Origin of the sequence: Mycoplasma yeatsii GM274B (assembly GCF_000875755.1) — a bacterium.
Lineage (GTDB): Bacteria > Bacillota_I > Bacilli_A > Mycoplasmatales > Mycoplasmataceae > Mycoplasma > Mycoplasma yeatsii.
In genome coordinates this window covers 634,386-865,071 of the sequence record NZ_CP007520.1, presented here as the reverse complement: position 1 = coordinate 865,071, position 230,686 = coordinate 634,386, and the positions used below count along the sequence as shown (strand labels likewise).

The 230,686-nt window shown below is 26.4% G+C and carries 197 protein-coding genes, 26 tRNA genes, 3 rRNA genes and 2 pseudogenes (2 of these 228 only partly in view); 197 read left to right on the top strand and 31 right to left on the bottom strand.

What is annotated here, in order from left to right; translation table 4 throughout:
• From MYE_RS03820 to MYE_RS03780, 9 genes are all read left to right on the top strand, one after another.
• On the top strand, nt 1-894 hold the 3' portion of the coding sequence (locus MYE_RS03820; RefSeq protein ID WP_042733574.1) for an APC family permease. 654 nt of this gene lie to the left of the window's left edge; the window shows 894 of its 1,548 coding nt (coding positions 655-1,548); its start codon lies beyond the left edge, outside the window; the stop codon is at nt 892-894.
• A complete protein-coding gene (locus tag MYE_RS03815) occupies nt 863-1,537 on the top strand; it encodes an ECF transporter S component (protein WP_042733573.1) in 675 nt (224 codons plus the stop codon). Before MYE_RS03820 ends, MYE_RS03815 begins: the two co-directional genes overlap by 32 nt.
• Before the next feature lie 167 nt (nt 1,538-1,704).
• The gene (pgsA, locus tag MYE_RS03810) at nt 1,705-2,298 is read left to right on the top strand and encodes a CDP-diacylglycerol--glycerol-3-phosphate 3-phosphatidyltransferase (protein WP_042733572.1); all 594 of its coding nucleotides are present in this window, start codon (nt 1,705-1,707) and stop codon (nt 2,296-2,298) included.
• Nucleotides 2,298-2,996 (top strand): 16S rRNA (guanine(527)-N(7))-methyltransferase RsmG, encoded by a 699-nt coding sequence (rsmG, locus tag MYE_RS03805; RefSeq protein ID WP_004428701.1) that lies wholly within the window; start codon nt 2,298-2,300, stop codon nt 2,994-2,996. The genes pgsA and rsmG overlap by 1 nt, the downstream gene beginning before the upstream one ends.
• Before the next feature lies 1 nt (nt 2,997).
• Nucleotides 2,998-3,192 (top strand): DUF951 domain-containing protein, encoded by a 195-nt coding sequence (locus MYE_RS03800; RefSeq protein WP_042733571.1) that lies wholly within the window; start codon nt 2,998-3,000, stop codon nt 3,190-3,192.
• 2 nt (nt 3,193-3,194) lie between these two features.
• Complete coding sequence (ychF, locus tag MYE_RS03795) at nt 3,195-4,289, top strand: redox-regulated ATPase YchF (protein ID WP_042733570.1); 1,095 nt, start codon at nt 3,195-3,197, stop codon at nt 4,287-4,289.
• The gene (locus MYE_RS03790) at nt 4,289-4,975 is read left to right on the top strand and encodes a YgjP family zinc-dependent metalloprotease (RefSeq protein WP_042733569.1); all 687 of its coding nucleotides are present in this window, start codon (nt 4,289-4,291) and stop codon (nt 4,973-4,975) included. Before ychF ends, MYE_RS03790 begins: the two co-directional genes overlap by 1 nt.
• Before the next feature lie 103 nt (nt 4,976-5,078).
• Nucleotides 5,079-6,326: a BspA family leucine-rich repeat surface protein gene (locus MYE_RS04070; protein WP_052491428.1), complete on the top strand. Its 1,248-nt coding sequence runs from the start codon at nt 5,079-5,081 to the stop codon at nt 6,324-6,326.
• 167 nt (nt 6,327-6,493) lie between these two features.
• On the top strand, nt 6,494-8,266 hold the full coding sequence (locus MYE_RS03780) for a YfcC family protein (protein ID WP_042733665.1): 1,773 nt from the start codon (nt 6,494-6,496) through the stop codon (nt 8,264-8,266).
• A 50-nt stretch (nt 8,267-8,316) separates the two neighbouring features.
• Here the strand turns inward: MYE_RS03780 and MYE_RS03775 are convergent, their stop codons facing one another.
• Complete coding sequence (locus MYE_RS03775) at nt 8,317-10,239, bottom strand: type IA DNA topoisomerase (RefSeq protein ID WP_042733568.1); 1,923 nt, start codon at nt 10,237-10,239, stop codon at nt 8,317-8,319.
• A 149-nt stretch (nt 10,240-10,388) separates the two neighbouring features.
• On the opposite strand from MYE_RS03775, the gene MYE_RS03770 reads away from it, so the two are divergent.
• The 21 genes from MYE_RS03770 to MYE_RS03670 all read left to right on the top strand — a co-directional run bounded on the left by MYE_RS03770 (nt 10,389) and on the right by MYE_RS03670 (nt 33,326).
• On the top strand, nt 10,389-11,669 hold the full coding sequence (locus MYE_RS03770) for a BspA family leucine-rich repeat surface protein (RefSeq protein ID WP_052491427.1): 1,281 nt from the start codon (nt 10,389-10,391) through the stop codon (nt 11,667-11,669).
• Nucleotides 11,650-12,534 (top strand): hypothetical protein, encoded by an 885-nt coding sequence (locus tag MYE_RS03765; protein ID WP_042733567.1) that lies wholly within the window; start codon nt 11,650-11,652, stop codon nt 12,532-12,534. The genes MYE_RS03770 and MYE_RS03765 overlap by 20 nt, the downstream gene beginning before the upstream one ends.
• Nucleotides 12,535-12,786: 252 nt before the next feature.
• Nucleotides 12,787-14,238, top strand: a complete 1,452-nt coding sequence (gene gltX / locus MYE_RS03760; RefSeq protein ID WP_042733566.1) for a glutamate--tRNA ligase — start codon at nt 12,787-12,789, stop codon at nt 14,236-14,238.
• A 9-nt stretch (nt 14,239-14,247) separates the two neighbouring features.
• A complete protein-coding gene (locus MYE_RS03755; protein WP_004428877.1) occupies nt 14,248-15,468 on the top strand; it encodes an HD domain-containing protein in 1,221 nt (406 codons plus the stop codon).
• Between the two features lie 18 nt (nt 15,469-15,486).
• The gene (gene rpoE, locus MYE_RS03750) at nt 15,487-15,915 is read left to right on the top strand and encodes a DNA-directed RNA polymerase subunit delta (protein WP_042733565.1); all 429 of its coding nucleotides are present in this window, start codon (nt 15,487-15,489) and stop codon (nt 15,913-15,915) included.
• A gap of 83 nt (nt 15,916-15,998) precedes the next feature.
• Entirely contained in the window at nt 15,999-17,600 is a 1,602-nt protein-coding gene (locus MYE_RS03745; protein WP_042733564.1) for a CTP synthase, read from the top strand.
• A 71-nt stretch (nt 17,601-17,671) separates the two neighbouring features.
• Nucleotides 17,672-18,511, top strand: coding sequence for a hypothetical protein (locus tag MYE_RS03740; RefSeq protein ID WP_042733563.1), 840 nt, complete (start codon nt 17,672-17,674; stop codon nt 18,509-18,511).
• A 114-nt stretch (nt 18,512-18,625) separates the two neighbouring features.
• Nucleotides 18,626-19,516 carry a class II fructose-1,6-bisphosphate aldolase gene (gene fba, locus MYE_RS03735; RefSeq protein ID WP_042733562.1) on the top strand — a complete coding sequence of 297 codons (891 nt, stop codon included), beginning with the start codon at nt 18,626-18,628 and terminating at the stop codon, nt 19,514-19,516.
• Between the two features lie 135 nt (nt 19,517-19,651).
• Nucleotides 19,652-19,933 carry a 50S ribosomal protein L31 gene (rpmE, locus tag MYE_RS03730; RefSeq protein ID WP_004428921.1) on the top strand — a complete coding sequence of 94 codons (282 nt, stop codon included), beginning with the start codon at nt 19,652-19,654 and terminating at the stop codon, nt 19,931-19,933.
• A gap of 98 nt (nt 19,934-20,031) precedes the next feature.
• Nucleotides 20,032-21,909, top strand: a complete 1,878-nt coding sequence (locus MYE_RS03725) for a regulator of G-protein signaling domain-containing protein (RefSeq protein ID WP_042733561.1) — start codon at nt 20,032-20,034, stop codon at nt 21,907-21,909.
• Between the two features lies 1 nt (nt 21,910).
• Complete coding sequence (locus tag MYE_RS03720) at nt 21,911-22,855, top strand: DHH family phosphoesterase (RefSeq protein ID WP_042733560.1); 945 nt, start codon at nt 21,911-21,913, stop codon at nt 22,853-22,855.
• Nucleotides 22,856-22,859: 4 nt separating this feature from the next.
• Nucleotides 22,860-23,486 carry a thymidine kinase gene (locus tag MYE_RS03715; RefSeq protein ID WP_042733559.1) on the top strand — a complete coding sequence of 209 codons (627 nt, stop codon included), beginning with the start codon at nt 22,860-22,862 and terminating at the stop codon, nt 23,484-23,486.
• 3 nt (nt 23,487-23,489) lie between these two features.
• On the top strand, nt 23,490-24,581 hold the full coding sequence (prfA, locus tag MYE_RS03710; RefSeq protein WP_004428928.1) for a peptide chain release factor 1: 1,092 nt from the start codon (nt 23,490-23,492) through the stop codon (nt 24,579-24,581).
• On the top strand, nt 24,574-25,422 hold the full coding sequence (prmC, locus tag MYE_RS03705; protein WP_042733558.1) for a peptide chain release factor N(5)-glutamine methyltransferase: 849 nt from the start codon (nt 24,574-24,576) through the stop codon (nt 25,420-25,422). Before prfA ends, prmC begins: the two co-directional genes overlap by 8 nt.
• Nucleotides 25,423-25,434: 12 nt before the next feature.
• Complete coding sequence (locus MYE_RS03700; protein WP_042733557.1) at nt 25,435-26,964, top strand: hypothetical protein; 1,530 nt, start codon at nt 25,435-25,437, stop codon at nt 26,962-26,964.
• Nucleotides 26,939-27,439, top strand: coding sequence for an L-threonylcarbamoyladenylate synthase (locus tag MYE_RS03695; protein ID WP_042733556.1), 501 nt, complete (start codon nt 26,939-26,941; stop codon nt 27,437-27,439). The genes MYE_RS03700 and MYE_RS03695 overlap by 26 nt, the downstream gene beginning before the upstream one ends.
• 140 nt (nt 27,440-27,579) lie before the next feature.
• Nucleotides 27,580-29,199 (top strand): BspA family leucine-rich repeat surface protein, encoded by a 1,620-nt coding sequence (locus MYE_RS04425; protein WP_236681618.1) that lies wholly within the window; start codon nt 27,580-27,582, stop codon nt 29,197-29,199.
• 341 nt (nt 29,200-29,540) lie between these two features.
• Nucleotides 29,541-30,455, top strand: coding sequence for a hypothetical protein (locus tag MYE_RS03685; protein WP_042733555.1), 915 nt, complete (start codon nt 29,541-29,543; stop codon nt 30,453-30,455).
• A gap of 48 nt (nt 30,456-30,503) precedes the next feature.
• Nucleotides 30,504-31,235, top strand: a complete 732-nt coding sequence (locus MYE_RS03680) for a hypothetical protein (protein ID WP_042733554.1) — start codon at nt 30,504-30,506, stop codon at nt 31,233-31,235.
• Entirely contained in the window at nt 31,220-32,752 is a 1,533-nt protein-coding gene (gene cls / locus MYE_RS03675) for a cardiolipin synthase (RefSeq protein WP_042733553.1), read from the top strand. Before MYE_RS03680 ends, cls begins: the two co-directional genes overlap by 16 nt.
• A gap of 7 nt (nt 32,753-32,759) precedes the next feature.
• Nucleotides 32,760-33,326 carry a hypothetical protein gene (locus MYE_RS03670; protein ID WP_042733552.1) on the top strand — a complete coding sequence of 189 codons (567 nt, stop codon included), beginning with the start codon at nt 32,760-32,762 and terminating at the stop codon, nt 33,324-33,326.
• Between the two features lie 73 nt (nt 33,327-33,399).
• Here the strand turns inward: MYE_RS03670 and MYE_RS03665 are convergent, their stop codons facing one another.
• Complete coding sequence (locus tag MYE_RS03665; protein WP_042733551.1) at nt 33,400-34,680, bottom strand: IS3 family transposase; 1,281 nt, start codon at nt 34,678-34,680, stop codon at nt 33,400-33,402.
• Nucleotides 34,681-34,942: 262 nt separating this feature from the next.
• Between MYE_RS03665 and MYE_RS04335 the strand changes: the two genes are divergently transcribed.
• From MYE_RS04335 to MYE_RS03620, 8 genes are all read left to right on the top strand, one after another.
• The gene (locus MYE_RS04335) at nt 34,943-38,581 is read left to right on the top strand and encodes a BspA family leucine-rich repeat surface protein (protein WP_236681617.1); all 3,639 of its coding nucleotides are present in this window, start codon (nt 34,943-34,945) and stop codon (nt 38,579-38,581) included.
• 151 nt (nt 38,582-38,732) lie between these two features.
• Nucleotides 38,733-40,124, top strand: coding sequence for an MFS transporter (locus MYE_RS03650; protein ID WP_042733549.1), 1,392 nt, complete (start codon nt 38,733-38,735; stop codon nt 40,122-40,124).
• Nucleotides 40,125-40,454: 330 nt separating this feature from the next.
• Nucleotides 40,455-42,422 (top strand): PTS transporter subunit EIIC, encoded by a 1,968-nt coding sequence (locus MYE_RS03645; protein WP_082028319.1) that lies wholly within the window; start codon nt 40,455-40,457, stop codon nt 42,420-42,422.
• 107 nt (nt 42,423-42,529) lie between these two features.
• Nucleotides 42,530-43,654, top strand: a complete 1,125-nt coding sequence (locus tag MYE_RS03640) for a serine hydrolase domain-containing protein (RefSeq protein WP_042733547.1) — start codon at nt 42,530-42,532, stop codon at nt 43,652-43,654.
• Nucleotides 43,655-43,679: 25 nt separating this feature from the next.
• Entirely contained in the window at nt 43,680-44,672 is a 993-nt protein-coding gene (locus MYE_RS03635) for a hypothetical protein (RefSeq protein WP_042733546.1), read from the top strand.
• A gap of 60 nt (nt 44,673-44,732) precedes the next feature.
• Nucleotides 44,733-45,386: a phosphorylase family protein gene (locus tag MYE_RS03630; RefSeq protein ID WP_042733545.1), complete on the top strand. Its 654-nt coding sequence runs from the start codon at nt 44,733-44,735 to the stop codon at nt 45,384-45,386.
• Between the two features lie 104 nt (nt 45,387-45,490).
• Complete coding sequence (gene fic / locus MYE_RS03625; RefSeq protein ID WP_042733544.1) at nt 45,491-46,060, top strand: protein adenylyltransferase Fic; 570 nt, start codon at nt 45,491-45,493, stop codon at nt 46,058-46,060.
• Between the two features lie 110 nt (nt 46,061-46,170).
• Nucleotides 46,171-46,443 (top strand): type II toxin-antitoxin system RelB/DinJ family antitoxin, encoded by a 273-nt coding sequence (locus tag MYE_RS03620; protein WP_042733543.1) that lies wholly within the window; start codon nt 46,171-46,173, stop codon nt 46,441-46,443.
• Nucleotides 46,444-46,522: 79 nt separating this feature from the next.
• Here the strand turns inward: MYE_RS03620 and MYE_RS03615 are convergent, their stop codons facing one another.
• Nucleotides 46,523-47,836: a thymidine phosphorylase gene (locus MYE_RS03615; protein WP_042733542.1), complete on the bottom strand. Its 1,314-nt coding sequence runs from the start codon at nt 47,834-47,836 to the stop codon at nt 46,523-46,525.
• A 257-nt stretch (nt 47,837-48,093) separates the two neighbouring features.
• Between MYE_RS03615 and MYE_RS03610 the strand changes: the two genes are divergently transcribed.
• On the top strand, nt 48,094-49,776 hold the full coding sequence (locus tag MYE_RS03610) for a phospho-sugar mutase (protein ID WP_042733541.1): 1,683 nt from the start codon (nt 48,094-48,096) through the stop codon (nt 49,774-49,776).
• An 8-nt stretch (nt 49,777-49,784) separates the two neighbouring features.
• Nucleotides 49,785-50,453 (top strand): deoxyribose-phosphate aldolase, encoded by a 669-nt coding sequence (gene deoC / locus MYE_RS03605; protein ID WP_042733540.1) that lies wholly within the window; start codon nt 49,785-49,787, stop codon nt 50,451-50,453.
• Nucleotides 50,454-50,499: 46 nt separating this feature from the next.
• On the opposite strand, the gene MYE_RS03600 is transcribed toward deoC, so the two are convergent.
• On the bottom strand, nt 50,500-51,417 hold the full coding sequence (locus MYE_RS03600; protein WP_052491426.1) for a hypothetical protein: 918 nt from the start codon (nt 51,415-51,417) through the stop codon (nt 50,500-50,502).
• Between the two features lie 203 nt (nt 51,418-51,620).
• Between MYE_RS03600 and MYE_RS03595 the strand changes: the two genes are divergently transcribed.
• From MYE_RS03595 to MYE_RS03550, 10 genes are all read left to right on the top strand, one after another.
• Nucleotides 51,621-51,965 (top strand): calcium-binding protein, encoded by a 345-nt coding sequence (locus tag MYE_RS03595; RefSeq protein ID WP_042733539.1) that lies wholly within the window; start codon nt 51,621-51,623, stop codon nt 51,963-51,965.
• 67 nt (nt 51,966-52,032) lie between these two features.
• Nucleotides 52,033-53,070, top strand: coding sequence for a lipoate--protein ligase (locus MYE_RS03590; RefSeq protein WP_042733538.1), 1,038 nt, complete (start codon nt 52,033-52,035; stop codon nt 53,068-53,070).
• A gap of 73 nt (nt 53,071-53,143) precedes the next feature.
• The gene (locus tag MYE_RS03585) at nt 53,144-53,929 is read left to right on the top strand and encodes an alpha/beta fold hydrolase (protein ID WP_042733537.1); all 786 of its coding nucleotides are present in this window, start codon (nt 53,144-53,146) and stop codon (nt 53,927-53,929) included.
• Nucleotides 53,930-54,035: 106 nt separating this feature from the next.
• Nucleotides 54,036-54,111, top strand: a tRNA-Lys gene (locus tag MYE_RS03580).
• Nucleotides 54,112-54,117: 6 nt separating this feature from the next.
• Nucleotides 54,118-54,201 (top strand) — tRNA-Leu (locus MYE_RS03575).
• A gap of 322 nt (nt 54,202-54,523) precedes the next feature.
• Nucleotides 54,524-56,047, top strand: a 16S ribosomal RNA gene (locus tag MYE_RS03570).
• A 224-nt stretch (nt 56,048-56,271) separates the two neighbouring features.
• Nucleotides 56,272-59,177, top strand: a 23S ribosomal RNA gene (locus MYE_RS03565).
• 67 nt (nt 59,178-59,244) lie between these two features.
• Nucleotides 59,245-59,353, top strand: a 5S ribosomal RNA gene (gene rrf, locus MYE_RS03560).
• Together the 16S, 23S and 5S rRNA genes with 2 tRNA genes alongside form the textbook arrangement of a ribosomal RNA operon.
• Nucleotides 59,354-59,464: 111 nt before the next feature.
• Nucleotides 59,465-60,304 carry a Cof-type HAD-IIB family hydrolase gene (locus MYE_RS03555; RefSeq protein WP_042733536.1) on the top strand — a complete coding sequence of 280 codons (840 nt, stop codon included), beginning with the start codon at nt 59,465-59,467 and terminating at the stop codon, nt 60,302-60,304.
• A gap of 12 nt (nt 60,305-60,316) precedes the next feature.
• Nucleotides 60,317-60,625 carry a thioredoxin family protein gene (locus tag MYE_RS03550; protein ID WP_042733535.1) on the top strand — a complete coding sequence of 103 codons (309 nt, stop codon included), beginning with the start codon at nt 60,317-60,319 and terminating at the stop codon, nt 60,623-60,625.
• Nucleotides 60,626-60,655: 30 nt separating this feature from the next.
• Here MYE_RS03550 and MYE_RS03545 read toward each other — a convergent pair whose 3' ends face one another.
• From MYE_RS03545 to MYE_RS03535, 3 genes are all read right to left on the bottom strand, one after another.
• Nucleotides 60,656-60,859: a cold-shock protein gene (locus MYE_RS03545; protein ID WP_042733534.1), complete on the bottom strand. Its 204-nt coding sequence runs from the start codon at nt 60,857-60,859 to the stop codon at nt 60,656-60,658.
• Nucleotides 60,860-61,008: 149 nt separating this feature from the next.
• Nucleotides 61,009-61,407 carry a RidA family protein gene (locus MYE_RS03540; RefSeq protein ID WP_042733533.1) on the bottom strand — a complete coding sequence of 133 codons (399 nt, stop codon included), beginning with the start codon at nt 61,405-61,407 and terminating at the stop codon, nt 61,009-61,011.
• Nucleotides 61,408-61,419: 12 nt separating this feature from the next.
• The gene (locus tag MYE_RS03535; RefSeq protein WP_082028312.1) at nt 61,420-62,646 is read right to left on the bottom strand and encodes a MalY/PatB family protein; all 1,227 of its coding nucleotides are present in this window, start codon (nt 62,644-62,646) and stop codon (nt 61,420-61,422) included.
• 157 nt (nt 62,647-62,803) lie between these two features.
• On the opposite strand from MYE_RS03535, the gene MYE_RS03530 reads away from it, so the two are divergent.
• From MYE_RS03530 to MYE_RS03305, 47 genes are all read left to right on the top strand, one after another.
• On the top strand, nt 62,804-63,652 hold the full coding sequence (locus tag MYE_RS03530; protein ID WP_042733532.1) for a Cof-type HAD-IIB family hydrolase: 849 nt from the start codon (nt 62,804-62,806) through the stop codon (nt 63,650-63,652).
• Between the two features lie 297 nt (nt 63,653-63,949).
• Nucleotides 63,950-65,002, top strand: a complete 1,053-nt coding sequence (potA, locus tag MYE_RS03525; protein ID WP_004429008.1) for a spermidine/putrescine ABC transporter ATP-binding protein — start codon at nt 63,950-63,952, stop codon at nt 65,000-65,002.
• 3 nt (nt 65,003-65,005) lie between these two features.
• The gene (gene potB / locus MYE_RS03520; RefSeq protein ID WP_042733531.1) at nt 65,006-66,001 is read left to right on the top strand and encodes a spermidine/putrescine ABC transporter permease; all 996 of its coding nucleotides are present in this window, start codon (nt 65,006-65,008) and stop codon (nt 65,999-66,001) included.
• Nucleotides 65,979-69,158, top strand: a complete 3,180-nt coding sequence (gene potCD, locus MYE_RS03515) for a spermidine/putrescine ABC transporter permease/substrate-binding protein (RefSeq protein ID WP_042733530.1) — start codon at nt 65,979-65,981, stop codon at nt 69,156-69,158. The genes potB and potCD overlap by 23 nt, the downstream gene beginning before the upstream one ends.
• A gap of 189 nt (nt 69,159-69,347) precedes the next feature.
• On the top strand, nt 69,348-69,656 hold the full coding sequence (gene rpsJ, locus MYE_RS03510) for a 30S ribosomal protein S10 (RefSeq protein ID WP_042733529.1): 309 nt from the start codon (nt 69,348-69,350) through the stop codon (nt 69,654-69,656).
• Nucleotides 69,657-69,735: 79 nt separating this feature from the next.
• Nucleotides 69,736-70,422, top strand: a complete 687-nt coding sequence (gene rplC / locus MYE_RS03505; RefSeq protein ID WP_004429015.1) for a 50S ribosomal protein L3 — start codon at nt 69,736-69,738, stop codon at nt 70,420-70,422.
• A 15-nt stretch (nt 70,423-70,437) separates the two neighbouring features.
• Nucleotides 70,438-71,064: a 50S ribosomal protein L4 gene (gene rplD / locus MYE_RS03500; RefSeq protein ID WP_042733528.1), complete on the top strand. Its 627-nt coding sequence runs from the start codon at nt 70,438-70,440 to the stop codon at nt 71,062-71,064.
• A complete protein-coding gene (gene rplW, locus MYE_RS03495; RefSeq protein ID WP_004429019.1) occupies nt 71,064-71,354 on the top strand; it encodes a 50S ribosomal protein L23 in 291 nt (96 codons plus the stop codon). The genes rplD and rplW overlap by 1 nt, the downstream gene beginning before the upstream one ends.
• Before the next feature lie 64 nt (nt 71,355-71,418).
• Nucleotides 71,419-72,261, top strand: coding sequence for a 50S ribosomal protein L2 (rplB, locus tag MYE_RS03490; protein ID WP_004429021.1), 843 nt, complete (start codon nt 71,419-71,421; stop codon nt 72,259-72,261).
• 21 nt (nt 72,262-72,282) lie between these two features.
• Nucleotides 72,283-72,555 carry a 30S ribosomal protein S19 gene (gene rpsS, locus MYE_RS03485; protein WP_004429024.1) on the top strand — a complete coding sequence of 91 codons (273 nt, stop codon included), beginning with the start codon at nt 72,283-72,285 and terminating at the stop codon, nt 72,553-72,555.
• Nucleotides 72,556-72,576: 21 nt separating this feature from the next.
• Nucleotides 72,577-72,912: a 50S ribosomal protein L22 gene (gene rplV, locus MYE_RS03480; RefSeq protein WP_004429026.1), complete on the top strand. Its 336-nt coding sequence runs from the start codon at nt 72,577-72,579 to the stop codon at nt 72,910-72,912.
• A 16-nt stretch (nt 72,913-72,928) separates the two neighbouring features.
• Nucleotides 72,929-73,636, top strand: a complete 708-nt coding sequence (rpsC, locus tag MYE_RS03475; RefSeq protein WP_004429027.1) for a 30S ribosomal protein S3 — start codon at nt 72,929-72,931, stop codon at nt 73,634-73,636.
• Between the two features lie 2 nt (nt 73,637-73,638).
• Nucleotides 73,639-74,052 (top strand): 50S ribosomal protein L16, encoded by a 414-nt coding sequence (gene rplP, locus MYE_RS03470; protein ID WP_004429029.1) that lies wholly within the window; start codon nt 73,639-73,641, stop codon nt 74,050-74,052.
• Nucleotides 74,052-74,540, top strand: a complete 489-nt coding sequence (gene rpmC, locus MYE_RS03465; RefSeq protein ID WP_004429031.1) for a 50S ribosomal protein L29 — start codon at nt 74,052-74,054, stop codon at nt 74,538-74,540. Before rplP ends, rpmC begins: the two co-directional genes overlap by 1 nt.
• A complete protein-coding gene (gene rpsQ, locus MYE_RS03460; protein WP_004429033.1) occupies nt 74,527-74,784 on the top strand; it encodes a 30S ribosomal protein S17 in 258 nt (85 codons plus the stop codon). Before rpmC ends, rpsQ begins: the two co-directional genes overlap by 14 nt.
• 16 nt (nt 74,785-74,800) lie before the next feature.
• On the top strand, nt 74,801-75,169 hold the full coding sequence (rplN, locus tag MYE_RS03455) for a 50S ribosomal protein L14 (protein WP_004429034.1): 369 nt from the start codon (nt 74,801-74,803) through the stop codon (nt 75,167-75,169).
• 13 nt (nt 75,170-75,182) lie between these two features.
• Nucleotides 75,183-75,509 (top strand): 50S ribosomal protein L24, encoded by a 327-nt coding sequence (gene rplX / locus MYE_RS03450; RefSeq protein ID WP_004429035.1) that lies wholly within the window; start codon nt 75,183-75,185, stop codon nt 75,507-75,509.
• Between the two features lie 21 nt (nt 75,510-75,530).
• Complete coding sequence (gene rplE / locus MYE_RS03445; RefSeq protein ID WP_042733527.1) at nt 75,531-76,073, top strand: 50S ribosomal protein L5; 543 nt, start codon at nt 75,531-75,533, stop codon at nt 76,071-76,073.
• 19 nt (nt 76,074-76,092) lie between these two features.
• Nucleotides 76,093-76,278 (top strand): type Z 30S ribosomal protein S14, encoded by a 186-nt coding sequence (locus MYE_RS03440; RefSeq protein ID WP_004429037.1) that lies wholly within the window; start codon nt 76,093-76,095, stop codon nt 76,276-76,278.
• Between the two features lie 25 nt (nt 76,279-76,303).
• Complete coding sequence (gene rpsH, locus MYE_RS03435; protein WP_042733526.1) at nt 76,304-76,693, top strand: 30S ribosomal protein S8; 390 nt, start codon at nt 76,304-76,306, stop codon at nt 76,691-76,693.
• 16 nt (nt 76,694-76,709) lie between these two features.
• A complete protein-coding gene (rplF, locus tag MYE_RS03430; protein WP_042733525.1) occupies nt 76,710-77,252 on the top strand; it encodes a 50S ribosomal protein L6 in 543 nt (180 codons plus the stop codon).
• 24 nt (nt 77,253-77,276) lie between these two features.
• Nucleotides 77,277-77,627 (top strand): 50S ribosomal protein L18, encoded by a 351-nt coding sequence (gene rplR, locus MYE_RS03425; protein ID WP_004429040.1) that lies wholly within the window; start codon nt 77,277-77,279, stop codon nt 77,625-77,627.
• Between the two features lie 18 nt (nt 77,628-77,645).
• The gene (gene rpsE / locus MYE_RS04420) at nt 77,646-78,338 is read left to right on the top strand and encodes a 30S ribosomal protein S5 (protein ID WP_004429043.1); all 693 of its coding nucleotides are present in this window, start codon (nt 77,646-77,648) and stop codon (nt 78,336-78,338) included.
• Between the two features lie 19 nt (nt 78,339-78,357).
• Nucleotides 78,358-78,795, top strand: coding sequence for a 50S ribosomal protein L15 (gene rplO, locus MYE_RS03415; protein ID WP_004429053.1), 438 nt, complete (start codon nt 78,358-78,360; stop codon nt 78,793-78,795).
• Nucleotides 78,796-78,797: 2 nt separating this feature from the next.
• Nucleotides 78,798-80,255 carry a preprotein translocase subunit SecY gene (secY, locus tag MYE_RS03410; RefSeq protein ID WP_042733524.1) on the top strand — a complete coding sequence of 486 codons (1,458 nt, stop codon included), beginning with the start codon at nt 78,798-78,800 and terminating at the stop codon, nt 80,253-80,255.
• 77 nt (nt 80,256-80,332) lie between these two features.
• The gene (gene cdd, locus MYE_RS03405) at nt 80,333-80,737 is read left to right on the top strand and encodes a cytidine deaminase (RefSeq protein ID WP_004429057.1); all 405 of its coding nucleotides are present in this window, start codon (nt 80,333-80,335) and stop codon (nt 80,735-80,737) included.
• 102 nt (nt 80,738-80,839) lie between these two features.
• Entirely contained in the window at nt 80,840-81,478 is a 639-nt protein-coding gene (locus MYE_RS03400) for an adenylate kinase (protein ID WP_042733523.1), read from the top strand.
• Between the two features lies 1 nt (nt 81,479).
• The gene (gene map, locus MYE_RS03395) at nt 81,480-82,229 is read left to right on the top strand and encodes a type I methionyl aminopeptidase (RefSeq protein ID WP_042733522.1); all 750 of its coding nucleotides are present in this window, start codon (nt 81,480-81,482) and stop codon (nt 82,227-82,229) included.
• Between the two features lie 13 nt (nt 82,230-82,242).
• Nucleotides 82,243-82,467: a translation initiation factor IF-1 gene (gene infA / locus MYE_RS03390; protein ID WP_004429060.1), complete on the top strand. Its 225-nt coding sequence runs from the start codon at nt 82,243-82,245 to the stop codon at nt 82,465-82,467.
• 86 nt (nt 82,468-82,553) lie between these two features.
• Nucleotides 82,554-82,667, top strand: a complete 114-nt coding sequence (gene rpmJ, locus MYE_RS04145; RefSeq protein ID WP_004429078.1) for a 50S ribosomal protein L36 — start codon at nt 82,554-82,556, stop codon at nt 82,665-82,667.
• A gap of 34 nt (nt 82,668-82,701) precedes the next feature.
• Nucleotides 82,702-83,067 carry a 30S ribosomal protein S13 gene (gene rpsM / locus MYE_RS03385; RefSeq protein ID WP_004429080.1) on the top strand — a complete coding sequence of 122 codons (366 nt, stop codon included), beginning with the start codon at nt 82,702-82,704 and terminating at the stop codon, nt 83,065-83,067.
• A 24-nt stretch (nt 83,068-83,091) separates the two neighbouring features.
• On the top strand, nt 83,092-83,481 hold the full coding sequence (rpsK, locus tag MYE_RS03380; protein ID WP_004429083.1) for a 30S ribosomal protein S11: 390 nt from the start codon (nt 83,092-83,094) through the stop codon (nt 83,479-83,481).
• Between the two features lie 4 nt (nt 83,482-83,485).
• Nucleotides 83,486-84,436 carry a DNA-directed RNA polymerase subunit alpha gene (locus MYE_RS03375; protein ID WP_042733521.1) on the top strand — a complete coding sequence of 317 codons (951 nt, stop codon included), beginning with the start codon at nt 83,486-83,488 and terminating at the stop codon, nt 84,434-84,436.
• A 23-nt stretch (nt 84,437-84,459) separates the two neighbouring features.
• Nucleotides 84,460-84,819 (top strand): 50S ribosomal protein L17, encoded by a 360-nt coding sequence (gene rplQ / locus MYE_RS03370; RefSeq protein WP_004429085.1) that lies wholly within the window; start codon nt 84,460-84,462, stop codon nt 84,817-84,819.
• Between the two features lie 91 nt (nt 84,820-84,910).
• A complete protein-coding gene (locus tag MYE_RS03365) occupies nt 84,911-85,129 on the top strand; it encodes a DUF2188 domain-containing protein (RefSeq protein WP_042733520.1) in 219 nt (72 codons plus the stop codon).
• A 166-nt stretch (nt 85,130-85,295) separates the two neighbouring features.
• On the top strand, nt 85,296-86,513 hold the full coding sequence (locus tag MYE_RS03360) for an energy-coupling factor transporter ATPase (protein ID WP_042733519.1): 1,218 nt from the start codon (nt 85,296-85,298) through the stop codon (nt 86,511-86,513).
• Nucleotides 86,501-87,421 carry an energy-coupling factor transporter ATPase gene (locus MYE_RS03355; RefSeq protein ID WP_042733518.1) on the top strand — a complete coding sequence of 307 codons (921 nt, stop codon included), beginning with the start codon at nt 86,501-86,503 and terminating at the stop codon, nt 87,419-87,421. Before MYE_RS03360 ends, MYE_RS03355 begins: the two co-directional genes overlap by 13 nt.
• Nucleotides 87,422-87,426: 5 nt before the next feature.
• Nucleotides 87,427-88,425: an energy-coupling factor transporter transmembrane component T family protein gene (locus MYE_RS03350; RefSeq protein WP_042733517.1), complete on the top strand. Its 999-nt coding sequence runs from the start codon at nt 87,427-87,429 to the stop codon at nt 88,423-88,425.
• A 1-nt stretch (nt 88,426) separates the two neighbouring features.
• Complete coding sequence (locus MYE_RS03345) at nt 88,427-89,176, top strand: tRNA pseudouridine synthase A (protein WP_042733516.1); 750 nt, start codon at nt 88,427-88,429, stop codon at nt 89,174-89,176.
• Nucleotides 89,177-89,395: 219 nt separating this feature from the next.
• A complete protein-coding gene (locus tag MYE_RS03340) occupies nt 89,396-90,112 on the top strand; it encodes a hypothetical protein (RefSeq protein WP_042733515.1) in 717 nt (238 codons plus the stop codon).
• Between the two features lie 24 nt (nt 90,113-90,136).
• On the top strand, nt 90,137-94,345 hold the full coding sequence (locus tag MYE_RS03335) for an ABC transporter permease (RefSeq protein ID WP_082028311.1): 4,209 nt from the start codon (nt 90,137-90,139) through the stop codon (nt 94,343-94,345).
• Between the two features lie 89 nt (nt 94,346-94,434).
• Nucleotides 94,435-94,890 carry a 50S ribosomal protein L13 gene (rplM, locus tag MYE_RS03330; protein WP_004429103.1) on the top strand — a complete coding sequence of 152 codons (456 nt, stop codon included), beginning with the start codon at nt 94,435-94,437 and terminating at the stop codon, nt 94,888-94,890.
• Nucleotides 94,887-95,285 carry a 30S ribosomal protein S9 gene (gene rpsI, locus MYE_RS03325; RefSeq protein ID WP_442412968.1) on the top strand — a complete coding sequence of 133 codons (399 nt, stop codon included), beginning with the start codon at nt 94,887-94,889 and terminating at the stop codon, nt 95,283-95,285. The genes rplM and rpsI overlap by 4 nt, the downstream gene beginning before the upstream one ends.
• A gap of 127 nt (nt 95,286-95,412) precedes the next feature.
• Nucleotides 95,413-95,489 (top strand) — tRNA-Ile (locus MYE_RS03320).
• Nucleotides 95,490-95,646: 157 nt separating this feature from the next.
• The gene (leuS, locus tag MYE_RS03315) at nt 95,647-98,061 is read left to right on the top strand and encodes a leucine--tRNA ligase (protein ID WP_042733514.1); all 2,415 of its coding nucleotides are present in this window, start codon (nt 95,647-95,649) and stop codon (nt 98,059-98,061) included.
• Between the two features lie 66 nt (nt 98,062-98,127).
• Nucleotides 98,128-99,747, top strand: a complete 1,620-nt coding sequence (locus tag MYE_RS03310; RefSeq protein WP_042733513.1) for a hypothetical protein — start codon at nt 98,128-98,130, stop codon at nt 99,745-99,747.
• A gap of 93 nt (nt 99,748-99,840) precedes the next feature.
• Nucleotides 99,841-101,154: a thymidine phosphorylase gene (locus MYE_RS03305; protein ID WP_042733512.1), complete on the top strand. Its 1,314-nt coding sequence runs from the start codon at nt 99,841-99,843 to the stop codon at nt 101,152-101,154.
• Between the two features lie 34 nt (nt 101,155-101,188).
• Here MYE_RS03305 and MYE_RS03300 read toward each other — a convergent pair whose 3' ends face one another.
• Nucleotides 101,189-101,950, bottom strand: coding sequence for an ABC transporter permease (locus MYE_RS03300; RefSeq protein ID WP_042733511.1), 762 nt, complete (start codon nt 101,948-101,950; stop codon nt 101,189-101,191).
• A complete protein-coding gene (locus MYE_RS03295) occupies nt 101,943-102,836 on the bottom strand; it encodes an ABC transporter ATP-binding protein (RefSeq protein WP_042733510.1) in 894 nt (297 codons plus the stop codon). Before MYE_RS03295 ends, MYE_RS03300 begins: the two co-directional genes overlap by 8 nt.
• Before the next feature lie 121 nt (nt 102,837-102,957).
• Here MYE_RS03295 and MYE_RS03290 point away from each other — a divergent pair.
• From MYE_RS03290 to MYE_RS03250, 9 genes are all read left to right on the top strand, one after another.
• Nucleotides 102,958-103,033, top strand: a tRNA-His gene (locus MYE_RS03290).
• Between the two features lie 71 nt (nt 103,034-103,104).
• On the top strand, nt 103,105-104,193 hold the full coding sequence (locus MYE_RS03285) for a hypothetical protein (RefSeq protein WP_042733509.1): 1,089 nt from the start codon (nt 103,105-103,107) through the stop codon (nt 104,191-104,193).
• Nucleotides 104,180-104,536: a hypothetical protein gene (locus tag MYE_RS03280; RefSeq protein WP_042733508.1), complete on the top strand. Its 357-nt coding sequence runs from the start codon at nt 104,180-104,182 to the stop codon at nt 104,534-104,536. The genes MYE_RS03285 and MYE_RS03280 overlap by 14 nt, the downstream gene beginning before the upstream one ends.
• A gap of 27 nt (nt 104,537-104,563) precedes the next feature.
• Nucleotides 104,564-104,788: an acyl carrier protein gene (locus MYE_RS03275; protein ID WP_004429118.1), complete on the top strand. Its 225-nt coding sequence runs from the start codon at nt 104,564-104,566 to the stop codon at nt 104,786-104,788.
• Nucleotides 104,788-105,252 carry a Fur family transcriptional regulator gene (locus MYE_RS03270; protein WP_042733507.1) on the top strand — a complete coding sequence of 155 codons (465 nt, stop codon included), beginning with the start codon at nt 104,788-104,790 and terminating at the stop codon, nt 105,250-105,252. Before MYE_RS03275 ends, MYE_RS03270 begins: the two co-directional genes overlap by 1 nt.
• Before the next feature lie 26 nt (nt 105,253-105,278).
• Nucleotides 105,279-105,635: a hypothetical protein gene (locus MYE_RS03265; RefSeq protein WP_042733506.1), complete on the top strand. Its 357-nt coding sequence runs from the start codon at nt 105,279-105,281 to the stop codon at nt 105,633-105,635.
• Between the two features lie 40 nt (nt 105,636-105,675).
• Nucleotides 105,676-106,158, top strand: coding sequence for a hypothetical protein (locus MYE_RS03260; protein ID WP_042733505.1), 483 nt, complete (start codon nt 105,676-105,678; stop codon nt 106,156-106,158).
• Nucleotides 106,159-106,219: 61 nt separating this feature from the next.
• A tRNA-Trp gene (locus MYE_RS03255) sits at nt 106,220-106,295 on the top strand.
• 39 nt (nt 106,296-106,334) lie between these two features.
• Nucleotides 106,335-106,409 (top strand) — tRNA-Trp (locus MYE_RS03250).
• 45 nt (nt 106,410-106,454) lie between these two features.
• Here the strand turns inward: MYE_RS03250 and MYE_RS03245 are convergent.
• From MYE_RS03245 to MYE_RS03240, 3 genes are all read right to left on the bottom strand, one after another.
• Complete coding sequence (locus tag MYE_RS03245) at nt 106,455-107,306, bottom strand: DegV family protein (protein ID WP_042733504.1); 852 nt, start codon at nt 107,304-107,306, stop codon at nt 106,455-106,457.
• Nucleotides 107,307-107,318: 12 nt separating this feature from the next.
• Nucleotides 107,319-107,459, bottom strand: coding sequence for a hypothetical protein (locus MYE_RS04415; protein ID WP_236681615.1), 141 nt, complete (start codon nt 107,457-107,459; stop codon nt 107,319-107,321).
• A gap of 66 nt (nt 107,460-107,525) precedes the next feature.
• Entirely contained in the window at nt 107,526-108,137 is a 612-nt protein-coding gene (locus MYE_RS03240; RefSeq protein WP_269078457.1) for a DegV family protein, read from the bottom strand.
• 96 nt (nt 108,138-108,233) lie between these two features.
• Between MYE_RS03240 and ytpR the strand changes: the two genes are divergently transcribed.
• The 3 genes from ytpR to tyrS are packed head-to-tail and all read left to right on the top strand — an operon-like array spanning nt 108,234 to nt 111,140.
• Nucleotides 108,234-108,842, top strand: coding sequence for a YtpR family tRNA-binding protein (gene ytpR, locus MYE_RS03235; protein ID WP_042733503.1), 609 nt, complete (start codon nt 108,234-108,236; stop codon nt 108,840-108,842).
• Nucleotides 108,820-109,884 (top strand): nicotinate phosphoribosyltransferase, encoded by a 1,065-nt coding sequence (locus MYE_RS03230; RefSeq protein ID WP_042733502.1) that lies wholly within the window; start codon nt 108,820-108,822, stop codon nt 109,882-109,884. The genes ytpR and MYE_RS03230 overlap by 23 nt, the downstream gene beginning before the upstream one ends.
• 8 nt (nt 109,885-109,892) lie before the next feature.
• The gene (gene tyrS, locus MYE_RS03225; protein ID WP_042733501.1) at nt 109,893-111,140 is read left to right on the top strand and encodes a tyrosine--tRNA ligase; all 1,248 of its coding nucleotides are present in this window, start codon (nt 109,893-109,895) and stop codon (nt 111,138-111,140) included.
• Nucleotides 111,141-111,189: 49 nt separating this feature from the next.
• On the opposite strand, the gene MYE_RS03220 is transcribed toward tyrS, so the two are convergent.
• Nucleotides 111,190-112,776, bottom strand: coding sequence for an MFS transporter (locus MYE_RS03220; protein ID WP_042733500.1), 1,587 nt, complete (start codon nt 112,774-112,776; stop codon nt 111,190-111,192).
• A 260-nt stretch (nt 112,777-113,036) separates the two neighbouring features.
• Nucleotides 113,037-113,663, bottom strand: a complete 627-nt coding sequence (rpsD, locus tag MYE_RS03215) for a 30S ribosomal protein S4 (protein WP_042733499.1) — start codon at nt 113,661-113,663, stop codon at nt 113,037-113,039.
• A 312-nt stretch (nt 113,664-113,975) separates the two neighbouring features.
• Here rpsD and MYE_RS03210 point away from each other — a divergent pair, with 312 nt between their 5' ends.
• The 12 genes and pseudogenes from MYE_RS03210 (at nt 113,976) to MYE_RS04445 (ending at nt 130,505) form a co-directional block, all read left to right on the top strand.
• On the top strand, nt 113,976-114,737 hold the full coding sequence (locus MYE_RS03210; protein ID WP_042733498.1) for a BspA family leucine-rich repeat surface protein: 762 nt from the start codon (nt 113,976-113,978) through the stop codon (nt 114,735-114,737).
• 282 nt (nt 114,738-115,019) lie between these two features.
• Nucleotides 115,020-117,203, top strand: a complete 2,184-nt coding sequence (locus tag MYE_RS03205) for a putative immunoglobulin-blocking virulence protein (RefSeq protein ID WP_042733659.1) — start codon at nt 115,020-115,022, stop codon at nt 117,201-117,203.
• Nucleotides 117,204-117,231: 28 nt separating this feature from the next.
• Nucleotides 117,232-119,796 carry an Ig-specific serine endopeptidase MIP gene (gene mip / locus MYE_RS03200; RefSeq protein ID WP_042733497.1) on the top strand — a complete coding sequence of 855 codons (2,565 nt, stop codon included), beginning with the start codon at nt 117,232-117,234 and terminating at the stop codon, nt 119,794-119,796.
• A 58-nt stretch (nt 119,797-119,854) separates the two neighbouring features.
• Complete coding sequence (locus tag MYE_RS03195) at nt 119,855-121,291, top strand: MSC_0624 family F1-like ATPase-associated membrane protein (protein WP_042733496.1); 1,437 nt, start codon at nt 119,855-119,857, stop codon at nt 121,289-121,291.
• A gap of 14 nt (nt 121,292-121,305) precedes the next feature.
• Nucleotides 121,306-121,809, top strand: coding sequence for a DUF2714 domain-containing protein (locus MYE_RS03190; RefSeq protein ID WP_042733495.1), 504 nt, complete (start codon nt 121,306-121,308; stop codon nt 121,807-121,809).
• Nucleotides 121,809-122,696, top strand: a complete 888-nt coding sequence (locus MYE_RS03185; RefSeq protein ID WP_042733494.1) for an MSC_0622 family F1-like ATPase gamma subunit — start codon at nt 121,809-121,811, stop codon at nt 122,694-122,696. The genes MYE_RS03190 and MYE_RS03185 overlap by 1 nt, the downstream gene beginning before the upstream one ends.
• Before the next feature lies 1 nt (nt 122,697).
• Nucleotides 122,698-123,153 carry an MSC_0621 family F1-like ATPase epsilon subunit gene (locus MYE_RS03180; protein ID WP_042733493.1) on the top strand — a complete coding sequence of 152 codons (456 nt, stop codon included), beginning with the start codon at nt 122,698-122,700 and terminating at the stop codon, nt 123,151-123,153.
• Nucleotides 123,140-125,377, top strand: a complete 2,238-nt coding sequence (locus MYE_RS03175) for an MSC_0620 family F1-like ATPase-associated subunit (protein WP_042733492.1) — start codon at nt 123,140-123,142, stop codon at nt 125,375-125,377. Before MYE_RS03180 ends, MYE_RS03175 begins: the two co-directional genes overlap by 14 nt.
• Before the next feature lie 4 nt (nt 125,378-125,381).
• Nucleotides 125,382-126,935 carry an MSC_0619 family F1-like ATPase alpha subunit gene (locus MYE_RS03170; protein ID WP_042733491.1) on the top strand — a complete coding sequence of 518 codons (1,554 nt, stop codon included), beginning with the start codon at nt 125,382-125,384 and terminating at the stop codon, nt 126,933-126,935.
• Entirely contained in the window at nt 126,935-128,314 is a 1,380-nt protein-coding gene (locus MYE_RS03165; protein ID WP_042733490.1) for an MSC_0618 family F1-like ATPase beta subunit, read from the top strand. The genes MYE_RS03170 and MYE_RS03165 overlap by 1 nt, the downstream gene beginning before the upstream one ends.
• A gap of 295 nt (nt 128,315-128,609) precedes the next feature.
• Nucleotides 128,610-129,752 (top strand): annotated as a pseudogene (locus MYE_RS04450) (M13 family peptidase); the annotation flags it as partial.
• Nucleotides 129,753-129,902: 150 nt separating this feature from the next.
• Entirely contained in the window at nt 129,903-130,505 is a 603-nt protein-coding gene (locus MYE_RS04445) for a M13-type metalloendopeptidase (RefSeq protein ID WP_330216773.1), read from the top strand.
• Nucleotides 130,506-131,132: 627 nt separating this feature from the next.
• Here the strand turns inward: MYE_RS04445 and MYE_RS04300 are convergent.
• Nucleotides 131,133-131,279, bottom strand: coding sequence for a hypothetical protein (locus MYE_RS04300; protein ID WP_168222650.1), 147 nt, complete (start codon nt 131,277-131,279; stop codon nt 131,133-131,135).
• Nucleotides 131,280-131,578: 299 nt separating this feature from the next.
• On the opposite strand from MYE_RS04300, the gene MYE_RS03150 reads away from it, so the two are divergent.
• The 7 genes from MYE_RS03150 (at nt 131,579) to MYE_RS03120 (ending at nt 143,476) form a co-directional block, all read left to right on the top strand.
• Nucleotides 131,579-133,339 (top strand): hypothetical protein, encoded by a 1,761-nt coding sequence (locus MYE_RS03150; protein ID WP_052491425.1) that lies wholly within the window; start codon nt 131,579-131,581, stop codon nt 133,337-133,339.
• Between the two features lie 15 nt (nt 133,340-133,354).
• Complete coding sequence (gene thiI, locus MYE_RS03145; protein ID WP_042733487.1) at nt 133,355-134,548, top strand: tRNA uracil 4-sulfurtransferase ThiI; 1,194 nt, start codon at nt 133,355-133,357, stop codon at nt 134,546-134,548.
• Between the two features lie 24 nt (nt 134,549-134,572).
• Complete coding sequence (gene dnaE, locus MYE_RS03140; RefSeq protein ID WP_042733486.1) at nt 134,573-137,554, top strand: DNA polymerase III subunit alpha; 2,982 nt, start codon at nt 134,573-134,575, stop codon at nt 137,552-137,554.
• Nucleotides 137,555-137,564: 10 nt separating this feature from the next.
• The gene (gene polA, locus MYE_RS03135; protein WP_042733485.1) at nt 137,565-140,294 is read left to right on the top strand and encodes a DNA polymerase I; all 2,730 of its coding nucleotides are present in this window, start codon (nt 137,565-137,567) and stop codon (nt 140,292-140,294) included.
• An 8-nt stretch (nt 140,295-140,302) separates the two neighbouring features.
• Complete coding sequence (gene mutM / locus MYE_RS03130; RefSeq protein ID WP_042733484.1) at nt 140,303-141,130, top strand: DNA-formamidopyrimidine glycosylase; 828 nt, start codon at nt 140,303-140,305, stop codon at nt 141,128-141,130.
• A gap of 165 nt (nt 141,131-141,295) precedes the next feature.
• On the top strand, nt 141,296-142,531 hold the full coding sequence (locus tag MYE_RS03125; protein WP_042733483.1) for a DnaD domain protein: 1,236 nt from the start codon (nt 141,296-141,298) through the stop codon (nt 142,529-142,531).
• A 9-nt stretch (nt 142,532-142,540) separates the two neighbouring features.
• Nucleotides 142,541-143,476: an ATP-binding protein gene (locus MYE_RS03120; protein ID WP_042733482.1), complete on the top strand. Its 936-nt coding sequence runs from the start codon at nt 142,541-142,543 to the stop codon at nt 143,474-143,476.
• 55 nt (nt 143,477-143,531) lie between these two features.
• Here the strand turns inward: MYE_RS03120 and MYE_RS03115 are convergent, their stop codons facing one another.
• Both MYE_RS03115 and def read right to left on the bottom strand, forming a co-directional pair.
• On the bottom strand, nt 143,532-144,812 hold the full coding sequence (locus MYE_RS03115; RefSeq protein ID WP_042733154.1) for an IS3 family transposase: 1,281 nt from the start codon (nt 144,810-144,812) through the stop codon (nt 143,532-143,534).
• Nucleotides 144,813-144,902: 90 nt separating this feature from the next.
• Nucleotides 144,903-145,505: a peptide deformylase gene (gene def, locus MYE_RS03110; RefSeq protein ID WP_042733481.1), complete on the bottom strand. Its 603-nt coding sequence runs from the start codon at nt 145,503-145,505 to the stop codon at nt 144,903-144,905.
• Nucleotides 145,506-145,582: 77 nt separating this feature from the next.
• On the opposite strand from def, the gene rsmD reads away from it, so the two are divergent.
• Genes rsmD through MYE_RS03090 form a run of 4 tightly spaced genes read left to right on the top strand, consistent with a single transcriptional unit; the run spans nt 145,583 to nt 149,778 of the window.
• A complete protein-coding gene (rsmD, locus tag MYE_RS03105; protein ID WP_042733480.1) occupies nt 145,583-146,152 on the top strand; it encodes a 16S rRNA (guanine(966)-N(2))-methyltransferase RsmD in 570 nt (189 codons plus the stop codon).
• A gap of 4 nt (nt 146,153-146,156) precedes the next feature.
• Complete coding sequence (gene gmk, locus MYE_RS03100) at nt 146,157-147,053, top strand: guanylate kinase (RefSeq protein WP_042733479.1); 897 nt, start codon at nt 146,157-146,159, stop codon at nt 147,051-147,053.
• Nucleotides 147,043-148,314 carry a 16S rRNA (cytosine(967)-C(5))-methyltransferase RsmB gene (gene rsmB, locus MYE_RS03095; protein ID WP_042733478.1) on the top strand — a complete coding sequence of 424 codons (1,272 nt, stop codon included), beginning with the start codon at nt 147,043-147,045 and terminating at the stop codon, nt 148,312-148,314. Before gmk ends, rsmB begins: the two co-directional genes overlap by 11 nt.
• A 48-nt stretch (nt 148,315-148,362) precedes the next feature.
• On the top strand, nt 148,363-149,778 hold the full coding sequence (locus MYE_RS03090; RefSeq protein ID WP_042733477.1) for a hypothetical protein: 1,416 nt from the start codon (nt 148,363-148,365) through the stop codon (nt 149,776-149,778).
• Between the two features lie 464 nt (nt 149,779-150,242).
• On the opposite strand, the gene typA is transcribed toward MYE_RS03090, so the two are convergent.
• The 5 genes from typA to pfkA all read right to left on the bottom strand — a co-directional run bounded on the left by typA (nt 150,243) and on the right by pfkA (nt 156,644).
• Nucleotides 150,243-152,072: a translational GTPase TypA gene (typA, locus tag MYE_RS03085; RefSeq protein WP_042733476.1), complete on the bottom strand. Its 1,830-nt coding sequence runs from the start codon at nt 152,070-152,072 to the stop codon at nt 150,243-150,245.
• A 13-nt stretch (nt 152,073-152,085) separates the two neighbouring features.
• Complete coding sequence (locus MYE_RS03080) at nt 152,086-152,964, bottom strand: type II restriction endonuclease (RefSeq protein ID WP_042733475.1); 879 nt, start codon at nt 152,962-152,964, stop codon at nt 152,086-152,088.
• A 14-nt stretch (nt 152,965-152,978) separates the two neighbouring features.
• Nucleotides 152,979-154,031 carry a Dam family site-specific DNA-(adenine-N6)-methyltransferase gene (locus tag MYE_RS03075; RefSeq protein ID WP_042733474.1) on the bottom strand — a complete coding sequence of 351 codons (1,053 nt, stop codon included), beginning with the start codon at nt 154,029-154,031 and terminating at the stop codon, nt 152,979-152,981.
• A 133-nt stretch (nt 154,032-154,164) separates the two neighbouring features.
• Nucleotides 154,165-155,601: a pyruvate kinase gene (pyk, locus tag MYE_RS03070; protein WP_042733473.1), complete on the bottom strand. Its 1,437-nt coding sequence runs from the start codon at nt 155,599-155,601 to the stop codon at nt 154,165-154,167.
• A gap of 62 nt (nt 155,602-155,663) precedes the next feature.
• Nucleotides 155,664-156,644 (bottom strand): 6-phosphofructokinase, encoded by a 981-nt coding sequence (gene pfkA, locus MYE_RS03065; protein ID WP_042733472.1) that lies wholly within the window; start codon nt 156,642-156,644, stop codon nt 155,664-155,666.
• Between the two features lie 214 nt (nt 156,645-156,858).
• Between pfkA and MYE_RS03060 the strand changes: the two genes are divergently transcribed.
• From MYE_RS03060 to MYE_RS03050, 3 genes are all read left to right on the top strand, one after another.
• Nucleotides 156,859-158,343: a DUF2130 domain-containing protein gene (locus MYE_RS03060; protein WP_042733471.1), complete on the top strand. Its 1,485-nt coding sequence runs from the start codon at nt 156,859-156,861 to the stop codon at nt 158,341-158,343.
• Between the two features lie 308 nt (nt 158,344-158,651).
• On the top strand, nt 158,652-159,557 hold the full coding sequence (locus tag MYE_RS03055; protein ID WP_042733470.1) for a Hachiman antiphage defense system protein HamA: 906 nt from the start codon (nt 158,652-158,654) through the stop codon (nt 159,555-159,557).
• Between the two features lie 91 nt (nt 159,558-159,648).
• Nucleotides 159,649-161,571, top strand: a complete 1,923-nt coding sequence (locus tag MYE_RS03050) for a DEAD/DEAH box helicase (RefSeq protein WP_158438494.1) — start codon at nt 159,649-159,651, stop codon at nt 161,569-161,571.
• Between the two features lie 40 nt (nt 161,572-161,611).
• Here the strand turns inward: MYE_RS03050 and MYE_RS03045 are convergent, their stop codons facing one another.
• Nucleotides 161,612-162,892: an IS3 family transposase gene (locus MYE_RS03045; RefSeq protein WP_042733154.1), complete on the bottom strand. Its 1,281-nt coding sequence runs from the start codon at nt 162,890-162,892 to the stop codon at nt 161,612-161,614.
• 90 nt (nt 162,893-162,982) lie between these two features.
• Between MYE_RS03045 and MYE_RS03040 the strand changes: the two are divergent.
• The 36 genes and pseudogenes from MYE_RS03040 to MYE_RS02865 all read left to right on the top strand — a co-directional run.
• A pseudogene (locus MYE_RS03040) lies at nt 162,983-163,649 on the top strand (IS1634 family transposase); the annotation flags it as partial.
• A gap of 186 nt (nt 163,650-163,835) precedes the next feature.
• Nucleotides 163,836-166,067 carry an ATP-dependent DNA helicase gene (locus tag MYE_RS03035; RefSeq protein WP_042733468.1) on the top strand — a complete coding sequence of 744 codons (2,232 nt, stop codon included), beginning with the start codon at nt 163,836-163,838 and terminating at the stop codon, nt 166,065-166,067.
• Nucleotides 166,068-166,233: 166 nt separating this feature from the next.
• Nucleotides 166,234-166,309: transfer RNA gene (locus tag MYE_RS03030), tRNA-Thr, on the top strand.
• 7 nt (nt 166,310-166,316) lie between these two features.
• Nucleotides 166,317-166,400, top strand: a tRNA-Tyr gene (locus tag MYE_RS03025).
• A 5-nt stretch (nt 166,401-166,405) separates the two neighbouring features.
• A tRNA-Gln gene (locus tag MYE_RS03020) sits at nt 166,406-166,480 on the top strand.
• 4 nt (nt 166,481-166,484) lie between these two features.
• A tRNA-Lys gene (locus tag MYE_RS03015) sits at nt 166,485-166,560 on the top strand.
• 13 nt (nt 166,561-166,573) lie between these two features.
• Nucleotides 166,574-166,662 (top strand) — tRNA-Leu (locus MYE_RS03010).
• Nucleotides 166,663-167,155: 493 nt separating this feature from the next.
• A tRNA-Asn gene (locus tag MYE_RS03005) sits at nt 167,156-167,231 on the top strand.
• A 6-nt stretch (nt 167,232-167,237) separates the two neighbouring features.
• Nucleotides 167,238-167,313, top strand: a tRNA-Glu gene (locus MYE_RS03000).
• Nucleotides 167,314-167,320: 7 nt separating this feature from the next.
• Nucleotides 167,321-167,396 (top strand) — tRNA-Val (locus MYE_RS02995).
• Between the two features lie 13 nt (nt 167,397-167,409).
• Nucleotides 167,410-167,485, top strand: a tRNA-Thr gene (locus MYE_RS02990).
• A 196-nt stretch (nt 167,486-167,681) separates the two neighbouring features.
• Nucleotides 167,682-169,367, top strand: a complete 1,686-nt coding sequence (locus tag MYE_RS02985; RefSeq protein WP_042733467.1) for a type 1 periplasmic-binding domain-containing protein — start codon at nt 167,682-167,684, stop codon at nt 169,365-169,367.
• A gap of 14 nt (nt 169,368-169,381) precedes the next feature.
• Nucleotides 169,382-170,974 carry an ABC transporter ATP-binding protein gene (locus MYE_RS02980; protein ID WP_042733466.1) on the top strand — a complete coding sequence of 531 codons (1,593 nt, stop codon included), beginning with the start codon at nt 169,382-169,384 and terminating at the stop codon, nt 170,972-170,974.
• On the top strand, nt 170,974-173,577 hold the full coding sequence (locus MYE_RS02975; protein ID WP_042733465.1) for an ABC transporter permease subunit: 2,604 nt from the start codon (nt 170,974-170,976) through the stop codon (nt 173,575-173,577). Before MYE_RS02980 ends, MYE_RS02975 begins: the two co-directional genes overlap by 1 nt.
• A complete protein-coding gene (locus MYE_RS02970; RefSeq protein ID WP_004429329.1) occupies nt 173,570-174,505 on the top strand; it encodes an ABC transporter permease in 936 nt (311 codons plus the stop codon). The genes MYE_RS02975 and MYE_RS02970 overlap by 8 nt, the downstream gene beginning before the upstream one ends.
• Before the next feature lie 100 nt (nt 174,506-174,605).
• Nucleotides 174,606-174,680, top strand: a tRNA-Cys gene (locus MYE_RS02965).
• Between the two features lie 172 nt (nt 174,681-174,852).
• Nucleotides 174,853-174,929 (top strand) — tRNA-Arg (locus MYE_RS02960).
• A gap of 48 nt (nt 174,930-174,977) precedes the next feature.
• Nucleotides 174,978-175,054 (top strand) — tRNA-Pro (locus tag MYE_RS02955).
• A gap of 8 nt (nt 175,055-175,062) precedes the next feature.
• Nucleotides 175,063-175,138: transfer RNA gene (locus MYE_RS02950), tRNA-Ala, on the top strand.
• A 5-nt stretch (nt 175,139-175,143) separates the two neighbouring features.
• Nucleotides 175,144-175,220 (top strand) — tRNA-Met (locus MYE_RS02945).
• Between the two features lie 10 nt (nt 175,221-175,230).
• Nucleotides 175,231-175,307: transfer RNA gene (locus MYE_RS02940), tRNA-Ile, on the top strand.
• Nucleotides 175,308-175,353: 46 nt separating this feature from the next.
• Nucleotides 175,354-175,446: transfer RNA gene (locus tag MYE_RS02935), tRNA-Ser, on the top strand.
• A 22-nt stretch (nt 175,447-175,468) separates the two neighbouring features.
• Nucleotides 175,469-175,544 (top strand) — tRNA-Met (locus tag MYE_RS02930).
• Between the two features lie 2 nt (nt 175,545-175,546).
• Nucleotides 175,547-175,623: transfer RNA gene (locus MYE_RS02925), tRNA-Asp, on the top strand.
• A gap of 4 nt (nt 175,624-175,627) precedes the next feature.
• Nucleotides 175,628-175,703: transfer RNA gene (locus MYE_RS02920), tRNA-Phe, on the top strand.
• Nucleotides 175,704-175,949: 246 nt separating this feature from the next.
• A complete protein-coding gene (gene tpiA / locus MYE_RS02915; RefSeq protein ID WP_042733463.1) occupies nt 175,950-176,696 on the top strand; it encodes a triose-phosphate isomerase in 747 nt (248 codons plus the stop codon).
• Nucleotides 176,697-176,709: 13 nt separating this feature from the next.
• Entirely contained in the window at nt 176,710-177,540 is an 831-nt protein-coding gene (locus MYE_RS02910) for an HAD-IIB family hydrolase (RefSeq protein WP_042733462.1), read from the top strand.
• Nucleotides 177,541-177,545: 5 nt separating this feature from the next.
• A complete protein-coding gene (gene gpmI / locus MYE_RS02905; RefSeq protein WP_042733461.1) occupies nt 177,546-179,138 on the top strand; it encodes a 2,3-bisphosphoglycerate-independent phosphoglycerate mutase in 1,593 nt (530 codons plus the stop codon).
• 143 nt (nt 179,139-179,281) lie between these two features.
• Nucleotides 179,282-180,271 carry an ABC-three component system protein gene (locus tag MYE_RS02900; RefSeq protein WP_042733460.1) on the top strand — a complete coding sequence of 330 codons (990 nt, stop codon included), beginning with the start codon at nt 179,282-179,284 and terminating at the stop codon, nt 180,269-180,271.
• Nucleotides 180,255-180,479 carry an ABC-three component system middle component 6 gene (locus tag MYE_RS02895; RefSeq protein WP_042733459.1) on the top strand — a complete coding sequence of 75 codons (225 nt, stop codon included), beginning with the start codon at nt 180,255-180,257 and terminating at the stop codon, nt 180,477-180,479. Before MYE_RS02900 ends, MYE_RS02895 begins: the two co-directional genes overlap by 17 nt.
• On the top strand, nt 180,470-182,185 hold the full coding sequence (locus MYE_RS02890) for a DUF2326 domain-containing protein (RefSeq protein WP_042733458.1): 1,716 nt from the start codon (nt 180,470-180,472) through the stop codon (nt 182,183-182,185). The genes MYE_RS02895 and MYE_RS02890 overlap by 10 nt, the downstream gene beginning before the upstream one ends.
• Before the next feature lie 252 nt (nt 182,186-182,437).
• Nucleotides 182,438-185,356 (top strand): BspA family leucine-rich repeat surface protein, encoded by a 2,919-nt coding sequence (locus MYE_RS04065; protein ID WP_052491424.1) that lies wholly within the window; start codon nt 182,438-182,440, stop codon nt 185,354-185,356.
• A gap of 288 nt (nt 185,357-185,644) precedes the next feature.
• Nucleotides 185,645-188,473, top strand: coding sequence for a magnesium-translocating P-type ATPase (mgtA, locus tag MYE_RS02880; RefSeq protein WP_042733457.1), 2,829 nt, complete (start codon nt 185,645-185,647; stop codon nt 188,471-188,473).
• A gap of 123 nt (nt 188,474-188,596) precedes the next feature.
• Nucleotides 188,597-189,016, top strand: a complete 420-nt coding sequence (gene tsaE / locus MYE_RS02875) for a tRNA (adenosine(37)-N6)-threonylcarbamoyltransferase complex ATPase subunit type 1 TsaE (RefSeq protein WP_004429419.1) — start codon at nt 188,597-188,599, stop codon at nt 189,014-189,016.
• A gap of 2 nt (nt 189,017-189,018) precedes the next feature.
• On the top strand, nt 189,019-189,582 hold the full coding sequence (gene tsaB / locus MYE_RS02870; protein ID WP_042733456.1) for a tRNA (adenosine(37)-N6)-threonylcarbamoyltransferase complex dimerization subunit type 1 TsaB: 564 nt from the start codon (nt 189,019-189,021) through the stop codon (nt 189,580-189,582).
• Between the two features lie 18 nt (nt 189,583-189,600).
• Nucleotides 189,601-190,119 (top strand): Bsp6I family type II restriction endonuclease, encoded by a 519-nt coding sequence (locus MYE_RS02865; RefSeq protein ID WP_042733455.1) that lies wholly within the window; start codon nt 189,601-189,603, stop codon nt 190,117-190,119.
• A 17-nt stretch (nt 190,120-190,136) separates the two neighbouring features.
• On the opposite strand, the gene dcm is transcribed toward MYE_RS02865, so the two are convergent.
• Nucleotides 190,137-191,084, bottom strand: a complete 948-nt coding sequence (gene dcm, locus MYE_RS02860; protein ID WP_042733454.1) for a DNA cytosine methyltransferase — start codon at nt 191,082-191,084, stop codon at nt 190,137-190,139.
• 200 nt (nt 191,085-191,284) lie between these two features.
• Between dcm and MYE_RS02855 the strand changes: the two genes are divergently transcribed.
• The 14 genes from MYE_RS02855 (at nt 191,285) to MYE_RS02790 (ending at nt 206,052) form a co-directional block, all read left to right on the top strand.
• Nucleotides 191,285-192,493, top strand: coding sequence for an arginine deiminase (locus MYE_RS02855; protein WP_004429424.1), 1,209 nt, complete (start codon nt 191,285-191,287; stop codon nt 192,491-192,493).
• 16 nt (nt 192,494-192,509) lie between these two features.
• Nucleotides 192,510-193,505 (top strand): ornithine carbamoyltransferase, encoded by a 996-nt coding sequence (gene argF, locus MYE_RS02850; RefSeq protein WP_004429425.1) that lies wholly within the window; start codon nt 192,510-192,512, stop codon nt 193,503-193,505.
• A 61-nt stretch (nt 193,506-193,566) separates the two neighbouring features.
• Nucleotides 193,567-195,027, top strand: coding sequence for a YfcC family protein (locus MYE_RS02845; RefSeq protein WP_144402429.1), 1,461 nt, complete (start codon nt 193,567-193,569; stop codon nt 195,025-195,027).
• Between the two features lie 12 nt (nt 195,028-195,039).
• Nucleotides 195,040-195,972: a carbamate kinase gene (gene arcC / locus MYE_RS02840; RefSeq protein WP_042733452.1), complete on the top strand. Its 933-nt coding sequence runs from the start codon at nt 195,040-195,042 to the stop codon at nt 195,970-195,972.
• Between the two features lie 160 nt (nt 195,973-196,132).
• Nucleotides 196,133-196,223 (top strand) — tRNA-Ser (locus MYE_RS02835).
• 95 nt (nt 196,224-196,318) lie between these two features.
• Entirely contained in the window at nt 196,319-197,002 is a 684-nt protein-coding gene (locus MYE_RS02830) for a hypothetical protein (protein ID WP_042733451.1), read from the top strand.
• Nucleotides 196,983-198,407, top strand: coding sequence for a proline--tRNA ligase (gene proS / locus MYE_RS02825; protein ID WP_042733450.1), 1,425 nt, complete (start codon nt 196,983-196,985; stop codon nt 198,405-198,407). Before MYE_RS02830 ends, proS begins: the two co-directional genes overlap by 20 nt.
• A 12-nt stretch (nt 198,408-198,419) precedes the next feature.
• Nucleotides 198,420-199,082, top strand: coding sequence for a ribonuclease H1 domain-containing protein (locus MYE_RS02820; protein WP_042733449.1), 663 nt, complete (start codon nt 198,420-198,422; stop codon nt 199,080-199,082).
• A gap of 1 nt (nt 199,083) precedes the next feature.
• A complete protein-coding gene (locus MYE_RS02815; RefSeq protein WP_042733448.1) occupies nt 199,084-200,037 on the top strand; it encodes an alpha/beta hydrolase in 954 nt (317 codons plus the stop codon).
• A gap of 14 nt (nt 200,038-200,051) precedes the next feature.
• The gene (gene lepA / locus MYE_RS02810; protein ID WP_042733447.1) at nt 200,052-201,854 is read left to right on the top strand and encodes a translation elongation factor 4; all 1,803 of its coding nucleotides are present in this window, start codon (nt 200,052-200,054) and stop codon (nt 201,852-201,854) included.
• 50 nt (nt 201,855-201,904) lie between these two features.
• On the top strand, nt 201,905-202,681 hold the full coding sequence (locus MYE_RS02805) for a hypothetical protein (RefSeq protein ID WP_042733446.1): 777 nt from the start codon (nt 201,905-201,907) through the stop codon (nt 202,679-202,681).
• A gap of 182 nt (nt 202,682-202,863) precedes the next feature.
• Nucleotides 202,864-203,880 carry a type I glyceraldehyde-3-phosphate dehydrogenase gene (gene gap, locus MYE_RS02800; protein WP_042733445.1) on the top strand — a complete coding sequence of 339 codons (1,017 nt, stop codon included), beginning with the start codon at nt 202,864-202,866 and terminating at the stop codon, nt 203,878-203,880.
• Between the two features lie 106 nt (nt 203,881-203,986).
• Nucleotides 203,987-205,201 carry a phosphoglycerate kinase gene (locus MYE_RS02795; protein ID WP_042733444.1) on the top strand — a complete coding sequence of 405 codons (1,215 nt, stop codon included), beginning with the start codon at nt 203,987-203,989 and terminating at the stop codon, nt 205,199-205,201.
• A 59-nt stretch (nt 205,202-205,260) separates the two neighbouring features.
• Nucleotides 205,261-206,052 (top strand): hypothetical protein, encoded by a 792-nt coding sequence (locus MYE_RS02790; RefSeq protein WP_042733443.1) that lies wholly within the window; start codon nt 205,261-205,263, stop codon nt 206,050-206,052.
• A gap of 25 nt (nt 206,053-206,077) precedes the next feature.
• Here the strand turns inward: MYE_RS02790 and MYE_RS02785 are convergent, their stop codons facing one another.
• Entirely contained in the window at nt 206,078-207,049 is a 972-nt protein-coding gene (locus MYE_RS02785; protein ID WP_042733442.1) for a hypothetical protein, read from the bottom strand.
• Between the two features lie 148 nt (nt 207,050-207,197).
• Nucleotides 207,198-209,027 (bottom strand): ribonuclease J, encoded by a 1,830-nt coding sequence (locus MYE_RS02780; RefSeq protein ID WP_042733441.1) that lies wholly within the window; start codon nt 209,025-209,027, stop codon nt 207,198-207,200.
• A gap of 297 nt (nt 209,028-209,324) precedes the next feature.
• Here MYE_RS02780 and MYE_RS02775 point away from each other — a divergent pair, with 297 nt between their 5' ends.
• The 8 genes from MYE_RS02775 to MYE_RS02740 all read left to right on the top strand — a co-directional run bounded on the left by MYE_RS02775 (nt 209,325) and on the right by MYE_RS02740 (nt 219,070).
• Nucleotides 209,325-210,266, top strand: coding sequence for a hypothetical protein (locus tag MYE_RS02775; protein ID WP_042733440.1), 942 nt, complete (start codon nt 209,325-209,327; stop codon nt 210,264-210,266).
• Nucleotides 210,267-210,285: 19 nt separating this feature from the next.
• On the top strand, nt 210,286-211,125 hold the full coding sequence (locus MYE_RS02770) for a hypothetical protein (RefSeq protein WP_042733439.1): 840 nt from the start codon (nt 210,286-210,288) through the stop codon (nt 211,123-211,125).
• A 127-nt stretch (nt 211,126-211,252) separates the two neighbouring features.
• Nucleotides 211,253-214,840, top strand: coding sequence for a BspA family leucine-rich repeat surface protein (locus tag MYE_RS04060; protein ID WP_052491423.1), 3,588 nt, complete (start codon nt 211,253-211,255; stop codon nt 214,838-214,840).
• Between the two features lie 114 nt (nt 214,841-214,954).
• The gene (locus MYE_RS02760; RefSeq protein WP_042733438.1) at nt 214,955-215,713 is read left to right on the top strand and encodes a PP2C family protein-serine/threonine phosphatase; all 759 of its coding nucleotides are present in this window, start codon (nt 214,955-214,957) and stop codon (nt 215,711-215,713) included.
• A gap of 1 nt (nt 215,714) precedes the next feature.
• Nucleotides 215,715-216,851, top strand: coding sequence for a serine/threonine-protein kinase (locus MYE_RS02755; protein WP_042733437.1), 1,137 nt, complete (start codon nt 215,715-215,717; stop codon nt 216,849-216,851).
• A 15-nt stretch (nt 216,852-216,866) separates the two neighbouring features.
• Nucleotides 216,867-217,775, top strand: a complete 909-nt coding sequence (rsgA, locus tag MYE_RS02750; RefSeq protein WP_042733436.1) for a ribosome small subunit-dependent GTPase A — start codon at nt 216,867-216,869, stop codon at nt 217,773-217,775.
• 1 nt (nt 217,776) lies between these two features.
• On the top strand, nt 217,777-218,454 hold the full coding sequence (rpe, locus tag MYE_RS02745) for a ribulose-phosphate 3-epimerase (RefSeq protein ID WP_042733435.1): 678 nt from the start codon (nt 217,777-217,779) through the stop codon (nt 218,452-218,454).
• The gene (locus tag MYE_RS02740) at nt 218,444-219,070 is read left to right on the top strand and encodes a thiamine diphosphokinase (protein ID WP_042733434.1); all 627 of its coding nucleotides are present in this window, start codon (nt 218,444-218,446) and stop codon (nt 219,068-219,070) included. The genes rpe and MYE_RS02740 overlap by 11 nt, the downstream gene beginning before the upstream one ends.
• A gap of 8 nt (nt 219,071-219,078) precedes the next feature.
• Here the strand turns inward: MYE_RS02740 and MYE_RS02735 are convergent, their stop codons facing one another.
• From MYE_RS02735 to MYE_RS02715, 5 genes are all read right to left on the bottom strand, one after another.
• On the bottom strand, nt 219,079-222,054 hold the full coding sequence (locus MYE_RS02735) for a chromosome segregation protein SMC (RefSeq protein ID WP_042733433.1): 2,976 nt from the start codon (nt 222,052-222,054) through the stop codon (nt 219,079-219,081).
• Nucleotides 222,055-222,171: 117 nt separating this feature from the next.
• Nucleotides 222,172-222,864: a ribonuclease III gene (gene rnc / locus MYE_RS02730; RefSeq protein WP_004429553.1), complete on the bottom strand. Its 693-nt coding sequence runs from the start codon at nt 222,862-222,864 to the stop codon at nt 222,172-222,174.
• Nucleotides 222,851-223,858 (bottom strand): phosphate acyltransferase PlsX, encoded by a 1,008-nt coding sequence (gene plsX, locus MYE_RS02725; RefSeq protein WP_042733432.1) that lies wholly within the window; start codon nt 223,856-223,858, stop codon nt 222,851-222,853. The genes rnc and plsX overlap by 14 nt, the downstream gene beginning before the upstream one ends.
• Before the next feature lie 69 nt (nt 223,859-223,927).
• Complete coding sequence (locus MYE_RS02720) at nt 223,928-225,580, bottom strand: DAK2 domain-containing protein (protein ID WP_042733431.1); 1,653 nt, start codon at nt 225,578-225,580, stop codon at nt 223,928-223,930.
• Between the two features lie 21 nt (nt 225,581-225,601).
• On the bottom strand, nt 225,602-225,916 hold the full coding sequence (locus MYE_RS02715; RefSeq protein WP_042733430.1) for an Asp23/Gls24 family envelope stress response protein: 315 nt from the start codon (nt 225,914-225,916) through the stop codon (nt 225,602-225,604).
• 176 nt (nt 225,917-226,092) lie between these two features.
• Between MYE_RS02715 and MYE_RS02710 the strand changes: the two genes are divergently transcribed.
• The 4 genes from MYE_RS02710 to MYE_RS02695 form a co-directional block, all read left to right on the top strand.
• Nucleotides 226,093-226,956 carry a hypothetical protein gene (locus MYE_RS02710; protein WP_042733429.1) on the top strand — a complete coding sequence of 288 codons (864 nt, stop codon included), beginning with the start codon at nt 226,093-226,095 and terminating at the stop codon, nt 226,954-226,956.
• Nucleotides 226,957-227,201: 245 nt separating this feature from the next.
• The gene (locus MYE_RS04055) at nt 227,202-228,494 is read left to right on the top strand and encodes a BspA family leucine-rich repeat surface protein (RefSeq protein WP_052491422.1); all 1,293 of its coding nucleotides are present in this window, start codon (nt 227,202-227,204) and stop codon (nt 228,492-228,494) included.
• Nucleotides 228,495-228,578: 84 nt separating this feature from the next.
• Nucleotides 228,579-229,865, top strand: a complete 1,287-nt coding sequence (locus MYE_RS04370; RefSeq protein WP_042733428.1) for a BspA family leucine-rich repeat surface protein — start codon at nt 228,579-228,581, stop codon at nt 229,863-229,865.
• A gap of 97 nt (nt 229,866-229,962) precedes the next feature.
• Nucleotides 229,963-230,686 carry the 5' portion of a hypothetical protein gene (locus tag MYE_RS02695; protein WP_042733427.1) on the top strand. It continues 248 nt past the right edge of the window, so only the first 724 of its 972 coding nucleotides appear in the window; the start codon lies at nt 229,963-229,965; its stop codon lies off the right edge, out of view.

Genomic DNA, 230,686 nt, shown 5'->3' with positions numbered 1-230,686 from the left:
GCATTTGATGGATTTGTTTATATTTGTAATTCTCAAAAAAGAGCTAAACATAAAGATGTAGTTCCAAAAGCCTTATTATTTGGAATGATATTTGTTTCTATATTTTATGTTCTTATGGCAATTTCATTATTCTTAGGTTCAACTGATGGTTCAATTGCTGAATTATTAAAAAGATTATTTAATGGTGGACAAGTTAAAGACTCAACTGCAGCTAATGTTTTAGTCGCTATAATTACTACTTTAATTTGTTGATTAGGAATTGCTGGATATTCATATATTTCGGTTGTTGGATTAGAATCAGATCTTGCTGATAAAGTTCAAGTTTCAGAAATTGATAATATTCAAAATGAAAAAGTAAAAATTAGAAAAATAGCAATCAAAATAAATATCATAACAATTATTATTCACGTAATATTTACGTGTGCTAGTGCATTTTCTAACATTTCGTTAAAAGAAACTTATGAGTCTATTGTTCCTACTAAATCATTTGATGTAGGAGAACAAATAGCTAACTTAATTCAAGTTTTCTCATCAGCTTGTTCATGTTTCTCATTTGCTATTATGACTTCTGTTATTATTGCTGGATTAGTAAATAGAAAAACAAATAAAGTTGAAGTTGAAAAGCGTAAAGGATTTGTTGTTATAGGAATTATTTCAACAATCGCTATTATATTATTTACTTCTATGGGTATTTTTACATTCATTGTTCCTGATGAAGTACTTTATGGAAATGAAACTTGATTTAACTCTGGAAAAGGTCAAGGATGATTATTTATTTTACTTTCAATTCTAAGTATTGTTTTTGTGTCTATTATTTGATATATTCAAGAAAAACAAAGGATAAGAATGCAGGTGATTTTAAATGACAGCACAACAACAAGAATTAATAAATAAGCCCGATTTAGCATTTATTACAAAACAAAATTGATCTAAAATTTGAAAAGAATATTTCATGCCATCAAGCACAAGAATAGCAACACTTTCTATTCTATTAGCAATCGAAATAGTGTGTGTATTATTTTCAAAATATGTTATGGGAATAGTTAGAATTCAAAGCTTTTTAGTTCTTGAATTAAACCTTTGAGTTTTTGCAGTAGCAGCAATTGCAACTAACTTCTTTTGAACAGCGATATTTACTTTGTCATCTATCTGATTAAGATTCGCATTTGGTTTAAGTGAACCTATAGGACTTCTTTCTTTAACATTTGTTGACTTTGGTTCAATAGTTGCTTTTTCAACTATAATATTTGCAGTTAAAAGATTTTACTTTATTTCTAATAAGTATGAAAAATATTCGAATCATGAAGCTAAATGGATAATATTAGCAAGTTTATTAGCAATAGCAGTTGGTTCGGCTTTAGCGGGTATTACTAACTATACGTTTATTCTTAAGTTATACGGTACTCCAAAACAAAGCATACCAGCAACTACAGTTATTACTTTTGGATTCACTATATTAAAATTAACAGTTAACTACATTATATTCTTAGTAGTATATAGTAGAGTAAACACTATTCTTAAAAATTCTCACATTTAGTTTTATAAAATATCTAAGCTTAGCAAATTTATGTTAAATTAGATATTTTTTTATTTTAATTATTGATTTAATTTATTATTATTAATAAATAGCATTTTGATAAAAATGTTTCTATTTTTTCTAAAATTTAAGTATGATAAAATGAATTTAAATTGTGAGGAATTTATATGAAAAAAAACAATATTAACATACCAAATATTCTAACTATGATTAGAATAGCTTTAGTACCAATAATCTTAGTTTTATTATTAGTTGATCACTATATTTCATCAGCAAATAAAGATCTTTCTAGAATTTTATTTTCAGTTTCTGGAGCGATATTTATTATTGCTTCAATTACTGATTTTGTTGATGGATGATATGCTAGAAAATACAATTTAGTAACTAAATTCGGTAAGTTTTTTGACCCAATTGCCGATAAGTTATTAGTTAACTGTGCATTAATTTTATTTGCTTCATTTAACATATTACCTGTTTGAATAACTATTGTATTAGTTTTAAGAGATACAATTGTTGATTTTGTAAGAATGATTTTAAGTTCTAATAACATTACTTTAGCAGCAGGAATGTCAGGTAAATTAAAAACTGTTTTCCAAATGATTGGATTAAGTATTTTATTTTTCATAAACACTAAATTTAATAATTGAACAGAGTTTGATTGACAAAATCAATTAGTTTTAATACCTATGTATATTGCTACATTTTTCAGTGTTTATAGTGGAGTTGTTTATTTTGTTAAGGCTAAACCTAATTTATTTTAATGTTTAATAATTGATCTATTTTTGACAATTACAAAAACTTTACTATAACTGATGAGATTAAAACTAAATTAAACTTATATTACGAATTATTAGAAAGAGAAAATAAAAAATACAATCTAACTAGAATAACTCAATTAGATGAAGTATTTGAAAAACATTTTTTAGACTCTTTATTATTTGTTGAACAACATAAAATAACTAATCAAAAAATAGCAGATATCGGAACTGGACCAGGACTTCCTGGAATTGTTTTAAAAATATTTTTCCCTGATATTAAATTAACATTGATTGAATCTAATAATAAAAAAGTTAACTTCTTAAAATTAGTAGTTGACCAATTAGGTTTAAAAGATGTTGAGATTTTAAACAAGCGTGCTGAAGAATTAACTGATTTATATAAAGAAAAATTCGATATCATCGTTAGTCGTGCAGTTGCTTATTTAGATATTATTTTAGAAATTGGTGTTCAATTATTAAAAGTTGATGGAACATATATTTTATTAAAAGGTCCTCGAGCTTATCAAGAAATTGAAGATCTAAAAAATAAAGATAAAAAGATGGGATTAGAATTGGTTAATACTCAAGAAATATCAGATACAGGATTTGGGATTAGAGTTAATTTATTTTATAAAAAAGTGGCTCGAACTAGTTCTATTTATCCTAGAAAATACTCACAAATCAAAAAAGAAAGTAAATAATATGAACTATTTAGATTTAGAAATTGGCGATTTTATTGAATTAAAAAAAACCCATCCAAGTAAAACTCTTAGATGAGAATTAATTAGAATTGGAGCTAAATATAAATTTAGAAGTTGTGATAAGTTTGATTTATTCATTGAATTATCGCGTGAAACTTTACAAAAACAATTAAAAAATATCATTAAGAAAGGATAAATATGGGATTAAAAGTAGGAATCGTAGGATTACCAAATGTAGGTAAATCAACATTATTTAATGCAATTACAAATTCAAAAGTAGAAGCTGCAAACTATCCATTTGCAACTATTGAACCAAATGTAGGAGTTGTTGAAGTTCCTGATTTTAGATTAGATAAATTACAAGAAATTTTTAGTTCTAAAAAGAAAATATCAACAACAATTGAATTTGTTGATATTGCAGGATTAATTGCTGGAGCAAGTAAAGGTGAAGGATTAGGAAATGCTTTTTTAGCAAACATTAGAGAAACTGATGCAATTTGTGAAGTTGTTAGATGTTTTGAAAACAAAGATATCACTCACGTTGAAGGAAGTGTTGATCCAGTTAGAGATATTGAAATTATTAATTTAGAGTTAATGTTAGCTGATGAAGCATCAATTAAAAAACGTATAGATAAATTAGCTCCTAAATTGAGAAGTGGAGATAAAACTGTTAAAGCTGAAGCAGATCTACTAGCAAGATTATTAGAGTGTTTAGATCAAAATAAAATGTTAAATACTTTAGAATTAAATGAAGATGATGAAAAACTTTTAAAAGGTTATCAATTATTAACTGCTAAACCAATTATTTATGTATGTAACGTTAATGATGATGAGTTATTAGAAGATAATGATTATGTTAAACAAGTAAAAGAATTTGCTAAATCCTCTGATTCTAAAGTTGTTAAAATTTGTGCAAAAATTGAAGAAGATTTATCTGAAGTTTCAGCTGAAGAAAAAGAAGAATTCTTAAAAGATTTAGGTGTAACTCAATCTGGATTAGATCAATTAATTCAAGCGGCTTACAACACTTTAGGATTACAAACTTATTTTACAGCCGGTCCTCAAGAAGCAAGAAGTTGACAATTTAAAAAAGGTTGAAACGCTCCTAAATGTGCAGGAGTAATTCATACTGATTTTGAAAGAGGATTCATTAAAGCTGATATTTATTCAATAAATGATTTATTTGAATTAGGTAGTGAAAAAGCCGTTAAAGAAGCTGGAAAAATGAGACTAGAAGGAAAAACATATATCATGCAAGATGGTGATGTGTGCTTTTTCAAATTTAATGTGTAATGATAAAAGAAAAACACCAATTAAGTTATCAAAAAAACAACATAACTTATTATGTTGTTTATAAAAATCAAAAGAATATGATTTTAAAATTAACTAATAATCAAATTACAGTGAGTGCTCCTTTTAATACTCCAATTTATTTAATTGAACAATTTATCTACAAACATATTTCAAAACTAATTAAAGTGCAAAATAACTATGAGTATTTAAGAGTTTATGATTTTTATAGTTCTAAACCTTGAATTAAAATATTTGAAAATCAAGTTGAAGTTGAACTTTTAAATGAAAATATTCATTCTAAAATTATTGATAATAAAATTGTTATGAAAAATTATTTTGATAATCAAATACAGTTAGATAAAATCTATAATTTACTAGCTAAAGAATATAAAAATTGATTTATAAATAGAACAATTATGTGAGCTGAAAAAATGAATATTGCATTTAATAATGTTTCAGTTAAAACTTTAAAATCTAAATGAGGTTATTGTAATACTAAATTAAAAAATATAGTTTATAACACTAAATTATTACACTTCACACCTAATATTATTGATTATGTAATTGTTCATGAATTAACTCATATTGTTCATCCAAATCACTCTAAAGATTTTTGAAGATTTCTAAGTTTATATATTCCTGATTATAAAGAATTGCAACAAAAACTAAATTCTAAAGGAGTTTAACTTAAATGTGTCTGAAAGACACATTTTTATTTATTCGAGTTTATATATTTTGTATTGCACGACTTTAAAAAGAGAAAAAGTTTTATAATAATTGTAAACAGAGGTGAAGTGTATATGAAAAAAAGAACTAAATGAATTACAATTGCTAGCTTATTATCTCTTGCGGGGGGGTACTGCTATAACCGCTATAGCAGTTGTTAACCAAAATAAAAAGATCGATCACAAAAAAGTAATTAATGATGTCTGAAATGAAAAATTCTTTAATAAACTAATGCAACCTATGTACTATGGAAATTTAATTAAACAATTAAATAAAGAATTAAAACAAAAAGGGTTAGATGAAGTTTCATATGACTTTCCAGCTTTATTAGACACAACCATTGGAAATGATGAAGATTGGAATGTTACATATAAAAATGAAAAAATCAATCTTCAATTTGGTGAATTTATGCCACTATCAAAAGAACCTACATATAATGAAGATGAAACTAACTGTTTAGATATGGGATGAAAAACTACCATTTTACAAGATGGATTTAAAAAAGATTATATTATTAGCCCACATCCTATGAAAGAAACTGTAAAAGAAGTTCTAAAAGAATTTCCATGATTCATTAATGGTTTAAACGAAGTTTTTAAAGGAAATAAAAATAAAGAAATTAAAGGTATTGAAAATTGAGATACTTCAAATTTCGACTATTTCCGCCTTGTTTTTCAAGATGCAACAAATTTTGATCAGGAATTAAATAATTGAGATACATCAAATGCAAAAACTTTATTTGGTATGTTTCATAATGCAGAATCTTTTAATAAACCTTTAAATCACTGAAATGTTTCTAAAGTAGACGACATGACAGCCTTGTTTTTCGGTGCAAAAAGTTTTAATCAGGATTTAAATAATTGAGATACGTCAAATGTTTCAAATATGATTGCAGCATTTCATAGTGCAGAATCCTTTAATGGAAATATAATAAATTGAAATCTAAATAAAGTTATAGCACTTGATGGAATGTTTGAAAATGCTATAAAATTTAACCAAGATATTTCAACAAAAGAAATAACAAAACCAGATGGTACTAAATATAATGCTTGAGATACTTCAAATGTAAGTCAAATGAATGCTGTATTTTCAAATGCAAAATCTTTCAATCATAACGTATCTAATTGAAATGTTGATAAAGTTAATGAAGCATATGACGAACCTGAAGAAGGAGTTGTGAACCTTCATACATTCCTTAAATTTGCAACAGGAAGTCAACTAACTGTTGATAAAATACCTACTTTTAAAAAACCGGAACTTGCATTTGTGGTTATAGATTCCAATGAAGAAACTGAAGAAGATAATAATTAAATTTAAGATATGAATTTATTCATATCTTTTTTATTTGCTATATTTGCGGTTTATTTATAGTAGATTTTCTTTAAGTGAGTTTATATAAATTAAAAAAATTAGTATAATTAAAAGATATAAAATGTATCAGTTCTAGAAAGGAGAAAAAGATGGATAATCAAACTGAGATGCATTGTTCTGTGCAAAATGGGGACTTTAATCAAAAGAAAAGTAAAAAAAGACGTCACTTAAAAATGATCTCATCTTTTAGTATTTTACTTTTAATAATGGGTATTTTAATGTTATTGTCTTGAATATTACATTGAGCTGGTGTTCAGACAGAAGTTAACAATAATATCGCTTTTAATGATTGAAAAAATAACAATGTTTTAAAACCTATATATGAATTATGAGATAAAAAACATCCTGGAGTTGTTCCAGGTAACACTCAAACTTGATTTGAATTTCTTGAAACAAATTTAGGTCAAGGATGAACAAAAGAAATAAGTGGTTGAGTTAATAAAGCTAACGGCTCTGAATACTTAATAGGATTTAATGGAGTAGCAAATTTTACAGGAAAAGCTCTAATTTCTCCAATTGGTATAGCTGATTGATTCTATGCACCAATTAAAGGATTTATAGATAAAACTGATGTTATTATTTTTGTTTTATGTATTGGAGCATTTATATTTATATTAGTTCAATCAAGAGCATTAGAAGGCTTTTCACAAGCTATTGTTGCTAAATTAAAAGGAAAAGAAGTTTGAGCAATAGTTCCTTTAATGACATTCTTTTCAATATTTGGTTCAGTTGAAGGAATGGCTGAAGAATCATTAGGATTTTACATGATATGTATTCCTTTAATGCTTATGGCTGGTTTTGATGTGTTTACTGGTGTTTTAATCATTATGCTTGGAGCAGGAGTTGGAGTATTAGCTTCTACAGTTAATCCGTTTTTAGTACCAGTTGTAATTGATGCTATTAACAGTCAATTACCTGAAGCTGCAGATAAAATGACTGTAGGTAATGGTTTAGTATGACGTATTTTATGTTGATTTATTTTTACTTCATTTGTAATAGTATTTACTATGATGTATGCAATAAGAGTTAAAAAGAATCCATCTAGATCGGTTACTTTTTCAACTTTACACGGTGATAAAGAATTTTTCTTAGGAAGCACAGTTGAAACAATAAAGTTAGATTGAAGAAAGAAAACTTCATTAATTTTATTTGCAATCACTTTTATCATTATGATCGTTTATTTAATAGGTTGAGATAAAATATTTAACTCAACAGCAATGGAAGATCAAGCGAATTGATTAAGAAGACATTTACCTTATTTAGCTTCAACAATTCCAGGATGAGGAAATGCAACTGATCTGTCAGTTACTGCGATGATTTTCTTATTAGCTTCTATTGTTTTAGGATTTGTTAATTGAATGGGTGAAGCTAAATTTATTGATACATGATTTAAAGGAGCTTGCGATATTTTATCAGTATCATTAATTATCGGAACAGCTGCTGGAATTGGAGTTATTTTGTCTGAAACAAATCTTCAATCACTATTTGTTTCAGGAATTAGTAGTTCTATTGGTGGAATAGAAAATAGCATTTTAAAATCATTAGTGTTATTTATAATATTTATTCCTTTATCATTTTTAATTCCTTCAACAACAGGATTTGCTACTGCAATATTTCCGTTACTAACAAAATCATTGTTAGATAAACAAGGAATTCAATTAGACCCACGAGCTAGTGTTGGAGCAATTACTGCATTTCAATTTGCATCAGGATTAGTTAACTTAATTACTCCTACAAGCGGAGTTGTTATGGGTGCTGTTGCAATTTCAAGAATGAGTTATACAAGATATTTAAAAGGTATTATGCCTATAATTGGATGTCTATTTGTAATGAGTATTATATTAATATGCATTGGTGGAGTTGTTCCGTTTGCTGTATAGAAAAAATGTTGTAAGAGAAATCTTACAACATTTTATTTTCTTAAAAAAGATTAGTTTTCATCAGTATTTTTATCATCTTTTGATGCTGGAACATATTCTTTTCAAGTTCCATCTGGTTGTTCATATTCTCTATATCCACAACCTGTTGTAGTGAAATTAGAACATCCTCTACCTCTATTAAATTTAGATTTAATATATACTAAATTAGCTTCTTTACATCTTGGACATAAAATATCAGTTTGAGCTTGAGAAACATCTTCTTTTACTTTTTTATCTAGTGAATGATAAATATCTTGCAATCAACTAACATAGTTAAATGATCCTTCACTAATTTTATCTAATTTATCTTCCATATCAGCAGTATAGTTTAGATTGAAAAAGTCTTGATATTGACTATATAAGAATTGATTTGCTTCATAACCTTTATTTGTAACGATAATAGGTTTTGATTTTGGATATTCTACATATTGACGATCTTTTAATTTAGTTAAGATTGGGTTATATGTTGAAGGTCTACCTATTCCTAAGTTTTTTAATTCTTTAATTAAACTTGCTTGGTTAAACATTTTAGGTGGATTAGTTTTAGCATCTTCAACTTTAATGTGATCTTTTGAAATAGTTAATTCAAATCCTTGTTTAAATTCAAAACTTGGTTTTTGTTTTGAAATTTCTTCAATTTCATCATCTTCAGTTACTTCAACGTTTTCATCACTCGATGAGTGTTTAATTGCTTGATAACCTAAATCTAAAACTTCTTGTCAAGATTGTTTAAATTCATATCCTTCATTTTTAAATGTTCATCTATGATTAAATCCGCTAGGACCTTTCATTAATGACTTAATAGAGTTTCATCAAATTAAACTGTAAACTCTTTGTTGAGTTTTATCTTCAATTTCTAAAATCGCTTTTTCAGGAGTCATTGAAATATCAGTTGGTCTAATTGATTCGTGGGCTTCTTGACTGTTTAGATCTTTTTTGCCTACAACAGGTTCTTTAAATAGATTCTCTGAATAGTTTTTAGAAATATACTCTTTAGCATCTTTAATAAATTGATCTGAATATTTTACTGAATCTGTACGAATATAAGTAATATAACCTTCTTCATACAATTTTTGAGCAGCTACTGTAATTTGACCAGCACTTAATTTCAATTTACTAAATCCATCTTGTAATAATCCTGCAGTTGAGTAAGGTTTAAAACTTCTAGTTTCAAAAGCTACTGATTTATAATCACTACATTTATAAACTTCAGATAATTGATCGATAATTTCTTTTGATTGATTTTCACTTATATAGTAAGTTTTTTCAGTATTTACTGTTTTATTATTTTTATCTTTAGTTAAATTTAAATTAATATTGTTTTTATTATCAATTACAAAAATCTTTTTATATAGAACTTCTTTAAATTGTTTTATGATCTCATCACGTGTAGTTAAAATGTTTAATGCTGGAGTTTGAACACGTCCCGCGCTCATTAAACCAGTTGATTTTTGTAATGATTTTGAAACAAGATAACCGATAATTTTATCTAGCATTTGTCTTGCGAATTGAGCTTGAACTAAGTTCATATCAATATCTCTTAAATTATTAAACGCTTCAATAACTGCGTCTTTTGTAATTTCATTAAATGTTGCACGTTTAATTTCTTTTTTCTTACCATCAAATAAACTAGCTAAGTGTCACGCAATAGCTTCTCCTTCTCGATCTGGATCGGAAGCTAAAACTATTAGATCAGCATTTTTACCTTCTTTTTTAATTTGACTAACAATTTTTGCTCTTGTTTTTTCAACTGTAAATTGAGGTTGCATTGTTTCTAGATCAATTCCTAATCCTCAAGTTCCTTTATCAGCAATTTTTGAAATATGTCCACCACTAGCTAAAACTGTGTATTCATTTTCTTTAAAACCTTCTTCAAGATAATGTTTAATCTTATCTATTTTAGATGGTGACTCTAGTAAAACTAATACCTTCATTTTCATACTCCTTATCATTAAAGTATTTTATAACAAATATTTTATATTTTTTCTATTAATTATGCATCAAGTGAAATTTAGCACTTTATTTTTTTTTTTTTTTTGCAATAGAATAGGAATAGTCATTCTAAAAAAGAAAAGAGGATAGTATGAAAATAACTAGAAAAATTGTATTTTTAATGGGTTCATTATTTTTCTTTATTGCATCAGGAGCAACAATACTTGGGGTACATTTTATTAAAAAAGATCATAATAATAAAATAGAAAAAATAAAAAGTATTTGAGAAGAAGAATATAAAGGAAGATTTAAATTAAAATATCATCTAGACCACAGTGTAAGAGATAATATACCTACTAAAGAAACATTATTAAATTCATTTAATAACTTAATTAAAAAGAATAACGTTAATGCACAAATTAAATATATTGAAGATAATAACTTACAAGATATTATAAAAGAAGAAGAAAATTTAAAATTTATTTATAAAAATACCATTTTAAATTTAAACGTAGGTAAATTTGATAGTGAAAAAATTAAACATGTGTATAAAGAAAAAAATATAGATTCTAGAAGAAATAATCCTAAACAAGTAGTTAAAATTGGATATTTTTTAAAAAAAGATGGGACATTTGAAACAAGTGTATTTGATCAAAATACAGATACTGTTCCCAATAAACTACCTATTGCAATCAATAGTTTAAAAAATGCTTTTCACAGTAATATAAACAAAACAATTAATGGTATTGAAGCTTGAGATATTTCAAATGTAACTGATATGAGTAGTATGTTTTGACGAGCAGAAAACTTTAACCAAGACATATCTAATTGAGACACTTCAAATGTAACTAATATGAGCTACATGTTTTTCAATAACTGAAATTTCAATCAAAATATAGGCAAATGAAACACTTCAAATGTAACTAACATGCATAGTATGTTTCATATCGCAACCAAATTTAATCAGGACTTATCAAACTGAGACACATCAAATGTAACTCAAATGTATCAAATGTTTTATCTTGCAAGAAGTTTTAATGGATCAATAGGTAACTGAAACACTTCAAAAGTTCAATTGATGGGTTTTATGTTTAATGGTGCTGAATCTTTCAACCAAGACATATCCAATTGAGACACTTCGAATGTATGAAATATGGAATATATGTTTTCATCAACTAATAACTTCAACCAAGACATATCAAACTGAGACACTTCAAATGTTACAACAATGGAAGGTATGTTCAGAGATGCAAAAAAATTTGACCAAAACTTATCAAATTGAAACGTTAATAAAGTTGATGAATTTAATAACTTTATTAGAGACGCAAAAAAAATGAACGAGAATAAAATTCCGAAAAAGTTTTGCAATAGAATAAAAATAGTTATTTTATTAAGAAAGGAAAAATGTATAAATGAATACAAATCAAGATAACAAAAATCTGATTTTAGGTGGATCTATATTTTCATTAATTACTGGATTTGGATCACTCATTTTTTGAACTATTACTTTATTAGGATCTAGTACACTTTTTTGATGATTTTCAGATTATGGACTTAAAACTTTATTATTTTTAATTTGAGCATCAAACGTTTCATCATTAGTGCTTTCAATTTTATGTTTAGTGCCTGCAACAAGTTCTAAAAAAGGATTAGTTATGACAACTGGTATTTTTAATATAGTATTTGGAACAATTGTTGGTGGAGTTTTATTATTAATTGGTGCAAGCAACATGAATGTTAATAACAATACAAATCAATTGAATTTAAATAATCAAGAAAATATTCAACCAATTAATGTACAAGTTGAAAACAAACCTGTAAAAAAAGTTGAAAAAACAAAAGAAGTTGAACAAGTAAAAGAAATTTATTCTGAAAATAAAAACTTAAATAACTTTAATGTTACTTGCAAAACTAAATTTAACTATAAAATAGCTTTAGTTCTAGGATTAGTATTAACAATGATTGGTTCTGCTGTTTGAATAGGATATACAGGATATGAATTAGACCAAGCACTAATGCCACCATCTTCACATGGTTGAGATTGAAATTCTAGATTAACTTATATTGTTAATACAGCATTAAGATTAATTACCTATTCAACTCTTTTCATTTTATCTATAGTTGGGTTGATAACTATCAAAAAAGAATACTTAACTATCAATATTTTATGTGCCGCAACAGGAATAGCATTAGTTCCTATGAATTATATAGCAGCTATTGGTGGAACTATTATATTACTAGCTTTAGTGTTTAATTGAGTTGTTAATTCAAAATTAAACTGTAAAAATAACAATTAATAGTCGAAAGAGACTATTTTTATTTTGTAATTATTTAAAAAATAGAAGTATTAGTTGAATCAAAAACAAAAAAGAATATTAATAGATATCTAAAATTTTATTTATTTTATGAAAATAGGTAAAATTTTTTTATTTTTTTCTAATACCTATATGAAGAGTAAAAATACTGTTTTTATTCTACTAAAAAACAAACTTTATTGTTAAATTTAAATTTGGTATTATAATCTATACGATTATAAAGGAGATTTTTATATGTCATATAGATTACGTTATGCGCCATCACCAACTGGTTTTTTACATATTGGAAACACTAGAACTGCTTTAATGGACTATTTATTTGCTAAACATTACAATGGTAGTTTTATTGTAAGAATTGAAGATACTGATTTAGCTAGAAATGTTGAAAATGCAATTGAATCACAATTTGAAAATCTAAATTGATTAGGTATTATTGCGGATGAATCTATCTTTAATCCAGGAGATGCAAAATATGGTAAATATATGCAATCTGAAAAATTTGATAGATATAGAGAATTAGCTAACCAATTAATTGATAAAAAATTGGCTTATAAATGTTTTTGTACTAGTGAAGAACTAGAAAAAGATTACGAACAACAAACAGCTCAAGGAATTGTTGCTACTAAATATTCTCAAAAATGTTTAAACTTATCTGATGAAGAAATCAAAAAGAATTTAGAAGATAAAAAAGAATTCTCAATTCGTTTCAAAGTTCCTGAGAATAAAACTTGAGCAATTAATGATATGGTAAGAGGTCAAGTTAGTTTTGAATCAAAAGATTTAGGTGATTTTGTAATTGTTAAAAGTAATGGAATAGCAACTTATAATTTTGCTGTTGTTGTTGATGATTATGATATGGAAATTACTCACGTTTTAAGAGGAGAAGAACACATTTCAAACACACCTCGACAAATGATGATTTATGATGCATTTAATTGAGATTATCCAACATTTGGTCACTTAACATTAATTGTTGATTCAACTGGTAAAAAACTATCAAAAAGAAGTGGTAATGCATTATTCTTTATTGAACAATACAAAAACCAAGGTTATCTACCTGAAGCGATGTTTAACTATATAGCTTTATTAGGTTGATCTCCAGAAGGTGAAAAAGAAATATTATCAAAAGAAGAATTAATAGAAATATTTGATGAGAAACGTTTTAGTAAATCTCCTTCTACTTTTGATATGGTTAAGATGAAATGGATTAATTCAGTTTATATGAAACAACTAACTGATGAACAATATTTAGATTTTGTAATTAAATTTATTGATACAACTAGATTTGATATTTCACAAAAAGATTCAAGTTGATTAAATACAGTTTTACTATTATTTAAAAAAGAATTAGAATATGCTAGTCAGATTAATAAACATTTAGATTTATTCTTTAATGATATCGATGTAGATCAAGCTACATTAGATGAATTAAATAATTTAAATAATTATGAAAATTTAATTAATATATTTGAAGAAAAAATAATTAATTTAAATGAGTGAAGTGTTGAAAATATTAAATTAATTATTAAAGAATCGGGACAAATTGTTAATGTTAAAGGAAAAGATTTATTTATGCCGATAAGAATCTTTGCTTCAAAATCACAACACGGTCCTAGTTTAGCAGATGTGATATTCTTATTAGGAAAAGATAAAGTTTTAAACAACATAAATTCTTTTAAAAAATAGGTGATAAATATGTACGAAAAAGTTATAAGAGATAATGTTCATGGTGATATTTATTTCGATCATCCAATATATATAGAAATTATTAATTCTAGTGAAATGCAAAGATTAAGAAGAATACTTCAACTAGCAGGAAGTCAATTTGCTTATCCTAGCGCAACTCACACACGTTTTAGTCATTGTATTGGTGTATATCATGTTTTACAACAATTTTTAAAAAATAGAGATTTTAAATTAATTGATCAAAAAGAACAAATGTTAGTTAAACTAGCAGGATTATTACACGATGTTGGTCATGCTGCTTTTTCTCACACATTTGAAAGAATCACAAACAAATCTCACGAAAGTTACACAACAGAAATTATTAAAAATGTTGATGGAAATATTAATAAAATTCTAAAAAAATATGATATTAATCCAGACGATATCGTTGCTATTATTGATGGAACATATAAAAATAACATCATTAATTTATTAGTAAGTTCTCAAATTGATGCTGATAGATTTGACTATTTAATTCGTGATTCATATAATTGTGGAGTTGATTATGCAACTTTAGATGTTAAATGATTAATTAGAAATGCAAAAATTAGAGATAACAAAATTGTTTTTCCACACAAAACCATTTATGCAATTGAATCATATTTACTAGGAAGATATCATATGTATCAACAAGTATATAATCATAAAACTTCAATTAGTTTTGATGTTATGTTTTCAACATGATTTAAAAGAATTAAATACTTAGCTGATAATAATTACAAGTTCAAAGATAATAGAATTTATGAATTATTTGGTGCATTATTTGAAAATAAGCCAATTAAATTAAAAGAATATCTTCAAATTGATGATTATTTAATGTTTAATATATTTGCTAATTGCCAAAACGAACAAGATCAAATATTAAGTGATCTTTCAAAAAGAATTAATAATAGAGAATTATTTGTTTGCAAAAGTGAACAAATAGTTGAAAAAGATAAAATATTAGATAAATTGAAAGAAAAAGGATACGATCCTGAATATTATTTTCTAAAAACAGTTTCAAAACCTGCAGTTATGTATAAAATAGAACATGGGGCAAAAAAAGACGAACATATTTACTTATTTAACGAAAAAACAAATAAGATCGACGCTTTAGAAAATATTAGCCTTTTATCGTGTGCTATAAAAGAAAACAATAATCAAAAAAATGAAATTAAATACTTATTTCCTAAAGACTTAGAAATAAAGTAGTAGAAAGAGACTATAAAAATGAACAAAAAAACAAATTTAAATTTAGTTTATGACTATTTACTGGCAAATAAAAAACCAACAACTTTATTAAATATTTGAAATGAAATTTCTAAAGATGTTGTAAGTCAGAAAAAAGATGAAATGTCAGTTATTGCTGATTTATATGGAGATATGGTTTTAGATAATCGTTTTGCTTTAACATCTGAAGGTTTATGAGCATTAAGTGCAGATCCTGAAGTTGAAGATATTAAAAAACAATACGCTGCTAAACTAGAAGAAGTTGAGAAAAAACCAAAATCTGAAAACGATGAAGATCTAGATGATTCAGAAACTATTATTGATGATGAAGATCTTGAAGAAGAGTATTATGATGAAGAATACGAAGACGATGAAGAAGATGATGAAGGATTCGTTACAGTTGGTGAAGACGATTACGGAGATGAATAATTTTGAAAAGTTGTAAAACTTATGTTTTTATGACTTTTTTATTTTAGGTAAAATATAATTAACTGATACAAGGAGATAGACAAATGGCAAAATTTATATTCGTTACAGGTGGAGTAGTTTCAGGTTTAGGAAAAGGAATAACAGCTAGTTCATTAGGTGCTTTATTAAAAGCAAGTGGATTAAAAGTATTTATGCAAAAATTTGATCCTTATTTAAATGTTGATCCAGGGACAATGTCTCCATACCAACATGGTGAAGTTTTTGTTACTAGTGATGGTGGAGAAACTGATTTAGATTTAGGTCATTATGAACGTTTTACAGATGAAGAATTATCAAAAATTTCTTCAACAAGTGCAGGAAAAATTTATCTAGAAGTTATTGAAGGTGAAAGAAGAGGAGGTTCTCAAGGAAAAACTATTCAAGTAGTTCCTCATATAACTGATGCAATTAAACATAAAGTTTATTTAGCAGCTCAAAGAAGTAAAGCTGATGTTATTATTTCTGAAATTGGAGGAACAGTTGGAGATATCGAATCTCAACCATTTATTGAAGCTATTCGTCAAATTAGAATGGAACAAGGTAAAGAAAATGTAATGTTTATTCATGTTGTTTTATTATTATGATTAGCAGCGTCAAAAGAATATAAAACAAAACCAATACAACATTCAGTTAGAGAATTATTAAGCTTAGGAATTCAACCAGATGTTATTGTTTCAAGAAGTGATAAAAGTTCGCCTCAAGAAATTAAAGAAAAAGTTTCACTATTTTGTAATGTTCCAACAGAAAACATTATTGATGCAGTAGATCAAGATTCTATTTATAGAGTTCCTTTAGCAATGGCTGAACAAAATTTACACAAATTAGTAATTGATCAATTAAAATTAAACGCTAAACCAATTGATCTATCATCATGAAAAGAATTTAACAAAAAAATTGATACTTCAAAAGAAACAATTGAAGTAACATTTGTAGGTAAATATATCGAATTACAAGATGCTTATCTTTCTGTTATTGAATCATTAAAAATAGCTGGATGAGAATTTAATAAAAAAGTTAAAATTAAATGAATTCAAGCTGATAAACTAAACGAACACAACTATAAAGAAGTTCTAAAAGACTCACAAGCTATTTTAGTTCCAGGTGGTTTTGGAAACCGTGGTATTGAAGGAATGATGTTAGCAAGTAGATTTGCAAGAGAAAATGATATACCTTATTTAGGAATTTGTTTAGGAATGCAAATCGCTACAATCTCAATGGCTAGAGATTTATTAGGTTGAAAAGATGCTAACTCAACTGAATTTGATGAAACAACATCTCATGCGATTTTTGATTATATAAGAGGAATCGATCGTCATAACATTGGTGGAACATTAAGACTAGGAACAATGGCTACTAGATTAGAAAAAGACTCAATTGCTCAAAAATTATATAATTCAGATAATGCTTATGAAAGACATAGACATAGATATGAATTTAATAATGAATACAAAAAAGATTTAGAAAGTGTTGGACTAAGATTTTCAGGAATATATGAAGAACAAAATTTAGTTGAAATTGTTGAAATTCCTAAATTAAAATTCTTTGTTGCAAGTCAATTCCACCCTGAATTTACATCTCGTCCTAACAAACCAAGTCCATTATTTAAAGGATTTATCGAAGCCGTTGTTAATAACATTAAAAAATAATAAATTATCACTTTAAAATCTAATAAGAAATTATTAGATAAAGTGATTTTTATTAAAAAAGAGGTGAATATATGATTATTAAAATTGATGATTATTCCAATTTACAATGAGTAGGAATTTTTATTGGAGTTATTTGTTTAATATTTGGTATAGTTCTTTTTCAATTAAGATGATCATATTTAATTTTTAATAAACAATTAAAAGTAAGAAAAAAAGTATTTGATAAATTATTAAAAATTGATGATTATCCGTTATTAAATAAAAAGATTTTAACTTCTTATCTAACTATTTGTGCAGGTTGTATGTTACTTTGTTTATTTTTTGTAATTATAATATTTAACCTTTTAGAAAAAACTTTAATACAAAAAATTTCAGCTAGTTTATTAGATATATTTTTTATTAAACCTAATGGGTTATGATGATCTACAACACTTATTTTTATATTATTGATTTCAGAACTTTTATCTTTTAGTATTTTAGTTTTTTACATAATTAAAGTATTTAAAGATAAAAATATTATTGCTGAAAAAAATCAACAAAAACTTGAACAACATTTTAAACAATTAAAAGAAGAATTTATTTCTGATTCAGAATATAAAGACTTTAAAATTTTATATAATAATCAAAATAAATTTATTAGTTGAAGAACAAAAACATCAGTTGAATATTTAAATAAAAAAATTCAAAAACTAAAAGAAACTTATATTAATTCAGCTGAATACGATTTTAAATTAGCAATATTATTTGTTGAATATATTCACACTTGAACTTTTCTATTTATGATTACTGATAAAAAGTTATTTAAAAAACGTGAGAATTATTCAGTTGTAGTTAACAACAAAGATGTTATTAATTTAGATGATTTACCAGAGATTTTAATTAAAAACTTTTTTACAGTTGCTTATAAATAATTAATTTATTTAGTTAAAAATTTAGATATATTTTCACCATATGAGATGCTAACAATATAGTTGTATAAATGATATTATTATATAGACGCAACAAGGTAAGGAGATTATTACAAAATGCCAAAACTATATCACAACCGTTTAGTTAATGCTAAACAAATGGTAAAAGACGCTCATGCTAAAAAATATGCAATCGGGCACTTTAATATTAATAACTTAGAATGAACAAAAGCTATCTTAGAAGCAGCTCAAGCTTCAAACACTCCAGTTATTTTAGGAACTAGTGAAGGTGCTATTAAATACATGGGTGGAGTTGAAACTGTTGTTGGAATGGTTAACGGATTATTAGACTTTTTAGATATTACTGTTCCAGTTGCTTTACATTTAGATCATGGACAAAGTGTTGAAATGGCTAAAAAATGTATTTTAGCCGGTTATTCATCAGTTATGTTTGATGGATCACACTATCCATATGAACAAAACTTAGAAATGACAAAAGAATTAATTAAATTTGCTGATGAATACGAAGTTTCAGTTGAAGCTGAAATCGGTTCAATTGGTGGAGAAGAAGATGGTGTTGTTGGACAAGGTGAATTAGCAGATCCAAAACAAGCTGAAGAAATTTCAAAAACTGGAATTGCTATGTTAGCTGCTGGAATCGGAAACATTCATGGTAAATATCCAAGTTGATGAGAATCACTATCATTCGACACATTAGAAAAATTACAACAAGCAAGCAATATGCCAATGGTATTACATGGTGGATCAGGAATCCCTCAAGATCAAGTTAAAAAAGCAATCTCAATGGGAATTTCAAAAATTAACGTTAATACTGAATTGCAATTAGCATTTAGAGATGCTACAAGAAAATATGTTGAAGCAGGTAAAGACTTAGATGATAATACAAAAGGATTTGATCCACGTAAATTATTAAAACCTGGTTATGAAGCATTAAAATCAACATTCTTAGAATTAACAGAATGATTTGGATGCAAAGGTAAAGCTTAATAATTTTGATAATTCATATATAATTTAAAATTTTAAAGTAATCTTAACTTTAAAATTTTTATTTTTTTAAATTTTGTTATATACTATATAACGTATCAAATATCGAAATGATAACATAGCGAAAGGAGAAAGACTATGCCAAGAAATGATATTCAACCAAAATACTTTAACGAAGCTAAATTCGTTTGTACAACTTGTTCTAATGAATGAGTATGTGGTACAACTAAAGCAGAAGAAATAAGACTTGATATTTGTTCAAATTGTCACCCATTCTTTACTGGAGCTCAAACATTCGTTAACAATGCTGGTCGTGTTGAACAATTCAAATCTAAATTTGCTAAAAGAGATTCTATTAAAGCTGCTGCTGAAAAACACTCAGCTGATCAAAAAGCAAAAAACAAAGAAAACAAAAAATAGTTTTTTAACAACATTTACTCGCAACTACGTTGTGAGTTTTTCTTTTTTAAAGTTAAATAATTTAAAATATATTTATATAATGGATTGGAGGAAAATTAATGTCATATAAATTCAGTGAGTTAACTTTTCTAACCAAAGATCCTAAAATAGAAAGAATTAACTTTACTGCTGGTGATGGCGAAATAATTAATGTAGTTATTCGTCAACCTAACAAATTCAATTTCTTTAAAAGAGTTTTATTAGGTAAAGAAAAAAATAAAACAGGAAGATATCAAATTGATGAAATTGATATTGTAAATAAAAGATTTGTTAAAAATAATGTTGAATACATTAAAAACAATAACTTTTTCCAACGTTTAATTCCTGCTAAATGAGTTTTAGTATTATCACTACTTTTCAATACTAGATTTTTAAGAAAAGCTTCTGTTTCTTATATTGAAGAAAAATATAATTATTTATCATTTGTTGCTTCTAAAAATGAAAGTAATGATTTAAAAGTTAGAAAAAACATTGATAAAGTAATATCTCAATTTATAACTAACTCAACAACAACAGAACAAAAAGTTTTAAACGATTATCTAAAAAAATTATTAAAATACAATCAGAAAAAACCTTTAGATATTTTTAAAGATTTTCCTGTTCAAATAAGAGTTTTATCTAAATTAATTGAAAACTTAAAAGTAACTGTAAGAATTAATCAATTAATGCTAATGTTTCAACAAATTATGTGAGATAACATTTATGCATTTGATGAACTAAGAGATTCTTGTTCTTGTGAATACAATATTAAAAGATCATCAAATAGAGAATTGAAAAAGAATTGAAGAAAATTTACTTATTCACAGACCAAATATGCAGTAGGTAAACAACTTAAAATAATAGGTTCAAAAATTACTGAATTAAGAATTGCAATTTATAGAGATAATAAAAAACTAAAACAATTTCAAAAACAATTAGATTTTGAATTTAAAAAATATTTTAAACAGTCTGAAATCTCTAAAGAATCATATAACAAAGTTGAATGAGCATATAAAAATTGACAAAAAACAGTCGAAGATCAACTTTCTGATATTGAACATAAACAAAAAGAAGATATGTTAGGTTTACTTCGTCAAGAATGTAAAATGATAGGAAAACAAATCGCATATCTAATTCATAAATATCACGAACAAATTCTTTCTGGTAATGCTAAATATAATAATAAAAATGAATTTTTAGTTTTAAAAAAATATTACAAGGATCAAATTAAAAATATTTTCCAACAAGCTTCAGAATGAATGAGTGAAAACGTTGAAAAATACAACATGAAATTTCAATGATTTATTAAAAGTAGTTTTCAAATATCATCATTAAACATCATCTATATTAAAATGCTAAAAGCTATTAATTTAGGTAAGAGAAATATTGTTTTTTCAAATCTTACTCAACTTTTAAATCCTAAAGATTTTGATAAATTAACAGAAACTATTAAACGTATTAGAGAACTTAATCCTATGTTAACATTTGTATTTTTAAATGATTCATTAAGATATGTTCCTGATCTTTCAAAAACAATTTACAGTGTTTATAACAATGAAATGCAACTTTTATCAGCTGAAGATATATTTGATATTAGTTTAGAGCAAAACATTCTACCTCACTACAACAATTTAAAATATAAAAAGCTAGAAAATAATCAAGTTGAAGTAGAAAATAAAAACTGAAATTTAGAAAATAACGAAATTAGTGATAATGGAACAATCTATTTAAATCCTTTTAGAGTAAATTTAAGTTTCGGTGGAAGAGATAATTTACCAATCATTTTAAGATTAGTAAAATCTAATAGGTTTATTGATAAAAACATTTATTGTGGAGTTACCGAGTATAAAACAAAAATATTTTTCTATAATAAAACAATTCAACTAAAAAATAATGACAAAATAGTTGTTCACGTAGATAGAAAAAGTATAAGCAAAATAATTTCTGAAGAGGTGTAGAATGCTAGATAATAAAAAATGTGAAAAATTAGTTGAAAAAATTAAACAATACGACAACATAATCATCGCAAAACATAAACTACCTGATTGAGATGCTCAAGGTAGTGCTATGGGTCTTGCTTATATAATTGAAAAGAATTTTGAAAACAAAAAGATCTTTGTTGTTGGTGAAAGATTAAATGATGATGTAGATTTTTTAAATAATGAAATTAGTGATGAGTTTGTTGAAAATTCACTATTAATTACAGTTGATACAGCAGTTAAATCACGTATTGATTTTGATAAAGTTGAACTAGTTAAAGAAATATTTAAAGTTGATCATCATATTAATGTTGAAGATTATGCTGATAATGATTTAATTTTAGATTCATCAATTGCAAATACTGAAGTAATCACTTTATGAGCAATGAAAATGAATTTAATAATTCCTAAAAAAGCTGCACATAATTTATATTTGGGTTTATTAACTGATTCTGGAAGATTTCTATATGAAAAAACAGATTCACAAACTTTTATAGTAGCTTCTAAATTATTAGAATTTGGTGCTGATTTTAAAAAAGCAAATGATTATTTATATGTTTCATCATTAAAGATGAGAAAATGAATGAATTTCGCTTTTTCTAAAGTTAATATTACAAAAACAGGTATTGCATATATTGTTTTAACAAAAGAAGATCAAAAAGGTTGAGATTTAAATTACGAAGAAATTAAATCTTGTTTATCAACGATGGCAGGAATTGAAGAAATTAAAATTTGATTCACTGTTATTGAATATGAAGATCAATTAAAAGTGTCATTCAGAAGCCGTGATTATGAAGTTAATAAAGTTGCTGAAAAACACAACGGTGGAGGACACAAACTTGCATCAGGAGCAAGAATTGAAACCTTAGATGAAATACCAACTTTAGTACATGAATTAGAAGAGTTAATGCAAAATGGAGGGTAGAATTATGAACGATATAAACGAAGTAGAAATGAGTTGTTCAAACAACAAATTAGGTTGAATAGAATTAATTACAGGATGCATGTTTGCAGGTAAAACTGAAGAGTTTATAAGAAGATTAAAAATCATGTCTTATGCTAAGAAAAATGTTGTAGTTTTTAAACCAGGACTAGATCAACGTTACTCAAAACAATGTGTAGCTTCACACGGTGGAACAATGTTAGAATCTAATATTATTCAAAAAAGTGATGATATTAGAAAAATAGTTGAACAAGAAAATTTAATAAAAAAGGTTGAAGTTGTTGGTATAGATGAAGTACAATTTTTAGATGAAGGTGTAGTTGACTTAATCGACGAATTAGCAGATCAAGGAATCATTGTTATAGTTAATGGACTTGATAAAGATTTTAGATGTGAACCATTTAAAAATGTAGATAAACTTCTAGCAATAGCCGAGTTTGTTACAAAACTAAGAGCAAGATGTCATGTATGTGGTAATTTTGCTAATAGATCTCAAAGAATTGTTAATGGAGAACCAGCTAAATGAGATTCACCGCTAATTTTAGTTGATGGAAAAGAAAGTTATGAAGCAAGATGTAGAACTTGTTATGTACTACCTAAAAAAGGAGCTTAATTAATGAATCCAAAAACATATGAAGCATTAGAAACTATGCAAAAAAGACTAGATCAAATTAATGAAGATCTACAAAAAGAAGAAATTCTAAAAGATATTAAAAAATTCACTGAACTAAATAAAGAAAGATCTAATTTAGAAGAAGTTGTTGAAAAATTTATTGAATATAAACAAACTCAACAACAAATAATTGATGCTAAAAATATTTTAGAAAATGAAAAAGATCAAGAATTAATCGAATTAGCTAAATTAGAATTAGAAGAAAACAGTGAAAAAATTGAACCTTTAGTAAAAATAATTGAAGAAATGTTATTACCAAAAGATCCAAACGATGACAAAAACGTTATTGTTGAAATTCGTGGGGCTGCTGGTGGTGATGAAGCTAATATTTTTGCTGGTGATTTATTAAGAATGTATAGACTATATTCTGAAAAACAAGGTTGAAAAATTAATATCATGGAAGCTTCACCTGGAGAAGCTGGAGGTTATTCTCAAGTAGTATTCATGGTTAAAGGAGATCGAGTTTATTCTAAATTAAAATTCGAATCTGGTGCTCACAGAGTTCAACGTGTTCCAAAAACTGAAGCAAAAGGTAGAATTCAAACTTCAACTGCAACAGTAGCTGTTTTACCTGAAATGAGTGAAGTTGAAATCGAAATTAAAGCATCTGATTTAAGAATCGATACTTATCGTTCTTCAGGAGCTGGTGGACAACACGTTAACACTACTGATTCAGCTGTTAGAATTACTCACATTCCAACTGGAGTTGTAGCTGCTAGTCAAGATGGTAGAAGTCAACACGATAATAAAGATATAGCAATGACTATGTTAAGAGCTAAAATTTATGAAGCTGAATTAGAAAAACAACAAGCTGAAGCAGATGCTACTAGAAAAAACGCTGTTGGAACTGGTGCTAGATCTGAAAAAATTAGAACATACAACTATCCACAAAACCGTGTAACTGATCATAGAGTTGGATTAACTTTAAATAAATTAGATCAAGTTATGGAAGGAAATATCGAAGAATTTATAATTGCATTAATAAACGAAGAACAACGCCAAAAAGTTGCTGAGCAACTAGAAAATAATGCTTAATATTTATAAGGTTTTTAATAATATTTTAAATAATAAAAACATCAGCATTTCAAAAGCTGATGTTTATGCTATTTTAGAGTATGTATTAAAAAAAGATTATCAAGCAATTATAACTGATTTAGATTATCAATTAACAAATCAAGAACTAGAACATGTTGATCAAATAATAAAACTATTAGAACAAAAATACCCTTTAGCTTATATTATAAAAAGTAAATATTTTTACAATAATAAATTTTATGTTGATAATAACGTTTTAATACCAAGAGTTGAATCTGAAGAAATCATAAACTTAGTTTATGATTATGTAAAAAAAAATAATAATTTAAAAATAATTGATCTTTGTTCTGGTAGTGGTTGTTTAGGTATTAGTTTAGCTTTATTAAATAAGTTAAATAACGTTTTACTAGTCGATATTGATACTAATGCTTTAAATGTTTGTAAAACAAATATTAATAATTTCAATTTAAAAAATACTGAAATATTACAATCAGATTTTTTAGAAAATATTATTAAAAATAATATCAAAGCCAATGTAATTGTATGTAACCCTCCGTATATTGATATTAATGATGATTCTATTGCTGAAGGTGTTAAATTATATGAACCTAATATTGCATTATTTGCTAAAGATAACGGTTTATATTTTTATAAACAACTAATTAATAATATTGATAAAGTTGTAGATATTAATAATAAATTTATTATTGTTTTAGAATTTGGTTGAAATCAAAAAACAGCAATTGAGAAAATAATTAATGATAATTGTTTAAAATATAATTGAGAATTTAAAAAAGATAATTACAATAATTGAAGAAATCTAATAATTAAAAACTTTTAAAGGAATAAACATATGATTAAAAATAAATATATTTCGAATCTAAAACTCAAATTGATTAATAATAAATTTTCAATGAGAATAAAAGATTCTAATCCAGAAATTCAAAAAAGAAATGCATCGATCTATTTTAGATCTATTTTAGCAATAGTAGTATTTTTATTAACTATTATGCCTTTTTATGTTTATGTTTATATTATTTTTAATGACCAAGGATTACTTTATTATTTTGACCATTTTAAAACTATTTCTAAACATTTAATAGAATTACCAAGTAAAGCTTATATATGAGGTTATGGAATAGTTGGTATTATTTTTACTTTTATTGTTCTTGTTTTATTTGTTCTTTTTAAAGGTATTGTTAGTGTTTCAGATAATAAAAGATATAAACAAGTAGTAATTGTTTCGATTGTTTTTTTAAGTGTTATTACAATTCTTTTTCAAACTTTATCACAATATTATTATGGATTTTATGAAGACTTTTTACATTATGAAACTATTACAGGAAACTCAGATAAAAAAATAGGTGAAATGCAAGACATAGCTAAATGATATTATGATCATTATTCACCTTTAAGTAATAATGCAGAAAAACTAAAAGCATTTTACTGAATAAGTGATGAAAAAATTTGATGAGTAAGTTTTGTTCAATTCTTTTTCATGTTTACTATTAGTATTTCATTACAAAACGTTGTTTTTGCTGATAATTCATCAAATCAAGAAGATAAATATGTAACACACTTTGCTCAAAAAAACTCATTATTTTCAGGATCTAAATTTAAAATTTATGCAAATAAAATATTTTCATATAAAGCAAAAACATTATCTAATTGAGTTTTAGTAACTGTATTTGTAATTTCATCAAGTGTTATATTTTACATAGTAATTATTTCAACTCGTGGACCTATTCAATCATTATTTAAATGAACTTATGAATATCCTAACTTATTAAAAGATATGAACGGTTTTGAAGATAAGGTATTTAATCAATTCAAAAATACATTGAGTTTAGAACAAACTAGTCCGTTAACTATTTTGTCATTTCCTATATTAGTTTTAGGAATAACTTTATCAACTTCATTATTTTTAGTTTCAGTATCAATACGTGGTCAAAACTTTTCTTCATTATCATTTAGATCACAATATATTGTTTTACTTATAGAATCAATTTTATTAATTATAAGTGTTTTTGTATCTCAATTAGAATTACAAAGAATTTCAGTTGCTTGAAATACTGATAATATGGGTATGAATTATTTAAAAGAAACAAAACAGATAATAACAGCAAATATTTATAATCAACTTGTAAATGAATATCCTTTAAATGGTATAGATGAAAAAATTAAAACTATATTTACTAATAACTATGTAATATTTTCTGAGTTTACTATTTTAATTACTTCAACATTAGTTTCATTTGCTATTATTGGTAAAGGAATTTATACTAAGAAAAATATTATTAAAGAAGTTGAACAAGAAATAGAGAATAAAAAATTTAAATTTTTAAGAGGATATACACATGCTAAAAAGTCATGAAGAAAATAAAGCAATAGAACTTTTAAAACAAAATAAAATTATAATTCTACCAACTGATACAATTTATGGATTATCTGCAGTTTATAGTTTAGAAAACGAAAGAGAAATTAATAGAATTAAAAAAGCTGATCTTAATAAAAGATTAATTATCTTAATATCAAATTTAGATCAACTTAAAGATTTAGATATAGTTGATCAAACTGATAAAGAACTATTATTATCTAATGATCCTACAACAGTAATTTTTAAAACAAAAGATTCAAGTATTGCAGTTAGACTAGTTAAAAGACAAGATATAAAAAATATTATTAATAAAGTTGGTCCAATTATTTCAACAAGTGTTAATTTTCACAAATCTGAACCATTAAAAACTAAAATTGATTTAGAAAATTTTAATAAAGATATTGTTGTGTTTTTTGATGAACAATTAAATGGTTTGCCATCTAGAATATATGATTCGATAAATAAAAAATATATAAGATAAAAAGATCTTTACATTTGTAGAGATCTTTTTTTGATTTTATGAGGGGTACTATGCACTGCGAAACCCGAGACTTGTTTTTTTTTTTTTTTTGGAATTACAATAGAATTGAGATTTTTTCCACATTAAAAAGAGGTGAAATGATGAGGTTTAGCAAGAAATTAATTGCAATAATAAGTGGTACGACAATTGTTGGTACAGGTTCTGCTGCTACAGCTACTGTAGTTTCATATAACCAAACTCAAAGAATAGACTTATCATCACTAATTGTTAATAAAGAATTAGGACTAATTGATGAGTCTCCAAAAAATAAAGAAAAGATAATTGAATTAATAATGCAAAATAATCCTAATATTGAGATTGATTTTGATAAATTGGATATATTTTCTAAATTAGGATCAGACAATGAAATTATAGTAAAACCTAAAGATGGTGATAAAACTTATAAAAATCAAATCGAATTATCATTTAAGGTATCTCAAGACTTATCATTTATAATCCTTAATAAAGTATTAGAACAAGTCAATGACTCTCAAAAAAATAGAGAAGAATTAATAGAACTAATTAAAGAAAAGAACCCAAATATTGATATTGATTTTGATAAATTAGATTTAGATATTTATGATGATAAAGTTATAGTAAAACCTAAAGACGGAGACAAAACTTATAAAAATGAAGTTGAAATTAAATTTAATGTACTTTATGAAGTAGATAGAAAAAATATTGAAAAAATTAAATCGATTTGAAATAAGGAATTTAAAAATAGATTTTCAAAAAATATAAATTCAGATAAGAATGAAACAAAACAAAAACTATTAAAATTACTTTTAAACAGGTTAGAAAAGCATAATATAGATGTTTTTGTAACGTTAGCAAATAGTGAAAAAAATAATAAAATATTTCAAGTAATGTATAACAAATGAGAAATAGAATTACAAATAGGAGAAATACCCTCTGAAGGTTTTCACAAATACAATCCCAACAAAACTGAATTAATTGAAATAGGTTATTACATCTCAGAGAATTTGACATTTAAAGCTGAGCAAGTAGATCCAAATGTTATAGTTGTCCCAAAAGTTCTCCCTGAAATAATCAATGATACTAGTTATATGTTTACTAAAAATAAAAATTCTTTAATATATGGTATAGATAATTGAGATACCTCAAATGTTACTAATATGAGTTACATGTTTGCAAAAAGTAGCTTCAACCAACCACTAAACAACTGAAACACCTCAAATGTAACAATTATGGAATATATGTTTTTAAATGCTTTCGACTTCAACCAAGACATATCAAACTGAAACACCTCAAACGTAACAAGCATGGGTGGTATGTTTGAAGGAGCAACACAATTTAATAAACCTTTAAACAACTGAAACACATCAAACGTAACAGATATGTTTGCTATGTTCAGTTTTGCCAAATCTTTCAACCAACCTTTAAATAACTGAACCACTTCTAATGTAATTGATATGAGTTATATGTTTTGTAGAGCCATATCCTTCAACCAAAACATATCAAACTGAGATGTATCTAAAGTAAGATATATGCAAGCTATGTTTTGAGAAGCCACAAACTTCAACCAACCCATCGGAAACTGAAATACCTCAAAGGTAACTAATATGTCAGGAATGTTCACACGCGCAACTAACTTCAACCAAGACATTTCTAAATGAAATGTTGGTCAGGTAATAAGTTTTAATAACTTTTCATTTTATAGCGGAATACAAGAAGATTGAATACCACCTAAATTTAGATAAGTAATTTTTAAATCACTATAGTAGATCTAATTATTTTAGTTACATTATTGGTATTTATATTATCTGCATTGTTAATCTATTTGGATAATAAAGAAATAAAAAAATAAAGTTAGATAAACAATCTAAACTGATTAAATATAACCATAATTAATTTATTCACTTTAAGTTAAAAAACTAAAGTGAATTTTTAATTTCTTAAAACTATAAAAGTTAAAATAATTAAGTAAATAAAAGAGATTTTTAAGTATAAATAGTTAATTATCACCATAAAAACATATCTAAAAATATCTAGTGTGGTAGTATAATCAATAATATAAGAATACATTTAGGAGGGGTTTTCAATGAATCAATATAGTTTAATTTTCAATTATAGAGATAACAAACATTACAACTTAGAACTTAATAGTATTATTAAAAAAAGGGGTTATCAAACATACGAAGACTGAATTCTAAAAAATCAAATAGACCTAGGTTTTACACCAATTTGTGCAGTTAATGATCGTAACGGTGTTTTAGGGGTATGTGGGTTCTTAAAAAATGGAATTACCATTAATAAAACAAGCGTTAATTCATTATTAATAACTAATCAATTTGTAAAATCTAAAGCCGGAAATGATGACATGGTTGATCAAATGATTAAAGGGGTAATTAATAAATATGAAAGAATAGTAGATTTATTCTATACATTCTCAAATAATGAAAATGATCAAACATTAATAAGAAATGGATTTAAAAAAGCTAAAGAATATACTTATTTCATGCAATGAGATCAAAATGTAGAATCTGAATTAGCAGTAGTTAAAAAATTATCACCAGAAAATAATGCTAAAGATTTAGAATTTATTAAAGATTATTTATTCCATTCAGCTAAAGAAAATTCACTATTTTCTGTAAAAGAAGATAAGGATTTACAAATTTATAATCTATTAAAATACTACAAAAACAACATTTATTATTTAGCTAATTTAGATGCTATTGTAATGTTTTCAATTACAGGTCACACTTTCCAATTAATGGGTCTTTATTCAAAAAATGAAATTAATATTAAAACATTATTACAAAACATTGTTCCAAAAGGAATTTCACTAATTGAGTTCTATTTTGTACCAAATATAAAAAATAAATTTGTTGTTAAAGAATTAAGAAAAATAATGGTTGGTGAAGAACACCACAGATCATTTGTTTATATAAGAGAAAACACAACTAATTTAGAAGCATCAAAATTTATTTTTCCATTACTAAATAGATTAAAATAGGCTTATGCCTATTTTTCTATAGTATAAATAAAAGTGAGGTAAGAATTAATGAGTACAAAGTTAACAAAAAAGAATGTAGCTTCTTTTTTAAAAAGACAAAAATACTTTAGAAATTTTATCAATGAAAACGATCTGCTTTATACTGATTTTAAAAAGTTTTTTGCAAAAAGAAGTAGTAATTCACTAGTTAAAAACTATCTTTATATTTTAGGAATCTCAAATATGAAAATTGATACAAAACAACATTGAGATGTTTTTAATTTTATTAATCTTTGTGCTTATTATCTATATTACAATTTCACTAAAAATAAATCTAAAAACAAATTAGAAGATATGCATAAAACAATTATTTTAAATACAGAAAAATTAGAATTTAATGACTTAAATATTAATTATGAACAACAAGCTTTAGAGATATTATCTAAAGAATTTAAAATTAAATTTACTGAGAAACAAATTAAAAAATATTTTAGTTATCACGAGATATATTGTTATATTGCTAATGCATTTTCTAAGTTTTTTTATGACGATAAAAAACAGAATTTATATGATTATATTTATTGATTGACTTTTTATATTTTAGTTAGCAAATACTTTTTTAAAAAAAATCACATTCAATCAAAACTATTTATGCTTCAACTTATTAGTAATCAAAAATTTACTGAAGCAATTGCAAAATTTTCACCTGAATTATTTAACTTATTAATTATTAAAAATAATAGATTTTCAAAAACAAGAAAAAAACATAACAAAGGAACAGAACAATGAAAAAACCGTTAGTAGCAACTTTATCGTTAATATTTATGTTTGGTTTAGCAATTGCTATTTTAGCAATAACAAGTGTTTATGCTCAATGATATAACTGAATTTCATTTTTCATTTTTCACTCTATTTGTTGTAGTTGAGCTTTAGTTGTTTTAGCTAATAAAAAAAGAAGATTTGAAACTAGAATTAGATGATCTTCATTTATAGCGTTTGTACCTATTTTTGGAATTATTTCTTATATCTTTTTTGGAAGACCTTATAAATATAAAACTACTAAAAACTATTCAATTATTGATTTTAAACAAAAACAAACTAAACAAGAACAAAAAGAAATTGAAAGTATTTTAACAAATCAAATACCACAATTTAAACGTTCTTTTAAAACAGGACAAAACAACTTAAATTTAAACTTATATAAAAATAGTGATGTTGAATTTTTAGATAATGGTAATAAATTATTTTTAAGTTTATTTAAAGATATTAGTAATGCTAAAAATTATATTTTATTAAACTTTTACATTATTAAAGAAGGTAGATTATTAGAACAATTAACTAATTTATTAATTAAAAAACTTAAACAAGGTGTAAGAGTTTATATTATTTATGATTTTGTAGGATCATATGATGTATTTTTAAAATCTAAAAAGAAATTAATAGGTCATGGTGCAAATATTGTGAGTTATGCTAAAGTACATTTTCCTTTTATAAAATGAACAGCTAATTATAGAAATCACAGAAAAGATATATCAATTGATGGAAAAATTGGATATGTTGGTGGAATTAATATTGGTGATGAATATATTAATTTAAGTAAGAAGTTTGGTTATTGAAATGACGCTCATATAAGAATAACTGGAAGTGCTGTACAAGGAATTGAAAAGATATTTGTAAGTGATTATGAGTTTTATAAAAATAGTAAATTACCAAGTATTTTAGAAGTTGAAAAAAATATAGGTAAAATACATGCTTTAAAAGAGAATAAAAATTCACTAGTTAGAATTATTTCTTCAGGTCCAAATCATAACGAACCTATTCATTTATCTGTTTTTACTAATTTAATAAATTCGGCTCAAAAACGTATTTGAATTTCTACTCCTTATTTTATTCCTCCTCAAGAAATAACTAGTGCATTAATTTCAGCAGCTAATACTGGAATTGATGTAAGAATTTTAATTCCGGGAATGAGTGATAAACCTTTCTTATTAGATGAAACAAAACAATGAACAAGAGATTTATATAAAGCTGGAGTTAAGATTTATTCAATGAATAATGTGTTTAATCATTCTAAAGTCTATTTAATAGATGATGAAATCAGTTTTACAGGATCAACTAATTTAGATTACAGAGCTTTATTTGCTGATCAACAAACTATGGTATTAGCTTATTCAAAAGAGTTAAATAAACAAATTAGTGATAAATTCAAATGAGATTTTGATCATAGTTTTGAATTTAATTTCACTCCTAATGACGAGATTAATTGATTTAGAAAAATTATAGTTAAAATATTAAATATTATTCAACCTTTACTATAGGAGAAGTATGTTAAAAGAAATATATTTACAAATAAATAATTTATATAACGATTTTAAAATGTGTTCTAGTTTTAGTTATCTACCTATTTATAGTCATTTTATTAAACACAATCATTTAATTAAAAATATCACTCAAGCTAAAGAATTTAAAAAAGTTGTTAATTTAATATATCAAGAAGGAAAAGAAAACAATTTCTTAAATTTAGCAATTTATGATGTTATTAAAATCATATCTTTTAAACTTGATTATTTTTTAAATTATTTATATGTTTATTATTCTGAAATTGAAAATAAATCTAATTACATTAAAATTTCTACTTTAATTAAACTATCTATAATTATTAAATTTGAATATAAAAAATATTTAGTTGAACAAAATAAAATAATAGATCTTTTAAATGAATTTGAACACTTAGATATTAATCAAAACTATGAAACTTTAAATATTAAAATTGAAGAAATTATTAAGTTAATATCTAATGCTTTAATTAAAGATATAAACGTTAAAAATGATAATAAATTAAATAGTTTATATGATTATTTAGATATTTTAAGATTTATAAAAACAGTTTAATTAATATACAAGATATTTCGGACAAAGGGGGTACTATGCAGAGATGTGTATAGTCGAAACCGGGACAAAATTATTAGACTAAATAGTTATGTTTATTATACACACCTCATAGTTCTTGAGGTGTTTTTCATTTGAATTTTTTTAATATTCTTTCATTGTTATATCACTCAATGAAATTTTTAATACATTCTTTTAGTTCACTAAAAGTCATTTCTTTTACTTTCTTTTCAAAGTTATAAAACATTTCTGATTTTAAAATTGAAAAGAAATATTCAGCTTCTCTATTGTCTAGAGAGTTACCTATTCTTGACATTGACACCACTCCACCTCGTTGCTTTATATACTCAAGATATTCATTCGATGAATATGTTACACCATGGTCTGTGTGAATAATAAAGTTTTTAGGAAATTTTGTTTTTCTAATGTGAGTCATAATTAAATTAGTGTCATTATATATGGATAAATTATAACTAACAATTTTCTTTGTTTTGTGATGAATTACGATAGATAAATAAACATGTCTTCCTTCTACATCTATTGGAGCAGGAATGTAACTAACATCACTTGCATAAATATCGTTTTGTAGTCCATTATAATCTCTATTAGCAATATTTGGATAATACACGTTAGTATTTTTTGATTCACGCTTTTTCTTGCACGTTGTTCTTACGTGACAGAAAAGACCTAATTTATTCATTGCTCTTCCTAGTGTTCTAGGGTTAATAATAATGCCATATGTCTTGAAAATATATGCTGATAGCCTTTCTCTACCATATCTTCCGTTTTGTTTTGCAAAAGCTTCTCTAATTATTTCTGCGTGTTCTATAACAGCTTCTTTCTTATCTTTTGATTGTTTCTTGATTTTGTAGTAAAAAGTTGATTTAGGTATTCCAAGAATTTTCATTATTTCCTTGTTAGAAATATTTTCTCCAAATTTTTTCTTAATTTTTTCTATCAGTTCATCTAGATTGTCAACCTTATTTTTCTTTAAAATATCTTCTTTAAAAAGGTCTGTTATTAACCATTCTAAAACTTCGCGATCAATCTCTTTAATCACTTCGTTTCTTTGTTTATCATATTCTTCTTTGTTCTTTCTAGGTCTACCTGATCCTTTACCTTTTTTAGGTGCTTTTCCTGTTTGTGATTCTTTTAGTTCCATACCTAAATTATAATCTTTATATTTTCTAGATAAATATCAGAAGGCTTCTTCTGAAAGTAAATAATTTTCAGAATTTCTAATTTTGCTATAAATATAACAAAATTCTTTTTTAGTAATATTTTGAGATAAATATTCTTTGTAGTGCTTAAATACTTCTAACCACTCACTTACACTTAGTTGCTTTCCTTTTTTCATAAATACTCCTTTTTTGAAAAAAATAGACCCCCTAGGGGGTCTATCCCTTAGGGAGTCTAATAACTTTGTCCTACTCTCGTCCCTTGTTTTTTTTTTTTTTTTGATACGATGAAAAATGAAATTAAAACGCATAATAAAGCAATCACTTTACAACTTTAAATCTAAGTTTTTTAATAGTATAAATATCATTATTTTGGTTAATTAATTCAGATTTTCAGTTTTTATAGTGAGATAATTATATAGGATTGAAAGGGATGAAAGTATGAAGAATTTATTAACCATATTAAAAGCTGTTTTAGCTTTTTCTAGTGCTAAAAATCATAGTCATACAGAACATAATTTAACAACACTTACAAATAAAAGTGAAATAAGTGAAAACGAATCAATTAACTATAATATTCCACAAGAACAAGATCACGAATTTGATCCAGTTAATAAAAATAAAGTTACTAAAATAGGATGAATTCAAGGAAACAAAATTAGACCTTTTCCAGAAAATGTGAATGAAGTTCCAGAAATACTACCAAGTCATATAAGAAACTTAGATAGTGCATTTAAATCTAATGTAAATGTAAAAATCAAAGGAATTGAAAAGTGAGATACTTCAAAAGTAACAATTTTTAAAGACGTGTTTTTCCGAGCAGTAAATTTTAATCAACCAATTACTTGAGATACTTCAAGTGGAGTTAATTTCCATAGTATGTTTCAAGGTACTGAATCATTTAATAGTAGTTTAGGAGACAAATTCGATACATCAAAAGGGACGCAATTTTTTGGTATGTTTCAAGGAGCAAAAATTTTCAACCAACCACTTGGAGATAAATTTGATACAAGAAATGCTAAAAGTTTACATGCAATGTTTTCAATAGCACACGCATTTAATCAACCACTTCCAGAAAAATTTGTATTAAAAGATGGTGTTGAAGTTAAGAATATGTTTTATCATGCACATAAATTTAATCAAGACTTATCATATTTAGTTGTTTCAGATGAGGTTATAGGTTCAATGACAGATAACTCTCGTTCATGAGAACAAAAAAATAGACCTATTCTAAAAAGTGATACAAAATCTGTTCAAGTCCAAACTAGAGTTAAAGAAATTTGAAATAAAGAACTTAAAGATAAAGTTGTTGTTGCAGAAGGAGAAATGGTTAAAAAAACCGAAATCCTAGAAAAAATTAAAGAAGTTTTAAAAACACAAGCAAGTGATTTAGACATACAAGACGTTAAATTATTCGAAGATGAGAAAGATAGACTAATCAATAGAGACCCTGAAGATAAATTAAAACAAACAATTAAAATCAAAATCAATGATAGAATTGGTGTTTTATTAGATGTTGGAAAAACAGCAGAAGCATTCACTATTTATATTGACAATGAAGGTAATGAACAAAAAACAGCAGAAAAAGATTTATATAATATAAAAGCTAAAGAAATTAAACAAATTGGATACTATCATGACGGTAAAAATATAAGAGCTGTTAGAATGCCAAAAACGGTTGAAAAGGTTCCAAGCCAATTACCAGATAAAATAACTTCAATTTCTAACATGTTTGAAGGTTGGGGAAGTGATAATCTTACAAATATCGAAGATATCAAAAATTGAAATACAACTAATATTGTAGAAATGAATGAAGTCTTTAAAGGATCATGAATATACCAACAAGACTTGAAATGAGATACTCAAAACGTAACTTCAATGAAATCGATGTTTGAAAACTCATGATTTGATGGTGATATATCAAGTTGAGATGTTAGAAAAGTTACTGATATGAGTAAAATGTTTCATAGAGCAGATTGGTTTAATAATAACTCAATTTCATCATGACAAATTGATAGTTTAAAAAATATCTCTAATATGTTCAATGGTGCTATAAGATTTAACCAAGATATAAGTCATTGAGATATTAAAAATCAAAGACTTACAAATGTTGATAATATTGATATTAATACACCAGCTTGAGAAGATAAAAATAAACCTTTCCCTAGAACTATTCAGTTAAAAGATATTTCAGAAATTATAAAACAAGATCAAAGAAATATTGGAAGTATTAATATTTCTAATAGTGAAGAAAGAAAAACAAAAATATTAGAAATATTAAAACAAAAATATCCTAAATTAGATTTTGATAGTTTAGTATTAGAAGTCAATTCAAATACCCAAGCCACATTAAAATCTGTTGATGGTGATAAAAGAAGATATAAAAATGAAGTTATCATCAACTACTCAACTAAAGATAATATTTCAAATTTAGGATTAACAACCAACTCTATAATAGTTAACTCAAATGATAAAAATGAAATTATTGATGAATTTATTAAACGTAATGAAGGCAAACTTGATGGTTTAACTAAATCTGACTTTGAAGCAGTAGGTGAACCTAAGGATAATTCAATTACTTTAAAAGTAAGAGAAGGCAATAATAAATATCATGGTTCAATTGTAGTTAACTTTACAATTAGAACTCAAATTAATTCAGTTGCAAGAAATACCGATGCGGGAGCATTTGATGCTTACAATTTTGATCAAATCATCAATGCATTTATTTCAAAAAACCCTCAACTACAAGGTTTAACTAAAAATAACTTTGAAGTTGTTGGACAACCAACTAATAACTCAGTAACTGTTAAAGTAAAAAATAGTGATAAATTCCAAGGTCAAATTACAATTAACTTTACAATTAGAACTCAAATTAATTCAGTTGCAAGAAACACTAATGTCGGAGCTTTTGATGCATATGATAAAGATCAAATCATCAATGCATTTATTTCAAAAAACCCTCAACTACAAGGATTAACTAAAAACAATTTTGAAATTGTTGGCGATCCTCAAAACAACTCAGTAACTGTTAAAGTTAAAAACAGTGATAAATTCCAAGGTCAAATCACAATCAACTTTACAATTAGAACTCAAATTAATTCAGTTGCAAGAAATACCGATGCGGGAGCATTTGATGCATATGATAAAGATCAAATCATCAATGCATTTATTGCAAAAAACCCACAACTACAAGGATTAACTAAAGATAATTTTGAAATTGTTGGTGATCCTTCAAACAACTCAGTAACTGTTAAAGTTAAAAATAGTGATAAATTCCAAGGTCAAATCACAATCAACTTTACAATTAGAACTCAAATTAATTCAGTTGCAAGAAACACTAATGTCGGAGCATTTGATGCATATGATAAAGATCAAATCATCAATGCATTTATTGCAAACAACACTGCATTATCAGGTTTAACTAAAAATAACTTTGAAGTTGTTGGACAACCAACTAATAATTCAGTAACAGTTAAAGTAAAAAATAGCGATAAATTCCAAGGTCAAATCACAATCAACTTTACAATTAGAACTCAAATTAATTCAGTTGCAAGAAATACCGATGCGGGAGCATTTGATGCTTACAATTTTGATCAAATCATCAATGCATTTATTGCAAACAACACTGCATTATCAGGTTTAACTAAAAATAACTTTGAAGTTGTTGGACAACCAACTAATAATTCAGTAACAGTTAAAGTAAAAAATAGCGATAAATTCCAAGGTCAAATCACAATCAACTTTACAATTAGAACTCAAATTAATTCAGTTGCAAGAAATACCGATGCGGGAGCATTTGATGCTTACAATTTTGATCAAATCATCAATGCATTTATTTCAAAAAACCCTCAACTACAAGGATTAACTAAAGATAACTTTGAAATTGTTGGTGATCCTTCAAACAACTCAGTAACTGTTAAAGTTAAAAACAGTGATAAATTCCAAGGTCAAATCACAATTAACTTTACAATTCAAAAACAAAACAACAAAAACATTATAATTGGTTCATCAGCTGCCGTTGGTGGTGTTGGTCTGCTTGGAACAATTATGGCATTTATCAGAAGACGTAAGAGAAAATAATTAAAAACTAATGGATGTGTAAAAACATCCATTTTTTATTACAATAAATCGACTTATTTAGATAAAGAGTTTGTGCAAATTGCTCGGTACCTCTTTTATTTCTTTTTTATTTTTGGTAGTATGAAAAAAGTGAAAGGAGAAAAATAAAAATATGAAGAATAGAAGTTGATTCAACTTTTTAAATCCTAAAATTGTTGACGAAAAAGATAAATTAAGTGAAAAAAATCTTTATGACTTTATCTTAAAAAAAGAATATAAAAAGAGACAAGAATACAATTTCTTAATGGTATTTTTTGGATATATGGTTTACTACTTTACCAGAAAACAATGAACTACATTTGGTTCAGAAATGGCAAACCAACATATAATCACCGATACTCAGTATGCATTAGTTGGTTTATGTTCTTCTGTTGCATATGGAATTAGTAAGTTTGTAACTTCACCACTATCTGATATTAAATCAAATCGTTGACTATTTGGTTTAGGACTATCTATAACAGGTGTGGTTAATATTCTACTTGGTGTAGTTTGATTAGATAATTTTACTTCAAGTATCACTACAACAATTATTTTAAGTTGTATATTTTTAATTATTAAAGGATTTATAGATAGTTTTGGTGCTAACCCGGCATTAAGGCTTATTTACAATTTCTTTAATCACAAATCAAGAAGATACAGAGTAATTGTTTGAGATATTGCTCACAACATTGGTGGAGCATTAGCTGCATTTATCATTACAGGATCTTTTACCATATTTGGAACTCAATTTGGTAGACTAGCATACTTTATTATTCCTAGTGTTATCTCTATAGTTTTTGGAATTGTTATTATTTTAGTAGCTAGAGATAGACCTGAAGAGTTAGGACTACCTTCAGTTCAAGAATATTACAATCTAGAATTAATTGGTTCAAAAAAAGGTGAAGTTGATGATAAACCTTACTCATATTATGTAAAAGAATACATTATTAAAAATCATTATATTTGATTATTAGTTATTGCTAATTTATGTAATTATATTTTAAGAATGGGTATAGGGGATTGATCGTTTAGATTCTTTAAAGAAGTGCATAATTTCGACATTAAAAAAGAAGCTAAATACTTGTATTCATTATTTGAAATAGGAGCAGTTGTTCTTACTTTATCAATTGGATTACCAGTAAACAAATACTTTAAGAAATTTGTCCCAATTATTGTTTTATGTTTATTATTAGGAACTGGATCTATTATTGGATTATGATTAGCTCCTAAAGGGGCTATTGCTCAAATTGGACTTTTCATATTCTTAGCTGGAGTTGTTTATGTTCCACAATGTTTCTTTAAACTATTAGCAGTAGAACTATCTCATCATAGAGTTGTTGGAACGGTTTCTGGAATTTTAGGAATAGCTGGTTATGCTGGAGATGCTTTATTTTCAAAAGTAGTTATCGGTATTGGAATTAAACCTCATTTAGGATTTAATGGTATATTCCCATTCTTTATTGCTGCTGGTATATTAGCTATTTTAGTAATATTACCTATGTGAAATAAAAAAGCTTCACAATAGTTATATCTAAGAATCGTTATAGAGTATATCAAAGGAGACGTTGTCTCCTTTTTTAAATTAAGAAATTTATTTAATAAAAAATAATTTGAATCTAAATTGTGCATTTGGTTCTATTGTGGGGTTAAATTGTAAAAGGTATAGTTATCTTATATAATAAAGTGGAATTATTTTTGGGGACTAACTATATAAAGTTTTATAATTAAAATCTATTAAACTAAATACAAAAACCTTAAAAAATAAATGTAGAAAGGAAATATTAAAATGCAAAAACAATCGCAAAAACCAATGCAAAGTTTTTTCGATAATTTAAAAAAATTCGGTACAAATATTATGCCTACTTTATCAAAATTAAGTAAAGCATTCTTGTTACCAATTGCATTGTTACCAATTGCTGGTGTGTTTTTAGGTGTTGGAGCTACTATTGCTGATAATACAAAAATTCTTGATTCTGCTGGTCAATTAGCATCAGTTCAATCTGCTTTTTACTATATTGGATCAGCGATGAAAGCTATGGGTGCTGTTTGTTTTGATAACTTACCAGTATTTTTCTGTATATCAGTTGCTTTAGCTTATACTAAAGATTCTGGTATTGCTGCACTTACTGCTCTTGTTGGATTTTTAGTTTTAAATGGAATTCAATCAGCTTTAATTCATGATGTTAAAGTTACAGTAGGTAATAAAGAAATCACACAAATTCACTTACTATGATATTATGGAGATTGATCACTTCCTGAAAAGTTATTAACAAGCAACCTAGGAATTAGATCATTAAATACTGGAGTTCTTGCTGGAATTTTTGTTGGAGCTATATCTGCAAAAGTGTACAACAAATTCCATGCTATTCAACTACCATCAGCAATTAGTTTCTTTAGTGGTACTAAATTTGTACCTATTATAACTTTTGCTGCCGTTCTACCTTTATCATTAATATTTGCTATGGCATGACCAGTTGTTGGTATTGGATTTTCATGAGTAGGACAAAATTCAGGAAAGTTACCTTATGGTACAGATTCATTAATGTTTGAAATTATAGAACGTTCATTAATTCCATTTGGATTACACCACGTTTTCTATGCACCGTTATGATGAACCGGCGCTGGAGGTTCTATTGCCGGAGCTTTAGATAATGTTAAAGACGCTGGAGTTCAAGCTCAACAAACTTTTGCTGATGCATATAACAAAATCCATGGAACAGGATTAAATTTCACTGAAATCTTGCAACTTATTCAAAGAAACCCTAAATTATTTGGTGCTGAAGGTGACCAATTTATGGCTCAACAAATTTTAAGTCACGCAGACATATTCAACTTTACTGATGCTCAAAACTTAGGATTAAACGTTGGTAGATTCCAATCAGGTAAATTTGGATTCATGTTATTAGGATTACCTGCTGCAGCACTAGCTATGTGATTAGCTGCACCAAAACAAAATAGACAACAAGTATTTGGTATTTATTTCTCAGCAGCATTTACTTGTTTCTTAACAGGTATTACTGAACCAATCGAATATACATTCTTATTTGTTGCTCCATGATTATTCTATGGTGTTCATATGCCATTAGCATCAATCGCATTCTGAATAACAGGAGCATTACAAACTCACGTTACTCAAACAGTTAGCGGTGGATTTATTGACTATATAGTGTTTGCTATAGTTCCGTACTTTGGTCAAAAAGCAATGACTGCTAAATCAGCATTTGCTGTATTAGGAGTAGCTGTAGGACTAGCACCAGCTTACTTCCTATCATTCTATTTCTTAATCAAATTCTTTAATGTTAAAACACCTGGACGTGATTTAATGGTTGGAGAAACTAGACTATTTACAAAAGCTGATTTTAAAGCTTCTAAAGGATTAAAAGTTGATGGATCAAAAATCGCATCAGTAGATGATAAAGAAGAAACTAGATTAGCTAAAGCGGCTGCTATTATTGAATATCTTGGAGGAGAAGAAAACATTATCGATATTGACTCATGTGCTTCAAGATTACGTTTAACAGTTGTCGATTCATCTAAAGCAAATATTGATGGAATTAAATCTTTAGGTGGATCAACAGGAGCTTTAGTTAAAGGAAATAACATTCAAGTTGTTTATGGTGGAGAACAAGAAGCTATTAAACCAAGAATGATCAAAATTTTAGCTGAACAAAGAGAAGCTAAAAAATTAAACATGAATGTAGAAAACAAAGCTGAAGTAAAAATTAAAGAAAACAAAAAAGTAAAAACAGCACCTGCTAAAAAAGCTACTTCAAAATCTTCAACAGCTAAAAAATCTGCATCATCAAAAACAACTAAAAAATAATAACTAACATCTAACTAAGTTAGATGTTTTTAATTTCATAAATTTAGTGATTAAAGTTTTAATTTAGTATTGTAAAATTTTATAGAAAAACACTGTGAGGTAATATTATGCAATTTAATAACGTTGAACAAATTATAAATTCTTTTATGGATAGAAAATTATTTAAAGGTGCTGTTATAAGAATTTGTAAAAATAAAGAATTAATATATTCAAAATCATTTGGATATAACGATCAAAATAATACTGTTTTATTAAATGGAAATGAAATTTTTAGAGCGTATTCAATGACAAAACCATTAACTGCTTTTGCTGTTTTATTATTAGTAGATAAAGGGTTAATTAGTTTAAATGATGATATATCAAAATATATACCTTCATTTAAAAATAAAAATATTACTGTTTGAAACTTATTAACAATGACAAGCGGGATCACATATAGTGGTAATAAAACTAATACTCAAGTTCAAATCAAAAGCATTTTAAATCAATGAATGGAAGAAAAAAAAGATCTAGAGTGACTGTGTGATCAACTTTCTCAAGTTGAGTTATTATTTGAACCTGGTAAAGGTTGATATTATGGATTAAGTTTAGATATCGCTTCAAGAATAATAGAAATTGTTACAAATAAGACATATAGAGATTTTGTTAAAGAAGAAATTTTTAATAAATTTGAAATGTTTGATTCTGATTTTTATTTATTTGATCCAAAAAGAGAAGCTAATGTTTTTAAATGAAGTTTAATTGATGATAAACCTAATTTAGAGCTAGTTAAAGATTTTAACTTTTTAATTCAAGATATTTATCAACTACCAAATTGTCCTATGGCTGGAGCTGGATTATTTACAACAGCTGATGATTATAGTAAGTTTTTAAATGTTTTATTAGATGGTAAATTTAAAGATCAACAAGTTATTTCACACTCATTATTACAAGAAATGAAAACAGATCAATTATCAAAAAATGACTTAAAACAATTTTTCAAATGAAATTTAAATGCTGATTATAGTTATGGATTTGGAGCAAGAGTTAGAATAAAAAATGAACTTTATCCTTTAACTGAAGTTGGTGAATTTGGTTGAGATGGATTATTAGGTTCATCAGGTTTAGTTGATAGTAAAAACAATATTACTACAACAATTATGTTATCAAGCTTTCCAGGGCACAACTCTACAGTAGAAACTGAGTTTTTTGATGCATTATATAAAGATTTAAGAAGTAATAATTTAGCTTAATTTTAAATTTATAAAAGGAGATTTTATGTTTTATTATGATCAAAATTCAGTTTTAATTGAAATAAGAAAAAAAGATAATTTATATATAATTGGAGATCAACAATTCGATCAAATTCCTATGTATGTTTTAAACAGTATGTACACTTCAGCTAATTGAAATAGAGCATTAAAATATTTCAGTAAAGAAATTGGAGATATTATAGGTTATTATATGTTGAAACTAGATATCTATTTAGATTTTGAAAACAAAGATTTAATTTTATTAACAAAGCAAATGTTTTTTAGAAAAATAATTAATCAAAAAAGATTTAAAAATGAATTTTTCCAAAAAGTTTTAGATCATAAACATAGACATAGATTAATAACAGATAAACATAAAATAATAGATGATAAATTTATTGATAAATATAGTCCAAATAATTATAGTGATATATTAAGAATTCCTTCAATTAATAGATTTATAGTTAATGAAAATATTGATTTAGATAAATATAGATTTAAAGATTTAATTGTTATTTCAGATAAATTTGATTTTAAAATTACTAATAAAAACCAAAGAATTTATTATATAAATAAAAATGATTTATCTAATTATAATGAGTTTGAAAATGCTACATTTATAGATTTAATAAATTATAAAGTTTATGTAAATGCTGTTTTAAATTGAAAAAATAAAATAGTTTTAGAAATAGAATATGATGACTTAAACAATATTGATTTAGTTAAAAATGAAATTATAAGGATTTTTAAAAATAATTTTGATACTAATTTAAATTGACATTTATATAATTTAACTTTTGATAATAAATATTTAGTTGAAGGTATTTTAAAAGTATTTGAAAATAATGATTTTATTAAATCAATTGAGATTTTAGATAATAGTTTTAAAGAATTAAAGTTAAATTATTTTGCAATTATTTTTAAAGATGATAATTTAATTAATTTGATAAGAGATTATATTAAAACTGATGAAGATCTAAATAAATTCAATGAAATTTTTACAAGGTATAACTATTAAAATTTTGATAAAATTATATAAGATAGAACAATTATGAAAACTATCGTATAGGAGTAAAAAATGCATATTAATAAAAAAGCTGATATTGCACAAACAGTTCTAATTGCTGGAGATCCAAGAAGAACTAAATGAGCAGCAGAAAACTTATTAACAGATTATAAATTAGTAAGTGAAGTAAGAAACGCTTTTGTTTATACTGGAATGTATAATGGACACAAGGTTTCATTTGCAACTTCAGGTATGGGTCAACCATCAATTGCAATTTATGCTACTGAACTATTTAATGATCATAATGTTCAAAAAATTGTTAGAGTAGGAACTTGTGGAACATATAATAACGATATTAAAGTTGGAACAGTTGTTGAAGCTGCTAAAGCGTATTCTGAAGTAAATATTTTTGAACCATCAAAAACAGGATGACAAGTTGAAAAACCAAGCTTAAATTTAGGTGCGGGTGTACCTGTATCAGTTCACTGTGCTGATGTATTTTATAGAATTGCAGATTTAGATCCAAAAGAACAAGGACTAGATGTTGTTGATATGGAAAGTTATGCATTATTCTATTTAGCAAATCACTATAATAGACAAGCATCAACAATTTTAACAGTTACTGATAATTTATATGATCATTCTAATGATATGACTGCTGATCAAAGAGAATTAGCGACATTAGAAATGTACAAAAACGTTTTAAAAAAATTATTTAATGAATAAAATAATCCAACCTTAGGTTGTTTTTTGTTACAAAATAATTATTTTTTCTAATAATTATATGTGGATCGATATAATTTCTAAAGATATTTTGAAAGGAGTAAATAATGAAATCAAATTTAATTGAAGAAGAACATGAAATAAAACTTTCTGTAAAACGATGTTTAGAATTATGAGATAAAGATATTCTCAATACTTTTGAAGTAGGATCTTGAAAAGGTTTACAACAAATTCATAAATACATTTTTCAAGATGTATTTGATTTTGCTGGAGAAATGAGAAAAGTTAATATAGCAAAAAATGACTTTATGTTTGCTCCGCTTATATTTTTAGAACAAAGTTTGAAATCAATTGATAAAATGCCAGAAAATACTTTTGATGAAATTATAGATAAGTATGTTGAAATGAATATAGCTCATCCATTTAGAGAGGGAAATGGACGTTGTACTAGAATTTGATTAGATTTAATGTTAAAAACAAAACTAAAACTAGTGATCAACTGAAAAGATATTGATAAAGATAGTTATTTTGATGCGATTATTAGATCAAGCGTTGACGATTCAGATATGAAACAATTATTTAAAGAACATTTAACAAATAAAATTGATGATAGAGAAGTTTTTATTTTAGGAATTAAAAAGTCATATGAATATGAAGGATTTGATATTAAATTGTAAAATTATTATAAATGTATAGACAAATTAAATACATTTATATATAAAAAACATTTAATTGTGTATTTTTAGTAAACAATGTTATCATGTTATAATGAAAAAAAGGTGATAACATGAAGACAACAAATTTAAATATAAGAATTGACAAGGAAACTAAAGAAAAAGCAGAAGCTATATTTCACGAACTAGGAATAACTACCTCGGCAGCTATAAATATGTTTTTAAAAGCGGCAATTAGAAAAAACACACTACCATTTAGTATTGAGTTAGATACACCAAGTAAAGAAACTTTAAAAGCCATAAAAGAAGCTGAAGAACTTTTGAAAGACCCTAATACAAAATATCATTCAAGTCTTAAAGAATTTTTAAAATCATTAGAAAAATAAATGTTTTAAATCTAATTCAATAAAACAAAATAAAACCCCATATCCGCTTTACGGTTTATGGGGTTAATTATTTTAATTTTTATTTAACATCATCAGAAATAATTTTAATAACTACATCTTCAACTGGTTGAGTTTCAACTATTTCAAAAGTTGATTCAGCTAATTTAATTCATTCGTTATTAGTTTCTTTATTTGTAAATAATGTCATAACTACATCATCTTTTTCAACTTTTTGTCCAAAGCTTTTATCTAAATAAATTCCAGCAGCATGATCGATATCTTCTTCTTTTGTAACACGTCCTGCACCTAATTGCATTGACAATAATCCTAAATTTTCAGCATCAGTAAATTTAATGTAACCTGATTTTTTTGCTTTAATTTGAATAATATTTGAACATTTAAATACTTCATCATAATTTTCTAATACTGATCAGTCACCGTGTTGAGTCACAACAAAATCTTTTAAGTAATGTGCAGCTTCTCCTGATTGTAATTTTTTATAAACATCAGCTTTAGCTTCTTCTAAGTTATCAAATATTTTAGCTTGTAATAATGTGATAGCAACTGCAGTTACAACTAATTCGTTGAAATCTTCTGGTCCTTTTCCGTTAAGTGTATCTCAAGCTTCTTTTACTTCAATGGCATTACCGATCGCTTTTCCTAAAGGTTTATTCATATCAGTTATCATAACTGCAATTTTTCTGTTGTATTGTTTTCCAACTTCGATCATTCTTTTTGAAAGATCTAAAGCATCATCAACAGTTTTCATAAATGCACCATTTCCAACTTTAACATCTAAAACTAATCCATCATTTTCAATAATTAGTTTTTTACTCATAATTGAAGCTGTAATTAATGGCATTGAGTCAACTGTTCCAGTTACGTCACGTAATGCATAAATCTTTTTATCAGCAGGAACAACGTTTTTAGATTGAGAAATAATACTCATTCCAACTTTATTTACATTATCAACAAATTCATCATTACTTAGTTCACTTGTTCAACCAGGAAATGATTCTAATTTATCGATAGTTCCACCAGTTTTACCTAATCCTCTTCCAGATAATTTACATACTTTAATTCCATAACTAGCAACTAATGGACTAAATACTAAACTAGTTTTATCTCCAACTCCACCAGTTGAATGTTTATCTACTTTAAAACCATCAATTTTTCTAACATCATAAACATCACCAGACTCAACATAACTTTTTACTAAATTTGTTGTTTCTTTATCTGTCATATCAGTAAAATATGTAGCCATACAAAATGACGCCATTTGATAATCTGTAATAACTCCTTTTACATAACCATCAACTACTCATCTAATTTCTTGTTCTGTTAGTTCAATGTTTTGTTTTTTCTTTTCAATAATATTTGCAAATGTAAGCATAATAAAAATCCTATCTTTCTTGTAGATTAATTAATTTAATTATACTTTTTAGATATAATAATTCAATTTTTGTATATGATAAAGATTCTTATAGACTTAATTTGTTTAAAAATTTATTTTTATTTGAAACATTTTTTCACTTTTTTCTAATACTATATTGAGTAGGTGTTTAGCAATTAACTAATGATGAGATTAATTTGATAAAATGCAATTAATTATAAAATGATACAATATATATTGATAAAGGAGTTAAACTTATGAGCTTTGATAAAACAAATAAAACTTATTTAGAATGAATTGAGAATAAAAATTTAGATTCAGAATTAAAAGAATTATTAGCTAATGCAAGTGATGAAGAATTACAAGCTTCATTTAATTTAGAACTAGAATTTGGAACAGCAGGAATTAGAGGTATTCTAGGAGCAGGTCCTGGACGTTTTAATGTTTATACTATTAAAAAAGTTACTATTTCTTATGCAAAGATGCTTATTGCAAAATACAAAGATAGATTAAATGATGGAGTTGTAATTGGTCATGATAACAGACATAACTCAGCTAAGTTTACTCAATTAGTAGCTGATATTTTAACAAGTTTCAATATTAAAGCATACTTATTTAAAGATAATGCTATGAAACCTACTCCAGTTGTTTCATTTGCAACAAAAACATTAAATTGTATTGGTGGAGTTGTTATTACTGCTTCTCACAACCCAAGTCAATATAACGGTTATAAAATCTATGATCCATATGGTTGTCAATTAATGCCAGAAGACACTGATTTTATAGCAAGTGAAATGGATAAAATCGATGATATTTTAAATTGAGAATTTAGGCCAAACACAAGTTTATTAGAAACTGTTGATCAAAAAGTTATTGATAAATACTTTGATATGATTAGAAACTTAGAGTTCTATAAAAATGAACAAGAATCAAAATCAAAAGTAAAAATTATTTTTTCAGCAGTGAATGGAACAGGAACTGAATTTACTCCAAAAGTATTAAGAGAATCAGGTTATGAAGTAATTGAAGTTGCTGAACATGCATTTGAAGATGAAACATTTAAAAATGTTGTTAACCCAAACCCAGAATTTGACCCTGCATGAAAAATACCTTTAGAATATGCAGTTAAACATGATGCTGATATTGTTATTATGAACGATCCAGATGCCGATAGATTCGGTATGGCTATTAAACACAATGGTGAATTTATTAGATTAAATGGTAATGAAACTGGACCTATTTTAATTGATTGAAAATTATCTAATTTAAAACGTTTAAATAAATTACCAAAAAACCCTGCACTATATTCAAGTTTTGTAACTTCAGATCTAGGAGATAGAATTGCTTGTGAAGGTTATGGATCAACTATTGTTAAAACATTAACTGGATTTAAATGAATGGGAGATCAAATTGCTAAAGAACCAATTACTGGATTAAACTTCGTATTTGCTTATGAAGAAAGTTTTGGTTATGTTTTAGATGATTCAACAAGAGATAAAGATGGTATTCAAGCTTCAATTATGATTGCTGAAGCATGCTGATTCTACAAACAACAAAACATGACTTTAATTGATTATTTAAATTCTTTATATGATACATATGGATACTACTTCACTGATACTGTTAACTTAAACTTTAAACCAGAAGAAAAAGACTTAAAAATTAAACCTTTAATGAAAGCTTTAAGAGAAAAAGGTATTAGTGAAATTGCTGGATTAAAAGTTATTAAATCAGAAGATTACATTAACGGTTTACACAACATGCCAGGTCAAGATCTATTAAAATTCTACTTAGAAGATAAATCTTGATTTGCTGTAAGACCAAGTGGTACAGAACCTAAATTAAAAATTTATTTCATAGGTGTAGATAAATCAATTGATTCAGCTAAACAAAAAGTTCAAGCAATATATAATGAACTAAAACAAATGCTAAACATATAGGAGTAATTATGGAAATTAAATTAAATAAATATATCGATCATACAGTATTAAAACCAGAAGCGACTAAACAAGATATTATTAACTTGTGTAATCAAGCTAAAGAATATGATTTTGCTACAGTGTGTGTTAATACTTGTTGAACTAGTTTTTGTAAAGAATTATTAAAAGATAGTAATGTAGGTATTACAAATGTTGTTGGTTTTCCATTAGGTGCTTGTCTAACTGAAGTTAAAGCTTTTGAAGTTAAAAAAGCTATTGAAAATGGTGCTGATGAAATTGATATGGTATTAAACGTTGGTGCTTTAAAAGATAAAAACTATGATTTAGTTTTAAATGATATGAAAGAAGTTAAAAAAGCAGCTGGAGATCATGTTGTTAAAGTTATTTTAGAAAACTGCTTATTAACACGTGAAGAAATTATTAAAGCTTGTGAATTAGCTGTTGAAGCAGGATTAGAATTTGTTAAAACTTCAACTGGATTTAACAAATCAGGAGCTACTGTTGAAGATGTTAAATTAATGAGTGAAGTTGTAAAAGATAAAGCTCAAGTTAAAGCTGCTGGTGGAGTTAGAACTTATGAAGATGCAATTGCAATGATCAATGCAGGAGCTACAAGACTAGGAACTAGTGGTGGAGTTAACATTGTTAACGGAAAAGAAAACAATAGCAGTTATTAATAATTAAAAAAGATATGTCCGCCGGAGACATATCTTTTATTTTCTATTAAAGAGCTGAAGCTAAAATAATTACCATAAAAATAAATATTATTCATAACACAGCAAATAATAGATATTTGATAGAAGATGATCTTTTCTTATTAACTTTATTTGATCTATTTTGATAATTAACTGCATAATTATTAGTTTGTTTATTTTGATAACTATTAGCAAATTGTTTTTCAATAAGATAATGATCAACTATAGTTTTTCTTCTTTTATTAACATAAATATCTAACGCATCTAATTTTTCTAACTTTCAATATTCAACATAATTTATTGAAGCATCAACAGATAAGGGTTTAATTCCTGCTTTTAGATATCTTTCTAATTCTTCATAATAAAAATCTAGTTTATCTTGATCTTTAATTTCTTCATCTAATGCTCTTAAATATCATTGTTTACCTTTTCAAATTCCATTCTTTTCCATGTAATCTATACATTTAAAATAGTCTAATTTTAGATCTTTTATGGAATGATAAATAAGACATTTACGTTCATCATCAAATTCTTGTTCTGAAAAATAAGTGTTTAGTTTTCTAACTATTAAAAACACTCCATGCATACTTAATCTATTTTTAGTCTTTTGATAGATTTTTATATGTAATAATAAATGTTCAACTAAATTACAATAAACTAATCTATCTTTTGTTTGATATTCAGGATATTTTGTCATATTTTCTTTTGAAGAAAGATTAGGAACTTTGTCTTCATCAATATGATGAATTTCTAATCCATAAAAAGATCTTTTAACATTTAAATTCTCAGAGACAACATCAAAAAATAAAGTACGCTTTGTATAATCACCTTCAGCCATACCATATTTGTATAAAAGAAAATTAACACACTCATAATAATCACACTCTAACATTTTTTCAATATCAGTGTAATTATCATCTAAAAACATTTTTTGAACTTTATCCATAAATTAATTTTATTATAGTTTAGTATTTTTTATTTCAGCATTTCTATTAACACTTTTATTTTGATTATTTTTAAATTTAGTAGTGTTAGTTTTGCACAAAAGTTATATCATTTAATTAAGAGTTAAAAGTTGATTATTTAACACTTTAATAATCTCAATTTAGCTTTAATAATATTGAATATTTTTAGTAAAGGCGGTTTGTTATGAAAAAAGTTTATAAATATTTAACTATCGAAAAAATAGATAATAAAGAAGAATATATTTTAAGACTAAGTCAGCAAGTTAAAGAAGATATTCAAACAATTGGATTTATTCAATTTAAAAATAAAGATAAAACTATTTTAGAAAAAGATGATGAGTTTATGGTTATAGAAGCATCAAAAACTATTTTAAGTTTTAAAATACCATTTAAAGCTAAAGTGGTTAAGAAAAATAAAGATGCAGTTGAAGATCCATCAATTCTAAGTTCAGATGATCAAACTAAAAATTGAATTTTAATCGTAACTGATATTGATAAAGATGCATTTGAAAGTTTAGAAGATTTTTAAAATTAAATTAATTAAATAATTTTTATAAAACATTAAACCATAGTAGTTAATATTGGAGGAAAAAAATATGATTTTAGTAGAACCAATTAGAAATGGACAGTATGTTGATGATGGAGCTTATTGATTAGCAATTCAAATTTGAGCAGCTCAAAATTTAAAATTAGATGACACAATTGTATTTCCAGCAATTAGTGCACCACATATTCAAATGGGATATTTCCAAAATCCTGAAGTTGAAGTTAATTTTAAATATTTAAAAGAACATAATCTACAAATTGTAAGACGTAATACTGGTGGTGGAACAATTTATATTGATTCAAACGCAGTTAACGTTTGTTATTTAATTCCTTATAAAGATCATAAAAAAATTCTAGGTAATTTTGATGAGTTTTATAAACCAACTATTAAAATTTTAAAAGAAATGGGAGCAGTTAATATTACTCAATCAGGTAAGAATGATTTAACTATTGATGGACGTAAAGTTTCTGGTGCTGCTATGATGTTGTTAGATGATGTTATTTATGCAGGTAATTCATTATTATATAGAGTTGATTATGATGCTATGGTTGAAGTGTTAAATCCAAACCGTAAAAAAATTGAAGCAAAAGGAATTAAATCAATTAGACAAAGAGTAGCTGCATTAAGTGAGTATTTAAGTGATGAATATAATAATTTAGATATTTTTGAATTTAAAGATGAGTTTTTGAAAAAATTATTTAATGTTGATGATTTATCTAAAGTTCAACGTTACATAATTAATGAAGAAGAATGAAAACAAATTGATGAATTAGTAAATACAAAATATAAAAATTGAGATTGAAACTATGGACTAAGTCCAAGATATGAATATAACCGTGATGCTAGATTAAAAATAGGAACAATTAATTTTTCAATTGCTGTAGAAAATCAAAGAGTAGATAAACTTAAAATTAGTGGTGATTTCTTTGCTAAGAAAAATATCGAAGAATTAGAACAAGCTATTTTAGGAACTAAGATGACTTTTGAAGATCTTACTCAAGCATTTACAAAAGCAGATCTACAAAGTTATTTCTTTAATGAAATTAGTGTTGAAGAAGTTGTAAAAATTATTTTAGATGAAGAATAATTAATAAAAACATATAAACTTGAAAAAAGTTAGTATGTTTTTTTATTGTAAAATAATTTAAATAGGAGTTTGTATGAGTAAAGTTATTTATGATTATGATTTTATTTTTAAAGATAATAATAATGTTGAACAAAATGTTATTTTTTGTCACGGATTTAACTCATCACCTAATTCATTTAAACAATTTCAAAACTATTGAACTAAAACTAATTATTATGCATTACAATTTCCAACATGTAATAAAACCCCAACTTTAAAAGATCATCAAATAAGTATTTATCAATATGCTAAATTATTAATTGAGTTTGTTAAAAATAATAACTTAAAAAACATAACTTTAATCGGTCATTCTATGGGATGTATGATTATTTCAATAGCTTATATGACTGATCCTGATTTATTTAATAAATTAATTTATATAGCTCCTACTAATGCTTTGAAAAATAGACATTTAAAAAAATATTATTTTCCTAAAGATTTTGATTCTTATTTACAGTTTTTAGATTTACTCTATTATGATAGTAGTATTTTTACTTCTAATAGTAATTGGTTAAATCAAGCTAAACAAAATTTTAATGCTAATGATTTTAATGATGTAGTATTAATTAAATTAAGAGATTCATTAGAAGAAGATCAACTTCAACAAGATATTGTAAAAGCTCATAGTTTAATTAATATTCCAACTTTACTAGTTTTAGGCGAAGATGATAAATTAGTAAATCGAGCTGAGTGTTTAGATTATTTTAATAAGCAAGTTAAAAATGTTAAAACTTGTTGAATAGCTAAAACTGGTCATATGATATTTGATGAAAACTTTGATGAATTTATTAATGTAGTTGAAGATTTTATATTAGATTAATTTATTGAATTAACAGCTCTAATATTAATATTTTAAAAATTTAAAAAAATTTAATTTGATAATTGAAAACTAAAAATAATAGTGTTATTATTTTATAGTCGTTCATGACTCGTTAGCTCAGCCGGTAGAGCAACTGGCTTTTAACCAGTGGGTCCGGAGTTCGAATCTCCGACGAGTCACCATTGTTTGGGGAATTGGCGGAATTGGCAGACGCACTAGACTTAGGATCTAGCGCCTTTGGCGTAAGGGTTCAAGTCCCTTATTCCCCACCAACTTGGACAATAAATCGACCGGATAAAAACCGGTTTTTTATTTGAAAATTGTTAAGTATATATCAATACTTTTATAAGTAAAAAAAATTAAAAATTTTTCAAAAAAGCACTTGTATTCAATAGTTAATCGTTATATACTTAATTTTGTCACTGAGAGAACAAGAAATTAAAAAAGTCTTGATAGTGAGTATGATCTTTGAAAACTAAATAGAACAAATTATTGTACAAATCTTGTCAAAAAGATGAATTTGAGTAATACAAAATACTTATATTAAAACAATAATAAAATAGTCAGAATCTAACTTAATTTATAAAACAATTTTAAAATGAGAGTTTGATCCTGGCTCAGGATAAACGCTGGCGGCATGCCTAATACATGCAAGTCGAACGGGGGTGCTTGCACCCCAGTGGCGAACGGGTGAGTAACACGTATCTAACCTACCTCATAGCGGGGGATAACTTTTGGAAACGAAAGATAATACCGCATGTGAATCTTATTATCGCATGAGAAAAGATTGAAAGGACCGTTTGGTTCACTATGAGATGGGGATGCGGCGTATTAGCTAGTAGGTGAGGTAATGGCTCACCTAGGCGATGATACGTAGCCGAACTGAGAGGTTGATCGGCCACATTGGGACTGAGATACGGCCCAGACTCCTACGGGAGGCAGCAGTAGGGAATTTTTCACAATGGACGAAAGTCTGATGAAGCAATGCCGCGTGAGTGATGACGGCCTTCGGGTTGTAAAGCTCTGTTGTAAGGGAAGAAAAAATAGAGTAGGAAATGCCTCTATATTGACGGTACCTTACCAGAAAGCCACGGCTAACTATGTGCCAGCAGCCGCGGTAATACATAGGTGGCAAGCGTTATCCGGATTTATTGGGCGTATAGGGTGCGTAGGCGGTTTTGCAAGTTTGAGGTTAAAGCCCGGAGCTCAACTCCGGTTCGCCTTGAAAACTGCATTACTAGAATGCAAGAGAGGTAAGCGGAATTCCATGTGTAGCGGTGAAATGCGTAGATATATGGAAGAACACCTGTGGCGAAAGCGGCTTACTGGCTTGTTATTGACGCTGAGGCACGAAAGCGTGGGGAGCAAATAGGATTAGATACCCTAGTAGTCCACGCCGTAAACGATGAGTACTAGGTGTTGGGGTTATCTCAGCGCCGCAGCTAACGCATTAAGTACTCCGCCTGAGTAGTATGCTCGCAAGAGTGAAACTCAAAGGAATTGACGGGGACCCGCACAAGTGGTGGAGCATGTGGTTTAATTCGAAGCAACACGAAGAACCTTACCAGGGCTTGACATCCAGTGCAAAGCTATAGAGATATAGTGGAGGTTAACATTGAGACAGGTGGTGCATGGTTGTCGTCAGTTCGTGCCGTGAGGTGTTGGGTTAAGTCCCGCAACGAACGCAACCCTTGTCGTTAGTTACTAACATTCAGTTGAGGACTCTAACGAGACTGCTAGTGTAAGCTAGAGGAAGGTGGGGATGACGTCAAATCATCATGCCCCTTATGTCCTGGGCTACACACGTGCTACAATGGCTGGTACAAAGAGTCGCAATCTCGCGAGGGGGAGCTAATCTCAAAAAGCCAGTCTCAGTTCGGATTGAAGTCTGCAACTCGACTTCATGAAGCCGGAATCACTAGTAATCGCGAATCAGCTATGTCGCGGTGAATACGTTCTCGGGTCTTGTACACACCGCCCGTCACACCACGAGAGTTGGTAATACCAGAAGTGGGTAGCTTAACCGCAAGGAGAGCGCCTCCCAAGGTAGGACTGGCGATTGGGGTGAAGTCGTAACAAGGTATCCGTACGGGAACGTGCGGATGGATCACCTCCTTTCTATGGAGATAAAACATTTATTATTGACTATTTTAGTTCTATTTAGTTTTCAGGGATTGTATAAATCTCTGAAAATGATTGTTCTTTGAAAACTGAATATTAGATGAAATGCAATTTTCTGATTATAACAACATATAATTAGATAATTATTACGAAATTATTCGTAATGACATCAAAACAATTAACTAAAATTAATTGAGTTACAAATTGCTAGAAAGATTTTCTAAAAAAATAGTAAGGGCATATGGTGAATGCCTTGGAAAATGGAGCCGAAGAAGGACGTGATTACCTGCGAAAAGTCTGGGGGAGCTGGAAGTAAGCTGCGATCCCGGAATGTCCGAATGGGGAAACCTAACATGATTTATCTCATGTTATCTATAAGTGAATACATAGCTTATAAGAAGGGAACCTAGGGAACTGAAACATCTTAGTACCTAGAGGAAAAGAAAATAATAATGATTCTGTTAGTAGTGGCGAGCGAACGCGGAACAGGCCAAACCGCTCTACGGGGCGGGGTTGTAGGACTTTTGTTAGAGTTACAAAGTTATTGTATAGTAGAAGCTATTGGGAAGTAGCGGCATAGAGGGTGATACCCCCGTATACGAAATGCAATGACCTCGAGAAAGTATCCTGAGTACGGCGAAACACGTGAAATTTTGTCGGAATCTGCCAAGACCACTTGGTAAGCCTAAATACTACCATTTTACCGATAGTGAACCAGTACCGTGAGGGAAAGGTGAAAAGCACCCCGAGAGGGGAGTGAAAGAGATCCTGAAACCATATGCTTACAAGAAGGTAGAGCCCGTTAATGGGTGATACCGTGCTTTTTGTAGAAAGAGCCGGCGAGTTACTATTGCATGCGAGGTTAAGTCGATATAGATGGAGCCGTAGTGAAAGCGAGCCTTAATAGGGCGTTTAGTATGCAGTAGTAGACACGAAACCGGGTGATCTAGCCATGAGCAGGTTGAAGTTAGGGTAAAACCTAATGGAGGACCGAACCAGTATTCGTTGAAAAGACTTTGGATGACTTGTGGCTAGCGGTGAAATTCCAATCGAACCCGGAGATAGCTAGTTCTCCCCGATATATCTTTAAGGATAGCGTTATGTGAATTGTTGTGGAGGTAGAGCACTGAATCTATGATGGCTGCACCTAGCGGTACTGATTAGAATTAAACTCCGAATGCCATAACTTGTGCATAGCAGTCAGAACATGGGTGATAAGGTCCATGCTCGTGAGGGAAACAGCCCAGATCGTCAGCTAAGGTCCCTAAGTGTAAACTAAGTGTGTAAGGATGTGGAACTGCACAGACAGCTAGGATGTTGGCTTAGAAGCAGCCATCATTTAAAGAGTGCGTAACAGCTCACTAGTCGAGTGATTCTGCGCCGAAAATGTACCGGGGCTTAAGTTTACCACCGAAGCTACGGATTGTACGCAAGTACAGTGGTAGGGGAGCGTTCCAAGGGCGATGAAGTCAGACCGTAAGGACTGGTGGAGCGCTTGGAAGTGATTATGCCGGCATGAGTAACGTTTGGAAGTGAGAATCTTCCATGCCGTTTGACCAAGGTTTCCTGGGCAAGGTTCGTCCACCCAGGGTTAGTCAGGACCTAAGGCGAGGCCGACAGGCGTAGTCGATGGACAACAGGTTGATATTCCTGTACCAGTTAATTAGTGATGGAGTGACGGAGAAGGATAGTATATCCCGGGCGTTGGTTGTCCCGGGCTAAGCACAAAGACGGCAACATTGGCAAATCCGTGTTGTATTAACGTTGAAGTGTGATGGGGAGTGAACGGTTCGCCTAGTAACGAAGTATATGACTCCACGCTTCCAAGAAAAGCTTCTAACTTAATAATTAACTGCCTGTACCTAGAACGAACACACGTGGTCAAGGAGAAAATCCTAAGGCAAGCGAGATAACTGTAGCTAAGGAACTCTGCAAAATAACTCCGTAACTTCGGAAGAAGGAGTGCTCATCTTTGATGAGCCGCAGTGAAGAGGGAGGGGCAACTGTTTAACAAAAACACAGCTCTCTGCTAAGTCGCAAGACGATGTATAGGGGGTGACACCTGCCCAGTGCCGGAAGGTTAAGAGGAGAAGTCAGCGCAAGCGAAGCTTTGAATTGAAGCCCCGGTGAACGGCGGCCGTAACTATAACGGTCCTAAGGTAGCGAAATTCCTTGTCAGGTAAATTCTGACCCGCACGAAAGGTGTAATGATCCCTTCGCTGTCTCGGCTGCAGACTCGGTGAAATTTTAGTACCGGTGAAGATGCCGGTTACCCGCAACTAGACGGAAAGACCCCGTGGAGCTTTACTATAACTTGATATTGAAATTTGGTGTAACGTGTAGAGGATAGGTGGGAGACTATGAGACCAGGACGCCAGTACTGGTGGAGTCAACCTTGGAATACCACCCTCGTTACATTGGGTTTCTAACTTCGACCCGTTATCCGGGTTAAGGACAGTGTCTGGTGGGTAGTTTGACTGGGGCGGTCGCCTCCCAAAAAGTAACGGAGGCGCTCAAAGGTATCCTCAGTATGGTTGGAAATCATACATAGAGCGCAAAGGTAGAAGGATGCTTAACTGCGAGACTTACAAGTCGAACAGATACGAAAGTAGGACTTAGTGATCCGGCGGTCCGAGTGGAAGGGCCGTCGCTCAACGGATAAAAGTTACCCCGGGGATAACAGGCTTATCTCCCCCAAGAGTTCACATCGACGGGGAGGTTTGGCACCTCGATGTCGGCTCATCGCATCCTGGAGCTGTAGTCGGTTCCAAGGGTTGGGCTGTTCGCCCATTAAAGCGGTACGCGAGCTGGGTTCAGAACGTCGTGAGACAGTTTGGTCCCTATCTGTTGTGGGCGTAGGAAAATTGAAGAGAGCTGTTCCTAGTACGAGAGGACCGGAATGGACGCACCCCTGGTGCTCCTGTTGTCACGCCAGTGGCATAGCAGGGTAGCTATGTGCGGACAGGATAATCGCTGAAGGCATCTAAGCGAGAAGCCCCCTTTAAGATGAATTTTCCCATTCGTAAGATGTAAGATCCCATGTAGACCACATGGTTGATAGGATGGATGTGTAAGCGCTGTGAGGCGTTAAGCTAACCATTACTAATAGATCGAGTGAATTTTTAGAAAATGCAATTTATAACAATACATTTCAAGCTAGTATTCAGTTTTCAAAGAACAATCCAAAAAACTAATCTGGTGGTTATAGCATAGAGGTCACACCTGTTACCATGCCGAACACAGAAGTTAAGCTCTATTACGGTGAAAATATTGCGTTAGCGAGAAGATAGCGAGCTGCCAGTTTAATTAGAACCTTCGGGTTCTTTTTTTGTTATTTAATTCATAACTTCTTTTTTTAATATTTAAATATAAAATTATAATATAATTTAAATACGGATAGAAAGTGGTGCTTAAATGAAAGATAAAAAATTTATAATATTTTCCGATTTAGACGGAACATTATTACATGACGATCATAAGTTTTCAGACAAAACTATCGAAGTTGTTAATAAACTATACGATAACGGAATTTATTTTGTTCCAGCAACAGCTAGAACTCTTAAAGACTTAAAACAAAAAGCTGCTATGTTAGGAATAGATAAAAAAGGTGGTATTATTGCTGCAAGTAACGGAGCTCAAATTTATGATTTTAAAACTGACTCTTTTATTGTTAATAAATATTTACCAAAAGAATTAATTGAAGAAATTTTTGAAAGATACTATAATAAGTTTTTTGCTAAATTAAATTTCTATTCAACTGATTCATCATATGTTTTTGCTGAAGGAAAGAACAGTAAGTTTTGAGCAGATACAATGGGATTAAGATATGTTGTTGCTACTTCTCCAGATGAAGTTGATGAACCAGTAACTCACTTATATATAGTTACAAATCACAAGGCAACTGATGAAGAAAAATTAAACGAATACAACTATTTAAAAGAGAAATATTCTGATCGCTATAAAGTAGATAGTTATCATAACAACAGAGTTTTTGATATTTCTACTAAAGGTCTTGATAAAGGAAACATTGTTAGAGAAGTTAAAAAATACTTAAACTTAGGTGATGATGTTCATTCTTATGGATTTGGTGATGGACACAATGATATTCCATTATTAAAAGCTTGTGATACAGGTGTTGCTATGAAAAATGGTTTTGAAGACATAAAAGCACAAGCTGATGATGTTACTGAGTTTACAAATGCTCAAGATGGAGTTGCTAGATATATTATTGATAAAATTATTAAAGAAGATTAAGAGGTTATTATTATGGCAGAAATGATTAAAATTACTTCAGTAGAACAATTTAACGAAGAAATCAAACAAGGAAAAGTATTAATTGATTTTAATGCTACTTGATGTGGACCATGCAGAATGTTAATGCCACTAGTTCATGACTTAGCTTCAAAAACCGAAGGTGTTAAATTCTTAGATGTTGATGTTGATATCAACCGTGAAATAGCTAAAGAATACAGTGTTATGTCAATTCCTATGTTAGCTGTTTTAGAAGATGGAAAATTAGTTAACAAACACGTTGGATTTGCTAGTCCAGAAAAATTACAAGAATTAATTAAATAAGTAAAAAAGTCAGATTAATCTGACTTTTTCTTATTTTTTAGAAACGTTTAAAGCTTCAAATCCTTTTTGACCTTTTGCTAGTTTATAACTAACTTTATCACCTGAATTAATATTTTTAATATCTTCAGAGTTGATATTTAAATAATAAACAAAAACATCTATTCTCTCAACATCATCAACTATAAAGCCAAAACCTTTTTCTCTATCAAATCATTTAATAGTACCTGAATTCATACATTTACCTCCAATCCGTTTTATTAATTTAAGATTGTAGTAAATATAAATATAACGTAAATCTTTTAATAATAACTTGATTATATATTAGTTATAAAAATATAATTGATAATTACAGAAAATAAAAAACACCTTAAGGTGTTTAATAATTACATTGAACAATTATTATTTAAATTTTTATAAGCAATTACTTCAATTTCTATAGCAGCATCTTTTGGTAAAGCTGCAACTTGAAAAGCACTTCTTGCTGGTTTGTGGTTTCCAAAGTATTCTTCATAAAGTTCATTAACTTTTGAAAAACTATTAATATCTTTTAATAAAACTAAAGTTTTAACAACATCATTTTTTGTATATCCTGCTTCTTTTAAAATAGCATCAATGTTTGCAAAAACATTTTTTGTTTGTTCAATTAAACATTCTGGTAATTGCATTGTTTTTGCGTCTAACCCCAATTGCCCCGATAAGTATAATGTTCCGTTACAAATTTGAATTGCTTGTGAGTAAGGACCAATGGCTTTTGGTGCATTATCTGTATGAATTACTTTCATTTTCATATCCTCCTAGTTTAATTTTAAAACTTTTTTCAATCTATTTACTAAGTCGTTAAGTTCTTCTTTAGGACAAGCTATGTTCATTCTAAATCAATTTTTTTCAGCATTATAGAAGTCTTCACCTATGTTTACAACTAAATTCTCTCTTGAAAGATTTTCTTTAAATTCTTCAATAGTTACTGAATTAAATTGAACTCAAACAACATATGAACATTCCATTTCTACATAATTTAATACATCACTATATTTATCTAATAAATTTTGTTTTACATAATCAAAGTTTTGCATTATATGTGTTTTAAATTTTTCAACCCAACTTAAAGTTTCATCTTTTGTATAAGCAGCAATCATTGCTTGTTGAGAAAAAACATTTGGTAAATATAGTCCACTTTTTGTATAAGCTTCATTTATTTTTTCATAAACTTGAGCATTTTTTGTAATTATAAATGAACCTTGTAAACCTGCTAAGTTAAACAATTTACTTGGTGAAGTTGCTACAACAAAGAAATCATTTTTAACATCAAATCTAAGTAGCGATAAGTGTTGTTTATTATTTAAAACTAAATCACCATGAACTTCATCAGAAAATATAAAAACATTATTTTCTTCACAAATTTTAATTATTTTATTAATATCTTCTTTACTTCATCTAACCCCACCCGGATTATGAGGATTACAGAACATAAACATTTTTACATTATTAGTTTTGATTTTATTTTCAAAATCATCAAAATCAATTTTATATGTTTTAGCTTGTTGGTCAAAAATAAGTTTACTTTCAACTACTTTTCTTTTGTTTGATAATATACTTCTTTCAAATGGTTTATACAATGGTGATTGAATTAATACTGAATCATTTTCATTTGTCATTGCAATAATTGCTTGATGCATTGCGTTAACTGTACCATTACCCAGTCTTATTCATTTTTCTTCTAATGAAATATTGTGAAATTTTTTATATCATTCAATCACTGCTTTTATTGATTCGTTAAATATGTATGTATAACTATAACTTCTTTTATTAGCTCTGGCTATTATTTCATCTGATATGAATGTTGGTGTTCCAAAGTCAGTATCTGCTATAGAACAATTTAACACTTTACTATAATCATCTAATTGATAATTAGCTTTTAAGAAAGTTTCATCTCATCTTCTTTCTTTTGTTTGCTTTCTTAAATCAATTTTTAGTTTATCTAAACAATTAAAGTTATCTGAGCAATTTGATTGATCTTTCATTCAAAGCCCTCCATTTTGCTTCCTATCTTTATTATAAATTTTTAAAAACAGTTTTTTATGTAAAAATTATTGTGAGAAATATTGTTTAGTATGAAAATTTATTAGATATCTTATAAAGATTAACTTGTTATAATTATTTTAAAAGGAGTGTTTTACTATGTATAAAATGATTGCAATTGACTTGGATGGAACAGTTTTATCACACAAAGCAGGTATTAATAAATTAACTAAACAAGCAATAAAAAGAGCTAAAGAAAAAGGTATTAAAATCGTAATCGCAACAGGAAGAAATATTAACACAACAAGAGTTGTAGCTGAACAATTAGACTTAATGAATACAGGAATTCCATTCGTTAGTTTAAATGGTGGACAAGTATTTAGTTATGAAACTGATGGTAGTGTTAAAGTTAGATATACTAAACATTTTACTAAAGAAGAAAGTAAAGAAATATTTGAGTTAGCTATGAAACACAAAGCTCATGTTTTTGCTTACGCATTAGATGAAAATATAGCTTATAAAAGTAAAGGATTTTCAATATTTGCTTTATGAATGAAAAGAAGAGTTAAAAGAGTTGTTAAAACTTATGACCCTAAAAAAGATCCAGATGCAATAATCACTAAATATATTTGTTTTGGTAAACGTCAAAACATGAGAGCTTTAAGAAAAGAAATTGAAGAAAGAGGTTACAGTATTTATTCATTTAGTTACATTACTAACGCTAAAGAAAATGTTGAAATCAATCCTAAATCAATTAATAAAGGTTATGGATTAGAATATATTGCTAATGAATTAAATATTAAACCTGAAGAAATTATTTTCTTTGGTGATGGAGAAAATGATATTGAAGCATTAAAATTTGCTGGAACTGGAGTTGTAATGAAAAATTACTATCGTGACAACGTTAGAAAAGTAGCAAATGATATAACTGAATTAAGTTGTGATGACGGTGGAGTTGGACACTATATTTACAAACACGTTTTAAAAGAACCAATCCCTAAAAATTAATATTAAAAACAAATAAAATTATTAGAAAAAATATTTTATTTGTATTTTTTTTAAAACAATTTACAATTAAAAGTATTGTATTTAAAAATAAAATTATTTATAGAAAAGAGATGAGAAAATGTTAAAACAAATTAATTACATAATTGTTGAATGACTAGACGTTATTTTTTCTCATTCTCAAATTAAAGAAATTACTTTAGAAACCGAGAGCCTCTCCCTTAAGTAGGAGTCTTTTTAGACTTCTGTTATTGTATTTAAATTATTAATATTCAATACAATGAATATAGGAGGAGAACTGTGAAAAATAATATATTAGAATTAAGAAACGTTACCAAAGAATTCGATGGCAGAGTTGTTTTGAAAGGTATTAGTTTCAATATTAAAGAAGGAGAATTCATTACTTTTCTAGGACCATCTGGATGTGGTAAAACTACAACATTAAAAATCATAGGTGGATTTGAAAAACCAAACAGTGGTGAAATTTTATTTGAAGACAAAAACTTATTACCTATTCCAATTAACAAACGTCAATTTAATACTATTTTCCAATCATATGCTTTATTTCCACATTTAAATGTTTTTGAAAATATTGCTTTTGGATTAAGAGTTAAAAAAACTAAACAAGATATGATTGAACGTGAAGTTGCAAAACAAATTCGTCAAGTTGGTTTAGAAGGATATGAAGAGAAAAAAGTATCTGAACTATCTGGTGGACAAAAACAACGTGTTGCAATTGCTAGAGCACTTGTTATGAAGCCTAAAGTTTTATTATTAGATGAACCTATGGCTGCATTAGATGTTAAATTAAGAAAAACAATGCAAGAAGAATTAAAACGTTTACAACGTGAAATTGGAATTACATTTATCATGGTAAGTCACGATCAAGAAGAAGCATTAAGTATGAGTGATCGTGTTGTTGTTATGAATGATGGAATTATTCAACAAATCGGAACACCTGAAGAAATTTATAATGAACCAGAAAATGCATGAGTAGCTAACTTTATTGGTAGTTCAAATATCATAACTGATGGAACTTTTATAAAAGATAATTTAGTTAAATTTGATGGTAAAGAGTTTTCATGTATGGATACAAACTTCGGAGAAAAAGAAAAAAATATCGATATTGTTATAAGACCTGAAGACATAATTATTGATAAAGTAGACAAAGGATTTTTCAATGCAACAGTTATAAACACTACATTTAAAGGAAATCTTTGAGAAATCATTGTTAAAACTTCAAAAGGTAGAGAATGAATCATTGATACAATTGATGAATATAAAGTTGGTCAAAAAGTTTCTATTAAATGAAAATATGAAAGCATTCACGTTATGTGAAAAGAAGTTGAATAGTTTATGAAAGAAAAAAACATAAAAGACGTTCAAGTTAACTTAAATGGTTTTAATCAAGAAGAACTTGAAGAAGCTATTGATGATCAAAAAGAACAAATCAAACGTGAAAATTTCAGATTAAAAATAAAAGAAATTAATAACCGACTTTCTCAAACTAAAATGTTTAATTTTGCAAAAGGAAAAGTATGACCGATATTATTACCATTTTTTGTAGTAATGTCATTTTTAGTTGTGCTTCCTTTAATTCTGATTGTTATTTATGCTGTTGTTCAACCAGCTGATGGAATTAAACTTTTTAGAATATCTATTGAAAAATTCATTACTTTATTTACTGATAACGATCTTATGATTTCATTATTACTTTCAATTGCTTACGCATTTGCTGCAGGACTTATGTGTGTTTTAATGGGTTATCCAATTGCATTAATTATGTCTAAAATGAGATCAAAAATTCTAGCAAGAAACATGTGAGTAATTGTTACAATGCCTATGTGAATTTCTATGCTTTTAAAAGTTTTAGGACTTAGATCTTTATTTTACTTATTTGCAGCATCTTCAATTGGTACACCAATTGCGATGGTTATTGGTATGACTTATATGTTCTTACCTTTTGCAATAGCTCCAATTTATGATTCACTAGAATCAAGACCTAGAGATTTAGAAGATGCAGCTCAAGACTTAGGTTGTTCACCTTTTAAAACTTTTTGAACTATAACATTACGTTCATCAATGCCAGGAGTTTTAACTGGATTTAGTTTAGTTTTAGTTCAAGCAGCAACTAGTCTGATAGTTGTTCATTATATGGGTGATGGAAAAATTAACTTAATTGCTCAAGCTATTGAATCATACTTCTTCCAAGGAAGTGATTTTGGATTTGGTGCAGCAATTTCAGTTGTTTTAGCTATCATGGTATTTGCTATTATTATAATTATGAAATTATTAAGTAATAAATTTGAAGTAAGGGGTGGTAAGAAAAATGAAAAGATTCTTAAAAAATAGTTACTTTGCAATAATTATCGCTTTTATTTATGCACCGATTGTTGCAATGGTTGTACTTTCATTTAGTGGTGGAGAAACTACTTTAGGATGAGGTGGATTTTCATTTAGATGATATAAAGATATGTTTTCTAATTCACCATTTTTAAAATCAATTTTTACTTCTATATTTGTTGCAGTTGTCTCAACAATCGTTTCAGTAATTATTGGAACACTTGCTGCTATTGGTTTAAGTAAAACAAAAAGAGCAACAAGAAATAAATGATATTCAATTGCTAATGTTCCATTAATTAATGCTGATGTTGTTACTGCAGTTTCATTGATGATTGTATTTTTATTAAGTGGATTAAAATTTGGGATCTTAACATTGATTATGGCTCATATTTCATTCAACGTGCCTTATGTATTAATTACAGTTATGCCTAGATTAAGAAAAATTGATCCAAGCTTAATTGATGCTAGTTATGATTTAGGTGCTAAGAACCATCAAGTTATGTTTAAAGTTATTATTCCTATTTTAAAACCAGCTATCATTACTGCAAGTGCAATAGCTTTTGCAATGAGTTTTGATGACTTTATTATTTCTTATTTTACTGGTGGAGATCAAACAAACATTTCTACATTCATTTATACAGCTAAAAAAATTAAACCTTTTGTATTCGCTTTTGGTACAGGTCTAGTTGCAATAATTGCTATTTGTATTATTACTTGAAATGCAATTGTTATTTATAAACAATATAAAACTGAAACAAAACAAAAAATTCAAAACAATACTTATAAATTAAAAGAATTATCTAAATTAAACAAAGAATTAGAAAATTTAAAAGATACTTTAAATAATAAAACTATAATTAAAACTTCATTTAGATTAAGTTTATGATTTAAATACTTTATTTTAAAATTTAGATTATTTATTTTCAAAGCTAATAACTATGATAAAAAGATTTCTAAACTTCAATGAAAGCAATATAAACTAAAATCAAAAATAGGTAAAGAAAAACGTTATGAAGCTAGATTAAAAAAAGCTAATAAAAAATTAAACCAATTAAACAAACAGTTATCAAAAACAACTGATGTTAAAAAAGCAGCTAAACTAACTTTACAAATTCAAAACTTAGAAGAAAAGATTGAGTTTTTAGAAGATAAAATTGAAGTTATTAAAGAACGTGAAAAAACAGCTAGTTTAAAAATTAAAAAAATTAAAGCTAAAATTAGAACTCTAAAAAAAGAACTAAAACAAGAAAAAGATCCATCTAAAAAACTTGTTGAATGATATAAAAATAAAATTAATTATCTTGAAGAATGAATCATAGAACTTGAAGAGGGAAAAGATCACTACAAGTTAAGAATGGTTGTTGAAAAACTACATGACTTTCAAGATGTTAGAAAAAATAAAATTAATGAACTAACAGATAAAATTGATGAAGTTCTAACTAGAATTTATAAAAAAGTTTTAATCACAAATCAAATTGATTTAAAAATTCAAATGTGTGATGATCAAGATCAAATCCAACATTTAGAAGAAGAAAAACAAAAACTAATTTCAAACTTTGAAACTAAATATCAAAATAAAATTGATAAAAAACAAATCCAACTTAACAAACTAAGTGAACACGTAATTAATTTACAAAAGAAATTATTAATTAAAAATCAATCAAAATATCATGCTCAATCATTTATCGCAAGAACTTGAAAAACTTTTTCAGTTGTTATTTTAACAGCTGGTGCATTTTCAGGATTAACTACTGCTTATGTTTTAAACAATACTTATGATTTAATTGTTGCTAACTGAGGAGAGTATATTGATGAAGAATTGATTGAAAAATTTGAAAAAGAACATAAAGTAAAAATAAGTTATCAAACTTATGACTCAAATGAGAATTTATACAATAAAATTCAAACAGTTGGTTATGATGTTATGGTTCCTAGTGACTATATGATTCAACGTTTAGCTAACGAAGGAAGAATTCAAAAACTAGATTATTCTAAATTAAATGTTTGAGGTACTTTTAAAGATAGAAATGGAAATGAAATTTCTTTTAACAAACCTGAAGATAGTACAGAAGAAAACAAAGATGAAAATGTAACTTTAATGTCTACTGAAGAAAACACTGACCAAGAAAATAACTCAAATTCCGAGTCAACTGAAGAACAAGAAAAACCTAAACAAATTCAAACTCCATTATTAGAAACAATGGTTAAATCAGAAGTTAAACTTATTGAACGTGAAGTAGAAGAAAACAAAGATGATAAAAAAGAAGATTCAGAAGCGAAATACTTAAAGACTGATTCAATTATAGATTATGCAGTTCCTTATTTATGAGGAGATATGTCAATCATTGTTAATCCAACAAAAGAAAACAAACAATTCTTAAAAGAACAAGGTGTTGAATTTGTTGAAGAAACAAATGAAACCGAAATAAAAAATTCAACTTTAAGTTGAGAAATTTTATGAGAAGCAGCTAAAGCTGGAAAAAACGTTGTTTTAAATAATGACCCTAAAAACATATTTATGATCGGTGCACAACGTGTTGGTCAAATTGTTAATATTGAAAGCAAAGAAGTTGTAGATCAAGCTGCAAAATATGTTCAAGAGTTAGTTAGAAATCCTAATGTTTCATTAAACGGTGATGATCTAATTGATAAAGCTACAATTGGTAACTTTGATTTCGCATTTATGTATAATGGAGATGCAGCTACTGCTAACACTCTAAGAGATGAAGAAGGTGATCCAATTGGTGGAACAAAAGGTTACATCTTTGGAAGACCAAATAAAGAACACAAAGTTCAAGTTGATGGTAAAACAGAAATAAGATACGAAACAACAAATATCTATTCTGATAGTATGGTTATTTCAACAGAGTGTAGAAACTTAAAGTTATCATACGATTTTATTAACTTTATATATGAAAATGCTCTTGCTGTTTCTGAATATGTAGGTCAAGCTTCTCCATTAGTTTCTGTTGATGAAGAAATTACAAGTAGCGAAGGTGAAGACAAAGGATTCTACTGAGAATCTAAAAATCTATATCTTCCAATAACTTCTCAAGAAGATAAATTCAAACTAAATGGTAATGAAAAATTAGCTTATACATATAACGGTAAAGTTGATAATTATTTAGTTAATAAATTTACAAAAATAGTTGCAGGAAAAATATAGTCTTTTTAGACTATTTTTTATTTTATTTATCTCATTTTTATTGACTATTTATCTTTTGAAAAATAATGAAAAATAGATATAGCATTTTCATATAAATAGTGTAGAATATAAATTGCATGTATATTTTGTGTGCTCTATTACAACACACTGGTAAGTGTTGTTGATAAAATGATAAAACAGGAGGTTAGCATGGCAGAACAAAAAATGAGAATTAAATTAAAAGGCTATGATCACGCTATTGTTGATCAAAGCATCGCTAAAATAATTCAAGCCGCTGAAGGTACTGGTGCTAAAGTTCGTGGACCAATCCCATTACCAACAGAAAAACAAATTATTACTATTTTAAGATCTGTTCACGTTTACAAATACTCAAGAGAACAATTTGAAATGAGAACACACAAAAGATTATTAGAAATTTTAAACCCAACACCAGCTACAATGGATGTTCTAAAAAGAGTTCAATTACCTAGCGGTGTAGATATTGAAATTAAATTATAATAATCTTCTTAAATTCATTAGAAAATACAAAATATAAAATTTGCCCGAATATACATGATTATCAATTAGGAGGAAAACAATGAAAGGAATCTTAGGACGTAAATTGGAAATGACTCAAGTATTTACTGAAGCAGGACAATTAGTACCAGTTACAGTAGTTGAGGTTCAACCAAACACAGTTTTACAAGTTAAAACACAAGAAACTGACGGATATACAGCTGTTCAATTAGGAACTGTTGATAAAAGAGTTAACTTAGTAAATAAACCTGAATTAGGACACTTCAAAAAATCTAATTCAGCTCCTAAGCGCTTCGTAAAAGAAATCAGAAACATGACTGGATATGAACTAGGTCAAGTTATTAACGCTAGTGATGTATTCGTTTCTGGTGAATACGTTGATGTTACAGGAATTACTAAAGGTAAAGGATTTGCTGGAGGAATTAAAAGACATAATTACTCACGTGGACCAATGGCACACGGATCAGGATACCACCGTGGAATAGGTTCAATGGGAGCAATCATTAACCGTATCTTTAAATCTAAAAAAATGGCAGGTCACATGGGACATGCAAAAAGAACTATCCAAAACTTAGAAATCATTGCAATTGATTCAGCAAACAACTTAATGTTAATTAAAGGATCAATTCCAGGACCTAAAAAAGGATTTGTTCAAATTAAACAAAATGTTAAAGGACTACAAAGCAAACAAGCAGCAGAATTATTAAATAGAAACGCAAAAGTTGAAGCAGAATCAACTGAAGCTTAATTAGAGAGGTAACAGATGAAAATACAAGTTTTAAATATTAAAGGTAATGAAGTTAAAGAAATTACTTTAAATGATAACGTATGAGGAATCGAACCTCACCAACAAGCTATTTATGACACTGTTGTTGCTCAACAAGCTGCTTTAAGACAAGGAACTAGAAAAGTTAAAACCCGTGCTGAAGTTTCTGGAGGGGGACGTAAACCTTGAAAACAAAAAGGTACTGGACGTGCTCGTCAAGGATCTATTAGAGCACCTCAATGAAGAGGTGGGGGAGTTGTCTTTGGTCCAACACCTGATATTAATTACACAAAAAGTGTTAACAAAAAAGTTAGAGCTTTAGCATTTAGATCAGCATTATCATTAAAAGCTAAAGAAAACAATCTTGTAATCGTTGACAAATTTGAATTTGCAAAACCATCTACAAAAGGTATGGTTGAAGTAATGAAAGATTTAAAAATTGATGATCAAAAAACACTAATCGTTACTAAAGAAAAAGATGAGTTAGTATTAAAATCAGCAAACAACATTAGTAAAGTTAAAACATTAGCTGCTAACCAATTAAATGTGTTTGACTTACTAAATGCAACTAAATTATTAATTACAGAAGAAGCTGTTTTAGCAGTTGAGGGGGTATACGCATAATGCATTTAACAGAAGTTATTAAAAAACCTGTGTTAACAGAAAAGTCATACCTAGGACATCAAAATGGTGTGTATACATTCTTAGTAGATAAAAAAGCTAACAAAGTTCAAATTAAAAAAACTTTTGAAGAAATCTTTGAAGTTAAAGTTGCATCAGTTAGAACTATGAACTATGACGGAAAAGAAAAAAGAGTGGGAAGATTTGTTGGAAAAACAAATTCATTTAAAAAAGCAATCATCACTTTAAAAGCTGGTGAACAATTAGAAGTCTTAAATGACTTAGCAGAATAAGCGACTTATAGATAGATCTACCCGGATAAATTATTGTAAGCGCATTAAATAGAAAGGGAAAAACATGGCAATTAAGAAATATAAATCAACAACTAATGGTCGTAGAAATATGACTACAATTGATTATTCAAAAATTCTTACAACAGATACACCTGAAAAATCATTAGTTGTTTCAAAAAGTTCTAAAGCCGGAAGAAATAACCGCGGTTTAATTACTACTCGCCATAAAGGTGGAGGGCACAAACAAAAATACCGTGTTATTGATTTCAAAAGAAATAAAAGAGATGTTGTTGGAACAATAGCATCAATCGAATACGATCCAAACAGAAATGCATTCATCTGTTTAGTAAACTACTTAGACGGAGAAAAACGTTACGTATTATTTGCTAAAGGAATGCAAGTAGGAATGAAAATCGTTGCATCAGAAAATGCTGACATCAAAGTTGGTAATGCTGCACCATTAAAAAACATTCCTGAAGGTACTTTAATTCACAACGTTGAATTAAAACCAGGAAAAGGTGGACAAATGGCAAGAAGTGCTGGTTCATCAGTTCAAATCTTAGGTAAAGATGATGACGGTAAATATGTAACTTTACGTTTATCATCTGGAGAAGTTAGAAAAGTTTTAGCTGAATGTTACGCAACAATCGGTGAAGTTGGAAACGAAGAATACAATTTAGTTAACTGAGGAAAAGCAGGACGTAACCGTTGAAGAGGAATTCGTCCAACTGTTCGTGGATCTGTAATGAACCCTAACGACCACCCACACGGAGGGGGAGAAGGACGTACTCCAATTGGACGTAAATCTCCAGTAACTCCATGAGGAAAACCTGCATTAGGAGTAAAAACAAGAAACACAAGAAAAGCTTCAGAAAAACTAATTGTAAGAAGACGTAATAAAAAATAATAGAAAGGGAGAATAAATAATATGGCAAGATCATTGAAAAAAGGACCATTCGTTGATGAAAGCTTATTCAAAAAAGCTGAATCAGCTAAAGATGGAGAAGTAATCAAAACTTGATCACGTAGATCAACTATTTTCCCTGAATTCATCGGTAAAACATTCGGTGTTTATAACGGAAAAGAATTTATCCCAGTTTATGTTACTGAAGATATGGTTGGAAACAAATTAGGTGAATTTTCTCCAACTCGTAAATTCGGTGGACATGGTGACGATAAGAAAAAAGGTAAGAAAAAATAATAGGAAGGGATAAGAATTAATATGGAAGCAAAAGCAAAATTATCTATGATTCGTATCTCTCCTAGAAAAGTTAGATTAGTAGCAGATACAATCAGAAACAAACCTGTAGCAAATGCAATCGCAATTCTACAAAACACAAACAAAGATGCAGTTGAACCTGTATTAAAATTATTAAACTCAGCTATCGCTAATGCTGTTAACAACAACGGTATGGATGCTGACAAATTATTCGTTAAAACAATCTTTGTTAACGAAGGACCAACATTAAAACGTTTTAGACCAAGAGCTCACGGTAGAGCATATGAAATTCTAAAAAGAACTAGCCACATCGTAATCGTGGTAAGTGACGAAAGATAGAAAGGACAAGTAGAAAATGGGACAAAAAGTATCACCAAATGTTTTACGTTTAGGAATTGTTAGAGATTGAGAAAACAGATGATATGCTGAAAAAACTCAATACGTTAAATGATTAGATCAAGATATTAAAATTCGTAACGCTGTATTCAAATTATTAAAAGATGCTGCTGTATCAAAAATTGATATCGAAAGAACTACTAAAGATTTAACTTTAATCATTAAAACTGCTCGTCCAGCTATCGTTTTAGGTCAAGAAGGTAAAAATGTTGAAAATATTGCTTTAACTGTTAAAAAAACAGTTAAAAACAGAAACTTAAAAGTTAATGTTAAAGTTGTTGAAATTTCAAACCCTGATGCTGATGCAACTTTAGTTGCTAGATGAATTGGAGAACAAATCACAAACCGTGCTTCATTCAGAACAGTTCAAAAATTAGCAATTAGAAAAGCATTAAAAGCAGGAGTTAAAGGAATTAAAACTGCTGTAAGTGGACGTTTAGGTGGAGTTGAAATGGCTCGTACTGAAGGTTACTTAGAAGGTTCAGTTCCTCTATCAACTTTAAGAGCTAATGTTGATTATGCTTTATATGAAGCTCCAACTACTTATGGACAAATCGGAGTTAAAGTTTGAATCAACCACGGTGAAGTTTTAGGAAACATGAAAAATTCTAATAAATCTTCATCAGTTATGGAAAAACCAAAAGCTAACAAAGGAGGAAAAAGATAATTATGTTAATGCCAAAAAGAACTAAATATCGTAAACCTCACAGAGTTAGTTATGAAGGAAAAGCTAAAGGAGCTAAAGAAATCAACTTTGGTGAATTTGGATTAATGGCTTTAGATGGTGCTTGAATTGACAACCACCAAATCGAAGCAGCACGTATTGCTATGACTCGTTACATGAGACGTGATGGAAAAATTTGAATGAGAATTTTCCCACACATGTCAATGTCTAAAAAACCTGCAGAAGTACGTATGGGATCAGGAAAAGGGAACCCAGAAAAATGAGTAGCAGTTGTTAAAAAAGGAACAGTTATGTTCGAAATTGCTCAAGTTAGTGAAGAAGTAGCAAGAGAAGCTTTAAGATTAGCTGCTCACAAACTTCCAATTCGTTGTAAATTTGTTAAAAGAGGTGAAAATTAATGGCTAAATCAAAAATGACAGATATTAGAAACTTATCAGTTGATGAATTAATCAAAGCTGGTGAATCTAAAAGAGCTGAATTATTTGCTTTAAAATTCCAAGCAGCAGTTGGAAGTTTAGAACAAACTCACCGTATTAAAGAAATTAAAAAAGAAATTGCAAGAATTGAATTAACTTTAGCTGAAAGACGTTTAAGCGGAGAAAACACTAACAAAGTAATCAAAGCTGATTACAACGCAGCAGTTGCTGAAGCTGAAAAAGCAGGAAAAGAAGTTAGAGCAAAACAAAGAAAAATGATCGAAGAACAATACAATCAACAATTTGGAACTGAAGTAGAAGAAAACGACATGCAACAAGCTATGGCTGAAGCAATGGCTGCAGGTCAAGAGGAAAAAGCTGAAGTTAAAGCTGAAGAAAAAAAAGAAGCAAAAAAACCAAGTCCTAGAAAAAAAGTAACAAAGGAGAACAAAGACGATGCAAAGAAATAGTAGAAGAACATTAATCGGTAAAGTTGTTTCTGACAAAATGGACAAAACTATTACTGTGTTAGTTGAAACTTACAAAAACCACCCAATCTACAAAAAACGTGTTAAATATTCTAAAAAATATAAAGCACACGATGAACAACAAATCGCTCAAATGGGTGATAAAGTTGAAATCATGGAAACACGTCCTTTATCAAAAACTAAAAACTTTAGATTAGTTAAAGTTATTGAAAAAGCAACTTTATAATAGGAGATAAAATTATATGATTCAAACATTATCTAAATTAAAAGTAGCAGATAACTCAGGTGCTAAAGAAGTTCGTGTTATTCGTAACTTAGGTGGTTCAGTTAGAAAATTCTCAGGTATTGGTGACATTATTGTTTGTTCAGTTATTTCTGCAGCTCCAGGTGCAGTTGTTAAAAAAGGTCAAGTTGTTAAAGCTGTTATTGTTAGAACTACTCGTGAATTAAGAAGAGAAGATGGAACATACATCAAATTTTCTGAAAACGCAGCAGTATTAGTAAAAGATGATAAATCACCACGTGGAACTCGTATTTTCGGTCCAATCGCACGTGAAATTAAAGAAGCAGGATTTGCAAAAATCGCATCTCTAGCTCCAGAAGTATTATAGGAGGAACCAGCAAATGGCAAAATCAAAAATCTTAAAAGGTGACGTGGTTAAAGTAATCGCTGGTTCACATAAAGGTGAATTAGGACCAATCATCTCATTATCAAAAGATAAACAATGAGTATCAGTTCAAGGAATTAACGTTAAAAAACACGTTAAACCTTCAAACCAAGATACTGAAGGTGGAATTAAAGAAATTCCAGCAAAAATCCATATTTCAAACGTAGCATTACAAGATCCAAAAAACAAAGAAGCTACTACAAGAGTTGGATTTGAAATTACTGATGGTAAAAAAATTCGTGTTGCTAAAAAATCAAAAACACAAATCAAAAGCGCTAGATAATTAGAAGGGAATAGATAAGTTATGAAATCAAGATTAGAAATCAAATACAAAGAACAAATCGTTCCTGAATTATTTAAAGAATTAAACTACAAATCAGTAATGCAAGTACCAAAAATCGAAAAAATCGTTATAAATATGGGAATCGGAGATGCTACAACTGATACTAAAAAATTAGATGCAGCAGTATCTGAATTAGAAAAATTATCTGGTCAAAAACCATTAATTACAAAAGCTAAAAAATCATTAGCGGTATTCAAATTAAGAGAAGGAATGCCAATTGGAACTAAAGTTACTTTAAGAGGTAAAAAAATGTATGATTTCTTAGATAGATTAATCAACGTTGCTTTACCACGTGTTCGTGACTTTAGAGGTGTGTCAAAAACTTCATTTGATGGATTTGGAAATTATACAACAGGTATTAAAGAACAAATCATCTTCCCAGAAATTGATTATGATAAAGTTCAAAGATTACGTGGTATGGATATCACAATTGTAACTTCTGCTAAAACTAATAAAGAAGCATTCGTATTATTAGAAAAAATGGGAATGCCATTCGAAAAATAATAAAGGGAGAACTGTATAGATGGCTAAAAAATCATTAAAAGTAAAACAACAAAAACATCAAAAATTTGCTGTTAGAAATTACACACGTTGTAATAACTGTGGTAGACCACACGCTGTGCTTAAAAAATTTGGAATTTGCCGTGTTTGCTTTAGAAAATTTGCTTATGAAGGACAAATTCCTGGTATTAGAAAAGCTTCATGATAGAAATTAAGAAAGGAATCAATTAGATATGACTACAGATGTTATTGCAGATATGTTAACTCGAATTAGAAATGCTAACCAAAGATACTTAAAAACTGTAAGTGTTCCATCAAGCAAAGTAAAATTAGAGATAGCAAAAATTTTAAAAGAAGAAGGATTCATTTCAAACTTCACTGTTGAAGGTGATGTTAAAAAAACTATCACTATCGAATTAAAATACCAAGGAAAAACTAGAGTAATTCAAGGATTAAAGAAAATTTCAAAACCTGGTTTAAGAGTTTATGCACAAGCTAACGAAATCCCACAAGTATTAAACGGATTAGGTATCTCAATCGTTTCAACATCACAAGGAATTATGACTGGTAAAAAAGCTCGCCTAGCAAACGCTGGTGGAGAAGTATTAGCATTTATTTGATAATAAGGAGATAGAAAATATGTCACGTATAGGAAACAGAATATTAGCTATCCCTAGTGGAGTTGAAATTACAGTATCAGCAGATAATACAGTTACAGTTAAAGGATCAAAAGGAACATTATCAAAACAATTTTCACCATTAATCTCAATCGAAGTAGCTGATAATCAAGTAGCTACAAAAAGAGCAAATGAACAAAAACACACAAAACAATTACATGGAACAACTAACTCATTACTTTCAGGAATGATCACTGGAGTTAATGAAGGGTTCAAAAAAGAATTAATAATTACTGGGGTTGGGTATAAAGCTGCAGTTAACGGACAAAAATTAAACTTAAGCTTAGGATACTCACATCCAATTGAATACATCATTCCAGAAGGTGTAACTATTCAAGCTGTTAAACCAACTGAATTAGTTATTACTGGAATCGATAAACAATTAGTTGGAGAAGTTGCAGCAAACATTAGAGCATATAGAAAACCTGAACCATACAAAGGAAAAGGAATTAAATACAAAAACGAAATTATTATTAGAAAAGAAGGGAAAGCAGCTGGTAAATAGAACCAGAGCTTAAGGTTATAGGACATGAAATTTACTAAATCAGAAGCAAGAAAACGTAGACACTTTAGAGTAAGACAAAAAGTTAGCGGAACAGCTGCAAGACCAAGATTAAACGTATTTAAATCAAACACAAACTTTTATGCTCAAATAATTGATGATACTAAAGGAGTTACATTAGTATCAGCTTCAACTTTAAAAATGGACTTAAAAAACAAAGCAAATAAAGAAGCAGCTCAAATGGTTGCTCAAGAAATTGCTAAAAAGGCTTTAGCTGCAAATATCAATGAAGTAGTATTCGACCGTGGTGGATACTTATACCATGGTAAAGTAAAAGCTTTTGCTGAAGCAGCAAGAGAAGCGGGATTAAAATTCTAAGAAAGGGTGGAAGAAAAAATGACAGCAGAAATGAACGCAGTAGAATTAAACGAAACTAACGTTAATGTTGAAAAAGCTTCTACTCAAAAACCAGAAAACAAAAAATTTGATAGAAAAGCTAAGTCAAATAATAAACCAGTTAGAACTGTAAAAGACGATTTCGAAGAAAAAGTAGTAACAATTAGACGTGTTACTAAAGTTACAAAAGGTGGACGTCACTTCCGTTTCGCAGCAGTTGTTGTTGTAGGAAACAAAAAAGGTCTAGTTGGAATGGGAACAGGAAAAGCTAACGAAGTTCCTGAAGCAATTAAAAAAGCAATTAAAGAAGCTAAGAAAAACTTAATAGCTGTTTCATTAAGAAATGGAACAGTTCCACATGAAGTTTTAGGTACTTTTGGAGCTGGTAAAATTTTAATTAAACCAGCTAAAGTTGGTACTGGAGTTATTGCCGGAGGACCAGCACGTGCAGTTATTGAATTAGCAGGTATTTCAGACGTTTATGCTAAATCATTAGGAAGCAACAACCCAATCAACATGATTAGAGCTACAATGCAAGGATTACAATCAATGCAAACTTTAAAAAGAGTTCAAGAATTAAGATATGGTAAAGTTGCTAAAGAAGCTAATCAAGAAGTTGCAGAAAAAAAAGCAGTTAAATCATCAGCTAAAAAAGCTTCAGCTAAAAAAGCAGTAGAAGAAACAGTTGAATAATAGAAAGGAGCCGTAAATTATGAAATTAAATGAATTAAAATACACTCCAGGTAGCAAAAAAGAAGCTACTAGAGTAGGTAGAGGTATGGCTTCTGGAAAAGGTAAAACTGCTACTAGAGGTCACAAAGGACAAAACTCACGTTCAGGTGGTGGAGTTCGTCCAGGATTCGAAGGGGGACAAACACCATTATTTAGAAGATTACCTAAAATTGGGTTCACTTCTCCTAACCAAAAAGAATACGTAATTTTAAATCTAAGCGATTTAGAAGCGTTAAACTTATCAGCAATTAATCATGAAACTTTAATTGATGCTAAAATCATCAAAAACAACAAAACTTTAGTTAAAATATTAGGTAAAGGATCATTAACTAAAAAAGTTGATGTTAAAGTTAATAAAGTTTCAAAATCAGCACAAGCTGAAATTGAAAAACTTGGAGGAAAAGTAGAGGTGATGTAATTATGGCAAAAAAAACTGTTAAGGATAAAACTAATCAAAACAGAAATTTTGCTTTAAGATCACTCAACAAAAAAAACGATTTTGTAAAGACAAATTTCTTCATTAAAAACAAGGATTTGGTTTATAGAATCGTTTTTACATTATTAGCACTTTTAGTAATAAGAATTGGAGTATACATCACTGTTCCGGGGGTTAAATTAAATTCTAACTTTGCTAGTGAAACTGCAAAAATCCAATTCTTCCAATTACTTTCTACTCTAGGAGGAGGAAGTATTGGTAAATTCTCAATTCTTTCATTAGGGGTTTCACCTTATATTACAGCATCAATTATTGTTCAATTACTTTCAACTGATGTAATTCCTGTTTTAACTAGATGAAATAAATCAGGAGAAAGAGGAAGAAAAAAACTTGATAAGTTAACAAAAATTATTATGATACCGTTTGCAATTATGCAAGCTGAAGCAACAATTTTTACACTATCAAGTCGTGGTGATTTAATAATACCTGGTTGAGACGATCCAAATGCTTTAGCTAGTGCGGCATTTTACTACGTATTAGTTCCGCTAATTATGTTAGCAGGTTCATTCTTAATGTTATGAATATCTGATCAAATTACAATTAAAGGAATTGGAAATGGTATTTCTATAGTTATTTTCTTAGGAATTGTAGTATCAATGCCTTCTAACTTAATAGCAACATACAACTTCTGAATTTCAGATACAGGAGAAGAAGCTAATATATTCTTCTCAGGATTCTTAAACTTCTTAATTTATATTGGAGTGTTCTTCTTAGTTATTTTTTCAGTTGTATTAATGAATGAAGCCGAAAGAAAAATTCCTATCCAACAAACAGGATCAGGGTTAACTGATTCTCAAGAGCACACACCATACTTACCACTAAAAATAAATAACGCAGGAGTTATTCCGGTAATCTTTGCATCAGCAATTATCTCAACTCCAGTTACTATTTCTCAAATTATAGAAGTGGTTAATCCAGACAGTGGTTTTGTTCACTTTACTAAAAATTATTTAGGATTTGATACTTGATACGGTATATCAATATTTGGTGTATTAATTATATTATTCACATTCTTATATTCTCAAGTGCAAATAAACCCTGAAAAAATATCTGAAAACTTCCAAAAATCAGGAACATTTATTCCGGGAATAAAACCAGGAAACGATACAATAAAATATCTATCATCAACAATTAATAGATTGTCTGTTGTGGGATCGATTTTCTTAGCAATAATTTCTATTCTTCCTTATGTTATTTCAAAATTAACTAATCTGCCTTCTAACTTAGCGATTGGTGGTACAGGATTAATTATTTGTATATCAGTAGCAATTCAAACTACTCAACAATTAAAAGGAAGACTTATTGAACAAAATTTCATTGAAAAGAAAAAAGAAAAATTTACTGAAGAATCATCTTCAGGTCAAACTTCTCACATTTGATAAAAGGCTTATATGCCTTTTTTTATTGCTTAATTTCTATAATTATAATAATATTAATATACTTAGATTTAGGAGTAGTTATGCAATTAGACAAAGAAATTATTTTCAAAGAATTAAAACAATTAGCTACTAGAGCTTATTGTCCATATTCAAACTTTAGAGTTTCATGTATAGTTTATTTAAAAAACGGTGAAAAAATACTTGGTGTTAATGTTGAAAATGCAGCATACAATCCATGTATTTGTGCTGAAAGATGTGCGCTACCACAAGTATATGCACAAGGTTATGGTAAAGATGATGTTGAATTACTAGCACTTTACACTGATAGTAAATCATTCGGTTCACCTTGTGGAACTTGTCGTCAAACAATGTCTGAACTTTTAAATGCAGATCAAAAAACTTATATGTTTAATCAAAATGGTTTTATTGGTGAATATTTAGTTAGCGATTTCTTACCTCATGCTTTTAGTGATAAGAATCTTTAATTTAAATTTATCAACTATGTATTAATAGGTTGAAACTAAGTAAACTTATTGTTTTTAGTATTATAAAATTAATTTAATAGTAATTAAGAAAGAGGAAATGTCATGAATATTATGTTATTAGGAGCTCCAGGATCAGGAAAAGGAACTCAAGCTGAAAAATTAGTTAATCAACTTGGTTTTATTCAAGTATCAACTGGAGATTTAATGAGAAAAGAAATTGCTGATAATTCAAAATTAGGTCAAGAGTGTGCTACATATATGAATGCTGGTAAATATGTACCAGATAGTATTGTTAATGCTATTGTTGAAGAATTTTTAAAAAAATCAAATGATAAATTAATTTTTGATGGTTATCCAAGAACTTTAGATCAAGCTAAAGCATTAGATGAAATGCTAACAAAATTAAACAAAAAAATTGATGTTGTATTTTATATCGATGTTAATGAAGAACTTTTAATTAAAAGAATTAGTGGAAGATTAGTATGTCCACAATGTAAAGCAAGCTTTAACACTATTTTTAGAAAACCTAAAGTAGATAATGTTTGTGATTTTGATAACACAACTTTAGTAAGACGTGCAGATGATGAACCTGAAAAAGTTAAAGTAAGATTAGAAACTTACTCAAGTCAAACTCTACCATTGATTAGTTATTATAAAAATGCAAGTAAATTTGTTGAAATACAATCTGATGACTTATCAGCTGATCAAGTATTTGATGCTATTAAAGGAGAATTAAAATAGAATGGTAACTATTAAAACACCAGAACAAATTCAAAAAATTAGAACAGCTTGTAAAGTTCTAGCACAAGGTTTAGATATGTTAAAAAAAATGATTAAACCTGGAATAAATTGTTTAGATTTAGATAAAGCTTTTGAAGAATTTATAATTTCTAAAGGATGTAAATCAAATTTTAAAGGATATCATGGTTTTCCTAAAACAATTTGTATTTCAATCAACGATCAACTAGTTCACGGGATTCCTCAAGATAGAATTTTACAAGACGGAGATATTGTAAGTATTGATGCAGGATGTACTTTTGAAGGTTGACATGCAGATAGTGCATTTACTATGCTTTGTGGAATTGCAAAAGATAAAAAAAATGATATACTTATATCGGTCACTGAAAAATCACTAGAACTTGCCATAGAGCAAGTCAAACCAGGAACTAGACTTGGAACTATAGGTTACACTATTCAAAAATATGTTGAATCATATGGTTTTAGTCTTCCTAGAGATTACACAGGTCATGGAATAGGTCAATCATTGCACGAAGACCCTTTTATTCCTAACGTTGGTGTAGAAAATACTGGAATGAGATTACAAGCAGGAATGGTTATTTGTATTGAGCCAATGGTTCAAATTGGAACTCATAAAACTAAAACTGCTGCAGATAATTGAACGGTATATTCAGCTGATCACAGTATGGCAGCACATTTCGAGCATACAATACTTGTAACTGAAGACGGTTGTGAAGTATTAACAAAATTATAAGGAGGTATAACCAATGGCTAAAGAAACTGAAATGGAATTTGAAGGTACTGTTGTTGAAGTACTTCCTAACGCTCAATTTAGAGTGCAATTAGAAAATGGAATAGTTATTAATGCCCACGTGTCAGGTAAAATCCGCATGCACTACATCCGCATTTTACCTGGAGATAAAGTAACTATTGTAATATCACCATACGATATGACACGTGGAAGAATTACTTATAGAAAAATTGCAAAGTAATTAGTTTTATAGGCAATATTATTTGAAAATCAGTGAAAACTGATTTATTGTCTTTATTTAATATATAAAAATACGGAGGTTTAAAGATGAAAGTTAGATCATCAGTCAAACAAATTTGCGATAAATGTCGTGTAATTAGACGTAAAGGCCGCGTAATGATTATTTGTGTAACACCAAAACACAAACAAAGACAAGGTTAATAGTTTAATTAATTTTTAGAAAGGATACGTTAATATGGCTCGTATTAGTGGAGTAGAAATCCCAAATGATAAAAGAGTTGTTATTTCATTAACATACATTTACGGAATCGGATTATCAACATCTCAAAATGTTTTAAAAGCATTAAACATTTCTGAAGATATCCGTGTTAAAGATTTAACAGAAGAACAAATGAAAAATATCTCTGCAGAAATCTCAAAATACAAAACTGAAGGAGAATTACGTAGAGAAGTATCATTAAACATCAAACGTTTAATGGAAATTGGAAGTTACAGAGGTTTAAGACACCGTAAAGGATTACCTGTTAGAGGACAATCATCAAAAACTAACGCAAGAACAGTAAAAGGTCCAAGAAAAACTGTAGCTAATAAGAAAAAATAATAGGTAGAAAGAAGGAAAGTTAAAATGGCAAATCCAAAACCACAAGGTAAAAAAAGAATTAAGAAAAATATTCCTAAAGGTATTGCTCACATTCATTCTACTTTTAACAATACCATTGTTACTATTAGTGATGAAAAAGGAAATGTTCTTTCTTGATCAAGTGCTGGAGCATTAGGATTTAAAGGTTCTAAAAAATCTACACCTTATGCAGCTCAATTAATTTCTGAAGCTGCTGCTAAAGGTGCTATGGATAACGGAGTTAAATCTGTTGCAGTTGAAGTTAAAGGTCCAGGACCAGGACGTGATGCAGCTGTTAGAGCATTACAAATGGCAGGATTAGATATTAATTCAATCAAAGATACAACACCAATACCACACAACGGAGTGCGTCCAAGAAAACGCCCAAGAGGTTAATAATATGAAAAGATTTATGAGACCAGAATTCACTCTTCTAAAAGAAGGGCAAGATAAAAATTACGGAAAATTCAGTGTATCACCTTTAGAAAGAGGATTTGGTACAACTTTAGGTAATGCTATTAGAAGAACTTTATTAGCAGCAACCCCAGGAGCTAGTGTTTACGCAATTAGAATTGCTGGTGCTGCTCATGAATTCACATCAATTCCAGGAATAGTTGAAAACGTTACAAGAATCATCTTAAACATTAAACAATTAGTTTTAAAAATTGATTCAGAAATGTACAAAGATGAAGAAAATGTTGAAATTAAAATCAAAACTAACGTTGAAGGAGAAGTTTATGCTTCTGATCTTGAAGTTCCTGCAGGTGTAGAAATTTTAAGTAAAGATTTATTAATAGCGACTGTTAGTGAAGGTGGAGTTTTAGATTTAGTATTATATGCTAAAAACTCACGTGGATACAAATCATTCAAAGATAACAAAAACGAAAGAAATATTGAGCCAGGAATGATAACAATTGATTCAAATTACTCACCAATTGTTAAAGTTGCTTATGCTGTTGATTCTACAAAAATTGGTAAATCAATTGATTTAGAACAATTAGAATTAGAAGTTGAAACTGACGGTTCAATTACAGCGGTTGAAGCTGTAAGTATTGCAGCTAAAGTTTTAGTTGCTCACTTAGAGTTCTTTGTTAACTTAAATCATGAAATTAGTGATGTTGAAATTATCGGTTTAGAAAACGATGAAGAAAAAGAACTAGATAAAACTATTGAAGAGTTAGACTTAACTCAAAGAAGTTTAAACTGCTTAAAACGTGCAGGAATCGATACTTTAAGAGAATTAATTTCTAAAAATGAAGATGAAATTGGATCAATCAGAAACCTAGGTCGTAAATCATTAAAAGAAATTAAAGAAAAAGTTGCTCAATTAAGATTAACTTTTAAACAATAATAATTAATTAATAGGAGGTAAACATGTCATACATTCAAAAACGTGGTCAAAACACAGCATGAAGAACTAGCTTAATGCGTAATTTAACAACTGAATTAATCGTTAATGAAAGTTTAGAAATTACTGAAACTAGAGCAAAAGAATTAAGAAGACATTTTGACAAAATGATCACTTTAGCAAAACGTGGTGATTTACACGCAAGACGTCAAGCTGCTAGTTGATTAAGAGATACTCAAGCTAACAAAAAAGAAACAGCATTACAAAAATTATTTAATGAATTAGCAAAAAAATACGAAAAAAGAAATGGTGGATACACTAGAATTCTTAAATTAGATAACCGTAAAGGTGATAATGCACCTATGGTTATTATCGAATTAGTCTAGTCTCAAATAAATAAGGTTTTTAGAAAACCTTATTTTTTTATTTCTATATAATATATTTAAAATAGTAATAAAGTAAAGAGAGATGGGAATTATGGCAGACAAATTAGCTACAGTATATCACGTAACACCATATGAAGGAAAATGACAAGTTAAAGGTGTTGGAAACTCAAGACCAAGTAAACTATTTGATACTCAAAAAGAAGCTATTGCTTATGCTAATGAACTAACCAAAAAACGTTCTGGTTCTGTAATTATTCATAGACCAAGCGGTAGAGTAAGAGATAGTATTAGTAATAAAAATAAGAAATAGTTTAAGCTAAAAATTAAAAGTATCAACTGATACTTTTTTATTATAAATTTGATATTTTTTTAAACTTGTTAGAAATATTTTCTGATTGTGTTTTATGTTTAATTTTTAATATGTTTAATTTATAATTAATATAAACATGTCTAAAAATAGAATTGAGGTTTTTTGGATGGAAAATAAAAAATTGTTTGATGAATTTGACGCTAGCAAAATTACTGAAAAGAACTTAAATGACTTTAAAATTTCAATAAACAAACTATATGTAAAATTGTCTGAATTAAGTCACAAATACATTAATTTAATAAGACAAAATGAAATTGACAAAAACGAAAAAAAAGTTTTAAAAGAAAAGATTAAAAAAATAAAAGTTGAAATCCGTGAATTAGCCTCAACTAAAAGTTTTAAAGATAATCTAAAAAAATCTGAAAATCTATTAAAGCAAATTAAAAAATCAAACAACCAAGAAGATATTAAAAGAGCTAAAAAAGAATATGAACACGCACAATATATGTACAACGAATTTAAAGATGCTATTAATGAACAAGGGCGTGGAATTAAATTAAAAAAAGAAAACAATATAGCTGTAGAAATTAAGAATTTATCATTTAGATATGGTGCTAATTTCCCAAAAGCTGTTGATGATGTTAGCTTTACAATTAATGAAGGTGAATATGTAACTATTATTGGTCACAACGGTAGTGGAAAATCTACTTTATCTAAAATTTTAATTGGTGTTTTAACAGCTAAAGAAGGAGAAATTAAAATATTTGGAAATAAAGTTACTGATAGTAACATTGAACAAATTAGAAAATTCTTAGGTATTGTTTTCCAAAATCCTGATAACCAATTTATTGGTTCAACAGTTGAAGCTGATATCGCTTTTGGTTTAGAAAATAAAAGAGTTGATCCAACTAAAATGCCTGAGATCATTTTAGAATCTGCTAAAAAAGTTGGAATGGAACATGCATTAAAAAAAGAACCACTAAACTTAAGTGGTGGACAAAAACAACGTGTTGCAATTGCTTCAACTTTAGCTTTAGATCCTGATATTATGATTTTTGATGAAGCAACAAGTATGTTGGATCCAAAAGGAAAACGTGAAATTAAAGAAATTATGGTTCAGTTAAGGGGAACTAAAACTATTATTTCAATTACTCATGATATGGATGAAATTTTAAATGCTGATAAAGTTGTTGTTCTAGATCATGGTAAGTTAGTTAAAATTGGTAAACCACTAGAAATAGTTGGAGATAAAGATTTTTTAAGAAGTATTCAATTAGACATTCCTTTTGTAGCTTTAGTAAGAGAAGAGTTAGAGAAAAAAGGATTAGTTGTTCCTAATACTCAAAATATGGACGAGTTGGTGAAAGAAATATGTGAAGTTTAAAAAAGAAAAAAGTAGATGAACAAAATTTTGATTTTAGTAAAGATATTGTTTTAGAAAATGTTTCTTACACTTATGCAAAAGGAACACCATTCGAACATAAAGCTTTAGAAAATACAAATTTAACATTCAAAAAAAACAAAATAACTTGTGTTATAGGAACAACAGGTAGTGGAAAATCTACTATGATTCAGTTAACTAATGGATTAATTGTTACTGAAACTGGACAAACATTAGTTGGAGATTATCCAATTCCTGCAAAAATTAAAAAAATTAAAGAAGTTAAAAAATTAAGAAAAGAAATAGGTTTAGTTTTCCAATTCCCTGAATATCAATTATTCCAAGAAACAGTTAAAAAAGATATCGCTTTTGGTCCTGTTCATTTAGGTGAAAACAAAGAAGAAGTTTATAAAAGAATTCCTGACTTATTAAAATTAGTTGAACTACCAACTGAATATGCTGAACGTTCACCTTTTGAATTATCAGGAGGACAAAAACGACGTGTTGCTGTTGCTGGGATTGTAGCAATGGATGGAAGCACATTAGTTTTAGATGAACCTACTGGAGGATTAGATCCAAAAGGTGAAGAAGACTTCATGAATTTATTTGAAAGATTAAATAAAGAATTCAATAAACGTATTATTATGGTTACTCATAACATGGATCACGTTTTAAGAATTGCAGATGAAGTAATTGTTATGCATAACGGAAAAGTTATTGACATTGGAACACCTTTTGAAATCTTTTCAAATATAGAACTTTTAAAGAAAATCGAAATTGACCCACCAAAACTTTACCAATTAATGTACAAGTTAAAAGATAAAAAAATTAACTTACTAAATAAAGAAATTAGAACAATTGAAGATTTCGCTATTGAATTAGCTAAATTGAAAAAAGTAGAAGGGAAGTAGATAATATGAGGATATCATTTGGTAGATATATTCCAAAAAATTCTTTGATTCACAAAATGGATCCAAGACTTAAAATGTTTATGGTTATCTTTTTAATCGTATCTATTTTCTTTCCAATTAAATTTACTGGTTATTTAATCATTGGAGTAGGAATTTTAACTTTATTTTTCTTATCAAAACTAAATTTAAATTTACTAGTTAGATTATTAGTTCCTGTATCGTTTATTTTTACAATTATTTTAATTATGAATTTCTTTTTCATTCATCCATCGCAAAGTGATATTAGTAAAATAACTGATTACTATAACGATAACAAAAACAATTTACCATCAGGGTTTCTTTGATTTGTAACTTCAACTTTTAGAAGCGGAAGATTATCAGCAGAAGGTGTTGCTAGTGCAGGGTTAAAAGTTGATCCTATCGGTTTCTTCTTTAACTGAAAAATATTCTGATTTAGTGAAAAAGCTTTATATAGTGCAATTGTTATGGCGTTTAGAATTTATTTAATGATTACATTAACTTGTGTTTTAACAGGAACTACTCCTTCATTACAATTAACACTAGCGATTGAAGATTTATTATCACCTTTAAAAATTATTAAATTACCAGTTTATATTTTATCTATGATTATCTCTATTGCACTACGTATGATTCCTACTTTAATTGATGAAGCAGGAAGAATTATGAAAGCCCAATCTAGTCGTGGTATTGATATTAAAAATGGTAAGTTTAAAGATAAAGTAAAAAGTTTAACATCATTAATCATTCCTTTATTAGTTTCATCATTCCAAAAAGCTGAAGATTTAGCTTATGCAATGGATGCTAGAGGTTATGATCCAAATGCAAGAAGAACTAGATTTATTCAATTTAAATTAAACTGAATTGATATTGCAATTTTTACAATAGGTATAGCGTTTGCAACATTTATGATAGTTTATGCATCTAGTCCTGTAGTATTTGCAAATTGACACATTGCTCATATTGATTCATTAATAGGGCGTTAATATGTACGGAATTTTATTAACTTTATGTTATGATGGATCTAATTATCATGGTTGAATTCATCAAAACAATGCTGTTGCTATTCAAGATGTATTAGAAAGTGCAGTAAAAAGAGTTACAAAAAATAAAAATTTCAAAACAATTGGAACAAGTAAAACTGACTCTGGAGTACATGCTTTAGATCAAAAAGTTTTACTTGTTATTCATTTTAAACCTATATTAGAAGTTTTTATTAAAGCTTTAAATAAAGCATTACCTAGTGATGTTCAAATACTTGATGCTAGTTTTGTTGATGTTTCATTTAATTTAAGAGAAGTAAAACAAAAAACTTATAGTTATTATATAAATGATTCTGAATTTGATATATTCAAACAAAGATTTGAATATTATTGAAAACATGATCAAATTGATATTAATAAGCTACAACAAATATTTGATTTATTTGTAGGTGAACATGAGTTTAAATTATTTTCAGGATTAAAAGATGACGAACTAGAAAACATAAATACTAAAAGAACAATTGAATCAATAAAAGTTTTTAGAAATAAAGAAAATAGAGTTCAAATTCAATTTAAAGCATACGGTTTTATTAGATATCAAATTAGAATGATTGTAGCTAATGCTTTAAATTGTTATTTAAATAAAAAAGTAACAATTGAACAAATAAAAGAAATGCTAAAAGGAAATGGTAATAAAAATCCTTTTATAGCAGAAGCAAAAGGTTTAGTGTTAGAAAAAATCCAATTTAATTAATAAATATATTAGAATAAAAGTGTAGTGATAAATATAAATTTAAAACAATGTCACTTTTAGATTGATATATTTATAAATTGGTCAACTTTTGCATATACCAAGAAGGAAGTTGAAAAGTCTATATTTAATTAATCACTTTCACTACACAATCGTGCTAATAAACAGCACGATTTTTGTTATTTGATATAATTAATCTATTAATTACTAGGAGGTAAAACAATGAAAAATAAAGATAATTTTATAAACATTCTTTGTTTTATTTTCCTATTGACTTTTACTTCTTTTTTAAAGCCTTTTTTAGGTTTTTATAATTTCAGTTTATTTGAAAATATTATATTTGTTTTTATCTATATTATTTTAAGTATAACTATATTCACCAGAACTATTAAATTAATTAAATCATTAAATTTTAAACTAGATAAAAAAACTATTTTTAAAGAAATTAGACAACATACATTAAATATAAACTTATTAAAAATTATTAGTGTTTTTATAATTTTAGCTATTAGTATTTTTCAAATTATAGATTCAGCTAAAGTATTTAAATTAGTTAATCTTTTTTACTATAACAAAATAACACTACCTTTTAATATTAAAAATGAGTTTGCAAGAAATTTATTAATATTACAAATATCATTAAACTCTATTTTACTAGCTATTATGCTATTATTTTTAGTTTCTATTTTCATATTAGTTAAAACTAGAAAAGTGATTGTTAAGTATGAAAAAAATTTATTTATCAATTTAGATTTTATTAAAATTAAAAAACAAATAGATGATGAAACTGAAGAAACTAGTTTAGATGATGTTAAGATATCAGATAATTTTAAAATTAAAGCTAATTTAGATATATTCTTATTAAAAATTAGTTATTTTAAATATCTAGAATTAAAACAAGTTAAAAAACAAACAACGCCACCTCTAATTTCTTTCTAATTTAAAATAGAAAGGAAGAAAGGTATGCAAAAATTAAAAAATAAATATTCATCTCGCAATTGATTTTTCTTGATGCTTAAAAACTCTTTTAAAAACTCTTTTAAAAACAAAGCTCAATTATTTGGATTGACTATTTTAGTGTCTTTAATGGCTCTTGTTATGTCATTAATTTCTTCAATTGATAGCAATGTTTTAAATAGATATGATTCTTTAGTTTCTAATTCAAATCAACATAATATAGTTTTAAAATTAAACCCTAAAGATAGTGTTGAAAATAACCAAGAAAATGTTCCTAATAATTTAGTTGAAGCTCAACAATATTGAATAGATCAATTAAATATTAAATATAAAGAAAAGTATAATCAAAGTTTTGATTGATCTAGAACTGAAGCGAGAGAATTTAGTCAGGTTTATTCAAATAATAATTTACAAACATTAAAAGCAATAGCAAAAACATCATCAAAAACTGATCAAGTTGATAAGCTTGTAATTTCACAAGGAAATGATATTAACTCTATTAATCAAGTTGTTTTAGATTCAATTTATGCTCAAAAACACAACATAAAAATAAAAGATATAATTAGAATTCAAAAAGATAAATTAGGCGATCAATTACTAGTTAGTTCGAATAAAAACGCTAGTACAAATGCTGAACAACATAGAGATATTGAATTAATAAAACAACAAGGACTAGATGATAAAAACGGAATCTATCAATTAAAATATGCTGGAACTTATTCTTGATTTCAAGTTGTTGGATTTGGTGAATCAGCTGATTTTATTGCCCCTATAATTAATCAACATTCACCAATTTCTAACCGAAATACTCAAGGATTAATTTATGTTGATCCATTCCAATTTGGATTAATTAAACAAGAAAATAATTTTTATAATTATGATGAAACAATTGGTAAATTAGTTGTAGGATCAGATAGTGAAATTGAATCATTTTATTCAATAAAAATAAATGATTTTATAGATAATGAAAAACTAAATTTTTTAAATAATACTTTTAAACAATTAATTAAAAATAATACAGACAAAACATTCTTTTATGAAATTGGTGATAAAAATTATATCTTTAATAAAAGAACATCGTTAATTAATAAAACAATTAGAATATATAACATTACTTCATCAATACTGTTATTTTCTATATTGTGTGTTGTTTTATATACAACAAGTTTAATGACTAAAAAACAAATAGAAAATTCTCGTTCTCAAATTGGAACAATGAGAGCGTTAGGATATAAAAAACAACAAATCGTATTTAATTATGTTGTCACCCCTTTAATAACTTCATTTGTTGGTGGAATTATTGGATATGTCGTTGCAGTTGGAGTTTCTATTGTAATTTTAAATAAGTTACAATCTTATTTCACATTATCTTATGGAGTTGCTTCATTTGATTGAATTGGATTTCTATTTGCATTTATTTTCATTTGAATATTAATGTCAGTTATATCATTTTTAATTGCCTATTTAATTATGAAAACTGGAGCGTTAAATTTAATTTATGCTCAACGAACTAAAAAACTATCTAAATGATCAATGATGGTTAAAAGAAATGTTCAAAATAAATCATTTAATAAAAAAATGAGAACAGCTTTATTAATTGATGCCGGACCTAAAATGTTTGGTGTAGGATTTGTTGTTTTATTATCAACTATTATGTTTACAATTTCTTTTTCTGCTCCTTATTTATTAAAAAGAAATCAAGCATATACATATAATGGAATTAACTATAAACAAGTAGTTGAATATTCTGAACCAAGTTATAATAATCCATTTTCATTTTCTAGAGTATTTAATCCTGAAAATGATTATGATGAATATAAAGTTATTAAAAAAAGTGAAGATAGTTTCGCTTCAACTTCTCTACCTGTTAAAGATAATTCTTATGATATAGAACAAATAATAAGTCAATATTCAAATCAAACTTATGGTAGTTCATATTATAATTTAGCAATTCCAACTATAGACAAGTCAGGTGATGCAGAACCGTACAGTTTGGGTGTTTCAAATATAAGAATGTTACAGGCTCAAGATACATCTATATCAACAGGTTATTTCAGACAACTAGCAAAATTATCATTATCTGAAACTGAACCATTTTTTGCTAATGCAGTTTTAAATAACTGATTTGATTATAAAAATTTAACATCAGAATTATTGGTTGATAAAAAAGATGATTTCAAAACTTTATTGAATCAATTTAAACATTTACAACGTTTCTATTCAATTTATTTAGATAGTATTGCATTATCAATTAATAGAGATTATTACTTAAATGATAATGAGCAATTTGATATTAATTTAGATGAAGAAAAAAGAATTGAAAAGTTTAACTCAATAGATAAAAAACAACAAGCTTTATTAAAATTTGCAGATGAATCGGTAGTTAGTGCATCTATTGCAAAACAATTACAAACACAAACAATTAAAGATCGTATCAATAACTTTAAATTATCTTCATCAAGTTCAAAAATGGGTAAATATCATATAATAGATGGAATTTGAAATAAAGATGATTCAGTAGAAGATAATATTTTAAAACTAAGTGAAAATGATTTTAAAGATGATTTAATCGATGAAAATAAATTATTAGATCTTGTTGCAAAACTAGGAGTTTGATGAACGGTATTATTTAAAAATAGAATGGAACAAGGTATAGTTCAAGCCGCTTATTCTAGAGCGCCTTATTTTGTAAGACAAAATTTAAAAATTGCTTATGATAATAATAAACAATACACATTAGGATTTAACTTAATTCCTTTTACAAAAGATAAAGAACAATTAGGAACTTTATTAAATGTTGAAACATTAAATAAAAAACATAATTTCAAAATTTATGGAATAAAAAATAATAATAAATTTATTAACTTATTTGACACTAATAAAAATAATTTAATTTCAAAACTTTATAATACTGAAAAAAACACAATCATAATAAATCAAACTATTTCAAAAAGATTGAACTTATATAAAGGTGACGAAATTGATTTGAATGTATTACAAAATGAATTACAAAAAATAGACAATAATAACATAAAACCATATAACACTTCTGATTGAAAAGATCAATTTGATTCACCAACAAGTGACTTTATTCAAAGAAGTGATATATCAACAGCGTCTACATCTGTTAAAAATCCTTTTAACAACAATGTTGAAGCCTTAACAAATGGTATTCCCGTTCCATGAGATGAAAAAGACAAATCACTTGATCCAAATCCATTTTATAAAGAATTTTTACAAGGTAACACAAGTGTAAATAAAATAAATAAACAACATAAATTCAAAGTTGTTGGAGTTCATGATGCTTATGGACAAGGTGCCGCTTGAATTAAAGAAGATAATGCTCAAGAAATTTTAAACTATAAACAAAATAAAGAAGTTTGATGAGAATTACTATTTAAAAAACAATGAAACAAAGTTTTTGATAAACAAGGTTATGTTGTTGATCAAATAAATACTGGATTAAACTTAACTGGCAATGATTCATTACAAAATTATAGTTATCAAGATTTTGTAAATAAATTAATTAAAGAAAATAAAAATGAAAAACAAAAACAAGCTGCACAAAATATTTTAAAAATCTTTGCTAATACATTTCCTATTTTTAACTATAAATATTCATTAAAAGATGATATTGGTGATCTAAGTAAATCTGTTTCAACTTATTCAAAAACAGGTGATTATAATCCAGTTACATTAAATGGAGTTCATGTTAAAGATCATCAAGTGTATGATGGAATTGGTCAAGGTTCAATTAATTTAATAGTTCCGATTAAAATTTCACAAGCTATTTTAAAACAAATTTCAGCATTGATCATATTATTACTAGCACTTGGTATTGTCGCTATTTTATCAATTTCATTTGTAATTATTTTATTAACAACTTCAGTTATTATTTCAGATAACAATAGATTTATATCAACATTAAAAGTATTAGGATATTCTAATTCATATATTGCTTTAAATATATTAGGAATGTATTTTATTGTGATAGCTTCAATGTTTTTAATTGGGATTACTAGTGGATGATTTATATTTTCAACAATTATAAAAAGTATTTATCACATAGTTGTTTTACCACTAGCGTTTCCTATTTGATTACCTTTTGCTGTAGCTTTAGGAGTTATTGGTATTTATATAATTACAATAGCTGTTGGATTTAATTCAATATCTAAAACTGATGCAACTCTAACTTTAAAAGATGTAAATATTTAATTGATAATTTTAAAAAGTTTTATTATAATATAAATTGCTTACGACACTTTATAGACCCCGGACAAGTCAAGTAAAGGAAAATAGCAAATATGAAACAAACTACATTAATTTCTGCAAAAGATATTAACAAAAAATGATATATCGTTGATGCAGAAGGACAAACTGTGGGTAGATTAGCAACTCAAGTTGCTCTTGTTTTAAGAGGAAAACACAAAGTTGACTTTACTCCACACATCAATAACGGAGATCACGTTATTATTATTAACGCTGAAAAAGCAATCTTCTCTGGTAAAAAAGAATCTAACAAAGTTTACTACCACCACTCAATGCACCCAGGTGGATTAAGAAGAAGAACAGTAGCAGTTCAAAGAGAATTAGACGCAACTAAAATTCTTGAAAGAGCTATCAGACTAATGTTACCTAAAAATGTTCAAGGTGCTAACCAATACAGAGCGTTACATGTATTTGAAGGTTCAGAACACCCATACGCTGCACAAAAACCTGAAGTTTTAAACATTCAAACTAAAAAAGGAGAAACTAAATAATGAACAACAAAGTTATTTATAGAGGAACTGGAAGAAGAAAATCTTCAATTGCTCAAGTTATCTTAACTCCAGGAACAGGTAATGTTATCGTTAATGGAAAACCTGCTTTAGAGTTTTTCCCATACGCAACATTAGTGCAAGACTTAGAACAACCATTAGTAGCTACTGGAACTTTAAAAGACTTTGACATTACTGTTAAAGTTATTGGTGGAGGATTCACTGGACAAGCTGGAGCAACTAGATTAGGAATTGCTAGAGCTTTATTACAAGCTAGTGAAGATTACAGAAAAGCTTTAAGAAATGAAGGATTATTAACTCGTGATGCACGTATCAAAGAACGTAAAAAATATGGATTACGTGGAGCACGTAGAGCACCTCAATTCTCAAAACGTTAATATGTATGAATCAACACGTATGTGTTGATTTTTTATTTAAAAATTATAGAAGCACAAAATTTAAAAAAATTTATAAATTATATTGATTTTATAAGTAAAAACATATAATATTACTATTGTATCGTTTCGGAATATAGCTCAGCTGGTTAGAGCACTCCGCTGATAACGGAGAGGTCGTTGGTTCAAGTCCAATTATTCCGACCATTAAGAAAACAAACAACACCGTAAGGTGTTTTTTTTATTTTTTTACGTATAATTTTAACTATTATAGGAAATAAAATATTCAGGATATTACACACTTTAAAGATGTATTTTTTAATTAGAAATTGTAAAATAAATATTATATTAAAGGAGAGAAAGTATGGATTTTTCACATAAAGCAATAGAAAAGAAATGACAAAAATTCTGAAAAGATAATAATATTTATAAAACTACAAATAATAAAGATAAAAAATCATATATTTTAGATATGTTCCCTTATCCAAGTGGTGCAGGACTACATGTTGGTCACGTTAAAGGTTACACTGCAACTGATGTTTTTGCACGTTTTAGAAGAATGCAAGGATATGATGTACTACACCCAATTGGTTGAGACGCTTTTGGTTTACCAGCTGAACAATATGCTTTAAAAACTGGAAATGATCCTAGAGAATTTACTTTAAAAAATATTGATAACTTTAGAGTTCAATTACAAAAAATGGGATTTAGTTATGATTTTGATAAAGAAGTTAACACAGCAGACCCAAACTACTATAAAATAACTCAATGAATTTTTAAAAAACTATATGAAAATAATTTAGCTGAAAATAGAGATATTGAAGTTAATTGATGTCAAGAATTAGGAACAGTGTTAGCCAATGATGAAATCATAGAAAAAGATGGAATCATGGTAAGTGAGCGTGGTGAACACCCTGTTACTAAGAAAAAAATGCGTCAATGAGTTTTAAAAATTACTGATTATGCTGAAAAATTATTACAAGGTTTAGATGAATTAGATTGACCTCAATCAGTTAAAGACTTGCAAAAAAATTGAATAGGTAAATCAGAAGGTGCTGAAATTATTTTCAAATCAAATGATATTGATATTCCAGTTTTTACAACACGTGCTGATACTATTTATGGAGTTAGTTACATTGTCTTAGCTCCTGAAAATGAATTAGTTTTAAAATTAACTAGCCAAGATAAACTAGAAGAAGTTAAAAAATACATTGAATTAACAGCTTCAAAATCTGAAATTGACCGTAAAGATGAATCTAGACCAAAAACTGGAGTTTTTGTTGGAAGTTATGCGATAAATCCTGTTAATAATCAACCTGTTCAAATTTGAATTAGTGATTATGTATTAAATGATTATGGAACTGGAGCTGTTATGGCTGTTCCTGCTCATGATAAAAGAGATTGAGATTTTGCAACTACATTTAATTTACCAATTAAATTTGTTATTAAAGCTAAAGATGAATCTAAAGCATTTGTTGGTGAAGGAATTCATATTAACTCTGAAATCTTAGATGGATTAGATAGAATACAAGCATTAGAAGTAATTTATAAATATATAGAAGAAAATAAATTAGGTACAAGAAAAGTTAATTACAAATTAAGAGATTGATTATTCTCAAGACAACGTTTTTATGGTGAACCATTCCCTGTTTTATATACAGAAAACCAAGAGATAGTTTTAGTTGAAGATGATAATCTACCAGTTACTCTACCTCAAACTGAATATATTAAACCAACAGGAACTGGAGAAAGCCCATTAGCTAATGTTGATAAATGAGTTAATGTTGAAATTGATGGTGTTAAATATAGAAGAGAAACTAATACCATGCCTCAATCTGCTGGATCTAGCTGATATTTCATTGCATATGTTTTAACAAACATGTCAAATGATTTAATTGATATAAATTCAGAAGAAGCTTGAAAAAGATTAGAAAAATGATTACCTGTTGATCTTTATATAGGTGGACAAGAACATGCTGTAGGTCACTTATTATATGCAAGATTCTGAACACATTTCTTATATGATATAGGAGTTTGTCCTGTTAAAGAACCGTTTAAAGACTTATTTAACCAAGGTATGATTTTAGGACCGGATGGTAGAAAAATGTCTAAATCATGAGGAAATGTAATTAATCCTGATGATGTAATTGATACACATGGAGCGGACGCTTTAAGATTATATGAAATGTTTATGGGGCCATTAGATGCTTCTCTTCCTTGAAGTTTTGATGGATTAGATGCTAGTTTAAAATGATTAAATCGTTGTTATAGAATGATTAATAAAGTTGAATTTTCAGATACAAACAATTCTAATTTAGATTTTGTTTATAATGATGTAGTTAAAAAAGTAACCGAAATGATCAGTTCATTAAAATTCAATACTGCAATTAGTCAATTAATGGTTTTAGTAAATGCAATTTACAAAGAAAAAGAAGGAACAGTATATAAACCTTATGTTGAAGGGTTTGTAAAAATGTTAAGTTTATTTGCTCCTCACTTAGCTGAAGAATTATGAGAAAAATTAGGACACAATTCAAGTATCACAACTCAACAATGACCAAATTATGATTCATCTAAATTAGTTAAAAACACAGTTGTAGTAGCAATTCAAGTTAATGGAAAACTTCGTAGTACTGTAGAAGTTGAAAAAAATACTGATAAAGAAACTCTACTTAAATTAGCTAAATCTGATGAAAATGTTATGAAATTTATCAATGGACATGAAATCGTAAAAGAAATTGTTGTAGTTGATAAAATTGTAAATATTGTTGTCAAGTAAAAGGTTATAAAAACCTTTTTTCTTTTCCAAAATTATATAATTTAATATAGAAAGGAAACACAAATTATGAGAAAGACTGTCAAATTAACAATTTTATTATTAGTAGTTGCAGTGATTTATTTCGGTTATTCAGCATGAATTGATAGTGTTGCTATTTATGCGATTAGAAATACCGATGCTAACGATCCTACAAAATCATTCTGATCATCAATGACAAGTTCTCCAGCTTGAATTAGTCAATGAAAAGCTATTTTAGAAGCTAGATTTTCTTCTGATGGACCTTTTAAAAATCCAGATCTTGTTAAACAAGTTCAATCTTTCAACGGTTCTACTGCTTGAAGTGCATGACAAGAAGTAATTGCTCAAAGTGGTTATAAATTAACTGGATTCATGGCGCCAGACTCACTACTATATACTTTACTAAGTCCTTTCAAACTTATTTTAGTTGGGGGGGTATTTGCAATGTTTATCCCTCTATTAAAACAACTTTTATTTAATACTATTATAGGAATTAAAGCATATATTAAAAATCGTGATATGAACGTTTTATTTAACTATAGTAAAACTATTGATTATGTTAAAGATTTAAAAACTAAAATTGAAGCAAACGATTTTGAAGGTGTTAAATCAGCTTATCTAAGTTATTCAGGATTAGCTTTTAAACCAATGTTTCTAACCAATTTAATGGATGAAATATATAAAAAATTAATTAAATTTGGCGACATTTCAATATTTGCAAGTGGATGTGATTCAGTATTAGAATCAATCAATGAAATGTATACTAAAGAAAAAAGAAGAGCTATGAACAATGGTAGGGGAGATGAAATGTTTTATGATATTAAACGTGGATTTGAGTACTCATCACATAGTTCTAAATACTTTGTTAAATACTATGAAGCGATGTCTAAAAATAATAAAGATTTAGGATGAAGAATCTTTAGTATTGAAATATCAAGATTCCCATTATTCTTATTATTTTCAGTTTTACCTTCTGCTTTATTATCTGGTATTTTAAGTACAGTAATTTTAAAATCTATTTCTTCACCATTAACTGCTAGTGTGGTTACATTAATAACTTTTGGATCATTTGTCCTTCCTTGAGTATTATTTGCGATTATATTACATTGATTCTATGCAATTTTAAAAACTGATTACAAAATAAACAAACGTTTATTATTCAAACCTGCATTAGTTTGTTATTCACTATTATTACTAGCAGCAATTACTGTAACTGCTGGATGTATCGGTATAGCTCAAGTTGGAAATATTGCTGAACCATATACTGCAGTTTTAATGACAAAATGATTCAGTGCATTAGCTTATTTAGTTTTAACTACATGTTTAGTAATGTATGTTTTAGCAACTTTAGTTGATAATCATAGAAAAGGAAAAGAATTAAAATTTAATGTAATTATTAGTAACATTGTTGCACCATTATTTATTTGAGTAATAACAACAGGAGCTAACTTCTTTGCTATTTTTGCAACAACAATTGCTGAAGATATTACTAATTGAATTTCAGGAATCAACATTATAATTATGGTTCTATTCTGAATTTATCTATTTACATCTAACTTCTTAATTAATAACTTAATCACTAATAAAACAGCTAAAAGATTAAGTCAAACTAAAATTATAGAAGCAGCAAAAACAAGAAAAACTAAAAAACAATCAACACAAAAATAATTGGCTACAGGCCAATTTTTTAATATTTTAAGATATTTTTTGAAATTCAATTTTTAATTTTTTATAATTTTTTACAGGAGGGCGTTGAGATATATGAATACATTTACAAACATTATTGAAAAGAAAAAACATAATATTAAATTAACACAAGATGAAATCAATTGACTTATAAAAGGTTATGTTGATGGATCTATTACAGATTATCAAATGGCCGCATTTTGTATGGCTACTTATTTTACTGATATGAATGATTTAGAAACTTCATATCTAACAAAATCTTATATTGAATCAGGATCACAATATGATTTAAGTTCAGTTAAAGGTTTTAAAGCTGATAAACACTCAACTGGTGGAGTTGGAGATAAAACTAGTTTAGTTTATGCCCCACTTGTAGCTAGTTATGGTATTAATATCTGTAAACTAACAGGAAGAGGATTAGGTAAAACTGGTGGAACAGCTGATAAATTAGAATCATTTCCTGGTTGAAAATGTGAATTAGAAAATGATGAATTTACAGGTGTAATTAATAAAACAGGATTAAGTATTATTTGTCAATCTGATGATGTTGTTCCTGCTGATAAAAAAATCTATGCATTACGTGATGTTACTGGAACAATCGATTCAATGCCATTAATTACTGCTTCAATTATGAGTAAAAAACTTGTTGTTGAAAACGATGGATTAGTTTTAGATGTTAAAGTTGGAAACGGTGCATTTATGACTAATTTAGATGATGCTATTGATCTTTCTAATAGAATGATTGATGTTGCTAAAAATTATAATAGAAAAATTGGTGTCATTCTTTCAAATATGGAATGTCCACTAGGAAAAGCGATTGGTAATGCTAATGAAGTAAAAGAAGCTTGAGATACACTTAACGGAAAAGGGCCAAAAGACTTTGTTGAATTAATTACTACAATTGTTGGTGTAACTTTATTACAAGCTAAAATGTTTAATACTTTAGATGAAGCTAAAGCTGATGTTTATAAAAAACTTCAATCAGGAGAAGCTGCACATTATTTTAAAGATTTTGTTATCGCTCAAGGTGGAGATTGATCTGTTTTAGAAAATTATGATAAAGTATTTAAATGTAAAAATAAACTTGAAATCAAAGCAACAAAAAGTGGTTATGTAAAATACACAAGAGCTGAAGAATTAGGTTTAATTTCAGTTCAACTAGGAGCTGGACGAGCTAAAAAAACTGATACTATTGATCATGCTGCTGGAATTTATTTAGATAAAGAATATGGTGATCAAGTTAATGTTGGTGATGTAGTTATGACTTTATATACTAATAAAGAAATAAATCCATTGTGAGAAAAAGAAGTATTAAAAACTTTTGAAATAGTTGAATCTCAACCTACAAAACAAGTTATTTTCAAAATCATTTCAGATGATGTTAAATAATAGAAAAAAACACAAGCAATCAAAGCTTGTGTTTTTATAATGGTAAATCTTTTTTGATATAAACAATTGATGAAACAGAATAACAAACAACACTAATAGAAGATAAAACAATAAAATTATAAATAAATTTAGAAACGTCTTTTGATTCTATTTTAGTGTAATCAAATAGTGAAAATAATGTTAAATATTTAAGGTTTTTAAGTAGTTTAAGATTTTCAGCATCAGTTTTTGCAACAACTGAAGAAGTAATATAAAGAGTGTAAAATAAAACAATTAATATAGAACTAAAAAGTAGTGTAAGTGATGATTTATTAAATATAGAACTAAACATAAAACATATTGAGCCAACAGATGATAAAAACAATCAATAACCTAAACATTGCAGTGTTCAACTTGCTGAGTTTATATAAGTTGGTTTTTTGATAAGTATAAAAATAAAAACTATTAAAAAATTAATAAATACATAACTAGTAATGCAAAATATAAAATAATTCATTTTATTTAAAATTATTTTTAACCTAGATAATTTTGTTGATAATGTATAAGTTAAATAACCTCTATCAATTGGTCTTGTGTTTAACACGTTAGGAACAACAACAAAAAATATTGAAATAGCAACAATGCTTAAACCAGCTATATTTGAAAAGAATAAAAGTTGAATAGTTGAAATAGAATCATCAATATTTTTATTAAATATTAAGATTAATAAATTAATTAAAAATATAAAAGGTAAAATTAAAAATCAAAAAGATTTTGTAGATCTAAAAGAATCTTTTCATAATTGAAGATTAAACATTGTTTTCAACCCCATTTCTTTTATAAAAATTCAAGAAATATTTTTCAAGTGAAAAAGGTATTTCTTTCAACATTTCAATTTGATAATTTTTTAACTGTTCAAAAAAGTTATTAACATGATTTGTTGGAACAATATATAACACTTTATTATCATTAACTTCTTTTAAAAATTTAGATTCTAAAATCTGATTATTTTTAAAACTAATTTCATATCTTCTATCACTTATTTGTTTTAAATTTTCTAAATCAATATCAGCTACGATTTTTCCTGATTTAATAATCGCAACTTTATTACAAGTTTTTTCAATTTCTTCAAATATGTGTGAACTTAACAAAATAGTTGCACCATTATTTTTACATTCTAAAACTAAATTAATAAATTTATTTTTCATTAAAGGATCTAATCCAGTTGTTGGTTCATCTAAAATAAGTAATTTAGGATTATGCATAAAAGCAATTACTAAAGCAACTTTTTGTTTCATACCTTTACTCATTTTTTTAATTTTAATATTAGGATTAAATTCAAAATAATTAATTAGTTTTTCAACATAATCTCAATTAGTTTGATTTCTTAATTTAAAGATTTGTTTAATAAAATCTAATCCATTAACATATTCTGGTAAATTAATTTCTCCTGGTATATATCCAACTTCTGATTGAATTAGATGAGATTGTTTTCACGCATCTTTATTCATAATATTAACTGAACCTTTTAAAGGTTTAATATATCCCATCATATGTCTAATTGTTGTAGATTTACCAGCCCCATTTGGTCCTAAATAACCATAAACATCACCTTGTTTAACAACTAAATTAATATCAAAAATACCATATCCTGATTTAAACTTTTTAGTTAAATTATTTATTCTAATAATTTCTTGATTCATTTAATTATCTCCTATCTTATCTAGTTTTAATATTAAATGATAATATAATATTATATTGTTAAATAAATTATGTGTTTATATTGACATTAAACATTGTTTTTTAGATAATATATAAGTCACGGCGTCGGTGGTGAAGTGGTTAACACATCAGGTTGTGGCTCTGACATTCGCGGGTTCGATTCCCGTTCGACGCCCCATTTAGAAAATAACAACAACACTTAGGTGTTGTTTTTTTATTTTTTCCTAATACTTTAATAGAGGTGAGAATATGAATATAGTTCATAAAGAAATTGAAGTATCAAATAGACAAATTATTGCAAAGCCAGATTATTGTTGTGATGTAATATTTTCTAAGAAAAAATATCAAATTAAAAATGATGAGTTTTATAAGTTAAATCTAATCATATCTAAAAACTATAAAACTAAAAGAAATTTAGATTTTATATCTAATACATTAAATAACTTTAAATACAAAATAGGTTATAAATTAGATAATCAAGAAATTGAATTATTTAATAATTTTAAAAATCCAATTAAATATCGAGTAAGTGATGATAAAAAAGAATTTATTGAAATTTTATTACCAGTAAAAGTATTTAATAAAGATGTGATTGATTTAATTTTTAGTTGTGAGTTTGAAGCTGATCATAAAGTTCAAAAATTTACTAGTGATATTAAATTAAATACTTTAGCTAGTGATAGTAAAGATATTTATCAAAATAATTTAATTAATTATTATAAAAATTATGATAAATATTCTGGTAAAACAAATACAACTTTTAATCTTTTAAATTACCAATTAAAATACATTATTAATAAATTTACTGTTAATAAAATATATGATAAATTAATGAAATTTAACTATGCTTTTAAAGTTAATTTAGATAGAGAATTAAACAATAATTCAGAAGTTAATAAACTGATTAATGATGTGATGAGTCAACAAGTTAGAAATTATTTTAAAATTGAGAATTTAAAACTAAATGATCACGTAAAAGCAAATAAAGAATATAAACAATTACCTGAATTATCAATTGGACATGATGCAGTTTATTTTGTAAATAAATTAGAAACTAATTCAGATAAAGATTTAGTAATTGAAAATAATAATCAAGCTAGAGGTTTTATTTTTAATCCTGAAGTTACAAATAAATTAGCTTTTGACTTTAAAATTTTTAACGATACTTTTTCAGTTCAAACTAAAGTTAAAGATATTGATATTATAAGAGTTAATCAAATGAAAATTAAAAACCCTACTATACAACATTATGAATTTTCAAAAGAATTCTTTTCAAGTTTAAATTTAATTGAAGATGAGAAATTAGAAAGAGAGATAGATAAATATGAAGTTGAGTAAAAGATTAAGAATTTCAATAATTACAGCACTAATTGCTTCTTGTATTGCTTCAACTTCAGCTTCAATTTATTTTTCTAAAGTTTTTACAGTAAATACTAACTTAGTTCAAAATTATCAAACCATTAACCAACCGATTATTAATAAAAGTCATATTAATAAATTATTAACAGATCAAAACCAATTAAATATTAATAATTTTAAAGTAACATTTTTAAATGAATTAAAAAAACAAAATAAAGATCTAAAGGTTTTAGATGATTTAGTTAGCTTTACATACAATAAAACTGAAGTTTGTGTGAATTATAAAAACTATAAATGGTTCTATAAAATTGTATATAATTAAAATAGAAAGACATTAATTGGTGATTGTATGAACATTTATGATGAAATTGTTAAAAAATTAAAAAGTAAAGGTGCAAAAGGTAGTATAAACATTAACTCTGAATTTAAAAAAATGGGTCTTGATTCTTTAGATTTGATGGATTTAATTGTTGAGTTAGAAGATAAATTAGATATTAGAATTGATGATGATGCATTATTAAGTATTAAAACTGTTTCTGATTTATTAAATGTAATTGAAGAGTTGAAAAAGTAATGATAAATTTAAACCAAACTCAAAAAGAAAAGTACGAAAAAATAATTAAAAAATTCAAAAATAAAAAGATAAGATTAACTGAAGTAAGAACTGCAATTATTAAATTATTAATAGCTTCAGAGCATCTAACAATTCAAGATATAATAACAAGTTTAAATAAAGAACTTGGTAATATAAATGTTATGAGTGTTTATAACACAATGGACTTATTATTAAGTGAACATATAATTTTTGCAAATACTTTTAATGGTAAAACAATTTGATATGAAATTGCTACAGAAAAATCTGTACATTTAAAATGTGATAATTGTTCAAAAGTAATTCATTTAACTGATAAACAAACTGATAATTATAATTTTTTAGAGTTATTAGAATTATGTCAAGCAAATGGAATACAACTTGATCACTTTAAAATAGAAGGTCATGGATATTGTAAAAGTTGTCTGAATAAAACCGACCAATAATTTATATATTTAGATAGGAAAAAAATATGATTAGAATAATTTTGAACGTATTCAGATTATTAGTCTGAGTTTTACTGTGTGTGCTTATACTTTTTATTGGTGTTGCACTTTTAAGTTTTTCAACAAAAGCAGATTATATAACAAAGTTAGTTAATGCATTAAAGGAATCTAATCTTAAATTTTTTATTGATTCAGCAAAAGATACTTTAGCAGGAAAATCACTTATTGATATATGATCTTTAGATTTTCAATTATTAAATCATAAAATAGGTGCAATATTAATTTTCTACGCATTACCAATAAGTAACATAATTTATATAACGTTAGGGAGCATATCTTTATTCTTGTGAATGAAAAAGAAGAAAAAGAAAACAAAAGAATAGAATATAAAATAAATCAAAGTTAAACGGAGATTGCTTTAATATGAAATTGAAAAAGATTTTACCATTAATATCAGTTGCATCATTAATTGTACCCATTGGATATGGGGTATGAAAAGGCGAATTATTAACAACCCCTTTATTTACAAAAAGACCAGTTCCGCCTATTGATGATCCAAAGGCTAATAAAGAAATAATCACAGAAAGATTTAATGGTTTAAAAAATTTAGCTGAAGACTTTATTAATGATGAAAAAAGTGGTTTATCAGAAGAAGCGAGAGATTGATTTAATCATAACAAGGATAAAATAGAAGAGCAGATTTCAAAGTTAACTGATGAACAGTTAAAAGATATACGTGTTTTGTCTGACGAAGTCCTTAATGAAAATATACTCGACTTAGCTCAACAACCCGAACGAATAAGTGAATTAATTGATAAGGTTAAAAATTTTTTAGATAAAAATAATGTAAACATACCATCTGATATACATTTACCAGATAACATAATAGACAAATTTTATGATTAAAATAAAACTTAAATATTGAAAAAAAATAAACATTTCTTTATAATAAATAAGGTAATCTTATAGGGGCATAGTTCAGTTGGTAGAACATCGGTCTTCAAAACCGAGTGTCACGAGTTCGAGTCTTGTTGCCCCTGCCATTATAGAGAAAAAGGATCACACTATGTGTGATTTTTATTAGGAGAGTAGTTCAACGGTAGAACATCGGTCTCCAAAACCGAGTGCTGAGGGTTCGATTCCTTTCTCTCCTGCCAACGATAAGAGAAAATTAAAAGCTGGTTATTACAACCAGCTTTTATTTATTTTTTAATAGCTATAAATGCAATAGTATCAATCCCTGCATGAACAGTATAAATATTTGGAACAACGTCATCACTAAATTTAACTTTTGCTTCATCTAATGTTTTTTTAACTATGCTAAATGTTTTTTCATTTGTCAGAGGAGTTTTTAAAACAAATAATTCAAATTCAGAATCGTTATATTTATCTTTTAAATTTTTTATAACTCTTTCAGTTAAACTTGAATAAGTTCTACCGAACGCTTCTTTTTTAGGTTCTTTTCCTCAAACCATTAATAATTTAGTTTTTAAAATATTTAATACACTTGTTAGTATTCCGAGTGCTCTCCCTCCACTTAACAATCTTTTTAGATCACCAGGAATAATTGAAACATAAACTCTAGATTTATTTTTATCAATAAATTTTATTGCTTCAGTTGGAGTTTTAATTTCATTGTTTTGAATAGCTTTGCTTAATTCAAGAGCAATTAAACTAATACCTTGTGCAGCTAAATCAGTGTTTTCATAAACTGTAACTTTATCTACGAATTTTTCGTCATTACTTACTAATAATGCAGTTTGTAACATAGAAGATAAGTTTTTGGTGATTGGAATGTGAATGATATGATCGTATTCTTTTAACATTTCACTATATTTTTGTTCTAACTCACCCGGACTAGCTTGACTAGTTTTTATGTTTTCACCATCATCAACTCTTTTTAAAATATTGTTTTTAGTAACACCAGATTCAGAATCTAAAATTTCACTATTATCTGGCATAACTATATGTAATGGTAATAAATCAATGTTTGTATCTTTTAATTTTGATACATCATAAATTGATGAACTATCTATTAAAATTCCTATTTTCATAATATGTTCCACCTACTTTTTTCATGCAACTAAAGCAATAGTTTCTTTTCCTGTGTGAGCGGCAATAACGTTTGTTAGTTCAGATTTAATTCTAATTTCTAGATCATATTCTTTTATTATTTCTTCAATTGAACATAAGCATTCGTTATCCATTTTTGAATATGAAATATCAATATGTTTTAAGTCTTGTATTTCATCTTTTAATAGTTCTAAAGCAGTTTATATAGCTTTTTTAAATGTTCTTGCTGTAGTTTCTTTATCGATACTTCCATCATATCTTAAAATTGGAGATATCTTTAACATTTTAGCAATTGCAGCGGCCGCAGGTTTAATTCTTCCACCCTTTTTTAAAGTTTCTAAATTTTTTGGTATTATAAATGCAACAAAATCATTTGAAGCTTGTTTAACTAGTTCTTCAATTTCTGATCCACTTTTATCTTCTTTAATTCATTCTGATACTTTTCTAACCATTTCTTGTAATACTACACTTACTGATTTTGTATCACAAACAAATACTTTATCTTTATATTTGTCTTCATTTTGACTTAGCATTTTAAAAGTGTTATATTGACCGCTTAATTGACTTGAGATAGGTAAAAATACAATTTGATCATATTTTTCTAATAAGCTATCTCAAATTTTAAACATATCACCAGGTGCAGTTTGACTAGTTTTTAGTGTTTGATTTTCTAATAATTCGTAAAAATAATCCTTTGTTAAACTTTCGTTATCATAAAAAGTTTGACCATCTTCTGTTGTGATCATCAAAGGAATTACGTATAAATTTTCATATTTTGAAACTCTTCCATCAAAAGAAGAATCTGTAAGAATTGCTACTTTAATCTTACATCACCTTTTCTATACATATTTATTTAAATTATATAAATTGGTATAATTAAAATCAATTAGATAGGGGAATTATTTATAATGAATAGTTTAAAATTTGGGGTCTTTTATAACAAACAATTTGATACATTATTAGTTAGTTTTTCAGACAAACCAGCAACTGAAACAGAAACAATCAACAATGTTGTTGTTTTAAAAAATAAGAATGAAGTAGTTGGTGTAAATATCTTTGAAGTTTCAAAAGATATACAAATCCAAGATTCATTTTGTTCTGAAAAACAAGAAGTAGTTGAATATGTAGAAAACATTTTAAAAGACATTTATCCAGTTAAACAAGAAAAACAATTTTTAATAGGTAAAATATTAAGTTGTGAGGCTATAGAAGGTACTCACCTTCATTTATGTGAAGTTGATATAAAACAAGAAGTGCTTCAAATTGTTTGTGGTGCTTCTAATGCTAGAAAAGGTTTACTAGTTGTTGTTGCAACTTCAGGTAGTTGAATGCCTAATGGATCACTAATAACTGAAGGAAAAGTTAAAGGAATAGATTCCTATGGTATGTTATGTAGTGCTAGAGAATTAAAATTAGAAAAAGAAAGTCAAGGTATCATTGAACTAGGCTCTGAATATTCAAACAAAATAGGTCAGAGTTTTTGAGGTGTTTATTATGATGAACAAAAACAAGTTTAAATTTGATCAAAAAGTTAAAGAAAAATATTATGTAGCTGACTATTTTAAAAAAACAATTCAAATCATGGAAGAATTTGAATTGAAACATAGAATAACTATGCAATTTTTCCAAAGAAACGATAATGTAGTTTTATGTGGAATTAAAGAAGTTTTAGATCTATTAGAATTTGCGTGTCCTAATTATAACGATTTAGAAATTTGATCATTAAATGATGGAGATATCATTAATTCAAAAGAACCAGTTTTAAGAATAACTGGTCTTTATAAAGATTTTGGTTGATTAGAAGGAATGATTGATGGTATTTTATCTAGAAATACTTCAATTGCAACTAATTCTAAAAAAGTTATTCAAGCTGCAAAAAATAAAATAGTAGTTAGTATGTTAGATAGAGCAGATAGTTATAAAACTTTAGCAAATGACGGTTATGCTTGTTATATTGGTGGATTTAAACATTTTGTAACTCAAGCCGCTTTAGAATATATAGATGATGAAAATGTTAAACAACCTTTAGGTACAATGCCTCATGCTTTAATTCAAGCTTTTAATGGTGATACTTTAAAAGCTGCTCAAGCTTTTTATAAAACTTTTCCAAATAACAATTTAACAGTTTTAATTGATTATAATAATGATTGTGTTAATACAGCAATTGAAGTAGGGAGCTATTTTAAAGATAAATTATATGCTGTTAGAATAGACACTTCTCAAGCACTTGTTGATAAATATTTACAAGAAAATAAAGATAAATATCCAAAAGATGCAAAATTAAATGGAGTATCACTTCAATTAGTTCAAGAAGTTAGAAATGCATTGGATAAAGTTGGATGCAAACACACTAAAATAATTGTTTCTTCAGGATTTACAGCAGAAAAAATTAGTGAATTTGAATCTTTAAATGCTCCTGTAGATGTTTATGGAGTAGGTAGTGCTTTATCTCAAATAAATATTAATTTTACTGGAGATGCAGTTTTAATTGATGGAAAAGAACAAGCTAAATTTGGTAGAAAATATATTGAAAATCCAAGATTGAAAAAAGTTAAGTAGGAGAAAAAATGAAAAATAACATTATTAATGAATTAACTTGAAGAGGACTAGTAAAGCAAATAACAAATCAAGAAAAAATCATATCAGCACAAAATAATCATGATTTTGTTTATTGTGGTTTTGATCCTACTGCCGATTCTTTACATGTAGGTCACTTAATGATGATTGTCACTTTAAAAAGATTTGGTCTAGCTGGATTTCAACCAATTGCTTTAATTGGTGGAGCAACAGGAATGATCGGTGATCCTTCTTTTAAATCTTCTGAAAGAGTTTTACAAACTGATGAACAAGTTAATCAAAATATTAAAGCTATTAGTAAACAGTTACAAAGAATTATTCCTAATGTTACTTTTGTAAATAATGCAGATTGATTAAAATCTATTAGTTTAATTGATTTTTTAAGAGATGTAGGAAAACATTTTAATATAAGTTATTTATTAGCAAAAGAATCAATTGCAACAAGAATTCAAACAGGATTATCAGTAACAGAATTTTCGTATACTATGTTACAAGCTTATGATTTTTATCATTTATATACAAACAACAATTGTACAGTTCAAATTGGTGGATCTGATCAGTGAGGTAATATAACAAGTGGTATTGATTTTATTGCAGATAAAATTGGTCGTGATAATAGTAAAGCTTCAGGTTTTACAATTCCATTATTAACAAAATCAGATGGTAAAAAATTTGGTAAAACTGAATCAGGAGCAGTTTGATTAGATGCTAATAAAACTAGTGAGTATGATTTTTATCAATTTTGATTGAATCAAGCTGATGAAGATTGTGAAAAAATGTTAAAATTCTTAACTTTCTTAAATGAACAAGAAATTAATGATTTAATTGAAAGTCATAAACAAGAACCTCATAAACGTGTTATGCAAAAAGTTTTAGCAACTGAAATTACAAAATTTGTTCATGGTGACGAAGGATTAGAAAAAGCTATTAAATTGACTGATGCATTTTTCAAAGGAGATTTATTTTCTTTAACAGATGACCTTTTAAAAATGGCTATAGTTTCATTACCTTCTATTGAACTAGGAAATTCAACAAAAATCATCGATGCACTAGTATCAGTTTCAGCATCAAGTTCAAAACGTGAAGCAAGAGAATTTATTAATTCAAAAGCAATTTATGTAAATGGAGAACTAGTAGTTGATGAAAATCAATTATTAAGTGATTTTAAAACTATTGAAGAAAAATATCTTCTAATTAAAAGAGGTAAAAGAAAATATTTCTCAGTAATATTAAAGTAAAAAAAAGTATGCAAAAAAATCATAGGGCTGACCTATGATTTTTATTTTTCTATTTTGATAATTTTTCTTCTAGAATTTGTAATCTACTTTCAATATTTGCCATTCTGTTTTGGTGTTGTAAGACGAAATGTAGAATAATTCCTGAAATTAATCCAAGAGCTGCAAATCCTAAAACAACAGCAAGAATTAATTGGTTACCATATGTATCAGCAACAGAGCTGAAACCATCTGGCTTAGTACCTTTTGTATCTATAATAAATTCAATTATATTATCTGCAGCATCTTTTTTAATTCACATGTGGTGTTTTGCTTCGATAGCCGCTCTTATTTGTTTAAAGAATGCATCTGGAGTGAAAGCAATAACACTAACTATATTAACTGCAGCTGCATAATTATCATTTTGAACTTTTAAGTCTGTTCCAATTGGAGATCATCTAATTGTAACAACTGCTCAAGTTACCGCTCCCATTAATATTAGGTTAAATGCAGCAGCAATTTGTAAAATGATAACCGAAGCACTGTTTTTATTTAAATTTGCAGGATTACTAATATTATCTGATGTAAATGCTGGTAATAAAATACCTATTGCAATTAAGATCATACCAATAAATAATCCGACACAAAGTAATGGAATGTATGATTTTCTAGTATCTGCTCATTTTCCGAATCATCCTGATATTAAGAAACGCATTGCATAAGTTCTAAATATACCAATAATCATAACAACAATAGCTGGAATTCAGAATACGTTACTTAAGTAGTTAACATATGAACTTAATCCCATTTGTAACATATAAACACCTAAAACTAAAAGAGATAATAAGATAATAGTTTTTTGTTTTAATACGTTAACAAGAGCTTTAATAGAGAATGATAAAGGTTCTTTAACTTTAGGTTCTTTAATAAAGAATAACGCAAGAGCAGCAGAAGTTAAAATAATTCCTGCATAGATAGAAATTAATATTAGGAAAGAAACTGCAACACCGTGTTCTCCACCAATTTTTCCTAAAATTTCATTTTTTTGTAAGAAGAATAATAGTGTTCCAAATAATGCGATTAATAAACCTGTTAAACCATTAATCATTCCTTGGATACCATTATTTTTTCCAACTTGTTTTTCTTGTAATTCAGGTGGAAGTCCTTCAGTATTAACGTTTTTAACCAATTTTCATAATGGAGCTCAGAATAATGCGGTTGTTGAAAACGCAAATCCAGCAAAGATAACACATAATTGTGTTAGCATAACATCTCTTGCTGATCCTGTTAGTTCAGCAACACCTCCATTTCCTGACATCATAGGAACGAATGGCAGAATAACATATCAAACTCCTAAAATACCAGTGATGACAACCCCTAAAACAACTAGAGATTTAGCTCTAAATTTGTCTCCAAATCAAGCACCAAGTATATAACAAGGCAATGCCACATATCCATACACAGCACCAGCTTGTGAATAATCTCCTTGAGCTAATTTAAAGTTTGTGTTCATGTTAGGTATAAAGTTATCCATATAAAATGGAATAGCGAAAATTGCAACGTCAGCGATAGCTAATATAAATAAAACAAAGTTACGTTTGAAAAACATCGGAATGTCTTTTATTGTTGTAAACACTTTATTTGATTTACTTTTATCCATGTACACAACTTCCTTTCTATTTTTTTGTTCAAATTAAATTAACATATTGTCGTATTTATTTTGAAGGTATTAAATGAATATTTAATACAACTTTATATTATCATATATAAAAATTGTTTTATAAATCGCCACTTGAGAACAAGAGCTTAGAACTTTCAATTATAATTTAAAAAAATTACAAATTAAACAAAAAAATATTAGTCTAAAGATAGGAAATAAAAACATAAAAAAAGATCTCTTGTGAGATCTTGATTTATTAATTATTTTTTAATTAAACGGTTGTATCATTCAACGATGAATGCTTCGTTGATTTCAGCATTTAATTCTTTTCTTTCTGGTAATCTTACAAATTCACCTTTAACGTTGTTTTTGTCAACTTTAACAAATTCAACAGTTGATTCATTGTTTTGTAATGCTTCAAGAACTTTTTCATTTTTCTTAGTTGCTTCTTTAACTTCAACTACATCTCCAACTTTTAATTGGTATGAAGGAATATCAATTTTTTTACCATTTACTAAGATGTGACCGTGGTTTACTAATTGTCTTGCGCCTTGTCTTGTCATTGCAAATCCTAATCTGTAAACGATGTTGTCTAATCTTGATTCTAATAATACTAAGAAGTTTGTTCCTAAAATTCCTTGTAATTTTTTAGCTTTAGCAAAAGTGTTTCTGAATTGTCTTTCACTTAAACCATACATGAATTTAACTTTTTGTTTTTCTTGTAATTGTTGTCCGTAACCAGATAATTTAATTTTTGATTTATCTTTTCCGTGTTGTCCTGGAGTAGTTACTCTTTTTTTACCTTTTAAAAATTCTTTACCAGTTTCAAGAATTGAAAAACCATATCTACGAGCTTTTTTGAATGTTGAGCCTGTGTATCTTGACATATGTAATTCTCCTTTTATATAGTTATTAAAAATATTTTGAACAGTTCCTAAACTAACCAGTCTATTAATTCGCTCTTACTGCTAAGAGTTACTATTTTTATTTAATATAGACAGAATTTAATCTATAACTGAATGCAGAATATAGTTAAATAACTTTAATATTATAAACTTTTTTTGAAGATATTCAACTTATTTAAAAACAAATCCCAATTGGTTTGTGCAATATCAGCGGTTGACACTGTTATTTATTATGATTTACAATAAGTTTACTGCATCGAAAAAAATAATAATATTATAGAAAGGATTTTGCATATGACTAAAAAAACTTTACCAATTTTAATATCATCATTGACTGGAGTTTCTGCAGTTGGGGCTGTTAGTGGAGTTGTCGGTCATAGAATTATGAACAGGAATATAGATAAAGAGTTTGAACGTGAGCGATTAGAATATATTGACAAAATAATTAGAGAAAATAATATTTCTCAAGATTCATTTAAACCAGGACCTAATGGTCTATTTCGAGTAGTTCATACAATACAATATTCTAAATATATTAGAGATGAACAAGGTAATCCGATTGAATGTACTCAACTTGGATATTCGTTGTTATCTGATAAACATATTGCATTGCACCGTATGCCTGAAACTGTTAAAAAAGTACCTAAAAATCTTCCAAAATTCATATCAGCACTAATCCTTACTTTTTTTCATAATAAGAATGAAACTATTGAAGGTATTCAGTACTGAAACACTAGAAATATAACTAAAATGACAGCAATGTTTTGAAGAGCTCACAATTTCAATCAAGATATCTCTAATTGAGATACAAGAAATGTAAGACATATTAATGGAATGTTTTATGGTGCCAAATCCTTCAACCAACCTATAGGAAACTGAAACACGTCAAATGTAGTTACTATGAGCAATTTATTCGCAAATGCAACAAGTTTCAATCAAGATATATCAAATTGAAATGTTTCAAATGTTAGATTATATAAAGATTTTAATGTTAATGCCCACCCTGAATTCACAGGTAGCAAACTCCCAAAATTTCCTAAACAAAAACAAGAATAATATTAATAGTAAGCTCTCAATCCATGAGAGTTTTTTATTAGAAAATAGTAGTTGGTACAATTTTAGATATTTAGCTATTTTTAAGAAAAACTAGATTAAAAAGTGTTATATGTTATTAAAAAATACAAAAATACTATAAAATCGGTAATATATATATATATATATATATATATATATCAATTTAAAAAAATCTATATAATATACTAAATGATAAATAAAAATTAATTGAGAAATTTATAGATTAATAAATATTGGTTGATTAAAGAATGGAGAAAATAAATGATGCATATTAAAAAGAAGAAAAATAAGACATTACTTTTATTAATAATTGGTCTTGTTACTTCTTCAACTGTTTTATCTGCAATTGTATATAATGCTGTTTCAGATGGATCTATTGCTAAGATCACTTCAACAATCGGTCAAACTGATGCTGAACTTCAACCGGTTAATGGTAATGTTAATGTCAATGTAGCAGCTAGAGACACTAATATTGATAAAATTCCAAAAGAAGAGTTAGTAAAACCAGAACCAACCAGAAAAGAAGAAATTGAAACCGTTCCAACTCCAGAAGTTCCAAGAGTAGTTGAAAACGAAACTAAACCAAAACCAGAAATTAAACCAGGTGAACATGAAACAACAATTGAAATCGCAGGAACATCAGTAAGAGCCATTGTTAGTGGTAGACCAACTTTTACTCCAACTACATATGATACAACCAATGGTATTGCTAATCCTAGTGGTTATACAAACATTACAGTTGATAAAATCGTTAGTGTTAATGTAACTAAAGAACTAAGAGATGCAGTTAGAAACCAAGCATTAAATGCACAAGGTACTGGATTGTTAAATGACAGTGCTTTTAAAGTTATTACCGATACTTTTGCTAGAAATGAAGGTCCTGAAACTGCTGGAGCAATTTTAAGAAATAATAAAGATACTTGAGAGAATTTAGTTCAAAGATTTGGTAAATTATTTGATTCTCCAAATGTAAAAAAATTCTTAAAAGATGATGCTCAAAAAATATATGATCAAATGATAGCAACATTCAAAACTAAAGAAGCAAAATACGCATGATTATTAGTTAATTTAGATAGTACAAAATTTACAACAATTGGACCAAGAGCTGAAGCTTATTTAAAAGAAGGTTTAGCTTTAGATCCTAGAAATGCATATATTAATGAAGATGGAGTAATTGATTCTTATGCATATAATATTCCTGATAGATATAACACTGTAACTAGCCGAATTACTAGAGATAATCTTGAAAGAAGAGTTTTTAACTACAACTCACCATATACAAGATCTGCTGAAGATGTTAGAAATGGTACTTATCCAGGATGAACAAAACAAAAAATTGATGTAAATACCGATCCAACATTTAATAAATACAATATTGAACCAAATTCAGGGATAAACGTTTTTGAACTAACAAGAAATCCAAAAACTGAAGGTTTATTAAATAAGGGTTATGTTATTGAAGTTGATGCTGCTAATACTAAAGGGTATGACAAAATAGAAGGATTAATTAAAGAATTACAACAAGATGGTGTTGAAATTACTTCATATAGAATTTTTAACATGGGAAGAGATGATGGATCTCAACCATTTAGACATATTTTAAGAGCTCTTCCCGAAAACTTACCACAGCTAGAATTATTCTTTTCAGATAGACAAACAAATACCTCGAGTTTAATAGCTTTAGAACATAAAAAAATTAAAGAATTATCATTATATACAACAGGAAACTCATTAAGAGACAGTTGATCATTTAACCCTTGATCTCTAAGAAATACTTCATTTATAAACACTTTAGATTACAACGTAAGTTCTGATTATGCTAGAGGATTAGAAATTTCAACAAGAATTACATTTGATACAATCGCTTTTGATGAAGAAGATTATAGTAATATAAACGATTTTAGAAGAATTAATTTAGGATTAAGAATGGTGTATTACGCTAGAAATAATGAACCATTCTTCCAAGGAAGACATGGATCAGGACTAAATCCAGATCAACAACAAGGTGATAATAGTTATCCAACTGGTTTAGATTTTAGTCGAGTTACAAAAATAAAATCTTTAAGAGGTTTAGAGTTCCATGATTCGCAAAACACAACTAATAAAGCTAGATTAATTAAAAGACTGACTTTATTTAATAACCAAGAAGCATTTGAAATTTCAACAGATGAATTAAATAACGCTAACTTACAACACTTAGATACTAATAATCCTTTTGAAAAACCTAAAATAATGTTTAGCAATGGTGCTGGAACAACAAAAATAGAAATAAAAGGAACTGATAAATTAGAACGTTCTGGTTTAGATAATTTAGCAAAATATTTTGAATATAATGAAATCTTAAAATCAAGAAAACAAATTGTAGTAGACCCTAGTGCTAATGGTTTAATACAACAGTTAAAAGAATTTGGTTATGATGTTATAACTGAAGATTACAGTTTCAGTTAATTGTTTTTAAAAAGAAAGGAAATTAAATATGAAGTTACTAAATAAACTACTGATGATAACAGGTGTATCATCAGTGGTTGTTCCCAGTTTATTAGTTGTTTCATGTAATAAAGTTGTTGATAGTTCACCAAATTCTGAACTAACAAATGAACAAATTAATGATTTTATAAATTCAATAAATTCAGAACAAAAATTAAAAGAAGTTGCTGATATTACTTTTAAAACAAAATTTGGATCAGAAAAAACTTTATCAAATACACTTCCTAGTGAAGTTGAAGAAAGTCCATCAAGTTTAAAAATTAGTTTTAAAGAAACTAAATATAAAGAAAACATATCTGTTTCTGTTAATAATGCAAATACAGAAAAAAATGCTTCAACAAACATTTCAAATACAAAAGGTGAAGTTACTATATTTATTGAATTTTTAAACAGAAAAGAAAATAAATCTCAAAATAAAAAAATGCTTCTAACGGGTTTAATGAGAAACAGTGGATTTGATCATAACAATAGACAAGAAACAGATCCTACTGCTTCTTTTGGTGGGAGAGAAGGATTAGAAAAATACGATAAAGCAGATCAAAAACAACGCTTTAATATTGATAATGAAAAATACATAAAAATACTTGAATCTATGTACACTCAAGGTTTAAGTAAAAATGTTGATATTAAAAAAGAGTTTGGTTTGGATTTAACAGAAGAACAAATCGAAGAATTTAATAAATTAGCTGAAGAAGTTAGTTTTGATAGCTATTACAATTCAGCGTTAAAAGGATTCACACTTCCTGTTTTTGAAGACAATAAAAAGAAATTAAAAATTAATGATCGAGCTGAAGTTAATAAAGGACCATCTTTTACCGATTCACTTGGTTCAGATCATGTTAAATCACACGGTCTAGCTAGAACTTTAACAAATCAAACTTATAAAACAATGGCTGAGCAAACATTCCAAGTTAAATTTACATATAAAAAAGACTTTAGTGTCGAGATTGCAAACTTAAAGAAAAATATAGAAATAATTAGATCTTGAGATGAAAATAAATTTAAAGAATTTAAAGATGGTGAAGTCAGAAAACTAGAACTTCAATATAATTTTGAAATTCAAAAATTACAACAAGAAATTAATTCTATAGATAGTAAAGAAAAAGCAAGAAAAGCAGAAAAAGAAAATGAACTACAAGATCTAAAAAATAAACTTGAAAAAGAAAAAAGCGAAATACTTGCTCACACAAAAATTTCATTAATCAAATCACAACAAGATGAATTAAATAAACTAATTGAAAAAAGAGAACAAGGTAAAGAGCTTGCTAATGAGTCTGGAACAATGTGAATAATGGATTATCAATTAGATAATGCTAATAGCCCAACAACATTTTATTTTGGAACTAACTCTCACGTTGCAAAAGCTATAACAGATAATTTAACAAGAGTGTCAATTACTAGAATTAAAGAATCTGTAAAAATTGGTCAAACTCTTAAATTAAATTCTTTTGATCCAAACTTTGAAACTTTTACTTTTGAAATAAATGATCAAAATAGAAACGCTGTATCAGCGATTTTCCATGCAACAGATTTTATTGATAAAAAACCAGCTGATTATTTAGTTGAACAACAAGCAGAAAAATACAAAGATGCAGGATTTTTTGCAGATTTTGCAGTAGTTGAATTTGATTTTAATAGTTTATTAAATAATAGTAATTTCACTGCAGTTAGTGCTAGAAAAGAAATTGATCAATATAAATCTTTAGATGCCAAAAAACTATCAGCAATAATTACAAACAATTATGCAACAAAAGGAAATTATGTTAAATTTAAGTCCGATTCATATTTAACAGATTATGAAAAAGTTGATAGACCTATTCTAATTAAAAAAGATAGAAATGATAAAGAAAAACTTAATAATTTAGAAAGTATATATGTTTTAGGATATCCAACTTCAGAAAGTGATTATTATTTAAGACAACATTTAGATGATGATCAAATAAGTGAAAAGAAAAATGATTTTTCACTTTGAACAAATTCTGATAGTAAATATTTTGATTCAGTTTCTAAACAAGAAGGATCTAGTAGTCTTTATTCAGATGAAGAATTAGCAAGAGGTAATTTCTTATCATATCAAATTGGTTATCGTTCGTTTACAAATAAACCAGGACTAACTGATGCATTTTTAGCAACTCATAGAGTAGGAAATGAACTTTACACACTTACTTTAGGTGGAAAAACTAAACAATATTTCAACTTTGGATTAGAATTAATGCCAAGATTTTATTCTCCTGCTGGAGGAGCATCTGGATCTAGTGTTAGAAATAAAAATAATGAATTAATTGCAGTTTATCACGCTTCAAATGGTAGTGCAAAAACTGGTTTAGCAACTATGTTTAGATCACCAGGATATAATTACCAAGGACTATTTGGTGAATATAATTTACCTGAATATGATCTAATTTATGGTAGTGGACAAAATCAAATTAATTCATATAGACATGCATTAGAAAAGAAATTTAAAGACAGCAACATAAAAACAAAATTATTTGAAAATGGATTTAGTATAAACAATATACCTGATGATTTCAAATTTGATAAAAAAACTAACTAAAATAAATAACAAAGGTGATAAAGCAATAGCTTATTACCTTTTTGTATAAGGAGCAAAAATGATACAAAATTCTATCAAATTAACTGATAGTAAAAGTTATGAAGAAATAACTAATTTAGTATTAGAAAAAGATAAAAATAAAATTATAACGATCTATAAATTTATATCATTAATATTTTTTTCTACTACGTTTATTTTATTGTTATTTTTAATTAATAAAACGGTCTTTTACAGTAAAGATTTACTCTCTATAGCTTTTAACTTTTCAACAGATAAATTTAAAGAAATAAACTGAACATTTTTATTAAGATTATTTACTTTAAGTTTTTTATACTTATATGGTTTTAAAAAAGCGTACTTAAATATCTATCAAAATAAAAATCATATAAAAATATATGCAATATGGTTTGTATTATATTTATCTATTTCTTTATTTGGATTTATTATGTTTTTTGCATTTAAAGATATTACTAATTTCTATAAAACTTTTAGTCTTTTATACAGTTTGATTGTTTTATTAGTAGTTGATATATTTTATGAAATATTCAAGTTCTTCACAAAAAGAAAAACAAATCCTTTAATTTATTCAAATAAAAAATTATTAGTAATAAATATATTATCAAGAGTTATTTTAGTTAGTTTAGTATTAGTATTTTTCACTTTATGAATTCAAGCAGCATCTAAAACAGGATCATTAATTATTAATAATTCATTTTATAATTCAATTTATAAAATCTTTAAATTTAAAAGCTTATTAAACTTTATGATTATTGTTTTTAGTTTCTTAGTTTTAATGATATTGTTAGTCGGATTAAATATTTATTTAGTTTATTCAATAATTTATAAACAATTAAATATAAGTAATTTAAAAAATAGATTTGATTTTTATTTAGTATGCTTAAGTGTTATTGTTATTTGACTTATAAGCTTAACAGTTTTAAAAATAAAACCAACTCATAATAGATTTAGTGATGATGAATCTTTAGATTATTTAAATTTATTATTTTCAGTATTTAATATCTTAATATTTATGATTTTTATGTATTTACACTTTTTAAAAAAACATAAAATAGTAAACAATAAATTATTAAATAATAATTATTTAATTAGTTTTTTATGAATTATTTGAACTATGTTTATGATTTCAAATTTTTTAACAGATCAAGTATTAGTTTCTTTAATTAATTTAATAGTTAATATTGTTTTAACAGTTATTAGTTTTAAACTGTATTATATAAAAAATAAACTTAATAGTTATTCTAATTCATTACTAATAGTTATTAACGTCAACATATTATTTATTGTTGGATTAATTTATGGATTAAACCACATATTACTAGCAAATCAAAACAGATCTTTATATATCTTAAATAGTAGTTTAAATATTAATCAGATCATTTCAATAACTATAGTTTCAATACAAACAATTTATTATCTTTATTATTTAATTAGTTCAACAATTTCAATAAATCAAATTAAAAAGATTAACATATAGTTTAAGGAGTAATTATGAAAAAAAATGACAAAAATTCAATTATAAACTTAGAGACATTTGATGTATTTGATTTGTTTAAAAAAACTAAAGCTTCACAAAACTATATTAGTTATAAAAAATTAATAGCTAGTGTTTTATTAGAATCTAATTTAGGATTTAATTCTGATCAATATCTTGAATTTGAAAAAATGACAAATAAAGCATTAGAAAATAAATTTGATTTGTTATTAAAAGATTTTGTAATTTCATTTAATGTTGATCTTAAATACGGTTTAAATATTTTAGTTCCAATTTTAACTGATAAAGAATCAACAAATAATGAAGCAATTAGTTTTATAAAAAGTAGTGATGAAAAATTAAATAACTTTTTAAATGTATTTAACTTATATATTTCTAAATTAATTAATGATGATAAATATCTTGAAATTTTTCCTGAAATTATTGTTTATAGATCAAAAAATACTGGTTCATTAAAAATACTTTTTAATGAAAAATATTTAGTTATTAGAGGTAGTTAATGGATTTAAAAAAAGTTGAAAGTAAGTTAAATAATTTTAAAAAAATTCAATCAAAAGTTATTAATGATAAAAGTATTTTACAAATTGAAATTATTAAACAAAATAGTTTATTAACTCATTATTTAGATAATGCATTATTAAATCAGTACTTGATATTATCAATTAAACAACAATATCAAATTAAAAATAATTTAATAAGTTCTACATCTAAAACTAAAAATAAGTTTAAAAATTTTTTAATAAAACCTAAACAACTATGAATTTATTTAACTGAAGAACAAAAATATCAAACAGATTCTTATTCAAGATATGAAAATCATATTTTAAATAATATTAAAACTAAAAATATAGACTTTATAACAATAGGAAAACGAGCGCTTGAGTTTTGTTTAGATAATAAATTAAATGCTATTTATAATTTTGATTTACATGAATCTAATTTGTCTTATAAATTAACTGAAATAATTAAGTTATTATTTAGTCAAAAAAATTATCAATCACTTTGTTTTGTAATTAACTCAAATAAAAATAAAACAAATCAATTTACAATTTTACCTTTATCTGAATTTGATATAACAGCATTAAGTGAAAAACAATTAGATTATGATTTAATAGATATTTCTAAATTTAGAATTTATCCAGATATTGACACTTATTTAGAAATTCAAGTAGATAATTTTATTAAAAATTCAATTGAATCACTATTAGTTGAATCATCATTTTATAAAGCCAAAAATGAATTGATTAGAATTAATAAAATCATTAATGAAGTTGATGAAGAAATCCATAATTTAAATAAAAAAGTTATTAGAATCAAACGAGAAAAAGAAATTGAAGAATTAGTTTTATTAGCTAGTGCAAATAAACATTTTTTCAAAAAGGAGTAGTATGTTTAATCTATCAATTAATTTTATAGAAAATAAAAAAACTATTAATTTTAACAATGTATCAGTTTCTTTTAATGTCGATCAACAACAAGAGTGAGTTGAATTATCTAATAACTTTTTAGTAGGATATGAAATTATTTTATTAAGAATTTATGATTATAAAACTAGAGATTATAAGTTCTTATTTTGTAAAAATGCTCATATTATAGTTAAAAATAATCACATAACTGTTAATACTTTTTCATCAGATGAATTTTATATTCAAAACAAATTTAAAAAACAAAATGATAGTTTATTAAAGCAAGTCAATAAAAAAATATCAGCACTACTAGCAATTGAAAAAATCGGATTAGATATAGAAAAAATATTTGAACTTAAGAAATTAAAACAAAAACAATATGTATTAAAAATGATTAAAGAGTTAAGTTTAAAAAAGGAGAATTATGAAGAAATTTAAACCAAAATTCATCTTATTATTTAACATAACTTTATTTTCAATAATAACTCCTATTAGTTTATCTTTGATAAATCAAAATAAAGTAGTTAATAAAAATATTCTTTCTTTATATCAAAAAGATTCAACTAGTGAAAACTTAGTTGATAGTTCAACAACAAATCAAACTAATCCAAAACCTGATGCACCTAAAAAACCTGAAGTTGACAAATCATTTAATACTTTTAAAAATACTTTAGATAATAAGTTAAAAGAAGAATTATCAAAAATATTTGATAAAATTCAAAAGTTTATTAATGATGAATTAGAAAAAGATAAAGACAAGTTAAAAGAAGAATCTAAAACTGAAGAATATACAGCAAATATAGAAAAAAGAGTATATTTAAATTCATTAAAAAAACTTTATGATAGTTCTAAAAAACATGACTTTATATCAGATCCTTCACAATTTGGATTTCATATAACTTTTCCTTACATTTTAGCTGTTAAAAAAGAACATAATACAGGAACAGTAATTTTTAATAATAAGAAATACGAGAACGTTAGATTAAGTTTAGATGATGCTTATGATTATTCAAAAATTATAGATAAAAAATTAAAAGAAGAAGTTATAAAAAATAAAGATCAAATTGTTAATACTATAAGTTCACATATTTTTAATGTTGAGTTAGATGAATATTTTAAAAAATTTGATAAAGAAGTAATTGGTATGATCTTTAATGAAAAAGAATTACCAAAACTTGGACAAGATTTTATTTTAGAACCAATTAAAAATGAAGATAATGATGAAATTTATGTTGGATCTGCAAAAATTTTAGATAAACATAAATCTTGAAAAGATTATGTTATTAATAAAATAAAACCTAAATTTATTGATTTTGATTTAACTAAAAATCAAGAATATAAAGACAATAACGAATCAGAACCAACTCCATCACCAACTCCAACTATTCCTGATCCATTAAAACCAGTCGTTCCAAATGATAAAAGACCAAGTAATATTAATCCAACTCAACTAATCCAAGCACTTCCAAAATTAAAACCATATGTAAGTTATAAATATGCAAACACCAATTCAATTAGTGAGATTATTAATAGATTTGAATCAGAAAATAATCAAGAAAATAAGAAAAACTTTTTCTTTTTTAAAAATCCAATTAATACAAGATTTGAATATACTGTTGAATCAAAAGCACAATCAACTTCATCAGACAGTCAATTTGTAACTGTTAAAATAAGAGATCTATTAAATGAAGCTAAATTTAGAACTTATCAAACAGAAATCATTAATCCAAATAAAAATGTAAAATATAGTTTTTTATTAGAAAAACAAAATAAAGAGATTAGTAAAACGTTTTTAAAACTATATAAAGCACTAATGTTAGATGAAAAACTAAACTATAAAACTATAGGTCATGGAGATTTACAATCAGCTGTTTTAGGTTTTGTTGAAAGTGCGAATAAAATAATTAATGATCAAAATTTTAACAACTTGTGATCTAAAGTTCTAAACAATTATTACAATTCAATTGATACTAATCAAATTAATAATCCAAATTATAATCCAAAAGCAATTTGGTCAAGCTCAAGAATTTTAATTGATAAAATTTTAAGTTCTTTAATATCATCTAATCTAAACAATCAACCTGTGTTTCATAGTTTATCTAATGCATTTTTAGTTTTAAAATCAGATCTAGATCAATTTACGACTCACACTGCTTCTAGAGAAAAATTTCTTCAAAAGGCTAAAAAGCACAACATTAATCTTAAATATGTAGATAATGTTTTTATAAATTTTGATAAATCTAACACTAGGTTAATATCTACTGCAAATGATAAATTCAAAAACTTTAATACAATAAAATGATTTGATGATTATATAAAGAATGTTAAAGATAGTAGAGAATATGTTGAAATAATTAAAATTTTATTAGCTCCGGTTGATTTACAACCAAACTCAAAAGAGTATGAAGAATTTAATAAATACTATCAATTAGCAATACAAAAAAACAAAGATGAACAAAAAATTTCAGATAACTATTCATTAGTAATAGGAATTAGTTTATTAGCACTAAGTACTTTATTTTTAATAATAAATAGTTGTGTATACTTGTATAAAAATAAAAATAGAAAACAATTAAAATCAACATTTATCATTTTAACAATACTTAGTTCAAGTGTTATGTTAATCTCAACAATCTTAATAATAATAGGAGCGAAAGGATAAAAAAATGAACTCAAAAATAAACAAAAAAGTTTCAAATACTAATCCTAAAGTTGTAGCAATTTATGATTATATTGTTCAAGTTGAAGGAAGTTTCGATTATTGTCAACAACAAGTTTTTACCTCAGTAAAAAATAATGATGTTAGGTTATTTTTAATTAGTGCTTCAGAAAATTTTGCATATCTACTAGCTAATTTAGAAGGTCAAAAATTATCTATTGGTGATGAAATAGAATTATCAGATCAATCAGATGAAGTATTTACTAGTAAACAACATTTTAATAAAGTAATTGATATTTATGGAAATGCAATTTTACCTGCTAATGAAGTTATTAAAAAAGATAAAAACGATGCTTCAAGTAAAATATTTAAAGTAAATCAAGATTTAATGAGAGTTCAAAGATTAAATGAACAACTTTATACCGGATTAACTGCAATTGATTTATTGATTCCTATAGGAAAAGGTCAACGTGAATTAATTATTGGAGATCGTCAAACTGGAAAAACTCATATAGCATTAAATACAGTAATTAATCAATCACAAAAAGGTGTTAAATGTGTTTATGTTGCAATTGGTCAAAAAAGAGAAACTATTTCAAGAATTTACAATACTTTAGAAAAGTATGATGCTTTAAAAAATACTATTATTATTGATGCTCCTGCAACTAGTGCATATGAACAATATCTAGCTCCTTATATCGGAATGGCTCATGCTGAAAATATCTCACTTACTGATGATGTGTTAATTATTTTTGATGATCTAACAAAACATGCCAATATTTTTAGAGAAATAGCATTACTAAGTAATAGACCAGTAGGAAAAGAAGCGATGCCTGGAGATATGTTTTTTTCTCATTCTCAATTATTAGAACGTGCTGGATCATTTAAAAATACAAAAACAATTACTGCACTGCCAATTATTCAAACTACTGATAATGATCTAACTAGTTTAGTTGCATCAAATGTGATTTCAATTACTGATGGACAAATTGTCACAAGTAGTAAGTTATTTTCTCGAGGAGTACTTCCTGCTATTGATATTGACTTTTCAGTTTCAAGAACCGGAAGTAGTGTTCAAAATAAATCAATGACAAAAATTGCTAGCGATATTGGTAAAACTTACAGAAAATATAAACGTCAATTAAAACTTGCTTCATTAGATTATAAGTTAAATGATCAAGTTGCTGATTTAATGTATAAAGGAAAAATGATAGATAAGCTATTCTTACAAAAAGGATATTTGTTATACACTTACAATTTCATTTTAATGATGAGCAAAATTATTCAATGATCATTAATTAAAACTATTAAAGACGAACAAAAAGCATTATTATTTTTAGATTATTTTATTAATAATCACAACGAAGGACAAAGACAATTTGAACTTATTAAATCAAGTGATCAATATGATGAAGAAATGACAAGAAACTATTTCTTATTTGCATTAAAACAATATTCTGATTATTTAGATTTAAATTGAGATATAGAAAATGATTATGATTTTTTAGAAATAGATAAATCATTTTTAGAAAAAGCTGCACAGAAATTAGGTGATAAATAATGGATGGAAAAATTATTAGTATATCAGGAGATGTTATAGATATCGAATTTGATTCTAAACATTTACCTTTAGTTAATCATTTACTAACAACTCATAATAACACTACATATTTACTAGTTAAAAGTATTATTAGTAATACTCATATTAGAGCGATTGTTATTTATTCATCTAGATCTATTTCAATAAGTGATGTAGTTAAAAACACAAATAAAAGTTTTATGGTTCCAGTTGGAGATAAAGCAAAAAATAATATTTATAGTTTTTCAGGAATTTCATTAAATAATGAGAATAATAAAGATGTTGATTTAATTGAAATGAATTCAATTATTAATAATAAAAGACAGATAAATGTTGAAAATGAATTTATTGAAACAGGAATTAAAGCAATTGATTTTTTCATACCTATTTTTAAAGGATTTAAATTAGGTATTTTTGGTGGGGCTGGTGTTGGTAAAACAGTTCTTATGAAAGAGATTATTTTTAATGTAAATAATAGATATAAAAATACTTCAAATATTTTTATTGGTTCAGGAGAACGTTCTAGAGAAGCGATTGAACTTTATGATGAATTAGTTCAATCTGATCTTATGAAAAATTCAACAATGTATATTTCAAAAATGAATGAATCTCCAGGAGCTAGAATGTCGATTGTACCAATTGGAGTAACTGCTGCTGAATATTTAAGAGATTATAAAAAAGAAGATGTTTTACTATTTATAGATAATATTTATCGTTTTATTCAAGCAGAAAATGAAGTTAGTGCAACACTTGGTAAAAAACCTTCAATTGGAGGTTATCAATCTACATTAGAAAGTGATGTAGCAAATATCCAAGATCGTTTATTTAAAAATCAAAATGCATCAATTACTTCATTTCAAACAGTGTTTTTACCAATGGATGATTTAAGTGATCCTTCAGCTGTTGCAGTTTTTAATCACTTAGATTCAAATTTAGTTTTATCAAGAGATCAAGCTGCAAAAAATATTCTTCCTGCTTTTGATCCGCTAGCAAGTTCATCAAGTTCATTAGATGAATCTCTTATTGGTAAAAAACATTTTGAAGCTATTTTAGAAGTTAAAAAAATCTTAAAAGCATACAAGGATTTAGAAGATGTAATTTTAATTTTAGGATTTGATGAACTAGATGCTGAAAATAAAATTATTGTTAAAAAAGCTTTACAATTAGAAAATTTCTTTACTCAAAACTTCTTTATGACTGAACATTTCACAAAAAGTCCTGGTCAATATGTACCGTTAAAAGATACTATTGAAAGTGTTATAAGAATATTAGAAGGCAAATATATAAAACAAAGCCCAGAAATATTTGCTTATATTGGTTCAGCTTTAGAATTAAAAACTGATGAAGAATTAGGGTTATAAAACTATTAAAAAAAGACTCTCATGAGTCTTTTTTTACATATTACATTGCTCGGTACCCCGAAATCCGGACTTTTTTAAGCGGTGTCCTGTCTTGCATATTCAATAGGTGTTAGTCTGTTTAGTTTTAAACTAATTCTTATTATTTAAACGTGTTATTTAATAGTGATATAATAAAAAACAAGTCAACTAATGTTGTTCTTAAGTTTTTGTTGTAGGTAGAAAGAAATTATTTAGCAAAATATCTATGACAACTTAAAATAAAATCTATGAGAGATTACTCAAATAAGGAGTCGCAATGAAATATAATGTAAAAGATAATCTATTCAAGGCTATTAATAATGAATGATTAGAAACAGCTAAAATTCCATCAGATCGCTCTTCAATAAGTGAATTTGATGAACTAGAAATTCGCAATGAAAAAATAGTTACACGTATAGCAAAGAAAATTTTACAACAAAACAAGACAAACAAATTAAGTGATGTTAACTTAATTAATTTTGCCAATTTCTACAAATTAACAAGTGATATTGAAAAAAGAAACGAGTTAGGTGTAAGTCCACTAAAGCCTTATTTTGATGAAATTTTAAATCTTTAATCACTAAAAGAGCTACAAGACAACTATGTGAAATTTATGTTAAGAGGCTATGAGCTACCTATTAGTTTTGGTGTTTTTTTAGACTTTTTAGATCCATCAATCCAGACTCTTTATGCAAGTATTGCTAATCATATTCTTCCTGACAAAAGTCACTATGATACAAAAGAACAAAAAGCAGTGTTTCTAAAATCATTTAAAGCAATGGCTAGAAAGTTATTAACACTATTTATTAAAGACACTTCTGAAATTAATAAAATCATTCACAAAGCTTTAAAGTTTGATGAAATTATTGCTAAATACTCACTAACTTCGCTACAAAAAGTTCGTTATACTGAACTTTATAAACCTTATGATTACAAAAAAATTGTTGCTAAGACCAAGCATTTTAATATTGCTAGCATAGTAAGTAAAGTAATTAATGATGAAGTTGATAAAATAATTTTTTCAGATGATAATTTTGCATTAAATATTGATAAAATCTTAAACGAAAAAAACTTTGAATTAATTAGGGCTTGAATGCTTATTAAATTAGTTTTAACTTTTGCACCATATCTAGATGAAAAAACTCGTACTTTAGCATCTAAATATTCGCTATTTGTAAGTGGTCAAGACAAGGTTGAAAATAAAAATAAACATGCCTTAAATTTAGCATTAAAATTCTTTTCTATGCCAATAGGTGTATATTTTGGTAAAAAACAATTAGGTGCAAAAGCTAAAAGTGATGTTGAAAAAATGGTTAAACATATGATTGAAATATACAAAAAAAGATTGCAAAAAAACACCTGATTGAGTCAAAATACAATCGATAAAGCAATTTTAAAATTGAATACTTTAAATGCACATATTGGATATCCTACTGAATTAAGACCTTATTATAGTGAACTAACAACATCATCAAATTCATTGATTGAAAATGTTTTAAAATTTAATGAAATATTACATAAATACAATTTAAATCAATATAAACAACCAATTAATAAAAACTATTGAATTATGACCCCATACCAAGTTAATGCCTACTACCACCCAATGTACAATCACATTGTTTTTCCAGCTGGAATATTACAAGGTACCTTCTATTCAATTAAACATACAACCTCAGAAAATTATGGTGGTATTGGAGCTATAATTGCTCATGAAATTTCACATGCATTTGACAATAATGGTGCTAATTTTGATGAAAAAGGTTGTTTAAAAATGTGATGAACACAAGAGGATTTTGCTAAATTTACCAATAAAATCAAAGCAATGATTGATCTTTTTGACGATGTTGAAACTGATTATGGTAAATGCAATGGTCAACTAACTGTTAGTGAAAATATTGCTGATGCTGGTGGTGTAAGTTGTGCATTAGAAGCTGCTAAAAGAGAACCTGACTATAGTGCTGAAAAATTCTTCATTAATTGAGCAAAAGCTTGAAAAGCTAAATTTAAACCTGAACGTGCTAAACGTTTACTAGAACAAGACCCACACGCACCTGCTGAATTAAGAGCTAACATCCAGACAGCTAATAATGAAGAGTTTGTTAAAGCTTTCAACATTCAACCAGAAGACAAAATGTATATTTCTCCTAAAAAAAGAGTTAAAATTTGATAATAAAAACAGATCTATATTTCTTTTTAATATTAAAGTCAGAAATGTTTTTTGATTTTAAAAAGCTGTATGAAAACCAACTTTCAACCAATTAAAAAATGAAATCAAATAATTTATTAAATGATATAACAATAAAAAAAATAAAACATTTAAAACGAAAAACTCCTAACAGATGTGAAGTACTTATATAAAAAACCAACATAACTATTTTGTCTTAAAAATTGTCTTAAAAATCTTAGTTTTTTATTTGGCTTAGTAATTTTTCAACCATTACTATGACTTCAAATATTTAAGTAGGTATTTACTTTTATAGTTAAGAGCTTTTGTTAAATTTTGATTTTAAAGTACGGTTTTATTTTTTTACTAGTTTAATGTTTGCTAAAGTAAGTAAGAATCAAATGCTATCAACAATTATCGTCATCAACAGTATTCATCATGTTTATCAAGTGGTTTAAATATCACGTATAAGAATATTAATGATAAATGAAGTGAGCCTATTAACATATTTTTATATGAATTATAAACTACTGAAAATCATTATATTATCCATACAAATACAAAAAGTATTGATAAAAATTACACTATAAATTATTAAAAGAAAAAGACTCTCATGAGTCTTTTTATTATGTATTACATCTTTTCTAGTCTTTTTAAAAGAGCAACAAACTCTTTATCATTTGCAACTTCTTCAGCCACTTCTTTTGCACGTTTTAAAAGATCTTCTTCAGGAATTGAATCTCATGGTATGATTCTGCTATTGTGTTCTATATTTTTCATTAGTTGTCACTCCTTTTCTATAGTATTAATGATAATATTTTAAAATTTTAATCCAATTGATAATATCGAAAAAGGTTTAATATGAAAAGTTATTGTCAACTGAAAAGACGAACCCAATCCAATTGATATCAAAACTGGTGTTAGATCAATCTCACAAAACCTTTCATTAAAATGAAAGGATTAGAAATGAAATAAGATACATCTAAACTCTAAAACAATCACCAACAACTTTATTTTCACTTATCTTAATAGTTAGTCTATTTTGGTATAATTTATTTTAGAAAAAAGGAGCAAAAGCAATGAAAATGATCATAAATCCTATATTTATTTTTAGTTCAAATAGAATTATTGAGCTTATTTCATATGTTGCTTTTGGAATAGGTTTTTTTGGTTTACTTATTAGTGTATCAATGTTGACAATTTATAAAAATATTATTAGTAAAGCTTTTAAAACAACAAATATTATTGAAAGAATTTTAAAACACCCGCTACCTAATCGTTTAAATAGAATGAATTTTATTGTTGAAAATTCTAGTAATGAAAATTTAAAACAAGATATTGAAATATGAAAAGTAAAATACTATGAAATTTATAAAATTCAACTACCTGAATTAATTGAAAATGTAAGTCAATATTTTGGTGTCAATAAATGAAGTTTTAAATCAAAAAGATTTCCTTCTATAAAAAATTTACACAGAGCAAATAAACTTTTAGAAGTATCTAAAAACTTAGAATTAAATGTTAGAGATATATATTATGAAACTCAAAAAGTAACTGAAGTTGAGTTTTTATTAAGAGATACTAAAATTATTATTCAAGAAACTGCTAATGAAATTTTTGATTTTGTAGATCTAAAAAAAGAGCAAAATGAATTAAAAGTTAATGTCTCAATTATTGAAGAGTATAAACAAGTAATTAATAAAAAAATTACTATTTGCGATTATTATATCAAGATAGGTAAGTTTGAAGAAGCGTTTAAAAAAATCATTAATTTATCTGAAGGAATCTCTAGATGTATTAAGTTTATTGATAAAACTCACCGAATAGCTATGTCATTAGAAAAAAATGGTACTTTATATCAAAAACTAGAAGAAATTAATAAACAATTAATTCTTAAAAATGATAAAGATCATAAACTTGATGATATAAATAATAATTTTAAAGAACATAAAGAAAAAATATCACAGTTTATATATAATGGAAAAATTGATTCAGCGACAAATCAATATCAACAATTATTTAATGATATTGATAGATTAAGTTCTTATTTAAAATTTGAAGATAAAGTTTTTATATTCTTTGAAAATAATATTGGAAAAATTCAAAACATTATAAAAGAGTTTGAAAATGAAAGTAAAAAAATAGAACAATTAATTCTTTTAAATACTTCATTAAAAAACGACATTGATATAGCTAAAGGAAAATACTATGCTATTAAACCTTTTATTGATTCAATTAATGATGAATACAAAATTATTTGTTCTAAATTTATTAAGTTTAAATATTCAATAGAAGCTTATTCAGTGTTATATAAATGTGCATATCAAATAAAAAATATTTTAACCAGATTAGAAAGTTATTATAATGACTTTATAGAAATTTATTCTATTTTAAGAACTAAAGATTCATTCTTAGAAGAAGTTGAATCAAAACTAGACAACATTAGAACTACATTATTGTGTACTGAATCAATTATTTACAAACATAGTGATATTAAAAACTTACAACAATATAAAAATAAAATTAAAGCTAGATATCAAGATTTAGAAGATATTGAAAAGAAAAATAATGCTATTTTATCTTCACCAGATAATTTTGATGCAATGTTAAAAAAATTAGATGTTCAATTAAGAAAAACAATTTATATTAAACATAATGTTATTGACGAAGTTATGTTAGATAAATTAGCTCAGTATGTTGTGACTTATGCTAATCGTTATTTAGATTATAAAAATAATTCTAATAAGAAAATAAATGAAATAATGAATGCTTATGAGTTAAAAGATTATAAAAGAACTATTGAGTTAGGTATAGATTTATTTAATGAAAATAAAATTTAGAAGTTAGGAGAAAACATGAAACACATTTTAATAAGATATGGTGAATTAACATTAAAAGGAAATAACAGATTCAGATTCGTTGATAAGTTAATTTCTAACATTAAATTTAAGTTAAAAAGATTTAATAAAGATGATATTGAATATATTAAAGATAATAATTCTTTAATATTAAAAGTTAATGATGAAATTTCAAATGATGTTTTAGAAGAATTAAAAACTGTTTTTGGAATTTATTCATTATCAGTTATTCAACACACAAAAAAAGATCTTGAAGATATTAAAAATGCTATTTTAAAAATAGTTGAACAATCTAATGCAAAAACTTTTAAATTAGAAGCAACTAGAAAAGATAAATCATTTCCGTTGACAAGTATTGAAATTAAACAAAAATTAGCTCCAGAAATTTTAAAAGCTTGTTCTAATTTATCTGTTGATGTTCACAATCCTGATTTAAAAATAGAAGTTGTAATTAAAAAAGATCATGCTGAAGTTTTTGATAATAGAATTAGTGGTTTAAAAGGATTACCAGTTGGAATTAGCGGTAAAGGTTTAAGTTTATTAAGTGGTGGAATTGATTCGCCTGTTGCTTCATTTTTAACTTTAAAAAGAGGTATGCATGTTGATTTTATCCACTTTATGACTCCACCTCACACTTCAGCTGAAGCATTAAAAAAAGTTTTTGATTTAGCTAAAAAATTATCTAAATATAATTCATCAACTTTTAGATTATATGTTTGTGATTTTGCTTTAATGTTACAAGAATTACAACATATTCCTGAAGAAAGTTATAAGATAACTATTATGAGAAGAATGTTTATGAGAATAGCAAACGCTATTGCTGATAAATACAATTACAAAGCTCTAATTACAGGTGAAAGTTTAGGTCAAGTAGCTAGTCAGACTATTGAAAGTATGGATGTAATAAACAGAACAAGTTTAATACCTATTTTAAGACCGGTTATTACATATGATAAAGAAGAAATTATTGAAATTTCTAAGTTTATTGATACATATGAAACTTCAATTCTTCCATTTGATGATGTATGTAGTATGTTTGTGCCAAAACAACCTGTTACAAAACCTAGACTTCACACAGCAATCGCTCAAGAAGATGCTATTTTATGACCTGAACTTTTAGAAGAAACAATTCAAAACCATATAACTGAATTTGTATTCAAAAATGGAGAAGTCCTAGAAAATAAAGAATAAAAATTAAAACAAAGGAGGTAAATCATGAATTTTACACCACTGTTTACAGTTAAAAGTGAATATAATTTTTTAGATTCATTAATTAAAATTGATGATTACATTTCTTTTGTTAAAAAGCATGACTTTGATTATGCTTTTTATTGTGAAAAAAACACTATGTTTGGTGTTGCTGAATTTATTAAAAAATCTCAAAAAAATAATATTAAACCAATTGTTGGATTAAACATAGATTTTGACGATCAAACTAGATTATGTATTTATGCAAAAAATAGATTAGGTTATCAAATTATTTGTCATATATCTAGTTTTTTACATGACGGTTTTACTCATTCTGATCAAGATATTAAAAATTATATTTATCAAAATATAAATACAAATGTTGTAGTTATAGCTAATTTTACTGATCAAGAATTTAAAACTAATTTAAAAATAATTTTAAATGATGATTTATATGATGCTGATGAATTGAAATTATACTTAGAACCAATTAACTATTTAGATCCTGATCAAAAAGATGTTTATAAAATTTTAACTGCAATAAGACAAACTAAAACTCTTGATGAAATAAACATTGATTCTTTTAATTGTTATCCTGATATAACTTTTTTAGAACAAAATAATTATTCGGTAAAAAATATTTTAAAAGTAAGTATTGAAATACTTTCAAAAGTAAGTTTTGATCTTTTTGACAATGATACAAAATATTTAATAAAATACAAAACACCAGACAATATTTCAAGTAATGAATTTTTAAAACAAAGATGTGAATTATCTTTAAAAGCATTTATTAAATATAACCAAAAAAATAATCAACAAATTAATGCAAAAGAGTATTTTAAAAGATTGGAATATGAACTAAATGTCATAAAAAACATGGGATTTAGTGATTATTTTTTAGTAGTTGCTGATTATGTTAATTTTGCTAAAAAACAAGATATTATGGTAGGTCCTGGACGTGGTAGTGCTGCAGGTAGTTTAGTTAGTTTTTTATTAAGAATTACTGATGTTGATCCTTTAAAATATGATCTATTGTTTGAAAGATTTTTAAATCCTGAACGTCAAACACTTCCTGATATTGATGTAGATTTTCAAGATAATAGACGTGAAGAAGTTTTAGAATATTTATTTGAAAAATATGGAAAATATAATGTTGCAACAATAACAACTTATCAAACAATTGGTTATAAAATGGCTTGAAGAGATGTATGTAGAGTTTTTAAAATTGAAATGAATATTGTAAATAAAATATCTAAACTTTTAGATCATGATAAAGATATTAATTTTTTAGATTTTGTAAATGAAAACAAAATATTAAAAGATTATTATCAAGATGAAAATTTTAAAACTATTTTTGATGCTATGAATATGATTGTTGGACTACCTAGACAATCTGGAACTCATGCTGCTGGAGTTATTTTATCTGATGTTGATTTAAGACAAATTGCTCCAATTAAAATCGGTTATAATGGTATTTTTCAAACTCAATATGATATGAGTTATTTAGAAGAAATAGGTTTAATTAAAATGGATATTTTAGGTTTAAAAAATCTAACAACATTACAAGAAATTAAACATTTAATACAAAAAAATTACAATATTAATGTTAAATTAAACCAAATCCCATTAAATAATTGAAAAACATTTAATCTTTTACAAAAAGGACATACTTCAGGTATATTTCAATTAGAATCTAAAGGAATGACAGATTTAATCGTTAAGATGAAAGTTGACTCTATATCAAGTATTTCTGATGCTTCTGCTTTATATAGACCTGGTCCTCAAGAAATGATTCCACAATATTTATCTAATAAAAAATTACCTAATCTGAAAGTTATTGATGATAGTGTTTATGATATTTTAAAATCAACATATGGAGTTATTGTATATCAAGAACAAGTTATGCAAATGCTTAAAAAAGTTGGTAATTTTTCACTAGCAAAAGCTGATATTGTAAGAAGAGCTATGAGTAAGAAAAATGCTGATTATATGCATCAAGCAAGAGAAGAATTTGTTGATAATGCAATAAAACTAAACAACTTATCACCAAATAAAGCTAATTTAATTTGAAACTGAATTGATAAATTTTCTAATTATGGATTTAATAAATCTCACTCAATTTCATATTCTTATGTAAGTTATTGATTAGCATATTTTAAAGCTAATTATACTTGTGAATTCTACAGTAGTTTATTAAGCGGAGTGATTGGAAGTGAATTAAAAACACACCAATATATTAAAGAGTTAAATGAATATAATATTAAGATAAATAAACCGATTATTTTAAATACTTCACTAACTTATCAAATAAGAAATAAACAAATTTATATGCCACTAACAACAATTAAAGGAATAGGTATAGAAATTGTTAAAAAAATATCACAAGCAAAAAAAGAAAGTAAAGAAATGTTTAAAGACATTAATAGTTTTGTTTTAGCTATGATTAATCAAAAAGTATCAATAAGTACAATTCAAATTTTAATTAGAGCTGGAGCATTAGATAGTTTGTGAAACTTAAATAAACAAACTATGTTAAAAAATTTAGATATTATTTATGATCAAGCAGTTGCCTTTAAAGATTTAAAAAATATAAGTGATGAAGAAAAAGTTATTCTAATTGATTATGATGAATTTGATGATGAAACATTAGCTATGTTTGAAAAAGAATTATATGGATTTTTTATTGATTCAAATCCTATTTTAAAAATTAAAAACTCTAATTTAAAATACAACCCTGTTGATATTTCAAAATTAACAGTAAATCAAAATCAAATTATTGTTGGATTTATTTCAAACATTAAAGAAATTAAAGATAAGAATAATAATACAATGGCATTTGTTTCAATATTTGATAGTACTTCAGAAGTTGATGTGACTATTTTTGCAAATGATTATGAGCAAGTTAAAGATAAACTTATTGTTAATAAAGCTTATATTATTGAAATTCAACCTAACACAAGACAAAATAAAATATCAGCAAAATTTGTAAAACTAATTAAACAAATCTAAGGAGAAAATTATGAAAAAAATATTAATAATAGATGGTAACTCATTATTATTTAGAGCATATTATGCAACGGCATATTCATCAAGTCCAATTATGAGAACAACAACTGGAACACCTACAAATGCAGTTTATTCTTTTATAAATATGATGTTATCTGTTTTAAACTCGCGAGGTCCTTATGATTGTTTATTTATCGCTTTTGATAAAGGCAAAAAAACTTTCAGACATGAAATGTTAAAAGATTATAAAGCAGGAAGACAAAAAACACCTGAAGAGTTAATAAAACAGTTACCAATAATTAGAGAGTTTTTAACTTCTGCAAACATTTGTTGATTTGAAAGAGATGATGTCGAAGCTGATGATATAGTTGGAACTATTGCAAAAGTTGCTGAACAAAAATTTGATGAAGTTAGTGTTGAAATATTAAGTAGTGATAAAGATATGTATCAACTAATTAGTAATAAAACTGTGTGTGTTGTACCAAAACAAGGTATTGGAAATCCGGATGTAATTAATGAACAAGAATTGTTTAAATTATGAGAAGTTTTACCAAAACAAGTTCCAGATTTAAAAGCTATTATGGGTGATAGTTCAGATAATTTAAAAGGTGTAAGTGGAATTGGTCATAAAGGAGCAAGCAAATTAATAAATACATATGGTAATTTAGAAAATATTTATAATAATATAAATCAAATTTCAGGATCAACAAAAACTAAATTAGAAAACGATCAAGACTCAGCTTTTTTATGCAAGAAATTAGCAACAATTAAAACTGATGTTAATATTGAAGAACTTGAATTTGATCCAATAAATTTAGATCCAAAAAATATTAAAAAATTCTTAACTAAATATGAAATGTTTTCTTTAATAAATAAATTTAATTCTCTTTGTGATATGGATAAAGAAAATGAAACAAAAGAAGAAAAACCAAATATCACTATTTTAAAAAAATGATCTAAAGAATATAATGATGAGAAAAATTATATTTATGTTGAATCACTAGAAGAAAATTATCATTTAGATAATATGATTGGAATTGGTATTTCTAATAGTAAAGGAAATTTTTATATTGATTTTAAAAAACAAGTTCAACAATTGAGTATTTTTGATGATTTTGTTGATGGTTTAATTGATACTGAGTTAGAAAAATTCTTAAAAGATGATAAGTTAGAAAAAATTACATATGATATTAAAAAAACAACTTATTTATTAAAAAATCACGGTTATGATGTTTATGTAACTGATTTTAGTTTTGATTTTATGGTTGCTTGTTATTCATTAAACGCTTTTGCTAAATCAGAATTAGAACATCAAATTAAAATGATTGATCCAAAAATATATTTAGAAAGCAAAGAAGATATTTTTGGAAAAGGTGTTAAGAAAAATCCAAATATTGATTTAGATAAAAAATCTGAATATATTACTAAAAAAGCAATTATTTTAAAAAACAATTTTGATAAATTAATCGATCAATTAAAACAAACTAATACATTAGATCTTTATTACAAATTAGATCATTTATTAATTGAAGTATTATATGTTGCTGAACGTCAAGGAATTTATATTGATAAAAAAGAATTAAAAACTCAAACTCAAAATATTTTAATTAAACTTCAAAACATTGAAAATGATATGAAAGAAATTTTAAATGACATTATAGATGATGATTTTAATTTTGCTTCTCCAAAACAAGTTCAAGAATTATTATTCGATAAACTTAATCTTCCAAACCTAGATAAAAATGCTACATCAAAAGATGTTTTAGAAAAATTACAAGCTTATCATCCTATTGTTAACCTATTAATTGAACATAGAAAATTTCATAAATTATATACAACTTATTTAAAAGGTTTTGAAAAATTTATTTATGATGATAATAAAATTCATACAATTTTTAATCACACTTTAACAAATACTGGAAGATTAAGTTCAGCTTATCCAAATATTCAAAATATTTCTATTCAAGATGAAGATCAAAAACAAGTAAGAAAAATATTTACAACTTCAAGTGATAAAACATTTTTAAGTTTTGATTATTCTCAAATTGAACTAAGAGTTTTAGCTCAAATGTCAAAAGAACAAGTTTTAATTGATACTTTTAATGCTAATAAAGATATTCATGATCAAGCTGCTAGATTAATTTTTAATATATCAAAAGATCAAAAAGTATCACCTGAACAAAGAAGAATGGCTAAAGTATTTAATTTTGGTATTCTATATGGTTTAACTGATTATGGTTTAGCAAATGATTTAAATGTTGATGTTAAAACCGCAAAGCAAATGATAGAAGACTACTATAAGTCATTTCCTGGATTATTACAATTTAAACAAGATCAAATTCAAAAAGCTAAAGAAAATAAATACTCTTCAACATTAACAAATAGAAAAAGACATCTTTTAGAATTAGAATCTAAACAATATTTAGTTAGAAAATTTGGAGAAAGAATTGCTGTTAATATGCCAATTCAAGGAACTGCTTCAGATATTTTAAAAGTAGCTATGATATCTATTTTTAAAGAATTAAAATTAAATAATTTAAAAACTATTATGATAGGTCAAATTCACGATGAAATTATTTTAGAAGTTCCTTTAAATGAATTAGATCAAGTCAAACAAATTGTAGTTGATAAAATGGGTTCAGCTTTAGTTGATATGATTAAATGATTAAATATTGATGATAAAGCGATTATTAATTTAGAAGTGTCACAATCTCAAGCAAATACTTGATATGGATTAAAATAGGAGTTTATATGCCAGAATTACCAGAAGTTAGTACAGTTGTAAAAGTTATCAAACCCAAAATTACAAACAAAATAATTAAAGATGCAAACATATTTTCAGAAAAAATTATTAAAACTAAATCAGCACTTGATTTTAAAAATCTAGTTAAAAATCAAAAAATAAACGAAGTTTTTAATAAAGCGAAATATATTGTTATTGAACTAGATGATTATGTAATTATTTCTCATTTAAGAATGACTGGAAAATGAGTAGTTGAACAACAAAATAATTACAGTTATAAACAATCTTGATTAAGAGCTGAAATTTTATTAGATGATGATATGGTGTTTAGATTTTATGATGCTAGAGGTTTTGGAACTTTAGATATTTATAATAAAGATAATTATTTATTAGAATCTAAATTAGATAAATTAGGACCAGTTCCATTAAATGGACAAACCACAGTTGAGTATTTATATTCAAAAACAAAAAATAGTAATAAAGCAATTAAAACTTTATTACTAGATCAAAATATAATAGCTGGATTAGGAAACATTTATGTAAATGAAGTTTTATTTTTATCAAAAATTTTACCTAATAAAGCTTCTAAGTTATTATCAAAAGAACAAATAAAAGATATAATATACAATGCTGAACAAGTTTTACAAAAAGCTATTGAAATGAATGGAACTACAATTAATGATTTTGAATCTTTACCTGGAGTTAAAGGTCAATATCAAAATGAATTAAAAGTACATTTACAAAATAATAAAAATTGCAAAGTATGTGGATCAAAAATTTTAAAAATTCAAGTAAATCAAAGAGGAACATACTATTGTAATAACTGTCAAAAATAACTGTTGTTGAAAAGTGGAAAACATATATTAAACACTATGTTAAATAGTTATTTTTAATTGTGTTATAAAACGAAAATAACATTGAAAAATATTTAAATCTTTTAAAAATATTTTAAGGTTAAAACATATTAATATTATTAATATAAAAGCATTAGGGGGATTATTATGGAAGTTTTAAAAAAAGGCTTTAAATATTCAGTAGATAGTCCACCAATTTTGGATGCTGAAGAATACAAAACCTTAACATGTTTATATCAACCATTAATTGGAGCTAAAACAGTTAGTTTATTTTTAACATTGATTCAAGAAAATATCATCACTTCTAAATTAAAAAACCAAGGATTAGATGAAGAAAGACTATGTAGTATTACTCAAATGACTCATAAAGAAATTGTTGATGCTTTAGATATTTTAAATGCATTAAATCTTGTTAAAGTTTATGTTAAAAAAGATCAATCAAAACTAGTTAAATTTCAAATAATTTCACCTTTAAAAAGCAAAGACTTTTTTAATAATGATTATTTAAATAATTTATTAGAAAAAACTTTAGATGAACAAAATTATGAAATTACTAAGTTTATGTTAAAAGGTGTTAATAAAATTAATCAAGATGAATTTGAAGAAGTTCATATTGATTTTGCTGATATCATTGACTATTCATTTATGAATGATTCTAAAAAATACAAAACAAGCTTAAAAGTTAATTCATCAAATTGTGAAAAATTAAAAGAAGTTTTAGATGTAAATTACATTGATACTAAATTAAAAGAACAAAACATTACTATAGATCTATGTTCTGAAAATCTCGCAAAAATACTTGTTGATGTTTTAATTATTAAAAAATTAACTGAAAATGAAGTAATTTTATTAATTAATAATTCATATGATTTTGATAAAAAATCAATTGATTTAATCTTACTTGAAAGAGAATTAATTTCTTTAGTTACAAGTGAAAAACAAAAAAATAAAACTAATACTAAAAAAACTCAAAATCAACAAAACATGATTCAAATTATTGATAACATGCATTGAAATGATTATTGTAAAGCTAAGTATAATATTGATTTATCAGCTTGAGCTCATGCGATTGATAATATTAAAAACACATACAAATTTAATGATGGAATTATTAATTGTTTAATTGATTTTAGTTATAAAAAAAATAATGGATCTATCGTAGTTAAATATATTCAAAAAATAGCTAAAACTTTATATGAAAAAAATATAAAAAGCACTGAAAAAACAATGACTTACTTGAAAAAGATCAAAAATAGTTCAGCTCATGTTGATAAAATAATTCAAACAAACGATCTATTAGAATCTAATTTAGCAAATGATTTTTTAAATGAACAATTATCTCAAAATACAACTATTTTTGAAGAACTTGAAGCACTTTTATAGGAGAATAATATGCAACTAGAAAAATATAAGAATAATAAAAAAATAAATAGTTTAATCATTGAATCACAAAAAAGTCAAACACCTATCACCGATGAGGTGCTTTTAAAAAATCAAGATATATTAGATGATTTTTTATTATTTTATAAAGAGTGTGATATTAACAAAGAATGTGTGCAAAACCCTAAGGGTAATCAAGTAAATATTGTTTTTGAAAATGGTCGTTTTTATATTCAAAATACCGCTTGTGTTCATAAACTTCAACAACAAGAATTAGATAAAATTATAAACAATTATTTATATACTGATTTTGATGTTAAAGATTTTTCTATAGTTGCAAAAGATTATTATTTTAGTGAATTAACAAATGAAGAATTTAATTTATTAACTAATAATGAAAAAAAAGAAAAAGCAAAGATTTTAAAATACGCTTTAGAAAATCAAAAAAAAGGGAATCATAAAGGTATTTATTTATATGGTCCTCCTGGAGTTGGTAAAACTTATATTTTTAAAATTCTAGCTAATACTTTTTCATCTAAAGATTATAAAGTTGTGTTTTGTACATTAAGATCAGTTATTGATAAAGTAAGAAGATCTTTTAATGGAACAAGTAAAAAAGGACTAGAAATTGTTGAAAATTTAAAAAACGTTGATGTGTTATTTTTAGATGATATTGGTGGAGAAAACTTGTCTTCTTGATCACGTGATGACTTTTTATTTGAAGTATTAAATTATAGAATGGAAAATAAAAAAATGACATTCTTTACTTCTAATTTTTCAATTAAGCAACTAAAAGAAAATTTAAGAATTAAAACTACTAATAAAAAATATGCTGATAATATAGATCCATCAGTTGAAGAAATTAAAATTGAAAGAATTATTTCAAGAATTAAAACACTATCATTTGAAAAAGAAATTAAATGAAAAGTTAAGAGAAATTCTCAATAACTTTTCTTTTTTATTAAAAAGAAAAAACCAAGCATTTGAAACCGGGACAAAATTATTAGACTAAATAGTTATGTTTATTATACACACCTCATAGTTCTTGAGGTGTTTTTCATTTGAATTTTTTTAATATTCTTTCATTGTTATATCACTCAATGAAATTTTTAATACATTCTTTTAGTTCACTAAAAGTCATTTCTTTTACTTTCTTTTCAAAGTTATAAAACATTTCTGATTTTAAAATTGAAAAGAAATATTCAGCTTCTCTATTGTCTAGAGAGTTACCTATTCTTGACATTGACACCACTCCACCTCGTTGCTTTATATACTCAAGATATTCATTCGATGAATATGTTACACCATGGTCTGTGTGAATAATAAAGTTTTTAGGAAATTTTGTTTTTCTAATGTGAGTCATAATTAAATTAGTGTCATTATATATGGATAAATTATAACTAACAATTTTCTTTGTTTTGTGATGAATTACGATAGATAAATAAACATGTCTTCCTTCTACATCTATTGGAGCAGGAATGTAACTAACATCACTTGCATAAATATCGTTTTGTAGTCCATTATAATCTCTATTAGCAATATTTGGATAATACACGTTAGTATTTTTTGATTCACGCTTTTTCTTGCACGTTGTTCTTACGTGACAGAAAAGACCTAATTTATTCATTGCTCTTCCTAGTGTTCTAGGGTTAATAATAATGCCATATGTCTTGAAAATATATGCTGATAGCCTTTCTCTACCATATCTTCCGTTTTGTTTTGCAAAAGCTTCTCTAATTATTTCTGCGTGTTCTATAACAGCTTCTTTCTTATCTTTTGATTGTTTCTTGATTTTGTAGTAAAAAGTTGATTTAGGTATTCCAAGAATTTTCATTATTTCCTTGTTAGAAATATTTTCTCCAAATTTTTTCTTAATTTTTTCTATCAGTTCATCTAGATTGTCAACCTTATTTTTCTTTAAAATATCTTCTTTAAAAAGGTCTGTTATTAACCATTCTAAAACTTCGCGATCAATCTCTTTAATCACTTCGTTTCTTTGTTTATCATATTCTTCTTTGTTCTTTCTAGGTCTACCTGATCCTTTACCTTTTTTAGGTGCTTTTCCTGTTTGTGATTCTTTTAGTTCCATACCTAAATTATAATCTTTATATTTTCTAGATAAATATCAGAAGGCTTCTTCTGAAAGTAAATAATTTTCAGAATTTCTAATTTTGCTATAAATATAACAAAATTCTTTTTTAGTAATATTTTGAGATAAATATTCTTTGTAGTGCTTAAATACTTCTAACCACTCACTTACACTTAGTTGCTTTCCTCTTTTCATAAATACTCCTTTTTTGAAAAAAAATAGACCCCCTAGGGGGTCTATCCCTTAGGGAGTCTAATAACTTTGTCCTACTCTCTTTGCTTGATTTTATAAAAGTATTCAGTCATCTTTACAAAACATAGGATCTTGTTTGTTAATTCGATCATAATATAGTTTTCCAATGTTATGTTCCATTTCATGTTGAAACACTATTGCATGATACCCTCTTAAAGTTAAAGTCACATATTGTTTAGTTAATCAATCATAACCTTCAACAACTATTTTATAAGATCTAGGTACAATTCCAGTGTGATCTTGATCGACACTTAAACAACCTTCTCCATCTTTTAAAGCTACAATTTGAGATGATTTTGAAATAAGTTTTGTATTAATCATTGCATATTCTTCAATATCATTTTCATCTCAATTAAATCTAACATAAAACATATCAATATTTGATCCGATTTGAGGAGCAGCTAATCCAACTGCTGGTCTTAAATAATCATCTGAATCTTTTTTATTTTCATTTTCATCTTGACTAACTACAACAAAATCAATTAATTTTTTCATAACTAATTCTTCTTCTTGAGTTAGATTTGTAGGATCTTTAATTTGTTTACAAGTATTTCTAATTACTTCTTTATTAGTATCTTTAAATAGTCAAGAATTTGAAGGCCTATCGTTTTGTAATAAACCCTTTTTAATATCCATATTTACACCTCATTTATTCATATTATAGCAAACTAGTATTTGTTATAATATTATAAATTATCTATAGGAGAATAAGTATGCATATAATAGCTGGTAAGTATAAAAAGATGAAACTTAAAACTTTAGATTCTCGACAAACGCGACCAACACTTACAAGAATAAAAGAAGATATGTTTAACATTTTAAATAACTATTTTATTTTTGAAAATAAGACTAGTTTAGATTTATTTGCAGGTAGTGGATCGTTGTCAATTGAATCTTTAAGCTGAGGTGTGAGATATGCTATAATCAATGACAACAGCAAGCACGCAATTGAGATAATAAAACAAAATTTATCTAGAATTGATAAATCAGATTATGTGTTATATCAAAATGATTACCTACAGCTTTTAGAATTATTAAAAGTAACGAATCAAAAAGTTGATCTGGTGTTTTTAGACCCACCGTTTGCTCATGAAAATTACATGGATTATTATTATGAAATTATTAATTATTTAATAGATAACAATATTTTAAATCCTTGAGCAATTATAGTTTGCGAAGCTGGTGAAAAATTAGATTTAGAAAAATTATCTAAATTAGAATTATTACGTTTTAAAGATTGCAAAAATAAATTTTTATACTTTTTAAGATGAGGAGAAGAATAGAATTATGGCTAATAAAAAAGGTAAAATGATTATTATTTCAGGACCAAGTGGAGTTGGAAAAGGTTCAGTTAATTCAGTATTATTAAACAATCCAGATTTAAAATTAAAATATTCAGTTTCAATGACAACACGTCAACCTAGAGTTGGTGAAGTTGATGGAGTTAACTATCACTTTGTTTCAAATGATGAGTTTGCAAAAGCAATTGTTAATGATGAATTAATTGAATATGCACATTTTGTAGGTAATTCTTATGGAACACCTAGAAAATATGTAGAACAAGAACTAGAAAAAGGTTATAACGTAATTTTAGAAATTGAAGTAGATGGAGCTACTCAAGTTTTAAATAAAGAAGGAAACACTTTATCAATATTTTTAATGCCTCCAACATTAAATGATTTAGCTCAAAGAATTAGAGGAAGACAAACTGAAACTGAAGATAAAGTTAAAGCAAGATTAGATAAAGCTTTATTAGAAATTCCTTTAAAACACAATTATCAATATGTAATTGAAAATGATAGTGTTGATAATGCCGTTGCTAAAATTACTGATGTTTTACACTTAGAAGGATTAACTAATATTAAAGGTCCTACAGTTTATGAAAGATTAGAAAAAATCGTTGAAGAAATTGTAAAAGAAAACTACATGTATTTTGTAAACAACTGAGAAACAAACGTTAAATTACTTGCAAGAAATGAAAAAGAAAAACAAGAAGCTAAAAAATTTGACGCAGAGAAATATTTAATCAAACTTCTAACTCGTAAGGTTTATCATAAAGTTTTAGGTCATGGAGATTTTTCTAAACTATTAGATAAAGATTTTGTTGATTTTAAAATTCAAAAATTAATGTTTAAAATTAATTTCTTTAGTATCGAACAAAAACACCACAATCATGAATTCTAGACAAATAGCTTTTAATATTTTAAAAAAAGTTTTTATTAATAAATCTTATTCTAATATTTTATTAAACTCTTTATCAAATCAAACCAATATTTCTAAACAAGATAAAGATCTAATTTTTAATATTGTTCACGGAGTTATTTCTAATCAAATTTATTTAAAACATATTACCGATAAATTAATTGATAGTAAAAAAACTAGTAAAGAAATTCAAATACTTTTATGACTTTCGATTTATCAATTTATCTTTTTAGATGCAATTCCTAATTATGCAATAGTTAATGAATCAGTTGAAGTAGCTAAAAAAATAAATCGTAAAACTTCAGGTTTTGTGAATGCAGTTTTAAATAAATTTAGTAAAAATATCACTGAGTTCAGCAACGTTAATTTAAAAAATAAAGACTTAGAATTATGTATTAAAAATTCTTTTCCATATAGTTTATATTTAATGTTAAAACAACAATACAATAAAGACATTTTAGATCAAATTGTAGTTGATAATATTAAAATTCCTAGAATTTATTTTAGAGTTAACACTTTAAAAATTTTAACTGATGAGTTTTTTAATAAGTATAAAGATGAATTTAGTTTAGAAAAAACCGATGTTAAAGATTGTTTAATCGCTAATAAATCAATTGTAAATACTGAAATGTATAAAAACGGTTTAATTACTATTCAAGATAAAGCTTCGATTTTAGTTGCAAATATTTTAAATCCAAGCTTAAATTCTAATGTATTAGATATGTGTTCTGCTCCTGGTGGTAAACTTACTCATATTAGTAGTATTTTACAAAATACAGGTAGTGTTATTGGTAATGAAATTAGTGAAAATAAATTAAGTTTAATTAAAGATAATATTAAACGTTTAGGATGTAATAATATCGAACTAATTAATATGGACGCTCGAGATATTAATAAACAAGAATTTTTTGATTATATATTATTGGATGCTCCTTGTTCAGGATTTGGAGTTTTTAAAAGAAAGCCTGAAATTAAATTAAATTTAGATTTTAATCAATTAAAAGCTACTGTTAAACTTCAAGAGCAATTACTTGAAAATGCTTATAAAAATTTAAAAGTTAATGGTGAAATGGTTTATTCTACATGCACAATTAACAAACAAGAAAATGATAATCAAATTACTAAGTTTTTAAACAAACATAAAGATATGATTAAAGTTTTTGAACAACAAATTTTTGGTTTTGAATCAAACACTGATGGGTTTTATATATGTAAAATGAAAAAATTATCATTTAAAGGGTAATTTTTTTCTTTTTTATCTAACACTTTAATGAGGGGTGTGAACATAAATATGAAATTCTTATTACCATTACTTTTTACAACTAGTCAAATAGTTCCAACTTCAATAAATTATAGTACTAATCAAAATATCAAAATTGAATCTGAAAAAAATAGTTTTGAGTTTATTGAAAAATTAGATCATAAAAAAACAGTTTTATTTGATGATAATGCTAGAGTTGATGAAAACACATACAAATACAGCAGAGAATGACTAAGAAATAGAGCTTTATTAAAAGACTTCTTTTTAAAACATTTTACTTTTAAAATATCTGACAAATTTTTAAATTATCTAAATGATGGATTAAATATGAAAATATCATTTGATATCGATATTGAAAGACATTATTTATATCAATATAAAGATAAAAAGATTCAAAAACAAACTAAAAAAGTTGTATGTAATTTTTTAGATGAATTTAATTTTGGTTGTGAGAATCAAAAAGAATACGAAGGAATTGTGCGTATGGACTTTTTTAAAGATCCAAAAGATTTAAAAAGTATAAGATCTGCTTTTTATGACTTTAATACACAATGAAAATGTGGTTATGATAAAAATCTAAAACTTTTAAATATTTATGAAGCAATGGATTTTGAAGTTTATAGAAATTGAGAATGAAATCATAGCAATTTTCCAGTTCCACCATTTTCGCAATTAAAATATTCAGTTAAAGAAGTCAAATACGAGTTTTTAATCCCTAAAGCCGTTTTAAATTCAATTAAAACAATCCCTTATCAAATAAAAGATTATAAAAATATCGATCAACTTGAATATCTTGTAGCTGATCTTGAAAATGAATTCAAAAAACAATTACAAAAAACAAATAAAAATTATTTAGATAAAATTAATAATATTTTTGGTGCTTGAAAATTAACAGATTTTTCAAAAAGAGAATTTGGTAAGTTTAAATGAAGCGATAAAAGTGAAATTATTATAGAAATTCCTATCAGTAAAAAATATGAAAAAGATATTAAAAGTCTATACTTAAAATTACCAATTATTCAAAGAATTGATGTAAGTAATCTAATTGAAATTAATGAGTTAAATATTAAAAAAGAAAATATTAAAAATATTAAAAATTTCATACCAGATCTATCATTTTGATTAAACACCGCTTTAGATTATAGAATTGAAAAAGACGATTTAATACTTACTGTAAAAGATAATTTCAAAACTAAATTTTATGGAGAGAAAAGAATTAAACTTAATATAAAAGAAGAAAAACCGATTAATTACTCAAATCAAAATCAAAATACAAAAAATCCTCAAATAAATAATTATAAAAAACCAAGAAATAAAAATTTATATTCTCAACATAAAGCTTTAATAACAAATCCATATCTTTACATGACAATATCTTTAGTTTTAGCACTTGTTATATGTAGTCTGTACTTTTTAAAAGATAAAAAAGAAAGTACAAAAGACTAAAGAATCTTTTAGATTCCAAATAGAGATAATATAAGAAATAAATATCAAATCAAATAAAAAGAAATGATATATTATACATAAGACGTGGATCAGGGCGTAGCAAAGGTGTGAGAGCAAACGGGGCTGTGACACTACTATCCATGCAAGAGAATCTTGGGTTCTCTTTTTAATTTATTCTAGAGTATTTCTATTAAAAATTTAAAGCTTCATTTTGTTTAATATTCCATGCGATAAAAAACATTGTATTTAATAATTATAAATGATATATTATATTTAAGACGTGGACAGGGCGTAGCAAAGGTGTGTGAGCAAATTTTGCTGTGACACTACTATCCATGCAAGAGAACCTTGGGTTCTCTTTTTAATATATAAAAAATGAGCATTCTTTAATTGCTCATTTTTTTATTTATTCTAGAGTATTTTTGATTAAAAATTTATAATCAATTTTTAATATAATTTTTTCCTTAATATTTATCGTTTCTATGTTGTTTTCTTTCAACTTGAGTCAATCAACGCTTACGTAATCTAATATCAGTTGGTGTTATTTCAACTAACTCATCAGCTTGAATATATTCTAAAGCTTCTTCTAGAGTTAATTTTCTAGGAGGAGTTAATTTAACTGCATCATCACTTCCACTTGCTCTAGTGTTTGTTAACTTTTTACCTGTTGTTGGGTTAACATCTAAATCATTATCTCGTGAGTGTTGTCCAATTATCATACCTTCGTAAACATCAACTTGTGGACCTATAAATAAAATTCCACGATCTTCTAAGTTATTTAAAGCATAAGGTAAACTTTTACCGTTAGCCATTGAAACTAACACACCATTTTGTCTTCCAGCAATTTCACCTTTGTAAGATTGGAACCCCATAGAACTTTTAACCATTATTCCTTCACCGTGAGTATCGTTTGTAAATTCACTTCTAAATCCAATTAATCCTCTTAAAGGAACAGAGTAAACTATTTTATCTCTAATTCCATCAGAATCCATATCCATCATGATACCTTTTCTTAAGTTTAATTTATTAATAACAGTTCCTGAATATTCAGTAGGCACATTTATAATAACTTTTTCCATAGGTTCTAATAGTTCACCGGTCATTGGATCTCTTTGGAATAAAACTTCAGGTTTGCTTACTGCAAGCTCAAATCCTTCTCTTCTCATAGCTTCAATTAAAACGGAAATATGTAATTCACCACGTCCTAGTACTTTAAATCCTTCAATAGTTGAATTTTCTAAAGGTTCAATTCTTAAACCAACGTTAACTTCAGTTTCTTTTTCTAAACGTTCTTTAATATTTCTTGAAGTTACAAATTTTCCTGCTTTTCCAGCGAAAGGTGAAGTATTAACTAAAAAGTTCATTGACATTGTTGGTTCTTCAATAACAATTGGTTTCATTGGTTTTACTACATTTAATTCATTAATAGTATCTCCAATTGAAATATCTTCAATTCCTGCAAAAGTAATAATATCTCCAGCACTAGCTTGTTTTACATTAACACGACTTAAACCTTGATATACCATTAATTTTGCAATTTTACCTTGTTTAATTGAACCATCATTTTTTACAATAGTAACAGTTTGATTTTCTTTGATTGTTCCTTCAAAAATTCTTCCAATTCCTAATCTTCCAACAAAACTGTCATAAGCTAAAGTTGAAACTTGCATTACTAAATTATTATTAGCTAACTCTAATGGATAACTTCCTACTTGATTTACAATTGTTTCAAATAAAGGATCTAAATTTTCTGATAATTCTTCTAAGGAATATTGAGCAATACCATCTCTTGCTATTCCATATAATGTAGTGAAATCTAGTTGTTCATCAGTTGCATTTAATTCTAAGAATAGTTCTAATACTTCTTCAACAACTTCTTCTGCTCTTTGATCTTTTTTATCAATTTTATTAATAAATAAAATTGGTTTTAATCCCACTTCTAATGCTTTTTGTAAAACAAACCTTGTTTGAGGCATTGGTCCTTCACTTGAGTCGACTAACAGAATAACTGTATCAACTGTTTTCATGATACGTTCAACTTCACTTGAAAAATCAGCATGTCCTGGAGTATCAACTATATTAATTTTGATATCCTTATAATTAATTGAACAGTTTTTAGAATAAATTGTAATTCCTCTTTCACGTTCTTGATCGTTTGAATCCATAACTTGAGCTACAACTTCTTGATTTTCACGAAATGCTCCACCTTGTTTTAATAATGCGTCAACTAATGTTGATTTACCTGCATCAACGTGAGCAATAACGGCTATGTTTATTATTTTTTGATTATTCATTAATACACCTCTACTATAATTTATTATTTTTTAGTTTAGAAAAAATTCCATCTTCTAAGTCTTTTATATTGTATAAATGTTCTCACTTATAATAGATTTCTTCCAATTCTTTTGCTGAACTCGCTCAACCTTGTCCGTCAGTTACTCATACAAAATTGAAATTTTTTATATCTTTAGAATCTTCAAGTATTTTTTGATAACTTCTTCAAGTTTCTTGAATTTTAGAACCAGTTGTTCCATAGTAATTACATTCAATTGCATAAATATTAGATCCTACAACAATTACAAAATCAAATCTTTTATTTTTAGATACTTTTGATAAATCTATATTAAATTTTTTTGATATTTGTTTTATGGTCATTTGAGAAAAGTAATCTTTATCTTTTTGATAACCCGCTTTTATTATTTGGTTCTCAACAATAGATTCCATTATCTTTCCTGATCTATTTTTTCTTGCATTAGTATCCATCCCAACCTCAACACCTAATATGTAATCGTTTAAGTTAGTTATACGATTATCTTTAAATAATCTAATTAAACCAGTGTTTATGAAAAACTTTAAATACTTATCTTTTGTTAAATATTGTCCAACATCAAATTCTAATTCCAAAATACTATCTTTATTCTCTCTTATAAATATCTTATTTTCAGACTCAGTATTTCTTATTGCTATTAATATAGGTAAACAATTTACAACACTTGGGTGTTTGTCTATTAAATTTTCAAAATCATTTTCTATATCATCTGAACCAATAATAGAACTTAAAAGTTTTAATTCTTCTTTATATTTATCAGCTTTTTCAAATACCTTGTCAAAATCTACAAAATATCCTCAGTTTACTATTGTTTTTTGTAAGTTACTAATTCAGTAATTAAAATCTAGCTTTTCCACACTAACCTCGCTATTTAATCAATATAATTTCTAATTATAACCTCTTTAACATTACCTCTTTTCAAAGCATTAGAGTTAATGTTTCTTCTGGCTTCTACTTCTATTATCTCAAAACCTTTGTATAATTCTCTTATAAATTTTGTGTCATGATTACTTAGCATTACTTTAACGTTCTTTTTGTCTAGTTCTTTAAAAAGATCTGCTAATCTAATTTGATCTTGTTTAGAAAAACCATCTTTATTATATGAAGTGAAGTTCTTTTGTTCTTCATAATTATCATAAGGTGGATCGAAATAAACAAAGTCACCACTTTGAGCAGTTTCTACAGCTTTGCTAAAATCAAGAGATGTTATTTTGCATTCGCTGTTTTGGAAATAATTTCTTATGCTTTTAAAATTGTTTGGATCATAACAAACTACATTTGTTTTTTTAGCTGACGGAACATTGAAAAATCCGTTTTTATTAACTCTATATAAACCATTAAAACAAGATTTATTTAAATATATAAATCTTGATGCAATTTGATCTATACTTGCATTAGCAAAAGATTTTTCTCTATCCAAATCTCTAATTTTATAAAAATATTCTTCTGAGTGATTTTGTTGATGTTTTTCAATTTGTTCTATCATCTTAACAAATTTATCATTATCTTTAAAACATAAAAATGCACTTACAAGTTCTTTATTAAAATCATTTATTCAAAAATTATTTGGCTTTATTTTAAAAAGTAAAGCTCCTCCTCCAATAAAAGGTTCGTAATATCTATTGAATTCTTTGGGAACGTATTTTAATAATGTATTCAACAACTGAGTTTTTCCTCCGGCTCACTTTACAAAAGGTTTGATATCTTGTTGCCCTGGTTTAATTTGTGCAGGAAATAAAGACAGATTAAAAGTGTTAAAAATACTTTCAATAGTATGTAGGTTAACTCCTTTAATTGTTCCTTTTTCAATTTTAGATAACTGAGATCTTTGGATATTAGACATCTTAGCTAATTGTTCTTGAGACAATCCGGATTGAATTCTATTTTCTTTAATTAAATTTCCTATTTTTTCTAAATAACTCATAATAATCACCAACTAAATTATAATATTATATGTTTAAAATGTATATAAAAATATACAAACATATTTAATTTTATAAAAATACTTTCAATAAAAAATGTAGCAGATTTTTCTACTACACTTATAAGAGTTGTTTTTAAACAACAGCGACTTCTTTAATAGATTCTCCTCTTACAACAAGAATTTTTTCTCCAGAAACTGCTCCTCAAGATTTAGCGATTTTAGATAATTGTTCAACGTTGTTTTCTAAATTATTAACAGAATCTACTTTATTCATAAAGATTGAGTGTCAAATACCAAATGCAGTTCACATTCTTTGGTTAGCACTTACACCTAAAATAGCTAAGTTAGGTCTGAATTTAGAAATTGTTTTCAATAATTGACCTGTTCTTGATAGAACAATAGCGTATCGGTAATCTCCATCTCTTGATTTTTCAGCTAATGATAAAGCGATATCTGCACGAGTTCCTGAACTTGATTTAATAGCATTATCTAATTGTTGTTGGTAATAAAGTTTATTGTAGAATTCAACTTCAGCACGTTTATTAATTGTAGCCATTGTTTGAACTGTAATAAATGGGAAATCTCCAGTAGCAGATTCACCTGATAACATAGTAGCATCAGCACCTAATTCAGTTGCTAAGTAAACATCAGTTACTTCAGCACGAGTTGGAGCTGGATTATTTGTCATAGTTTCTAACATTTGAGTTGCAACAATTACAATTTTTCCTGCTTCACGACATTTTCTAATAATTACTTTTTCTCAATACGGAACATCATAGTAAGGAATTTCTAATCCTAAATCCCCTCTAGCGATCATAATTCCGTCACTTTCTTTTATTATTTCATCAATATTATCAATTCCTACTTGAGATTCAATTTTTGAAATAACTTGAATATCAGTTCTATTACCTTTTGCTAGAATATCACGAATTTGTTTAACATTTTGAGCACTATTAACAAATGATGCGGCAATATAATCTACACCTTGTTCACAACCAAATAAAATATCTTTTTCATCTTTTTCAGATAAGAAATCCATTGAAAAATCAATACCTGGTAAGTTTACACGTTTATTTGTTTTAACTTCATGATGATTGAATGCAGTAGCTTCAATAACTTGATCTTTTACTGAATCAATAGTTAATTCTAATTTACCATCATCAATTAAAATTACATCTCCAGGTTTTAAATCAACTGACATATCATAAGAAACAGTCATTTCTCCTTGACCACATTCTTTATTTAGATATGATTCTTTATCTGTATAAATTGTAACTTTTTGTCCTCTTGATACTTGTTGTTTTCCATTAACAAATTTTCCAACACGAATTTCAGGACCTTTAGTATCTAATAAAATTGAAATAGGTTTTTGAATTTCTTCTCTAATTTTTTTGACAAATTCCATTCTTGAACCATGTTCTTCATAATCCCCGTGAGAGAAATTTAAACGAATTGATGTCATTCCTTTTTCAAATAACTCTTTAATTGCTTCAGCAGAGTGAGTAGAAGGACCAATGGTTGTAATTATTTTAGTTCGCTTAATTCGCTTTTCTAAAAGTTCTTTTTTCATTTATTTATCCCCTTATTAATATATATTTAAATTATAAATTCTTGATCTATTGATTTCAAAAATTATTTACTAAATTGTTCGTTAGCTTCTCTTAATTTTCTAATAAATGGTTTTTTATCAATAGCTTTCATATTTAAAGTTTGTTGAATATCTCTTGCTACTAATTTATTGTTTTCTAATCCAATAAATAGTCCACCTTTTCCTTCAACTAATTGATCAACTGCAAACATAGCTGCAGTAAATGCTAAATATCTATCCATAGCAGTTGGTTTTCCACCACGTTGAATGTGCCCTAAAATTGTAGCACGTGTTTCAAATCCACTGATTTGTTCAATTCTTTTTGCAATTTCACTTGATGAAACATCATAAGATTTTTCAGAAATTAAAATAATAAGACTTCTTTTACCTTGTTCACGTAATTTTTTAGCTCTTTGACCCATTTCTTCAATTGATAATAAATCTTCAGCAGGACTTACGATTTCAGCTACAGTTCCAACTGCTGCATAAGTAACTAAATCACCACAACCATTACCCATAATTTCAACAACACAAGCCCTATTGTGTGATTGCATTGTATCTCTAATTCTGTCAACTGCTTCAACTACAGTATTTAAAGCTGTATCAAATCCAATTGTAAAATCACTTGAAACAATATCATTATCAATAGTTCCTGGTAATCCAACACAATTAATTCCCATTTCAGTTAATTTTTGTGCTCCCATGTAACTTCCATCTCCACCAATAACAACTAAAGCTTCGATACCTTCTTTTTTAAGATTTTCAATTGCAACTTTTCTTATTTCTTCTTCTTTAAATTCAACAAATCTTGCTGAACCTAAAATAGTTCCACCTTTTGACATGATATCAGTTGTTTGTTCTACTGTAATTTTTTCAAATCAAGCATTATATAAACCTTTATATCCATCTCTAATACCATAAACTTCAATACCTTTTGCATGAGCAGATTTAACTACTCCAGCAATCGCACAGTTCATTGCAGGGGCATCTCCTCCAGAGGTAAGAATCCCTATTTTTTTAATCATAAAATAAACCTTCTTTCTAATCTAATATTTATTATATAGTAAATATTTTTTTGTTAATATACATAAAAAATAGCTTTTGAAAAATTTAAAATTAATCAATTTTTATCAAAAATAAACTATTTTAATAAAAGATAAAATTAATCTATAAGGTATGAAAATCAAGTATAAGGAATCCAAATAATAATATAAAATTAAATTAACTGTGGAGGAAAATATGTCTAATATTAAATTTAAAATTATAGATAAAAATACTATTGAATTATTAGAAGATGCAAAAAAAGGAGATATGATAGATCTATCAAATGCTGAACAAATAGATTTATCAAATATTCAACAACAAATTGTTGATCATAAAGATCAACTTTATTTAGAAAAATTAAATAAAGAAAAAGAAAAATGACAATTAGAATCAAATATTGAATTTGAAAAATATAAAAATCAATTAAATAAAGAAAACGAAGAACAATTCAAAGAGAACACCAAATTAAAACAAGAAAATCAAAATTTAAGTCAAACAATTGAAAAACAAGTTTTAGATTTTGAAAAACAATTAAATGATAATAAAACTATTTGACAATCAAACACAGATACTCAACTTGCTAATTTAAAAACTAAATTATTAGAAGAAAAACAACAAGAATTTGAACAAATTACAAAAGATAAATTAAAACTAGAATCTGATATAGATTCATTAAATAAGCAATTAGCAAATCAAGAAAAACTTATTAAATTAGAAGCTGAAAATAATTATCAAAACCAATTAAATAAACAAAAAGAAGAACTAAACAATAAAATTAACGAATTAAAAGAAAGTTTAAAAGATAAAGAAAATAGTTTAAACACTATTGATTTAAATTATAAAAATCAAATTAATGAAATAACTAATAACAAACAAAATGAAATTAACAATCTTATTAAAGATTTAGAAATTATTAAAAGAGAAAAATTAACTAAAAACATTAAATTAATAGGTGAAGAATTAGAAAACTATTGTTTTAATCAGTTCAATGAAATTTCAACATTTGCTTTTAAAACTTCAACTTTAATAAAAGATAATCAAGTAGTTAAAAGTGATGATGATTTAAAAGGAACTAAAGGTGATTTTATTTTTAAAGTTTATGCTGAAGAAGAAAAACAGAACTTATTATTAAGTGTAATGTGTGAGATGAAATCAGAACAATTAAATTCACAAAACAAAAAGAAAAATAGCGATCATTATAAAAAACTAGATGATGATAGAAATAAAAAGAATCTAGATTATGCTTTATTAGTAAGTGAATTAGAATATGAAACTAATGATAGTTTAATTTACAGAGTTAGTGATTATAAAAATATGTTTGTAGTAAGACCGATGTATTTTATTACTATGTTAGGTGTTTTAGAAACTATTGCATTAAAATATAAAGATCTTAAATTAAATAGATTACAACAAGAATTATCATTTAAAGAAAAACAAGATATTTTAGATGAGTTTGAAGAGTTTAAAAATAACTTATTAGATAATGCTTTAACAAATATAGATAATAAAGCTAAAGAAATTTATAAATCAGCTGAAAATATTAAAAATGAAGCAACTAAAATCATTAAAAATGTAGATATAATAGTTGATAGACACTTAAATACTGTTAAAAATAAAATTAATGGATTTAAAATAAATAAAGTAGTAGAGAAAATAGGAGAGATCAATAACGGAATATAGATGAATAAAAACTGTAAATAAGACAAAAATATTAAAAATTAGATAAAAACCAAAAGAACAGTATAAATATTTCTATTCAACCAATATTTATTGATTGTATTTTATAAAATCTAGAATTTTAATATTCTTGGTCTAATAAAATAGTATATGTTATTCTCAAAAGGAGCTGTAAAATCTCTAGTTTAAATTTAGAATTTAAAAAGAAGAGATTGGTTATGTAAAACAAAAAGTTTAATTTAAATCCATCGATAAATACGTTTAATTGATTGTATAGACACTTTTTTAATAGAAACAAAGGAAGAAAACTAATGAAAAAAGATTCTTTTCAAGATTTTGAAGTACACATTGTAGAAGATAGATATTGTTTTTTACACATTAACTTTAATGATGAAAAAAAATTTTTATTAGATTTTGCAAGTTATATTTTCGATGAAGATAATTTGTATATTTACTCTAAAAATTTTATAGAAGTTGATTGGATACCTGATGATAACACTTATGAAATCTTGTATAACAATATAAAATTTTTTCTAGATGAGGAACTTATAGATATAGATAATACTAAAAAAATTGATGAAAACAAAATACCACGAAATGATAAAATTGGTAAGCTAGGCGAATATATTTTGCACATCACCTTAATGAAATATTTTAAATACTCATGTGTCATTCCTAAATTCACAAACATTACTTCACACAATAAGAGCGCTAATGGATCTGATACCCTATTCTTTGATGCTATAAAGAATGAGATAGTTTTTGGCGAGTCTAAGTTAACTAATGATATAAATAGTGGTATTCGAAAGGCAAATAAATCATTAAACAATTATCCAAAGCTAGTGAAAAATGAGTATAAGTATTTTATTAAACGAATTGTTGCAGATTATTCTATGAATCTTAATAGGATATTTTTGAGTAATTTTGGTAAAAATATAAATGAATTTGATGAAATTAAAGACTTTCTAGAACACACAAATACTAAATTGGTTATCCCCGTCTCCATAGTTCATGGTAATGGTAAAAAAACATCTGCCGAAGAGTTCATTAATGAACTGAATAAAATTAAAAGAAAAAGTATTAATAAATCAATTGATGCAAAGTTCTTGTTGTTATCATTTCCTATAATAGATAAAAATAAATTTTTAAAAATTGCTTTCGAAGTGGCGGTTCAAAAATATGAAGAATATAAAAATAAGAAAAGATCAAGAAATTAGAGATAAATATATTAAAGAACTAAACAGTTCGTCTAACAAAGATTCTTATAAAAAAGAAAATTCAGATGAATTATTCAATTTAGGACTAACAATGTATTCTAAAAATTATTCCTTTCAATCAGCTGTTTATGGTGGTTTTTTCTCAAGTAAAATAAAAAAAGATATTGCTCTACATCCTGAGCAAATAAATGTATTAAATTTATTAAAAAAAGAAAAGGCTATTATTTTGAGTGCTCCAACCAGTTTTGGTAAAACATTTATTATTTTTGAGTATATTGTGAGAAATAAACCGGAAAATGTTGTTATAGTTGTTCCAACATTAGCATTAGTGGATGAATATAAAATAAAAATTTTGAGAGAATACAAAGATTCATTTTCTGAATATAAGGTTTTCACACACATTAATTTAGAAAAAGATTACAGCAAAACAAAATACAAAATATTTATATTAACACATGACAAAGTTGTTATAGATTATAAGGTTGCATCGATATTTAAGGAAATAGATTTTTTAGTTATTGACGAAGTCTACAAACTTAAAAAAGATGTTAGCAACGAGAGAATTTTAATTTTAAATTTAGCTTATAAATTTTTAATGGAAAAGGCAAAAAAACACGTTTTATTGTCACCATTTTTAAAAAATATTGTAAATGTTGATAAACTTCCAATTCAACCTGAGCTAATTTCTACCGATTTTTCTGCAGTTGTAAATGAAGTTAAAGTATATCCTGTTAAAAATAACGACGAAAGAATCAATAAAACAATAGAAATTATGGATAAAGAGAAAAACTCAAAAACTCTAGTTTATTTTCCAAGCATAACAAAGCTTAATAATTTTGTTAAAAAATGTGAATGATCGAATCCTGCAAATGAAATGAATAAATTTGCTGATTTATTATCAAGAGAAGTTCATGATGAGTGAAATGTTGTTAAATGTTTAAGGAAGGGTATCATGGTACACCACGGCCAAATTCCATTACCTTTTAGAATTGTATTATTAGAACTTTTTAATAATAAAAATTTCTGCAATTTAATGTTATGTACTTCAACTTTAAGTGAAGGTGTCAACACTAAGTGCAAAAATATAATAATAACAGAACCTAAAGTAGAAAAACAAAATTTAGACACTTTTGACTTCTTTAATTTGGTGGGTAGAAGTGGAAGAATGGGGGAATATTATCTAGGAATAGGACACTACATAAAAGGACCTAAGGACCCTAATTATTCAAAAGACATGGCATTGAAATCTATAGAGTTTGAATTAACATCAGATAGTATTGATATGAAAATTAATTCTGCTAACTATAAGGAATCTAAAGAATATTTACTTTTTTTAAGCGAATTAAATATAGAGCATAATGATTATTTGCAAAATATAGCCTCTAAGATCAGATTTCAAACAACGAAAAGTATGTATAATAGATTTAAACAAAATTTAATAAAGCTTAAAGATGAATTGAAAACTTTATCTGGTGAAGAAAAAAAGTCTAAATATAAACTTGTTGAAATTTTATTTAAGATAATCAATGAAAAGAATAGAAATTATAAACTTTGTTCTTATATAATACACAAACTCACTTACAAGAAGTATTTAAGTGTAAAGGAAATTGTAGATAGTTGTAACTTTAAGAAAGTAAATGTTGATGAAAGAATAAATACAACATTAAGAATGAGAAATTCATTTTTAGAGCATGAATTTTATAAAAGAGTTCAAATAGTTATATATTTCTTAGAATTAGAAGGTATTGATTCTAAATATATAGAGCTAATAAGAGATAAAATTCTTTCTCCAATTGAAAGCAAGTATTTCATGAATAATGAAGTAAAAAAGACATTGAAAGACTTGGGAATATACGAAAAAGACATTGATACTATTAATAAGTTCTTGAATTTATCTCAAAATTTTTCAGTTAATGAACTTTTAGAAGAAATCAAAAATAATATGCAACGTATTAATAAAAGTGACGACATTACGCCAATCACTAAATTTGTAATAAAAAGATTCACTAAATAAAAATGTAGAATTGTTTTCCTGGGAAACCGGGACAAAATTATTAGACTAAATAGTTATGTTTATTATACACACCTCATAGTTCTTGAGGTGTTTTTCATTTGAATTTTTTTAATATTCTTTCATTGTTATATCACTCAATGAAATTTTTAATACATTCTTTTAGTTCACTAAAAGTCATTTCTTTTACTTTCTTTTCAAAGTTATAAAACATTTCTGATTTTAAAATTGAAAAGAAATATTCAGCTTCTCTATTGTCTAGAGAGTTACCTATTCTTGACATTGACACCACTCCACCTCGTTGCTTTATATACTCAAGATATTCATTCGATGAATATGTTACACCATGGTCTGTGTGAATAATAAAGTTTTTAGGAAATTTTGTTTTTCTAATGTGAGTCATAATTAAATTAGTGTCATTATATATGGATAAATTATAACTAACAATTTTCTTTGTTTTGTGATGAATTACGATAGATAAATAAACATGTCTTCCTTCTACATCTATTGGAGCAGGAATGTAACTAACATCACTTGCATAAATATCGTTTTGTAGTCCATTATAATCTCTATTAGCAATATTTGGATAATACACGTTAGTATTTTTTGATTCACGCTTTTTCTTGCACGTTGTTCTTACGTGACAGAAAAGACCTAATTTATTCATTGCTCTTCCTAGTGTTCTAGGGTTAATAATAATGCCATATGTCTTGAAAATATATGCTGATAGCCTTTCTCTACCATATCTTCCGTTTTGTTTTGCAAAAGCTTCTCTAATTATTTCTGCGTGTTCTATAACAGCTTCTTTCTTATCTTTTGATTGTTTCTTGATTTTGTAGTAAAAAGTTGATTTAGGTATTCCAAGAATTTTCATTATTTCCTTGTTAGAAATATTTTCTCCAAATTTTTTCTTAATTTTTTCTATCAGTTCATCTAGATTGTCAACCTTATTTTTCTTTAAAATATCTTCTTTAAAAAGGTCTGTTATTAACCATTCTAAAACTTCGCGATCAATCTCTTTAATCACTTCGTTTCTTTGTTTATCATATTCTTCTTTGTTCTTTCTAGGTCTACCTGATCCTTTACCTTTTTTAGGTGCTTTTCCTGTTTGTGATTCTTTTAGTTCCATACCTAAATTATAATCTTTATATTTTCTAGATAAATATCAGAAGGCTTCTTCTGAAAGTAAATAATTTTCAGAATTTCTAATTTTGCTATAAATATAACAAAATTCTTTTTTAGTAATATTTTGAGATAAATATTCTTTGTAGTGCTTAAATACTTCTAACCACTCACTTACACTTAGTTGCTTTCCTCTTTTCATAAATACTCCTTTTTTGAAAAAAAATAGACCCCCTAGGGGGTCTATCCCTTAGGGAGTCTAATAACTTTGTCCTACTCTCTGGTTATTAAAGTGCCATCTTTTTATAATAAAAAACGACAAAACGGTCATTTTAGAAAACAGATAATAACTTATAGCAAAAAAACGTGCAGCAAAAGACAAAAATGATAGATATATCTTAGTTCAAAACTTTATCAAAAAAATGAACAAAGATAATCTAGTTTCTTATGAAAATTTAGCTGGTTCCAAAAAATATAAGTTTTTCAAACCTATAAACAAATGTGCTTTTTATGAATTGGATTTAGCTAAAATACAAGAAGATGAAAAATACGATGGATATTATGTTTATGAAACAAATAGAACTGATTTATCTGTAGTTGATATTGTGAATCTATATTCAAAACAGTGACAAATTGAATCTAATTTTAAAACATTAAAAGGTAAGTTGTCACTTCGTCCAATGTATCTATGAACTTGAAATCATATTGTTGGACATATATGTCTATGTTTTGTATCTTTAGTGTTATTAAACTATGTAATTTATCTTTTAAATTCTAGATTAGAATTGCAAGGTAAAAATAAAATTACTGAACATAAAATCATTAACGTTATTAAAGATGTCAAAGAAATTGAGGTATTTGTAAACAAACAGAAAACAGAAACAATACAAGTTTTTAATGATGAGTTAAAAGAAAGTTGAGATACTTATCACAGTATTTTAGAAGTTTTAAAAAAATAACAGTTGGCTTATAAATTATCGTTTATTACATTATTAGTTATTTGAGAGTTATATTACAATAAAAACGGCCTTATCCTGGTTTAGTTTTCATATGCACAAGTTTTATAACACAAGCACTCTGATCTGCTTTTCTTAAAAATTAAACTGATATAAAATAGATTTATTAGCACTAAGAGGATTTTTGATATGTCACATATAGGTTATATAAAAAAGTTTATTTCTCAAAAGAAAAATTGATTCATAGCTGAATTCTATATTTTAAAAGATAAAAAAACTATTATCTTTGAAAGAAAAAGTAATGATATGTTATTAAACGTTTTATATTCAATAAATATTACAGAAAAAAACAGTAAAAAAGAATGTGATTCATGGACTTATCATATAATTAATGATAACGATTTACTTTATCAATATTTAAGTTCTGATCTTTTTAAAATTGTAAATGAAAAAACAGCAGAAACAATTAGTAGACACTTTGTGAAAACTTCAGATATCTTAAATAAAATAATTAGAAACAAGGACAATTTTCTAAGTATTCCTTCAGTTTCAGAATATATTTTAAAAAACATATATAAAAAAATATCTAATATACAAGAATTTGTTCCATTACATTTAGAATTTATCAACGAAAATTTAGATTTAGAAATATTTAATGAATTACTACAGTTTACTAAGCCTAGTAAAGAAAATCCAGAATTAATTAAGTCTAGTAAAGAGATGTTAGAACTGATTAGAAATGATTTATATTACTTTAATCATGATAAAAAAATAACCAGTTTAGAAGCTGTTGATAAGATTTTTCTACATTTTACTAACGATAAAAACAATATTAAAAGAATAGCTCATTATTTATATGAACACTGTAATAATGTATTGAAAAAAACGTCAAGCACATATACACAAATACCAGCTGTTTTATATGAATTTAATAATGATGAGAACTTCTATATTCCTTTTGATGAAAAAGAAGAGTTAATAAACCAAGCTTTTAATTATGCATTTGAAAAGAAATTATTAGTTTTAATTGAAGAAAAACTATACACCAAAGAATCATATGAAGATGAATTAAATATTGCATACTGTTTATCTAAAAAAGATAAGGTAAATAAAATATGTTCATTTAAGATTAATAGATTTATAAAACAAATTGAAAAAGAAGTAAGAAAAGAACTTAATAATCCAAAATTTAAATATGATAAAAGTCAGATTAATGCCTTAAAAAAATTTATTAATAGCAAATTTACTGTAATTACAGGTGGGCCCGGAACTGGTAAGACAACTTTAATAAAAGCTGTAGTAAAACTATTTCAAAAAGTATATAAAGATAGTGAATTTAGAATAGCAACACCAACCGGAAGAGCTGCTGCTAGAATAAAAGATAGTTTTATAGAATCAGATGCTACAACTATTCATAAATTACTTGAATATGACTTTGAAAAAGATGAATTTAATAAAAATGAATATAACTTATTGAGTCTTGATTTATTAATAATTGATGAATGTTCTATGGTTGATAATAACTTATTTAGTCGTCTGCTTTTAGCTAGTCAAAATGCTAAGAAAATAGTTTTTGTTGGTGATACTGAACAATTACCAAGTATTGATATCGGTAATGCTTTTGAAGATATTATTAATTCTAAAAAAATCACAACAGTACATTTAAGTAAAACTCATAGACAAAAAGATAAAGATCCCAACGAACAGGATAAAATAGGAATTGTAGATTTAGCTTATATGATTAGAAATAATCAATTTGATATAAGTAAATTAGATAATGTAAATGACTCTTTAAAGTTGATTTTTGTAAATGATCAAAATAAATGTTTAGAAGAAGTAGAGCGAAATTATATAAATAAAAATGGTTTCAATGAACCTTACGCTATTCAAATAATTAGTCCAACTAATAAGAATGAATTAGGTGTAAAAAATATCAATAGAAAAATCCAAGATACCTACATAGATAAAAACAACAAAAAGGTAATGCAAATTAATTCTGAATTTAAAATCGCAGAAGGCGATAAAGTAATGTATTTAAAAAATGAAAGAAATTTATCTAACGGAGATATTGGAACAATAAAAAGTTTAACTGCAAAGAAAGGACCTATAAATGCTCGTTTCAATGATAAAGTAGATGAGGTTCTAGATTTCAATCAATTTAGTAATTTAACATTATCTTATGCATGTACTGTTCATAAAACTCAAGGAAGTGAATTTCAAAAAGTTATCTTGGCAATAGATCCTGAAAATGTTAGCCCATTTGTTAGCAAAAAATTAATCTATACAGCAATTACAAGAGCTAAACAAGAGCTTACAATAATAACTAGTCAAAACTCTCTTATCAAAAGCATTAAACAAAAACCTCCTATTAGAAATACAACTTTAAAAGAACTTATAAGACTTATGTATAAAAAAAGATAATAGAATATTTTAAAATTTAATAAGTTAGAAATATCTAGAATTATCTAGATATTTTTATTATTTCGAGACCAATAAAATTTTTAAAATTTTTGTGAAAAAACTATTGCATTAATATCAGAAAAATATAAAATATATATTGTCCTTGTGTTAGGCGAAGTACAAAAACGCTGACTTAGCTCAGCTGGTAGAGCAATTGACTAGTAATCAATAGGTCGAAGGTTCAAGTCCTTTAGTCAGCACCAGTATAACGGAGGGGTAGCGAAGCGGCCAAACGCGGGTGGCTGTAACCCACTTCCTTTCGGTTCGGGGGTTCGAATCCCTCCCCCTCCACCATTCATTGGGCTATAGCCAAGCGGTAAGGCAAGGGACTTTGACTCCCTCATGCGCCGGTTCGAATCCTGCTAGCCCAACCAACTCGACTCGTTAGCTCAGCCGGTAGAGCAACTGGCTTTTAACCAGTGGGTCCGGAGTTCGAATCTCCGACGAGTCACCACTTATTTATATATCCCCAGGTGGCGGAATAGGTAGACGCATTGGACTTAAAATCCAACGGGCTTTATCTCCCGTGCCGGTTCAAGTCCGGCTCTGGGGACCATCTAGAAAACAAACAGACATGTTCAATACATGTCTTTTTTATTTTCTGTTTTTTTAATTTATTAATATAAAAAAATGAATTTTAAAAGATTCATTGCTATCGCTTTTTATTTAACTTCATTAGTTTTGAAAAGCCTGTTTGTTCGAACACTAATTGTTTAGTGGGATTTTAAAATTTTAGATTCATCTTTTAATACGTCTATTTACTATTAATAAAATTGTTTTATCTTTCATGCTATACGAATTGTAAAAAAATAAAAATTGATACTATTAAAAAACTAAGCAAAAAGTTATTTTATCCAGCAAATAACACCATGATTTATAGATATCAATAAAAGTATTTTCTTCCAATTTCTTATTTTTAAGTAATGTTTAATTCACTAAAATGCAAAAAAATTAAAAAAAATTAAAAAAACTCTTGCAACTTAAATTTTCTAATGTTATTATCTTTATTGTCTTAGATAAGACGTTGACCAAACATTAAGTAAGATTATGGCTTTTTAGCTCAGTTGGTAGAGCAACCGGCTGTTAACCGGTTTGTCACAGGTTCAAGTCCTGTAAAAGCCGCCATTATCTGGCCTGTTGGTGAAGCGGTTAACACACACGGTTTTCATCCGTGGACACACGGGTTCGAACCCCGTACAGGCTACCATATTTTTGGAGTGTTAGCTCAGCTGGGAGAGCTCCTGCCTTACAAGCAGGCGGTCATAGGTTCAAGTCCTATACACTCCACCATTTTTTTATTTTTGCTGACTTAGCTCAGTTGGTAGAGCAACTGACTTGTAATCAGTAGGTCGTAGGTTCGACTCCTATAGTCAGCACCATTTGAAAATGAACAACACCCGCAAGGGTGTTTTTTGTTATTTGCTTAATATTTTAATTAGAGAAAGGTTCAAGTTATAAGCTCTTTTACTATATTCAAGTACAATTAAAGTAAGAGTAGTATATCTTTTTAATTTTTATATAGTTTTTATATAATCAAATTAGAGATTATCTAACAAACGAAAGGAAATAGTATATATGAAAAAACTTTTAACAGCCTTAACTGCGCTAGTTTCAACAGCTGCGCCGATCTCTGCTACAGTTTCATGTAAGAAAACTGAACCTGCAGAAGGAGTTCTTGGACAAAGAGTTGTGTTGGTTACAGATGGTGGTAACATCCGTGATCACTCATTTAACGAAGGTTCATGAGAAGCTATCTTACAATATGGTATGAATATTCATAAAAAATTTGGTGTTCAAAAAGAAGAAGAAGCTAGAACTCTAGACTATGCCTCATCAATAGGTGAAAACCAATGAGATGATAAAAATAAAGATTTTGGTGAAATAAATTTTGAAAAAGCTAAGCTTAAAAATAATAGCTTCGTAGAGGCAAGAGAAGGTGCAAGTGCATCAGATTTTAGAAACGCTTATCGTACAGCTGCTTCTACAAAACAAGCTGATGCATTGTTTTTAGCAGGATTTAAACACGCTAATACAATTGATGATGCAATTAAAATTATGAAAGGTAAAACTGTTGTGTTCCTAGATTTTGCTTATAAAGCAAAGAATGTTATTTCAATAGTTTATAAATCAGAATTAGCAGGATTTAACGCAGGATGAGACGCGTTAATGTGAGCTAACTTGCCAAAAATGACTAGTCTAAACAGTGGTGAATTTGCTCCAGAAGTTATTGAAAAATCACAAGCAAAAAAACTAAATGAAATACCAGTTCAAGGATCTATAAGAGGTAAAAACTATGTATCAATTGGTATGTTTGGTGGATTAAGTAATAAAAATGCTGTAGATAACTTCTTATGAGGTTTATTGGCTGCAATGAATTTATATAACAATGTAATGGCAGGTCAAACTGTTAAATTGACAGACGTTAAGGGTAATGAGGTAGAATATACTTTACAAAAAGTTGCATTTGCTAATGGAAAAGGAAATGAATCTCAAAGACAAAACGTAAATAGTATCGATGGACTTGGGAAGGTTGACTGATTCTCTGGTAACTTCGAAGCCGGAGGGGCTACAAGATCAACTGTAATGCCTAAATTATTTGAGAATGAAGCGGATATTATTTTCCCAGTTGCAGGACCTCAAACAAACGATGTTTTAAACTACAAAGAAGGAAAAGGTAAGAATTTTAAACCATATGTAATTGGAGTTGATGCCGATCAAGTTACTTCAATTGGTGATGACAGAACAGGAACAAACAAGAGATTTATTACAAGTGCTAAGAAAAACATCATTTCAGCATCTATTTACGCACTAGAAAGAGCAAAATCATTACAAGAGGCTATAGTTGGCGATAAGAAATACGATAACTCTATATATAAAGATGATATAAAAGATGACAACATTTTAGATGCAGTTGGAGCTGATTGGTCTGTTTCATCATCAAGAAGTTCAAAACAGAAATGAGATGCAGGAACAGATAAAATTACAAATTCTGCAAACCTTGCAGTTCAATCTATTAACTATGAAAAAGAAAATTCTAAAACTATATCTGATAATCTAAAAAGTGTCCTAAGTGAAACTGGTGGAGAATTTAATGATTACCTAAATTCAAATTCATTAAATAATTTTGTAAACCAAGCAAAAGATATACTAGGAAAAGATAAAAAATGAACTCAATTAAAATTAAATGACAATGGAATAGCAGGAATTGAAGATTACATAAACCTTTTAAATCAAACTAATATGCAAAAAAATAATAAATAGAAGTATTTTTATAAATGAAAAGATTAAATAACGAAAATTTATATGCCATAGAAATGGAAAACATAACAAAAACATTTCTAAATGGTGCTATTGTTGCAAATGATGATGTAACAATTAGAGTTAAAAAAGGTGAAATTCACGCTATCGTCGGTGAAAATGGTGCTGGCAAATCAACTTTGATGTCAATTCTATTTGGTTTATATCAACCAACAGAGGGGACAATAAAGGTTAATGGAAAAGAGGAAATCATTTCAAACCCTATTAAAGCTAATAGATTAGGTATTGGTATGGTGCACCAACACTTTAAGCTAGTTGAAGTAAATACGGTTTTTGAAAATATCATTTTGGGTGTTGAAGAAACAAAAAATAAGATTTTCTTAAATAAAACAAAAATGCGTGCAGAGCTAATAGAAATTATGGATAAATATGATCTACACGTAGATCTTGATGCAAAAATTCAAAATATTTCTGTTGGTATGCAACAGCGTGTTGAGATATTAAAAATTTTATATAGAAAAGCTGATATTCTAGTTTTTGATGAACCTACTGCTGTTTTAACACCTCAACAAATCGATGGTTTATTAAGGGTTATGCAAAATCTTCAAAAATCAGGAAAAACAATTATTTTCATTTCACATAAAATGGATGAAATTAAGAAAGTGGCAAATACTGCAACTGTTATTAGATTAGGTAGAAAAATAATTGATTTAGATGTTTCTAAAGTAACTGGTAATGAAATTGCTGAGGCGATGGTAGGTAGAAAATTAATTGAAGTGAAAAACGAGTACACTAAACCGTTATCAGATCAACCTATTCTTGATGTAATAAATTTAACAGTCAAAAAAAATTCAAATCCTAAAGTATTTGGGTTAGAAACTTTCAATATAAATGTAAAACCTGGTGAAATTGTTGCGGTTGCTGGTGTTGAAGGAAATGGTCAAAAAGAACTAGTTGAAGCTATTACTGGACTAACTAAACCAGTATCTGGTGGAATATTATTTAAAGGTGTAAACATCGTTAACCATAGTATTAAAAAAAGATATGATATGGGATTGGCTCATATTCCTGAAGACCGTCATAAACATGGTCTATTACTAGACTTTACTGTTCAAGAAAACGTTGTAAGTCAAGAATTGGATAAAGAACCATTTTCTAAATTAGGATTCATAAACAGAAATGCAATTTCAAGATATGCTCAATCAGTAATAAATGATTTTGATGTTCGTGGTTCTAGAAATGGAACAGCCAATGCTAGAGGACTATCTGGCGGAAATCAACAAAAAGTTATAGTTGGTAGAGAAATTAGAAAAAAACATGATTTATTAGTTGTAGTTCAACCAACCCGTGGTCTTGATGTTGGAGCTATTGAATATATTCACTCTGAAATATTAAAAGAAAAAGAAAGCGGAAAAGGTATCTTACTAGTTTCATATGAATTAAATGAGGTTATGGCATTAGCCGATAGAATTGTTGTTATTAACAAAGGAAGATTTATAGGTGAAGTTCCTGGAAAAGGAGCAAAAAAAGAAGAAATAGGATTACTGATGACTGGTCAAACACTAGATAAAATCAAAAAGAAAAAATTAAAAATGGAGGTAAATGCATAATGTTTTCTAAATTTAAATGAACATTTTCAAATAGATTAAAGTATGTAGTTACTTCAGATCATTCAAAAGAAAAAAGAAAAGTTTTTAAAGGTTCTATTTTTTCAATTTTAGCAGGGTTATTGACTGCGTCTATATTATTAATATTCTTATCAGTTAATCCTTTTCAGTATTTCTACTATGTATTTTCATATAGTTTTGACAGCGACTTCTTACCAGAAACTTTAAATTGAACTGCAGTTTATATAATAGCCGCCATTTCTATGGCTATTGCATTTAGATGTGGGGTATTTAATATTGGTGCTTCTGGACAAATACTAACATCAACTTGTTTATCAACAATAGCTCTTGTCTTATTAAAAGGAAAAGACGTATCAGTTGTAGACTCAGGGACTATATTCTTATTATTTATAATTTGTGTTGTATCTGGTGCAATATTAGCATTTATAGCAGGTTTATTAAAAGCATTATTCAATATACATGAAGTTGTTTCAACAATTTTATTAAACTGAACTGCATTTTTCACTTTAAAATGATTATTTGAATTTACCGGAAATAAATTTATGAGTACAACCCCTGGTACTACATTAAATATTCCTTCTGATCAACTAAATATAGGAGATAACCATTGATTACTTCCTATTATAATTGCAAGTATTTGTGTTATATTTGTTTGAGTACTATTTTCAAAAACAACTTTAGGGTTTAAACTAAAAGCCGTTGGTTCATCTCCATCTGGATCACAATACGTTGGAATTAATGTTAAAACACAAATTGTTGGGGCGTTAACATTATCAGGAGCATTCGCTGGCTTAGCTGGATTTGTTGCAATGTTTACTGTTACACCAAATACATCATTTTCAATCGATGCTTTACCTACTTTAGGATTTGATGCAATTGCGGTTTCTTTAGTTGCATTTAATAATCCTATAGGAATTGTTGGTACAGGTTGATTATGAGCTACTATTAAAACTGGTACAGGACCTGCTTCAGGAGCATATACAATTTCAACTCAATTAAGCTCATTAATTTCAGGTATATTAATCTACTTTACTGCTATTTCTTCAATATTTATTAGACTTGAGCCTTGAAAAACAATTAAAAATAAATTCTATATATTAAACTCAGGAATAAATCTAAAAATTATTAGAAAACTAAGATCTCATATTAGAAAACTAAAATCTAAAAAACATTTCTTATGTTTATCAAGTGAATATAAAGAAAGACTTGAACAAGAATATATAACTTATTGTAAACAAAACAATATAGATATTAATAATGAACAGGTTAGCTCACTTGCTAAAAAATGAAATGGTAAGAAAAATCTTAAGTTAGTAATGAAAAAAGAAATTGATTCATTAATTAGCTTATGTAAAAACAAATTAGAAGAAGTTAAAAAACATGTTAAAGAAGAAAAAACAGAATTAAATGTTTGTGGATTAAAAACAGAATTATCAAAACAAAAAGCTTTAATTATTTCTAACTTTATTAAAAAACAAAGAAACTTAAATTTAGAATTTTCTACTCAAAAAGATAAAGTGAGAAAAACTAGAGATTCAATTTTAAATTCTTATAAAAACTTATTAGAAAAAAATAAAGTTGAACACAAATCAATACTTCAAGCGATCAAGATGAACAAAGAAACTGAAATAAGTGTGTTAACTTGAGAGTTTGAATGCCGTGATAATTTAATTCAAATAAAAGCTGAAAAATTAACAACTATTGATAATATCAATGAGCACATTAAATCAGCAAAATCTGAATTTAAATTACAACGTGAAATTCTGAGATTAAATAAAGAATTAACTTCTGAAGATAAAAAAGAAAAATATGATGAAATCAGACAAAAATTTAATGATTTAATTTCTCAATTAAAACAGGATAAAAAAGAAGTTATTTTAAAAGCTAAACAACAATCTCAAGATTGAAAAGATAAATTTAAAGCTCAAAAACTAAAAGTTGAACAAGAAAAAGTTGAACTACAAGCAATTTTAGACAAAGCTCAACGATTAGTTGAAGAAGAAAATAAACGTTTTGAACTAGCAAAACAAAAAGCTTTAGAATTTAAGCAAGAATTTGATTCAAAAGTTGATATGAATCGTTCTAAACAAGAAGTTGAACAAGCAACTATCTTATTAAATGATTTAAAAACAATCTTTAAAGATCAACTTGTAAGAGAAGTTACTAATGATGCTTTAATTACAAATAATAAAGTCTTAGCAAAAGCTTTAGAAATTAAAAATAAAATTGATGAAATTTTAACTCAACAAGTAGTTAATGCATATGATGCTGCTGAATATATGAAAGATAAAATAAGAATCAATTTAAGTTCTTTAAAAGTAATAATTAATATTCAAAAAGAAATCAATTATATTCAGTCTAGATTAGATGAAAACAAAACTATTAGTATTTTCAAAGATTCTATAACAAAAGCTAAAGAGTTAATTGACTCTCAAAAAGAGCAATACTTAGAAACTATTAATTCTGTTCAAATTGAAACAATTCAAGATTTAGATCAATTAATAAATTTTGAAAAATCATATAAAGAAAATATGAACTCTCAAATTATTGAAATTAATCAAAAAATAGCAAAGGAAGGTGTGTAATATGTTAAATTCAGTTACAGCTCAATGAGCGTTTGGGTTTATTGCTATATTATTATTCGCTTCCTTATCAGCTCTTGTTTCAGAAAAAGCAGGAATAGTTAACATTGCTGTTGAAGGTATGATGACAGTGGGGGCTTTAGTTGTCTCTATACTAGGAACCATTGTAAATACTCATCCAAATGAAGCATCTTCACAATACACTCAAATTTGAGTTATGTTGCTTGCAGGAGTGATAACATCAATATTTGCACTATTACATGCATTTCCTTCAATTTCATTGAAATCGAATCAAATTGTTTCAGGAACTGCTATTAACATTTTAGCTTTAGGAACAGGTATATTCTTAGCTTCATCAAACTACTTTGGAAGACAATCTCAAATTATTGCAAGTGGTTACATAACATTAAAATTTGGACCATTCCCTGTTTGAACAATCGTAGCAATCATTTCAGCTATTCTATTATTAGTATTTTTCAAATACACAAAACAAGGTATGAGATATGCGATGGTTGGAGAAAACCCAAATGCAATTGATGCTGCTGGAATTAGTGTTGCAAAATATAGATATATTGCAGTAATGTTTTCAGGATTTCTTGCAGGAATTGGTGGTGGAGCATTCATTCTAACAATTGTTGGTAGTGGTACATTTGGTGGATCATTAAATGGATATGGATTCTTAGCTATTGCGATTATGATTTTTGGTCAATGAAAAATACCGTTTATATCAATTGGGGTTATTCTATTCTCAGCGATATTTGCAATGGCTCAACAAATTTCATTGCTATTTGATCAAAGCTTAATAAAAAGAATGGCAACCTTATTCAAAGTAACGCCTTTCGTATTAACTATCATAGGTATGATTGCATTTAGTAAAACATCACGAGCACCAGCTGCGGTTGGAGTTCCGTTTGATAAATCAAAAAGATAAATCATTTATAATTTCAAACAAGCACATTTGTGCTTGTTTTTTTGTTTAAAACTATTTAAAGTTATAAAAAAATCTATTATAATTAAAAAGTAACATTTTTGGCAACATAGCCAAGTGGCTAAGGCATGGGTCTGCAACACCCTGATCGTCGGTTCGAATCCGACTGTTGCCTCCAATATGAAACAAAAAAATCTCTCTAAACTTCCTTTGGGAATAGAGAGATTTTTAAAAAAGTATAAAAATAAAAAAAATTAACTTTTTATATTGTAAATTTTGTTTTGATATTCTATAATAAAAAAGTCACTTGAGAAAGTGACAAGATAATAACATAGCAAAAACCTTTACATGCGCCCGTAGATCAATTGGATAGATCGCTTGACTACGGATCAAAAGGTTGGGGGTTCGAGTCCCTCCGGGCGCACCATTTAGAAAGCTAATTGTTATTATCGTAAAACATAATAACAATATATTTCGGGAAGTGGCTCAGCTTGGTAGAGCATTCGGTTTGGGACCGAAGGGTCGCAGGTTCGAATCCTGTCTTCCCGACCATTAAATATGGGCCCTTAGCTCAGCTGGGAGAGCACCTGCCTTGCACGCAGGGGGTCGACGGTTCGATCCCGTTAGGGTCCACCATATTTGGCGGGGTAGCTCAGTTGGTTAGAGCGTTCGGTTCATACCCGAAAGGTCGAGAGTTCAAATCTCTCCCCCGCTACCATCATTATTATGGACCTTTAGCTCAGTTGGTTAGAGCATCCGGCTCATAACCGGACGGTCATTGGTTCAAGTCCAATAAGGTCCACCATAATTGAAACATAAAAATGGTCGATTATGAGGTAAAATGGTAACACGGAAGATTACCCAAGTCCGGCTGAAGGGATCGGTCTTGAAAACCGAGAGTCGGGGAAACCCGAGCGGGGGTTCGAATCCCTCATCTTCCGCCATTTATTGAAAACAAAATAGTGTCGCGGGGTAGAGCAGTTGGCAGCTCGTCGGGCTCATAACCCGAAGGTCGCAGGTTCGAGTCCTGCCCCCGCAACCAATGGCCCCATAGCGAAGTTGGTTATCGCGCCTCCCTGTCACGGAGGAGATCACGGGTTCGAGTCCCGTTGGGGTCGCCATTATGGTTGTGTAGCTCAGTTGGTAGAGCAGCAGACTGAAGCTCTGCGTGTCGGCGGTTCAATTCCGTCCACAACCACCACTCAAGAGAATGGAATTAAGTAGCTTACGCTACTTTTTGTTTATTTTTAGATAAATATTAGATAAAAAGAATATCAGATTAAAGTTAGTTTCAAAACTAACTTTTTTATTATAAAAAAATCGCAAAAAATTTATTAAAATTTAATTGTTAGTTATTGGTTGTTAGTCAATATATTATTAATTGATAAAACACAATATTATTTATATAATTATTAAAAAATTTATAAGAACTGGAAGGTATAAAAATATGAGAAAAAAAGTTATTTTTGGAAATTGAAAAATGAATGGATCAATCAAAAGTGTTAAAGATTTTTTAAACACAGTTGATAGTTTAGCAACTAGTACAGGTGTTGTTGCTGGTTTAGCTGTACCATTTACTTTATTAAGCACAGCAGTAGAAAATGCTAAGAATGTAAAAATCGCTGCACAAAATGTTCACTTTGAAGAAAAAGGAGCATTCACTGGTGAAATTTCTATACCAATGTTAAAAGAATTAAACGTTGAATATGTTGTTATTGGTCACTCTGAAAGAAGAGAAATGTTTGCTGAAACTGATCTAACAGTTAACAAAAAAGCTAAAGCATTATTAGCAAACAACATGACTCCAATTATTTGTTGTGGAGAAACTTTAGAAACTAAAGAACAAGGAAATACAATTAGCTTTGTAAATGATCAAATTTCAAAAGCTTATGAAGGTATATCAAGTGATGACGCTGTTAAAACAATTATTGCTTATGAACCAATTTGAGCAATTGGAACTGGTAAAACTGCAACTAGTGATGATGCTGAACAAGTATGTAAAGCAATTAGAGAAAATTTAGCAAAAATTTATGATCAAAATACAGCAGATCAAATTTCAATTCAATACGGAGGAAGTGTTAAACCTTCAAATATAAAAGAAATTATGGAAATGCCAAATATTGATGGTGCTTTAGTTGGTGGAGCTTCATTATTAGCAGATGATTATCTAGGTTTAGTAAATTACAACAAATAAAAGGAATAAAAATATGAAAGATGTTAAATTACTAATTTTAGATATGGATGGGACTAGTTATAAAAAAATGGGTCCTATCATAAAAGAAAACGTTGAACCATTAAAAGAAGCTATTAAAAATAATGTTGAAGTTGTGTTTGTCACAGGAAGACCGGTTAATTCTAAACAAAATAGTTTAGTTGAACATGGATTTACTTCAAATCATTCATTTATTGCTGGGTATAATGGTGCTTGTATTTATGATTTAGTAACTAATGAAATTTTAGCTTCTAATCCAATAGATTGAGCAACTGCTAAAAAAGTTTATGATCTAGCAGCAAGTGAAAGATTTAAAAAAGATGATATCAAAATTTGAGGATATTCAACTGATTTAAAAACTTCAATTTTAAATAAATGAACTAAAGATCCAGTTGATTACGGATATGAAGGTAATTTATTTGAAGGAGAAATTGTAGAATTAAAAGATATTAATCAAGAGCACGACTTTTTCAAACTATTAGCATTTAATGCAAACAAAGAATTCTTTGATATTTTAAAAGACGAACTTAAATTAAATGTGTCAACTAATGATTATAGAGTAATTGAAATTAACAAACAAAACGTTAATAAAAAATTCGCTGTTGACTGATTTAGTGATCACTTTAACATTAGTTTAGAAAACATTGCCGCTATGGGTGATGGAATGAATGATTATGACATGATTGAATATGTAGGAATTGGTGTTGCTTTAAAAAACTCAGTTCAAGCAATTAAAGATATAGCTCAAGTTTATATTGATAAAACAAGTGAAGAAGCAGCTGTTAAAGAATTTGTAGAACAATATATTTTAAATAGAAAGAATTAAAAAAAATGATTACAAAAAGACCTGTATTATTAACTATTTTAGATGGTTGAGGAATAGCTGAACCAAGCGAAGGTAATGCCGTTTGAAATGGACACATGTCATTTGTTGAAGAAATGAAAAAACAATATCCTTGAGTTAAAGCTCACGCTTCAGGAGAATGAGTTGGTCTTCCTGAAGGACAAATGGGAAACTCAGAAGTTGGACATATTCATTTAGGTGCTGGAAGAATTAATATGGAATCTCTAGCAAAACTAAATTATGAAGTAAAAACTAATCAAATAGCAAATAATCAAGAAATAATTGATGCTTTTGAACAAGTTAAAACTAAAAATAGTGCATTACACTTAATGGGATTGTTTTCAAATGGTGGAGTTCACTCTCATATGGATCATATGATTGCTATTTATAAAGCTGCAATCAATTATGGAATTACAAATATTAAATTTGATTTAATTACTGATGGACGTGATACTGCTCCTAAATTAGCTGATCAATTTGTAAAACAATTACTAGAAATTATTAAACAAAATAACAATATAGGAGAAATTAGTTCAATTAGTGGACGTTATTATGCAATGGATCGCGATAAAAGATTTGAAAGAAGTGCTCAAGCTTATAATGCGATTGTTACCAGAAAAGATGTTGATTCATTTACTGATCCAATTAGTTATATTCAAGAACAATATAAAAATGATAAAGATGATGAAATGATTGTTCCTGCATTCAATTCTTCAGCTGTTGATGCTAATTTAAAACAAGATGATGTAATGATTATGACTAACTTCCGTCCTGATCGTGCTATTCAAATTTCATCAATCATGACTAATAAAAATTACATCGCTTGAAATGATGAAGCTTTTAAAGATATTTACTTTATCGGAAATGATATTAGATTTGTTTCAATGATGAAATATTCTGATTCAGTAACTTCACCTCATATTGCTTATCCACCAAAACCTTTAGAAAATACTTTAGGTCAATGAGTTTCGAAACTAGGATTAAAGCAATTAAGAATTGCTGAAACTGAAAAAATTGCTCACGTAACTTTCTTTTTCGATGGTGGAAATGATTATTTCAAAAACGGATTAGCAAAACCTGAAGAAGTTAGTTTAAAAAATGCTTCAATTGATTTAATTACTTCTCCTAAAGTTGCTACTTATGATTTAAAACCTGAAATGGCTGCTGTTGAAATTACAGATAAATTATTAGAAGAAATACAAAAAGATGAATTTGATTTAATTGTTTTAAACTTTGCAAACTGTGATATGGTAGGACATACTGGAAACAATGAAGCTACAAGAGTTGCATGTAAAGTATTAGATGATCAATTAAAACGTATTCATGATGAATTTGTATTAAAACACAATGGAATTATGGTAATTACTGCTGATCATGGTAATGCTGAAGTGATGATTGATGAAAATGGTGGAGTTAATAAAAAACATACAACTTCACCAGTTCCAATTATTATTACTGATAAAAACATTAAATTAAAACAAAATGATGCTGCTATTGCTAAAGTTAGTCCAACAATTTTAGATATTATGAATTTAGAATTGCCAAGTGAAATGACTTTAGAATCAATGATCGAAAAATAATTCAATCAGATTTGGTTATAAAAAACTATTTGTATAAGTAAAAAAACTCAGATGAATCGACACTCATTTGAGTTTTATGCACGTTATTTAATAAAAATATGAATTTTAACTGATGAAAATATTTGATATTAGGAGGGTATTAAATGGGAAGAGAAACGAATTTGAATAGTTTAATACTTTGTTTAGATAGATTACAAAAACTAGTTAATACTAGAAATAGTTTAAACTTGTACGACTTGAACACACAGTGTGAAACTATATATAAAGAAATTCTTAATGTTCTTTTTGGTTGAGAACTAGAAAATGCAAACATAACTATTCAACATAATTGCCCAGGATTCGATTTAATTGATATAGATAAAAAAATACTTATTCAAGTTTCTTCGGAAGTCAAAAAGGACAAAATCGAAAAATCACTAAACAAAAATATATATAAGAAATATGCTAATTATTCTTTTAAATTTTTAGGAATAATAGAAAAAATTGATTCTAAATTTAAAAATATAGAATATGAGAATCCTTATAATTTAAAATTTAACCCAAAAAATGATATTATAGATCATCATTATTTAATTTCTCAAATACATGATGCTTCTATTGAAAAACAAGAAAAAATTATTTCAACTCTATCAGATGAAATTAGATCATTAATATTATCAGATACAAGAAAAGTTACAACAATTCTAGCGGATCTGATTAATCATATTCATCAAACAAGTCTAGCGGAAATTGATGAAAGTGAATATCAAACAATTTCTTTTGAAATAGAAGAAAAAATAAGTTTTAACAAATTGAAAAATAAAGCTCATTTGGTCAATGACTATTTTATTTATCATAATGATATGTTAAATATTTATGAAGATTTAGATATTCAAGGAAATAATAAAAGTAGATCTGTTTTACAAAAAATAAGAAAAGTTTATCATGATTCAAAAAAAGATAAATTTAGTCCTGATGAGATATTTGGTGAATGCTCTAAACAAATTAAAAAGGTAATAATAGAAAGCGAAAATTGAATTCCAATAGATGAAGAACCATTAGAAATGTATATTGATATAATATTAGTAGATGCATTTGTAAGATGTAAAATATTTGAAAATCCGGAGAAAGCAAAAGATGTTGTTACCAGATAATATAAACCCAAAATTATGTATTTATTATAATGCTTCAATAATTTTAGAAATATTAGAAAAGAATGAAAAATCAGACATTGTTTTTTTATACGAAAATGTAAGCAAACAAAATGGTATGTCATTTCCTATTTTTCTTTTATCTTTAGATTGATTGTATTTAATAGATGCTATAAATATTAATGAGAAAGGAGTGGTTTTATGTTTATAAAAAGTTTAACTATTTCAACAGACAAAGAAGTTATAAGAAAATTAGAATTTAAAAAAGGTTTAAATTTGATAGTTGATAACACTCCAGAATCCGACAAAACAAAAACCGGTAATGATGTAGGTAAAACAACTGTCTTAAAACTAATAAATTTTTGCTTAGGTGGAAAAGAAGATGAAATTTATAAAAGTCTAGAAAGCAAGACAATAAATGAAAAAGTACAAAACTTTCTTATTGAAAAAAAAGTTCTTATTAAATTGCATTTGGTCGATGATTTAAATGATCCTGAATCAAAAAGTATAATAATCGAAAGAAATTTTTTAAAAAAAGATAAGAATATTACTATAGTTAATGGAGAAAAAATAAAAGATAAAATATTATCTGAAAAACTATTATCTCTTATATTTCCTGATCACAAAGCAAATAAACCATCATTTAGAGAAATAATTTCTCATAACATAAGATATAAAGAACAAAGTATAAATAATACATTAAAGACAGTGCATTCTAGTTTTAAAGATAGAGATTATGAATTTTTACACTTATTTTTATTTGGATACAGTTTTGCTGAATATGATGATTTAAGTAAATTAACAAAAGAAATAGAAATTGAAAAGAAATATAAAGCTAAACTTAATCAAAAAGAAAAAAATGCAGAAAAAGCATATCAATCAAGTTTAGATTATATAAATGCTAGAATTAAAGATCTTAAATATAAAAAAGATAATTTAAACATAAATGAAAATTTTGAAAATGACTTATCTAATTTAAATAATATAAAATATGAAATATCTAAGTATACTAGCTATATAACTAGAGTTAAATTAAGAAAGAGAAGTATTGATGATTTTATAGACAAAATGAAAAAAGATAAGTTTTCTATAGATAGTAAACAATTATCTGATATCTATCATCAAACAAAAAAATTTATCCCTAATTTACACAAAAGTTTCGATGCTTTAGTCAAATTTCATAACAGTATGATAGATGAAAAAGTTAAGTTTATTTATAACGAATTATCTAAAATAGAGTTAGAAATTATCAAATATGAAACTAAACTAAATCAATATTTAAAAGAAGAAAAGGAACTGTCAATTAAGATATCGAAATATGATACTTTTGAAGAACTTGATGATATAATTTCTCAATTGAATGACATGCACACCCAAAAAGGAGAATATGAAACTAAAATTAAGGAAATAAAAGACACAGAAGAAAAAATAAATTCACTAGAAAATAGAATTAAAAACATCGGTAAATCAATTTATTCTGAAGAATTTGCAACAGAACTAGATAAGAGAATTAAAAAATTCAACACCTTTTTTAGTGATATTTCAAAAAAACTGTACAATGAAGCCTATATTCTAACTTCTAATAATGAGATGACAAAAAATAATCTCCCAATTTACAAGTTTTACATTCATGCTGTAAATCATAGTTCAGGTAAAAAACAAGGAGAAATAGTATGCTACGATTTAGCCTATATAGAATTTGCGGATTCAGAAAATATGAAATGTTTACATTTTTTATTAAACGATAAAAAAGAATTAATGGCAGATAATCAATTAACAGTAGTTTCTGAATATTTATTGGACAAAAATGCTCAACTAATATTATCTGTTTTAAAAGATAAAATGCCAAATGAAGCGTTAAGAAATGCAAATATAGTTGTTGAATTATCACAAGAAGAAAAATTATTTAAAATTTAACTCTAAAGTTGCTCCAACAATTTTAGATATTATGAATTTAGAATTGCCAAGTGAAATGACTTTATAATCAATGATCGAAAAATAATAGTATTTAAAAGAAGTGTCTTAACACTTCTTTTTGTTTATCTAGTCATTTTGTCAAGTCTTGTTTTTTATTAGTTTTTAAAATAAACTTAATTAGGATATAAAAACTTATCTGAAAAATATATATAAAATAACTTAAATTATAGACAATAAAGTGAGGCGTATTAAATGAAAAAATTATTAACTATTTTATCTAGTTTTTTACTTGGAGCGAGTGTTGCAACAGCCACAACTGTATTTTTTACTAGAAAATATGTTTTTTCAAAAGACTTAAATAGTGTAATTAAAATTAAAGATAATACTTTAAAAGTTAAAAGAGCTAGTACATTATATGTTAAACAAGCATTATTAGATCTTGATAAAGAAATGTATCAAACTGTATTATCAAACGTTAGAGTTGTAGTTACAAACAATCATAGAGCTATTATTATACCTTCAGAAACAACTAAAGATGTTATAGATAATTTATCTACTTTAGTGAATAATGAAGTTATGAATAAAATCAAAAAAATAACTTCATTTACAAAGAAATTAGGTATTCCGCATTACAGAAACTTTAAAATTATTGATCTTGATGTATCAGCTGCAAAAATAGATCTAAAAGATGTTTTAGAATTAAGAAACTTTACTATTGATAAAATTGGTGAAAAACGAGAAGAAGAGCTTGCAAATATAATTAACAACAGATTAGAACTTACTTCACAATCTGAAAAAATTACTACAAATAACATTAAAAAAGAAAACAATAAAGTGACAGTAACTGTACCAGATAATCACCCACTATTTTCTGGTTCTAAAGAAATTACTGAATCAAACGCTAATTCAGAAAGTGAAACTAGAATTGATGATAGTACTACTCACTCAAAACAAGATGTTAGTGAAATATTTAGTCAAATAAATCAACCTGTAAATATTTCAAATGATACCAAAGATGAATTTGTTAGGAAAATAAATGAAGAATTAAATAAAATAGCATCAGATCTACAACTTAATCCGGATGAAATAAGCATCGAAAACAATATTGCTAAAATAAAAATCAGTGATGAAAATCCTGATTATCAAGGTGAAGCTTCTATTCGAATCAATGTTCTTCCAGTTGTTAAACCAGAATTAAGTTCAATTATTGACCAAGCTTTTAATAGCGTAGAAAAAGTTTTAGAAGTTGATGAATTAGATCAAACTCATACATTATCTGCAATTGAAACTTTAATAAAAACTAAAGATAGTGAATTTGATAAACAACAAATTGAAATAACTAGATTTGAAAATAAAGAAGTTGATATTAAAGCAAAAGATAATTCTAAATATACAGGAACAGCTAGCTTTAAAATTAAAATTAAAAAAATCGGTAGATTACAAGATTTAATAACTGATGAAACTATTTCTAAAATGAATATTACAAATAATTTTGACCAATCAATTTCAAAATTCTTAAATGAATTATCAAGCCAAAACTCTAATTTAGATTCTAATAAAATTGCTGTATCTATTGATGAAGAAAGTGGAATAGTAACTTTAATAGCCAATGAAGACTCTAAATACGAAGGAACAGTTGAAATTTCACTTACAAAGTATGCAATTCTTAAAATAAATCATATTTGAGATGAAAAAATCAAAAATACTTTTGATGCTATACATACTTTTGCAGATGTAAAAAAAGCATATGAAGAAGAGTTGAAAAAAGTATTAATTGATAGAATTTTCGGACAAATTCATTTTGATAAAGCAAACCAATCTAGCGAAAAGCTAAAACAAGATTTAGAATCACAAAAAATTAATGGAGAATTTATAGTTACTTATAAAGATCAAGAAATTAAGCTTGACTATGGAATTGTTCACGATTTTGGACAAAGAAGTGAAGGTGAACATAAATATAGATATGAAAAGATTGGTAATGTAGATGTCCCTGTAGAATGTACTCAAATAGGTTATTTCTATGAAGAGGCAACCCACACATGAAGAGTTAAAAACTTTGCCAATACTATTAAAAAAGTTCCTATTAGCTTACCAAGAAGAATAACTAGTTTAAAAGCTGCTTTCCAATTTAATGAAAATGAAAAAATCGAAGGAATTCAACATTGATCAACTTCAAATATTGTAAACATGGAATTATTATTTGCTCATACTGAAAAATTCAATCAAGATTTAAATACTTGAGATGTATCTAATGTTAAAAATATGCAAGATATGTTCCATGAAGCAAAAATATTTAATGGTGATATTTCTAATTGAAATACAAAAAGTTTAGAAAACGCTCAAAGTATGTTCAAAAAAACTGAAGCATTTAATCAAGATATAAATACTAAAAAAGTTCGAAAAGAAGGAGAAGAAGAATATACTGCTTGAGATACTTCTAATATAAAAAATATGGGTAATATGTTTGAAGAAGCAAAAGTATTTAATACTTCAATTTCAAATTGAAATACTGAAAATGTAACTAGAATGAATCATGTGTTCAGACTTGCTTCAAATTTCAATCAACAAGTTTCTCACTTCAATACTTCTAAAGTAACTAATATGTTACAAATGTTTGATGGTGCTCACAGTTTTACTGATAGTAACATTTCTAGTTGAAATACTTCGAATGTAAAAGACATGGATTCAATGTTTAGAAACGCTTTAAGCTTTAGAGCTGATTTAAGTAAATGAAATACAGCAAGCATCGAAAACAAGGTTGTTAATGTTGGTAGAGACAAAAAAGTTGTTATGAGAAATATCAACTTTGCAAGATTAACAACAACTAAAAAAGATAACCCACATATTATTCAACCACTTTGAGATAAAAGAGCAGATTACTTAACTGCTAAAATATCAAACTTTGGTGAAGCAAAATTAGTTGAAAGCACTATTAATAAAGATTCAAACTCAGTATTTGTTTTTGATAAATTATTCAACTGAACAATTGCTCATAAAGAATTAAAATCAATTAAAATTGATGGTGTAGAACAACAATTAACAAATGAAATTATTGATCAAGTTGAAATTAACAAATTAAACTTTGAATTCAAAACAAATAAAAAATACACAATCGAAATAAAATACGATTATATTTCTAAACCTGTAACTATTACATTTAAATTTCAATAATCTTAATTAAAACCTAAATTCTATTTAGGTTTTTTTATATAGTTGCACTTTTTTAAATCTATAAGAAACTATAACTTAATTTTTAGAAATTTTTAAAGTATAATTTAAGAAGCAAAGGTGGTGGACTTTATTATGACTATTTGTATTAAATTAGATGAAAATCCCGAGTCCCATAGTATCAACAAACTAAAAAATATAAAGCTAAGTTATGTTATAAGTTATGCCACTTTTAATGTACAGTAACTGATTTATAACATAGTTTAGCTAACTTTGAAAAGGAGTAGAAACATGTTTAAATTTACAACAAAAAAATACTCTCCTAGAAAGCTAAAAAATCAAAAAAAACCTGCTCAATTTAGAAATGAAAGATTTATAAAAAACGTTTCATCATTAGATCAATCTGAAATTTTACAAGTGATGAATTTAACACACTTTGGATTAACTAATGATGAATATGAAGCAAGATTAAAAAAATACGGAACTAATGAATTAAAAAGAAAAGATTACAGTATTTTTAGAGAATTTATGAGTGCGTTTTTTGGTCCATTTAATATTGTTTTAATTTTAATTGCATTATATAACTTTATTTCATATGGAACAAATGGTTTTGGACAAGATACAGATAATAGTTCAAGCTTTGATCTAGTAGGAGGAATCATAATAATTTCAATGGTTGTAGCAAGTGGTATTGCTTCATTTATTCAATCATTGAGAAGTCATTTTGTAACTAAAAGAATTGCTACTATCGTTAGAAGTACTACTAACATTATTAGACATAAATATGACGATGAGTTAGATGAATATTTAAAAATTACAAAAAGAAATCAATTAGATTTAATTAAACTAGGTGAAGAAATCGATGTAAGACAAGTTGTACCTGGTGATTTAATTTATCTTTCAAGTGGAGATATGTTACCAGCTGATGTGAGAATTATTCAATCAAACGACTTATTTATTAATCAATCTTCATTAACAGGTGAATCTATGCCTGTTGAAAAACATGCAATAAATAGATATTCAACAAATAATATTTTAGATTTAGAAAATATTTGTTATACAGGAACTAGTGTTGTTTCTGGTAGTGCTATTGCTATTGTTTTAGCAACAGGAAATGACACATACTTTTCAACAATTAGTAAAACTATTATGGAAAAACGTCCGGATTCAAGTTTTACAAAAGGTATTAAAAGAGTAACAAGACTATTATTAATTTTTATGTTAGTAATGGTTCCAACAGTATATTTAACAAAATCAATAATTGGAATAGTTGCTGCAAAAGGTACTTTTGATACTATAAAAGATAATCCATGATTTGAAGCAATCTTTTTTGCAGTTGCTGTTGCAGTTGGATTAACTCCTGAGATGCTGCCAATGATAGTTACTACTAATTTAGCAAATGGAGCTTCTAGAATGACTAAACAAAAAGTTGTTGTTAAAAGATTAGAAGCTATTCAATCTTTAGGAGCAATTGATGTATTATGTACTGATAAAACAGGAACACTTACAAATGATAAAATTGAACTTATTGATTATTTAACAGTTGATAAAAAAGCTGACCCATTATTATTAAAATATTTATATATTAATAGTTATTATCAAACAGGATTAAAAAATCCTATGGATAAAGCTATTGTTGATTATGTTAAAAAACATATTCACGATTTTTCTATTGAAGATATAACTAAAATAGATGAAATACCATTTGATTTTAATAGAAGAAAATTAACAATTATTTTTGATGATGACAAAGATAAAAGAACAATGGTTACTAAAGGTAGTGTTGAAGAAATCTTAAACTCATGTTCTAAAGTGTTACAAGACGGAAAAGTTGTTAATTTAACAGAAGCTATTAAAAGACAAATTCAAACATATTATCAAAAAATTAATAAACAAGGAAAACGCTTATTAGGTGTTGCTTATAAAGTTATCAGAAAAAATCAAAATAGATTTTCTGCTGATGATGAAACAAATTTAACATTCATGGGATTTGCATCATTTTTAGATACACCAAAACCTTCAACAAAACAAACTATTAAATTATTAAATAAATACGGTGTTGAATTAAAAATTTTAACAGGAGATAACGAACCTATTACTAGAGCTATTTGTAAAATGGTAGATCTACAAATTAAAGGTTTAGTAACTGGTGAAGAAATTGATGCAGCAACTGATTATGAGTTAAAAAAAATCGTAGAAAATAATAATATTTTTGTAAAATTAAATCCATTACAAAAAGTTAAAATTATTCAAATTTTAAAACAAAATGATCATGTTGTTGGATATATGGGTGATGGAATTAATGATGCACCTGTTTTAAGACAAAGTGATGTTGCAATTTCAGTTAACAATGCAACTGATATTGCAAAAGATGCAAGTGATATTATTCTTTTAGAAAAATCACTTCTAGTATTAGAAAAAGGAATTATCCAAGGAAGAACAGTTTTTTCTAATATTTTAAAATATATTAAAATTACAACCGCTTCAAACTTTGGTAACTCTTTATCAGTTTTAATTGGTACAGTTTGACTACCATTTGCTCCAATGGCTCCGGCTCAAATTTTATTACAAAACTTAATTTATGACTTTTCTCAATTTGGAGTATCTATGGATAATGTTGATGCATCATTCTTAAAAACGCCGCAGCGTTGGAATTCAAAAGATCTCTTACCATTTACGATCATAAATGGGTCAGTCAGTTCAATATTTGACCTTATTACATTTGCAATAGCTGGATACGCTCTAGGATTTGTAACTGGTTATAACAATGCAGTTGCTAATAATACTGGTGATGCTAATATGTATATGGCTCAATTCCAAGCTTGTTGATTCTTAATTGGATTATTATCTCAAACTTTAGTATTCCAAGTTTTACGTACAGAACACTTAACAATAGTAAAAAGTCGTTCATCATGACCAATTTACACTATTGCTGGACTAGTAACTGCTATAGCAATATTTATTACATTTGTTGAACAATCAAATTTAGGAAGCTTAATTCAATTAAAAACACCAGGTTGAGTATTCTTGCCAATTGCAGTAGCAATACTTAGTGGATATTTCATAGTAGCTGAATTAACTAAGATGGGATATAAAAAAGTATTTAATAAATGATTATAAAATTAAAATCTTTTCTAATTTAAACTTAGAAAAGATTTTTTATTTAAACTATAAACTTTATTAACTATATTAATATTAAATATTGATATAAAATCAATAATATAGTCAATCATAGGAGTTATTATGAAAGAAATTTGTATTAATAATTTAGATGAAACAAAACAATTTGCTAAAACTTTAGCTTTAGAAATTAAAGATAAACAACTACCTTTTTATATTTTATTAAATGGTGATTTAGGTGCGGGTAAAACAACATTTACAAAGTCATTATTAAAAGAATTAGGTGTTAGTGAAAATGTGTCATCTCCAACTTTTGTAATTATGAATCAATATAAAACTGATAAATTTAATATTAATCATGTTGATGCTTATAGATTAAGTAATGATTCTGAAATAGATATGTACTTAGATGAGTTTGACAATAGTATTAATGTTGTTGAGTGATATGAAAACTTAAATTTAGATTTTAATAAATTAAATAAAATAACAATTGATATTAAAATAATTGATGAAAACAAAAGAATATTTATTATAGGAGAATAATTATGAACCTTTTTATAGATACTACTAATTGAAAACTTGTTTATATTTTAGAAAAGAATAATAAAATAGTAGATAAATTAATTGTTGATAATAATAAAAAAATATCAGACATAGCTATAGAAAAATTAAAAGAATTTTTAACTAATAACAATTTAACTATTAAAGATATTGATTCATTTTATTTAACTAAAGGTCCTGGTAGTTATACTGGAGTTAGAGTGGGATTAACTATAGTTAAAACCATTAAAGTTTTAAATAATAATATTAAAGTTTATTTAATTGATTCATTAATGTTTCAAGCAGGCAAAAATAAAGCAATTTCTATCTTGGACGCTAGAGGAAATAAGTACTATTTTGCAGTTTATGATCAATTTAAAATTTTAGAAAATGTTCAATTAATTGAAGCTGATCAATTAGATTTTTATATTAAAAAATACAACGATTTTAAACTTGTAAAAGATTATGAGATAGATTTTGCTAATACTTATTTAGAGACTAAAGAAATGTTTGAATTAGTTGATGATGTAAACAGCATTAATCCACTTTATGTAAAAGGATTTATTTAGTCTTAGAAAAGGTGAGTTATGTTAAAAACTATAACAAAAGAAAAATATGATGAGATAATTTCGCTTTATCCATTATGAAAAGAATTAAATAAAAAAATTAAAATATCATATACTCGTGGTGTTAACTTTCATGAAATATTTTCTGAATTTATTGTGTGTCATATAAATGATTATCAAATTAGTCACAATGATGGATCTGAAGATGCGATTTCTAAAGAAGGGTTAAAAGTTCAAATAAAATCTTCATCTAACTATAACATAGATCTAACTTCTTTTGGACCTAGAAGTGAATTTGAGATACTAGAATTTGCAAGATTAGATCAACAAGATGATTTGTTGTATTTATATAAAATTCCAATACAAAATTTAAAAAGCATTGAAGTTAAACAAGGTCAAACATTTGCTCAGCAACAAGAAGAAAAGAGAAGGCCTAGATTTTCTATAATCTCTAAAATTATTGAAAAAGATAATCTAAAACCTTATGCAAAAGTAAATATGATTACAGGAGAATATGAATTTTATAATAAAAACGATTAGGTTTCCTAATCGTTTTTTTAACTTTCTAATGCCTTTAAAATGTTTTGAGCAATTTTATTAATAACAGGAACTACTACAGAATTTCCTGCTTGTTTATAAAGATGAGATTTTGCTAATTTTGGAAGAATAAAATCTTTTGGATATCCCTGAAAATTGAAACATTCTCTAGGGGTTAGTTTTCTTATACCAAATTGAGTTTTTATCAATGGTACATTATGACCACCTGTTCCCATATTAGCTGTTAAAGTAGGACAAACGTTGCTCTTATTTTCTCTTACATATTTTCTTCTTCATTGATAAATAACATTTGTTTTAATCATACTTTCTTCTAAAGTTTTATAAAATACATTCTTATCTTTAGAATAATAGAATTCATCACTCACACTTTCTTTTTCTAGCATATCAGGAATGAATTTTGTTAGTTTTTCTGGGTTAGGAAATTCAAATTTATTTCAACTTTTTTCATCTTTAAAACCAACAATGTAAATACGTTCTCTATTTTGAGGTATGTTTGCATAATCTTTTGCATTTAACACTTTATACTTAATCTTATAACCGTTTTCTTGTAATGAATCTGTTATGATTTTAAAAGTTTTTCCGTTATCATGAGTTACTAAATTTTTAACATTTTCTAAAAAAATTACTTTTGGTTTTTTAGCTACAATAAATCTTAATGTTTCAAAAAATAGATCACCAGATTTTTCGTCTTCAAACCCTTTTCTATATCCTGCGATACTAAAAGAAGTACAAGGAAAACCGGATAATAATACATCAATTTCAGGAACAGTTTTAGTATCAACACTTCTTATATCATCACCAATAACTTTAATATCAAAGTTACTTTCATAAGTTATTCTTGCATTTTTATCATATTCATTAGCTCATATTGTTTTAAATTTTTCAGTTGATTCAAACCCTAAATCAATACCACCAACACCAGCAAAAAGACTTGCCATTTTATACATTTTTTCACCTCTTAATATTTTAATGTTATCATTCAATATTTAAAAATGAAGTTATATTAATCCATATATTTTAGATATTTACATACATAATTATTGAATATTTTATTAATTATTGTTCAAGACTTCTATTTTTTTTTTTTTTTTGCAATAATAAAATTGTCGTCATCTTAAGATTGATGATCGGGAGGTATGTATTAAATATGGAAAAGAAAATAAACGTTTTTTCTGAAATAGGAACTTTAAAAACAGTTCTTGTTCATAGGCCAGGAGATGAAGTTGAAAACTTAACTCCTGAACTTTTAGAAAGATTATTATTTGATGATGTTCCGTTTAAAGACGTAGCTATTCAAGAACATAACGCTTTTACTCAAATCATGCGTGATAATGGAATAGAAGTTTTATATATTGAAAAATTAGCGGCGGAAACTTTAGATCAACACCCAGAGCTAAGAGATGAATTCATTGACCAATTTATTTCTGAAGCTAACGTTGAAGAAAAATACAAAAAACAATTCCGTGACTTTATCAGTAGTTTAGACAACTACAGAATGATCAAAAAAATGATCGCTGGAACTAAAAAACTTGAATTAGGAATTGATGAAGGATACAAAGCATATCCATTCATAGCAGACCCACTACCAAACGTGTTATTCCAAAGAGATCCATTCGCAAGTGTTGGAAACGGAATAACAATGAACAGAATGTGATCTGTAACAAGAAACAGAGAAACTATTTTCCCTGATTTAGTGTTCAAACACCACGAAAGATTTGCAAATCAAGTACCTTACTACTATGAAAGAGATTGAAAAGATGAATCTATCGAAGGTGGAGACATTCTAGTTTTAAACAAAGAAACTTTAATTATTGGAGTTACTCAAAGAACTACACTAAAAGCTATTGAAAAATTTAGTGAAAGATTATTTAATGACCCAGAATCAAACTATACTAAAGTTATTGTTTTAGATTTACCAAAATCACGTGCGTTCATGCACTTAGATACAGTGTTTACAAACGTTGATTATGACAAATTTATTGCTCACCCATTAATTTTCGATCACATTGATGAATTTAAAATTTATGAAGTTTCAAAAGAAGGAACTAAAGAAATTAAAAAAACATTAATCGAATTATTAAATGATGCAGTAGGTAGAGAAGTTCAAATCATTAGATGTGGTGGAAATGACTCAATTGCTGCAGGTAGAGAACAATGAAATGATGGAACTAACGTTGTAACAATTAGACCAGGTAAAGTTATTGCTTATGACAGAAACTGAGTAACAATTGACTTACTAAGAAAAGCTGGAGTTGAAGTATTAACTATTCCTTCATCTGAATTATCACGTGGTAGAGGTGGACCAAGATGTATGACTATGCCACTATGAAGAGAAGACTTACAAGAAATTAAATAATAGGTAGGATAGAAATATGGCTTTAAATTTAAAAGGTAGAAGTTTTTTAAAATTATTAGATTTCACACCAAGAGAAATAAGATACTTATTAGATCTATCTAGAGACTTAAAAAGAGCAAAATATGCTGGAAATGAAGTAAAAACAATGGAAGGAAAAAACGTTGTTTTACTATTCCAAAAAGACTCAACAAGAACTAGATGTGCATTCGAAGTAGGTGCTTTAGATCAAGGTGCTCACGTTACATATTTAGGACCATCAGGTTCACAATTTGGTAAAAAAGAATCAGTAGCAGATAGTGCTAGAGTTTTAGGTAGAATGTATGATGCTATTCAATTCAGAGGATTTGATCAAAAAGTTGCTGAAGAATTAGCAAAATACTCAGGTGTTCCTGTTTATAATGGATTAACTGATGAATTCCACCCAACTCAAATTCTTGCTGACTTCTTAACAATCGAAGAATACAAAGGTAACTTAAAAGGATTAAAATTTGTTTTTGCAGGAGATGCTAGAAACAACATGGGAAATTCTTTAATGGTTGGTTGTGCTAAAATGGGTATGCACTTTGTTGCTGCAGCTCCAAAAGAATTATGACCAAACGAAGATCTTGTAAAAGAATGTAAAGAAATCGCTAAAGAAACAGGTGCAACAATTACATTAGTTGAAGATATGAAAGTTGCATGTAAAGATGCTGATGTAATTTACACTGATGTTTGAGTTTCAATGGGAGAACCAGCAGAAGTTTGAGAATCAAGAATTAACTTATTAAAACCTTACCAAGTAAACATGGATGCTATTAAAGTTGCAAAAGATGATGTAATTTTTATGCACTGTTTACCAGCGTTCCACGATTTAAATACAGAAGTTGCTCAACAAATCCATGAAAAATTTGGATTAACAGAAATGGAAGTAACAAACGAAGTATTTGAATCTAAACATTCAGTAGTTTTCGAAGAAGCAGAAAATAGACTTCACACAATTAAAGCTGTGATGGTTGCTACAATAGGAAAATAGTATGACTGTTGAACAACAAAATCACGAACAAGTAGTTAAAAAGAAAAAAAGACAGTTTAAAATGCTGTCTGCATTCTCAATACTACTTATCATAATTGCTGTATTGGTTTTAATATCATGAATACTTAAATGATCAGGTGTTCAAGTAAAAGTTGAAGGAAAAGAAACTGCAATCGTTGCTGTTGGTATATTTGATTTATTCAAAGCACCAATGCAAGGATTTATAGATAGAGCAGAAATCATAATCTTCGTTCTTTGCTTAGGGGCATTTATTAATATAGTTGTTGCTTCACAAGCCTTAGAAGGATTCTCTCAATCAATAGTTGCTAAAATGAAAGGTAAAGAAATTTGAGCAATTATTCCATTGATGTTATTCTTTGGTATTTGTGGAACAGCAGAAGGTATGGCTGAAGAATCACTAGGATTTTACATGATATGTATTCCTTTAATGGTTGCAGCTGGATTTGATAAATTTACAGGATTATTAATCGTTTTAGTTGGTGCTGGAACTGGAGTTTTGGCTTCAACTGTTAACCCATTCTTAATCGGTGTTGCTGTTGACAGTTTAAATAAAGCTGGAAGTAAATTAACAGATACTGGTGATGGATTAGTATGACGTTTAGTATCATTCATAACTTTAATGAGTATCTCAATCACAATGGTTATGCTTTATGCTAAAAAAGTAAAAAACAACCCTGCTAAATCAATAGTATTCAAAACTTTAGAAGAAGATAAAAAATTCTTCTTAACAAATTCTACTGAAAAAATCGAAATGAACTGAAGAAGAAAATTAACAATTTCAGTTTTTGGTATCGCATTCTTAATAATGATATTCTATCTAGTTGGATGAGATAAAATATTAGGTAACAGAAATGCTGAAATATTTGCTGATTGAATTAAACTTCATATTCCTTACTTAACAGGAACTGATGCCGGATTTGGACACGGAGGATTAGAATCTGTGGCTGCAATCTTTTTAATCAGCTCAATAGTACTAGCTATTATCAACTCTTTAGGAGAAGAAAAATTCATTAAAGAATTTATGACTGGTGCTTGTGATCTTTTAGGAGTATGTTTAGTTATTGCTGTTGCTGGTGGTGTTACTTGAATATTAAAAGAAACACACATGCAAGAATTATTCGTAACAGGTTTAGAATCATCAATAGGTGCAATTAAATCACCAATATTAATTCTTTTAGTAATGTTTATATTATTTATTCCACTATCATTCTTAATCCCTTCAACTAGTGGATTTGCTGGAGCTGTATTCCCATTATTAGCTGGTATTGTTGTAAAAGATAAAGATGTACTAGCTTCAGGATCAATTACAGCGTTCTCATTTGCATCAGGATTAGTTAACTTAATTACTCCTACAAGTGGAGTTGTTATGGGAGCTGTAGCTATTGCTAGAATGGATTATGCAAAATTCTTAAAAGGTATTGCACCATTCTTAGGAGTTCTTGCAGCAAGTTCATTAACATTATTACTAATTGGTGGAGCAATTGGTGGAACAATTGCCTAATAGGAGAAAAAAATGGCAAAAATAGTTATTGCAGTTGGTGGAAACGCTTTAGGAAACACACCAATAGAACAAAAAGAAATAGTTAAAAACACAGCTAAATCACTTGTAGATTTCATTGAACAAGGTAATGATATTGTAATAGTTCATGGAAACGGTCCACAAGTTGGGATGATTAATAATGCTTTTGATATCGCTAATAAAAACGATTCAAAATCTCCAATTGTTGATTTTCCTGAATGTGGAGCTATGAGCCAAGGATACATTGGATATCACTTACAACAAGCAATTGATAATGAAATAAAATCAAGAAAATTAAACAAACACATTGCAAGTATAGTTACTCAAACTTTAGTAGATAAAAACGATCCTGCATTCTTAAAACCAACAAAACCAATCGGTTCATTTATGAGTGAACAAGAAGCTAAAACATTAGCAGAACAAAACTCATGAACTGTTGTTGAAGATGCTGGAAGAGGATGAAGAAGAGTTATCGCTTCACCAAAACCAATTGATATTGTTGAAAAAGAAATTTTATTACAGTTAATCAACAATTCATTTATTACAATCGCTGGTGGAGGTGGAGGAATACCTGTTTATCTAGAAAATGATAAATTAACAGGTATTGCTGCAGTTATCGATAAAGACTTCGCTGCTGCTAAAATTGCTGAGATAATTGATGCTGAAAGTTTAATTATTCTAACTGCTGTTGATAAAGTTATGATTAATTACAAAAAACCAAATCAAGAATCATTAGATTCAATAACATTACAACAAGCTGAAGAATATATTTCACAAGGTCATTTTGCAGCAGGTTCAATGCTTCCAAAAATTGAAGCTGCTATGTCATTTGTTCAACAAACTAAGGGTAAACCTGCATATATAGGTTCACTAGAACAAGCAGACAAAGTTTTACAAGGATTAAGTGGAACAAAATTTACTAAATAATATAATAAAAGTTCAAATTTAATTTGAACTTTTTATTTTGAAAAATTAACTTATTTAACACCATCACTTTGCTTGTACTTACTACAAAATTAAAAACTTAGTATTTTATAGTTTTATTTAATGCTTTTTTATGTAATAATTATAAAGTAACAAAAAATATGGGTTAATACTCAAGTTGGTGAAGAGGACACCCTGCTAAGGTGTTAGGTCGGTTACCCGGCGCGAGAGTTCGAGTCTCTCTTAACCCGCCATTTTAGAATAAAAACAAGACTGCTTAGCAGTCTTTTTTATTTTTTAAATCTTAAAAAAATATTATAATTAATAAAGAAAGAATCGGTAAAAACAAATGGATAAGAAAAAAGGTCGCTTTAAATATAAAATTAAAGAATTTAATAAAGAAAAAACAAAAGAACTTTTATCAAGATTAAAGATTTGAAAAACTAATAGTGACCTTATTAGACATAATTACTTTGACAATCTTTTAAAATCTTTTTTTATCTCAAAAGAAAGTGAAAAGAAAACTATTATCGATTTATTTGAAAAGAAAAATATTGAATATTTTTTATTCTATACTGATCATAAAAATTGACAAAATATCTTAGATTATGGTATTCGTCCAGTTAGACAATTGATTTTAAAACCTAAAGAAGAATATGTTGTATGAACTTATCAACAAAAAGAACATACAATCTCATTAGAATTTGATGTTTCAACAAGAGCTCACTTTTGAAAATGAATGAGCGATTCTGGATTTAACCCTAAAGATGTTATGATAATAGGAATCAATCCTAAATATTTAGCTAAAATAACTAAAAAAGATTGAATTTGAGATAGATCTAAATCTATGGCTATTATTTCAGAAGAAATTCAAGTTGAAGCTATAGATTGAATTATGATTAGAAACTATGAAATTTATAGAAAAGCACAACAAGCAATTGATAAATCAGGATTAAAAATCACATTATATTTTGGTACTGATGGAATTGTAAAAGAAGAAAGTAGGAGAAAAAATGGCAAAACAATTAGATAAAATAACACCACGTAATATTGATTTTTCAAAATGATATACAGATACTGTAATTAATGCAAAATTAGCAAGTTATGGACCAGTAAAAGGTACAATGATTTTCAGACCTTATGGATATGCTATTTGAGAATTAATTCAAAAACAATTAGATGCTGAATTTAAAAAAATGAAAGTACAAAATGTTTACTTTCCAGTTTTAATTCCTGAATCATTATTTAATAAAGAAAAAGAACATATTGATGGATTTTCTCCTGAAATTGCAACAGTTACAAGAGTTGGAGATAAACAATTAGAAGAAGCTTTATTCATAAGACCAACTAGTGAAGTTTTAATGATGGATTTTTTCAGTAAAGAAGTTAATTCATATAGAGATTTACCTCTAATTTATAATCAATGATGTAACGTTATGCGTTGAGAAAAAACTACTCGTCCATTCTTAAGAACTAGTGAATTTTTATGACAAGAAGGACACACAGTTCACAACTCATATCAAGAAGCTGAACAATTCACATTAAAAGCTTTACAGGTTTATAAAGATTTTGCTCAAAATGTTTTATTACTTCCAGTTATAACAGGTAAAAAAACTGAAAAAGAAAAATTCGCAGGAGCTCAAGATACTTATACAATTGAATCATTAATGTTTGATGGACAAGCTTTACAATGTGGAACTTCTCACTTTTTTGCAGATAACTTTTCAAAAGTTTATGATATAAAATTCCAAAATAAAGAAGGAAAATTAGAACACGCTTATTCAACTAGTTGAGGAGTTTCAACACGTTTAATTGGAGCTATTATTATGACTCATAGTGATGATAACGGTTTAGTTTTACCAAGCTTAATTTCGCCAACTCAAGTTCAAATTATCCAAGTAAAAAACACAGATGAAGTTGTAAAAGTTTCAAACGAATTAAAAGAACAATTATCTGAATATAGAGTTGATATTGATGATACAGATAAAAGTTTTGGATTCAAAATAAGTGAAGCAGAAATCAAAGGAATTCCAATTAGAATTGAAATAGGACCTAGAGATTTAGAAAATAATCAAGTAACAATTTCAAGACGTGATGAACAAACTAATAAAGTTAAAGTAGATATAAAAGATGTAGTTAATGTTGTAAATCAAATGATTAAAGATTATGATAAAGCACTATACAACAAAGCTTTAGAAAATAGAAAAAACAAAACTTCTAAAGCTGATACAATTGAACAATACATTGAAATATTAAAAGAAAATCAAGGATTTGTTCTAGTTCCATTCTGTGGAAGAATTGAATGTGAAAATGAAGTAAAACAAAAAACTTCAACAAATTCTAGATGTATTGCTTTTGATGTAGAACAAACTAAATCAAAATGCTTTAACTGTAAACAAGATTCAGAATTACAAGTATATTTTGCTAGAGCTTACTAGTGAGGTTTTATTATGAGTAAACAAAAATTTTATGTAGTTAGAAAAGGAAAAAAACCAGGGATATATTTAACTTGATCTGAAGCTAAAGCTCAAGTTGAAAATTTTTCTAATGCTGAATATAAATCATTTACAACTGAAAAAGAAGCATTAGAATATATGAAATCAAATTCATCAACTAAGCTAGATCAAAAATCAAATTCATCAAATAAATTAAGTAAAGTTATTAGACCAAATAGTGATACTGCTGCTGTTGCTTATACTGATGGTAGTTATAGCGTTAAAGATAATACTTATTCTTTAGGAGCTGTTATTTTACTTAAAGATAAAGAAATTCATATATCTCAAAGATTTGATGATAACACAATTGCTAGTCTTAGAAATGTTGCTGGAGAAGTGTTAGCTGCAATTCAAGTAATTAATTTTTGTTTAGATCATAATATTAAAAACTTAAAAATTTGTCATGATTATCAAGGAGTTAGCAAGTGAATAACAAAAGAGTGAGAAACTAAAATTGACTTTACTAAAAAATATAAACAATTTGTTGATAATCAAAAATCAAAAATCAATATTTCATTCGAGTGAGTAAAAGCACACAATAATAATAAATATAATGAATTAGCAGACCAACTAGCTAATAATGCCACATTTGATTTAGTTATAAAAGAGGTTAAATAATATGAAATCAAGTCAGTTGATTAATAATTTCCAAATTCAATCAGTAGATGGTAGTGAAATAAAAACTTATTTATGAAATGACACTAAAAAACCAAAAGCAGTTATACATTTAATTGCTACTGGTACTGAATCAGTTAAAAGTTATAGTGAATTTGCAAAAAGAATGAATAAACAAAATATAATAGTAGTTTGTTCTGAACAACGTGGTTTTTCAAAAAGTAAAAAAGATAAAAATACTCAAGATGATAACGTGTTTTTCAGTTATTTTAATGGTTGACAACTTGTTGTTGAAGATTTAAAATCAGTAAATAATTTTATTAAGAAAACTTATAAACACTTACCTTTATATTTAGTTGGTCATTCTCTAGCAACAGTATTTGCAAAAGCTTATGCTATTAAATATTCTGAAACAATTGACGGATTAATATTTTCATCATTTATTGAATTTAATTTAGCTTCTTTATTATCAAACAATCTTTTATTATTATTAATCGAACTATTTTCAGGTAAAAAATATGCTTGTAATTTTAAAAAAATATCATATTTAAATAACTTCACTAAAGTAATGAAAAAATATCGCAATATTGAAAATGATGATATTTTAGAAAAATATATAGATCTTAGCCAAGATCCATTGCTAAGTAAGACATTTACCGTTTCAGCTTTACGTGATGTTTATAAATGTATGCTATTTAATAGTTATGTAAATAATATAAAATTTATTAGACAAGACCTACCAATTCTAATTCTAGCTAACAATAATGAGTATAAAACTGCTCAAAGATACACTAAAATGTCAGAAACTTTATTAAAAACATTATTAAAAAATGATTGTTTTGCACACTATGTAATGTTTAACAACACAAAAGATAAAGTATTTAGTAAACAAGCTAATAAAGAATTAGAAGATAATATCAATTTATTTATAGATAAATACAATAAAAAGTATATATAACAGAAAGGAATAATATGGATAAATCTAGAATAAGAAACTTTAGTATTATTGCTCATATCGATCATGGTAAGTCAACTTTAGCTGATCGTATTTTAGAATTAACTGAAACTGTTGAAAAACGCGAAATGCAAAATCAGCTTTTAGATTCTATGGATATTGAGCGTGAGAGAGGAATAACAATTAAACTAAACTCAGTTCAATTAAAATATACTAGTAAAAATAATCAAGAATATATTTTTAACTTAATTGACACACCAGGTCATGTTGATTTTACATATGAAGTTTCAAGAAGTTTAGCTGCATGTGAAGGAGCTATTTTAGTTGTTGATGCTACTCAAGGAGTTGAAGCTCAAACTTTAGCTAACGTTTATTTAGCTATAGATAATAATTTAGAAATTATTCCTGTTATTAATAAAGTTGATTTAGCTAGTGCTGATGTTGATAGAGTTAAAGAACAAATAGAAGAAATTATTGGTTTAGATTGTAGTGACGCACCTTTAATTTCAGCTAAAACTGGATTAAATGTTGAACAAGTATTAGAAGCTATTGTTGAAAAAATTCCAGCACCAAATGATGCTGAAGATGATAAACCATTAAAAGCTTTAATTTTTGATAGTTATTATGATAAATATCTAGGTGTTGTTATGTCAATTAGACTAAAACAAGGAACTATTAAAGTTGGAGATAAAATTAAATTAATGTCTACTGGAGCTGAATATGAAGTTAACTCACTAGGAATTAAAACTCCAAAAATAGTTAAAAAAGATATGTTAGAAGCGGGAGAAGTAGGATGAATTTCAGCTTCAATTAAAACTATTAAAGATGTTAACGTTGGAGATACTATAACAAGTGTTAATAATCCGGCATCTGAACCTTTAGAAGGTTATAAGAAATTAAAACCAATGGTATATTGTGGAATTTATCCAATTGATACTAACAAATATCAAGACTTTAAAGAAGCTTTAGAAAAAATTGAATTATCAGATTCTTCTTTAGTTTATGAACCTGAAACTAGTCAAGCATTAGGGTTCGGTTTTAGATGTGGATTTTTAGGTTTATTACATATGGAAGTTATTCAAGAAAGATTAGAAAGAGAATACAATCTTGAACTAATCGCAACTGCACCAAGCGTTATTTATAAAGTACATTTAACAAATGGTGACATTTTAGAATTAGATAATCCTGCTAAATTACCTGATGCACAAAGAATTAAAAAAATAGAAGAACCATTTGTAGAAATTAGAATCGCAACTCCAGTTGACTATATTGGTGATTTAATGAACTTATGTCAAAACAAATTAGGAGTTTATAAAGATATGGAAATTATTGATAATACAAGACGTGTACTTATTTATCAAATGCCATTAGCTGAAATTATTTTTGACTTTTTCAATAAGTTAAAATCAATTTCTAGAGGTTATGCTTCTTTTGAATATGAATTAATAGGGTACAAAGAATCAAAATTAGTTCGTATGGATATTAAGTTAAATGGTGATATGGTTGATGCATTTTCTATGATAGTTAACCAAAAATTTGCTTACCAAAGAGGAGCTGCTTTAACTTTAAAATTAAAAGAGTTAATCCCAAGACAAAACTTTGAAGTGCCAGTTCAAGCTACAATTGGAAATAAAGTAATTGCAAGAGAAACAATAAAAGCGTATCGAAAAGATGTTACTTGAAAACTACACGCTGCTGATAAATCAAGACGTAAAAAACTTCTAGAAAAACAAAAAGAAGGTAAAAAGAAAATGAAAGAAATTGGTTCAGTAGAAGTTCCACAAGAAGCATTTATTGCTGTTTTAAAATTAGATGATTAATTTTTATAAAAAATAACCTAATACTATATTGTAGAAAGAGAGGACAAAAAATGTTTAAATACGACGATGCATTAAAAAAAATTGTTGATGACGAACTACTAATTATAGTAGACGCAGCACAATCACAACCTGATTTTTTGTACTCACTAAGATCAAAGTGAAAAGATCTGAATGACTTTAAAAAATTTGAAAATTGAATTGAAGAATCATTTCCAACAATTAAAGCCATTTTTATTTCTGAAACTAATAAACCAGATGAAGACTACAATGAATTACTTTTAGTTAGGTTAAAAACGCTTTTAAAAGTTGAAAGAGAATTTTTAGAAACATATCAAAACTTACAATTAAAAGATAACAATTATGATCATGTTAACGAATTTGGAGTAGATATTAAAATTAGAAATTCTTTTTATGAATTAGTCACTCAATATACTAAAAACTTTATTGAAGAATTAAAAATCACAAAGAATATAAAAGAATTCGATTTTTTCTCAGGCAAACTTTTAGAATCATTTATTAGAATATTAAAAGCAGATACTGTTTCTGATTGTATTGATAAAGTTTATTCTACAGAAGAAATTCTATCTGATTTTATTGATGCTGTTGAAGAAAGAGATTTTGAATTATTACCACATGAAATTGTTGATGCTAATAATTTTCTAACTTTTATAATTTATGTTCAAACAATTATTTATTATTTAATTTTAATTTATGAGACTTTAGAATTTATAGAATTACAAAAAATCGGAATAGAAGATTATGAAAACAAACTATATTATTCTGAAAGAAATGACCAAATAGAAATTATCAAAACAATTATTAAATAAATGAGCAATTATAAATTTGCTCATTTTTAATATCTCATCTCTTTTACTTACAAAGTCTTTTGCATAATTAACATTAAAATAATCAAAAAAGAAATTTATTGCTAAGTTATGTTGCTCGAACACTTTAAAAAAGTAAAAAAAATAATATAATTAACTTGTTATATTTGATAGGAGAGAAAATTATGTCAAAAAAAGTTGCAATTAATGGATTCGGAAGAATTGGACGTTTAACATTTAGAAGATTATTTGAAAAAGGTGTTGACATCGTTGCTATTAATGACTTGACAGAAACAAAATCATTAGCTTATTTATTAGAATTTGATACAGCTCATGGATTATTCTGTGAAGGAGAAATTTCATATACTGATAATTCAATCATTGTAAAAGGAAAAGAAATTAAAATCTTTGCTGAAAAAGATGCTGCTAACCTTCCTTGAGGTGAATTAGGTATTGATCTAGTTATTGAATCAACTGGATTCTATACAGATAAAGAAAAAGCTTCTGCACACATTAAAGCTGGAGCTAAAAAAGTTGTTATCTCAGCACCAGCAACAGGTGATTTAAAAACTGTTGTTTATGGTGTAAACCACCAAGACTTAACTTCAGAAGATGTTATTATTTCTGGAGCTTCATGTACAACAAACTGTTTAGCACCAATGGCTAAAGTGTTAGATGACGCATTTACAATCGAAAAAGGATTCATGACTACAGTTCACGCTGTAACTAATGACCAAAAATTATTAGACTTACCTCATAAAGACTTACGTAGAGGACGTGCTGCTTCTTGAAATATTATTCCATCAACAACTGGAGCTGCAAGAGCTGTTAGCTTAGTATTACCAAACTTAAAAGGTAAATTAGATGGATACGCATTACGTGTTCCTACAATTACAGGTTCAATTACTGATTTAACTGTTGAATTCAAAACTCAAGGATTAACAATTGAGCAAATTAACAATGCAATTAAAACTGCATTAGACAACGACGCTGAGTTAGCTCAAGCAATGAAATATGTAACTTTACCAATCGTTTCATCAGATACTATCGGTTCAAACTATGGTTCAATTTTTGATGCAACATTAACAAAAATTATGGACGTTGACGGAAGACAAATGGTTAAAGTTTGTTCATGATACGACAACGAAAGTTCATATGTTTCACAATTAGTAAGAACTATAAATTACTTCATGGGATTATAATAAAAACCAAAATTAGAGAACTTGCATTCAAAAACTATGTAAGTTCTTCTTTTAATTTAAATTTTACAAATAGTTAAAAACTTAAAAAAAGGAGAAAAGTAAAATAATGAATTACGACAATAAAAAAACATTACATGATATTGATGTAAATAATAAAACAGTTTTAGTTCGTGTTGATTTTAATGTTCCGCTAGATAAAGGTGTGATTACTGATGATAATCGTATTCAAGCTGCATTACCAACAATTAAATATTTAATTGAACAAAATGCAAAAATCGTTTTATTTTCACACTTATCAAGAATTAAATCAGAAGAAGATAAACAAAAAAAATCATTAAAACCAGTTGCTCAAAAATTATCAGAGTTATTAAATCAAGAAGTAATTTTTATTCCAGTTACAAGAGGAAAAGAATTAGAAGAAGCAGTATCTAATTTAGAATCAAAACAAGTTATCTTAGTTGAAAACACACGTTTTGAAGATGTAGTTAATAATGAAGTTGTTAAAAATGAATCAAAAAACAATGATGAATTAGGAAAATATTGAGCTAGTTTAGGTGAAGTTTTTGTTAATGATGCATTCGGTACAGCTCACCGTGCACACGCTTCAAACGTTGGAATCGCTTCAAACATCAAAACTTCAGCTATCGGATTTTTAGTTCAAAAAGAATTAGAAATGTTAACAGAAGGAATTGAACGTCCACAAAGACCATTCTTAGCTATTTTAGGTGGAGCTAAAGTTTCAGATAAAATTGGAGTTATTGAAAACTTATTACCAAAAGTTGACAAAATTTTAATTGGTGGAGGAATGAGTTATACATTCTTTAAAGCTTTAGGAAGAACAATCGGAACTTCGTTAGTTGAAGATGATAAGGTTGAATTAGCTAAACAATACTTAGAAAAAGCTAACGGAAAAATTTCAGTTCCAATTGATGTGGCATGTAACACTGATTTTGCTGACACTGCACCAACTTATTTTGAAAATAATATTCCAGATGACTGAATGGGAATGGATGCAGGTCCTAAAACAATCGAAGCTTATAAAAAAATAATTTCAGAAGCTAAAACAATTATATGAAATGGACCACTTGGAGTTTTTGAATTCAAAAACTATGAAAACGGAACAAACTCAATTTGTAAAGCTGTTGCTGAGCAAACTAAAAAAGGAGCATTCACTTTAATCGGTGGTGGAGATAGTGCGGCTGCTGCTATTAAATTAGGATTTAAAGAAGACTTTACTTGAATTTCTACTGGTGGAGGAGCATCATTAGGATTTATGGAAGGTAAAGAATTACCAGGAATCGCTTCAATTCAAGATAAATAATTTTACTAAAAGCACCTTGTGGTGCTTTTGTTTTATAATATTTTAAAAGGAAAGTATAAATGTTTAAGATAAAGAAAATAAAACCTAAGGTATTAAATTTATTAGACACATATTGAATTACTAATTTTTATATATTAGATGATTTTATGTACGTTATTGATGATAAAAATAATTTGTTTTCAATTAAAAACGAACAAGTATTAGAAAATTTAAGAACAAATATTCACACAAACAAGTTTTTAATAAACCCTTTATCAGGAAATATTATCGAAAGAAAAGAAAGTGAGTTAATCTTTTTAAATAACTTGAATCAACAAATAATAAATTTAAGTTTAATAAACAATCAATTATATATAACAACTTTAGTTGAAAATAAAACCTTGAATTATAAATTTAAAAATAATGAAATTAAATTATTAGATGAATTTAATAATAAATTAATATTTGTAGAGCAAAATAACGAATTAATTTATAAAGACTGAATAAACAAACAAAATAGCTTAAATCTAGATTTTGATATTAAAAAAATATTTATAAATAACAATGTAATTTTTATAGTTTCAGATAATGAACTTTATATGATAAAAGATTCTAAACTAGAAAAAATCTATTCATCAGATAAAAGAATTCAAGCTTGTAAATTTGATGAATCTTCAGTTATTATTTCAGATATGAGTTTAGATAAAACATTTTGTTATAATTTTGTTTTAAATAAAAATGTAAATAATATTTCTAAAAAATTCTACTATAGATTAGATTGTTATGATCGAAAATTTATTGTTGGAAAAACATTATATGATCATGACAAACACATTAATTACTACTTACCTTTAGAGTTTATATACATATAAAAAATGAGTCCTAAGACTCATTTTATTATCTTCTATTTGCTAAAACTTGTTCTCTTTCTTTTAATCTATCATAAACTCTAATTTTAACTATTCCATCTCTTTGTCAAATTCCACGAATTGTTTCTGCAATTATTCTCATTAAGAACAATACATATATAATTTGTAAAATAATACGTACTAAAGTAAACAATACTCTAAAGAATTTTAAAGGATCACTATCTGAAGAAAGTTCTTTAAATAAATCTGCTAGTCCACCTAATAATCTTAATAATGATGCTAACATAACAAATGCTAATTCAATTGTAGTTAATATTAAGTAGAAGTAAGCAAACACTCTCATAGCTTTAGAAGTTGAAGTGTCACCTTCAAATTGTTCTTGTGAATTTTTATTATAATAAAGAATTATTGTAGGAAGTCCTATTAATATAAATAAAACTGAGATTGAAATTGAAACGATTGTTGGAACGTAAAATGGATTTGATTGATTGAAAGCACTTAGAATATCTCCATTAGTTGCTTTGTGTAATTGTCATATTAAAGTTGATAAAAATATTATAGAACCAACAGATGTTATAACTGAAAAGACTCTAGATAAGAATCATTTTGGTTTAATAGTAGATTCTGTTTGAATATTTGGTAAACTTGTTAAAAGTCAAGGTGTTAAAAATCCACCAACATTTAAACTTAATGAAGCAAGTATATATCTATTTGATATAAATTCATCATCACTTGATTTTTTTAAAAATCTAACAATTACAAAAGCTGTAGCTATTGTTCTTCATAAAGAATAAGTAACAATAGCAAATAATATTGGAATACCTAATTTATATTCAGGTATTATTTTGCTGTAATCCATTTTACTTAATAAAGTTAATGAATAAACTAAACCAATAACAGCTAACAATGAACCAAATACTTGAGCAAACATAATTCATCCTTTAGTTAATATAAATCTACCTGAATGAGGGTTTACTCTATAACCGGCGTTGTTACTCATAGAAAATCTCCTTTCTTTATTTGAGTTATTCTACATTAAAAATTATACAAAAAAATAACAAACTATTATCAATAAAATAAAACTTTATTCTTAAACAAAATGAACCTTTAAATTAAAACAAAAAAACAGCAAAAGCTGTTTTTATTTGTTAAGATTTTTTATTTAAAATAACTGGAATTATTAATGGATTTCTTCTTTTTTCTTTGAAAATATAAGGACTTAATGAAGATTTTATCGCTTTTTTAATAGCTCCAAATGTTGGTTTCGGACTAGATAAAACTTCATTAACTGCATTTGTAACTATTGAAATTGATTCACCAATAATTGCTCCTGAATCTTTTACATAAAAACTACCTCTAGAAATAATTCTTGGTTGAGCAATTAAAGTGTTTGTTTGAGAATCAATTGAAACAACAACAGCAATTAATCCATCTTTAGATAAAATATCTCTTTCTCTAATAACATTACTTGCTTGTCCTGTCATATCTTTTCCATCAACATAAACAGCATCAGCTTCTACACGTTTTCCAATTTGAGCTTTTCCTTGTAATAGTTCTAACACATCACCATTAGCCATTACAAACCCATTACCTTTTTCTAAGTTAACACTCTCACCTGTTTCAACATGTTTTTTAAGCATTCTAAATTCACCGTGCATTGGCATAAAGTAATGAGGTCTTACTAAGCTAAATAACAGTTTTTGTTCTTCTTGACTCGCATGACCTGAAGTATGTATTTTTAAATTTGGATTATTTTCAATTACAATAGCCCCAATTCTTGTTAATTTATTTACAAGCTTTTCAACATCAGCTCTGTTTCCTGGAATTGGTGATGATGAGAAAATAACAGTATCACCAGGAATAATATTAATTGACAAGTGTTTTCCACTAGCGATTCTTGAAAGAGCGGCCATAGGTTCACCTTGGCTTCCTGTTGTTAAAATCATAATTTGATTTGGTTTATATTTATCTATATCAGTTGATTTAATAAATTCTTTTTCACTGATTTTTAGGTGACCTAATTGTCTAATCATTTTAATAATTCTTTCAAATGATCTACCAAGAATAACAATTTTTCTACCGTATTTATGAGCAGTTTCAATTATATGTTGAATTCTGTGAACGTTTGATGCGAATGTTGTTAAAAAGATTCTTCCTTTAGCTTGTAAAAATAATTTATCAATATTTTTTATAATATCTCTTTCACCTTGAGTATATCCTTCAACTTCAGCATTAGTTGAATCAGCCATTAATAACTCAATTCCTTGTTCTCCCATTTCAGCTAATTTATTCAATTCAGCAAAATGTCCTAAAGGAGATCAATCAAATTTATAATCTCCAGTTGAAAAAATATTACCGTTTGGAGTTTGAACTAAAATACCAAATGCATCTGGTATTGAGTGGTTTAAAGCGGCAAAACTAACTCTAATATTTTTTGTTGCTCATACATCATCAGCATCATATTCTTTAACAACTGTTTTATCTTGTAATTTATATTCTTTTAATCTATCTCTAATTAACATTGCAGCTAATTTCGGTGCATAAATAACTGGTATTTTTACTTGTTGAACTAAATAATGAATTCCACCAATATGATCTTCATGACCATGAGTTATAAACAATGCTTTTATTTTCTTTTCATTTTCTACTAAATATGAATAATCAGGAATAACTGCATTAACTCCTAACATGTAAGAATCAGGGAATTTAACTCCAGCATCAATCATAATTAATTCATTATCATATTCAATACAATAAGTATTTTTTCCAACTTCTTCTAATCCACCTAATGCAAAAACTTTAGTTGGAATATCAGTTTGTTGATATTTTCTTTTTATTTCTTTTTGTTTGAAAACATAAGGTTTAAATTCTTCTTCATCAATACTAATATTAATTTCATCACCATTATCATCAAAATCTTTTATGTTTTCTAATTCTTGTGTTAAGTTAACGTCTTCTAATTTGTGACTTTTACTCATTTTCAATTCTTTCCTTTCATCTTATAACCATCAGAATAAAATTAATTATTTATATAAATTTATTATCTTTTTTTATTCTCAATTTCATACTAAAAAAATGATATATTCTTAACTAATTTATACCACATAAACAATAAAAACATAAACACAATAACAAATAATTTAACAAATTTTGTATTTAAATCTAGTTACTATAATTGTAAAATAATAATTAATTAAAACATTTAAAAATAAAACTATCATAATTTTTAAATTCAATAATAATTAAAAAAGATTAATAAGTTTTGGAGGTGTTTTATGAACGCTTTATCTTTTATATTAACAAATAATAAATCTTGAACTCAAACTAATTTTGTTTGAATATTAACAACATATCAATCATCATTTTTAGTTATTCAATTAATAATAATGTCTTTAATGAATATATTTGAAAATAAAAAAATTAAAAAAACATTTAGCAATCTAGCTGATTTTACAAAAATAAGTGCTAATGGTATTCATAATGCCGGTAATATGTATGGTATATTTATTCTTTGTTTCATGTTTCAAATACCCGCTTTTATGTCTCAACTTATTCTAAGCACAGAAGGTTATGGAGTTTTTGTATTTATTTGTGCTATTGTTTATGTAATAGTTTCAATCTCTCATCTTGTTTTTCAAATCAAGTTAGATAATAAATTACATATTCAAAAGTTTGAAAAAACAAAATATATAGAACTTAATAGATTAAAAAACTTATATAGAAATGTTAGTTATAAACCTTTTAGAATTAAATATAAAAATAAAGTTATTAAAAGATATGATAAAAGATCTAAATTTATTGAATTCCAACTATTAGTAAAAGAAAAATTTATATTAGAACGCAACAAAGAATTATTATTAAATTTTAAAAAAGAAGATAGAGCTCATATTTTTAAAAATATTACTACTTTGTTTAATGAGATATGTCCTATGCAAAAAATAGATGAATTCTTTTTAGGTGTATTTTATGAATATTTAAAAGTTTGATCATCATTTTTTAATAAAAAAAATAAGAATTTAGAAATTCAAATAATTGATGATGGTCAAATAAAAACTATAAGTGTTGAAGAATTTAAACAAGTTATATTTGAAAATTTATTTGCTTTATTATTTAACAGAAAATCAATTGATAGAAACCTATTTTATCAAGCTAAAAAAGATTGAGAAATTATTGCAAAAGAACGTAGTTTTGATGAATTATTCTTTTATTATTGATAATTAGAAAACAGGTGATTATATGTTTTTTACAATTTTGAATTATTTTTTATTAATTCCTATTTATTTAATAACGTTTTTTGTAATGTTTCGTATTGTTTTAAAAAATATTTCTAGAAAACACGTTGACTCTTTATGTGTTGATTTTTATCAAAAACATATAGATCTAAATAATGTTAGAAAAAGAGTTGTTTGATTAAGTATTAAACTTTGATTTTATTTATTTGTAGCTATTATGTTTGTTTTAGCATTAAACGTTGTTCTTGATACAGGAGCATTTAATTTTAAATTTAGACTTAATGAGGGTTGAATAAGAAGTATTACATATATTATATTTAAATTTCTTTTTAGAACATCAATTTCTAATCAAGCTTATAAAAATCCGTTCTTTATTTTCTTTTGTATATTTGTTATTAGTTGTATTATTCTAGCTATATTTAGTTTTATAAAACTTTTACCAACTAAATCTGAAAAGAAAATATTATTAGAGCATTGAGAAAAATGAAAAACTTTATATTCTAATAGTGAATACAAAAAAATAAATATGAAATTTCAATCAAGTTCAGATTTTAAAAAACCAAAAGGTGAACCTGATAAATTAAAAGACCAACAAATAAAAATTAAAGGTATTTTTACTAATAAAAATATAAGTGAATTAAAATGTGCATATAGTTTTTTAAACTATTTAGAAAAAAGTTGAGATCTAATTAGTGATGCTGATTTATATAATGCAATTAATCTTTTAGAAAATAATAGTGTAGTTATTATTGATGAAAAAGAATGTAGTGATTATGATCAAATAATTGAAGTTTTAATATCTAATTACTTTTATTTATATTTTAAAAATAAAAATAATAACTAAAACAGATCATTAGATCTGTTTTTAAATTCTAATAATTAATCGTTAAGTTTAAAATGTGCATTTTATTTTTAGTTTGATCATGATAGTATTTTAAAGAAACACTTATAAAGAAATGAAGGTTTGACAAATGATAAATTTTTTAACTGTTTTAAAGTTTGTTACTTTATTATCAACACATAATCAAAATAGTAATTTAAATGATATTAATATTAATTATGATTTAAACAAATCTCTTAATAATGATTTAAAAATAAATGATCATCAAAGTCACGTAATTTTAAATAATGAAATTATTCAATTAGGTTGAGAAAAAAATAGTAACTCAAATTATAGATTAAAACAAATTCCATCACATATTAAAAAAGTTCCAAATAATTTACCTGAACATATTACTGATATTTCTTATGCTTTTAAAGATAATACAAATCACACTATTTTAGGAATAGAAAAATGAAACACTTCAAAAGTAGTTAATATGAGTGGTGTATTTTATAATGCTCAAAATTTTAATACTATTTTAAATTGAGATACTTCAAATGTAACTGATATGAGTTATATGTTTTATAATACTAAGAATTTTAACGCTCAATTAACTGATAAATTTGTTGCTAATAATGTAAAAAATATGCAGTCTATGTTTGAGAGTGCAGAAAGATTTAATCAACAATTAGATAAAAGTTTTATTACAAATAAAGATGTTAATAGATCTAATATGTTTAAAAATGCTAAGAGATTTAATCAAGATTTATCACTTGGTGAATTTAAAGAAACAAATTTAAAAGAAACTATATTTAAAAATAGTGAAAGTTTAATAAAAGAAAATCAAGCATTATCAATAGTTGATGATACAAGTTTAATTAATTTAAAAAATGATCTTATAAATTTTTGAAATCAAAATATCAAAAATAAACAACTAAAAAACAGTACATATGAAACTATTTTAGAATTATTAAAATTAAATGCTAAAGATAAATTTAAAGATCTGAATTTAGAATTAACATCTATAAAAGATAATGTTAAAACTCTTGAAGTTAATGAAAATCAAATAATATCTATTAAAGTTAATAAAAGATTTATTGTTGATTTAGAATTTGGAAATGTTTTAGAAAATGATCTAAATATTAAAAATTATATGGGTGAAATTTCATCAAATAATAATCCTGATTTTAATAAAGTTTCAGAATCTATTAATACTAATATCATTAAAAAATTTGTTTCAGAAAATAATTCTTTAGAATCAAAAGATGTTAATGAATATATGATAATGCACAGAGATTTAGCTAGTGCAATTATAAAACATAGAATATCAAATAAACTTTATGTTGTAACTTTTAAAATTAACGATCTTGATCTAATAAGAATGGTATGAACTAATAAACTTTATGGATCACGTTCTTTATTAAATGATCAAACATTAAATACAAATTTACAAGTAATACACTTTACTCAAATGTTCGATCAAAAATTAAGATGATATACTCCAAAAATGTATCACAACATTAAAATTAATGATTACTATAACCGTAGAGAAAAACGAGACCTTTACATGGTTGAAGGTAAAAACACAATATATACACACAAAACAAATAAAGATTTTAATCTATATTGTCTTGCTCAAAAGAAAAACGTTATAGAAACAATTTATATTGATGCAAGTGGTAAAGAAAGAAGAACCAGTGAAAATATGCACCAATCTAAATTTGATAATGTTAAAGTTATTAAAAGAATCGGTCACCGTTGAGATGATGATGCAGGAAAAACTATAGCTTATAGACTACCTAAAAATGTTGAAGTTGTTCCTGAATATTTATTCCCTGAAATTAAAAGCACACAAAATTTATTCCAAGGATGTGTAAATTTTGATCAAGATATTTCAATGTGAGACACTAGATCGGTTTCAGAAATGACTTGAATGTTTAATAATGCTACAAAATTTAATAATGCAAGCAAACCTTTAAAATGAAATGTTTCTAATGTAAATAATATGGGATTAATGTTTGGAAATGCAGTTAATTTTAACGCTGATATTTCTAGTTGAAGAACTATTAATTTATTGAATTTAGGTGAAATGTTTAGAAATGCTAAAGTGTTTAATCAAAACATATCAAAATGAGATGTTAGTAGAGCTGAGAACTTTAATAATATGTTTAATCAAGCTGTTGAGTTTAATCAAAATTTAAGAACTTGAAATGTTAGATCAAAAAGACACGATGGATTTGACTTAAACACTCCTTCTTGAAAAGAATGAAATAGAATAATACCTAAATCATTAAAACAACTTCCGAATTTACCTCAAACAATGTATGGTATTAATCCAAGCAAATTACAAAGTGAAGTTAGATTCAAGCTTGCTAAATTTTACAATATCGATGTACACTCTTTAAAATTAGAAGCTAAACCTAATAATAAAATCGCAATAACTTTAAACAATAATAGTAGATATAATCAGTTAAATTCACCAATTGAAATTTCATATACTAGTAAAGAAAAATTAGATCAAGTTATAGAATCAAATACTAACATCGGATTTGTTAAAAATAACTCATCTCAAGCTATTATCGATCAACTTAAAAAAGTATTTAACATTTTAAAAGATGAAGAAATTAAAGTAGAAAATATAACTAATAATAGTGCAAAAATTACAGTAATTAATTCAAATATTTTTGATTCAAATCAACAAAATAATCAAACAACTATTAAGTTTGATTTAATGAAAAATCTAAGTAATATTAAATTTAATACTGATGAGATTGTGATTGAAACAAATGATGAAAAATTATTTATCGATGAGTTTATTAAAAGAAATCAAAAAGTTTTAAATGATAATAATATCGATCTACATTTCTTAAAATTTGAAAAGAAAGAAAACTTCTATGAAATAAGTATTGATAATGGAGAATATGTAAATAATCTTAAAGTTAACTACAAAGTTATTAAACCTATTTCTAAAATAGATGGATTAATCACTGATATTGGTAGATTTAATGTTTTTAATGAATCTGAAATTATTAAAGAATTTATTAGATTAAATAATCAAAAACTTCCAGGAATCGATCCTAATCATCTTGAATTAGTTAGAGAAAAACATAATTGAAAAATTAGACTTAAACCAAATGCTAAAAACTATTCAGGTGAAATTAATGTTACTTTTAAAATAAGAACTAATATTTCACAAAATACAGACAGAAACGCTGGAGCGTTTAACGAGTTAGATCGTAATAAAATCATTGATACTTTTATAAGAATGAATCAACATAGGCTAAATGGTTTAACTAAAGATCATTTTAAAATTGTTTCAGAAAACAATAATTCAATCAGTGTTGAAGTTCAAAATAACGATGATTTTTATGGACAAGTTACAATTACTTATACAATTAGACAAAACGTTAACAATTTCACAATAAACACACAAGCAGGAAGGTTCAAAGAAGAAAATCATAATAAAATTATTAATGCTTTTATTGAAAAAAATAAAGATCAACTACCTGGATTAAATAGAGAAAATTTCCATGTTATAAACAGAACTCGCAATTCAATTCTAGTTAGAATTAAAAATGATGATCGTTTTATGGGAGATATTTTAATTAACTTTAAAACTAACCATATAGCAAAAATTGCTACTGGTTCAATAGTTGGTATTGTAAGTGCTTTTTCTGCTGTTGCCGCAGTTGTTGTTTATATTTTAAAACGTAAGAAAAATAAAATTCAAAAGTAGAGCGTGCTCTACTTTTTTAATGAACTAGAAAATTAAAATAAACATTCTATAAAACCAAGTCAAATAAAATGAGATGATAAAATAATAATGATAAATTAGAAAACAAGGTACGCTATGAAAATAAAAATTAGTAGTCTAACTCATAAAGGTAATTATAGGAAAAATAATCAAGATTATTTAGGATATTCTAAAAGCGTTGATGACTCTTTTTTAGCGATTTTATGTGATGGTATGGGAGGTCATGCTAAAGGTGAAATTGCTTCAAAAACAGCTGTTGAAACTTTTATTGAGCGTTTTGAAAATGAAACTTTTAATAATAAAACTGAACAAGAAATTAATCAATGATTTGATGATACTTTATCATATTCAATAGAAGCTATGAAAAAAGTTGCTAATAACTGTCCTAAGCTATCTGATATGGGGACTACTTTATCTGCAATAATATTTACTAATAATAAAGCTTATGTAATTAATATAGGTGATTCAAGAGTTTATAAATTTTCTGATAATCGTTTAAAACAAATAACGGTAGATCAAAACTTAATGAACTCTAATTATGATCCAGAAAAAATAAAAGAGCGTGCTCAAAAACTATATGGTTCAAGATTTAATGAAATGACTTATTGAAAAATTTTAACAAGTGCATTGGGACCAAATAAAAAAATGAAACCTGATAATTATGTGATTGATGAAATTCAAGGTGTTTATTGTTTAACATCTGATGGTGTTCATGATTATGTTGATTCTCAAACTTTTGTTGATTTTTTAGAAATAAGAAGTTCATTAAAAACTAAAACTAAAAATATAGTTAAATTTGCAATGGGAAACTTATCAACTGACAATTTATCTATCATAATCATAGAGGTTAAATAGAATGAATAAAAATCAAATAAAACAAAATAATAAAATTGATAATGGAATTAATAATAATGAACTTATCGATCGATTAATTAATAAAAGATATAAAATATTAGAATTTATTAACTCAGGAGCCTTTGCTTCAGTTTTTAAAGCAATAGATTTAGATGCATCTTTTTTAAATAAAGAAGATGTATTTGTTGCTGTAAAAATAATGTTAAAAGGAAAAAGAAAAAATACTAAAGAAATTAATGATCGATTAAATTATGAAGTTAATACATTTGCTAAATTATCATTTAGTAAAAATGTGATTAATATGAAAGATGTTTTTGAATGAGATAAATATTATGTAATTGTTATGGAATTAGTTGAAGGAATTGATTTATCTAAAAAATTCTCAGTTTATAATAATATTCTTTCAACAAATGAGTTTATTTATTATTTTGAACAAATTGCTAAAGGATTAAAAGAAATTCACGATAGTAACATTATTCATAGAGATGTTAAACCTGCAAATATTTTAATTACTAAACACCAAAAAGCTAAAATATCAGATTTTGGTATTTCTAAAATTAAAAGTATTATTAATGAAACAAATGAAGATAGCTTTTCACCAGGAACTCCAAGATATACAGCTCCTGAACAATTTATTAATTTTGAATCTAAAAAAAATATTTATTCTTATGAATCAGATATTTATTCAGTTGGAGTTATGATGTATGAATTTATAACAGGAACAACTTTATTTTTAAATACTAATTATGGTAGTTCAAATGTTAAAGAAAGAGAAAAAGAAAATTTTAAAAAACATTTAGTTAAAGAAGTTTTAAGACCTAGATATATTAATCCAGATATTCCTCAATCTATTGAAAACATTATTATGCATTGCTTAGCAAAAGAAGTAAAAAATAGATATAAAAATTTTGATGAACTTTTAAACGATCTACAAAAAGCAAAATTAGAATTAGATGTTAAAAAAGATTTTCCTGAAATGAATTGAGAAGCAGATAAGATTTCAAACATGAAACTTAACTATAATATTAGATATAAAAATTTTATTGAAGAATTTCCTTATAGATTTACTATTCCTACCTTGTTAATTGTTTTTGCATCGTTAATATTATTTATAGTAGTGATTATATTTAACCAATAGGATGGAGTTGTTTTAGTGAAAGGGATTATCATTAAAAAAGATAGTGTTGAAAGTTATGTTTTTTGTAATGAAAATAAACAAACTTATAAAGTTCATGCAAAAGGAAATGTTAAAAAAGAATTAAAACCTAAAATAGGTGATTTTGTTGATTTTGATATTTTAGATGATGGTTATGGATATATTGTTAAAATTCATGAAAGAAAAAATGAATTACATAGACCAAAAATAGCTAATGTTGATCAAGTTTTAATAGTTACTGCTTTATATGAACCGTTATTTGCATCATTTTTATTAAATAAATATATTATGATGTTAGAAACTGAAAAGATTAAACCTATTCTAATTTTTACAAAAATAGATTTATTAAAACAAACTAAATATTATGAAGAAGTTATTCATAAAATTAATTGATATGAAAAAATGGGATATGAAGTTTTAATAATTAATAATAAAGATTCAGATGAAGATAAGAAAAAAGTTTTAGATAGATTAAAAGCAATATTAGAAGATAAAATAAGTGTGTTTACAGGACAAACTGGAGCTGGAAAATCTACAACTTTAAATAACTTCTTATCAATTGAAAATCAAATTAAAACAAATGAGATTTCAAAAAATTTAAACCGTGGTAGACATACAACAACAAATATTCAACTATACTTTTTAGATAAAAATATTTTTATAGCTGACACACCTGGATTTTCAGCATTCGATTTAAATAATATTGATATAGAACATATTTTATATTCTTGAGAAACTTTTAGACCATATTTAAATAAATGTAAATTTATAGATTGTACTCACACTCACGAAACAAAATGTAGTGTAAAACAAGCAGTCGAAGAACACTTACTACCAACATTTATTTATAATGATTATGTAAAAGTCTTTGTTGAAATGAAAGAAAGAAAAGAAAGTAGGTATTAATATGAAAAAATTTATTATTGCTCCTTCTGTGTTGTCTGCAAACTTTATGAAATTACAACAAGAATTAGAATTATGTAAAAAAAATAATATCGAATGAATTCACTATGATGTTATGGATTTTGATTTTGTTCCTAATTTAACATTTGGATCAAAAATTTTACATGATATTAAAAAAAATATAGATATTAAAGTTGATGTTCATTTTATGGTTAAAGTTAAAACTTGTGAATTTGAAGACTTTTTTAAAGACTATATTTCAGCAAAACCTGAAATGATGACAATGCATATTGAATCACTAGTTGATGATTCAACTGTTAATAAATTTATCGAATTATGTAAGAAAAATAATATTAAACCTTCTATAGCTATTTCACCAAAAACTGAAGTTGATGTTATTTCGAAATATTTAGATAAATTAGATAACGTATTAGTTATGAGTGTTGAACCTGGATTTGGTGGACAAAAATTTATTGAATCTAGTTTAGAAAAAATTAAAACATTATCTAAATTAAGAGATGAAAATAACTATAAATACACTATTGAAGTTGATGGTGGAATTAATGGAAAAACTTCAGTTTTAGTTAAACAAGCTGGAGTTGATATGATAGTTGCAGGAAGCTATTTATTTGAATCTGATGATTTTGAAAAAAGAGCAAAAGGATTAATTGATGAACTATAAAAATATATTAATAGTTACTAGCTCAACAAATATTGATCTAAATTCTTTTAATAACGATAATACTTATATTATTGGTGTTGAAAGAGGTTGTTTACATTTAATTGATAAAAATATTAGAATAGATTTAGCAATTGGTGATTTTGATAAAGTTGATGATGCTGAACTTAATGTTATAAAAGAATATGCAAATAAAATAGAAATTTGACCATCTGAAAAAGATTATTTTGATGGTGAACTTGCTATTATTAAAGCTAGAGAAATTTCAAAAGAAGCTAAAATAATTTTTATAGCAAATGCAACAAGAAGATATGAAAAGAACTTTTCAATATTTAGTTTAATCTTTAAATACGATATTAAATTTATTAATGATTATTCAATTATTTTCTTATTAAAAAAAGGAGAAAATACTTTAGAATTTAATAGATTTCAAGATGTGACATATGTAAGTTTTATTTCAAAAGATGATACTAAAATCACAATCAAAGGCTTAAAATATGAAACAAATGAGTTGTTATTAAAACCAATAGCTTCAAGCTGTCTTTCTAATGCATTTATACCTTATAAAGATGCAATAATTACAACTGATAATGATGTAATTTGTATAATGAGTAAATAAAAATGGATCTAATGAGATCCATTTTTTTCACTTATTTGTTTAGCTTCAATTAATTTAATTTTAACTATTTTAGTAATACCTTTTACTTGCATTGTTACACCAAATAATGCATCACAGTTTTCCATTGTTCCGTCACGATGAGTAACAATAATAAATTGAGTTTTATTTGAGAAATGTTTAATAAATCTTGCAAATCTTTCAACGTTAGCTGGATCTAATGGAGCTTCAGCTTCATCTAAAATTACTAAAGGTAAAGGTCTTGCTTTTAAAATTGCAAACAATACTGATAGAGCAACTAGTGATTTTTCTCCACCACTTAATAAGTTAAGGTTAGTAATTTTCTTACCTGGAGGATTTACTTTAATATCAACACCAGTTTCTAAAATATTATCTGGATCTGTAAATATTAATTCAGCATGCCCTCCGCCAAATAATCTAGCAAACACTTCTGGTAAAGCAGCATTTACATCATCAATAATTTTTTTGAATTGAGTTTCCATTGCAATATCGATATCTAAAATAATATCTTCAAGTTTTTGTTTTGCACTCTTAACATCATTTAATTCTTGATCATAATAATCAAATCTCGATTTTTCTTGCTCATATTCAGCAATAGAATCTAAGTTAACATTACCTATATCACGAATTTCATTAATTAATTCTTCAATTTGAGTTCTAGCTAATTCTTCGTCTTCTATTTGAGGAAGTTCCATTTCTAAAGCAACATCAATTGAGATTTTATAACCGTTCATTAAACGTTCAGCAGTTTTCATTTGTTTTTCTAATAAAACATTATATTCACTTCAAATGTGAGCCGCTTGATCTTTTAAGTCATCTAATTCACTTCTTTTTTGAACATTTACTTTGTTCATTTCTTTTTGTTTTTCACTTGTTTTAGATTTATTAGTAACAATAGAATTTATTTTACTTTGTATTTCATCTCGTTTAGATTCTAAATCTACAATTTCTTTTGATAATCTTATAGATTCAGAATCATCTGAACTTTTTACAAAACCAGTTAGTAGATTAACTCCAACTAATACTTGATATTCATCTGAAAGAGCTACTAAACTAGTTTTAATACTTGATATAGATTGATTTGAAATTCTAATAATAGAATTTAGATCGTTAATATCATCTCTTAAATTATCATTATTTGTTTTGTAATCTGTAAGTTCTTTTGTTTTTTGAATTTCTTTTTCTTCTAACGCGATTAATTTTTGTTTTAATTGTTCAATATCGTTATTATTTTCTTCTTGTTTTTCAAAAATATTAACATTTTTTGTTGATCCACCAATAATTGCTCCATTAGGTAAAATTCTTTGTCCATCTAATGAAACAATATTGTATCTAAATCCAATGTTTTTAGCTAAATTAACAGCATTATCATAAGTATCAACAACAATAATAGTAGCTAAAGCATAATCAATAGCAATTTTAATTTCACTTGAATGTTCTACTAATTCATTAGCAAAACCAATAAATCCGTTTGATTGTTCTATTATTTGTTTTTGAGCAGGTGAAATTGAATTAGCTGAAAGTGTGTTTAAAGGTAAGAATGTTACTCTGCTTAAATTATTTCTCTTTAAAAAATCAATTGCTTTTTTAACATCTTGATCAGTTTTCATTACAACTGAATTCATATGTCCAGAAGCAGTTACTGAAATTGCTACTTGATAATCAGAATGAACCGAAACAAGTGATTTTAAAACTCCAACAACTCCACCAATTTGTTTTGAGTTATTAATAATTCCACTAACTCCATCATTAAAACGACTAAAAGAAGTTTTTTTACTATGTTCTAGATTTTCGATGTGAAAACTAATTTTATTTATATTAGTTCTAATAGTTTCTATTTCACTGTAAATTTCATTATATTTAGCTGAATAATAATCATATTTATCTTTTAATTCTAATAAATCATCACTAGCTTTTTCAACTTTTTCTTGTTCACTATTTAATAGAATAGTTTTTTCATCAAATTCTTTTTTAATTAAACTCGCTTTATATTTGTCTTGATCTGAAGTATCAATATTTTGACTTTCTTTTAATTCAGCTTGATTTTTTCTAACTTTTAATTCACTAAGTCTTTTTAAAATATTATTAAACTCATTGTTTAAATTTTGTAATTCTTCATCAGCTGAAGAGTTTTGATCTAAGATTAAATCAATTTCTTCTTGAGTCATATTAATATCATTACTTAATCTTTTAATTTGAATATCTAAAGCAAGTTTTTCTTCTCTATATTGTTCGATTTTTTGCATATATACTCTTAAATCTTTAGTAAGAATATATAATTCAATATTTTCTAGTTGTTGAATCTTTTCTTGATATTTTTTAGCTTTTTTAGCTTGTCTTTCTAGATTAGGTAATCTTCTTGAAATTTCATTTGCAATATCTTCTAAACGGTTTAAGTTTTCAACAGTTTTTTCTAATTTTAAAAGAGTTTCTCTTTTTCTTTTTTTGTATTTACCAACTCCAGCAGCATCATCAAAAATTTCTCTTCTATATTCTGGTTTTGCTTCAGCAAAATTAGCAATAGTTCCTTGAGAAATAATTGCAATACTTGATCTAGTTAAACCTGTTTCTAAAGCTATATCTTGAACATCTCTTAGTTTAGATTTTTCTCCATTTATAAAAAATTCACTTTCTCTAGTAGTACGATCAAACTTACGTCTTACTTCTACAATATCAGTTTTTATAGATGAAAAATTCTTATTTGTATTATCAAAAACTAAAGTAACTTCAGCAAAATTACTAGCAGGTTTATCACTACTTCCACTGAAAACTACATCATCCATTTTAGATCCTCTTAAAGACTTAGTAGATTGTTCTCCTAACGCTCATCTTATAGCATCAGTAATATTTGATTTACCACTACCATTAGGACCAACAACACCTATCATTTCGTAATTAAAATCCATGATAGTTAACTCAGCAAATGATTTGAATCCAGTAGCTCTAATTTGTTTTAAAAATAGCATATAAAAACTCCTTTTTATATTCACATATTTAAATTATATTATTTAATTTTCTATCAATTTAAGAAAAGAAGAAAAACTATTAATAGTTTTTCTAATCTTGTGATTTTTTATTAATTATTAGATTTTTTTCATCTTAGATAAACAATCTTGAGCTGCTTTTTGTTCGGCTTCTTGTTTTGATCAACCTTTACCAATGCCAAATTTTTGTCCATCTAAATTAACACTAACTGTATATAAGAATTTGTTTTCTTTTTGAAAGAACTCTTCATGTTCAACAATATATTTTAAATCACTTCTTTTTTCTGATTGTAATAATTGTTGAAGTTCAGATTTAAAATCTTTTATTTTATCTACAAACTCAGGTTTTTGAATATAAGCAAATAAAGTTTGATCTAATCATGAAATCAATTTTTCTTCACCTTGATCTAAATAAATTGCAGCAGTTAATGCTTCAAAAACATCAGCTAGAATTGAAGGTTTTTCAAAACCTCTAGTTTTTAATTCTCCTTGTCCAAGTCTTATTAATTGACCTAATTTAATATCTTTTGCAACTTCAGAAAGCGATTCTTCTCTTACTGATTTAGATCTTAATTTAGTCAATTCTCCTTCGCTTAGTTTAGGACAATTAAAAAATAGAAATCTAGAAACATACATTTGTAATAATGCATCACCTAAAAACTCCATGCGCTGATATGTGTATTTTAAACGGTGTTCATTTGAATATGAATTATGAGTCAATGCTTCATCAAAAAAACGTGAATTATTAATTTCAATATTATATGTTTTTAAAAAATCTCTAATTGTTGGCATTTGATTTCAATCCACTTTCTATTTTATTTAAAACATCGTTTTTAACTGCATCTAAAGTCATGTTTAAAGTAGCTTTAAATGATCTAACATCACTTGAACCGTGTGATTTAAAACAAATTCCATTAACACCTAATAAAATAGCTCCAGCATGATTTTTATAATCAAATTTCTTAGCAACATTTTTAAATGCTGGTTTTAAAATTAGTGCAGCTAGTTTTTTTACAAATGAACTTGTGATTTCTTTTTTAATTTCTGTTAGTAAAGTTTTAGCAGCTCCTTCACTAGCTTTTAAAGCAATATTACCACTATATCCATCAGTAACAATAATATCAACCTCACCAGTTAAAATATCACGCGCTTCAACATTTCCAATAAAGTTAAGTTCTTTTAATTCACTTAATTTAGCATATGTTTGTTTTTGTAATTCATTACCCTTACTTTTTTCAGTTCCAATATTTAATAATCCAATTGTAGGGTTTTGTTTTTTTAAAATTTCTTTAGCATAAATATTTCCCATAATTGCATAACCAATAAGATCTTCAACTTCATTTTCACTATTAGCTCCAACATCTAATAATAAAGTTACATTATTTTTTGCATTAGGAATTGTTGGCATAAAACCAGGTCTTTTAATTTGATCAATCTCACCTAAAATAAAATGACTACCACCAATAAAAGCAGCTGAATTTCCACCAGTTAACATTCCATCAACTTTTTTATCTCTAACTAGTTCTAAAGTTCTTACGATTGAAGCATCTTTTTTTCTTCTAACATCTAAAATTGAACCGTTCATATCAATTACTTGACTTGTTGGTAATATTTCATATTTATTATTATCAATAGGAAATTCAGCTAGTGCTTGTTTTATTTCTAACTCATCACCAACTAATACTAAAAATAGATCATCATGTTGTTTAATAAATTCACTTGCAGCTTGAACAGCTATTTTAGATCCTAAATCAGATCCCATTACATCAAAAGCTATTTTATACATATAATATTTCCCCTTTATTAAATATTATAAAACCCCATTTACGGGGTTTGTTATTATTTTGGTTTTTTATTATTCTATTGCTATTAAGAAACTGTAAACTTTTTGTCCACCTTCAACAATTTCATATTCAACGTTGTATTTTTCATCTAAGAATTTTCTTAATTGAGCAACATCTTTTTCTTCGGCCTCGTCACCTGTGAAAATGGTGATGATTTCAGTTTTGTTTTTAATGTATTTAGAAAGTTGTTTTTCAAATACAGCTTTTATTGTTTTTTCTGAAGCAATAATTTTTCCATCCACTAGAGCCATGAAATGATCTTTTTTAACTTCCACTCCATCAATTTTTGTATCTTTAACAGATTTAGTAATGTTAAATGATACTAAGTTTTTAAGTGATTTTAATAATTGTGAACTATTTTTTGAAGCAGTTAGAGAAGGATCATAACTTAATGAACAAACCATACCTTGTTGAATTGTTCTTGTTTGAATTACATAAACTTTAGATTTCTTTTCTAGTTTTTCAGCTTGTTTTGCAGTTAGATATACGTTGCTATCATTTGGGAAGATAAATACTGTTTTAGCATCAACTTCTTGAATTGCTTGTAAGAAATCCTTTGTTGATGGATTCATTTTTGAACCCGCATCAATTGCTAGATCAATACCTAGATCTTTTTCAAAATAAGTTTTTAATTTCTTAGAAGGCACAACTGAAACGATTGCAACATCATTAACAAGTTTTCTTTCAATTTTAATGTTTGAAGTTTCTTTTCAAGCTTTTTCCTTTCTTGATTTAAGTTGTTTATCAGCTTGTAAGTTCATATTTTCAATTTTTAGAGTTTTAAAATCTCCATATTGTTGTAAGAATAATAGAACTTGACCTGGTGATAAAGCGTGAGTATGAACTTTTAAAATTTCTTCATCAATAACAACTACCATTGAAGTGTTTCCATAAATTTGTAATTGATCTCTAATAGTTGAAGGCTGAAGTTTATTAATTCATTCTTTATTTAGTAAAACAATAGCTTCAGTACAATATCCGAATTCTTCTTCAGTTTCAAGATCAATGTTTCCACCTTCATTGATTTCTAGTTTAGCTAATTTTTGAACAACTTTTTGGTTTTCAATATATTGTTGCATTCCTTGTAAGAATTTAACTAATCCAAATCCACCTGAATCAACAACACCAACTTCTTTTAATACAGGTAATAAGTTAGGAGTATTTTCTAAACTAGTATTAGCAATTTCAACAACTTGTTTTCAAAACTCTTTAACTTCAGTTGAATCATCAATTTCATTTACTTTTTCACTAGTTTCTCTTATAACAGTTAAAATTGTTCCTTCAATAGGTTTCATAACTGCTTTATAAGCTATTTCACAAGCTTTATTAAAACCTTGTTTTCATTCAGCAACTGATAATTCTTTTGCATCACTCATTCCAAGTGAAAAACCTTTAATAATCTGACTAAAAATTACACCAGAATTTCCTCTAGCTCCCATTATTAGTCCTCTTGCAAAAGTAGATAGATATTTACCTATAGTTGTATTGTTTAATTTAATTTCACTAACTTCAGCATAACCATTAGTAGCTGTTAAGTTCATATTAGTTCCAGTATCTCCATCAGGAACAGGGAAAACATTTAATTTATCTATGTAAGGATAATGATTATATAAATTATTAACCCCACTTAAAATCATATTATTTAATATTTTTATTTTTTGCATTTTTAATTCTCACCCTATACACTATAACATTAAATCATCAACAGCTACTGTTACTGTATGATTAAGAAAGTTTTTAACATTTTTTTCTAGTTCATATTTAATACGAATTTGTATTTCAGTCATCACATCTAAAATGTTTACTCCATTAAGAAGAACAACGTGAATCTTAAACTGATATATATCGTCTTTCATTTCGATTTCTATGGCTTTTGATATATCATTTGTAATCAAATCATCAGAACTATTAGAAGTATAGTTAGCAAGTGCTACTACTCCTGGGATTGTGATTACTGAATCATATATTGTTTTAATAATGAAAGGATCTATATTATTCATGATATCACCATACTTTCATTATTAAATTTTAACATAAAAAAATAGTCTAAGACATCAATAAAAAATACTCTTAAAATATTAGATTAAAATCTAAAGTAAAATTAATATATTTATAGTTAAAAAAACGATATTGTTATAAAATCAAATTTATAAAATAATTAGAAAGAAGATTAATTATGTCAAACAGTGAATTTATAATATTTGTAGTTTTATCTAATATTTTTATGCCTATAGTTATAATGTTTTTTGTAATAGCAAATCGTTTTATATTGTATAGAAGAAAAGATAATTTAAAAAAGTATTTCCAAAAATATATAGATGTTGAAACTCTTGATTCAATTAGATCAAGAAATGTAGCTGAAGTTATATTTTATTTCTTAGTATTTCTTTTTATGTTAAATCAACCTATTGTATATTATGAATTATTTTATATTTATCCTAGTTCATTAACTATTAAAACATTTTTAGAAGTTAAATTTTTATTTATATTTATTCCATTTATACTTTATTTTTTAATAGGACTAGTTATATTTATTTTTAGTGTTACAAGATTTATAAAATCTCTTAAAACAAGTTCAAGTATTAAAAGAGAAATTCAATTAAATGAAATTAAAAAAATTATTAATAATACTAAAGATGTTAAAACTTTTTATAATCTAGAAATTCTTTATAAGAATAAAAAAACTTCTAATCTTTATATTAAATCAGGATTTAGTTGATGAATATCAGCATATGAAAGAAAAATGCACAGAGCTCTTGATAATATAAAAGCTAAAAAAATGATTAGTAAATTTAAATTTAAAAATGTACTTAATGATGATGATTATCTAATTGTAATATCTCAACAATTATTTGAGTTTTTTGATTTTGTTACAAGAAGGATTATGTTTTTAAAAAATCGTAAATTAGTTAAATTTAAAAATTATTCTATTTTAGTAAATGGTGAAAAACAAATTACATTTGATGAAATTGGTGAGTACTTATTAAATAATTATTTACATTTTATTAATCAAAATGTTATGAAAATATTTTCTGAATAAAACTAAAATCACTTAATATTAAGTGATTTTTTAGTTATTAATAAATTATGGCTAATATTTTAAACTTGACTCAAAAAAAAAAAAAAAATAGAATATTAATGTACTATGCAAAATGCATAAATTAGGAGTGAAATTTTCATTTAATTATTAATAAATTATTACTAATATTTTAGACTTGATTCTAAAAAAAAAAAAAAATAGAATAATAGTATATTATGCATAACATGAATTAGGAGTGCAATTTTATGAAAATGTTTAAATGACTAGGGTTAGGTTTACTAACTGCTACTAGTGTGATTTCAACATCATGTGTAATTGCTAATAGCATAAGTGAACACAACCAATATATAAACTCACAAGATAATAATTCAGCAGGTACTTTAGTACAAAACTTAAATAGAAAAGTTGATGAACTAAAAAATAAAATCACTGAAGTTGATGATAATATAAAAAGTCTTGAAGATGCAAAAAAACAACTTACAGATCTAACAACACAGCTTAGTAGAATTTTACAAGAAAAAGAAACTGAACTAGGACGAGTAAAAACAGATCTTGAAACTGAAAAAGATAATCATAAAAAAATAAAAGGTGAAAAAGAAACTCTAGAAAGAGAGATAAGAACTTTAAAATCTGATATTTCATCTCGAACTAAAAAACTTAGTGAAATGAACACAGAAATAGGTAATAAAAAAGAAGAGATAAAGAGCCTTAATTCAAAATTACAAACCACTCAAGAAGAAATAAATAAAATAAACACAGAAAATGATGATTATAAACAAATGATTACTAATATTTGAAACTCAAAAATGAAAAATACTGTTTATAGTGGAGAAAAATATAAAAGTTTATTAAATAGATTCGAAAAAACAACTGGGGTTAAAGTTGAATTAGACAAACAAGATCAAGCTGATAAAGAAATTGGTGATGGTAAAAATAAGAAATTCACAGTTAAAAAAGGTTCTATGAAACTTGAACTAGACACGGGAGAAATTTATCCAAGAATAAGAGAACAAAAAACTACAAATTATAATCCAAATATCAACGGGTTTACAAGTAGTACTGTAGTAACTGAAGTAGGTTATTTTGTAAATGGTAAAGGTGAAGTTCAAATAGAAAAGCTCCACAGAGGTTCGACTAAAGTAAGTGGTAAATTACCTTGATTTGTTACAAATCTAGACGAAGCTTTCTATGAACACCGAATTGAGGAATTCCCATTCTACTTTGGTTTAGAAAATTGAGATGTATCAAATGTAACTAGTATGAATTGAACTTTTTCAGAATCTCTTGTTAATGCTTTCTTAGGTGGATGAGATACAAGAAATGTAAAATGACTTCAACGCACTTTTTGAGGAGCAAACAATTTTAATGGTAATATTTCATCTTGATGAGTATTTCAAGCAAACACATTTAAATTTGTTACTGCTGGTTGTCCTCTTTGGGCAGAACCTTTATGAACCACAAATCTGCCACATACCATTAGAGCTCGTTATACTGAACACCCTCAAGAACCACATCCATATATTAGAGCATTTAATTAAATCATCGTAAATTTATTATATATAAATTATTATTTATAGATTTTCTAATAAAATATACATCATTAAAAATTAGGAGGTAAAGTTATGAAATTATTTAAATGACTAGGCTTAACGTTTTTAATATCAACTAGTGTAATTTCAACTTCAGCACTAATTTTTAATAATATAAATAAAGAAAGTCATACATTAAACCCTCAAAATGATCAACAAGCAGGTATTATTATCAACCAGTTAAATACAACAATAACAAATATAAGATCTGAAATTACTAAAATAAATAATAAAGTAACTCAACTTTTAGAACAAAAAAAGTCACTTATATCAACTAAAACTAGTCTTGAAGGTAAAATCACTGCTAAAGAAACTGAAATAAAAAATACACAAAAACTAATTAACACCGAAAAAGATGAAATAAAAAAACTTGAAAAATTGAAAGGTGAATTAGAAAAAGAAAAGACAGGTTTAAAAGTCGATTTAGCTAATCTTGATAAAGAAATTGGACAAAAAGATAAAGAAATAAACGGTTTAAAAGATGATTTAAAAAAACTTGAAAAAGATTTAAGTGCAAAAGAGGCTGAACTTAAAGCGGCACAAGATCAAAATGATGCTTACAAAAAAATTGTTACTGAAGTTTGAAATCAAAAAATGAAAGATACAGTTTGAGGTGGTGAAACTTATAAATCATTACTAGATAGATTTAATAAAACCGCAGGATTTGAATTTGAATTAAAAAGCAATGCTCAAGCTACCAATAAAATTGAAAATGGTGGAGATAAAAAATTCAGAGTTAAAAAAGGTACTATTGAACTTGACTTAGAAATGGGACGTATTTATCCAAAAACTAATAAACAAAAAAGAGCTGATTATATAAAACCGGGGATTAGAAGTACACAATTAGTTGAGTTTGGTTGAGAAGAAGATGGAAAAATAACAAAAATCATCCCTACTGCAATTAAAGTACCTAACCAACTACCTTGATTTATCACAAATCTTAGCGGGGCATTTGCTGATAATGGGCTTGAGTCAATTGAAGGTTTAGATCATTGAGATGTATCAAATGTAACAAATATGAGTCATATGTTTGAAAACGCTTCAAACTTCAATCAAAATATATCTAATTGAAATACTTCAAAAGTAAGGCATATGGAAAGAATGTTTTGAGGGGCGGTAAATTATAAACAAAACTTGTCTAGTTGAGTAATACGCGAAGATTGTAAAACAACTGAATTTATTGGTCGTAGTGAATCTCTTTGGAAAGATTGAGAATATCAAGTTAGCACTACAGGAGTAAGATATAAATTATGAGATATTTGTGTTCCTCAAAAAATTCGAGAACGTTGAAACAGTCAACATGATCGAATAGGTAGATAAAAAAATTTAGTTATTGTATAATTGTCAAGACATTTTTTAGATTCAATATAATAAAATTATATTTTACATTTTTTAAACAATAATGGGAGGATTAGATATGAAAAAAATTATATTACCTGTAATAGGTAGTTTAGTTACGGGTTCTTTATTATCCGGTGGAACTATTTATGCTATTCAAAAAATTAATAATAATAAAGAAATACAGAAATGAAGAATTTTACTTGAGAAAAAAGAACGCGAATGCGAGATGTTGAAAAGACAACTTGAAGAAGAATTAGAAAAATCTGAAAAACATAATAGAGATATTGCTGAATCAATCGCTGCTCTAAATGAAAAAATCGTAGCAAATTTCAATGAAGCAAAAGAAGTTTATAAAAAAGCTGTTGCTTTAACAACTTATACTGTTAAAGATACTGAAGAAAAAAATGTTAATTACTATCTAGCATATTTTGACTCAGGTTCTAAAGAAATAAAAACTTCTAATCAACCTAAAACTACTTTAACAGGTAATGAAAAACAAATACCAGCAACTTTAGAAGGAATGTTAATAACAGGAATTGATAAATTATTAAAAGAAGAAGCAGAATTTAAAAAAGATCAAACTCTTGATAGACTTGATAATGTTCAAAAAGTTATCAAAGAGATTTTAGAAAAAGCAAAGCAAGGTGGACAAAAATTAACTGAATTTTTCCAAAAACAAATAGACGAATTGAAAAAACTTAAATTAGAGATTCAGACAATTCATGAAAAAGATTTTGTTGAGTTACTTAAATCTATAGATCCTAGCATAACTCCAGAAAATTGAAAAGATGATGATGCAA